At 61.5% G+C, this 208,149-nt stretch carries 213 protein-coding genes, 1 tRNA gene and 2 pseudogenes; 106 read left to right on the top strand and 110 right to left on the bottom strand.

The annotated features are described in order from the left end of the window. Window positions 1-375: 375 nt before the first annotated feature. The gene (locus tag EN807_RS35775) at window positions 376-534 is read right to left on the bottom strand and encodes a hypothetical protein (protein WP_189522608.1); all 159 of its coding nucleotides are present in this window, start codon (window positions 532-534) and stop codon (window positions 376-378) included. A gap of 13 nt (window positions 535-547) precedes the next feature. Here EN807_RS35775 and EN807_RS29305 point away from each other — a divergent pair, with 13 nt between their 5' ends. Then, window positions 548-952 (top strand): hypothetical protein, encoded by a 405-nt coding sequence (locus tag EN807_RS29305; protein WP_246684425.1) that lies wholly within the window; start codon window positions 548-550, stop codon window positions 950-952. A gap of 406 nt (window positions 953-1,358) precedes the next feature. After that, on the top strand, window positions 1,359-1,700 hold the full coding sequence (locus EN807_RS29300; protein WP_135937709.1) for a hypothetical protein: 342 nt from the start codon (window positions 1,359-1,361) through the stop codon (window positions 1,698-1,700). A gap of 218 nt (window positions 1,701-1,918) precedes the next feature. Here the strand turns inward: EN807_RS29300 and EN807_RS29295 are convergent, their stop codons facing one another. Both EN807_RS29295 and EN807_RS29290 read right to left on the bottom strand, forming a co-directional pair. After that, a complete protein-coding gene (locus EN807_RS29295) occupies window positions 1,919-2,161 on the bottom strand; it encodes a hypothetical protein (RefSeq protein WP_135937708.1) in 243 nt (80 codons plus the stop codon). After that, window positions 2,161-2,349: a hypothetical protein gene (locus EN807_RS29290; RefSeq protein ID WP_135937707.1), complete on the bottom strand. Its 189-nt coding sequence runs from the start codon at window positions 2,347-2,349 to the stop codon at window positions 2,161-2,163. Before EN807_RS29290 ends, EN807_RS29295 begins: the two co-directional genes overlap by 1 nt. Window positions 2,350-2,470: 121 nt before the next feature. Here EN807_RS29290 and EN807_RS29285 point away from each other — a divergent pair, with 121 nt between their 5' ends. Together EN807_RS29285 and EN807_RS29280 are read left to right on the top strand one after the other, a co-directional pair. Then, window positions 2,471-2,662 (top strand): hypothetical protein, encoded by a 192-nt coding sequence (locus tag EN807_RS29285; RefSeq protein WP_246684423.1) that lies wholly within the window; start codon window positions 2,471-2,473, stop codon window positions 2,660-2,662. Window positions 2,663-2,705: 43 nt separating this feature from the next. Further along, window positions 2,706-3,077 carry a hypothetical protein gene (locus tag EN807_RS29280; protein WP_135937706.1) on the top strand — a complete coding sequence of 124 codons (372 nt, stop codon included), beginning with the start codon at window positions 2,706-2,708 and terminating at the stop codon, window positions 3,075-3,077. Between the two features lie 158 nt (window positions 3,078-3,235). On the opposite strand, the gene EN807_RS29275 is transcribed toward EN807_RS29280, so the two are convergent. The 5 genes from EN807_RS29275 to EN807_RS29255 all read right to left on the bottom strand — a co-directional run bounded on the left by EN807_RS29275 (window position 3,236) and on the right by EN807_RS29255 (window position 8,525). Then, window positions 3,236-3,526: a hypothetical protein gene (locus EN807_RS29275; protein WP_135937705.1), complete on the bottom strand. Its 291-nt coding sequence runs from the start codon at window positions 3,524-3,526 to the stop codon at window positions 3,236-3,238. A gap of 1,295 nt (window positions 3,527-4,821) precedes the next feature. Then, window positions 4,822-5,283, bottom strand: a complete 462-nt coding sequence (locus EN807_RS29270) for a Panacea domain-containing protein (protein WP_246684422.1) — start codon at window positions 5,281-5,283, stop codon at window positions 4,822-4,824. Between the two features lie 22 nt (window positions 5,284-5,305). Further along, window positions 5,306-5,905: a hypothetical protein gene (locus EN807_RS29265; RefSeq protein ID WP_135937703.1), complete on the bottom strand. Its 600-nt coding sequence runs from the start codon at window positions 5,903-5,905 to the stop codon at window positions 5,306-5,308. A gap of 456 nt (window positions 5,906-6,361) precedes the next feature. Further along, a complete protein-coding gene (locus EN807_RS36810; protein WP_246684421.1) occupies window positions 6,362-6,943 on the bottom strand; it encodes a tyrosine-type recombinase/integrase in 582 nt (193 codons plus the stop codon). 1,042 nt (window positions 6,944-7,985) lie between these two features. After that, window positions 7,986-8,525, bottom strand: coding sequence for a pentapeptide repeat-containing protein (locus EN807_RS29255; protein ID WP_281405225.1), 540 nt, complete (start codon window positions 8,523-8,525; stop codon window positions 7,986-7,988). A gap of 211 nt (window positions 8,526-8,736) precedes the next feature. On the opposite strand from EN807_RS29255, the gene asnB reads away from it, so the two are divergent. The 4 genes from asnB to nadE are packed head-to-tail and all read left to right on the top strand — an operon-like array spanning window position 8,737 to window position 13,526. Then, window positions 8,737-10,674 (top strand): asparagine synthase (glutamine-hydrolyzing), encoded by a 1,938-nt coding sequence (gene asnB, locus EN807_RS29250; protein WP_135937700.1) that lies wholly within the window; start codon window positions 8,737-8,739, stop codon window positions 10,672-10,674. 17 nt (window positions 10,675-10,691) lie between these two features. After that, window positions 10,692-10,952, top strand: coding sequence for an acyl carrier protein (locus tag EN807_RS29245; RefSeq protein ID WP_135937699.1), 261 nt, complete (start codon window positions 10,692-10,694; stop codon window positions 10,950-10,952). A 22-nt stretch (window positions 10,953-10,974) separates the two neighbouring features. Next, window positions 10,975-12,522, top strand: a complete 1,548-nt coding sequence (locus EN807_RS29240; RefSeq protein ID WP_135937698.1) for an AMP-binding protein — start codon at window positions 10,975-10,977, stop codon at window positions 12,520-12,522. Continuing rightward, window positions 12,519-13,526: an NAD(+) synthase gene (gene nadE, locus EN807_RS29235; protein WP_135937697.1), complete on the top strand. Its 1,008-nt coding sequence runs from the start codon at window positions 12,519-12,521 to the stop codon at window positions 13,524-13,526. Before EN807_RS29240 ends, nadE begins: the two co-directional genes overlap by 4 nt. 32 nt (window positions 13,527-13,558) lie before the next feature. Here the strand turns inward: nadE and EN807_RS29230 are convergent, their stop codons facing one another. From EN807_RS29230 to EN807_RS29190, 8 genes are all read right to left on the bottom strand, one after another. Beyond that, on the bottom strand, window positions 13,559-14,674 hold the full coding sequence (locus EN807_RS29230; protein ID WP_135937696.1) for a hypothetical protein: 1,116 nt from the start codon (window positions 14,672-14,674) through the stop codon (window positions 13,559-13,561). A gap of 455 nt (window positions 14,675-15,129) precedes the next feature. Beyond that, entirely contained in the window at window positions 15,130-15,900 is a 771-nt protein-coding gene (locus EN807_RS29220) for an SDR family oxidoreductase (RefSeq protein ID WP_135937695.1), read from the bottom strand. Further along, window positions 15,897-16,892, bottom strand: a complete 996-nt coding sequence (locus EN807_RS29215; protein WP_135937694.1) for an ABC transporter permease — start codon at window positions 16,890-16,892, stop codon at window positions 15,897-15,899. The genes EN807_RS29220 and EN807_RS29215 overlap by 4 nt, the downstream gene beginning before the upstream one ends. Before the next feature lie 156 nt (window positions 16,893-17,048). Further along, on the bottom strand, window positions 17,049-18,089 hold the full coding sequence (locus EN807_RS29210; RefSeq protein WP_135937693.1) for a sugar ABC transporter substrate-binding protein: 1,041 nt from the start codon (window positions 18,087-18,089) through the stop codon (window positions 17,049-17,051). Window positions 18,090-18,128: 39 nt separating this feature from the next. Continuing rightward, window positions 18,129-18,893: an ATP-binding cassette domain-containing protein gene (locus EN807_RS29205; protein ID WP_135937692.1), complete on the bottom strand. Its 765-nt coding sequence runs from the start codon at window positions 18,891-18,893 to the stop codon at window positions 18,129-18,131. Next, window positions 18,890-20,056, bottom strand: a complete 1,167-nt coding sequence (locus EN807_RS29200; protein ID WP_135937691.1) for an ROK family transcriptional regulator — start codon at window positions 20,054-20,056, stop codon at window positions 18,890-18,892. Before EN807_RS29200 ends, EN807_RS29205 begins: the two co-directional genes overlap by 4 nt. 187 nt (window positions 20,057-20,243) lie before the next feature. Further along, on the bottom strand, window positions 20,244-21,533 hold the full coding sequence (locus EN807_RS29195) for a M23 family metallopeptidase (protein ID WP_135937690.1): 1,290 nt from the start codon (window positions 21,531-21,533) through the stop codon (window positions 20,244-20,246). 182 nt (window positions 21,534-21,715) lie between these two features. Beyond that, window positions 21,716-22,183, bottom strand: coding sequence for a peroxiredoxin (locus EN807_RS29190; protein ID WP_135937689.1), 468 nt, complete (start codon window positions 22,181-22,183; stop codon window positions 21,716-21,718). Between the two features lie 95 nt (window positions 22,184-22,278). Between EN807_RS29190 and EN807_RS29185 the strand changes: the two genes are divergently transcribed. After that, entirely contained in the window at window positions 22,279-25,656 is a 3,378-nt protein-coding gene (locus tag EN807_RS29185; protein ID WP_135937688.1) for a DUF3971 domain-containing protein, read from the top strand. Window positions 25,657-25,669: 13 nt separating this feature from the next. On the opposite strand, the gene tyrS is transcribed toward EN807_RS29185, so the two are convergent. Further along, on the bottom strand, window positions 25,670-26,923 hold the full coding sequence (gene tyrS / locus EN807_RS29180) for a tyrosine--tRNA ligase (protein WP_135937687.1): 1,254 nt from the start codon (window positions 26,921-26,923) through the stop codon (window positions 25,670-25,672). A 321-nt stretch (window positions 26,924-27,244) separates the two neighbouring features. Between tyrS and EN807_RS29175 the strand changes: the two genes are divergently transcribed. Both EN807_RS29175 and EN807_RS29170 read left to right on the top strand, forming a co-directional pair. Further along, window positions 27,245-27,973 (top strand): glycosyltransferase family 2 protein, encoded by a 729-nt coding sequence (locus EN807_RS29175; protein ID WP_135937686.1) that lies wholly within the window; start codon window positions 27,245-27,247, stop codon window positions 27,971-27,973. Then, complete coding sequence (locus EN807_RS29170; protein WP_127212256.1) at window positions 27,966-28,298, top strand: lipid-A-disaccharide synthase N-terminal domain-containing protein; 333 nt, start codon at window positions 27,966-27,968, stop codon at window positions 28,296-28,298. Before EN807_RS29175 ends, EN807_RS29170 begins: the two co-directional genes overlap by 8 nt. Window positions 28,299-28,412: 114 nt before the next feature. Here EN807_RS29170 and EN807_RS29165 read toward each other — a convergent pair whose 3' ends face one another. Continuing rightward, entirely contained in the window at window positions 28,413-29,063 is a 651-nt protein-coding gene (locus tag EN807_RS29165) for an FMN-binding negative transcriptional regulator (RefSeq protein ID WP_135937685.1), read from the bottom strand. 12 nt (window positions 29,064-29,075) lie between these two features. Further along, window positions 29,076-29,750 (bottom strand): alpha/beta hydrolase, encoded by a 675-nt coding sequence (locus tag EN807_RS29160; protein WP_127316263.1) that lies wholly within the window; start codon window positions 29,748-29,750, stop codon window positions 29,076-29,078. A 258-nt stretch (window positions 29,751-30,008) separates the two neighbouring features. Between EN807_RS29160 and EN807_RS29155 the strand changes: the two genes are divergently transcribed. The 8 genes from EN807_RS29155 (at window position 30,009) to sufA (ending at window position 37,469) form a co-directional block, all read left to right on the top strand. After that, window positions 30,009-31,187, top strand: coding sequence for a cysteine desulfurase family protein (locus EN807_RS29155; RefSeq protein WP_135937684.1), 1,179 nt, complete (start codon window positions 30,009-30,011; stop codon window positions 31,185-31,187). Between the two features lie 186 nt (window positions 31,188-31,373). Continuing rightward, window positions 31,374-32,891 carry a Fe-S cluster assembly protein SufB gene (sufB, locus tag EN807_RS29150; protein ID WP_135937683.1) on the top strand — a complete coding sequence of 506 codons (1,518 nt, stop codon included), beginning with the start codon at window positions 31,374-31,376 and terminating at the stop codon, window positions 32,889-32,891. Between the two features lie 4 nt (window positions 32,892-32,895). Beyond that, on the top strand, window positions 32,896-33,177 hold the full coding sequence (locus tag EN807_RS29145; RefSeq protein WP_135937682.1) for a hypothetical protein: 282 nt from the start codon (window positions 32,896-32,898) through the stop codon (window positions 33,175-33,177). After that, window positions 33,177-33,932 carry a Fe-S cluster assembly ATPase SufC gene (sufC, locus tag EN807_RS29140; protein ID WP_135937725.1) on the top strand — a complete coding sequence of 252 codons (756 nt, stop codon included), beginning with the start codon at window positions 33,177-33,179 and terminating at the stop codon, window positions 33,930-33,932. Before EN807_RS29145 ends, sufC begins: the two co-directional genes overlap by 1 nt. A gap of 43 nt (window positions 33,933-33,975) precedes the next feature. Next, complete coding sequence (gene sufD, locus EN807_RS29135) at window positions 33,976-35,244, top strand: Fe-S cluster assembly protein SufD (protein WP_135937681.1); 1,269 nt, start codon at window positions 33,976-33,978, stop codon at window positions 35,242-35,244. A gap of 94 nt (window positions 35,245-35,338) precedes the next feature. Next, window positions 35,339-36,580, top strand: a complete 1,242-nt coding sequence (locus tag EN807_RS29130) for a cysteine desulfurase (RefSeq protein WP_135937680.1) — start codon at window positions 35,339-35,341, stop codon at window positions 36,578-36,580. Between the two features lie 5 nt (window positions 36,581-36,585). Then, on the top strand, window positions 36,586-36,978 hold the full coding sequence (locus tag EN807_RS29125) for an SUF system Fe-S cluster assembly protein (RefSeq protein ID WP_127212323.1): 393 nt from the start codon (window positions 36,586-36,588) through the stop codon (window positions 36,976-36,978). A gap of 110 nt (window positions 36,979-37,088) precedes the next feature. Beyond that, complete coding sequence (gene sufA, locus EN807_RS29120; protein ID WP_006206001.1) at window positions 37,089-37,469, top strand: Fe-S cluster assembly scaffold SufA; 381 nt, start codon at window positions 37,089-37,091, stop codon at window positions 37,467-37,469. Between the two features lie 131 nt (window positions 37,470-37,600). Here sufA and EN807_RS29115 read toward each other — a convergent pair whose 3' ends face one another. Beyond that, window positions 37,601-38,098, bottom strand: a complete 498-nt coding sequence (locus EN807_RS29115) for a GFA family protein (RefSeq protein ID WP_135937679.1) — start codon at window positions 38,096-38,098, stop codon at window positions 37,601-37,603. Between the two features lie 90 nt (window positions 38,099-38,188). Between EN807_RS29115 and EN807_RS29110 the strand changes: the two genes are divergently transcribed. After that, the gene (locus EN807_RS29110) at window positions 38,189-38,512 is read left to right on the top strand and encodes a TfoX/Sxy family protein (protein WP_029353596.1); all 324 of its coding nucleotides are present in this window, start codon (window positions 38,189-38,191) and stop codon (window positions 38,510-38,512) included. Window positions 38,513-38,548: 36 nt separating this feature from the next. On the opposite strand, the gene EN807_RS29105 is transcribed toward EN807_RS29110, so the two are convergent. Next, complete coding sequence (locus EN807_RS29105; RefSeq protein ID WP_135937678.1) at window positions 38,549-39,463, bottom strand: carbohydrate kinase family protein; 915 nt, start codon at window positions 39,461-39,463, stop codon at window positions 38,549-38,551. A gap of 275 nt (window positions 39,464-39,738) precedes the next feature. Between EN807_RS29105 and recA the strand changes: the two genes are divergently transcribed. From recA to EN807_RS29090, 4 genes are all read left to right on the top strand, one after another. Next, the gene (gene recA, locus EN807_RS29100) at window positions 39,739-40,836 is read left to right on the top strand and encodes a recombinase RecA (RefSeq protein WP_135937677.1); all 1,098 of its coding nucleotides are present in this window, start codon (window positions 39,739-39,741) and stop codon (window positions 40,834-40,836) included. Between the two features lie 256 nt (window positions 40,837-41,092). Further along, window positions 41,093-43,759 (top strand): alanine--tRNA ligase, encoded by a 2,667-nt coding sequence (alaS, locus tag EN807_RS29095; RefSeq protein ID WP_135937676.1) that lies wholly within the window; start codon window positions 41,093-41,095, stop codon window positions 43,757-43,759. 58 nt (window positions 43,760-43,817) lie between these two features. Continuing rightward, window positions 43,818-44,006, top strand: a complete 189-nt coding sequence (locus EN807_RS37695; RefSeq protein WP_348640272.1) for a PhzF family phenazine biosynthesis protein — start codon at window positions 43,818-43,820, stop codon at window positions 44,004-44,006. Beyond that, window positions 43,963-44,481 (top strand): PhzF family phenazine biosynthesis protein, encoded by a 519-nt coding sequence (locus EN807_RS29090; RefSeq protein WP_348640270.1) that lies wholly within the window; start codon window positions 43,963-43,965, stop codon window positions 44,479-44,481. Before EN807_RS37695 ends, EN807_RS29090 begins: the two co-directional genes overlap by 44 nt. 133 nt (window positions 44,482-44,614) lie before the next feature. On the opposite strand, the gene EN807_RS29085 is transcribed toward EN807_RS29090, so the two are convergent. Both EN807_RS29085 and EN807_RS29080 read right to left on the bottom strand, forming a co-directional pair. Then, complete coding sequence (locus EN807_RS29085) at window positions 44,615-45,241, bottom strand: glutathione S-transferase family protein (protein WP_135937675.1); 627 nt, start codon at window positions 45,239-45,241, stop codon at window positions 44,615-44,617. Window positions 45,242-45,253: 12 nt separating this feature from the next. Beyond that, complete coding sequence (locus tag EN807_RS29080) at window positions 45,254-46,465, bottom strand: NADP-dependent isocitrate dehydrogenase (RefSeq protein ID WP_127317329.1); 1,212 nt, start codon at window positions 46,463-46,465, stop codon at window positions 45,254-45,256. Window positions 46,466-46,683: 218 nt separating this feature from the next. Here EN807_RS29080 and EN807_RS29075 point away from each other — a divergent pair, with 218 nt between their 5' ends. The 6 genes from EN807_RS29075 (at window position 46,684) to EN807_RS29050 (ending at window position 51,663) form a co-directional block, all read left to right on the top strand. Continuing rightward, on the top strand, window positions 46,684-47,535 hold the full coding sequence (locus EN807_RS29075) for an RNA methyltransferase (RefSeq protein WP_135937674.1): 852 nt from the start codon (window positions 46,684-46,686) through the stop codon (window positions 47,533-47,535). Between the two features lie 138 nt (window positions 47,536-47,673). Further along, window positions 47,674-48,486 carry a glutamate racemase gene (gene murI, locus EN807_RS29070; protein WP_135937673.1) on the top strand — a complete coding sequence of 271 codons (813 nt, stop codon included), beginning with the start codon at window positions 47,674-47,676 and terminating at the stop codon, window positions 48,484-48,486. A gap of 62 nt (window positions 48,487-48,548) precedes the next feature. After that, window positions 48,549-48,737 carry a DUF3008 family protein gene (locus EN807_RS29065; RefSeq protein WP_135937672.1) on the top strand — a complete coding sequence of 63 codons (189 nt, stop codon included), beginning with the start codon at window positions 48,549-48,551 and terminating at the stop codon, window positions 48,735-48,737. A gap of 369 nt (window positions 48,738-49,106) precedes the next feature. After that, window positions 49,107-49,724: a 30S ribosomal protein S4 gene (rpsD, locus tag EN807_RS29060; protein ID WP_127317332.1), complete on the top strand. Its 618-nt coding sequence runs from the start codon at window positions 49,107-49,109 to the stop codon at window positions 49,722-49,724. Between the two features lie 231 nt (window positions 49,725-49,955). Further along, on the top strand, window positions 49,956-50,846 hold the full coding sequence (ttcA, locus tag EN807_RS29055) for a tRNA 2-thiocytidine(32) synthetase TtcA (RefSeq protein ID WP_135937671.1): 891 nt from the start codon (window positions 49,956-49,958) through the stop codon (window positions 50,844-50,846). Next, entirely contained in the window at window positions 50,836-51,663 is an 828-nt protein-coding gene (locus tag EN807_RS29050; RefSeq protein ID WP_135937670.1) for an inositol monophosphatase family protein, read from the top strand. Before ttcA ends, EN807_RS29050 begins: the two co-directional genes overlap by 11 nt. Before the next feature lie 128 nt (window positions 51,664-51,791). Here the strand turns inward: EN807_RS29050 and EN807_RS29045 are convergent, their stop codons facing one another. Continuing rightward, the gene (locus EN807_RS29045) at window positions 51,792-52,064 is read right to left on the bottom strand and encodes a GMC oxidoreductase (protein ID WP_246684419.1); all 273 of its coding nucleotides are present in this window, start codon (window positions 52,062-52,064) and stop codon (window positions 51,792-51,794) included. Between EN807_RS29045 and EN807_RS29040 the strand changes: the two genes are divergently transcribed. Then, entirely contained in the window at window positions 52,063-53,241 is a 1,179-nt protein-coding gene (locus tag EN807_RS29040) for an alanine--glyoxylate aminotransferase family protein (protein WP_135937669.1), read from the top strand. The two genes, EN807_RS29045 and EN807_RS29040, sit on opposite strands and share 2 nt — an antisense overlap. 39 nt (window positions 53,242-53,280) lie before the next feature. Continuing rightward, a complete protein-coding gene (locus EN807_RS29035) occupies window positions 53,281-53,871 on the top strand; it encodes an SDR family oxidoreductase (RefSeq protein WP_135937668.1) in 591 nt (196 codons plus the stop codon). 528 nt (window positions 53,872-54,399) lie between these two features. Here the strand turns inward: EN807_RS29035 and EN807_RS29025 are convergent. Then, complete coding sequence (locus EN807_RS29025; RefSeq protein WP_189522606.1) at window positions 54,400-55,599, bottom strand: multidrug effflux MFS transporter; 1,200 nt, start codon at window positions 55,597-55,599, stop codon at window positions 54,400-54,402. Window positions 55,600-55,754: 155 nt separating this feature from the next. Beyond that, a complete protein-coding gene (gene grxD, locus EN807_RS29020; protein WP_029353656.1) occupies window positions 55,755-56,090 on the bottom strand; it encodes a Grx4 family monothiol glutaredoxin in 336 nt (111 codons plus the stop codon). A 164-nt stretch (window positions 56,091-56,254) separates the two neighbouring features. On the opposite strand from grxD, the gene EN807_RS29015 reads away from it, so the two are divergent. After that, the gene (locus tag EN807_RS29015; RefSeq protein ID WP_135937665.1) at window positions 56,255-57,049 is read left to right on the top strand and encodes a phosphodiester glycosidase family protein; all 795 of its coding nucleotides are present in this window, start codon (window positions 56,255-56,257) and stop codon (window positions 57,047-57,049) included. 22 nt (window positions 57,050-57,071) lie between these two features. On the opposite strand, the gene EN807_RS29010 is transcribed toward EN807_RS29015, so the two are convergent. The 3 genes from EN807_RS29010 to EN807_RS29000 form a co-directional block, all read right to left on the bottom strand. Then, complete coding sequence (locus EN807_RS29010) at window positions 57,072-57,305, bottom strand: BolA family transcriptional regulator (protein WP_023674714.1); 234 nt, start codon at window positions 57,303-57,305, stop codon at window positions 57,072-57,074. Between the two features lie 81 nt (window positions 57,306-57,386). After that, window positions 57,387-59,627: a phosphoribosylformylglycinamidine synthase subunit PurL gene (purL, locus tag EN807_RS29005; protein WP_135937664.1), complete on the bottom strand. Its 2,241-nt coding sequence runs from the start codon at window positions 59,625-59,627 to the stop codon at window positions 57,387-57,389. Window positions 59,628-59,775: 148 nt separating this feature from the next. Continuing rightward, window positions 59,776-61,194, bottom strand: coding sequence for a PLP-dependent aminotransferase family protein (locus EN807_RS29000; RefSeq protein ID WP_135937663.1), 1,419 nt, complete (start codon window positions 61,192-61,194; stop codon window positions 59,776-59,778). Window positions 61,195-61,287: 93 nt separating this feature from the next. Between EN807_RS29000 and EN807_RS28995 the strand changes: the two genes are divergently transcribed. Next, window positions 61,288-61,533: a DUF1127 domain-containing protein gene (locus EN807_RS28995; RefSeq protein WP_135937724.1), complete on the top strand. Its 246-nt coding sequence runs from the start codon at window positions 61,288-61,290 to the stop codon at window positions 61,531-61,533. A 43-nt stretch (window positions 61,534-61,576) separates the two neighbouring features. Here EN807_RS28995 and EN807_RS28990 read toward each other — a convergent pair. The 5 genes and pseudogenes from EN807_RS28990 to purC form a co-directional block, all read right to left on the bottom strand. Continuing rightward, a pseudogene (locus tag EN807_RS28990) lies at window positions 61,577-62,240 on the bottom strand (Pr6Pr family membrane protein). A gap of 3 nt (window positions 62,241-62,243) precedes the next feature. After that, the gene (locus EN807_RS28985; protein WP_135937662.1) at window positions 62,244-62,660 is read right to left on the bottom strand and encodes a hypothetical protein; all 417 of its coding nucleotides are present in this window, start codon (window positions 62,658-62,660) and stop codon (window positions 62,244-62,246) included. A 44-nt stretch (window positions 62,661-62,704) separates the two neighbouring features. Next, the gene (gene purQ, locus EN807_RS28980) at window positions 62,705-63,373 is read right to left on the bottom strand and encodes a phosphoribosylformylglycinamidine synthase subunit PurQ (RefSeq protein WP_135937661.1); all 669 of its coding nucleotides are present in this window, start codon (window positions 63,371-63,373) and stop codon (window positions 62,705-62,707) included. Window position 63,374: 1 nt separating this feature from the next. After that, complete coding sequence (purS, locus tag EN807_RS28975; protein WP_135937723.1) at window positions 63,375-63,617, bottom strand: phosphoribosylformylglycinamidine synthase subunit PurS; 243 nt, start codon at window positions 63,615-63,617, stop codon at window positions 63,375-63,377. Window positions 63,618-63,659: 42 nt separating this feature from the next. Continuing rightward, window positions 63,660-64,454: a phosphoribosylaminoimidazolesuccinocarboxamide synthase gene (gene purC, locus EN807_RS28970; protein WP_023674725.1), complete on the bottom strand. Its 795-nt coding sequence runs from the start codon at window positions 64,452-64,454 to the stop codon at window positions 63,660-63,662. Between the two features lie 277 nt (window positions 64,455-64,731). Between purC and EN807_RS28965 the strand changes: the two genes are divergently transcribed. Both EN807_RS28965 and EN807_RS28960 read left to right on the top strand, forming a co-directional pair. Beyond that, window positions 64,732-65,052 (top strand): DUF1476 domain-containing protein, encoded by a 321-nt coding sequence (locus EN807_RS28965; RefSeq protein WP_127317344.1) that lies wholly within the window; start codon window positions 64,732-64,734, stop codon window positions 65,050-65,052. Between the two features lie 209 nt (window positions 65,053-65,261). Continuing rightward, window positions 65,262-66,035 carry an HpcH/HpaI aldolase/citrate lyase family protein gene (locus EN807_RS28960; protein WP_135937660.1) on the top strand — a complete coding sequence of 258 codons (774 nt, stop codon included), beginning with the start codon at window positions 65,262-65,264 and terminating at the stop codon, window positions 66,033-66,035. On the opposite strand, the gene EN807_RS28955 is transcribed toward EN807_RS28960, so the two are convergent. Beyond that, window positions 66,032-66,580 (bottom strand): alpha/beta hydrolase, encoded by a 549-nt coding sequence (locus tag EN807_RS28955; RefSeq protein WP_135937722.1) that lies wholly within the window; start codon window positions 66,578-66,580, stop codon window positions 66,032-66,034. The two genes, EN807_RS28960 and EN807_RS28955, sit on opposite strands and share 4 nt — an antisense overlap. Before the next feature lie 250 nt (window positions 66,581-66,830). Between EN807_RS28955 and EN807_RS28950 the strand changes: the two genes are divergently transcribed. Continuing rightward, on the top strand, window positions 66,831-67,643 hold the full coding sequence (locus EN807_RS28950) for a VOC family protein (RefSeq protein ID WP_135937659.1): 813 nt from the start codon (window positions 66,831-66,833) through the stop codon (window positions 67,641-67,643). Between the two features lie 16 nt (window positions 67,644-67,659). Here EN807_RS28950 and EN807_RS28945 read toward each other — a convergent pair whose 3' ends face one another. From EN807_RS28945 to EN807_RS28930, 4 genes are read right to left on the bottom strand one after another with little or no spacing between them, the layout of a single operon-like run. After that, window positions 67,660-68,232 (bottom strand): alpha/beta hydrolase, encoded by a 573-nt coding sequence (locus EN807_RS28945; protein WP_135937658.1) that lies wholly within the window; start codon window positions 68,230-68,232, stop codon window positions 67,660-67,662. After that, window positions 68,232-69,539, bottom strand: a complete 1,308-nt coding sequence (purB, locus tag EN807_RS28940; protein ID WP_135937657.1) for an adenylosuccinate lyase — start codon at window positions 69,537-69,539, stop codon at window positions 68,232-68,234. Before purB ends, EN807_RS28945 begins: the two co-directional genes overlap by 1 nt. A gap of 59 nt (window positions 69,540-69,598) precedes the next feature. Then, window positions 69,599-70,114 carry a hypothetical protein gene (locus EN807_RS28935; protein WP_189522604.1) on the bottom strand — a complete coding sequence of 172 codons (516 nt, stop codon included), beginning with the start codon at window positions 70,112-70,114 and terminating at the stop codon, window positions 69,599-69,601. Next, the gene (locus tag EN807_RS28930) at window positions 70,111-70,836 is read right to left on the bottom strand and encodes a DUF2259 domain-containing protein (RefSeq protein WP_135937656.1); all 726 of its coding nucleotides are present in this window, start codon (window positions 70,834-70,836) and stop codon (window positions 70,111-70,113) included. The genes EN807_RS28935 and EN807_RS28930 overlap by 4 nt, the downstream gene beginning before the upstream one ends. A gap of 140 nt (window positions 70,837-70,976) precedes the next feature. Here EN807_RS28930 and EN807_RS28925 point away from each other — a divergent pair, with 140 nt between their 5' ends. Then, complete coding sequence (locus EN807_RS28925) at window positions 70,977-71,231, top strand: DUF2171 domain-containing protein (protein WP_135937655.1); 255 nt, start codon at window positions 70,977-70,979, stop codon at window positions 71,229-71,231. A 37-nt stretch (window positions 71,232-71,268) separates the two neighbouring features. On the opposite strand, the gene EN807_RS28920 is transcribed toward EN807_RS28925, so the two are convergent. Together EN807_RS28920 and EN807_RS28915 are read right to left on the bottom strand one after the other, a co-directional pair. Continuing rightward, window positions 71,269-72,288, bottom strand: a complete 1,020-nt coding sequence (locus tag EN807_RS28920) for a P1 family peptidase (protein ID WP_135937721.1) — start codon at window positions 72,286-72,288, stop codon at window positions 71,269-71,271. Next, window positions 72,288-73,373, bottom strand: a complete 1,086-nt coding sequence (locus tag EN807_RS28915; RefSeq protein ID WP_135937654.1) for a branched-chain amino acid ABC transporter substrate-binding protein — start codon at window positions 73,371-73,373, stop codon at window positions 72,288-72,290. The genes EN807_RS28920 and EN807_RS28915 overlap by 1 nt, the downstream gene beginning before the upstream one ends. 189 nt (window positions 73,374-73,562) lie before the next feature. Between EN807_RS28915 and EN807_RS28910 the strand changes: the two genes are divergently transcribed. From EN807_RS28910 to EN807_RS28880, 7 genes are all read left to right on the top strand, one after another. Then, window positions 73,563-74,057 carry a flavin reductase gene (locus tag EN807_RS28910; protein ID WP_127317352.1) on the top strand — a complete coding sequence of 165 codons (495 nt, stop codon included), beginning with the start codon at window positions 73,563-73,565 and terminating at the stop codon, window positions 74,055-74,057. Window positions 74,058-74,089: 32 nt separating this feature from the next. Then, entirely contained in the window at window positions 74,090-75,019 is a 930-nt protein-coding gene (locus EN807_RS28905; protein ID WP_127317353.1) for a MoxR family ATPase, read from the top strand. Window positions 75,020-75,022: 3 nt separating this feature from the next. Beyond that, window positions 75,023-76,273, top strand: coding sequence for a VWA domain-containing protein (locus EN807_RS28900; RefSeq protein ID WP_135937653.1), 1,251 nt, complete (start codon window positions 75,023-75,025; stop codon window positions 76,271-76,273). A gap of 28 nt (window positions 76,274-76,301) precedes the next feature. Beyond that, complete coding sequence (locus EN807_RS28895) at window positions 76,302-76,640, top strand: XdhC family protein (protein WP_065008152.1); 339 nt, start codon at window positions 76,302-76,304, stop codon at window positions 76,638-76,640. 67 nt (window positions 76,641-76,707) lie between these two features. Then, on the top strand, window positions 76,708-77,445 hold the full coding sequence (locus tag EN807_RS28890; protein ID WP_135937652.1) for an XdhC family protein: 738 nt from the start codon (window positions 76,708-76,710) through the stop codon (window positions 77,443-77,445). A gap of 66 nt (window positions 77,446-77,511) precedes the next feature. Then, window positions 77,512-79,122 carry a molybdopterin-binding/glycosyltransferase family 2 protein gene (locus EN807_RS28885; RefSeq protein WP_135937651.1) on the top strand — a complete coding sequence of 537 codons (1,611 nt, stop codon included), beginning with the start codon at window positions 77,512-77,514 and terminating at the stop codon, window positions 79,120-79,122. Window positions 79,123-79,153: 31 nt separating this feature from the next. After that, entirely contained in the window at window positions 79,154-80,035 is an 882-nt protein-coding gene (locus EN807_RS28880) for an alpha/beta hydrolase (protein WP_246684415.1), read from the top strand. Here the strand turns inward: EN807_RS28880 and EN807_RS28875 are convergent. After that, window positions 80,032-81,081 carry a DUF1176 domain-containing protein gene (locus EN807_RS28875; RefSeq protein WP_135937650.1) on the bottom strand — a complete coding sequence of 350 codons (1,050 nt, stop codon included), beginning with the start codon at window positions 81,079-81,081 and terminating at the stop codon, window positions 80,032-80,034. The genes EN807_RS28880 and EN807_RS28875 overlap by 4 nt on opposite strands. Before the next feature lie 123 nt (window positions 81,082-81,204). Between EN807_RS28875 and EN807_RS28870 the strand changes: the two genes are divergently transcribed. Then, on the top strand, window positions 81,205-81,711 hold the full coding sequence (locus EN807_RS28870; RefSeq protein ID WP_135937649.1) for a DUF1993 family protein: 507 nt from the start codon (window positions 81,205-81,207) through the stop codon (window positions 81,709-81,711). Window positions 81,712-81,754: 43 nt separating this feature from the next. On the opposite strand, the gene EN807_RS28865 is transcribed toward EN807_RS28870, so the two are convergent. Continuing rightward, entirely contained in the window at window positions 81,755-81,919 is a 165-nt protein-coding gene (locus EN807_RS28865; RefSeq protein ID WP_127319746.1) for a hypothetical protein, read from the bottom strand. 373 nt (window positions 81,920-82,292) lie between these two features. Between EN807_RS28865 and EN807_RS28860 the strand changes: the two genes are divergently transcribed. Together EN807_RS28860 and EN807_RS28855 are read left to right on the top strand one after the other, a co-directional pair. Continuing rightward, window positions 82,293-83,360 (top strand): aldo/keto reductase, encoded by a 1,068-nt coding sequence (locus EN807_RS28860; RefSeq protein ID WP_135937648.1) that lies wholly within the window; start codon window positions 82,293-82,295, stop codon window positions 83,358-83,360. A gap of 60 nt (window positions 83,361-83,420) precedes the next feature. Beyond that, a complete protein-coding gene (locus EN807_RS28855) occupies window positions 83,421-84,686 on the top strand; it encodes a cysteine desulfurase-like protein (protein ID WP_135937647.1) in 1,266 nt (421 codons plus the stop codon). 18 nt (window positions 84,687-84,704) lie between these two features. Here EN807_RS28855 and EN807_RS28850 read toward each other — a convergent pair whose 3' ends face one another. The 5 genes from EN807_RS28850 to EN807_RS28830 all read right to left on the bottom strand — a co-directional run bounded on the left by EN807_RS28850 (window position 84,705) and on the right by EN807_RS28830 (window position 90,267). Further along, entirely contained in the window at window positions 84,705-85,736 is a 1,032-nt protein-coding gene (locus EN807_RS28850; protein WP_135937646.1) for a histone deacetylase family protein, read from the bottom strand. After that, window positions 85,733-86,248 (bottom strand): GNAT family N-acetyltransferase, encoded by a 516-nt coding sequence (locus tag EN807_RS28845; RefSeq protein ID WP_246684413.1) that lies wholly within the window; start codon window positions 86,246-86,248, stop codon window positions 85,733-85,735. The genes EN807_RS28850 and EN807_RS28845 overlap by 4 nt, the downstream gene beginning before the upstream one ends. A gap of 67 nt (window positions 86,249-86,315) precedes the next feature. Beyond that, window positions 86,316-87,245: a 3-keto-5-aminohexanoate cleavage protein gene (locus tag EN807_RS28840; RefSeq protein WP_135937644.1), complete on the bottom strand. Its 930-nt coding sequence runs from the start codon at window positions 87,243-87,245 to the stop codon at window positions 86,316-86,318. Window positions 87,246-87,248: 3 nt separating this feature from the next. Continuing rightward, window positions 87,249-88,625 carry an aspartate aminotransferase family protein gene (locus EN807_RS28835; protein WP_135937643.1) on the bottom strand — a complete coding sequence of 459 codons (1,377 nt, stop codon included), beginning with the start codon at window positions 88,623-88,625 and terminating at the stop codon, window positions 87,249-87,251. A 1-nt stretch (window position 88,626) separates the two neighbouring features. Next, the gene (locus EN807_RS28830) at window positions 88,627-90,267 is read right to left on the bottom strand and encodes a N,N-dimethylformamidase beta subunit family domain-containing protein (protein ID WP_135937642.1); all 1,641 of its coding nucleotides are present in this window, start codon (window positions 90,265-90,267) and stop codon (window positions 88,627-88,629) included. 157 nt (window positions 90,268-90,424) lie between these two features. On the opposite strand from EN807_RS28830, the gene EN807_RS28825 reads away from it, so the two are divergent. The 8 genes from EN807_RS28825 (at window position 90,425) to EN807_RS28790 (ending at window position 97,530) form a co-directional block, all read left to right on the top strand. After that, window positions 90,425-90,673: a ParB N-terminal domain-containing protein gene (locus EN807_RS28825; protein WP_065008163.1), complete on the top strand. Its 249-nt coding sequence runs from the start codon at window positions 90,425-90,427 to the stop codon at window positions 90,671-90,673. Window positions 90,674-90,806: 133 nt separating this feature from the next. After that, a complete protein-coding gene (locus EN807_RS28820) occupies window positions 90,807-91,292 on the top strand; it encodes an SRPBCC family protein (RefSeq protein ID WP_135937641.1) in 486 nt (161 codons plus the stop codon). Between the two features lie 26 nt (window positions 91,293-91,318). Beyond that, complete coding sequence (locus EN807_RS28815) at window positions 91,319-92,275, top strand: alpha/beta hydrolase (RefSeq protein ID WP_135937640.1); 957 nt, start codon at window positions 91,319-91,321, stop codon at window positions 92,273-92,275. A gap of 219 nt (window positions 92,276-92,494) precedes the next feature. Further along, window positions 92,495-92,893: a GFA family protein gene (locus tag EN807_RS28810; protein ID WP_128204331.1), complete on the top strand. Its 399-nt coding sequence runs from the start codon at window positions 92,495-92,497 to the stop codon at window positions 92,891-92,893. Window positions 92,894-93,027: 134 nt separating this feature from the next. Next, on the top strand, window positions 93,028-93,252 hold the full coding sequence (locus EN807_RS28805) for a hypothetical protein (protein ID WP_135937639.1): 225 nt from the start codon (window positions 93,028-93,030) through the stop codon (window positions 93,250-93,252). Window positions 93,253-93,475: 223 nt separating this feature from the next. Beyond that, the gene (locus tag EN807_RS28800) at window positions 93,476-94,492 is read left to right on the top strand and encodes a GH25 family lysozyme (RefSeq protein ID WP_127317032.1); all 1,017 of its coding nucleotides are present in this window, start codon (window positions 93,476-93,478) and stop codon (window positions 94,490-94,492) included. Between the two features lie 190 nt (window positions 94,493-94,682). After that, the gene (locus tag EN807_RS28795; protein ID WP_127317031.1) at window positions 94,683-96,881 is read left to right on the top strand and encodes an esterase-like activity of phytase family protein; all 2,199 of its coding nucleotides are present in this window, start codon (window positions 94,683-94,685) and stop codon (window positions 96,879-96,881) included. 253 nt (window positions 96,882-97,134) lie between these two features. Next, a complete protein-coding gene (locus EN807_RS28790) occupies window positions 97,135-97,530 on the top strand; it encodes an endonuclease domain-containing protein (RefSeq protein ID WP_135937638.1) in 396 nt (131 codons plus the stop codon). A 250-nt stretch (window positions 97,531-97,780) separates the two neighbouring features. Here the strand turns inward: EN807_RS28790 and EN807_RS28785 are convergent, their stop codons facing one another. The 12 genes from EN807_RS28785 to EN807_RS28730 form a co-directional block, all read right to left on the bottom strand. Then, window positions 97,781-101,563 (bottom strand): vitamin B12-dependent ribonucleotide reductase, encoded by a 3,783-nt coding sequence (locus tag EN807_RS28785; protein ID WP_135937637.1) that lies wholly within the window; start codon window positions 101,561-101,563, stop codon window positions 97,781-97,783. Window positions 101,564-102,269: 706 nt separating this feature from the next. Next, window positions 102,270-102,758, bottom strand: coding sequence for an NUDIX hydrolase (locus EN807_RS28780; protein ID WP_127317028.1), 489 nt, complete (start codon window positions 102,756-102,758; stop codon window positions 102,270-102,272). A gap of 199 nt (window positions 102,759-102,957) precedes the next feature. Further along, the gene (gpt, locus tag EN807_RS28775; protein ID WP_029353723.1) at window positions 102,958-103,458 is read right to left on the bottom strand and encodes a xanthine phosphoribosyltransferase; all 501 of its coding nucleotides are present in this window, start codon (window positions 103,456-103,458) and stop codon (window positions 102,958-102,960) included. Window positions 103,459-103,605: 147 nt separating this feature from the next. Continuing rightward, window positions 103,606-104,439, bottom strand: coding sequence for a universal stress protein (locus tag EN807_RS28770; RefSeq protein ID WP_127317027.1), 834 nt, complete (start codon window positions 104,437-104,439; stop codon window positions 103,606-103,608). 177 nt (window positions 104,440-104,616) lie between these two features. Then, a complete protein-coding gene (locus EN807_RS28765) occupies window positions 104,617-105,360 on the bottom strand; it encodes a competence/damage-inducible protein A (RefSeq protein WP_135937636.1) in 744 nt (247 codons plus the stop codon). A 317-nt stretch (window positions 105,361-105,677) separates the two neighbouring features. Continuing rightward, entirely contained in the window at window positions 105,678-106,571 is an 894-nt protein-coding gene (locus EN807_RS28760) for a carbohydrate ABC transporter permease (protein ID WP_128342214.1), read from the bottom strand. Between the two features lies 1 nt (window position 106,572). Next, a complete protein-coding gene (locus tag EN807_RS28755; RefSeq protein ID WP_023798201.1) occupies window positions 106,573-107,523 on the bottom strand; it encodes a sugar ABC transporter permease in 951 nt (316 codons plus the stop codon). Between the two features lie 107 nt (window positions 107,524-107,630). Continuing rightward, entirely contained in the window at window positions 107,631-108,956 is a 1,326-nt protein-coding gene (locus EN807_RS28750) for an ABC transporter substrate-binding protein (RefSeq protein ID WP_135937635.1), read from the bottom strand. Between the two features lie 36 nt (window positions 108,957-108,992). Next, on the bottom strand, window positions 108,993-110,081 hold the full coding sequence (ugpC, locus tag EN807_RS28745) for a sn-glycerol-3-phosphate ABC transporter ATP-binding protein UgpC (protein WP_135937634.1): 1,089 nt from the start codon (window positions 110,079-110,081) through the stop codon (window positions 108,993-108,995). Window positions 110,082-110,371: 290 nt separating this feature from the next. Beyond that, window positions 110,372-110,611 (bottom strand): DUF2188 domain-containing protein, encoded by a 240-nt coding sequence (locus EN807_RS28740; protein WP_065008174.1) that lies wholly within the window; start codon window positions 110,609-110,611, stop codon window positions 110,372-110,374. Between the two features lie 31 nt (window positions 110,612-110,642). Continuing rightward, on the bottom strand, window positions 110,643-110,951 hold the full coding sequence (locus tag EN807_RS28735) for a DUF982 domain-containing protein (RefSeq protein ID WP_135937633.1): 309 nt from the start codon (window positions 110,949-110,951) through the stop codon (window positions 110,643-110,645). A 113-nt stretch (window positions 110,952-111,064) separates the two neighbouring features. Next, window positions 111,065-112,168 carry an NADH:flavin oxidoreductase/NADH oxidase gene (locus EN807_RS28730; RefSeq protein ID WP_135937632.1) on the bottom strand — a complete coding sequence of 368 codons (1,104 nt, stop codon included), beginning with the start codon at window positions 112,166-112,168 and terminating at the stop codon, window positions 111,065-111,067. A gap of 278 nt (window positions 112,169-112,446) precedes the next feature. Between EN807_RS28730 and EN807_RS28725 the strand changes: the two genes are divergently transcribed. Next, window positions 112,447-113,025 (top strand): NUDIX domain-containing protein, encoded by a 579-nt coding sequence (locus EN807_RS28725; RefSeq protein ID WP_065008177.1) that lies wholly within the window; start codon window positions 112,447-112,449, stop codon window positions 113,023-113,025. 43 nt (window positions 113,026-113,068) lie between these two features. On the opposite strand, the gene EN807_RS28720 is transcribed toward EN807_RS28725, so the two are convergent. Both EN807_RS28720 and EN807_RS28715 read right to left on the bottom strand, forming a co-directional pair. Further along, a tRNA-Leu gene (locus tag EN807_RS28720) sits at window positions 113,069-113,154 on the bottom strand. A gap of 496 nt (window positions 113,155-113,650) precedes the next feature. Beyond that, window positions 113,651-114,097, bottom strand: a complete 447-nt coding sequence (locus EN807_RS28715; protein WP_246684409.1) for a potassium channel family protein — start codon at window positions 114,095-114,097, stop codon at window positions 113,651-113,653. Window positions 114,098-114,232: 135 nt separating this feature from the next. Here EN807_RS28715 and EN807_RS35770 point away from each other — a divergent pair, with 135 nt between their 5' ends. After that, window positions 114,233-114,547 carry a hypothetical protein gene (locus tag EN807_RS35770; RefSeq protein WP_189522603.1) on the top strand — a complete coding sequence of 105 codons (315 nt, stop codon included), beginning with the start codon at window positions 114,233-114,235 and terminating at the stop codon, window positions 114,545-114,547. A 164-nt stretch (window positions 114,548-114,711) separates the two neighbouring features. On the opposite strand, the gene EN807_RS35765 is transcribed toward EN807_RS35770, so the two are convergent. Beyond that, a complete protein-coding gene (locus tag EN807_RS35765) occupies window positions 114,712-115,041 on the bottom strand; it encodes a hypothetical protein (protein ID WP_189522602.1) in 330 nt (109 codons plus the stop codon). A 304-nt stretch (window positions 115,042-115,345) separates the two neighbouring features. Between EN807_RS35765 and EN807_RS28705 the strand changes: the two genes are divergently transcribed. From EN807_RS28705 to EN807_RS28695, 3 genes are all read left to right on the top strand, one after another. Beyond that, a complete protein-coding gene (locus EN807_RS28705; protein WP_135937631.1) occupies window positions 115,346-115,555 on the top strand; it encodes a hypothetical protein in 210 nt (69 codons plus the stop codon). Window positions 115,556-115,607: 52 nt separating this feature from the next. Beyond that, entirely contained in the window at window positions 115,608-115,787 is a 180-nt protein-coding gene (locus EN807_RS28700) for a hypothetical protein (RefSeq protein ID WP_029353754.1), read from the top strand. 142 nt (window positions 115,788-115,929) lie between these two features. After that, on the top strand, window positions 115,930-116,382 hold the full coding sequence (locus EN807_RS28695; protein ID WP_135937630.1) for a cupin domain-containing protein: 453 nt from the start codon (window positions 115,930-115,932) through the stop codon (window positions 116,380-116,382). Window positions 116,383-116,531: 149 nt separating this feature from the next. Here the strand turns inward: EN807_RS28695 and EN807_RS28690 are convergent, their stop codons facing one another. After that, window positions 116,532-116,822, bottom strand: a complete 291-nt coding sequence (locus EN807_RS28690; protein ID WP_135937629.1) for a hypothetical protein — start codon at window positions 116,820-116,822, stop codon at window positions 116,532-116,534. On the opposite strand from EN807_RS28690, the gene ade reads away from it, so the two are divergent. Beyond that, entirely contained in the window at window positions 116,821-118,632 is a 1,812-nt protein-coding gene (gene ade / locus EN807_RS28685) for an adenine deaminase (RefSeq protein WP_135937628.1), read from the top strand. The genes EN807_RS28690 and ade overlap by 2 nt on opposite strands. 27 nt (window positions 118,633-118,659) lie before the next feature. Here the strand turns inward: ade and EN807_RS28680 are convergent, their stop codons facing one another. Then, complete coding sequence (locus tag EN807_RS28680; protein ID WP_135937627.1) at window positions 118,660-119,826, bottom strand: alpha/beta hydrolase; 1,167 nt, start codon at window positions 119,824-119,826, stop codon at window positions 118,660-118,662. A 147-nt stretch (window positions 119,827-119,973) separates the two neighbouring features. After that, entirely contained in the window at window positions 119,974-121,041 is a 1,068-nt protein-coding gene (locus EN807_RS28675) for an alpha/beta hydrolase (RefSeq protein ID WP_189522601.1), read from the bottom strand. A gap of 239 nt (window positions 121,042-121,280) precedes the next feature. Between EN807_RS28675 and ilvA the strand changes: the two genes are divergently transcribed. Next, window positions 121,281-122,537 carry a threonine ammonia-lyase IlvA gene (gene ilvA / locus EN807_RS28670; protein WP_135937626.1) on the top strand — a complete coding sequence of 419 codons (1,257 nt, stop codon included), beginning with the start codon at window positions 121,281-121,283 and terminating at the stop codon, window positions 122,535-122,537. Window positions 122,538-122,547: 10 nt separating this feature from the next. Next, window positions 122,548-123,102: a DUF1697 domain-containing protein gene (locus EN807_RS28665; protein ID WP_135937625.1), complete on the top strand. Its 555-nt coding sequence runs from the start codon at window positions 122,548-122,550 to the stop codon at window positions 123,100-123,102. Between the two features lie 11 nt (window positions 123,103-123,113). Here EN807_RS28665 and EN807_RS28660 read toward each other — a convergent pair whose 3' ends face one another. Together EN807_RS28660 and gloA are read right to left on the bottom strand one after the other, a co-directional pair. Next, window positions 123,114-123,407, bottom strand: a complete 294-nt coding sequence (locus tag EN807_RS28660) for a DUF2218 domain-containing protein (RefSeq protein WP_135937624.1) — start codon at window positions 123,405-123,407, stop codon at window positions 123,114-123,116. A gap of 131 nt (window positions 123,408-123,538) precedes the next feature. Continuing rightward, window positions 123,539-123,979, bottom strand: a complete 441-nt coding sequence (gene gloA, locus EN807_RS28655) for a lactoylglutathione lyase (RefSeq protein ID WP_127317011.1) — start codon at window positions 123,977-123,979, stop codon at window positions 123,539-123,541. A gap of 239 nt (window positions 123,980-124,218) precedes the next feature. Between gloA and EN807_RS28650 the strand changes: the two genes are divergently transcribed. The 3 genes from EN807_RS28650 to EN807_RS28640 all read left to right on the top strand — a co-directional run bounded on the left by EN807_RS28650 (window position 124,219) and on the right by EN807_RS28640 (window position 126,233). Beyond that, the gene (locus EN807_RS28650; RefSeq protein ID WP_189522600.1) at window positions 124,219-124,794 is read left to right on the top strand and encodes a cold-shock protein; all 576 of its coding nucleotides are present in this window, start codon (window positions 124,219-124,221) and stop codon (window positions 124,792-124,794) included. Window positions 124,795-124,932: 138 nt separating this feature from the next. Continuing rightward, a complete protein-coding gene (locus tag EN807_RS28645) occupies window positions 124,933-125,445 on the top strand; it encodes a DUF192 domain-containing protein (protein WP_135937623.1) in 513 nt (170 codons plus the stop codon). A 20-nt stretch (window positions 125,446-125,465) separates the two neighbouring features. Then, window positions 125,466-126,233 (top strand): alpha/beta hydrolase, encoded by a 768-nt coding sequence (locus EN807_RS28640; protein ID WP_189522599.1) that lies wholly within the window; start codon window positions 125,466-125,468, stop codon window positions 126,231-126,233. 49 nt (window positions 126,234-126,282) lie between these two features. Here EN807_RS28640 and EN807_RS28635 read toward each other — a convergent pair whose 3' ends face one another. Next, window positions 126,283-126,885 carry a hypothetical protein gene (locus tag EN807_RS28635; protein WP_135937622.1) on the bottom strand — a complete coding sequence of 201 codons (603 nt, stop codon included), beginning with the start codon at window positions 126,883-126,885 and terminating at the stop codon, window positions 126,283-126,285. A 128-nt stretch (window positions 126,886-127,013) separates the two neighbouring features. Between EN807_RS28635 and cysE the strand changes: the two genes are divergently transcribed. Together cysE and EN807_RS28625 are read left to right on the top strand one after the other, a co-directional pair. Further along, window positions 127,014-127,862 carry a serine O-acetyltransferase gene (gene cysE, locus EN807_RS28630; protein ID WP_135937621.1) on the top strand — a complete coding sequence of 283 codons (849 nt, stop codon included), beginning with the start codon at window positions 127,014-127,016 and terminating at the stop codon, window positions 127,860-127,862. A 151-nt stretch (window positions 127,863-128,013) separates the two neighbouring features. Beyond that, a complete protein-coding gene (locus EN807_RS28625; protein WP_013531334.1) occupies window positions 128,014-128,217 on the top strand; it encodes a DUF3126 family protein in 204 nt (67 codons plus the stop codon). 119 nt (window positions 128,218-128,336) lie between these two features. Here EN807_RS28625 and EN807_RS28620 read toward each other — a convergent pair whose 3' ends face one another. Then, entirely contained in the window at window positions 128,337-129,068 is a 732-nt protein-coding gene (locus tag EN807_RS28620; RefSeq protein ID WP_135937620.1) for a hypothetical protein, read from the bottom strand. Between the two features lie 163 nt (window positions 129,069-129,231). On the opposite strand from EN807_RS28620, the gene EN807_RS28615 reads away from it, so the two are divergent. Both EN807_RS28615 and EN807_RS28610 read left to right on the top strand, forming a co-directional pair. Beyond that, the gene (locus EN807_RS28615) at window positions 129,232-129,576 is read left to right on the top strand and encodes a hypothetical protein (protein ID WP_135937619.1); all 345 of its coding nucleotides are present in this window, start codon (window positions 129,232-129,234) and stop codon (window positions 129,574-129,576) included. Between the two features lie 19 nt (window positions 129,577-129,595). Continuing rightward, window positions 129,596-130,123 carry a gamma carbonic anhydrase family protein gene (locus tag EN807_RS28610; protein WP_135937618.1) on the top strand — a complete coding sequence of 176 codons (528 nt, stop codon included), beginning with the start codon at window positions 129,596-129,598 and terminating at the stop codon, window positions 130,121-130,123. Window positions 130,124-130,177: 54 nt separating this feature from the next. On the opposite strand, the gene EN807_RS28605 is transcribed toward EN807_RS28610, so the two are convergent. Next, window positions 130,178-130,804: an ankyrin repeat domain-containing protein gene (locus EN807_RS28605; RefSeq protein WP_135937617.1), complete on the bottom strand. Its 627-nt coding sequence runs from the start codon at window positions 130,802-130,804 to the stop codon at window positions 130,178-130,180. 20 nt (window positions 130,805-130,824) lie between these two features. Next, complete coding sequence (locus EN807_RS28600) at window positions 130,825-130,986, bottom strand: DUF1127 domain-containing protein (protein WP_246684408.1); 162 nt, start codon at window positions 130,984-130,986, stop codon at window positions 130,825-130,827. Window positions 130,987-131,239: 253 nt separating this feature from the next. Between EN807_RS28600 and EN807_RS28595 the strand changes: the two genes are divergently transcribed. Beyond that, a complete protein-coding gene (locus EN807_RS28595; RefSeq protein WP_135937616.1) occupies window positions 131,240-133,252 on the top strand; it encodes a BTAD domain-containing putative transcriptional regulator in 2,013 nt (670 codons plus the stop codon). A 137-nt stretch (window positions 133,253-133,389) separates the two neighbouring features. Here the strand turns inward: EN807_RS28595 and EN807_RS28590 are convergent, their stop codons facing one another. The 9 genes from EN807_RS28590 to EN807_RS28545 all read right to left on the bottom strand — a co-directional run bounded on the left by EN807_RS28590 (window position 133,390) and on the right by EN807_RS28545 (window position 145,849). Next, a complete protein-coding gene (locus tag EN807_RS28590) occupies window positions 133,390-138,081 on the bottom strand; it encodes an alpha/beta fold hydrolase (protein ID WP_135937615.1) in 4,692 nt (1,563 codons plus the stop codon). 401 nt (window positions 138,082-138,482) lie between these two features. Next, window positions 138,483-138,929: a MaoC family dehydratase gene (locus tag EN807_RS28585; protein ID WP_135937614.1), complete on the bottom strand. Its 447-nt coding sequence runs from the start codon at window positions 138,927-138,929 to the stop codon at window positions 138,483-138,485. A 23-nt stretch (window positions 138,930-138,952) separates the two neighbouring features. Then, on the bottom strand, window positions 138,953-140,164 hold the full coding sequence (locus EN807_RS28580; protein WP_135937613.1) for an NAD(P)/FAD-dependent oxidoreductase: 1,212 nt from the start codon (window positions 140,162-140,164) through the stop codon (window positions 138,953-138,955). 10 nt (window positions 140,165-140,174) lie between these two features. Further along, window positions 140,175-141,407 carry an NAD(P)/FAD-dependent oxidoreductase gene (locus EN807_RS28575; protein WP_135937612.1) on the bottom strand — a complete coding sequence of 411 codons (1,233 nt, stop codon included), beginning with the start codon at window positions 141,405-141,407 and terminating at the stop codon, window positions 140,175-140,177. Between the two features lie 65 nt (window positions 141,408-141,472). Next, window positions 141,473-142,051, bottom strand: a complete 579-nt coding sequence (locus tag EN807_RS28570; RefSeq protein ID WP_135937611.1) for an OsmC family protein — start codon at window positions 142,049-142,051, stop codon at window positions 141,473-141,475. Window positions 142,052-142,731: 680 nt separating this feature from the next. Beyond that, window positions 142,732-143,157: a globin family protein gene (locus tag EN807_RS28560; protein WP_135937609.1), complete on the bottom strand. Its 426-nt coding sequence runs from the start codon at window positions 143,155-143,157 to the stop codon at window positions 142,732-142,734. Between the two features lie 467 nt (window positions 143,158-143,624). Next, on the bottom strand, window positions 143,625-144,233 hold the full coding sequence (locus EN807_RS28555) for a transglutaminase-like cysteine peptidase (protein WP_135937608.1): 609 nt from the start codon (window positions 144,231-144,233) through the stop codon (window positions 143,625-143,627). A gap of 242 nt (window positions 144,234-144,475) precedes the next feature. Then, window positions 144,476-145,093: a PilZ domain-containing protein gene (locus EN807_RS28550; RefSeq protein WP_065008196.1), complete on the bottom strand. Its 618-nt coding sequence runs from the start codon at window positions 145,091-145,093 to the stop codon at window positions 144,476-144,478. A gap of 117 nt (window positions 145,094-145,210) precedes the next feature. Then, the gene (locus EN807_RS28545) at window positions 145,211-145,849 is read right to left on the bottom strand and encodes a PAS domain-containing protein (RefSeq protein ID WP_135937607.1); all 639 of its coding nucleotides are present in this window, start codon (window positions 145,847-145,849) and stop codon (window positions 145,211-145,213) included. A 422-nt stretch (window positions 145,850-146,271) separates the two neighbouring features. On the opposite strand from EN807_RS28545, the gene EN807_RS28540 reads away from it, so the two are divergent. Then, entirely contained in the window at window positions 146,272-147,027 is a 756-nt protein-coding gene (locus EN807_RS28540; protein ID WP_135937606.1) for a rhomboid family intramembrane serine protease, read from the top strand. Between the two features lie 201 nt (window positions 147,028-147,228). Continuing rightward, complete coding sequence (locus tag EN807_RS28535) at window positions 147,229-147,660, top strand: CBS domain-containing protein (protein WP_023798170.1); 432 nt, start codon at window positions 147,229-147,231, stop codon at window positions 147,658-147,660. A 27-nt stretch (window positions 147,661-147,687) separates the two neighbouring features. Here the strand turns inward: EN807_RS28535 and EN807_RS28530 are convergent, their stop codons facing one another. After that, the gene (locus EN807_RS28530) at window positions 147,688-148,023 is read right to left on the bottom strand and encodes a DUF6455 family protein (RefSeq protein ID WP_246684404.1); all 336 of its coding nucleotides are present in this window, start codon (window positions 148,021-148,023) and stop codon (window positions 147,688-147,690) included. A gap of 138 nt (window positions 148,024-148,161) precedes the next feature. Between EN807_RS28530 and gatB the strand changes: the two genes are divergently transcribed. Genes gatB through EN807_RS28515 form a run of 3 tightly spaced genes read left to right on the top strand, consistent with a single transcriptional unit; the run spans window position 148,162 to window position 150,873 of the window. Beyond that, window positions 148,162-149,661 (top strand): Asp-tRNA(Asn)/Glu-tRNA(Gln) amidotransferase subunit GatB, encoded by a 1,500-nt coding sequence (gene gatB / locus EN807_RS28525; RefSeq protein ID WP_135937605.1) that lies wholly within the window; start codon window positions 148,162-148,164, stop codon window positions 149,659-149,661. Between the two features lie 4 nt (window positions 149,662-149,665). Next, window positions 149,666-150,361, top strand: a complete 696-nt coding sequence (locus tag EN807_RS28520) for a hypothetical protein (protein WP_135937604.1) — start codon at window positions 149,666-149,668, stop codon at window positions 150,359-150,361. A 23-nt stretch (window positions 150,362-150,384) separates the two neighbouring features. Next, on the top strand, window positions 150,385-150,873 hold the full coding sequence (locus EN807_RS28515; protein WP_135937603.1) for a GNAT family N-acetyltransferase: 489 nt from the start codon (window positions 150,385-150,387) through the stop codon (window positions 150,871-150,873). Between the two features lie 66 nt (window positions 150,874-150,939). Here EN807_RS28515 and EN807_RS28510 read toward each other — a convergent pair whose 3' ends face one another. Further along, window positions 150,940-152,331 (bottom strand): glycosyltransferase family 39 protein, encoded by a 1,392-nt coding sequence (locus tag EN807_RS28510; protein WP_135937602.1) that lies wholly within the window; start codon window positions 152,329-152,331, stop codon window positions 150,940-150,942. A 583-nt stretch (window positions 152,332-152,914) separates the two neighbouring features. Between EN807_RS28510 and EN807_RS28505 the strand changes: the two genes are divergently transcribed. Beyond that, entirely contained in the window at window positions 152,915-153,367 is a 453-nt protein-coding gene (locus tag EN807_RS28505) for a phasin (RefSeq protein ID WP_135937601.1), read from the top strand. Window positions 153,368-153,502: 135 nt separating this feature from the next. Here the strand turns inward: EN807_RS28505 and panC are convergent, their stop codons facing one another. Both panC and panB read right to left on the bottom strand, forming a co-directional pair. After that, window positions 153,503-154,354, bottom strand: coding sequence for a pantoate--beta-alanine ligase (gene panC / locus EN807_RS28500; protein ID WP_135937600.1), 852 nt, complete (start codon window positions 154,352-154,354; stop codon window positions 153,503-153,505). Further along, the gene (panB, locus tag EN807_RS28495) at window positions 154,351-155,193 is read right to left on the bottom strand and encodes a 3-methyl-2-oxobutanoate hydroxymethyltransferase (RefSeq protein WP_135937599.1); all 843 of its coding nucleotides are present in this window, start codon (window positions 155,191-155,193) and stop codon (window positions 154,351-154,353) included. The genes panC and panB overlap by 4 nt, the downstream gene beginning before the upstream one ends. A 231-nt stretch (window positions 155,194-155,424) precedes the next feature. Between panB and EN807_RS28490 the strand changes: the two genes are divergently transcribed. The 3 genes from EN807_RS28490 to EN807_RS28480 all read left to right on the top strand — a co-directional run bounded on the left by EN807_RS28490 (window position 155,425) and on the right by EN807_RS28480 (window position 156,937). Continuing rightward, window positions 155,425-155,823 carry an NADH:ubiquinone oxidoreductase subunit NDUFA12 gene (locus EN807_RS28490; RefSeq protein WP_127319583.1) on the top strand — a complete coding sequence of 133 codons (399 nt, stop codon included), beginning with the start codon at window positions 155,425-155,427 and terminating at the stop codon, window positions 155,821-155,823. Between the two features lie 125 nt (window positions 155,824-155,948). After that, window positions 155,949-156,464 (top strand): DUF2155 domain-containing protein, encoded by a 516-nt coding sequence (locus tag EN807_RS28485; protein WP_189522596.1) that lies wholly within the window; start codon window positions 155,949-155,951, stop codon window positions 156,462-156,464. Window positions 156,465-156,568: 104 nt separating this feature from the next. Then, the gene (locus tag EN807_RS28480) at window positions 156,569-156,937 is read left to right on the top strand and encodes a hypothetical protein (protein ID WP_135937598.1); all 369 of its coding nucleotides are present in this window, start codon (window positions 156,569-156,571) and stop codon (window positions 156,935-156,937) included. Between the two features lie 10 nt (window positions 156,938-156,947). Here EN807_RS28480 and aat read toward each other — a convergent pair whose 3' ends face one another. The 6 genes from aat to EN807_RS28450 all read right to left on the bottom strand — a co-directional run bounded on the left by aat (window position 156,948) and on the right by EN807_RS28450 (window position 162,457). Next, entirely contained in the window at window positions 156,948-157,565 is a 618-nt protein-coding gene (gene aat / locus EN807_RS28475; RefSeq protein ID WP_027154458.1) for a leucyl/phenylalanyl-tRNA--protein transferase, read from the bottom strand. 29 nt (window positions 157,566-157,594) lie between these two features. Further along, window positions 157,595-158,938, bottom strand: coding sequence for an acetyl-CoA carboxylase biotin carboxylase subunit (gene accC / locus EN807_RS28470; protein WP_135937597.1), 1,344 nt, complete (start codon window positions 158,936-158,938; stop codon window positions 157,595-157,597). Between the two features lie 19 nt (window positions 158,939-158,957). Further along, a complete protein-coding gene (gene accB, locus EN807_RS28465) occupies window positions 158,958-159,416 on the bottom strand; it encodes an acetyl-CoA carboxylase biotin carboxyl carrier protein (RefSeq protein ID WP_029353815.1) in 459 nt (152 codons plus the stop codon). A 26-nt stretch (window positions 159,417-159,442) separates the two neighbouring features. After that, window positions 159,443-159,877 (bottom strand): type II 3-dehydroquinate dehydratase, encoded by a 435-nt coding sequence (gene aroQ, locus EN807_RS28460; protein ID WP_127320274.1) that lies wholly within the window; start codon window positions 159,875-159,877, stop codon window positions 159,443-159,445. 306 nt (window positions 159,878-160,183) lie between these two features. Next, window positions 160,184-160,987, bottom strand: coding sequence for a DsbA family protein (locus EN807_RS28455; protein WP_135937596.1), 804 nt, complete (start codon window positions 160,985-160,987; stop codon window positions 160,184-160,186). A gap of 75 nt (window positions 160,988-161,062) precedes the next feature. Beyond that, window positions 161,063-162,457, bottom strand: a complete 1,395-nt coding sequence (locus EN807_RS28450; RefSeq protein ID WP_127320270.1) for a M48 family metalloprotease — start codon at window positions 162,455-162,457, stop codon at window positions 161,063-161,065. A 146-nt stretch (window positions 162,458-162,603) separates the two neighbouring features. On the opposite strand from EN807_RS28450, the gene EN807_RS28445 reads away from it, so the two are divergent. Together EN807_RS28445 and EN807_RS28440 are read left to right on the top strand one after the other, a co-directional pair. Further along, window positions 162,604-163,752, top strand: coding sequence for an aminotransferase class I/II-fold pyridoxal phosphate-dependent enzyme (locus EN807_RS28445; protein ID WP_135937595.1), 1,149 nt, complete (start codon window positions 162,604-162,606; stop codon window positions 163,750-163,752). A 4-nt stretch (window positions 163,753-163,756) separates the two neighbouring features. Continuing rightward, window positions 163,757-164,686: a glutaminase gene (locus tag EN807_RS28440; RefSeq protein ID WP_135937594.1), complete on the top strand. Its 930-nt coding sequence runs from the start codon at window positions 163,757-163,759 to the stop codon at window positions 164,684-164,686. A gap of 93 nt (window positions 164,687-164,779) precedes the next feature. Here EN807_RS28440 and EN807_RS28435 read toward each other — a convergent pair whose 3' ends face one another. Then, window positions 164,780-167,776, bottom strand: a complete 2,997-nt coding sequence (locus tag EN807_RS28435; protein WP_135937593.1) for a ribonuclease E/G — start codon at window positions 167,774-167,776, stop codon at window positions 164,780-164,782. 673 nt (window positions 167,777-168,449) lie between these two features. On the opposite strand from EN807_RS28435, the gene EN807_RS28430 reads away from it, so the two are divergent. The 6 genes from EN807_RS28430 (at window position 168,450) to EN807_RS28405 (ending at window position 175,999) form a co-directional block, all read left to right on the top strand. Beyond that, window positions 168,450-169,727 (top strand): N-acetylmuramoyl-L-alanine amidase, encoded by a 1,278-nt coding sequence (locus EN807_RS28430; protein WP_246684402.1) that lies wholly within the window; start codon window positions 168,450-168,452, stop codon window positions 169,725-169,727. A gap of 211 nt (window positions 169,728-169,938) precedes the next feature. Further along, complete coding sequence (locus EN807_RS28425) at window positions 169,939-172,395, top strand: penicillin-binding protein 1A (RefSeq protein WP_135937592.1); 2,457 nt, start codon at window positions 169,939-169,941, stop codon at window positions 172,393-172,395. 141 nt (window positions 172,396-172,536) lie between these two features. After that, window positions 172,537-173,668, top strand: a protein-coding gene (gene prfB / locus EN807_RS28420) for a peptide chain release factor 2 (RefSeq protein WP_135937591.1) whose coding sequence is annotated in 2 segments (ribosomal slippage) — window positions 172,537-172,602 and window positions 172,604-173,668 — 1,131 coding nt in all. Because the reading frame shifts where the segments join, the coding sequence is not laid out codon by codon here. A 445-nt stretch (window positions 173,669-174,113) separates the two neighbouring features. Continuing rightward, window positions 174,114-174,500, top strand: a complete 387-nt coding sequence (locus EN807_RS28415) for a hypothetical protein (protein ID WP_135937713.1) — start codon at window positions 174,114-174,116, stop codon at window positions 174,498-174,500. 201 nt (window positions 174,501-174,701) lie between these two features. After that, on the top strand, window positions 174,702-175,070 hold the full coding sequence (locus tag EN807_RS28410; protein WP_127317387.1) for a GFA family protein: 369 nt from the start codon (window positions 174,702-174,704) through the stop codon (window positions 175,068-175,070). A gap of 278 nt (window positions 175,071-175,348) precedes the next feature. Next, window positions 175,349-175,999, top strand: a complete 651-nt coding sequence (locus EN807_RS28405) for an OmpA family protein (protein ID WP_135937590.1) — start codon at window positions 175,349-175,351, stop codon at window positions 175,997-175,999. 61 nt (window positions 176,000-176,060) lie between these two features. On the opposite strand, the gene EN807_RS28400 is transcribed toward EN807_RS28405, so the two are convergent. The 3 genes and pseudogenes from EN807_RS28400 to EN807_RS37500 all read right to left on the bottom strand — a co-directional run. Then, the gene (locus EN807_RS28400) at window positions 176,061-176,333 is read right to left on the bottom strand and encodes a DUF2798 domain-containing protein (protein ID WP_065008698.1); all 273 of its coding nucleotides are present in this window, start codon (window positions 176,331-176,333) and stop codon (window positions 176,061-176,063) included. Window positions 176,334-176,368: 35 nt separating this feature from the next. Beyond that, a complete protein-coding gene (locus EN807_RS28395) occupies window positions 176,369-177,004 on the bottom strand; it encodes an NmrA family NAD(P)-binding protein (protein WP_281405224.1) in 636 nt (211 codons plus the stop codon). Beyond that, window positions 176,997-177,254 (bottom strand): annotated as a pseudogene (locus EN807_RS37500) (NmrA family NAD(P)-binding protein); the annotation flags it as partial. The gene EN807_RS28395 and the pseudogene EN807_RS37500, both read right to left, overlap by 8 nt. A gap of 126 nt (window positions 177,255-177,380) precedes the next feature. Between EN807_RS37500 and EN807_RS28390 the strand changes: the two are divergent. After that, a complete protein-coding gene (locus tag EN807_RS28390) occupies window positions 177,381-178,274 on the top strand; it encodes a LysR family transcriptional regulator (protein ID WP_135937589.1) in 894 nt (297 codons plus the stop codon). 221 nt (window positions 178,275-178,495) lie between these two features. Here the strand turns inward: EN807_RS28390 and EN807_RS28385 are convergent, their stop codons facing one another. The 7 genes from EN807_RS28385 to EN807_RS28350 all read right to left on the bottom strand — a co-directional run bounded on the left by EN807_RS28385 (window position 178,496) and on the right by EN807_RS28350 (window position 186,117). Next, entirely contained in the window at window positions 178,496-180,106 is a 1,611-nt protein-coding gene (locus EN807_RS28385) for a DEAD/DEAH box helicase (protein WP_189522595.1), read from the bottom strand. A gap of 191 nt (window positions 180,107-180,297) precedes the next feature. After that, on the bottom strand, window positions 180,298-181,071 hold the full coding sequence (locus EN807_RS28380; RefSeq protein ID WP_135937588.1) for an NAD kinase: 774 nt from the start codon (window positions 181,069-181,071) through the stop codon (window positions 180,298-180,300). A 469-nt stretch (window positions 181,072-181,540) separates the two neighbouring features. After that, window positions 181,541-182,302, bottom strand: coding sequence for an MBL fold metallo-hydrolase (locus EN807_RS28370; protein ID WP_135937587.1), 762 nt, complete (start codon window positions 182,300-182,302; stop codon window positions 181,541-181,543). A gap of 3 nt (window positions 182,303-182,305) precedes the next feature. Then, window positions 182,306-183,370: an ABC transporter ATP-binding protein gene (locus tag EN807_RS28365; RefSeq protein WP_135937586.1), complete on the bottom strand. Its 1,065-nt coding sequence runs from the start codon at window positions 183,368-183,370 to the stop codon at window positions 182,306-182,308. Next, a complete protein-coding gene (locus EN807_RS28360; protein WP_135937585.1) occupies window positions 183,367-184,149 on the bottom strand; it encodes an ABC transporter permease in 783 nt (260 codons plus the stop codon). Before EN807_RS28360 ends, EN807_RS28365 begins: the two co-directional genes overlap by 4 nt. A 2-nt stretch (window positions 184,150-184,151) precedes the next feature. Further along, entirely contained in the window at window positions 184,152-184,916 is a 765-nt protein-coding gene (locus EN807_RS28355; RefSeq protein WP_348640271.1) for an ABC transporter permease, read from the bottom strand. Between the two features lie 94 nt (window positions 184,917-185,010). Beyond that, a complete protein-coding gene (locus tag EN807_RS28350) occupies window positions 185,011-186,117 on the bottom strand; it encodes a spermidine/putrescine ABC transporter substrate-binding protein (protein ID WP_135937583.1) in 1,107 nt (368 codons plus the stop codon). 90 nt (window positions 186,118-186,207) lie between these two features. Between EN807_RS28350 and EN807_RS28345 the strand changes: the two genes are divergently transcribed. From EN807_RS28345 to EN807_RS35760, 9 genes are all read left to right on the top strand, one after another. After that, complete coding sequence (locus EN807_RS28345) at window positions 186,208-186,822, top strand: TetR/AcrR family transcriptional regulator (protein ID WP_127317397.1); 615 nt, start codon at window positions 186,208-186,210, stop codon at window positions 186,820-186,822. A 1,130-nt stretch (window positions 186,823-187,952) separates the two neighbouring features. Beyond that, window positions 187,953-189,290, top strand: coding sequence for a site-specific integrase (locus EN807_RS28335; RefSeq protein WP_135937582.1), 1,338 nt, complete (start codon window positions 187,953-187,955; stop codon window positions 189,288-189,290). A 276-nt stretch (window positions 189,291-189,566) separates the two neighbouring features. After that, entirely contained in the window at window positions 189,567-189,824 is a 258-nt protein-coding gene (locus EN807_RS28330; protein ID WP_246684400.1) for an AlpA family phage regulatory protein, read from the top strand. A 298-nt stretch (window positions 189,825-190,122) separates the two neighbouring features. Continuing rightward, the gene (locus EN807_RS28320) at window positions 190,123-190,479 is read left to right on the top strand and encodes a hypothetical protein (RefSeq protein WP_246684399.1); all 357 of its coding nucleotides are present in this window, start codon (window positions 190,123-190,125) and stop codon (window positions 190,477-190,479) included. Window positions 190,480-190,634: 155 nt separating this feature from the next. After that, window positions 190,635-190,895: a DUF6074 family protein gene (locus tag EN807_RS28315; protein ID WP_135937580.1), complete on the top strand. Its 261-nt coding sequence runs from the start codon at window positions 190,635-190,637 to the stop codon at window positions 190,893-190,895. Window positions 190,896-191,221: 326 nt separating this feature from the next. After that, complete coding sequence (locus EN807_RS28310) at window positions 191,222-191,758, top strand: hypothetical protein (protein WP_135937579.1); 537 nt, start codon at window positions 191,222-191,224, stop codon at window positions 191,756-191,758. 331 nt (window positions 191,759-192,089) lie between these two features. Continuing rightward, a complete protein-coding gene (locus EN807_RS28305) occupies window positions 192,090-192,533 on the top strand; it encodes a hypothetical protein (protein WP_135937578.1) in 444 nt (147 codons plus the stop codon). After that, on the top strand, window positions 192,530-192,712 hold the full coding sequence (locus tag EN807_RS28300; RefSeq protein ID WP_135937577.1) for a hypothetical protein: 183 nt from the start codon (window positions 192,530-192,532) through the stop codon (window positions 192,710-192,712). Before EN807_RS28305 ends, EN807_RS28300 begins: the two co-directional genes overlap by 4 nt. An 8-nt stretch (window positions 192,713-192,720) precedes the next feature. Then, window positions 192,721-192,903, top strand: coding sequence for a hypothetical protein (locus tag EN807_RS35760; RefSeq protein WP_135937576.1), 183 nt, complete (start codon window positions 192,721-192,723; stop codon window positions 192,901-192,903). A gap of 41 nt (window positions 192,904-192,944) precedes the next feature. On the opposite strand, the gene EN807_RS28290 is transcribed toward EN807_RS35760, so the two are convergent. Continuing rightward, window positions 192,945-193,673, bottom strand: coding sequence for a thermonuclease family protein (locus tag EN807_RS28290; protein ID WP_246684398.1), 729 nt, complete (start codon window positions 193,671-193,673; stop codon window positions 192,945-192,947). Window positions 193,674-194,271: 598 nt separating this feature from the next. Here EN807_RS28290 and EN807_RS28280 point away from each other — a divergent pair. Beyond that, window positions 194,272-194,652, top strand: a complete 381-nt coding sequence (locus tag EN807_RS28280) for a DUF1232 domain-containing protein (RefSeq protein ID WP_135937574.1) — start codon at window positions 194,272-194,274, stop codon at window positions 194,650-194,652. A gap of 347 nt (window positions 194,653-194,999) precedes the next feature. On the opposite strand, the gene EN807_RS28275 is transcribed toward EN807_RS28280, so the two are convergent. Next, a complete protein-coding gene (locus EN807_RS28275) occupies window positions 195,000-195,290 on the bottom strand; it encodes a hypothetical protein (protein WP_135937573.1) in 291 nt (96 codons plus the stop codon). A 466-nt stretch (window positions 195,291-195,756) separates the two neighbouring features. After that, complete coding sequence (locus tag EN807_RS28270; protein WP_135937572.1) at window positions 195,757-196,914, bottom strand: hypothetical protein; 1,158 nt, start codon at window positions 196,912-196,914, stop codon at window positions 195,757-195,759. A gap of 343 nt (window positions 196,915-197,257) precedes the next feature. Here EN807_RS28270 and EN807_RS28265 point away from each other — a divergent pair, with 343 nt between their 5' ends. After that, on the top strand, window positions 197,258-197,974 hold the full coding sequence (locus EN807_RS28265) for a pentapeptide repeat-containing protein (RefSeq protein WP_095520594.1): 717 nt from the start codon (window positions 197,258-197,260) through the stop codon (window positions 197,972-197,974). A gap of 223 nt (window positions 197,975-198,197) precedes the next feature. On the opposite strand, the gene EN807_RS28260 is transcribed toward EN807_RS28265, so the two are convergent. The 3 genes from EN807_RS28260 to EN807_RS28250 all read right to left on the bottom strand — a co-directional run bounded on the left by EN807_RS28260 (window position 198,198) and on the right by EN807_RS28250 (window position 201,370). Beyond that, window positions 198,198-199,937: an adenylate/guanylate cyclase domain-containing protein gene (locus tag EN807_RS28260; protein ID WP_135937571.1), complete on the bottom strand. Its 1,740-nt coding sequence runs from the start codon at window positions 199,935-199,937 to the stop codon at window positions 198,198-198,200. Between the two features lie 612 nt (window positions 199,938-200,549). After that, complete coding sequence (locus EN807_RS28255) at window positions 200,550-200,711, bottom strand: recombinase family protein (protein ID WP_246684396.1); 162 nt, start codon at window positions 200,709-200,711, stop codon at window positions 200,550-200,552. 224 nt (window positions 200,712-200,935) lie between these two features. Then, window positions 200,936-201,370, bottom strand: a complete 435-nt coding sequence (locus EN807_RS28250; protein WP_135937570.1) for a hypothetical protein — start codon at window positions 201,368-201,370, stop codon at window positions 200,936-200,938. A gap of 398 nt (window positions 201,371-201,768) precedes the next feature. On the opposite strand from EN807_RS28250, the gene EN807_RS28245 reads away from it, so the two are divergent. Next, window positions 201,769-202,524 (top strand): thermonuclease family protein, encoded by a 756-nt coding sequence (locus EN807_RS28245; RefSeq protein ID WP_246684394.1) that lies wholly within the window; start codon window positions 201,769-201,771, stop codon window positions 202,522-202,524. A gap of 186 nt (window positions 202,525-202,710) precedes the next feature. Here the strand turns inward: EN807_RS28245 and EN807_RS37495 are convergent, their stop codons facing one another. After that, window positions 202,711-202,836: a hypothetical protein gene (locus EN807_RS37495; RefSeq protein ID WP_281405223.1), complete on the bottom strand. Its 126-nt coding sequence runs from the start codon at window positions 202,834-202,836 to the stop codon at window positions 202,711-202,713. A gap of 72 nt (window positions 202,837-202,908) precedes the next feature. Between EN807_RS37495 and EN807_RS28240 the strand changes: the two genes are divergently transcribed. From EN807_RS28240 to EN807_RS28225, 4 genes are read left to right on the top strand one after another with little or no spacing between them, the layout of a single operon-like run. Further along, entirely contained in the window at window positions 202,909-204,039 is a 1,131-nt protein-coding gene (locus EN807_RS28240; protein WP_246684392.1) for a hypothetical protein, read from the top strand. After that, complete coding sequence (locus tag EN807_RS28235) at window positions 204,032-204,853, top strand: hypothetical protein (protein ID WP_135937568.1); 822 nt, start codon at window positions 204,032-204,034, stop codon at window positions 204,851-204,853. Before EN807_RS28240 ends, EN807_RS28235 begins: the two co-directional genes overlap by 8 nt. After that, window positions 204,850-206,250, top strand: coding sequence for a hypothetical protein (locus tag EN807_RS28230; protein WP_135937567.1), 1,401 nt, complete (start codon window positions 204,850-204,852; stop codon window positions 206,248-206,250). Before EN807_RS28235 ends, EN807_RS28230 begins: the two co-directional genes overlap by 4 nt. Next, complete coding sequence (locus EN807_RS28225) at window positions 206,247-207,377, top strand: OmpA family protein (protein ID WP_145972455.1); 1,131 nt, start codon at window positions 206,247-206,249, stop codon at window positions 207,375-207,377. The genes EN807_RS28230 and EN807_RS28225 overlap by 4 nt, the downstream gene beginning before the upstream one ends. Before the next feature lie 206 nt (window positions 207,378-207,583). On the opposite strand, the gene EN807_RS28220 is transcribed toward EN807_RS28225, so the two are convergent. Further along, window positions 207,584-208,149 (bottom strand): thermonuclease family protein (locus EN807_RS28220; RefSeq protein WP_135937565.1); only part of this gene is annotated, 566 nt, incomplete at its 5' end.

Below are 208,149 nucleotides of genomic sequence, written 5' to 3'. Positions count from 1 at the left end.
GCTGCCCGGGAATTGATCGAGGTCGAGCGCATGGCACGAGATGCAAAGACAGCTCGGCTCCGGGAGCAGCGACTGAAGGCTGAAATCGCTTTTCCGGAGGCTTCGGCTGCAGAGCCGACGCCAGCACCGAAGAATCGCAAGACAGCGAAGGCCCGATAGCTCTCTCGTCGAACGGCTCTTCTCATCCGTTCGGACGTTGCGGGTCTTCACGGACACGTCACTCTTGAAGCTGGCGGGGCTTGACCCCAACCTGAACTCTCTTCCGATGCCCGCTGGTTCCGGCTAGCGGGCTTTTTTGCGTTTCCAGGTTACAGGTTTTTGGGGGGCAGGTAGTGACGCCGGCCATGCAGGAAGAGGTCAGCCGGCGCGACATGCCTAGGCGTCCATTTCCAGCCGATCATGGACCGGCTTATCGTGCCAGATCACTTGCCTGAGATCCAGCATATCGACCGGCTGGCCGCAGATCGGGCAGGTGTAAAAATGCTCCCCCTCGTTCTTGGGCGGGTGGCCGTGGCGCGTTCCGGGCGAGGCCAAGGCGATCTTTCACATGGTCGACCAGGCCGGACTCGAGGGGATGGTGTCCAAGCGCCGGGACAGCAAATATCGAAGCGGCCCGTCGACCAATTGGCTGAAGGCAAAATGCTACACCATCGGCGAGTTCGAGCTGCTGGGTGTCGAGCGCGAGGCCGGCAAGCCGGCATTCGCACTGATGGGCGAGATCGGCACGCGCAAATATGTCGGATCGGCCTTCATCAATCCGAGCCGCGCGATCCGCGAGCGGCTATGGAAGCGCGTCCAGGAGCACGCCGGGACGCCGCCGAAGGGGATGAAGCGGCCGGCGACGCAATGGGTCAAGCCAGGGCTGATCGGCCGCGTCAAGCACCTGCGCGGCGAGGAAGACCTGCGGCATGCCTCGCTGCTGGGTTTTGGTGACGAGGATCAGGACCACTGAAGGGGGTAGTGGGTCAGTTTGAAATCTGTCTCGCCTGAACGTGTCTTAACAGCCAAACGACATATCGTTCCATATCAAGCCTGCGAGCGGTTCCAAGTACACTTGCCCAGGTATCCTGCGGACTGGCGCCAGACGCGATCATGGCCGGTGCGTTGTGAAATGAGTCAGCGAGCATCCGTGCTTTGGATAGATCATCGCTCGCGCGAATTTCGATGAGAACGATGCCAAGAGCCATCAGAATATTTTCGTTCGTGATGGGTTTAGGATCAATCAATTGAGATGCCTTTCTTCCGGTACGGTTCGCGCACTATTGAGGAGTTGCACAGGCAAAAGTTGAGAGAGGAATATAGGAAAGAGAGAGAAGCGAAGAAGAAGAACAATCCCTTATCATGAGGCGATTATATATTTGACAGACCCATTGGTAAATCCCGCCTTCGCTGATATGAAAGGCGGAGATAATTGGGGAAGCTGTGCGATGTGGTTTTGGAAAAGCATCAAACGGCAGTTCATGGCCGTAGACTTGAGTTATGTCTGTGTGCCGCTTCGCGGCGCCTGGTCGTTTAGGTTCTTCATCAAGCTCGATCGAGCCAATGACAAGAAATTCGTGGAATTCAAATTTTGCCATTTAGGCGCGGCCGAGGCGCTGTGCAGTTTGAGCGTCGAAGAGTTCAATGACCTCGTTGATGGCGTCCTAAAAGTGAAGGCGGAACTAGAAAAGCCGCTACCCACCAGCGATACCCAGCCGTAGGGGAATGGCCCCCGTGAAAACCGGGCACGGCTGCTTGTTGGAATCGTCGCGCGCATTCAAATCAACTAATATTTGATTCGGTCTAACTCCAGACCGGCCACAGGACCCGCCCTGAACCCGGCGGGCCGGCGCGCACCGCAAAACCCGAAATCGCCGGCTCGGGAAGCGCACCGCTGAATTTCAAGCTGACCCGCTCCTAGTGGGCTTCCCCGCACGCATTATGGCGCGATGGCGCGCGCGATCGCGATCTGCGCCTCGACCTTGGCGTTTTCCTTTTGCGTCATATTGTCGGCCGCGATCAGGCGGCGCAGCGAGCGCATGACTTCGCCGCGCGTCCATCCGGCATCGACCATGCAGTCGAGAATCGCCTGAAATCCCGGCTCCAAGGCCTCCTGGCAGTCGATCTCGCAGTTGGGATATTCGCCCTCTCGTCTTGGCGGTCTGATCGTCCAGGCTTCCATCACAGATATCGCTCGCCTTCGGCGCGGTGCTCGAAACAGAACCAGTGAGATGGCTGCCGCGGCTTAGCAAATCCCCATCCGGCGTTCTTGCCGCAGCCGGGATGCTCGCACTTATGGTGCTGAATGCCGGGCCGCGTGACGGGCTCCATCGCACCAGGAAGGCGGATAATCTCGTCGCTCATCAGCATGTTCTCACTTCAGATTGGTGGAAAGATTCCGCAAGCCGTCTTGACGATCAAGGAAATGTTCCTTTTTTGTTCTTATGGCGCATGATCCGATTGATACCTTGGCAAGGCGACCCGGCATAACATGCTGGTCAAGGCCGAATGCAGTTGCGGAAACGTCCGCTATATGGCCGACCTGATGATGGTGTTCGGCGGCGGCAGAGATCCACAAAGCCTCAATTTCAGCTGCGATCAGTGCAAGCCGTCGATCAAGATCACGCTCCTGGAAGTGCATCCGGAACATCTGCCGAAGCGGCTCATGATCCACAAGCGATGAAGATCGGCCGAAAAATCGAGTGGTTTGTTGAGCGGTTCAGGGGATGAGCGAACGCCTAAAGGTCCGGTTCGCCTATCAGCGTGGCTGGCAAGTCGTGGACGGCAGCGCGGTCCTGAGCACCTTCGAGAACAAGGAGGGAGCGTTTCAGTTCCTTGTCGACCGTGGCGCCCGCGTCTGGTTGGAATGGAGCAGGACCGTCATCGGCGGGAAAGCACCGCCGTCTGACTTCGCTGCCAGTTTCATGCAGGATACAGTCGGTCGCATCCTGAAGACGCTCCACGGCACCGAGGCCGGGACATGGTTCTGGTCATGTTATGAAGGTGGCGCGAACGGGAGGGTCTTCACAAAGGACGAAGCGATCTTCGGCGTCGAGCGCGCCTATACCCGCCGTGTCGTCAAAGCTGACTGGCGGTAGGCCGGTGTGTTGAAGCCAGGTGCCCCGCAATGGGTCAATACGTCTGGCACCGCAATTGCATAGTTAGCAATACCGGGCACCCCAATGCACGGCACTGATGGGGCCCGTCGCTTCGCAAATGTAGCGGCGGGTCTTTTACATACCTGTCGCTCCCCAGCCTAGGCGCTGCCGTCCGTTTCGCTTTCCTCGTCGATCGTTCGGACTGGCAGATAGGCGTTTGTCTCCAGCCATTCGCGCAGCACGATCTGAATGAGATCGGATCTGCTGATTTTCATTTCAGCCGCGATGGAACTGAGAGCGTCCTCCGTTGCGGGCTCCAGCGGCACTCCTGAGACGTTTCGAAGCATCAAGGCGGCACGGCGGAGGATGACCTGTAGATCCGCGCGCGACATATCGGCGATAAGATCGGCAGCGCCTTCGAGCTCTTCCGCGATTAATCGGCGGGTCATTCAGAGTCACCTAGTAGTGGGAGTTCGCCGTTTCCCGGGCAAATCGGCACAAATCAGGCGGTGGTTCTCGACCCAGGTTCTCGCGCCCGAGAGACCCAATCATTTCCAAGACTGCTGCATAAGCAGGGATGGTTGGATTCGCGCCCATAACGAAAGATATAGCGTCTTCCCCCGTGGTTCTGAGATCGTCGGCGCTGCCGCGACACGGCCCAAGGTATTGCCACGCTGCAGCTATTTGTTTGCTCACGAAAGCATCCGATCCTGAAAGGCCCTGCGTTTGAGCGATCAAGTCAAGAGTGGAATTCCACTGGGTGAGGGTAAGAAATTCGGCGCTCGACTGGCTCGATAGAAAGCTAAGCGCGGAAACCAAAGACAGGATGATACGGCTCGGGAAAATATGACGGCATCCATCATCCATTGCGGACATAGCCACGAAGCGATGAACTGGCGGGTGTTTTCAACCATCCGCCGACGACTTGGCCTTGGACGCAATGCGGGCTTCGATCTTGCTGCTTAGGCGTCTCTTTGCTGAAACCACGGTAGCCAAGGTCCCGATGAAAACAGCATCCGCCCCTGATCCTATTTTGCGGCGCCGCGCGCTGATAAAACTAAAAACCGCGATGCTCCCGAAAAGACCAACCAACCCGACCAAAGCGTAAATCAACTTCCGTGAGCGAGCGTCGGTTTTCATCTTCTGGAAATCAATGGCGGACAGCCGGAGTTCTTGTTGGCTGGCCCCCCGACTAGGTTGGGCTGCTCATCGAGTAGGCTGCCTTGTCTGCCGATCGAACCGGCATGACGGTCGACACCGTCAACACAGCGGCCACAACGGCCAAGAACCCGAATTTGCGCATAGCCGTTCCCCGAAGTAGGGGATGATCATGGCGCGAATTCACCGCAACCGCAAGGCGAGCTACTCCGCCGCGCCGTTCGGCAGGAAGCCCTTGGCCTCCAGATCATCCACGATCACGGCTTCGCCTTCACGAGAAGGCGAACTGACAATCGTTTCGATCCGAAACGATAATGGGCCCGCTGCCTCACGGTGGCGGGCTTCATTTATGTCCTGCGCTTGACGCTGAACAGTATGGCTAGTGCTATACTCGCCACGGCGACCGTCCCTGCTATTAACGGAAGTGGCGCGGGCGCACCAACCCAGACAAGACTTCCGGCCCAGAGACCGAAGCAAATGGCGCCACACCAAAAGAACCCGATCGGATCGGAAAGCGGTGGTAAACCACTTAAGAATTTAAGCATTTGCTTCTGCCTTGCTGGCCGGCTGCTTCGGTGGCCGGGCGTTATAACTCCGCTAGCTGAGCCTCGACTTCTCTATAAGCTTCCGCCGACTTAACAAGATCAAGGCGGCTGCCACGAGATCCTGTCAACACAGGATACGTCGAGTACACGAGCTTTATAAACGCGTCCCAAGTCAGCCGCTTAGTTTGCTCAATTACGTGATCAAGGATCGCGGCTTCCTCATTCGAAACTCGATCGTCGGCAAGCCTGTCAGCGAGCACGATCGTTTCTTTTGGTTTTCCAAACATATTCTGTTCGGATTTCACTGAAAATGCCGAGTCTTCGAGTGCAAGATTATGAACGTCGTCAACGTAAGGCCCGAAGTGATTAAACTGCCACTCGATGCCCGTCATCTGGCGCTGGTGTTCGATGGCGGATTTCCAATCCGCCAGATAGATCATTTTAGTTAAGCGAGCTTTTGACAGCTCGTGTTTGTGGGGATAGTTGCGCACCAGATAGGTCATGACATTTCGAAGCTCAGCCATCTCAGAACCCCTTGTCGTGAGCATATTCTAGCGATGGTTCGTGTACCTGAAGCACTTCAAGCAAAAGTACGATTTCCTTTCCTGAACCGCCGCTCACGCGGCGCTCCAACATAGCTGCCGAGAAGCGGCCAGCAGCTGTGCTTTCAAAAACGATTATAGCATTTCTAGCAGTTTTTTGCGAATTCATCAGAGCGAAGGCTGCAACAGAACGAGGCTTCATTGTCATTGCTTGGACGACCTCGTTTGGGAGTTGCCACTCAGCTTCGCATCTGTCGAGATAAGCTTGAAGAGCGGCCTCTGGATCGGGAAGATCAGTGACCACGCATTTTCCTTCCCCAGATCGCCATGCTGCACCGATCACGCCCTGATTCGCTGGGTACACGCTGCGACCAGGCTTGTTGAGCTCCGGTCTCACAGAGAAGCGACCTACCATGGTAAAGGCTTCATCGGCATACCTGTAAACGCTGATCCGATCCTGACCATCGAATTTAAGCTCCTCAGCCAACACTTGCAGGCGCTTCGTCCATATATCGAAATAGTCGGTGCCGAAGCTGGCAATCAAACTCTGAAGTTTGAGGATCTCGTCTTTGGACGTGGTCAACTCATGTTCAAGGGTCCCTTGCCGACTGGTGCTATAGACGACGCCCGAGACCGTGATTACTAACGCCAAGACGGCAAGCGTTCTCGAATACCAAGTTGCGGACGAATCTGGGACGACCTCCAGGAGATTGGTGGCAAACGTCAATCCGATGGCAGACACTGCCAAGGCTACAGTGAGGAGATGGCGATCCAGATATCGCCCGACTCTGCGGAAAGCGCGCTCAATTCGACCCATCAAATCCCCGAATGTTCTGAGTCGTGCAAACCGATACTCGCCAGGAAAGGGGACGGAATCAATCGCGAACGTTCGCAATGGTTCACATACGTATATTCGATGCATATTCGACGCACCGACAGGGATTTTGGCTAAGTGGTTGAAATCTCTGGTACGCCCAAGGGGAATCGAACCCCTGTTACCGCCGTGAAAGGGCGCTTGCCAATTCTCAATATGACTCCTTTAGGTACCCATCGCTGCTGAGATAGCGGCCGAAACCTCATCCGCAGCAGCGATGAGCACTTGATCGACCCGTCTGATGTAGTGCCGCTCTGTGACGCCCTGCCGCGCGTGGCCAAGCATCTCGCCGATGGTGCCGCCGGAATAACCAAGATCGGCTGCTACGCTGGCAAACGTGCTTCGCAGCACCTTGGGCGATGCATCAATCGAAGCCAGTCGGAAGAGCTCAACCAACGACTTTTTATGTGGCGAGTGCCTCTGGCCGCGATTGGACGGGAAAACCCACCGATCGGATGACCGCTCAATAGCTTTCATCAATTCCAAAGCCGGTCGCCCGAGCGGTCGCCTGCTGCGACCGGTCTTCGTATCCTGCAAAGTCATCGTTTGCGATGAGACGTCAATTTCATCCCATCGTAAAGCAGCGGCCTCTCCAGGGCGCATTCCAGTAAGCGCCATGAGGCGACATAGCGCTACGGCAGATGTATTCACGAGGCCCTTGCGGACGGTCGGCGCTTTCCTCCCGGCCTTTTGTGCGGCATCGCGCGCGTCTTGAACGGCAAGCCACTCCAAACTAGCTTTTTGCATCGCAGCGCCGAGCCGATTTAATTCCTCTTGCGAGAGACGACGATCCGCGGGCTGTGATCGGTACCGGTCGGTGCCACTGCTCGGGCTCGGTCCGACTGCGTGTCCACGCTTGGTTCCCCAAGTCCAAATTCCACCCAAGAGTTCAGCGGTTCTAGTGGCGATGCCCGTGCCGCCAGTTACCCTTGAACGCCCCCGAGGCTTCGTACGTTCGTCCGCTTGGGTTTTTCCGGATGCAATTGCGTCGATCATCTTTTGGACGTCCGCGCGCGTCAGCCGATCAATTCGCACATGGCCTACAAGCGGCTTTATGTGACGAACAATCATGCCCCGATCGATTGCAACGGTGCTAGGCTTCTTAGGTCTTCCAAACCGGGTCACAACTAAACCAGCCTCTGCTGCCTCTAGGTACAAGTCGCAGAGATTGGAGACATTTGCAGCAGTGCGAGCGGCGCGCCTGTCAGCAACCGGATCGCCACCTCGCGCTATCTCCCCAAGACGGTCAGAGGCAAGCTTCCGAGCCGCGTCCAAGGACAGAGGCCCATACAAACCCAATGTCAGACGTCGGCTCTTTCCACTGATACGGGTGTCTAAAATGAAAACTTTCCGACCGGTTGGCAGGACCTTTATTCCGAACCCTGGCAGGCGGCCGCGATCCCAAATGATAAATGGGCGATCCCCGGGCGGCATCGTGTCCAATCTGCCCTTCGTTAATTCACCCATGGCCAATCGTCCTTTGACGCTGCTATAGCAGGCAAATAGCAGGCAGATCTGGGAAAGTCGAGGCTAATTTCAGCCCCGCGCAGAAAATTAGCAGCAGCAAAAAGGATGTGAAATCAGCTATATGGCCTATTTTAAGATAAGCCTAGAAAACATCAGAAACTGAAGGAGCCTTCGTTTACACCGAAGATGTCGGCGGTTCGAGCCCGTCATCGCCCACCATAAAATCAATAAGTTCCGCCCAGAAGACGAAGTTACCTCCGGGTTCATTGAACTCGGAGACAATTCAAAACGGCGCTCTCCCTCAAATGCCGGGGCTAAACACCTAGCAGCCTCTGTTATCTATGAGGCCGTCCGGCATTGTTGTGTTGCAAAGTTTCGCGTCCACAAGCAGCGCCGCATCTAAGTTGAGCACCAAATACAAATTTGCTTCCTCCAGGTTTGCGCCCGACAGCTGCACTTGCGCAAGGCGCGCGCCCCTTAGGCTTGCGCCAGTCAAGACCGCTCCTGACAGGCTCGCATTTGACAGGTTTGCGCCAGAAAGGCTCGCCTTCGACAGGTTCGCATTCGACAGATTCGCGCCAGACAAGTTCGTGTAATTTAGGCTGGCGCCAAATAGTTCCGCGCCGCAGAGATTCGCACGGCTAAGGTTCGCACCATTCATGTTTGCTTCTTTGAGGTCGACGCCCGTCAGGTTCGCATTGGTCAGGATCGCGCCTGGCAGATAGCTCCCCGTCATGCTTGCGCCCGATAGGCCGCAGTCTGCGCATATTGCCTTGGACCTGAGACGCTCGACCGCGGCTCGGGATTGCAAAAATCCATCGAGTGAACAAGCGATCTGTGACAGACCCGCTGAGCCGGCCACGGGCGGCAACGCGACTGCGCCGCCGTTGTCGAACAAAAGTTGCGTTTAGCGTTGAAATATACTTCTCTATCTGGACGAGATGATAAATCTAAAAAAGTACCTTTGTTTTTTAATTATTGTTAACCATGTGTTAGTCGAGGTTATCCGGTTAACGCTTGAGGAAACTATTGAGCTTATGTTTCGTACCTCGCTGATATATGAGTCTTAGGTAATGTGCGGATTCGGGGGCTATTTCGGTTCGATCCGGGATGCGGAAGCTTTGCTTGCGCGCATGATAGCTGCGATCGCCCATCGCGGGCCGGATGAGCAAGGGAAATTCGTAGCACCCGACGCTGGGCTCGGGCATGCGCGGCTGTCCGTGATCGGGATCGGTGATGGCCAGCAGCCGATGTCCGATGTATCGGGCAACTTGACCATTGCGTTCAACGGCGAGATTTTCAACTACCTGGAACTGCGCGAAGGGCTGATAGCCAAGGGCCGGCGCTTCCGTACGTCGAGCGACACAGAAGTCATCCTGCACCTGTATGACGAGATGGGCGAAGACTGCCTGCCGCTTCTGAACGGCGATTTCGCCTTCGCGATATGGGATAACAGGCGTCGGCGTATGGTGCTTGCACGAGACCGGATGGGTGTCCGGCCGCTGTTCTACACGAACAAGGACGGCGTGCTTTACTTCGCATCGGAAGTCAAAGCCCTCATGAAGGTCCCCGGCGTCTCAGCCGAAATTGATCCGATTGCACTCGACCAGATATTTACGCTGTGGGCGCCGATCGCTCCCCGCACGGCTTTTCGCAATATCCATGAGCTGGAGCCGGCAAGCGTGATGATCGCGACTCAGGGACAAGTCACGGTCAAACGCTATTGGCACCTCGACTATCCGCATCGGGACGCGCCGTCGACGGTCACGAACGAGGACGATGCGGCCGAGGAGCTGCAGGCGCTTTTGACCGATGCGGTGAGGCTTCGCATGCGCGCCGACGTGCCGGTCGGTTCTTATCTTTCGGGCGGGCTCGATTCGTCCCTTGTCTCGGCGCTTGCCGCCGGCATGACTCCTCTCAAGCTGCAGACATTTTCCGTGACGTTCGACAGCGCCGAGCACGACGAAAGCGCCTTCCAGACCGAGATGGCTTCAGCACTTGGCACCCATCATCGAACCATTGCCTGCCGTGCCGGCGATATCGCCGGTGTCTTCCCTGAAGTCATCCGCTTTGCCGAGCGGCCGATCATCCGCACGGCCCCGGCCCCCCTCTATCAATTATCCGGCCTCGTTCGCCAGGCTGGCCTGAAAGTGGTGCTGACTGGCGAGGGCGCCGACGAGGTCTTCGCAGGGTACGATGTCTTCAAGGAAGCGCGTGTTCGCCGGTTCTGCGGGCGGCAGCCGGCATCGCGCATGAGGCCACAGCTGTTCCGCAGGCTTTATCCCTATCTGCCGGGTCTGCAGCAGCAGTCAGTGGAGTACCTGGCTGCGTTCTTCGGCGCCGGTAACACTGCGCTCGACGATCCGCTGTTCTCGCATCGGTCGCGCTTCAAGACCACGGCGGCGGCGAAGATTTTCTTTTCCGGCGACCTGCGTGCGACGTTGAAGGGCTATGACGCGGCCGAGGAACTGGTCAGCCGGTTGCCCGAGGCATTTTCCCTGTGGCATCCACTGCATCAGGCACAATATCTCGAAACCCGCTTCCTTCTACCGGGTTATATCCTCTCCAGCCAAGGCGATCGCATGGCGATGGCGCATGGTATCGAAGGACGTTTCCCTTTCCTCGATCCTCGTTTGGTGGCATTCGCGGCAAGACTACCGCCGGAGATGAAGCTGAAGAGATTGGTGGAAAAGCACATACTGCGCAAGGCAGCCAAGCACCTGCTTCCGACGGCGATCCGGGAGCGCACCAAACAACCTTACCGAGCCCCGGACGCCAGCTCCTTTGTTGGAGCCGGAGAACTGGATTACGTACGCGACTGCTTGAGCGAAGCGAGCATCGCAGCCGGCGGACTATTCAACGCCAAGGCGGTGGCAAATCTTCATGAGAAATGCCGCGCGCAGCCAGTATCTGGGTTTCGCGACAACGCGGCCTTCGTCGGCATTTTGTCGACGCAGCTGTGGCAGAAAAATTTCACCGGCCAAGAGGTCGGTGCGGCACGAGCAGCCTGAGAATGGAAGGAAAGAAAATGGTTACAATCAAGGACAAGGTCAGAACTTTTATCGTCGACAACTTCCTGTTCGGCGACACGTCATACCAGCTGGCAGATACAGACTCGCTGATCGAGAACGACATCATAGACTCGACGGCCGTGCTGGAACTCGTGGCTTTCATAGAGGACAGTTTCGGCATAGCGATGGTCGATTCCGATATCGTGCCGGCCAACCTGGATTCGATTGACCGCCTCTCGTCCTTCATCAAGGCGAAAGCGGAAGCGTTGGCAGCGTAGGCACCGTCGGCGAGGAGCGTCCATGCGGATCGAACATTCTCTGGCCGCGAAGGCCGCTGCACATCCCGCCAAAACGGCATTGATCACCAAAGACAAAAGGCTGAGCTACGAAGAACTGGACGATCTTTCGAGCCGCCTGGCCACCGCCGTTTTCATGAATGGCGTCAGGCGAAACGACCGGGTCCTGATCTTCATGGACAATTGCTGGGAGGCCGCGGTTTCGATTTTCGCCGTCCTCAAGGCAGGGGCGACGTTCAGTCCGATCAACTCATCCACCAAGGCTGAAAAGCTTGCCTACATCATCGCCGATTGCGACGCTGCCGCGATCCTCACGCAGGCAAAACTGATGCCCGTGGTCGCCGAGGCATGCGGATCGAGCGGCAAGACCGGCATCTTCGTGGCTTCCACCGCTGGTACCGATGGCCAATGCCCGGCAGGGGCTGCATTCCTAGCGGACTGCCTGACGCTGGAAGCCAGCGAGATCGACCACGGCGGCATCGACGTCGATCTGGCTATGCTCATCTACACCTCAGGCTCAACGGGCCGGCCCAAGGGCGTGATGATGACGCACCGCAATTGCGACGCGGCCGCCGACTCCATCACCACCTATCTGCGCAACTCGCCAGACGACATCATCTTGAATGTTCTTCCCCTTGCCTTCGACTATGGCCTCTATCAGTTGCTGATGGCCGTCAGGCTCGGCGCCACGCTGGTGCTCGAAAAGTCCTTCGCTTTTCCTCAAGCGGTCTTTGAACGTATCCGCGAGGAGGGCGTCACCGGTCTTCCGCTCGTGCCCACGATGGCGGCGATGGTCTTGCAGATGCGTGACCTGACGCCGGGCTTCCTGCCCAGCCTTCGCTATATTTCGAATACGGCAGCGGCCTTGCCGCAGGCGCACATAGAACGTCTGCGTTTCCTTTTTCCCGGTGTCAGACTCTATTCGATGTATGGCCTGACGGAATGCAAGCGCTGCACCTACCTGCCGCCCGAGGAACTCGATCGCCGGCCGGGGTCGGTCGGCATAGCCATCCCGAACACCGAAGCCTTTGTCGTCGACGACCACGGGCAACGCGTGCCGCCAGGCGTTGCGGGTGAGTTGGTCATTCGCGGGCCGCATGTCATGCAGGGTTACTGGCGCAACGAAGCTGCAACCGAACGGGCCCTGCGGCCTGGCCCGAATCCTTGGGAGAAGGTTCTCTACACCGGCGATCTGTTCAGGACCGATGAGGATGGCTTTCTCTATTTCGTTGGGCGCAAGGACGACATCATAAAGACGCGGGGGGAGAAGGTGGCCCCGAAGGAGGTGGAGGCCGTGCTTCACGCCCATCCGGGCATCGCGGAGGCCGTTGTCGTCGGCGTGCCGGATCCGGTGCTTGGGCATGCGATCGGCGCACTCGTGATACGCTCGGACCCGAAGCTAATTGAAAAGGATGTCATGCGCCACTGCGCACGTCATCTGGAGGATTTCATGGTCCCCAAGGTCATCGAGTTCCGCTCGGAATTACCAAAAACGGATACTGGCAAGGTGAGCCGCCGGCTTGCTGCAGAGATGATGGAGGCCGCGCAATGAGTGTTCGCCCCAGCGACGACGCCCAGACCATTCTGGCGCAGGCCCTGGCGATCGACCCCGCCGCCGAAACGGACAGGATCGTCACCGCTTTGCGCCAGCAGTTGCGCGGTATTCGCAAGCGGGGTCTCACGCTCGGTCTTTCGGGTGGGATCGATTCAAGCGTTTCGGTGGCGTTGGCCGCGCGAGCCGTCGGGCCTCAGAATGTATTGTGCCTGTTCATGCCGGAAAACGATTCCGATCCGGAAAGTCTGCGGCTCGGCCGCGTTGTCGCCGACACTTTCGGTGTCGAGGCTATTGTGGAGGATATCGGGCCGGCTCTGCGCGCCATGGGCTGCTATGAGCGTCGCGACGCCTTCATCCGCGAACTGGTCCCGGAATATGGCGAAGGCTGGGCCTCGAAGATCGTGATCGCGAACGCGCTTGAGGGCGAAGGCTACAATATTTCGTCGCTGGTGGTGCAGGACCCCAAGGGCAAGCAGACGAAACTAAGAATGCCGCTGCCGGTCTATCTCGGTATCGTCGCCGCCACCAACATGAAACAGCGCACCCGCAAACAGATCGAATATTATCATGCCGATCGCTTGAACTTCGCCGTTCTTGGAACGCCGAACCGGCTGGAATACGATCAGGGTTTCTTCGTCAAGAACGGTGACGGCGCGGCTGACGTCAAGCCGATCGCACATCTCTATAAAACGCAGGTCTATGCGCTGGCGGCCTATCTCGGCGTTCCAGAGGAAATCCGCAACCGGCCGCCGACCACCGATACCTACTCGCTGGCGCAGACGCAGGAGGAGTTCTACTTCTCGCTTCCCTATGACCGTATGGATATTTGCCTTTGCGGCCTCAACAAAGGCGTGGCCGCCGAAGTGGTGGGGCAGACGGCGGGACTAACTGCCTCGCAAGTTGAACGCGTCTGGGCCGACATCGCCGCCAAACGCAAGGCGACGCGCTATCTGCACCTGCGCCCGCAACTCGTTGATGAGGTCGAGGAAGTCGGTACCTGAGCTACCTCTCGATCCGAGTCATCGGAAGCACTTCAGGTGAAGCGGCCGCCGATCAGCCGGCTCCACTGCTCGCCCGCAAGCCCGTTCAGGAAAGCTTGCGAGTTCTTCATGGCATCCAAAAGCTCTGGATCGCGTGAATGCACCACGGTCGAGGCAACAGTTAGGAAAGCTATGCGTCGCCCAAGCATTGCTTCCAGAAGTGCGGGTTGAATCCGTCCGCGCAGGCCGCTGACGCCGCGTACGGCGGCATGATCGATCAGGCAGTCGATTACCGCACCCGCCTGGCCGGGAAGGGCGAGAATCTGCAGCACGCGACCGATTTCATCTTTCCGTGCGTGATAGGCGAATGCGCCGACATTGGTGCCGACTGGCGATGTCACGGAAACGAAGACAAGCTCGCCCATATCCGGCTTTTGTGCCGCATCGGCCAGGATATGATCGAGCTGGCCTTCCGCCCACTCCGGGCGCAGGACGAACTGGGCGGTCAACGGTTCGACGAGCTTGGCAAACGTGCCGCTGTCGATTTCCGACGTCCGGAAGACGCCATGGCCTGCCCCGTCCGCCGCCACACCGGACCAGCGTCGTTCGCTGGACTTCATTCGCCTGCAATAAAATCGGTCGAGGGCATGCGCAAACGGATTGAACATTCGGGCAAGCTTCATGCGACTGGCGGACAGGCTGAGCACAAAGCTCGACGGCCGCATCACGCGTACCCAATCGAGACTGTATTGCGGCAGGACCACGCCACGCAGCCGTGTCCACAACCTTGCGGAGATGTCGTTGGCCGTCTCGCTGAAAGAGATGTCCTGCGGACCATCCAGGTAAGCTTTCAACAAGCGGGCTCCGGCCATCGGGTCGTGCTCATGATCCTCGACCATGAGCGAGCTGCAAATGGCGGCGTGTAATTGCCGGCCGTTGAACTGCATCGGCAATGCGTGAACGCCGACAAACCCGGAGACGCGGCCGGCGTCGTTGACATGGACTAGCGACCGGAGATCGCCTCCGCAACCGGGCGCCTCCAGATAAAACCGTCTCATATATTCGATGAGCGAGGCCGGCGCTTCGGTCCGCTCTTTGCGAAGCACGCGTTGAAACATGCCTGCGACTGCCGGAAGATCGGCACCTTCCAGGGCGCGAATGACGCTCAAGCCCGGCTCCCGCCACCGGAGTCCCGTCCACCGCGTGTCCGGACCATGGCGACGCCAGGCTCCCCATCGGCCATCGCGGCGACCGTCGGGTGTTCGTGGCGGTGCGATCTCGCCCAGTTGCAATCGCTCCGATGGCCGAAAGGAGAGCTGAAATGCTGCGGCAAGGTAGGCCCTTTGCTTGATCATGAAAACGAGCGTCGTTGCTGTTACCAACTTCGGGTAAACCGATGTTAAAGTATTGGTAGCGAATCGGCTTTTATCGACGCGACTCACGCCTTGTTTCCTCGGCGCCGCGGCACGTCTGGCGAGGCCTCAGCCTGCAACTTCCGGCGCGAAGCCAAGTCGCGGCTACGATCCTTGCCGGCGTCGCCGTTCTTGAGACGAACCATGGCAAGTGCTGCATGATCTGCCGCTGTTGCCTGGTGCAGGAAAAAAACCGGCGACGAAATCGAGGATCATGGCGGAAGGAGCCGAAAATCCTTGCCCTCGGGCAGCAGCTGCCCACCGTCGACGATTATGGTCGTGCCGGTGATATAGCTCGCATCGTCCGACGCCAGGAACAGGAAGGCATTGGCCACGTCGCGCGGGCTGCCGAGGCGGCCGAGCGGTATGGAGTCCTCCATGTTCTTTATATAGGCCGCGCCGCGGTGCAGCTGGATTGCTTCGGTGAGAATGTTGCCGGGCTCGACGCCGTTGACGGTGATGCCATAGCCCGAGAATTCGAGAGCGGCCGACCGGATCAGGCCGTTGATGCCGGCCTTGGTCGCCGAATAGTGGCCGTGACCAGGGCTGGTGACGTGCGGGCCGGTGATGGAGGAGGTGAACAGCATGCGGCCAAAGTGCTGCGCCTTCATCGGAACGAGTGCGGCACGGGCGGCATTGAAGGTGCCGCGCAAATTGACCGCCATGACGCGGTCCCAGTCCTCCGGACTGGTGTTCTCCAGCAACTGCCAGGGATAGATGCCGGCATTCTGGACCATGATGTCGAGACGGCCGTGATGGTCGAGCGCCAGCGCAACGGCGGCCTCCGCATCCGCCATCCGCGAGATGTCGGTGCGAATGAAGGCAGCGCCGAGCTCGTCCGCGGCCGCTTGCCCCGCCTCGACCTCGGTATCGGCCAGGACCAGCTTCGCGCCCTCTTCGGCAAAGCGCTGTGCGATGCCCTTACCGATGCCGCGCGCACTGCCGACGATCAGCGCGACCTTGTCTTTGAGACGCCCGGTCATGCCAGCCTCTGGCGAATGGTTTGCTTGAAAGCGTCGAGCAGCACGGCGGCAAGCACGAGCAGGCCGTGGATCACCTGGGTGAAGTTGGCCGGAAGGCTCATGAGGTTGATCGCCGTGTTGATGGCCGACAGCAAAAGCACGCCGGCATAGACGCCGGGCAGGGTGCCGACGCCGCCCTTCAGGCTGACACCGCCGATGACGACGGCGGCGAACGCGTTGAACAGCAGGCCGACGCCGAGATTGGCGGTGGCGCCCGAGGTGCGAATCGCCAGCAGCCAGCCGGCAAGGCCGGCGATGGCGCCAGCGAGAACAAACGCAACAACAAGGTTGCGGTTGACGCGGATGCCGGCTCGGAAGGTTGCAGTCTCGTTGCCGCCGATCATGACGAGATGCCTTCCGAAGGGTGTCTTGGCCATGATTAGCGAGAAGATTACGAAACACGAAATGGCGATCCAGGCGGTGAGGGGCAGGCCAAGGAGGCGCTGAATGCCGAACCAGCGGATCGCCGGCGCAAGATCTTGCGCAGAGCGGCCGCCGGAAATGACCAGCACGAGGCCGCGCACCCAGATGTAGGACGCGAGCGTGATGATGAAGGCACTCATCTTCACCTTCACGACCAAATAGCCGTTGATGGAGCCTATGATGCCGCCGACAACTAGGGCAAGCAGCAGCGAAACCGGAACCATCAGCCATTCCGGCTGCAATTGAACGCCAAGGCCGATGCCCGCCGAGCAGAACAGGATACCGACCGCCATGGCGCCGAGCGCCGCCACGGATTCGACCGACAGGTCCATATGTCCGGTGATGATGACCAGCGCCAGGCCGATCGACATGACGCCAAGCACGCTCGACGCCTCTATGATGTTGGCGAAGATGCCCAGCTGGAAGTAGTTCGGAATGAAGATGGAGAAGACCACCAGCACGAAGACCAGCATGAACCAGACGAGGTTATCGAGGGCGAACTCGAGGGCGTGGCGCGTGCGGGGATTCATGTGCTGATCCAGCTGGCGCATGATCCGAAACCAATTCGGTTTTCGGGAACCGCGCGGATTGAAATTGCTGCAGCGTTCCTCGCGCCTCCGTTCGGACGCGCCGGGCTGCAGTGGTGGGCTCCGGGCCAGCGTGGCCCGAAGCCCAAGGCGACTTTGCTATTCGACCGGCTTCACCGTGTCCGAAGGTGGCTTCATATTGCCCCAGAAGGCCGGGTTATCGACATTTTCCTTGGTGATCGCAGCGCCGGGGATCTTGATGTTCGGCCCCCAGGCTTCCTTGGTCACGGTCGACTTCAGGCCGAGCACGTCGTACTCTCCCGGCTTGATCTCCTGTTTGTTGACGACCTTGTCCATAAACATGGCGACGGCGGCGGCCTGAGCGTAGAGCGGCTGCTCAACTTCGACGTTGAGCCAGCCCTTGCGGATCAGGTCAAGGCCGACCGGCGCGCCATTCGAGCTCATTAGCATAACGTCGCCCGGTTTCTTGCCCGCGGCCTCGAGCGAGGCGACGGCAGCGACCGAGAGATGCGCGGCGTGGCTGAAGATCAGGTCGATATCCGGGTTGGCGAGCATCTGGTCGGCAACGATGGTGCCGGCATTGCTGGCTTCCCATTGCATGGCCGGAACCGAGATGATCTTGACGTCCGGGAACGCCTTCATCTTCTCCTCGAAACCCTTCTGGATGTCGAGCGTGTAGGGGTCGCCAGGATCGCCAAGCACCTGGAGGATCTTGCCTTTCACCGATCCGTTCTTCGCCTTCAAGAGCTTCTCGGCCTGATCGGCGGCAATCTGGCCGATCTCGACCGTTCCCGCCACCGACGTGAAGTCGGACGGTGTCGAGGTGATCTGGCGATCGAATTCGACAACCGGGATGCCGGCGGCTCGGGCGGCCTCGATGGACGGCTTCAGAGCATTGAAATCGACGGCGGCAAGAATGATCGCCGACGGCTTGAGCGCGATAACGTCGTTCATTTGCGATTGCTGAGCGTCGGTCTTGTTGTCGGCGTTCAGCGTCTTCATCTCGTAGCCGACCTGCTTCAGGAACATCTCCAGAGCGCTCACCGAGCCGGTCTGGAATTCGTCGAGCAATGTCGGCACCAGATAGTAGACGGTGCCCTTGGACTGGGCGAATGCCGGCGTGAGCGTGGCAAAGGCCAGTGCCAGGATACCGAAGACGGAAAGAAGTATTTTCTTCATGTCGTTCGCTCCTCTTGCGCCGGACCCCTCATTTGCCCCTCAGCCTGCCAGTCCGGCACCGGCAAGCGTCTCTCCGGTGATCATGTTGATCACCGCGTCGGGACTTGTTTTGTTGCGCGCGACATCGCCTGCCACGACACCTTGCCGGATCACCACGATCCGGTCGGCGACCTGGAAGGCCTGCTGCATGATATGGGTGATGATGACGACGCCGATACCTTGGCTGGCCACCTGGCGGATCATGTCGAGACCGCGCCGTGTCTGCTCGACACCGAGTGCCGCGAACGGCTCGTCGAGAAGCACGAGCTTGCCGCCAAAATGCACGAATCGGTTGAGCTCGATGGCCTGCCGCTGGCCGCCCGAGAGGTGCTCGACATTGGTTCTGAGCGAAGGGATGCGCGTGCCGGCGCTGGCCAGCGCCTTTTCGACCACCTGCTCCATGGCGGGTTCGTCGAGCAGGGGAACGCCAAGAAATTTCCTGGTGATCTCGCGGCCCATGAAGAAATTGGCCACCACGTCGACATTGGTGCAAAGCGAGAGGTCCTGGTAGACGGTCTCGATCCCGGCGGCCTTGGCCTCGGCGGGAGATTTGGCGAGGAATTCCTTGCCCTCGAACAGCATGCGACCGGAGGTCGGCTCCAGGCCTCCGGCGATGATCTTGACCAGTGTCGATTTGCCGGCGCCATTGTCACCCAAAAGCGCCACCACTTCGCCCTTGCCGATCGAGAAGCTGATGCCCTTGAGCGCTTCGATCGCGCCATAGTTCTTGGCGACGTTGTCGAGCACCAGCAGAGGTTCATTCATGCCGCGATCCCCTTGCCTTGCAGGATATCTCGCCCGCGTTCGCGCTCGGCGGTGAATATCTGGCCGAATCGCGGCGAAAGCACCCCCGAGACGGCAAGCGCTGCGGCACCGCGCAACACCGCATGCTGGCCGCCGCGTGCGACTGTGACACGCGGCGCCGTGCGGTCCTTTCGCGCCGAGATCGAGTTGGGAAGGTTCGCAACCGAACCGGCCAGCCGTTCAAGTAAATCGGTGGACGCCAGTCCGCCGAGGATGATGGTTTCGGGATCGAACAGGTTCTCGATGATGGTGATGGCGTTGCGGAAGATCGGCCCGACTTCATCAACCCAATCGGCGCCGCTGATGTTCCGGCGCCGCAGCGCCTCGAGCGAGAGGTATCTTTCGAGGCAGCCGCGATTGCCGCAGGGGCACGGCTCGCCACCCGGCACGACAGGAATGTGTCCGATTTCGCCGGCATTTCCCCAGGCGCCGCGCAGCGCGCTTCCGTCATGAACCATGACGCCGCCAAGACCGACACCAAAATAGAGATAGTAGTATTCGGAATATCCCGTCCCGAGGCCATACAGGCGCTCACCCATTGCCGCGGCCGCCATGTCGGTCTCAAAAAACGCGGGCAGCCCGGTCGATGCCTCCAGCCGTTCTCGAAGCGCCACGTCCTTCCAGCCGGTCATCGTCGTCGGGCCGATAAAGCTCATCGACTCCACGCCGAAAGGGCCGGGCAGCGCCATGCCGATGCCGAGAACGCGACCGCCAGGCCGCAGTCGGGTCAATTCAAGCACCATCGCGCCGATCAGATCGAAGGCATGGTCGGGCGTTGCGTTGGAGGCCTCGCGATAGGTGCTCTCGATCACGTCTCCGCTCAAGTTGATCAGCGCCGCATTGATACCCAGCGGGGTGACATGGATGCCGACGGCATAGCCGCCCTCCGGGTTGATCCGCAGGGTCGCCGGAGGCAGCCCGCGCCCCCGCGGCTCTTCGCGCATGGACAGAACGTAGCCGTGTTCTTCCAGTTCGCGAACGATGGTCGATACCGTTTGCACGGTGAGCCCGACCCGCCGGGCAATGTCGCCGCGGGCGATCGGACCGTGAAGGCGGATGGATTCGAGGACGATGCGCCTGTTGTAAGGCCGCCCGAATTCCTGATTGGTCCCCCGCAGTGCCATGTCTTGCGTCCCTAGGAGACGTTGAGGTTCGCACCGAATATTTATTCAGTCAAATGGAATTCAAAAATAACAAATGACTTCCGCGTTTGATGCCTCGGTCCCGGGTTCACCAGCGACACGGAGCAGAGCAGAGGCCGCTATCAGATGGAAAACGGCCAGATCTGTCTTAATCAAGAAGATGCGGGCTTCAGAGATACTGCGCGACCTTCTTGCCGACCCTTAGGAAGCGCAGCGGGTCGATGGCTTCGCCATTGTGGCGGATCTCGTAATGCAGATGCGGGCCGGTCGAGCGGCCGCTGCTGCCGGTCTTGCCGATGACGTCGCCGGCATTGAGTCTCTTGCCGACGGTCACGTTGATTTTGCTGAGATGCCCATAGCGCGTCGCAAAGCCGTTGCCATGGTCGACCTCGACCATGCGGCCATAGCCGCCGTTCCAGCCGGCCTTGACGACGACGCCGGGCGCCGTCACCTTGGCAGGCATTCCGGTCGGCGCCCTGAAATCCATCCCCGAATGCAGCGCGGCGGTGCCGAGGAGCGGATCGGTGCGCACGCCGAACGGGCTGGTGACCGAGCGACCGGGGGCGGGATTGGCGAGCGGCAGCCGTCGCGCCTCCGTCTTCAGACGATCGAGCGCGTCCAGCGCCTCGTCGAGTTCCCTTACCTTGCTGTCGAAGGTCATCGAACTGTCGAGTGGTATCAGCGGACCACCGGTATCGCTTTTGCCGAAATCGCTGTCGACCGGCAGGCCAGCCGCCTCGAGCGCCTGAGAGATTGCATCGGCGTTTCTGTAGGCGTTGTCGGCAAGCGTGGTGATGCGGGTGAGCTGCTGGCTCTCTATGGCCTTGAGCGACTCGTTGATCGATACGAACAGCTTGTCGGCACGATCGGCCGCCGTATCGCTCGGCAGCGGATCGGAGCGGGTCGACCATAGGGAGAACGGCCTGGTATCGCCGGCGCCAAGGTTGGCGCCGACGCTGGCAACCGAATAGGACTGCGGCTGGGCGTCGGTTACGTCGGCGCGTTTTTCCGGCTTTGCGGACGCAGCAGTGCCTGCGGCAGGTGGCGCTCCGACTTCACTCTCGCCGCGTTTGAGGAGCGGGCCGAGGCGGCCATGGCGCAGACTGAGCTGGGTCTGTCGTTCCAGCAGTTCGCCAACCTTGGTTTCCATGAGCTGCTGGTCGAGAAGCTGACGGCTGGTGATCCGGTCGACCTGGGCGCGCAGTGCGGAGATGCGGTCCTCATAGGCCTGCTGCATGCGCGCCTGCCGTGCCGTGGTCGCGCCGATCAGGTCGTCGCGCAGCACGAGATAGGAGGTCGCCAGCAGGTAGCCTATGGCCATCGCCGCCAGCGCGGAGCCGCAAAATGCGGCAACCCATGGACGTATGGTGAAATGCCTGATCTCGTTGCCCCGGGCGATAATCACCGTGTGGGGCTCCTTGCGCCTGCCGAAGACCGTTGACTGACTGGCTACGTTCACGGGACCAAGCTTTCGTACGATACCAACGACAAGCCTGATTACACATCATTAAGGTTAACGGTCGGTTGCTGGCGCCCAACTCCTTGCAGCCCATGGGTTGCAGCTGGATTGCCATGAGGGCATGAGGCGCAGGCTTCAGCGCTGCCTCACATGGGGCTCTCAGCCCACAGCCAACGTCGCTATCAAAGCGCGCGGACGGCCTCCAGCACCGCCTCGGCATGGCCGTTGACGCGAACGTTTCGCCAGATCCGGGCTATCCGTCCGTCGCTGCCGATCAGGAACGTTGCGCGCTCTACGCCCATATAGCGGCGGCCATAGAGCTTCTTCTCGACCCACAGATGATAGGCTTCGATCACCTTGCGCTCCTCGTCGGCGACGAGGTCGACGGTCAGATCGTATTTTGATTTGAATTTGTCGTGTTTTCGGACGCTGTCCGGCGACAGGCCGATGACGGCGGCGCCGAGCTTTTCGAACTCCGGCTTCAACTGCGAAAAGCCGATCGCCTCATTGGTACAGCCTGTGGTGTCGTCTTGCGGATAGAAGTAAAGCACGACCGGCTTTCCCAGCAAAGACGCGAGGCTGAGGGAGCCGCCGCCGTCGCGGGGAAGGTCGAACTGCGGCGCAAGGTCGCCGAGGTCGAGATCAGCCATATCGATGCCCTTGTTTGAGGTTACGCGCGACGCCTCATCGATATATTGTCGCACCGGGATTCGTCCACGGTCGAGTTCGTTCAACGGAAAATTGTGTGGATCAGGAGCAGCCGCAGCACGAGAAGATCAGATTCAGGCGTGATGAGATCACCGACCTGGGTGCCTTCCCGTCCGCGTGCCGCGTACCGCCGCTCGGCCAGGCGTCGATCGGCCGCGGCGTTCGTATTCTTGCGCGGCTGTTTGCCGGCCTTGTGGTGCTGGTGCTGCTGGCCACCGCCGCTGTGTATGCGATCGGCATGTCCGGTTTCGGCGCCGAGCGGCTGCGGGCCGAAGCGGAAACGGCCATCGAGAAATTGGCCGGCGTCGATGTCGATGTTGCGGTCGGGCCGGCCCGTCTCACGCTCGACGGATCGAGCTTCATCGCGCTGCAGGTCAGCGACGTCAGCCTCCAGACCGCCGACGGCAAACCGATGGCCGATGCTGGGCGTGTCCGCTTCGGCATAAGGCTGATACCGCTGCTTTCGGGCGAGGTGCGGCTTACCAGCGCCAGGATTTCCGATGCGCGCATCGTTATGGCGGCGCTGCCGTCGGGTGGCGACTGGACGGCGGCGCTGCGCAATGACGACGGCCTCATCGACCCGGAAAGACTGGCCGGCACGGTCTTTGCCAGCATCAACCACGCGCTCGATGCGGTGCGCGAGGATTCGATGCGCCGGATCGACCTCCGCAATGTCGACCTCGTTCTGCCCGAGTCCGGATCGGTCAAACTGGTCAGGATCACAGATGCCACCGTTGGGCAGTCGGGGCCGGGCGGCATGGAGTTTTCATCCGACGCGGAGATCGATGGCAGGGCACTCACCATCGCCGCCTCAGCGACCCGCGATACGACGACGCGGCGCGTGACGGCGTTGGATGCCAGCGTCGATATAGCGGAGATTAACGAGGCTGCGGCAGGTGGGACGCTGGGCGCAATTGCCTTGAAGCTGGCGGGATCGGAAGGATCCGGCGAAAATGCGTCGCGGCTGACGGCCTCGTTGTCGTTCGCCGGTTCCGTGCTCGATCTCGGCCCGCGTGGGATGCTTCCAGCCGACGTCGATCTCGCTGCGACGCTTGTCGCCGGCGCCAACAAGATCCAGGTGGACCGGCTGCAAGTGAGGACCGGTCGCTCGACATTCGATTTCGCCGGTTCGATCGGGCCGAAGCCGGCGGCTGGAACAGTGGGCGAGGAGCCGTCCTACCGCTACGACCTAACGAGCGACCGTTCGACGCTGGCGCCTTCGGAATCGTCTGAACCAGCGCTCGATTTCATGGCCCGCGTTGCCGGCGTCTACCAGACCCGGAGCCGCAAGCTCGTGGCCGAGCAGATCGGGATCAGGTCCGGGTCCGCCAGCGAGGCGCTGGGCACGGCTTCGGTCGAGTTCGTCGAGGGAAAGGTGCCAGGCATATCTGTCGCCTTCAACGTCCACGACATGCCGGTCTCGCATGTCAAGCAGTTGTGGCCCTGGTTTTCCGCGCGAAATGCTCGCCTGTGGGTGCTGGAGAACCTGTTCGGCGGCCGCGTCGTCGACGCGAGCCTGCAGTTCCAGGTCGTGCCCGGGCGCCTGGGCAACGGGATACCGCTTTCATCAGATGAAGTGTTCGGCCGTTTCCAGATCGAAGGATCGCGCTTCGATACGGCCGGTCACATTCCGCCGATACGCGATGCCGTCGGTGTTGTCGAATTCCACGGCAATGACGTCGACGTCGCTTTGTCCTCGGGCAACGTTTATATGGCCAGCGGCCGCACGGTGGCGGCAAGCAACGGCACGTTGAAGGTCAAGGCGGCGAACCGCCCGCCGGTGATCGGCGCGCTCGATATCGACGTCGCCGGGGAGGCGTCCGCAATCGCCGAGCTCGCCTCCTACGAGCCGATTGATGCCATGCGCCACGTCGGCCTGCTGCCGGACGAACTGTCCGGCACGGTGACCGGCCATGTCAAGGCTGACATTCCGCTGCAGGCCGGCGTCGACAGCTCGAAACTCGATTGGCTGGTGGCGCTCGATTACAAAGACCTGTCGTTGAGCAAGCCGTTCGAGGACCAGACCGTAACCGACGCCGACGGTTCGATCACCGTCGAACCCGAGAAGGCCGTGATCGCCGCCAAGGCGCTGCTCAACGGCATTCCAGCCGAACTCGACCTGATCGAGCCGCTCAGGGATGGCGGACCACCACGCAGCCGGAAAGTGGCGCTGGTGCTCGACGACAAGATGCGTGCAGCCGCCATGCCTGGCCTGTCGGCGCTGCTTTCCGGAACCATCAAGGTTGCGATCGACAAGAGCGGCACGGGCAACCAGACCGTTTCGGCGGATCTGACCAATGCCAGGCTGGATATTCCCTGGGCAGGCTGGAGCAAGGGGCCCGGCATTCCAGCCAATGTCACATTTGCCATGGCCAAGTCCGGCGACACCACGACGCTGTCCGACTTCGACCTGAATGGAAAGACTTTTTCAATCGACGGCGGCGTGGTGCTGGTCAAAGGCGCGCTGTCCTCGGCGCGGTTCAGCAAGGTCACGTTGAACCGGGGAGACGACGTTGCCGTGTCGGTGAAACGATCGGGCAAGGGCTATGCAATCGACATCGCCGGGAACGCGCTGGACGCGCGCTCGCTGATCAAGCAATTCACGTCCGATGTCGACACCGCCACCAAGGCCACGGGTTCCGACGCGATTTCGGTGAGCGCCGATGTCAATTCCCTGACCGGTTTCCACAACGAAAGACTGTCGAACCTGAAGCTCGACTACAGCGCCGCCGGTTCCAGGGTGAACGGGCTCAAGGTGAGCGCCACGGCAAGTTCGGGTGCTGCCATAAGCATCAGCAATACGACCGGCGCGGGCAGGCGCGCCCTCAACGTGACGTCGGCCGATGCCGGCGCCATCCTGCGGTTCCTCAACATCTACGAGCATATGGAGGGCGGTTCGATCACGCTGGCGCTCGCCGGGGCAAGCGATGGGCCGATGAAGGGCCAGGTCGACTCGCATGACTTCTTCGTGGTCAACGAGCCGAAACTCGCCTCGCTCGTATCGACGACGCCGGCGGGCGACAGCCGCAGCCTCAACGAAGCTGTCAAAGCCAATATCGACACGTCGAGAGTGAAGTTCGAGCGCGGCTTTTCCGAGATCGAAAAGGGCGCCGGCTATCTGAAGCTGGCTAATGGCGTGCTGCGCGGCCCGCGTATCGGCACCACCTTCCAGGGCACGCTCTACGACCAGAACAACAATATGGACATGACCGGCACCTTCATGCCGGTCTATGGCCTCAACCGTATCTTCGGCGAACTGCCGCTGTTTGGCGCGCTGCTCGGCAATGGCCGCGATCGCGGCCTGATCGGCGTGACTTACCGGCTCAGGGGCGATGCAAACAAGCCGAAACTGGACGTCAATCCGCTGTCGGTGATCGCGCCCGGAATTTTCAGGTCGATTTTTGAGTATCGGTGAGGCGGCCGGCTGCTCAGGCCGGCCGCACCAGAACGTGCCTTTTCTTGCCGAGCGACAGTTTTAGGACTTGTTCCGGGCCGAGATCCTGAAGCGTCACCACCCGACGGTCGTCAGATACCGACTGGTCGTTCAGCCGCACGGCGCCGCCCTGGATGTGTCGCCGCGCCTCGCCGTTGGACGCGGCAAGCCCGGCGGTCACGAACAGCGACAATATGCCGACGCCGCTTTCCAGATCGGCCTTGCCGACCTCGACGGTCGGCAGAGTTTCGGCCAGCGCGCCTTCTTCGAACGTCTTGCGCGCGGTTTCCTCGGCTTCTTCGGCTGCCTCGCGGCCGTGCACGATGGCCGTCGTTTCCGTGGCCAGGACCTTCTTGGCCTCGTTGATCTCGGAGCCGCCGAGCGCGGCGAGCCGCGCGATCTCGGTGAGCGGCAGGCGGGTGAAAATTTTCAGGAAGCGCGTGACGTCGGCGTCCTCGGTGTTGCGCCAGTACTGCCAGAAATCATAGGGCGAGTAGAGATCGCCGTTCAGCCAGACCGCGCCCTTGGCCGATTTGCCCATCTTGGCGCCTGACGACGTCGTCAGCAGCGGTGTGGTCAGGGCATAAAGCTGCGGCGTACCCATGCGGTGTCCGAGATCGACACCGTTGATGATATTGCCCCACTGGTCCGATCCGCCCATCTGCAGGCGGCAGCCATATCGCCGGCTGAGCTCGACGAAATCGTAGCCCTGCAGGATCATATAGTTGAATTCGAGGAACGACAGCGATTGTTCGCGCTCGAGCCTCAGCTTGACGCTGTCGAAGGTAAGCATGCGGTTGACCGAAAAATGCCGGCCGACATCGCGCAGGAATTCGACATAGTTGAGCTTCATCAGCCAGTCGGCATTGTTGACCATGATCGCGTCGTTTGGACCGTCGCCGAAACGCAGGATGCGGCCGAAGATGCGCTTGATGCCGTCGATGTTGGTGGCGATGGCCTCAGGCGTCAAAAGCTTGCGCTGGTCGTCGCGGAAGGACGGATCGCCGATCATCGAGGTGCCGCCGCCCATCAGCGCGATCGGCCGGTGGCCGGTCTCCTGCAGCCAGTAGAGCATGGTCGCGGAAATCAGATTGCCGATATGCAGGCTGGTCGCCGTGGCGTCGTAACCGACATAGGCGGTCACCGTTTCCTTGGCGAAAAGCTGGTCGAGGCCGGCATCATCCGAAATCTGGTGGATGAAACCGCGCTCGCTCATAATGCGCAGGAAATCGGATTTGAAGGCGGACATTTTTTCTTTCCCGAAAGCGCCCAACCGAAGCGGATCGGGCGTGGTATGCGTGAACGCGGGCGTTTAGCATCCAAGCGCGGTCAGCAAAAGGGGAATCCGGTTTTGCGTCCGGTCGCGTTTTACATGACCGGTTCGGTGCGCACGCAATCACGGGGTCGTGAAACGGCGCAAGCTCGCCTTCCGGCTGCATCCTTGCTTCATCGTCTGGGCTGGCGTAATGAGGCGCCGCGCCAGCGGGTTCTTGCCGCACCTGACCCGCTGGAGCGGCACCACACGGCATCGAATCGAATGCCAATACCCTGTGACAGAGCCCGACGCGAAATGCCGGAGATATCCATCGTCATTCCTTGCCGGAACGAGGCGGCGAACCTGCCGCTTCTGCTCGATGAGATCGGGGCGGCGATGGCCGGGCGCGACTTCGAGGTGATCGTCGTCAATGATGGTTCGACCGACGAGACCAGCTCGGTGCTAGCCGCCCAGGCAGTGCTTCGCCCGTTTCCGCTTCGCCACCTCCAGCATGAGAAATCCGCCGGCCAGTCTTTCTCTGTGCGTTCGGGCGCATGGGCGGCCCGCGGCGATATCGTCGCCACGATCGACGGCGACGGCCAGAACGATCCCAAATATATTCCGGTGCTGGTCGATGCGCTGCGGCAGGCCGGTCCCGGTTTCGGTGTTGCGCAAGGGCAGCGCCTGAAGCGTCGCGACAGCAAGATCAAGCAACTGGCGTCCCGTTTCGCCAACTGGCTGAGAAAGGCCGTCCTGCATGACGAGACCCGCGACACGGGCTGCGGCCTGAAGGCGATCCATACCGATATCCTTAGGAAATTACCGTTCTTCGACGGCACGCACCGCTTTGTTCCGGCCCTCGTCATCCAGGAGGGGTATCGCGTCGTGCATTGCGACGTCGTCGACCGCTCTCGCCGTCACGGCAAGTCCAATTACGGAATTTTCGATCGCGGCCTGCAAGGGGTGCTTGATCTCGCCGGTGTCTGGTGGCTGCGCCGCCGGCGCCGCAGAATGCCAAAAACAGAGGAAATCCGGCGTGCCTAACGTGCTTCAAGAACTGGCGACCTGGCTTCACGACGTCTTCGTCAAGCAGTTCGATACGTGGATCCTGCTCGGCTTTGTCGCCCAGTTCTTTTTCAGCATGCGCTTTGTCGTGCAGTGGGTCGCATCGGAAAAAGCCAAGCGCAGCGTCGTGCCGATCGCTTTCTGGTTCTTTTCGCTGTTCGGCGGCAGCCTGCTGCTGATCTACGCCATCCAGCGGCAGGATCCGGTGTTCATCGCCGGCCAGGCCCTGGGCCTGTTCATCTACATCCGCAACCTGTGGCTGATCGCCAACGAGCGCAAGGCGGCGATGACGAAGGTCGATTGATCGACCTGCCTCTCAGCGCGACGTGGCGCAAGCCGGTAAGGTCGACACCGATGCCTTCCTGGCCGCAGCAAATCCCTGGGAGTCCCCGGGCTGCGACCTTGCACAAGGTCGGTGCTACCTGTCGTCCAGTCCGCCGTAGGATCGTACAAGCCGGACCATGTCGGGCGAGTTCGAGCCCTCGCTCTCGAGCCCCTCGGCGACACCGCTACGGTCGGCTATGGGCCGGTTCTGGCTGACCTTCCACTTGCCTTGCATGTCCGTGATCTCGATTTCCAGCCCGACAATGCCCTTGATCTGCGACTGGATGAAGCTGGCTGGTGCGTCGGTCACCGCCCAAGGTGCTTCGCGAGCGGCTTCCTGTGATATCGTCAGATCGGAAATCTGCTGGGCCAGCCAGTCCTGGTCCTCGATCACTCTAAATGCACCGCGCACCTGGACAATGGCGTAGTTCCAGGTCGGCACGACCTTCCCGGTTTCGCGCTTGGTCTCGTACCAGGACGGCGTCACATAGGCATCGGTGCCCTGGAAGACGACCAGCACGGGCGCTGCCGTGCTGTCGGCCAGCAGGCGCCATTGAGGATTGGCTCTCGCCAGGTGGGCGCGCAGCCTGCCGTTCGGAGGCACTTCGGCGTCGAGCAGGAACGGAATCGCGTTCGCGACCGGTCCCTCGACCCCATTTGAAATCAGCAGGCCGAGCGGATGCGCCCGGATCAGCCCGTGCAGGACGTCCCGTCGCGTTTCCTGGAAATGCGGGGGCTGGTACATCGCTGTTCGCCGCTATCTCAACCGTTTCGGCCGCGGATCGGACAACTCGCCGGCCAGCCGGCGATCGAGATAGTCCGCGCATTCCTGGAGCAGGAGGTCCGCGTCGTTGGAGAAGAAATGGTTGGCGCCGGGCAAGGTCTTCTGGGTGATGGTGATGCCCTTTTGCGTGTGCAATTTGTCGACCAACCCCTGCACGTCCTTTGGCGGCGCGACCTTGTCGGCGTCACCATGGATGATGAGGCCGGACGACGGGCAGGGCGCCAGGAACGAGAAATCATAGGTGTTGGGCTGCGGCGCGATCGAGATGAAGCCTTCGATCTCCGGCCGGCGCATCAGAAGCTGCATGCCGATCCAGGAGCCGAACGAATAGCCGGCGACCCAGCAGCTCTTGGAATCAGGATGCAGCGACTGCACCCAATCAAGTGCCGCGGCCGCATCCGACAATTCGCCGGTGCCGTGGTCGAATTCGCCCTGGCTGCGGCCGATGCCGCGGAAATTGAAGCGAAGCGTGGTGAAATCCCGCTTCTGGAACATGTAGAAGAGGTCGTAGACGATCTTGTTGTTCATCGTGCCGCCGAATTGGGGGTGCGGGTGCAGGATGATGGCAATCGGCGCGCTCTTTTCCTTGGAAGGCTGGTAGCGACCCTCCAGGCGGCCGGCCGGACCGGCGAAAATGACCTCAGGCATAAAATACTCCACATGGCATATGAATGCGCGGCGCCCGGAACAACTCTTCCTCTGGCCCCCAGTCTTCCCAGGCCTTGACGCAGGGCGAGCGTCTTTCTAGAAGCTAGTTTAGAATTGTTCAAAACTGGGTGGCCAAAACGTCGTGGTTCGGCCATCCGCGCCGCAAGTCGCGTAAATAGGACGGCTTGCCTTGCAATTTCAAGGAAATAACGCGCTATCCTCGCGGAATGGCTCTTGAAGGGACCGATTGAAACGAAAATGGCCGGAAGACGCGCCTATCTCGACTACAATGCCAGTGCGCCGCTGCTTGCCGCGGCGCGCACGGCAATGATTGCCGCGCTCGATACTGCCGCCAACCCGTCATCGGTCCATGCCGAGGGTCGCGCCGCACGGCGGCTGATCGAGAATGCAAGGCGCGATGTGGCGACGCTGGTCAACGCTAGCGCCGAGCATGTCGTGTTCACCTCCGGTGCGACGGAAGCCGCGTCGACGCTGCTGACGCCGGATTGGCGGATGGGGCGCGGCACTATCCGCATGAGCCGGCTCTATGTCTGCGAAGCCGATCATCCTTGTGTGCTGAATGGCGGGCGCTTTCCGGCAGCCCAGGTGACACGCATCGGCGTCGACACCGACGGCATTGTCAGGCTGGACGCGTTGACGGCGGCACTTGGACGTCATGACAAGGCAGACGGCCTGCCGTTGGTGGCGATCCATGCCGCCAACAACGAGACCGGCGTCATCCAGCCGGTCGAAAGCATCGCCGAAATCGTCAAGGCGGCGGGTGGCATTCTGATCGTCGACGCCGTGCAGGCAGCCGGCCGCATTCCGCTCGATTTGTCAGCGGGTGACGCCGATTACCTGATTCTGTCTTCGCACAAGATCGGCGGTCCCAACGGCGTTGGCGCCATTATCGCCGCCTCGGACCTGATGATGCCCAGGCCCTTGATCGCCGGCGGTGGCCAGGAAAAGGGCCACCGTGGCGGCACCGAAAATCTGGCCGCGATCGCCGGTTTTGGCGCGGCAGCGCGGGAAGCCCTGATCGGGATGAAGAGCATCGATGCGGTCGGTCGCCGCCGCGACGAGATCGAGGCCATCGTGAAAACGCTGGTGCCGGATGCGGAAATCTTCGGAACCGGCGCGCCGAGGCTTGCCAATACGACATTCTTCGCTATTGCGGGCATCAAGGCCGAGACGGCGCAGATCGCCTTCGACCTCGCCGGTGTGGCACTGTCGGCCGGATCCGCCTGTTCGTCGGGCAAGGTCGGCCCGAGCCACGTGCTGAAAGCCATGGGGCACAGTGACAGCCTTGGCGCTTTGCGCGTGTCCATCGGCCACGCAACGAGCGCCGAGGATGTCGAGCTGTTCCGCAAGGCACTGTCAGGTATCGCCTCGCGGCAAGCCGGTAAGGAAGCGGCGGACAGGGAAAAAGCTGCCTGAGTGCGGCAGAATGATGCAGGCCTTCCGGCCTGGTAGAGCCGTGCGTTTCATGATGGCCGGGTGAATTTCCGGCAGGGACGCACTATATGGAACTTACGCCGCCTTGGTTGCCCATGGGCACTCTTTTCGCGGTGCCATAGTTTGAAAACTGCCGGGCCTTGACCCCGGCGTGGATGGAGAACGCATATGCCTGCTGTGCAGGACACGATCGATCGGGTCCGAAAGATCGACGTCGACCAGTATAAATACGGATTCCAGACCGAAATCGCGATGGACAAGGCCCCAAAGGGCCTGAGCGAAGACATCATCCGCTTCATTTCGGCGAAGAAGGATGAGCCGTCCTGGATGCTGGAATGGCGTCTGGAAGCCTATCGGCGCTGGGCTACGCTTGACGAGCCGAAGTGGGCGCGCGTCCATTATCCGAAGATCGATTTCCAGGACCTCTACTACTATGCGGCGCCGAAGAGCACGCCGGGACCGACATCGCTGAGCGACGTCGATCCTGAGCTCTTGAGGGTCTACGAAAAGCTCGGTATCCCGCTGAAGGAACAGGAAATCCTCGCCGGCGTGCAGAAGACCGACGCGTCGGAACTCGAGGAACCCAGCGACAATGTCTACAAGTCGGGCCGCGTCGCCGTCGACGCCGTGTTCGATTCGGTGTCTGTCGTCACCACCTTCAAGAAGGAGCTGGCGCAGGCCGGCGTCATTTTCTGTTCGATCTCGGAAGCGATCCGCGAGCATCCGGAACTGGTGAAGAAATATCTCGGCTCGGTCGTCCCGACCTCCGACAATTTCTACGCCACGCTGAATTCGGCGGTGTTCACCGACGGCTCCTTCGTCTTCGTGCCCAAGGGGGTGCGCTGCCCGATGGAACTGTCGACCTATTTCCGCATGAACGAGAAGAACACCGGCCAGTTCGAGCGCACGCTGATCATCGCCGAGGAGGGGGCTTACGTCTCCTATCTCGAGGGCTGCACGGCGCCGCAGCGCGACGAGAACCAACTGCATGCCGCCGTGGTCGAGCTGATCGCGCTCGACGATGCCGAAATCAAATATTCGACGGTGCAGAACTGGTACCCCGGCGACGCCGAGGGCAAGGGCGGCATCTACAATTTCGTCACCAAACGCGGCGACTGCCGTGGCCATCGTTCGAAGATATCGTGGACGCAGGTCGAGACCGGCTCGGCCATCACCTGGAAATATCCGAGCTGCATCCTGCGCGGCGATGATTCCAGCGGCGAGTTCTATTCGATCGCCGTGTCAAACGGCTACCAGCAGGTCGATAGCGGCACCAAGATGATTCATCTCGGCAAGAACACGTCGAGCCGCATCATCTCCAAGGGCATCGCCGCCGGCCTTTCGCAGAACACCTATCGCGGACAGGTTTCGGCGCACCGCAAGGCGACCAACGCCCGCAACTTCACCAACTGTGACTCGCTGCTGATCGGCGATCAGTGCGGCGCGCACACCGTGCCCTACATGGAAGCCAAGAACGCGACGGCACAGTTCGAGCACGAAGCGACCACCTCGAAGATCTCCGAGGACCAGAAGTTCTACGTCATGCAGCGCGGCATTCCGGAAGAAGAAGCGATCGCGCTGATTGTCAACGGCTTCGTCAAGGACGTCATCCAGCAGCTGCCGATGGAGTTCGCGGTCGAGGCGCAGAAACTGATCGGCATTTCGCTCGAAGGGAGCGTGGGTTGATTAGATGGAACGACGCTCTTGGAAATTCTTCGAGCGAATCGAGAGCTTGATATTCATCGTTCTGATGCTCTTGTTGACGCTGGCTATTGGAGGTGCCGTGGCGGCTCTGATAGGCGCAATGTTTGGCTTGAGTTCGATAAAGAATATTGGTGGTTCGATTGCGGGCCTAGGCGCGGTTGGGTTTTTTGGCTGGATGTTCGTTACTGGCGATCTTGGGACGGCGCTTCTAGGGATCCCGTCAAGGACCGAGCGTCGAGAACAACAAGAACACGAAAGTAGAAAATGATGCTTGAGATCAAAAACCTGCATGCCCGCATCGTTGATGACGGCACCGAAATCATCCGCGGCTTGAACCTGACGGTGCAAGCCGGAGAGGTCGCTGCCATCATGGGCCCCAACGGCTCGGGCAAATCGACGCTGTCTTACATCCTCGCCGGCCGCGAGGACTATGAAGTCACCGAAGGCGACATCCTTTACAACGGTCATTCGATCCTCGAAATGGATCCGGCCGAGCGTGCCACATCCGGCATCTTCCTCGCATTCCAGTATCCGATGGAGATACCGGGTGTGGCGACGATGGAATTCCTGAAAGTGGCGATGAACGAGCAGCGCAAGGCGCGCGGCGAGGAGCCGCTGAAGATCCCGGAATTCCTGAAGCGCGTTAAAGACGCCGCCGCCTTGCTCGATATGGACATGGCGATGCTGAAGCGGCCGCTCAATGTCGGCTTTTCCGGCGGCGAGAAGAAGCGCGCCGAGATATTGCAGATGAAGCTTCTGGAGCCGAAGCTGTGCGTGCTCGACGAGACCGATTCAGGCCTCGACATCGATGCGCTGAAGATCGTCTCGGAAGGCGTCAATGCGCTGCGCGCGCCAGACCGCGCCATCGTCATCATCACCCACTACCAGCGCCTGCTTCAATACATCGTGCCGGATAGTGTGCACGTGCTCTACAGAGGTCAGGTGGTCAAGTCCGGCGACAAGTCGCTGGCGCTAGATCTCGAAGCCAATGGCTATGCCGGCGTGATCGGCCAAGCCGCGTGAGATGCCAGAAGGCCCGGAAGGCAAGCCAAACAAGGCGAAACTGATGAATATACACACGACACCCCAGCGAACGCCGGCCGAAACGGCGCTGATCGACGCCTTCAGCGACCGGCTGTCGCTGCTGCCCGGCGACGGCACGGTGATGCTGAAGCGCGACGACGCCATCGAGGCGATCAAGAGCGGCCTGCCGACGCGGCGCATCGAATCCTGGCACTACACGGATCTGCGCCGCCTGCTGACTTCGGTGCCGGACTTCGATCCCGCGGCCGCCGCCAAGGCAATCGCACCGACCGTCGAAGGCTCTGCCGTTCTGCCAGTCCTGAACGGCGCCTCGAGCACGAAGCTGCCGACGGTTGATGGCGTTGCGGTGCAGCGCCTGTCGGAGAAGCTGACCGACGGCAGCGCAGCACCTGGGCTCGACCTCTATGGCGCCGACGATGCGATCGGCGCGCTGAACACCGCTTTCGTCGCCGACGGTTATGTCGTCGACATCGCCGACCGCACCGAATTGGACAAGCCGATCGAACTGCAGAACCTGCAGGCCGGCGGCCAGACGCATGTTCGCCTGGCCGTCCGCGTCGGCGCCGGCGCCAAGGCTGTTATCGTTGAGCGCCAGGCGGGCGAGGGCGCCGCACTGGTCAGCTCGGTCAGCCAGCTTCTGCTTGACGAGGGCGCCGACGTGACGTGGCTGATCGTGCAGGAGCAGCCGGATACAGCCACGCATCTTGCCCAGTTCAAAGCGCATCTCGGCAAGGATTCGAAACTGACGCTGTTCGTAATGAATGCCGGCGGCAGACTGGTGCGCCAGGAGGTCGTGGTCAAGACGACAGGCGAAGGCGCCGATTTCACGCTGCGCGGCATCAACCTGCTTGCCGGTGACACCCATACGGACGTGACCATGGTGCTCGACCATGCCGTGCCGCACACGGCTTCGACGGAAGTGATCCGCAACGTGGTGACCGGAAGAGCGCGCGGCGTCTTCCAGGGGCGCATCAACGTCCACCAATACGCGCAGAAGACCAACGCCAAGATGGCCTGCAACACGCTGCTTCTGTCGGATGACGGCGAGTTCTCGACCAAGCCTGAGCTCGAAATCTTCGCCGACGACGTCGTCTGCGGCCATGGCGCGACCGTCACCGAGATCGCCCATAGCCACCTGTTCTACCTGATGGCGCGCGGCATAGACGAAAAGTCGGCCCGCGGCCTGTTGGTGAAGGCGTTCGTCGCCGAAGTCATCGAGGAACTGGACGACGAGGCTATTGTCGAGGCGCTGGAAGCGAGGCTCGACGGCTGGTTCGCGACGCACGGCTAGCGCCTTTCCTTCTCCCCTTGTGGGAGAAGGTGGATCGGCGCGTAGCGCCGAGACGGATAAGGGGTCTTGGACGGAATGAGGCGATGAAATTGTGATGGACCAGAAAGTTGAAAACATTCCCTACGACGTCGAGGCGGTCCGCAGCGACTTCCCGATCCTGTCGCGGGAAGTCTACGGCAAACCGCTGGTCTATCTCGACAATGGCGCCTCGGCGCAGAAGCCGCGGGCCGTGCTCGACGCTATCCAGCACGCCTATTCCCAGGAATATGCCAACGTCCATCGCGGGCTGCATTTCCTGTCGAATGCCGCGACCGACGCCTATGAGAAGGCGCGTGAGACGGTACGCCGTTTCCTAAATGCGCCGAGCACCGACAACATCGTCTTCACCTCGAACACGACCGCGGCGATCAACACCGTCGCCTACGGCTTCGGCATGCCGAATATCGGCGAGGGCGACGAAATAGTCCTGTCGATCATGGAGCACCATTCCAACATCGTGCCGTGGCATTTCATCCGCGAGCGGCAGGGCGCCAGGCTGGTATGGGTACCGGTCGACGACCTCGGCGTCTTTCATATCGAGGAGTTCGAGAAGCGGCTGACCGGCCGCACAAAAATGGTCGCCATCACGCACATGTCGAATGCGCTGGGCACGGTGACGCCGATCAAGGAGATCGTCCGCATCGCGCATGCGAGAAACATTCCGGTGCTGGTAGATGGCAGCCAGAGCGCCGTGCATATGCCTGTAGACGTGCAGGATCTCGACTGCGATTTCTTCGTCTTCACCGGCCACAAGGTCTACGGTCCCTCAGGCATCGGCGTACTCTACGGCAAGAAGGACATGTTGGAGCGCATGCGCCCATTCATGGGCGGCGGCGAGATGATCGAGGAGGTGACGCAAGACATCGTCACGTACAACGATCCGCCGCACCGCTTCGAGGCCGGCACGCCGCCGATCGTGCAGGCGATCGGGCTGGGCGCTGCGCTGGAATATATGGAAAGGATCGGCCGCGAGCGCATCGCCGCCCACGAGGCCGATTTGAAGGATTATGCCCATGAGCGGCTGCGCGCCATCAATTCGCTGCGCATCTTCGGCGATGCGCCTGATAAGGGCGCCATCGTCTCCTTCGAGCTGCAGGGCATTCATGCCCACGACGTGTCGATGTTGATCGATAGGCAAGGCGTTGCCGTCCGCGCCGGCACCCATTGCGCCCAGCCGCTGTTGAAACGCTTCGGCGTAACATCCACATGCAGGGCGTCGTTCGGCATGTATAATACCAGGGCCGAAGTCGACGCTTTGGCCGATGCGCTGGAAAAAGCGCGAAAGTTCTTCGGGTGACGATCATGGATGATGCAGGCCGCACCGCTGAGACCACGTCGGAAACGACTGCCAACGGTCTGGTTTCCGCCTCGGCCATTCCCGCCGACGAGTTGGCGCGGCTGACCGACGACATCGTCTCGGCGCTGAAAACGGTCTACGACCCGGAAATACCGGCAGACATCTACGAGCTTGGTCTGATCTACAAGATCGACATCGAGGACGACCGCTCGGTCAAGATCGACATGACGCTGACCGCGCCGGGCTGCCCGGTGGCCGGCGAAATGCCCGGCTGGGTGGAAAATGCCGTGGGCGCCGTCGAAGGCGTTTCCGGCGTCGAGGTCACCATGACCTTCGATCCGCCCTGGTCACCGGACCGCATGTCGGAAGAGGCGCAGGTCGCGGTGGGTTGGTATTAGCACCGGATGTGACAAAGATTGGCGCACTTGCGCCAGGCAGAGAATTTCACCATTTTAGGTGAGGAATCATTCGGCAGGCCTTGAACCTGCACGCAATGGAGAAAGAAAAGATGGGACGCTTCGCCGTCATCACGATGACCGAAAAGGCTGCCGACCGGGTGCGCGAGATCGTTGCGACCCGCGAGAATGCGCATGGCATTCGCCTTGGCATCAAGAAGGGCGGCTGCGCCGGCATGGAATATACGGTCGATCTGGTGACCGAGCCCAACACCAAGGATGACCATATCGAGCGCGACGGCGCCCACGTTTATGTCGCGCCCGAGGCAGCACTTTTCCTGTTCGGCACCGAGATGGATTTCGAGCAGACGACGCTTCGCACCGGCTTCACTTTCCGCAACCCGAACCAGAGCTCGGCCTGCGGCTGCGGCGAATCGGTTGAGCTCAAGCCGGCCGATTTGAAGGCTCTGGCCGAGGCGCGCGCTTCGGCCTGATCTTCCCTTCTCCCCGTTTACGGGAGAAGGTGGCCCGAAGGGCCGGATGAGGGGCAGAGCCGGCCTCTGCAACATTTGCGCTGCCCTCATCTGCCTGCCGGCATCTTCTCCCCGTAAACGGGGAGAAGGACCTAATCCACCCACATTCCCGTTCGTTTGTGCCATCCGGCGATCGATTCTTCCGGATAAATATCGAAGACCTTGTCGTCCTTGCCGATTTCGGGCTCTACCCAGTTCGCCTTGTATTTCAGCATGAGGTGCACCTTTTCAGGCGGTTTCGGCAGGTCCGTGTCGACCGCCGAGGCGAAGGGATGGACCAGTTCCGGCCACGTCGGGTCGTAGAGCCACAGTGCCGATCCGCATTTCCTGCAGAAATTCCGCTCGCCTGACGAGATCTCGCATTCTGGATGCTCGTCGTCCTCGATCTCGGCTTGATAGACGCCAAGGTTGCGCTTGCCCTTGATTTTCAACGTATCGAAATTAGCGCCGAGATTGATGGCAAAACCGCCGCCGCCCTGCTGCTTGCGGCAGATCGAGCAGTAGCACAACATGAACGGCACCGGCGTATGACTTTCCACCTCGAAGCGGACAGCATTGCACCGGCAGGACCCTTTGAGCAAAAGCGGCATGAAAAACTCCGACGAAATTGGTTTTCAACTTGTCAGGATGGTGCCGGCTGCGGCGATGACAAGGGGAAATCCGGGTGCCATGATCGCGGCATGGACAATGAACGCATTGCCGAACTTTTCGAAGGCCTCGGCCCGGTCAGCATTCGCAAGATGTTCGGCGGCAAGGGCATCTACTTCGACGGCGTCATCGTCGCCATCGTCATCCGTGGCGAATTGATGCTGAAGGCCGACTCGGAAAGCGCGCCCGAATTCGAAGCGGCCGGCTGCCGGCAATGGACCTACACCGGCTCGCGGCACGGCAAGCTCGTGTCCATGCCGTATTGGAGCATTCCCGACAGCGCCTTCGACGATCCGGATGAGATGGCGGTCTGGGCGCGCCGGGCCTATGAGGCGGGGCTGCGCGCCGGCAAATAGGTGTGTCCGCTAGCCGCTCAGCCTAAGATAATCGCTTCAGGTTGACGCCTCGGGCACGAATGCCAGCGCCTCGGCAAAGATAGCGCTCGTGAAGGCGGCGCTCTCGACGGCGAGCATCGCGGCGGCAACGCCTTCGCGCAGCGCCGCGCGCAGCGTCAGGCCGCGCAACAGAGCGGCGACCGTAGCGCCCGCCAGCACATCGGCGGCGACGTCGGTGACCTTTCTTGGCGGCGGGATCGAGAAGGCGCCGGCTTCGTCGAAACCCAGCACCGGACCGTCATCTGCCGTCACCACGCCGCTTTTGAGGCCTGCGCGCCTCAAGCCGTCGGCGATATCTTGCTCCGCGGCACCGATACCGCCATCGGCGAGGGCGATGGCCTCGCGCCGGTTCATGAAGACCAGCGCCAGACTGTCGAGCACCGGCGCGAGCCGCACCGCCTTGTCTGGTGAAGTGGCGAGGGCGAAGACCGGCTTGCCGGCGGCAAGCGCCACCAGTCGCTCCAGCGCGGTCGACGGCAGGTTTGCGTCGCACAGGACCGCATCGGCGGTGCTGATCGCCTCGCGCACCTTGGCACGGCGGATCTGCTTGGCAAGCGCCAGGTCGTAGAGCGCCATGTCGGCAAGGCCGACGATCAGCGCGCCGTCGCCGTCGATTATCGTCGTGTTGCTCGGCGTCGTGCGATCGAGGAACACCACGGATAGATCGGCAATGCCGGCCGCAGCGATGGCGCGCGAGACCGTGTCGGCCAGAACATCGCCGCCGCGCACCGAAAGCAGCGAGCCGGAGACGCCGCGCCGCACGGCGCCGCGCAGCGCATTGAAGACGGCGCCGCCGACATCCTCGCGCATCGTGCCGGGATTCGACGCCGCCGGCACAAAGGCGCCCGAAACCTGGCCGCGCCGATCTATATAGGCGCCGCCTACGGCCAGGATTGTCGGCGACTTCATCATGCCTGGGAGGAGACCTTTGCTGTTGCCGGGCAAAGACTAGGGTGTCCGGCGGAACCCGGCAACCGAAGGCGCGATTCGTAAGATGCCAGCACGATCCTGCGAGGCTAGCGGAATACATCCGGGAGTGAAAACACGAAACAAAAAAAGAACAAATCCGGATATTGTTTTGTTTTTCAATCGTTTGTCTGCCCTTGCCAGACGAGAACAAAAAAGGTACAAATTAATAAGGATTACGGATTGTCCGGCCTTCATTGACGACCAAGGGGTGATGTATCATGGCTCAGAATTCTTTGCGGCTTGTAGAGGACAAAGCAGTGGATAAATCAAAGGCTCTGGATGCGGCGCTGTCGCAAATCGAGCGTGCCTTCGGCAAGGGCTCGATCATGCGGCTCGGCGCAAACGAGCAGGTCGTCGAGATAGAAACGGTGCCGACCGGTTCACTTGGCCTCGACATCGCGCTTGGCGTCGGCGGCCTGCCGCGCGGCCGCATCGTCGAGATCTATGGGCCGGAAAGCTCGGGCAAGACGACGCTGGCGCTGCACACGGTGGCCGAAGCCCAGAAGAAGGGCGGCATCTGCGCCTTTGTCGATGCCGAGCACGCGCTCGATCCGGTCTATGCGCGCAAGCTTGGCGTCGACCTCGAAAACCTGCTGATCTCGCAGCCCGATACCGGCGAACAGGCGCTGGAGATCTGCGACACGCTGGTGCGTTCCGGCGCCATCGACGTGCTGGTGGTCGATTCGGTCGCGGCACTGACGCCGCGCGCCGAAATCGAGGGCGAAATGGGCGATTCGCTGCCCGGCCTGCAAGCCCGCCTGATGAGCCAGGCGCTGCGCAAGCTGACCGCCTCGATCTCGCGCTCCAACACCATGGTCATCTTCATCAACCAAATCCGCATGAAGATCGGCGTGATGTTCGGTTCGCCCGAGACCACGACCGGCGGCAACGCGCTGAAATTCTATGCTTCGGTGCGCCTCGACATTCGCCGCATCGGCTCGGTCAAAGACCGCGACGAAGTCGTCGGCAACCAGACCCGCGTCAAGGTGGTCAAGAACAAGCTGGCGCCGCCCTTCAAGGTGGTCGAGTTCGACATCATGTATGGCGAGGGCGTGTCCAAGACCGGTGAGCTGGTCGACCTCGGCGTCAAGGCCGGCGTGGTCGAGAAGTCCGGTGCCTGGTTCTCCTATAATTCGCAGCGTCTCGGCCAGGGCCGCGAGAACGCAAAACTGTTCCTGCGCGACAATCCCGACACGGCACGCGAGATCGAGCTGGCGCTGAGGCAGAATGCCGGGCTGATCGCCGAGAAATTCCTCGAAAATGGCGGCGCCGAGAGCGGCGGCGACGGTTTCGAGGACGAAGCTGGCGCGATGTAAGATACAGGCTGTGCCAGTCAAAGTTACCCGTTTGAGTTCGCGTTTCCCGAATTGAGTTGGTGTATCGATGTGTTTATGCCGCCGGCCCTGGGCCGGCGGTTTGCGTTTTTGCCGGTAGCTCCGGTCATTCTGAACAGCCGGCAAGGGCTACGGTTTGGAGCAATTCCGTGTTTCTGGACAGGGTGCGGTGCGACCGCTAAAAGGCCATGTCTGTTTTCCGCCGGCAATCGGCGGTTCTCTCGAAAAGGCAGTATTCATGAGTGGCGTCAACGAGATCAGGTCGGCATTTCTCGACTATTTCCGCAAAGAGGGTCACGAGGTCGTGGCGTCGAGCCCCCTGGTGCCGCGCAACGACCCGACGCTCATGTTCACCAACGCTGGCATGGTGCAGTTCAAGAACGTCTTCACCGGGTTGGAAACCCGTCCCTATTCGCGCGCCACGACTTCGCAGAAATGCGTGCGCGCCGGCGGCAAGCACAACGACCTCGACAATGTCGGCTACACTGCCCGTCACCACACCTTCTTCGAGATGCTCGGCAATTTCTCGTACGGCGATTATTTCAAGGAGCGCGCCATCGAGCTTGCCTGGAACCTGATCACCCGCGAGTTCGGCATCGCCAAGGACAGGCTTCTGGTGACCGTCTACCATACCGACGACGCGGCCGCGGGCTTCTGGAAGAAGATCGCCGGGCTGCCGGAGGACAGGATCATCCGGATCGCCACCAGCGACAATTTCTGGGCGATGGGCGATACCGGTCCCTGCGGCCCGTGCTCGGAAATCTTCTACGACCATGGCGCCGACATTCCGGGCGGCCCGCCCGGCAGCGCGGATGAGGACGGCGACCGTTTCATCGAGATATGGAACCTCGTCTTCATGCAGTTCGAGCAGGTGACGAAGGCGGAGCGGATCGAACTGCCGCGCCCGTCGATCGACACCGGCATGGGGCTGGAGCGCATCGCCGCCGTCCTGCAGGGTGAGCACGACAATTATGACATCGACCTGTTCAAGGCGCTGATCCGTGCCTCGGAAGAGGCGACCGGCGTCAAGGCGGAAGGCAAGAACCGGGCGAGCCACCGCGTCATTGCCGATCACCTGCGCGCATCGAGCTTCCTCATCGCTGACGGCGTGCTGCCGTCGAACGAAGGCCGCGGCTACGTGCTGCGTCGCATCATGCGCCGCGCCATGCGCCATGCGCAGCTTTTGGGCGCCCGTGATCCGCTGATGTGGCGGCTGGTGCCGGCGCTGGTGCGCGAGATGGGTCAAGCCTATCCCGAACTGGTGCGCGGCCAGCCGCTGATATCAGAGACGCTGAAGCTCGAGGAAACGCGCTTCCGCAAGACGCTGGCGCGCGGCCTCGGCCTGCTTGCCGACGCGACCGAGACGCTCGGCAGCGGCGACCGGCTTGACGGCGAGACAGCGTTCAAGCTCTACGACACCTATGGCTTCCCGCTCGACCTCACTCAGGACGCACTGCGCCCGCGCGGGGTTTCGGTCGACCTCGACGGCTTCAATGCAGCGATGGAGCGGCAGAAGGCCGAGGCGCGCAAGAGCTGGGCCGGCTCCGGCGACGCGGCTACCGAGACCGTCTGGTTCGCGGTGCGCGAGAATGCGGGCGCGACCGAGTTTCTCGGCTACGACACCGAGCAAGCGGAAGGCATTGTTCAGGCGCTGGTCAGGGATGGCGTTGCAGTGGAGAGCGCCGTTGCCGGCGACAGCGTCGGCGTCGTCGTCAACCAGACGCCGTTCTATGGCGAGTCCGGCGGTCAGATGGGCGACACCGGCACGATTTCGGGCGAAGGCTTTGCCATCGAGGTCACCGACACGCAGAAGAAGGGCGACGGCCTGTTCGTGCATTTCGGCAAGGTCGCCAAGGGCACCGTCAGGACGGGTGAAGCGGTCGAGCTAAAGGCCGACCATGTCAGGCGCACTCGGCTGCGCTCCAACCATTCGGCGACCCATCTTGTCCATGAGGCGCTGCGCGAGGTGCTCGGGACCCATGTTGCGCAGAAGGGCTCGCTGGTCGCGCCGGAACGGCTGCGCTTCGACTTTTCCCATCCCAAGCCCATCTCTTCGGAAGAGCTGGAACGCGTCGAGGCGATGGCGAACGAGATCGTCGTCCAGAACAGCCCGGTGACGACGCGGCTGATGAGTGTCGACGACGCGATCGCCGAAGGCGCCATGGCGCTGTTCGGCGAGAAATACGGCGACGAGGTTCGCGTCGTGTCGATGGGCACCGCGGTAACCGGCGACAAGGCCGGCAAGCCCTATTCGGTCGAGCTGTGCGGTGGCACCCATGTCGGCGCTACCGGGGACATCGGCCTGGTTCGGCTGGTGTCGGAGGGCGCCGTCGCTGCCGGCGTGCGCCGCATCGAGGCGCTGACCGGAGAGGCGGCCAGAAAGCATCTCGACGAGCAGGACAAGCGGCTGAAGGCGGTCGCGGCGGCGCTGAAGATTTCGCCAGCCGACGTGCCGGCCCGCGTCGAGGCGCTGCTCGACGAGCGCAAGAAGCTAGAGAAGGAGCTGACCGAAGCGCGCAAGAAGCTGGCGCTGGGCGACCGCTCGCCAGCCGGCGTGCCTGCCGAGAACGAGACCATTGCCGGTGTCGGCTTCCTCGGCAAGGCGGTAGCGGGCGTCGCGCCAAAGGACTTGAAGCCTCTGGCCGATGCCGGCAAGAAGTCGCTCGGCTCCGGCGTCGTCGTCTTCGTCGGCGCCGGCGAGGACAACAAGGCCAGCGTCGTGGTTGGCGTCACCGACGACCTGACCGGCCGCTTCAGCGCCGTCGATCTGGTGCGCGTGGCGTCCGCGGCATTGGGCGGGCAGGGCGGCGGCGGCCGGCCTGATATGGCCCAGGCCGGCGGCCCGGATGCCTCGAAGGCAGAGGATGCGATTGCCGCGGTGAAGGCGGCGCTGGAAGCTGCGTGAACCCGCACCAGTAAGGCCAGGCCGAAGTGGCAGCGGGGATGATGTGGCAACGTTGACTATGTATCAAGTCGACGCTTTTGCCGAACGGGCTTTCGAGGGCAACCCTGCTGCCGTCCTCATTTTGGAGGACTGGCTATCGGACGATGTGATGCAGGCCATCGCAAACGAGAACAATCTTGCTGAAACCGCGTTTGCGCGGCTGAATGGCGAGGGTTGGGATTTGCGCTGGTTCACGCCGGTTCAATGAAGTCGACTTCTGTGGCCATGCTACTCTTGCGACCGCACATGTGTTGGCCGCGGAACACAATGTGCTTGGTGACATGGCTTTTGCCACGCGGGTGGGTGAGCTACGGGTTTCCCAACGGGAAGGTGCCTACCAGCTCGATCTGCCGTGCTTTCCGCCGCAGCCGCTGGGCGGGAAATTAATGCAGGCGCTGCAAGAGATATTTCCTCTGGGGTCGGTTTCGAGCTTCCGCAACTTCGAAAACCTGTTTGTCGAGCTTGCCGACGAGGCATCCGTACGGTCATTCGTTCCCGATTTGCTCAGGATCGGAACCCTTCATCCTCTTGGCTTGGTCATTACTGCCCCTGGGCGAGCCCATGATTTCGTCTCGCGTTATTTCGTGCCCGGAGCGGGCATTCCCGAGGATCCGGTGACCGGCTCCACTCATGCTACACTGGTGCCTTACTGGTCTGAAAAACTCGGCAAGACGAATCTGTAGGCATTCCAATGTTCGCAGCGCGGCGGGCATTTGCTATGTGATCTGGCTGGAGATCGCGTGCTGATCACAGGTCGTGCGAAGACCTTCATGAAGGCGGAAATCTACCTTCCCGAATGAGCAGTTGCCATTCGCCTCATCCTGCCTTTTCAGTTCCGGAAAAGCTTGGACGCTGAGCGATGCGGTCCCACCAGGCCTGGATATCAGGAAACTCGGTCAGCAGCTTCCGCCCTTCGGCGACCTTGACGAAATAGCCGATGATTGGCGCGGCCTGCAGGTCGGCGAGCGTCAGTTCCGCTCCCAACAGCCATGGCCCTTCGGCTTTCAGCGATGAGAGCGCTTGTAGGGTCGTTCTCGCCTGCCGAAGCCCGCTGCCGATCAAAGCCTCGTCAGGCGCCGTCTTCTCCAGCCGCTCAACAGCGACATCCCAGACCATGGCCCGATAGGCATAGGCGTCGAGCATGCCGATGATCTGGTTCATGGTTGCGCGAGGTCGGGCTTCGACTGGCTGCAACGCGGGTCCGTCGAAAGCCTCGTCGACATAGCAGGCAATCGCGCTGGTCTCGAAGAGGCGAAAGCCGTCGTGCTCGAAGGCCGGGATGCGGCCGAACGGGTGATGGTCAAAATACCAGCCCGGAATGCCGTCCGCCGCAAAGATGTCGACCGGCACAAGTTCGTAGTCGATGCCCTTTTCCTCGAGTGCGAGGCGGACGATACGTACATAGACGCTGTAGTCCGCCCCATAGACGACGGGTTTGCTCATCTCATTTGGCCGTCAGGCCATCGCCTTCTGCAGATTCTCGTCGATCTTGTCGAGGAAGCCGGTGGTCGAAAGCCATGGCTGGTCGGGACCGATCAGCAGCGACAGATCCTTGGTCATGAAGCCGGCCTCGACGGTCTGGATGCAGACCCTTTCCAGCGTCTCGGCAAAACGCTTCAATTCGGCATTGTCGTCGAGCTTGGCGCGATGGGCGAGGCCGCGCGTCCAGGCGAAGATCGAGGCGATCGAATTGGTCGAGGTCTCCTCTCCCTTCTGATGCTGGCGGTAGTGACGGGTGACGGTGCCATGTGCGGCCTCCGCCTCCACCGTCTTGCCATCCGGCGTCATCAGCACCGAGGTCATCAGGCCGAGCGATCCAAAACCTTGCGCCACCGTGTCCGACTGCACGTCACCATCATAGTTCTTGCAGGCCCAGACATAACCGCCCGACCATTTCAGGCTGGAGGCGACCATGTCGTCGATCAGCCGGTGCTCGTACCAGATCTTTTTCGCCTTGAATTCGGCTTCGAACTCAGCCTCGTAGACTTCCTGGAAAATGTCCTTGAAGCGGCCGTCATAGGCCTTGAGGATGGTGTTCTTGGTCGACAGGTAGACCGGGTAGTTGCGCAGCAGGCCGTAATTCAGCGAGGCGCGGGCGAATTCCCGGATCGACTCGTCGAGATTGTACATGGCCATGGCGACGCCGGCGGCCGGCGCATCGAACACCTCATGCTCGATCACCTTGCCGTCCTCGCCGACGAACTTGATCGTCAGCTTGCCCTTACCGGGAAACCGGAAGTCGGTGGCGCGGTACTGGTCGCCGAAGGCATGACGGCCGACAATGATCGGCTTGGTCCAGCCGGGCACCAGCCGCGGCACGTTCTTCATGATGATAGGCTCGCGAAAGATGGTGCCGCCGAGGATGTTGCGGATGGTGCCGTTCGGCGACTTCCACATCTTCTTCAGCTTGAATTCTTCGACGCGCTGCTCGTCGGGCGTGATCGTCGCGCATTTCACGCCGACGCCGTGTTTCTTGATGGCATTGGCCGCTTCGATGGTCACCTGGTCGTTGGTGGCGTCGCGGTGCTCGACGCCGAGGTCGTAATACTCAAGCTTGAGGTCGAGATAGGGGTGGATCAGCTTGTCCTTGATGAACTGCCAGATGATGCGGGTCATCTCGTCGCCGTCGAGTTCGACGACCGGGTTCGCCACCTTGATCTTCGCCATGGAAAGAATGCCTCATTGTTGGGGATCGGAACGGCCTTGCCCGCATGGCTTCGGCCGGGGATGCGGCCCGTATATCAAAGCATTTTTGGCCGCGCAAACGGCGATCCGCGCGGGCGTACTTCACCAGCGCCATCGGCCGCTCTTTGTGAAAGCTTCATTTTCGCGGCCGGATATGGCAGGGGACGCTGAAATGCCGCAAACAGCAGTTCATTGACATTATGCAAGCCAGCAACGACATCCTTCCTGCCACAGGCCCGGCGATCATCCTGGTCGAACCGCAGCTCGGCGAGAACATCGGCATGGTCGCGCGCGCCATGGCAAATTTCGGTCTGTCCGAGCTGCGCCTCGTCAAGCCGCGCGACGGCTGGCCGAGCGAAAAGGCGCGCGCTGCCGCGAGCCGGGCCGACCACGTCATCGATGCCGCCAGGGTGTTTGACGATCTGGCCTCGGCGGTCGCCGACCTGAACTTCGTCTTCGCCACCACGGCGCGCGCACGCGATAATTTCAAGCCGGTGCGCGGACCGGTCGAGGCGGGCAGGGCGCTGAGGGCGCGCCAGCAAGCCGGACAGCGCACCGGCATCCTGTTCGGCCGCGAGCGGTTCGGGCTCTACAACGACGAAGTCGGCCTGGCGGACGAGATCGTCACCTTCCCGGTTGATCCCGCCTTCTCTTCGCTCAATATCGCTCAGGCGGCCCTGCTGATGTCCTATGAATGGATGAAGTCGGGTTTGGAAGATGAGACGAAAACCAATTTTTCCAGCCCTGACATGATGCCGGCGACCAAGGAACAATTGCACGGCCTGTTCGCGTATCTGGAAGGCGCGCTCGAAGCGCGCGGCTATTTCCGCCCGGCGCCGAAGAAGCCGAAGATGGTCGATAATCTGCGCGCGGTGCTGACGCGCGCCGGCTTCGCCGAGCCGGAACTCAAGGTGCTGCGCGGCATAATATCATCCCTGGACAGGTTTTCGCCGGCCATGCCGCGCGGCGACGGATCGCCAAGCGATGATCCAAGGCGGCTTCCGGCGGCGGCTGCACGCGCCGCGAAGGCGACAGACAAAGACCAAGCTTAAACCCAAAGACTAGAGTTAACCACAAGTAACCGAATGTTATTTGGTGTGGTCCATCATTCTAGAACGATGGACCCTCGGATGTGCGACCATCTTCCTGCCGTGATCCCCAGCCTCTCTCCTTCCTCGTAATCAATGACAATGACCGATCCTTCAAACGCCCGCCCGATCCTGATGTTCGATTCCGGCATCGGCGGCCTGACGGTGCTGCGCGAAGCGCGCGTGCTGATGCCCGACCGCCGCTTCGTCTATGTCGCCGACGATGCGGCTTTCCCTTATGGCGCTTGGGAGGAACCGGCACTGAGGGCACATGTACTGGAGCTGTTCGGCAAGCTGCTCGACCGTTTTTCGCCGGCCATCTCGGTCATCGCCTGCAATACCGCTTCGACGCTGGTCATCGATGCGTTGCGTGAGAGATTTCCCGGCCACCCTTTCGTCGGCATGGTGCCGGCGATCAAGCCGGCGGCGGAACGCACCCGCTCCGGGTTGGTTTCGGTGCTGGCGACCCCAGGCACCGTCAAACGCCAGTATACGCGCGACCTGATCGGCAAATGGGCGCAAAAATGCCATGTCCGCCTGGTTGGCAGCGCCAATCTGGCGGGGCTGGCCGAGGTCTACATGCGCGAAGGCTTTGTCGATGAAGAAGCGGTGCGCACCGAGATCGCACCGTGCTTCGTCGAACATGATGCGCTGCGGACCGATATCGTCGTGCTTGCCTGCACCCATTATCCCTTTCTGGCCAACCGCATGCGCAAGACAGCACCTTGGCCGGTCGATTGGCTAGATCCCGCCGAGGCGATCGCACGGCGGGCGCTCTCGTTGCTCGCGGACACCGAGGCCAGCCACCGCGGCGAGGCGTTGCCGGACGGCGCCGACCTTGCTGTCTTCACCTCGAAGCGGGTTGATTTCCCGACTCGCCGCCTGATGCAGGGGTTTGGGCTGGCGATTTCCTGATATCCGGGAACATCACCCGAACCGGTGCGTTTTTCCCTCATTGCAAGACGGGAGAAACGATCATGCCAGCCACTTCAAAAGCCCAGCAGAAAGCCGCAGGAGCGGCATTGTCGGCCAAGCGAGGCGATACCAAAAAGAGTGAGCTCAAAGGCGCTTCGAAGGGAATGTATAAATCGATGAGCGAAAAGCAGCTCGAGGAATTCGCGGAGACCAAGCGTAAGGGCCTGCCCGAGAAGAAATCAAAGCACTAGCCGCTCGTCCGCATTCGCAGGAGGTCGGGTGCGATTCCATAGTTGGATAGCCGCGGTCCAGCACCCAGCCCGCGTCTGAATGGTTATCCGCCATCACCGACGCCTCGACCTTGACACCAGTTAAATCTCCGTTTAATCAGCCCACCAACACCGGGCCGCAACGCCCGGTGGTTTCTCTATGTGCGCAAGACGTTTGGGAAGCCGCTCTATTCTTCCCTCGGGTCTTGTCAAGAATGACGTGTCCCGTGGGTTTTCCGCCGCGTTGCGTGGGAAAACCCTGTCAGGTCTCGAAAACGGGGGCCAGAGGAGGGCGCGTTTCCTTCACCCGGACCATGAGGTTCCGGGTGTATTGTTTTGAAAGGGAATGCGATGAGCAAGCGCGAATCCGCGAAATACAAGATCGACCGTCGTCTCGGCGAAAACATCTGGGGCCGCCCGAAATCCCCGGTCAACAAGCGCGAATACGGTCCCGGCCAGCACGGCCAGCGCCGCAAGGGCAAGCTTTCCGATTTCGGCCTGCAACTGCGTGCCAAGCAGAAGCTGAAGGGTCACTACGGCGACGTCTCGGAAAAGCAGTTCCGCAAGGTCTATGAAGAGGCGAACCGCCGCAAGGGCGACACCTCGGAGAACCTGATCGGCCTGCTCGAATCGCGCCTCGACGCGGTCGTCTACCGCGCCAAGTTCGTGCCCACCATTTTTGCCGCTCGCCAGTTCGTCAATCACGGCCACATCAATGTCAACGGCAAGCGCGTCAACATCGGCTCATACCGCTGCAAGCCGGGCGACGTCATCGAAGTGCGCGAAAAGTCGAAGCAACTGGTGATCGTCCTGGAATCGGTAGGCTTGGCCGAGCGCGACGTGCCTGACTACATCGAAGTCGACCACAACAAGATGACAGCGACCTTCGGTCGCATCCCCGGGCTGTCGGATGTTCCTTTCGCCGTGCAGATGGAACCGAACCTGGTCGTCGAATTCTATTCGCGCTGATCGAACGCGCCGTCTGCGACAGCATCGAAGGCCGCCCATCGAGGCGGCCTTTTCTTTGTCCGGTTTTGGTCCGCCCAGCTTTTCTTTGTCAGCCATGCTAGCATCCGCTTGGACGCACAAAGTACGCTCTGGTTCGTTCTATTTGCGCATCATCCTTTTCGAAAATCGATTTCGGTTATCGGGCCGATGCGCTAATCCGGGCAGCAACAAGGATTTTGAGGCCGACGCGCCATGAACATGCTGCCAGACGCCAAAACACTCGAACCGATCGCCGATGCCGCAGGCGGCTTTCATCCGCTGTTTGCCGATGTGCCGTCCTCCGTCGAGTTCAACAAGCTGCGCAAGCGGCTGCTGCGTCTCGCCCGTCAGGCGATCGACGATTTTTCGATGGTGAGGCCCGGCGATCGCTGGCTCGTCGCCTTGTCCGGCGGCAAGGATTCCTACGGTCTGCTCGCTTTGCTGCTCGACCTCAAATGGCGCGGGCTGCTGCCGGTCGACCTGTTGGCTTGCAATCTCGACCAGGGCCAGCCGAATTTTCCGAAACACATTCTGCCCGATTATCTCAACACATACGCCATTCCGCACCGCATCGAATATCAGGACACCTATTCGGTGGTGACCGACAAGCTTCCCCAGGGCAGCACCTATTGTTCGCTGTGCTCGCGGCTCAGGCGCGGCCATCTCTACCGCATCGCGCGGGAGGAGGGCTGCTCGGCTTTGGTGCTCGGCCACCACCGCGAGGACATTCTCGAAACCTTTTTCATGAACCTGTTCCATGGCGGTCGACTCGCAGCCATGCCGCCAAAACTGCTCAACGACGACGGCGACGTCATGGTGCTGCGGCCGCTCGCCTACTGCGCCGAGGCCGAACTCGAAAAATTCGCGGGCGCCATGAAGTTCCCAATCATCCCGTGCGATCTGTGCGGCAGCCAGGACGGCTTGCAGCGCAATGCGATGAAGGCGATGCTCGACGACTTGGAAAAGCGCATGCCCGGCCGCAAGGACACGATGATCCACGCCATGACCAATGTGCGGCCTTCGCATCTGCTCGATCGCAAACTCTTCGATTTCGCCGCCCTCAACGAAACCCTTACACGGCAAGACGTTCCCGATGACATTTGACGATACCGCGATCGACTGGCTTGCCAAGCTTCTGTCTGACGCCGCCACTGCCGAGATCATGCCGCGCTTTCGACGGCTGGATGAGGGCGAGGTCCGCCAGAAGACCTCGGCAGCCGACCTTGTGACGCAGGCCGACGTGAATGCCGAGCGGCTCATCACAGTGAGGCTGCGTGAGCGCTACCCCCAGGCGATGATCGTCGGCGAGGAAGCCTGCTCCGACGACCCGTCGCTGCTCCAGGGTCTCGGCGAAGCCGATCTCGCCTTCGTCATCGATCCGGTCGACGGCACCTTCAATTTCGCCTCCGGCGTGCCGCTGTTCGGCGTCATGCTGGGCGTCGTAGTGAAGGGCGAGACCGTCGCCGGCATCATTCACGATCCCGTCGGCAAGGACTGGCTGATCGGCGCCAAGGGTGCGGGCAGCCACATACGGCATGCGCATGGCACCCTTGAGAAGGTGCATGTCGCCGAGCCTGTGCCGATCTCGGCAATGACCGGCGCGGTTTCCTGGCAATATATGCCTGAGCCGGACCGGTCACGGCTGGCGCGCAACCAGACGAAATCCTTGTCGCAATTCGGCTACCGCTGCGCGGCTCACGAATACCGCCTGCTGGCGAGCGGCCACGCCCACTTCGTCGTCTACAACAAGCTGATGCCGTGGGATCATCTGGCCGGTGTGCTGATCCATGCCGAGGCAGGTGGTTACGCCGCGCGTTTCGATGGCAGCGACTATCTGCCTTCCCATGTCGGAGGTGGCCTTCTTGTCGCACCGGACAAGGAAAGCTGGCGCGAACTGCGCCGCGAACTCTGGGCGGAATAGGCTGGCCGGGGAACATGCACTAGACGGAACTGACGCCCAGGTTTCCGCGATGGCGACTATGGCGGCGTTGATCGGTCCGCTCGGGATCGAAGGCAACGCGTCGACGATGGAGACGTTGTCGAAGCCATTCAGCCGCAAATCCGGGTCGACGACGGCGTCTGATCCCCGCCCATCCTGCACGTGCCGGCAGGATGATGATGTGTGGAGGCGGCGCTCGCGATGAAGGCGTCAAGGTCGGCGTCCGACTGCACCGCTGATCCCGGCAGAACTTCCACGTCGCACCACTCGTCGAGCACTGCATGGTGACCGATATGTATTCGCACGACATGGAAAACTTCAAGACCATCGGACCGGCATGCAATTCTACGGCTGACCGCCGCCAATGCGGAGACAAAGACCATGCGCTATCTCGAACACGCCGAACCGGTTATCACGCTCACCGCGGGGCCGGTGAATGCTTATCCCGATGTGCTGCGCGGCCTCGGACGCACCGTGCTCTACGACTACGACCCAGCGTTCCAGCTCTTTTACGAGGGTGTGGTCGACAAGGCGCAGAAGGCAATGCGGCTGTCGAACAGGCCGGTCATTCTCCATGGCGAGCCGGTTCTTGGCCTAGAGGCGGGCGCAGCCTCCCTGATCACGCCCGACGACGTCGTGCTCAACCTTGCCTCCGGTGTCTACGGCAAGGGGTTTGGCTATTGGGCGAAGCGCTATTCGCCGCAACTCCTCGAAATCGAGGTGCCCTACAGCGAGGCGATCGACCCGCAGGCGGTTGCGGCAATGCTGGAAGCGCATCCGGAAATCACCATCGTTTCCGTCTGCCACCACGAAACGCCTTCGGGCACCATCAACCCGATCGACGCCATCGGCGCGCTGGTTTCGGCGCATGGCGCCTATCTAATCGTCGATGCCGTTTCGTCCTTCGGCGGCATGAAAACGCATCCTGAGGATTGCAAGGCCGACATCTACGTCACCGGCCCGAACAAATGCCTCGGCGCGCCTCCCGGCCTCACGATGATGGGCGTCAGCGAGCGCGCCTGGGCCAAAATGAAGGCAAATCCACTGGCGCCACGCGCGTCGATGCTCAGCATCGTCGACTGGGAGCATGCTTGGTCGAAGGACAAGCCGTTTCCATTCACGCCGTCCGTCGCTGAGATGAACGGGCTCAACGTCGCGCTCGACCTCTACCTCAACGAGGGACCGGCAGCGGTGTGGGCGCGCCACGCGCTGACCGCCAAGGCCATGCGCGCGGGCGTCGCCGCCATGGGTCTGTCGATCTGGGCCGCCAGCGACAATATTGCATCGCCAACCACGACTGCCGTCCGGATACCACAAGGGATCGATGAGAAGGCGCTTCGCCAGGCGGCGCGCGCCCGCTACGGCGTGATGTTTTCGTCGGGCCGCGGCGAAACATTGGGCAAGCTGACACGCATCGGCCATATGGGCCCGACCGCCCAGCCGATCTATGCGATCGCGGCGCTGACGGCACTTGGCGGCGCGATAAATTCCTTGGGCCAGGAACTCGCGGTCGGCAAAGGAATCGACGCGGCGCTGGCAATTATCGACGCCGACACCTGAACCAGAAAATCACCAGATCACAATTGAGGGAGCGTTTTCATAACTGAACGGCTGGCGGGAAAGACGGCCCTGGTTACCGGGGCCGCACAAGGCATCGGCAAGGCGATCGCCGCGCGGTTGGCCGCCGATGGCGCGACCGTCATCGTCAGCGACATCAACGCGGAAGGCGCCGAAACCGCGGCCGGGTCGATCGGCGGAAAAGCGAAGGCGATCGCCGCCGACATTTCCGATCCTGCATCGGTCAAGGCACTCTTCGCCGAGATACAGGCGCTGACCGGGGGCATCGATATTCTGGTCAACAATGCCAGCATCGCGCCGTTCGTCGCCTGGGACGATGTCGATCTCGATCATTGGCGCAAGATCATCGACGTCAATCTGACCGGCACCTTTATCGTCAGCCGCGCAGGAACGGACCAGATGCGTGCAGCGGGCAAGGCCGGCCGGGTGAGCGATGGCGTCAAGGCGAGCCGGCACAACGAGGCGTTCGGATTCGTCGAGATGCTGCAGGCGATGAAGGGGAAGGGCCAGCCGGAACATATCGCCGACGTGGTGTCGTTCCTGGCCTCGGATGATGCGCGCTGGATCACCGGCCAGACGTTGAATGTCGACGCCGGCATGGCGCGTCACTAAACGCGCATCGCGTCTGAAAGATTCATACGACAGGCTGATATCGATGGAGGCTTTTGTCAAAAAATTCGCCTACATTACATTTGTCCGCGCGAAACCGGAGACCCGAAATGAAACCTCGGTCCGCAATTGTCGCACTGGCGCTTGCCCTGGCCTTGGTTGTCGGTCCGAACGAGGCAAGATCGCAGGAACGTGCATGTCGCAGTCCCGATCCCGTCCACACCGTAAACGAGATGTTCTCCGCGATCGTCGCCTGTTGGGAGCCGCCGCCCGGTACCGCGGGCATGACCCTGACGCTGCAGTTCTCAATTCGCCGAAACGGCACACTTATCGGCAAGCCTCGCGCCACTTACTCCCGTCTAGGGAATGATGCCACGCTTAACCGGGCATTCGTGGCTTCAGTCCTCGAGGCTCTCGACAAGGCCCTGCCACTGCCCGTTTCGGACAGCATGGGTGGAGCGATCGCAGGGCGTATGCTGTTCCCTCGCTTCACAGTAGCGAGTGGGGGTGCATCCTAAAGCGCGTCCGGCATTAAACCGGCGGGTTTTGCGGCTGGAAGAATTTGCCGCTCTCGGCGATCAGCACCATCACCAATGCGCCAAGCGAAACGCTGCAGAATCCGGCGGCCAAGGGCGTCACCGTGCCGTTGAAGGCTTGGCCGATCAGCGTGCCGAGCACGCCGCCGAGGAAGGTCTGCATGAAACCCAGAATGGACGATGCCGTGCCGGCCAGTTGGCCGAGCGGCTCCATGGCGAGCGCGTTGAAATTCGCACCGAGTGCGCCGAACGGGACCATCGCGCAGGCAAAGAAGGTGATGAAAAGCCAGAGCGGCATCTTCATTTGGATGGAAACGATCAGCCAGGCGAGGCTGATGGCCAGAAACAAGAGCAGCGCGCTCTGCGACAATCTGCGCATGCCGATGCGGCCGACAAGGCGCGAATTCAGATAGTTCGAAAAGGCGAGCACGCCGGCGATCCCTGCAAAAATCACCGGGAACATCTCGCCGACGCCAAAGACGCCGACATAGATCTGCTGCGCCGAGTTGATGAAGCCAAACATCGCGCCGAAGGCAAAAGTGCTGGCAAAGGCATAGCAAAGTGCCATGCGATTGGTCAGCACGATGCGGAAGCCGCCGATGATGGATTCGGCCGTCAGCGGCCTGCGATATTCGGGATGCAGCGTTTCGGGCAAGCGCAGCAGCGCCCACGCCGACACGATCAGCGCCCCGGCCGCCATGGTGATGAAGATCACGTGCCAGGTCGCGAACAGCATGATGAACTGACCGATGCCGGGGGCGACGACCGGAATGGCCATGAACACCATGAAGATCAATGACATGACCTCGGCCATGCGCCGGCCGTCGAAAGTGTCGCGCACGATCGAGACGGCGATGACGCGTGTGGCCGCGGCGCCGATGCCTTGCACCACCCTGCACAGGATAAGGATGGCGAATGTCGGGGCAATTGCCGCCGCAGCCGCTGCCGCGACATAGATCACCAGCCCGACAACGAGCGGAGCACGGCGCCCGAAGCGGTCCGAGATCGGTCCGAAGAAGAGCTGTCCACCGCCAAAGCCCAGAATATAAGCGGCAATCACATATTGGCGGTGGTTTTCATTCTCCACACCCAGCGAGGCGCCGATCTGCTGCAGCGCCGGCAGCATGATGTCGATGGCCAGCGAGTTGAGCGCCATCAATGCCGCGCACAGGGCGATGAATTCCCAGCGCGGAATAGGCAAGGCACCTACCTGTTGCGGCGCTTGTGCATGCTGATCCACGGCAAAGTCCGATCTTCAAACGAAAAAGCGCCGGCGCACCGGCGCATTCATTCGTCTTGTACCCCGATACCGGGGAGGTAATCAGCTTGGCGAAGTGCCCGACGTGCTCGTCAGGCGGCGCCTTTGACGCTCACGCCCTTTTCGACGAGGAACGTCTGAAGTTCGCCTGCCTGGAACATCTCGCGGATGATGTCGCAGCCGCCAACGAATTCACCCTTGACGTAAAGCTGAGGAATCGTCGGCCAGTTGGAGTACTCCTTGATACCTTGCCGCAGCTCGGCCGAGGTCAGCACGTCCACGCCCTTGTAGTCGGCCCCGATGTAGTCGAGGATCTGCACGACCTGACCGGAAAATCCGCATTGCGGGAACCCGGGCGTGCCCTTCATGAAGAGAACCACGTCGTTGCCCTTCACTTCGCTGTCGATGTAGTCGTTGATACCGCTCATGGAGAATCCTTTCATGCCCGCGAGAGTCGGGCTCGAAACATGCCCTTCAAATAAACCCATAGGTTGCCCGAAACAAGACGTTTGCCGCATCGTCACGCAAATGGCGCAAAGGATGGCCTGATATTGGGCCAAGAGCATCGGCCAGCTATTTCCCCAAGGAAGCGATGAAAAGGCGACTTAGCGCGGCAATCCTGATTGGTGTTCTGCTCGTTGCGCTGGCCTTGATCTGGTGGTTCAGGCCATCGGAGCATCCGCCTGTCACCGTCGGCGGCAAACTGCCCGGGCCATGCCGGGACCTGAATTTCGAGGCGATCCCCTATATCGTCTGCGAGATCGATCTTCGCAGCTACGACGTTGCTGTCTTCCACGCCGGCGCAGACGGCAAGGTCTTCGGCTCCCTGGACAAATTCGACAGGGCGATGTCGGGCGAGGGCAGGCCGGTGCTGCTCGCCATGAACGCCGGCATGTATCATGAGGACCTGACGCCGGTCGGCCTTCTCATCGAAAATGGTCGCGAGATGGCGCCGCTCAACCTCGCTGATAGCGAAGGCAATTTCTTCCTGAAGCCGAACGGCGTGTTCCTGGTCCGCAACGACGGCAAGGCGGCGGTCATGGAAACGAACGCCTATGCCGCCGCCAAGCCGGATGTGGCGTTCGCCACGCAATCCGGCCCGATGCTGGTGATCGACGGCCGGCTTCATCCTCGCTTCGAGGCGAACGGTACGTCGCGTCACATCCGCAATGGTGTCGGCGTGCGTGACGAAAACGGGGTCGTGCTGGCGATCTCACGCTCGCAAGTGAGTCTCGGCAGCTTTGCACGCCTGTTCCGTGATGAACTGCATTGCCCCACCGCGCTTTTCTTCGACGGAGTGGTCTCGGCGCTGTCGAATGGCGAGAGGACGATCGTCGGCGGAAACTATCCGGCAGGGCTGATCATTGCCGTCTCAGCGAAAAGGTGACAAAGGGGGACGGGGCGGAATCTCAGTCCGGCACGCTGGTCTGCAAAGCGAGCGCGTGCAGCACGCCGCCCATATTGCCCTTCAGCGCGTCATAGACCATCTGATGCTGCTGAACGCGGCTTTTTCCGCGAAAGCTCTCGGCCACCACCTCGGCCGCATAATGGTCGCCGTCGCCGGCCAGGTCGCGAATCGTCACCTTGGCGTCCGGAATGCCTTCCTTGATCAGCCGTTCGATGTCGTGCGCATCCATTGCCATGCGAGGATTCCTTGTTCAGGTCGTGATCTCATAGATATGGTCGAAATGGCGGATGGACCACACCGAAACGGCTCGATCATATCACGGGTCCACGAGCTCATTTCCCATGAAGCGAGGAAACCAGGATTCGTGGGCAGCGGTCAATTCGCCGACAGGGATCGCCCGTGCCTCGCCGAGTTTCAGGTCACTACCGCCGGTCGAGCCGATCCACGGCGCAAAGATGCCGAGCTTACTTTGCTGTTCGCGAATTGCATCCCATTCATCGCTCTGCGGATCGATCGACAGCGTCAAGAGATAGCGGCCCTGATCCTCGCCGAACCAGACCGGGATCGGATCGGTCCCGACTAGGCCGGGGACGGCCGCACCGATGCCGGACGCCATCGCCATCTCGGCCAGCGCGACGGCAATGCCACCATCGGAAACGTCATGTGCAGCGGTAATGACGCCGGAGGCGATCAGGGCGCGTACATGGTCGCCGACGCGCTTTTCATGATCAAGGTCGACCGGCGGCGGCGGGCCGTCGGTGCGGCCATGAATGTCGCGCATGTAGGCCGACTGCGCGAGATGCGTTCCCCACATGGACGGCGCGCCGACCAGCAGGATCATCTGGCCCTCGGCGGCAAAGCCGATCCGTGCCATCTTGGACCAGTCGGCGATCAGCCCGACGCCGCCGATGGTCGGCGTCGGCAAGATGCCTTGCCCGTTGGTTTCGTTGTACAGCGAGACATTGCCGGAGACGATCGGAAAGCCGAGCGCATGGCAGGCGTCGCCAATGCCTTTCACGGCGCCGACCAACTGGCCCATGATCTCGGGCCGTTCCGGATTGCCGAAATTGAGATTGTCGGTGGCCGCGAGCGGCAGGGCGCCGGTGGCGGTAAGGTTGCGCCAGCACTCGGCCACCGCCTGCTTGCCACCCTCGTAAGGGTCGGCCTCGCAATAGCGCGGCGTCACGTCGGACGAGAAGGCGAGCGCTTTGGTCGGATGACCTTCAACGCGCACCACGCCGGCATCGCCGCCCGGAAGCTGCAGCGAATTGCCCTGAATCAGCGTGTCGTACTGCTCCCATACCCAGCGGCGCGATGAAAGGTCGGGTCCGCCGAGCAGTTTCAACAAAGCCTCGGCGACGTCCGCTTGTGGGGCATCGCTGGCAGCCAGGGGCGGCGGCTTCTTCGGCTCGGCCCAGGGACGGTCATATTCCGGCGCCTGGTCGCCAAGGTCTTTGATCGGCAGATTGGCGACTTCGTCGCCCTGATGCAGCACGCGAAAGCGCAGATCGTCGGTGGTCTTGCCGACTATGGCGAAGTCGAGGCCCCATTTGTGAAAGATCGCCTCGGCTTCTTTTTCCTTTTCGGGGCGCAGCACCATCAGCATGCGCTCCTGGCTCTCCGACAGCATCATCTCATAGGCGCTCATGCGCTCCTCGCGCACCGGCACCTTGTCGAGGTCGAGCTCGATGCCGAGGTCGCCCTTGGCGCCCATCTCGACCGCCGAGCAGGTGAGACCGGCAGCCCCCATGTCCTGGATGGCGATGACGGCACCGGACGCCATCAGCTCGAGGCAGGCTTCGAGCAGGCATTTTTCGGTGAACGGGTCGCCGACCTGGACGGTGGGCCGCTTCTCGTCGATCTTGTCGTCGAATTCGGCCGAGGCCATGGTTGCGCCGCCGACACCGTCGCGGCCGGTCTTGGCGCCGAGATAGACGACCGGCAGACCGACGCCCTTCGCCTCCGACAGAAAGATCGCATCGGTCTTGGCGAGCCCCGCCGCGAAGGCGTTGACCAGGATGTTGCCATTGTAGCGCGCGTCGAAATTGACCTCACCGCCGACCGTCGGCACGCCGAAGGAATTGCCGTAGCCGCCGACGCCGGAAACGACGCCGGCAACGAGGTGTTTGGTCTTGGGATGGTCCGGCGCACCGAAGCGCAGCGCGTTCATCGCCGCGATCGGCCGCGCGCCCATGGTGAAGACATCGCGCAGGATGCCGCCGACGCCGGTCGCCGCCCCCTGATAGGGCTCGATGTAGGAGGGGTGGTTGTGGCTCTCCATCTTAAAGACGACGCAGTCGCCGTCGCCGATGTCGACCACGCCGGCATTCTCACCCGGTCCCTGGATGACCTGCGGTCCGGTGGTCGGCAGCGTGCGCAGCCACTTCTTCGAGGATTTATAGGAACAATGCTCGTTCCACATCGCCGAGAAGATGCCAAGCTCGGTAAAGCTCGGCTCGCGCCCGACCAGGTCGAGGATGCGTTGATACTCGTCGGGCTTCAGCCCGTGCGCAGCAATAAGTTCCGGAGTGATCGGCACGGAATTGGAAATGGTCATGGGCGGCAATTTATATCCTTGGGGTCGAGTCCCCTCTTATCGCAAGCGCGAAGGCCGATACACCCATCAAGCGCCGAAAAACGATGGAAAGCCACAGGGGCAGCAACTAGCGAAAGATCGCCACTCGATCCGCCGGTTTCAAGCCGGTTCAGGAGAAACTGTCGTAGCCGGCACGGCCTTCGTCGAGAAGCCGTCTTATCACGCCGACACCGCCCGCGATGTCCTCTCGCCGACTCGGCTGTGAAACGCCGAAACGCACGCCGTGGAAAACCTGCTCGGAACGGCCCGCCTTGAACTCGTCCTCATCATCGATGAGCACGCCATGTTCGAGACAGGCATTCTTGAAGGTGCCGGAAAGCCATGGATCAGGCAGGGTGAGCCAGACAAAGGGCACATTGTCCACTGCCTTGAAGTCGAACCCGGCCAGCGTCTTGCGCACGATCGCGATGCGCGCGTTGATGTCGACGATGCTGCGCTTGCGCATCTCGCTGGCCTGGCCGGACAGAACCAGCCGGCTACACACTTCCGCCAGCAGGAAGGGCAGGCCACCCGTCAGCATCTTGTGAGCGACCCGGATCCGGTGGCGATAGGCCGGCGGACAGGCGAGCCAGCCGCCGCGAACACCAGCCGCGACCGATTTCGACAGGCCACCGGCAACGATGGTCCGTTCGGGGGCATATTCGGCCAAGAGCGGCGTCGGGTCGTCGGTCAGATCGCCATAGAGATCGTCCTCGATCAGGATGACATTGTATTCGCGCGCGACGCGCGCGATGGCCTCACGCCGCGTTGCCGACAGCGTCACCAGTGTGGGGTTCTTGGCCGTCGGCATCAGGAACATCATTTTCGGATGTTTTTGCGCGCAGACGCGCTCGAAATCCTCTGGGTCTAGTCCTTCGTCGTCAGACGTCACCAGCGCGGTCCGGCGGCCGATCAGGCCGGCGCTGCGTGAAATCTGCGAATAGGTGAGGTGCTCGAAGATGATATAGTCGCCAGGCGTGGTGAGCGCGGCAATCGCCGCCATAACCGCGGCATGCGTGCCGAGCGTCGGAACGATGCCATCACGGCTCGGGCGAAACGAATTGCGCGAGAGCCAGTGGCAGCCCGCCTCGAACCAGCGGTCGGGAAAATCCCGCGTATAGCTTGAAATCTCATACGGATGGTCCTGCGCCGTACGCGAGAGAACATCGGCGACAATGTCCCCCTGGCCGATGTCAGGCGCAGCCGTGCTGTCGAAGCGCAGTTTGCCGCGAGGCGCATCAATATAGCGCGTGCCTTCCACGTGCGGGTCGGATGCCAGCAGATCGGTCGTGGTATCATCCGAGCGCTGGCCAAGCACATAGGTTCCGCGCCCGACTTCGCCGCTCACCAGTCCACGCTCGCGCAACAATTGGTAGGCGCGACCGACCGTGCCGACCGTCGTGCCGATGTCGTATGCCAGATCGCGCTGCGGCGGCAGTTTTGCTCCCGCACCGATCACGCCGCGGTCAATGTCGGTTTCAATGGAGTCCGCAAGCCGCTGATAGAGAGGGCCGGAGCCGGTGGTAAGGTCGGGAAGCCAATTTGTCATGGTGACAATTTTCTATATTGCACCGAATTGAGAGTCAATACATATGGATTGCGCGACAAAACGGTACAAATCTCGAATTTCGGTAGCAAGAAAATGGATGCAATCGATACAATCCGTTACAAGAGAGCTGAATTGCTCGGAGCCCGCCCGTCAGGCCGGCGGGGCTATGTCCATCGCCTGGTGCGTATGGTCAGGTCACTCGCGAGCCGGTTCGGCAGCCTGCTGGATCGCCGGCGCAGCCGGCTGGCATTGCTGGAGATGACCGACGATCAGCTCAAGGATATCGGCATCTCGCGTTGCGATGCCGATCGTGAGGGTCTGAGGCCGTTCTGGGATTGAAAGATGAATCGAGCTTGCGTCCATCTTTAAGAAGACACGGGTCTCAGGACGCCCTTTTCGTGCCGTGATGGATGCCAGGGCTCCTCATCCGTGAGATGGCGTGGTCGGCAAGCACCGCGACTATGCACAGCGCGAGAAAAAGCCCCGTGATGCCGAGCGCCGAGACGGCGACACTGGCCGCGCCGTTCTTGGCGACATCGAGGAACGGGTAGGGCACTTCGCCTGATATCGGCCCCCGCGCCAGTGCATAGGCCAAATAGGCGACTGGATAGATCATCCACCAGGAGATGTCGCGCCACCGCGTCGAGCCGTCGGCGCCTGCCACAAACCACCACAGCACGAAAAGCACCGGCGTTACGTAGTGCAGCAGGACGTCGCAGAGCGGGAACAAGCCCTGCGGCTGCCAAAGCTGCGCCAGGACCGTTGCATAGATGATGAAGACCAAGGTTATGGCAACCGCCACGCCGGCTCGCATCCGCGGCCCGGCAAAGGCTGGAAACCAGGCGTAGCCACCGGGTGACAGCAGCGAAACATGCACGAGCACCGCGCCGATATTGGTCAGGATGGTGAAGAAGCTGAAGCAGGAAGACCAGCGAGCCAACAAAACTGCGGCCGGCTGCCATCGACGCCGGAATGGTGATGCAGATTTGCAGGACAAGCCCGGCCAGGCCTATGACCAGACCTGATATCTGCAGGAAGCGGCTCACAGCCTAAGCAGCCGCACCGCAGGCCGGATTGCCTGTTTGCCAGCGCGCGATGTCGGAGCCGATGCGTGCGCCGAGCGGCTCGTTCATCAGCGGACCGTAGACGTCGATGCGGCGTGAATTGCCTTGAGCCTGCACGACCAGCAACGGCTTTGCGCCATAATGCTTGACCGGGACCAGCAGGAAGCGCGGCGTGCCGGTGAACGAATTCAGCTCGTTGGCCATCTGATAGGGCTTGAAGGCAGGATCCTTGCTGGCGATCCAGCATTTGTGGGCGGCGATCGCCACCTGTTCCATGGCAAGCAGCGCCGCACTCTTGCCCGAAGGCGCCGGTGCGCTCTTCGGCTTCAATTGGCAGGACGCGAGCACAAGGCCGGCGGTGGCGACGAGAGCGAGGCGGGCGATCGTCTGTCTCGGGCTCATGCGGCGCCTGTTTCGAGTTCGGGAAAGGATGGATGCTGAAGATATCAGGCGGCGACGCCGAGGGCACTTTCGAACAATGCCCGGCCGTCGCTGCCGCCATGCGCTGCTTCGATCAGGTTCTCGGGATGCGGCATCAGGCCGAGCACATTGCCCTGGCCGTTGATGATGCCGGCAATGTCGTTGATCGAGCCGTTGGGATTGGTGCCTTCGGCATAGCGGAACACGACCTGGCCTTCGCCTTCGAGCCTGTGAAGGGTCTCGGCGTCGGCAAAGTAATTGCCGTCGTGATGCGCCACCGGCGAGCGGATGATCTGGCCCGGCTGATAGCGGCGGGTGAACATCGTGTTGGCATTGGCGATCTGCAGCTTGACCTGCCGGCAGACGAATTTCAGCGAGGTGTTGCGCATCAAGGCGCCTGGCAGCAGGCCGGCCTCGACCAGGATCTGGAAGCCGTTGCAGACGCCGATGACCATGACGCCCTTGGCCGCCTTTTCGGCGACCGCCCGCATGACAGGCATGCGCGCGGCAATGGCGCCGCAGCGCAGATAGTCGCCGAAGGAGAAGCCGCCTGGAATGGTGATCAGGTCGACGTCGGGGATTTCGGTATCGGTCTGCCAGACGGTGACCGGCGCCGTTCCGGAAATCTTGGTCAGCGCCGCGATCATGTCGCGGTCACGGTTAAGGCCGGGCAGGAGGACGACGGCTGATTTCACCTCAGGCGATCTCCACTGCGTAATTCTCGATGACCGTATTCGCCAGAAGCTTGTCGCACATCGCCTTGAGATCAGCCTCGGCCTTGACCTTGTCGCTCTCGGAGAGCTCGACGTCGAAGACCTTGCCCTGCCGCACCTGGCCGACGCCGTCAAAGCCCATCCCGGACAGCGCATGCTCGATCGCCTTGCCTTGCGGGTCGAGCACGCCATTCTTGAGGGTTACGGTAATGCGGGCCTTGATCACGCTGGACATGCTCCTGTTCGAAGTGTTGAGCGGCAAAGAATCTCAGTGCGGCTTGCCTTTGACGCCATCGGTAGAGGCGACGAGCACTGGTCCGGCGGGACGCGGCGGCTCGTTTTCGTTCATGATGCCGAGGCGGCGGGCGACTTCTTGATAGGCCTCGACCAGCCCGCCCATGTCGCGGCGGAAACGGTCCTTGTCGAGCTTGTCCTGGGTCGCCACGTCCCACAGACGGCAGGAGTCCGGCGAGATCTCGTCGGCAACGACGATGCGCATCATGTCGCCCTCGAACAGGCGGCCGCACTCGATCTTGAAGTCGACGAGCTGGATGCCGACGCCCATGAACAAGCCGGAGAGGAAGTCATTGACACGGATGGCCAGCGCCATGACGTCGTCGATCTCCTGCGGGCTCGCCCAGCCGAAAGCGGTGATGTGCTCTTCAGACACCATTGGGTCGTCGAGCGCGTCGGCCTTGTAATAGAATTCGATGATCGAGCGCGGCAGCACGGTGCCTTCCTCGATGCCAAGACGCTTGGCCAGCGAACCGGCGGCGACATTGCGCACCACCACTTCGAGCGGGATGATCTCGACTTCCTTGATCAGCTGCTCGCGCATGTTGAGCCGGCGGATGAAGTGAGTCGGAATGCCCATCCGGTTGAGATGGTTGAAGATGTGCTCGGAAATGCGGTTGTTGAGCACGCCCTTGCCATCGACGATTTCGTGCTTCTTCTTGTTGAAAGCGGTCGCGTCGTCCTTGAAGAACTGGATCAGTGTTCCCGGCTCAGGGCCCTCATAGAGGATCTTGGCCTTGCCTTCATAAATGCGGCGGCGATTTTTCATCTGATCTTTTCTCTGGATTTCCGGGCAGGCGGCAAGCGGCCAGTCCTGTCCGTCTGCCTAAATTAGTGCGGCAACGGTAGGGGTTCAATGCCGGTGTCTATCCCAATCGCACTGTTTGCTCAATCGGCAAATCCTTTCAATCAACCGCTTTCGGGAATGAAATGCCGCAGCGCAGCAAGTGACATACCATATTGACCGGCCCGCGGGCTTTTGGTTTGTGCTGCGGCAATACACATATTCCAACTGCCAACGAATCGGATTTGACCGGAGGGATGCCATGAGCAGCATGAAAGATCGCGAGGAGGGCTTCGAGCGCAAGTTCGCAATCGACGAGGAACTCCGGTTCAAAGCCGCGGCCCGCCGCAACAAGGCGCTCGGCCTGTGGGCCGCCGAAAAGCTCGGCAAGGACGGGGCCGACGCCGAAGCCTATGCCAAGCAGGTGGTCCTCGCCGACATTGAGGAAGCCGGCGATCACGACGTGTTCCGCAAGATACGAAAGGATTTCGACGAGGCCGGGGTCGTCCAGTCGGACCATCAGATTCGCCGCACCATGGACGATCTGATGGCGCAGGCGATCGAGCAGATCAAGAACACCTGATCCTTGCTCTGAGCCAATCGATACGCTGGACCAATCGACCGTCCGGTCTCTCCGGGCGGTTTTTCTTTGCCTTTGCAGCTGTTTCCGGCTGAACTGCATTAGAGCGACATGCATCCATTCGGACGCACAAAGTACGCTCTCAAACTTTGACTCCTCGCGCCGGGCTTGCCGATTTTGGGCCGATGCGAGAGCGATTAAGGAAGGCGCCCATGTCCCTCAAGTCACGCCTTGCGGCCGATGAAACGTTGTGCACCGCATGGTCCGGCGTGCCTGATGCCCTGACGGTCGAGATTCTTGCCAGACAGGGTTTCGATGCCGTCACGCTCGATATGCAGCATGGCGGCCATCACGAGGACAGCGTGCTGCGCGGCCTTGGGCCGGTGCTGGCCGCCAACAAACCGGCGCTGGTGCGCATTCCGGTCGGCCGCTTCGACGTGGCCAGCCGCGCGCTCGATTTCGGCGCCGAGGCGGTGATTGCGCCGATGGTGAATTCGGTGGCGGACGCGCGGCTGTTTGCCGCCGCCATGAAGTACCCGCCACTCGGCGAGCGCTCCTGGGGCCCGACTTATGCCTTTCCGCGTCATGGCAAGGGCGACCATGCCGACTGGCTGCGCGACAGCAACGAGCGCACCATGGCCTTCGCCATGGTCGAAACGCGCGCCGCCCTCGATGCGCTCGACGGCATCCTCGACACGCCGGGTATCGATGGCATCTTCCTCGGCCCCTCGGATTTCTCGATTGCCTGGTCGAACGGCGCCGCCGTCAACTCGACGCTTGAAAGCATGATGGAAACCGTTGCCTCGATCGCCGAGCGGACACGGAAGGCCGGCAAGCATGCCGCAATCTACGTCGTCGAGCCGGCCATCGCCGGCCGTGTCGTGTCGATGGGCTATCGGCTGCTGGCGATGGGCTCCGAGCACGCGCTGATTGGTCTGGGGGCCAAGACCCTGCTGAAGAGCGTAAGGGACTCGATCGGATCTTAAAGATCCGTCAGGAACTTGGCGAACGTCATCGAACCTTCGGGCCATGGGCCGAAGCCGGAATCGGCGTTGAGATGGCCAGCCTCGCCGGCGTCGATGAATAGCGAGCCCCAGGCGCCGGCAATGTCCTCGGCCACCTCAAACGTGCAGAACGGGTCGTTGCGGCTGGCGATCACCATGGAGGGAAATGCCAACGGCTCGCGCGGATAGGGACCGAAGGTCATCAGGTGCCTGGGTTTTATCTTGGGATTGGCGACGTCGGGCGGCGCCACGAAGAAGGCTCCGGCGACCGGACGCTGGAACTGCGGCATTGCCTGGACTACGGCGGCGACGCCCAGCGAATGCGCGACGATAACGACCGGCCGTTCGGCCTCGTTGACCGCCTTCGCCACGCTCGCCGTCCAATCCTCGCGCACAGGCTTCGACCATTCCGCCTGCTCGACGCGCCGCGCCGTCGACAATTTCGATTGCCAGCGGCTCTGCCAATGGTCGGGGCCGGAATTGGTGTAGCCCGGCACGATGAGAATGTCTGCATCCCTGACTTTCATGGCGCGCATGTAGCGAGCGACGCGGTTTCGTGCAACCGCGATTATCCGTGCGATTGCCCACAATTGTGAACACCATGTTCGCTTCTTGCCGCCTTGTGTGAACGATCGCGATCGACGATCTGTCGTCAGGAAAAGAAACAGCCGTGTAAGGGGAAACCAGGATTTTGGGACTGACACGACGTACAATGATCGGTGGCACAGGGGTCCTGGCTTTGGGGATCTCGTCGAAGGCTGCCGAACGGAGATTTTGATGAGCGAACTGCCTTTTGCTGCCACGACCCCGGTCAGCGTTGCCCGCGTTGGGTTGCGGGCGCGTGATGCCGAAAATCTCGCCACTTACTATCGCAATGTCGTCGGTCTGCGGGAACTGAGCCGCGCCGGCGGCACGATTACGTTGGGCGCCGCCAATCGTCCGCTGCTCGTCATCGAGCCGGATGCGGCTGCCAAGCCCGACGATCCGCGCAGCGCCGGCCTCTTCCATACCGCTTTCCTGCTGCCCAGCCGCGCCGATCTCGGCCGCTGGATCAACCATGCCACCGCCAACAAGATCGGCATCGACGGTGCTTCCGACCATCTCGTCAGCGAGGCGCTTTACCTGACCGACCCCGAAGGCAACGGCATCGAGATCTATGCCGACCGCCGGCCGCAGGACTGGAAGTGGAATGGCGACAAGGTGGCGATGGCGACCGAACGGATGAATATCCCCTCCGTCGTCGCCGAAGTGCCGGCCGGCGATGCCGGCTGGCAAGGGATGCCGGACAACAGCATCATCGGCCACGTCCACCTGCGCGTCGGTCGGCCGGAAGACGCCGAGGCCTGGTGGCACCAGGAGTTCGGCTTCGATACTGTGGCGAGATATGGTGGCTCGGCGGTGTTCCTGTCGTCGGGCGGCTATCATCACCACATCGGCGCCAATGCGTGGCAGAGCGCCGGCGCCGGCCGTCGCGATCCGTCCCGGTCCGGCCTAGCCTGGGTCGAAATGCGTTCCGACGATGTGACCGCTGCAACGACCCGCGAGGATCCATGGGGAACGGTGATCAGGACCGTTCCCGGCAAGGCCTGAGCGTTTCGGAAGCCAGTTAGAGGCGAGCCTTTTCCAACAAGCGGCCAAGCATGAGCAGGCCCGCCGGCCAAAGGCCGAGGCGGGTCTCGTTTCCCATATGGCCGAGATCGCCGGCATCGGCGAGGTCTGCGCCCCAGGCAGCGGCGAAGGCCGTCGCCTGGTCGAAGGTGACACGCGGATCGGTGCGGCTGGCCACCACCAGGGTCGGAAATGGCAAGCGTTTCAGCGGCATTGGCGCAAAGGGACGAACAAGGTCGAAGGAAGGATCAGGGTCCTCGACATTGGTTGCGGCAACCAGCAACGCGCCCGCAACCTTGTTGAGTTGGCTTTCGCTGGCGCCGGCCGCCCACTTCACCGCCGTCGCCACCGCCAGTGAGTGCGCAAGCAGCACCACGCGCCGAGGTGCCGCGGCAATCGCGGCGTCCACCCGGCCAATCCAGTCCTCAGGGGTCGGCCTGTCCCATTCGGCCTGCAGCACGCGGCTCGAATTGGGAAACGCCCGGCACCAATGCGACATCCAGTGATCCGGCCCGGAATTGCCGCGCCCGGGCAGGGCGAGAAAATCGAATTCTCCGGCCGCCGAAATCATCACGCTTCTCCGAACACGCGCCTGAAAATCGTGTCGACATGCTTGGTATGATAGCCGAGGTCGAATTTTTCACGAATCTCGGCCTCGGGCAAAGCTGCGGTGACCTCTTTGTCAGCCAAAAGTTCCTCAAGGAAATCAGCGCCTTGCTCCCACACTTTCATGGCGTTTCTCTGCACCAGCCGGTAGGCGTCCTCACGGCTGACACCGGCCTGGGTCAGCGCCAGTAGCACACGCTGCGAATGCACGAGGCCGCGGAACTTGTTCATGTTCGTCAGCATGTTGTCGGGATAGACGAGCAATCTGTCGATGACACTGGTCAGCCGCGACAGCGCAAAATCGAGCGTCACGGTCGCATCCGGGCCGATCATGCGCTCGACCGACGAATGCGAGATATCGCGCTCGTGCCAGAGCGCCACGTTCTCCATCGCCGGTAGCGCGAAGGAACGCACCATGCGCGCAAGCCCGGTGAGGTTTTCGGTAAGCACCGGGTTACGCTTGTGCGGCATCGCCGACGAGCCTTTCTGTCCGGGCGAAAAATACTCTTCCGCCTCCAGCACCTCGGTGCGCTGCAGATGGCGGATCTCGATCGCCAGCCGTTCGATCGACGATGCGATGACACCGAGTGTCGCGAAGAACATCGCGTGGCGGTCGCGCGGGATCACTTGCGTCGATACCGGCTCCGGCTTCAATCCGAGTTTCTTCGCCACATGCTCTTCGACATAGGGATCGATGTTGGCGAAAGTGCCGACAGCACCTGATATGGCGCACGTCGCAATATCCTCACGCGCGTGCACCAGCCGCTCGCGGCAGCGCGAGAATTCGGCATAGGCCTGCGCCAGCTTGACGCCGAAGGTGGTCGGCTCGGCGTGGATGCCGTGGCTGCGGCCGATGGTCATTGTGTCCTTGTGTTCGAAAGCGCGACGCTTGAGCGCCGCAAGCAGGCCGTCGATGTCGGCCAGAAGGATGTCGCTGGCGCGTGTGAGCTGCACGGCAAAGCAGGTGTCGAGAACGTCCGAGGAGGTCATGCCCTGATGGATGAAGCGGGCATCCGGCCCGACGAATTCACTAAGATGAGTGAGGAAGGCGATGACGTCGTGCTTGGTGACACGCTCGATCTCGTCGATGGCATCGACGTCGAACTTCGCGGCACCGCCCTTTTCCCAGATGGTTTTGGCGGCCTCCTTCGGGATGACGCCGAGCTCGGCCAGTGCATCGCAAGCGTAGGCCTCAATCTCGAACCAGATGCGGAAGCGGGTTTCGGGCGACCAGATGGCCACCATTTCGGGCCGGGAGTAGCGAGGGATCATCCGTCAGTCCTGACTTGCGAGGGCGTTCGCCCGCGTCCTAACAGAGGCAGACAAAATCCTCAACGCTGCTGCCGCGCAAACCAGATGCTGGCGAGAGCCAGCGCGATGAAACCGAGCGGAAAATAAAGCCGGATGCCCAAAACGATGAATTGATAGAACGCCGTCGCCATTGTGTGCACGAACTGGATGGACCAGGCGATGGTCAGTGCAGGTTCATGCCACTGGGCATAGTAGGAACGGTATTGCAGCGCAAAGAGCCCACCAGTGAAGCCGATCGTGGCGGCAAGAAGGCAGACAAACGCGGCCGCCAAGGCAACTTGCCAATGCCGTCCGAGCGAGACGAGCCGCGCCAGGAACAGGCCAACCGGAAAGGCGAGCGCACCGCCGGCCGCATAGAGCAGCGAGACGAAGCGGATCTTTGCCGGGGTCTCCCAGTCGTCCAACAGCAGATTGACAAGCGCGCTGGCGCCCATCGCTGCGGCCCACAGCAGGGCGCCGCATACCGCGACGCCCGGCGATGGCAAGGCGTTGCGGATACGATCCAGGCGGTCGTGTAAGGCGGGGAGCGGCGTCACAGCCGGCCGGTCACCGCGATCCAGCGATAGTCCGGCCCTTCGAAGCCGTACTGGCGCACCGAGATCAGCACGGCATAGGCGCTGAGGCTTTGCATGGAAAATGTCTGCACCGCGCCGATCCGATAGCCGTTCGGGCAGCCTCTGCTTTTGGGGATCGACTTGTCCTCGTGCAGAAGCTCAGTCTCGCCGCCGTCTTTCGCCTCGATGCGCAGCAGGCGAAAGCCGTTGATCTCGCCAAGGCTCTGGCAGACTTCGGTATCGTTCATACCGATCTCGTCGAGCCGGAACTCGAGCGGATCGTCGACCGGCGAAAAGATCGGCCGCGGGTTGACTACCATGCGGAACGGATCGGCCGAAAGTTCGGTCACCGGGTTGAGGCCGGCGGTGATGCCGCGATTCGCGGTCAATTCCGCCTGCTTGATAATAGCTTCGCCTTTCTGCCGGGCTGCAAGGCGCGCTGCGTCAAGCGTTGCGTTCTCGTCGTCAAACCGCACCCTGATCGGTGTGCCCTTGAGAAAACTGTCGTCGGCCGTGTTGATGTAATAGCGATTGGCATAGGGAAATCCCGATCCGTCCTGGACGCCATACTCTTCGAAGGCGAAGGCGCCGCCATCCCTAGTGAAGCCAAGGATTTCAAGCTCGGCGACATCGCCGGCATGCGCGTCGAGCGAAGTTGCAAACTGGGCGAGGAGGGAAACGGCAAACAGGACAAGGATTTGCATCGGATTTCCGTTTGAGCAGCTAGCGTTGTTTCGATCACTATCACGACGTCGTCAAAACGTCGCGCCTCTGAGACACAAGCCGATGCATCCAATCGCGTTCTCATTTGTTTATGTCGGCAGCTTCAAATGGAGAACCCACAATGACCGATGCAGCCAGCATTCGCGAACATATGGAAGTGATCGGCGCCGACGGCGTCCATGTCGGCACCGTTGACAAAGTTGAGGGACAACGAATCAAGCTGACCAAGCGCGACAGCGGCGAGGGCGCTCACAGGGGGCATCACCACTATATTCCGCTCAGCCTCATAGCCGAAGTCGAGGGCCAGAAAGTGCGGCTGTCGGCAAATTCGGATGTTGCGGTCACATTCGAGGAAGAAAAATCCGACCCCACCTGATCACGACATTTGATTATGGTCCATTTGATTACGGCATTCAGCGCGACGACCAGACCGGAAACAGGTCGCCGTCGGCTGGCGTCGCGGCAAAGACGCCACGGCTGATGGCGCGCGCCATGGTGGCGCCGGCCGCGGCGTAAAGCTCGATGGCGTCGTTGGGCGCGAGCTCGATGCCGCTCTTGCCGGTCGCCAGCGCGAAAACCAGATCGCCGTCGGCCGGCGTGTGTGTCGGCCAAATGGCGCGCACGAAGCCGTCATGCGCTGATATCGCCAGGCGTTTGGCGGCGGCCTTGGTGAGGACGGCGTCCGTGGCGATGACGGCGATGGTCGTGTTGCCGCCGACCTCCTTCCGTTTCCCGATATGCTTGTCGCGAAACTTCAGCAGGATCGTTTTCGCGTCCTCCGGCATAGGCGAGGGATAACCAAGCCCGCCGAACTCGCCGCCGATCTCGAAGGGCGCCGCCCAGAAGTGGCGGGTTTGGGCGATCGTCACCGAGCCGGTCGGATTGACGGCGGCGAGCGCACCGATGGTGACGCCGATGTCGAGCACCGTCGAGGCCGAGCCGAGGCCGCCCTTGAGGCCGGAACTCAACGCACCGGTGCCCGCGCCGACCGTGCCCAGCGCAAAGTCGAGGCCGACAGCTTGTGCCGCCTCATAGCCGAGATCGCGGTAGGGCGGATAGCGGCCCCAATCCTTGTCGCCGCCATTGCGCAGGTCGAACAGGATCGCCGCCGGCACGATCGGCACGCGAAAGCCGCCGACCTCGACACCGATGCCCCTTTCACGCAGTGCCGCCTGTACGCCGGAGGCGGCGTCGAGACCGAAGGCCGAACCACCCGAAAGCACCACAGCATGGATCGCCTCGATCGAATTGTGCGGCTCGAGCAGGTCGGTCTCGCGGGTGCCCGGCGCACCGCCCAGGATCTGGACACCGGCCACCGCAGGTACGTCGCAGACGATGGTGGTCACCCCGGACCTCAGCCTCACATCGGAAGCGTTGCCGACGCGCAGGCCGGCGACATCGGTGATGAGATTGCGCGGCCCTGTGCGAAACATCATTTGGCCTCCGCCGGCGCGAAATTTGCGCCGTTGAAACGGAAGACCCGATAGAGGTTTTCGGTCAAGTCGCCCTTGCCGTCAAAGCGGATCGGTCCGATCGCGGTGCTGAAGTTGCGCGCGGTGAGCGCATCGGCCAATGGCTTGTTGGAGGTTTCCGCCAGGGCCGTCGCCGCCTCGGCGATCTCGACCGCCGCATAGGCCGGCAGCATGTAACCCTCCGGCACGATCTTTTGCGCGGCAAAGCTGTCGAGCACCTTGGGGGCGGCGACATCATCCCATTCGGGCGGTGCGATCATCAGCGTGCCCGTGGCATAAGGCACGTCGCCGGGCGGGGTGCGCAGCGCTTCGCCGCCGGCAAAGGTGATGCCGGCATCGAGCTGGCCGGCGTCGCGGCCCATGATGGCGATGTCGTCGCCGTCGCCGCCGGCGAAGACATGCGTTGCGCCGGCTTTCCTCAGCCGCCCGACCAGCCCGATCTGGTTGTCGAGCTGAGGCCGGAATGTGTCGACGAACACCGGTTTCAGCGCCGCCTGCTCGGCTGCCGCCCGAAGCGTCTCAGCGATTTCGCGGCCGTAAATCGTACCGTCGTCGACGATGGCGAACAGTTCGTTCTGCCATCGGCGGGTCAGTTTGGAGGCGACGGCGTTGCGCTCGTCATCGCCGCGCGGCCCAAGCCGAAAGATCGGCCAACCGGTCTTGGCGCGCCGGTCGGTCAGACTTTCGGTGCGCACGCCGACGGTGATGACGGGAATGTTGGCGTCCTTCAGGATCGGCAGTGCTGCCTCGATCGCCTCCGTGCAAAGGAAGCCGACGACCGCGCCGACTTTCGCCGCAACGAATTCCCTCGCCGCGGCAGCCCCACCATCGGCCGTACAGGCGTCATCGACAACCTTGAGCTGGGCACCGTTCGCCTCCGCCGCCAGGCCAGCACCCGCCTCGATCTGCCTGCCGAGGATCGCCGAGGCCCCCGACAGTGGTGCTGCGACACCGACCAGCAGCGTCTCAGCGTTCGCATCGCCGGCGAGAGACAGCCAGGCCAGCACCGCTATTGTCGTTGTCGTGCCTATTGTCCGGGGTCGCATGCGTGCGAAGAATTCCTCCGCGCCGGTCGCGTGTTGCCGGCGCCACTTCCTGCCAAGACCTAAAGGCTGGTCAGCTTTCACGCAACACGCGAAATTCAGGATGCATGTCAACCACTTCGCTTGTGGCATGCAATATGCCGCCATATATAACGGTGGGTTCACCTCGCTTCAAACCAATGGAAATCGCCGGTGCTGAAGAAGAACGACATAGGGCCGCAGGCCTATCGCGACGCGATGAGCCATTTTGCCGGTCACGTCCATGTGGTTACCACCGATGGCCCCGCCGGCAGGCGCGGTGCGACCGTCATTGCAGCGTGTTCGGTCTCGGACACGCCGCCGACCATTCTGATTTGTCTCAATCGCGAGAATCCCAAGAACGAGCCGTTCGTGAAGAACGGCAAGTTCGCCTTGAACACGCTGGCTTCGGACCAGGAGGCGCTGTCGGTCGGCTTTTCCGGTCTCACCGGCCTGCCTGTCGAGGAACGTTTCGCGCTGGGCGATTGGGACGTGATCTCGACCGGTGCGCCGACGCTGAAGGGCGCGCTCGCCGTGTTCGACTGTGAACTGATCGACACCAAGGATCTGGCCACCCACCGTGTGCTTTTTGGCAAGGTGACAGGCCTGCGCACCGGCGATAATTTGCGGCCGCTGATCTATCACGACCGCGGCTATCACGCTCTGTAGAGGCTCTGGATGGCTGCACCCACGGAGAGAGAATGACCGAGTTGAAATCGCGCCCCGCGCCGGCGACGATCGACGAGACGCTCGATCTGCTGACCGGCGCGGACTATGTGGCGGACCGGTCTTTGGCGACCGTGCTGTTCTTATCGCTGCGCATGAGGCGGCCGCTGTTTCTCGAGGGCGAGGCCGGCGTCGGCAAGACCGAGATCGCCAAGGTGCTGTCGCAAGCGCTTGGCCGTCGGCTGATCCGCCTGCAATGCTATGAAGGCCTCGACGTCTCCTCCGCCGTCTACGAGTGGAATTACGCCGCGCAGATGATCGAGATCCGCATGGAGGAGGCGGCCGGCAAGGTCGACCGCTCCGACATGGAGCGTAACGTTTTTTCCGAAAAGTACCTGATCCGCCGCCCGGTGCTCGACGCGCTGACCGGCAAGGCGGGCGGCGCCCCGGTCTTCCTGATCGACGAGCTAGACCGCACTGACGAGGCCTTCGAGGCATTCCTGCTCGAAATCCTCTCCGACTTCCAGGTGACTGTTCCCGAACTCGGCACGATCAAGGCCGAGGAGCCGCCGATCGTCATCATCACCACCAACCGCACCCGCGAGATTCACGACGCGCTGAAGCGGCGCTGCCTCTATCACTGGGTCGATTATCCGAATGCCGAGCGCGAACTGGAGATCGTGCGTAGGAAAGTACCGCAGGCCAACAGCCGGCTGTCGGCAGAGGTGGTTTCGTTCATCCAGAAGCTGCGCCAGATCGAGCTGTTCAAGGTGCCGGGGGTTGCCGAGACCATCGACTGGGCCGGCGCGCTGACCGAACTCGACAAGGTGGCGCTCGATCCGGAAACCGTTTCCGACACGATCGGCGTGCTGTTGAAATACCAGGACGACATTGCCCGTATTGAACAGGGCGAGGGCCGGCGCATCCTCAACGAGGTGAAGGCCGAGCTTTCGGCGGCGGAGTAGGCGATGGCAACGCCGCGTCGCGAACCGAAAGAGGCCACGCCGGAAGGGCGGATCGCCGACAACATCGTCTATTTCGCCCGCACCTTGCGCAAGGCCGGCATGCGGGTCGGCCCGGCCTCGGTCAAGGATGCGATCGAGGCGGTGCTGGCCGCCGGTATCGGCTCTCGCGACGATTTCTACTGGACGATGCACGCTGTCCTCGTCTCGCGGCACGAGGACCACCCAACCTTTGACGAGACGTTCCGGCTGTTCTGGAAATCGCACGAGCTGATCGAAAAGATGCTGGCGATGTTTTCGCCGGTGGCGCCTGATCTCAGAGAGAAGCAGAAGCCGCGCGCTGCGGAAAACCGCGTCAGCCAGGCAATGTTCGAGGGCCACCAGAAGAACCAGCCGGCGCAGGAAATCCCCGAGATCGAGGTCGACGCCCGCTTCACATTTTCCGGCAACGAGGTGCTGAGGGGCAAGGACTTTGCCCAGATGAACGCCGCCGAGATGGCCGACGCCAAGAAGGCGATTACCGCGTTGCGGCTGCCCTTAGACATGGTCAGGACACGGCGTTTCAAATCCGACGCGCATGGCCGACGCATCGATCCGCGCGCCATGATGCGCTCGGCCGCGCGGACAGGCGGCGAACTGATCCTGCCAAGATTCCGGTCATCGCGCGAGGTTCACCCGCCGCTGGTCGTGCTTGCCGATATTTCCGGTTCGATGAGCCAGTATACGCGCATCTTTCTGCATTTCCTGCATGCGCTGACCGAAAAGCGCCGACGCGTGCATGCCTTTGTCTTCGGCACCAGGCTGACAAATCTGACGCGGCAGATGCGCCATCGCGATCCTGACGCAGCACTCGCCGATTGCTCGGCTGCAGTGATGGACTGGTCGGGCGGCACCCGCATCGGCGATACGTTGGCCGAATTCAACCGGCTGTGGTCGCGGCGCGTGCTGGGCCAGGGCGCGGTAGTGCTGCTGATCACCGACGGGCTGGAGCGCGACGACATCGCCGGCCTGTCGGAGGAAATGGAGCGCCTGCACAAATCCTGCCGGCGGTTGATCTGGCTGAACCCGCTGCTGCGCTTCGACGGTTTCGAGGCCCGTGCCCGCGGTGTCAAGGCGATGCTGCCGCATGTCGACGAGTTCCGCTCGGTACACAATCTCGATGCGCTCGCTGACCTCTGCGAGTCGCTGGACAAGAATTCGGCGCGCTTGGTCGACCCACGCAGATGGATTGAAGGTGGCGCGAGAAGCGCTGCATAGCCATATGTTTTCTCCGGGAGAAACGGTGATGGAAAACAGTATCTATCTCGATGAGGCGCGCGATCCGCTGATCATCGCCGAAGGCTGGATGAAGGACGGCAAGGATGTCGCCATTGCCACCGTGGTCGAGACGTGGGGCTCGGCACCGCGTCCGGTCGGCAGCCATCTTGTCATCGACGCGGAAGGCAATTTCCACGGCTCCGTCTCTGGCGGCTGCGTCGAAGGCGCGGTCGTCACCGAGGCAATCGATGTCATCGACAGCGGCAAGGCAAAGATGCTGGAGTTCGGGGTCGCCGATGAGACCGCCTGGCAGGTTGGCTTGTCCTGCGGAGGCCGCATCAAAGTCTATGTCGAGCGGTTGGGTTAGAAGCATGATCCCGCAAAGTGGGAACCGGTTTGCGGACAAGAATCATGCTTAAACAAGAGATATTTCGATGGATCCTTATGTGCTGAAGACGCTGAACGCCGAACGCCGCGCCCGCCGCGCGGCGATCCTGGTCACCGATCTCGGCGACGGCCGCGACCGCATCGTGCGCGAGGGCGACCAGGTCGCCGGCGATCTGGGCGCTGCGATCGCCAAGGCGTTTCGATCGGGCAGCTCCGGGTCGGTCGAGGCGGAGGGGCGATCTTTCTTCCTCAACGCCTATCTGCCGCAGCCGCGCCTGTTGGTGATCGGCGCCGTTCATATCAGCCAGGCACTGGCGCCGATGGCCAAGATCGCCGGCTTTCCCGTCGAGATCGTCGATCCGCGCACGGCCTTTGCCACCGCAGACCGCTTTCCCGATGTCGCGCTGCATGCAGAATGGCCCGAGGATGTTCTGAAGCGCCAGCCGCTCGACAGTTATACGGCGTTGGCAGCCGTCACCCATGACCCGAAGATCGATGACTTCGCGCTGAAAGCGGCGCTCGACGCCAACTGCTTCTATGTCGGGGCGCTCGGCAGCCGCAAGACCCATGCGAAGCGCGTCGAGCGCCTGCTGGCATTGGGCGCGACCGCCGACCAGATCGCACGCATCCACGCGCCGATCGGCCTCGACATCGGCGCGGCGAGCCCGGCCGAGATCGCCGTCGCGGTGCTGGCGCAGGCGATCCAGGCCTTTCGCTCGCGTGGCCTCGAAGCCTCCGCATCGGCCCAAACATCGGAATCGATTTTGGAGAGGCACGATGCGTAGATTCAAAGTAGTAGAGCGTCCTTTGCGCGTCCAAGAGGACGCGCGGCGCTCTACGGACGCGGCAGCGTGAAATTCGGCCCGATCCCGATCGAGACGGCCGAGGGCGCGGTGCTGGCGCATGCCACCACGGTCGGAGAACGGCGCTTCCGCAAGGCGCATCGGCTGAGCGCCGATGATGTATCTTTGCTCAAGGCGGCAGGGATTTCGGAGGTTGTCGCGGCTGTTCTTGCTCCCGACGATTTGAGCGAGGACGCTGCCGCCGAAAAAATCGCCGAAAGCATGATCCATCGCAACATCGAGGCCAAGCCCGCCGCGACCGGCCGGGTCAACCTGCACGCCGAGGCGGGCGGCATCTTCACTGTCGACGCGGCGATGATCGACGCCATCAACGCCGTCGACCCGACCATCACCATCGCCACGCTGGCGCAGCACGCACCGGTCGAAAAGGGCCAGATGGTGGCGACCGTGAAGATCATTCCCTTCGCGGTCGGCTCCGTGCTGGTCGATGCGGTAGCAAGGATCTGCGGCGGCAGCGAGATCTTCGCCGTCAATGCCTATCAGCCGGTGCGTGTCGGCGTCATCCAGACGGTTCTGCCCGGTATCAAGCCGAACGTGCTCGACAAGACGTTGCGTGTCACCGAAGCCCGCCTGGCGCGCTCGGGCGGCCGGCTGACGGCGGAGCGCCGCACGCCGCATGAAGTTGGTCCCGTTGCGGAAGCTGCGGCCTCGCTGGCGCGCGACAACGACATGGTGGTGATCTTCGGCGCTTCGGCGATGAGCGATTTTGGCGACGTCGTCCCGGCGGCGATCGAGAAGGCCGGCGGCATTGTCCTCCGCGCCGGCATGCCTGTCGATCCCGGTAATCTGCTGGTGCTCGGCACACTTGGCGGCAAGCGCGTCATCGGTGCGCCCGGCTGCGCGCGCAGCCCTAAGGAAAACGGCTTCGACTGGGTTCTCGACAGGTTGATTGCCGGTCTCGACGTGACGGCCAAGGATATTGCCGGCATGGGTGTCGGCGGTCTGTTGATGGAAATCCCGACGCGGCCACAGCCGCGCGAGCCGCTGCCGGCCAGGGCCGAGTTGAAAGTCGATGTCGTGCTGCTGGCCGCCGGTCGCTCCAGCCGCATGGGCGGCCCGAACAAGCTGCTGGCGCTGTTCGACGGCAAGCCGCTGGTGCGCCGCACCGCCGAGCGCGCGCTCGGTTCGAAAGCTTCGGGCATCATCGTTGTCACCGGCCATCAGCGCGAACGCGTACACGCCGCATTGTCGGGCCTGGATGTGACCTTCGCCGACAATCCGGATTTCACCGAGGGCCTGTCTTCGTCGCTGAAGGCCGGCATCGCCCGGGTTGCCGGCGATGCCGCCGGCGCCATGATCATGCTCGGCGACATGCCTGGCGTCTCGTCGGCCGACCTCGACAGGCTGATTGACGCATTCCGCAAGTCCGAGGGCCGATCGGTCGTACGCGCCTCGCATGAGGGTAAGCGAGGCAACCCGGTGCTGCTGCCGCGCTCGCTGTTTGCGGCGATCGCTCATCTCGAAGGCGATACCGGCGCGCGCCATCTGGTCGAGGCCGAGGGGTTCGATGTCGTCGATGTCGAGATCGGCAAGGCGGCTTCGATAGATGTCGACACCCGCGAGGCGCTGGAAGGCGCCGGCGGCGTGCTGCAGGATTGACAAACCGAAGCCGAAAAACGATGCCTTTGGCATGGCTTTCCCTTTACCCCTTCTAATCTCGATATTTCTTTTGTTTTCGGGTTTGGCGTATGGTCAAACGCTGTCGCTAAAGCCCTTCAAGGACGACCTGTTTGCCTATCCGGCCACGCTCTCGTCGGGGAACAAAGGCGCTTATACAGTTATCGACTATCGTGAGCTGCGCGATATCAACGCCCGCGACGAGGTGCCGGAGCGCCGCGCGCACGCGCAGTATGTCAATACCGGCGTGCGCAAGGTGCAGCAGGATCTGTCGCTGAAGACCGATGCCGGCAATATCCGCCACGTCGCCGTCGGCCACACGCAAGGCGCCGGTATTATCGTGCTCTATTTGCACGGGCAGGGCGGCAGCCGTAAGCAGGGCGTCGACGACTTCACATTCGGTGGCAATTTCAACCGCATCAAGAACCTGATGGCCGGCAATGGCGGCCTCTATCTCAGCCCGGACTTTTCCGATTTCGGCGACACCGGTGCCGCCCAGATCGCCGCGCTGATTGGCCATTATGCCGAACAGTCGCCGGGCGCGAAGATCTTCGTTGCCTGCGGCTCGATGGGCGGCGCGTTGTGCTGGAAGCTAGCCGCCCGCAAGGACATGGGCGGCCGCATCGACGGGTTGCTGCTGCTCGGCTCGCTGTGGGATGAGGGTTTCTTCTCGAGCCCGGCTTTCAAGCGTCGTGTTCCCGTCTTCTTCGGCCACGGCAGCAAGGATCCGGTGTTTCCGGTGGCAAAGCAGGAATCCTTCTTCCGTTCGATCCTTGCCAAATCGAAAACCTATCCGGCCCGCTTTGTTCGTTTCGAGACAGGCACGCACGGCACGCCGATCCGCATGACCGACTGGCGCGGCACGCTCAATTGGATGCTGTCGAAGGCCCCTTAAGGCGCGGTGTTGTAGTCCACCACCGTCTGCGGGTTGATCTCGCCGTCGTAGGAGGCGTCGACATCGTACTGCACCAGCGAGAAATTGCCGTTGCGAAAAAGATATGTCCCGGCTGATGAGGCATCGCCGACGCCGCGCCACTTGTTGAGGGACGAGATCGTCTTGGTGACGTCGTCAAATTCGGAATTGACCAACTGGTCGTCGGTCTGGAAGCCGGTGACGTTCATCGCCTCGACCTTGCCTTCGCTATCGTTGTTCTCATAGTGGATATCGAGTTCCGGCGAGGCGAACTGCAGCTGCCGGACGCCGGATATCTCGTCATAGACATAGTAGACGGCACTCTCATTGTAGGCAGCCATGGAGCAGAAGAATCGGAACAGCCGCGTCTCGCGTTCGGGCTCGTCGGCCGCGGCGCCAGCATCCTTGTAGCGGAGCGAGTAGGCGTCCGGCTCTCCCAAAGGCTCGCCGCCAGGCATCTCCTTGTCGCATTGTTCGCCATAGGTGGCCGCAAACGCCTCCTTGGCCCGCTCCAGCGCCGCATCCTTCTTCGGCGGCGGCGGTCCGTCGCCGCAGCTTTCCGGCACAGCATTCTCGAAATCGGCCTTCGCCGGTTTCAGCGCGCCCTTGTCGATGAAGATCGGGCGAAATGGCGGTTCCTGGATCGAGGCGTTGACCTGGCGCAGCGTGTAGCAGCCCGCAAAGACATTTTCGCTGCCGTCCTTAGCTGTCGCCCGGATGGCGACCGGAACGCTGTAATAGATGCTGCCGGCAGCACCGTCTTCGGACACGGCGCCGGTTTTGACTTCGACGGCGTTGGTGCCGTCATAGCCCTTTACGAAGGCGTCGAAATCCTTGGCCGGCTTGGTGTCGCCGAAATAATCCCAGGCGCGCGCGAATTCTTGCCGGTTGACGGCGCTGTAGAACGAGCGGATGACCGCTTCGGCGTCCGACCTGTCGTCGACATAAGGCGCTTCGGCGGCGAGCGCTGGCTGGCCCGTTACGGCAAAGGAGAAAAAAGCGATCGCTGCGAAAAGGGCGCTTCTCATCGGGAATCTCCACCAGGTGGGAAATCCTATCATACCGATTGCGGCGACGTGGTGACGCTTGAAGAATCGCCCGCGGAGGCGCTAGGTCCCGCCGTCGGCGTTCCCGCCGGATAGGAGATTCACATGACCATATCGATGTACGAAGCGTCCGTGCCGGTGTTTTCGGCCAGATTGAACGCGCTATCCAACGTGCTGGATATCGCCGAGCAGAATGCGCTTGACCGCAAGATCGATCCGCAAGTGTTCTTGACGTCGAGGCTGGCGCCGGACATGTACGCGCTGACCAGGCAGGTGCAGATCGCCACGGACCACGCCAAGGGCGCGCCGTCGCGGCTTGCCGGCCGCGAGGTGCCCAAATACGAAGACAACGAGGCGAGCTTTGCCGATCTCCAGGCGCGCATCGCCAAGACCGTCGACCATCTGGCGACATTCTCGGCTGCCGATATGGACGGCTCCGATGACAGAATGATCGAGCTGAAGCTTGGCCAGCGCGAGTTTTCGATGGTCGGCATGCAGTATCTGCTGCATCTCGCCATGCCCAATTTCTATTTCCACATGACCACCGCCTACGACATCCTGCGCCACAATGGCGTGCCGCTGAGCAAGGCGATTTTCATGGGATCGCGTTGAAGAATTGGCGAGGCAATATCCCGGGTCGAGCCGGGATATCCGACTAGCGGGAGGACATTTCGCGGGCGACGCGCGGAAAGTCGGCGGGTTTGATGCCAATGTCGGCGCGGTCGGCATTGCTCATCGAATGAAGCAGGGCAAGTGCCGCGCGATAGCGCAGATGTTCCTGCGGTCGCGGACGGGCGAACATTTCAGTGAAGAACCCCATGAATCAGGCCCCTTGTTGATCCTCCACAGCTCCCAATATAGGCAAATCATGACAATTGTGCAGTGCAGCATTTGCATGGCAGCCATGCTGCGCTGATTATTTTGACCACAATCGACTTGTCCGGTGAAACTTCCGGCGCGGGCGGACCGTATGTCTCAGGGCCGGCATAGGGCCGGTTTTTTCCTCGCCATTCCTGGCGAAATTCCGGACTGCATGAAAAATGCAGTCCGGCTTTTTACTACACGCCCTGGCTAGGTTTCACGGAAAAGTCGCTAGCCGATTGGCGGCGGGCGTGGAGAAGCCCGCGCCTTCCTGTATGCTGCAGCGTCCTCGCCGCGCAGCCGCGCGAAAATTTCCCGCCGGAGAAAGTCCCATGCACAAACGCCGCCTCGGTCGGACCGATCTTCTTGTTTCCCAGATTTGCCTGGGATCGATGACCTGGGGCCAGCAGAACACCGAAGCGGACGGCCACGCCCAGATGGACCTGGCCTTTTCGCGCGGCGTCAACTTCATCGACACCGCCGAGCTCTACCCGATCCCGCCCAAGGCGGAGACGCAGGGCTGGACCGAGAGAATCATCGGCAGCTGGTTGAAAGCGAAGCGCAATCGCGATCAAATGATCCTCGCCTCGAAAGTGGTTGGCCGCACCGCCAATGCATGGTTCCGCGGCGGGCGCCCCTCGAAGCTGGTGCGCGCCGACATCTTCGATGCCGTCGAAAAGTCGCTGACCAGGCTCAACACCGATTATATCGATCTCTATCAGATCCATTGGCCGGAACGGGACGTGCCGTGGGGCGCCAATCCGAACCGTATCGGCGCCGTAGCGTCACGATCCGATTCCGTCGGCGCACCGGCTGGCGAGACGCCGATCACCGAGACACTCGCCGTCTTCGACGAACTGGTCAAGGCTGGAAAAATCCGCCATTTCGGCCTGTCGAACGAGAGCTCCTGGGGCGTCATGCGGTTCATCGCCGAAGCCGACAAGGGCCTCGGTCCGCGTCTGGTGTCGCTGCAGAACGCCTATAATCTCGTCAACCGCAGCTTCGAGGTGAACCTCGCCGAAGTCTGCGAGCGCGAACAGGTTTCGTTTCTCGCCTATTCGCCACTGGGACAAGGCTACCTAACCGGAAAGTACGAGCATGGCGCGCGGCCGCAAGGCTCGCGTTCTCAGCTTTTCAACCGCGGTCAGCGCTATGAGACGCCCAACGCTGCGGAAGCACAGTTTGCGTACAACGAGCTGGCGCGCTCTTTCGGCATGGAGCCGGCATTGTTTGCCAATGCTTATGTCACGAGCCGGCCCTTCGTCACCTCGAGCATCATCGGTGCGACGACCATTTCGCAGCTCGAAATGGCGCTGTCTTGCGCCGATGTCGTCTGGACCGAGGACATGCAGAAGGCGGTCGATGCAATTCACCAGCGTGTCGGTAACCCGTGTCCGTGAGCAGATTTCCTGCGCTGTAAGGTGTGATTGCCAAATAATTACAAGAGGGAGGGAGAAAAAGTGAATTTTCCGATTGAGGGCGTGCGCGAGAAATTTCCGGCCCTGTCGCTGACCGACAAGGGCCGTCGCCGCATCTACCTCGACAACCCTGCCGGCACGCAGGTGCCGCAAGCGGTTGCCGACGCGGTGTCACGCTGCCTGCTGACCACAAACGCGAATCTCGGCGGATTCTTCGAAACCACGATCGCAGCGCAACAAATCGTCGATGACGCCCATGCGGCGATGGCCGATTTCCTGGGTTCTGCGAGCCCTCAGGAAATCATCATCGGCGCCAACATGACGACTCTGACCTATCACATGTCGCGCACGCTCGGCCGCACGATGAAACCGGGCGACGAAATCATTCTCACCCGCATGGACCACGAGGGCAACGTATCGCCGTGGCTGCAGCTGGCCGAAGACCTTGGCCTTGTCGTGCACTGGCTGTCTTTCGACAAGCAGAGCTGGCAGATCGAGGAGGCGGCGCTTGCTACGCTGCTCACCGACAGGACCCGGCTGGTCGCTTTGAACTACGCGAGCAATCTGACCGGCTCGATTAACCGGGTGAAGGCGCTGACGCGCGTTGCCAAGCAGACCGGCGCCCTGGTCTATGTCGACGCCGTTCAGTTCGCGCCGCACGGCCTGATCGACGTCAGGGATATTGGCTGCGATTTCCTGATCTGCTCGGCCTATAAATTCTTCGGGCCGCATATGGGCATATTGTGGGGCAGGCTTGATGTCATCGACAGACTGAAACCGTACAAATGCCGCTGTTCGTCCAATGCTCTGCCGGAGCGGTTCGAACTCGGCACGCCGCAGATCGAGCTGATGGCCGGACTGACGGCCGCGGTCGATTACTTTGCGGAACTCGGCGCGGCTGCAGGCGATGGCGGCTCGCGCCGCGCCAGGATCGCCAAGGCATTCGAAAGATCAATAATTTATGAGAACCCGCTGGCGCAAAGGCTGATCGACGGCCTGTCGGCTATCTCAGGCCTGACCATCCATGGCATTACCGATCCGGCGCGTGTCGGGGAGCGCGTCCCGACGATCTCCTTCACCGTCGACGGCATGGTGCCGGAGACGATCGTACGGCAGATGAACGCGGAAAACATCTTCCTGTGGTCCGGCCACAACTACGCCTGGGAGGTCGTCCACCAGCTCGGCATTCCGGCCGAACAGGGCGTCGTGCGCATCGGCATCGCCCATTACAACACGGCGGCCGAGATCGACGAGACGCTGGAGAGCGTGCGCCGTGTCGTCGCCATGCTGCGACAGGAGCGGTTCTGACGCGATATCCGGCTGATATTACCACTTCCTGCCGCCGCCGAAGCCGGTGAGGAAGGCAGTAAGATTGTCGCCGAGCTCGTCGCAGAGATAGCCGCCCTCCTGCACGATGACCATCGGCAGGCCGAGGCCGGCGATAGCCTCGCCGATGCGCGAGAAGCCCGGTGTCGTTACCGACAGTCCGCCGAACGGATCGCCTTCGAAGGAGTCGAGACCGAGCGCCACGACAAGCGCTTCTGGCGCAAAGGCGCGGATACGCTGGAAAGCCACATCCAGCGCGTCGAGGAATGCGGCGTCGCCGGATTTGCGCGCCAGCGGCAGGTTGAAATTGTAGCCGAGGCCAGCCCCTTCGCCACGTTCGTCGGCATGGCCCCAGAAGAACGGGTAGAAGCGCACCGGATCGGCATGCAGCGAGACGGTGAGCACGTCCGGCCGCGCATAGAAAATGCCTTGCGTGCCGTTGCCGTGATGCAGGTCGACGTCGAGGATCGCCACCCGCGCCGCATTCTTGCGGAGCGTCTGTGCCGCGACCGCTGAATTGTTGATGAAACAGAAGCCGCCGGCGACATCGGCAAAGGCGTGGTGGCCGGGCGGGCGGCAGAGCGCATAGGCAGCCGGTGCGCCTGACATCACGGCCTCAGCGGCCTCGACTGCGCTCCAGGCGCTCCACAGCGCGCTCTGCCAGGTCTCGCTTGAGATCGGGCAAGCGGTGTCGGCCATGTGATAGCCGGCCTGGCCGACCGCCGAGGCCGGATAGGAGCCGCCCCGCGCGATCGGATGGATGTTGGGGATCACTTCCGCCGAAGCGCCTTCGATGCGCTGCCAGCGCACAAAGATGTGCTCGAGAAAATCGAGATATTCGGGCGTATGCACCGCCGCAACCGGTCCTGGCCCGTGATCTCTCGGCCGTTCGATCGTGCAGCCGGCGGCCCTTGCGCCGGCGAGCAGCCGTTCGACGCGTTCCGGCTTTTCCGGATTGGGTTTCTGCGCACCGCTGGAGAGGAATGCCTTGGGATCATGGCGCTTCTGTTCTTCGGCATAGAAGGCTTTCATCTTGGCTCCTCATCATCGGGTGCATCGGCGAAGGCAAAGAACGCGTCGCCGACGATCTTCTGCACCTGCTCGTAGCTCGACCAGGCAATGCCCAGTCTTTCGTAAAAGGCTTTGGCGGTTTCATTGTCGGTATCGACGGCCAGTCTGAGGTAGACGCCGCCGTCCTTCCGGCATTCTCGCGCGGCACGGCGCAGCAGGCGTTCGCCGATCCTGCGGCCGCGAAACCGGTCCTCGACATAGAGGTCCTGCACATAGACGCCGGGCCGGCCCATCCAGGTCGAGAAGATCGGGAAATGCAGGCACAGGCCGGCGAACTCGCCGCCGACTTCCGCAATCAGCGTTGAGAAGGCAGGGTTTTCGCCAAAGCCGTAGGTGCGAAGGTCGTCGGCCGTAGAAGTGATTTCCTCGGGCGCACCGATATGGGCGCCAAGCCGCAGGATCGCAGCATGGATGGTTTCGATGTCCTCGACGGTGCCGGGCCGGATGAGGACGTTTGTTGATGGCGTACTCACGGCAGGCAGGGCGCCCATGCACCCCCCGGGGTGTGACGGATCGCAAGCATCTCAGGCCAAAACCATCTCAGAATGCCACCCTATCGCCGCCTTTGAGCGCCAGCATCTCCCGCGCCTCGGTTGGCGTGGCGACGTCCAGCGACAGCCCGTCGAGCACGCCGCGGATACGGCGCACCTGATCGGCATTGGATTTTGCCAGCTGGCGGCCGTCGTAGAGGCTATCCTCGAGCCCAACGCGGACATTGCCGCCCATCGCTGCCGCAATCGATATCATCGGCATCTGGTGGCGGCCGGCGGCCAGCACCGAAAACTGATAGCTGTCGCCGAACAGTTTGTCGGCGATACGCTTCATATGGACCAAATTGTCGGGATCGGCGCCGATACCGCCCAATATGCCGAACACGAACTGGATGAACAGAGGTCCCGACACCAGCCCCCGGTCGCGAAAATGCGCTAAAGAATAGAGGTGGCCGACATCATAGCATTCGAATTCGAAGCGTGTGCCGCAGCCCTTTCCAAGTCTTTCGAGCACGGTCTCCATGTCGGCAAAGGTGTTCTTGAAGATCGTGTCGCGTGTCGCTTCAAGCAGCTTGGGCTCCCACTCGTGATGCCACTCTCTTGGTCGGTCGAGCATCGGGAACAGCGCGAAGTTCATCGAGCCCATATTGAGCGAGCACATTTCGGGCTCGGCCCTGAGCGGTGCGGCCAGCCGCTGGTCGAGCGTCATCAGCGACGAGCCGCCGGTGGTGATGTTGATCACCGCATCGGTTGCCTGCTTGATGCGCGGCAGGAACTGCATGAACACATCAGGATCGGCCGTTGGCCGCCCGTCGCTGGGATCGCGGGCGTGAAGATGCAGGATCGAGGCGCCGGCTTCGGCGGCGGCAATAGCCTCTGCGGCGATCTGGTCCGGCGTCACCGGCAGGTGCGGCGACATTGACGGCGTGTGCACCGACCCGGTGACGGCGCAGGTGACAATGACTTTTCGCGGCGCCATTTTTCAGCCTTCGACCGGCAGGTCGAGCTCGCCGGCCAGCACCTGCAGCGAGTCGCCGATGATGGCGACGATTTCGCCGACCTGTTCCTTGGTAACGATCATCGGCGGTGCCACCATGAAATTGTCGCCGTCGAAGCCGCCCTTGACCTTTCGCCCATAGATGATCAGGCCGCGCTCATAGGCGAGGTCGAGCAGCCGCTGGGTGGCCTTGTTCGCCGGTGCGATCGGCCCCAGCGTATCAGGGTCGGCAACCATCTCGGCGCCTAGGAGCAGGCCCTTGCCGCGCACGTCGGCGATGAACGGAAACCGCTTGGCCAACCCCTTCAGCTCGGTCATCAAAAGGTCGCCCATGTCAGCTGCATTGGCGATCAGGCCGAGACGATCCATTTCGCTAAGCACGGCGAGCCCGGCGGCGCAGGCGAGCGGATTGCCGGCATAGGTGTGGCCGTGCTGGAAGCCGCCGGAGGCGAGCAGCGGCTGCACCAGCCGTATCGGTGCCGCCAGCGCCCCGAGCGGCGCATAGCCCGAGCCCAGTCCCTTTGACAGCGCGACGATGTCGGGCTTGCAGTTCCAATGGTCGCCACCGAGGAATTTTCCGGTGCGGCCGGCACCGCTCATCACTTCATCATGGATGAGCAGGATGCTGTAGCGGTCGCAGATTTCGCGGATGCGCGGATAATAGCTGTCCGGCGCGACCAGCGCCGCGGTGGCAGCGCCGCCGACCGGCTCCATGATGAAGGCGAGCACGCTTTCCGGTCCCTCGGCGAGGATCTTCTCCTCCAGCATGTCGGCGTAGCGGATGCCGCGCTGCTCCATCGAGAGATTGTCGCGGTCGCGCCATGCGGCCGGCGCCGGCACGGTCGGCATGACCTGCATCATCGGTGTGAAGGTTTCGGCCAAGGCGTCGTCGCCGGTGACGGATAGCGAACCAAGCGTGCCGCCATGATAGGAGGGAAAGCGGGTGATCACCTTCCAGCGCTTGGGCTGGCCTGTCGCCACTGCCCACTGCCGGGCGAGCTTGATGCAGGATTCCGTCGCTTCCGAGCCACCCGAGACGAAGAAGATCCGGTCCATGCCTTCTGGGAGTTTGGCAGCCAATAGCCGCGCGAGATCCTCGGCCGGCTCGTTCTCGAAATGCAGCCGATAGGCGAAGGTGGCGCGGTCCATCTGCCGCTTCATCGCATCGAGCACGTTGCGGTTGGAATGACCGATATTGGCGACCATCGGTCCGCTCGATCCGTCGATGAAGCGGCGGCCGTCCTGCGTCCAGATGTAGATGCCTTCGGCGCGGTCGACCAGCGGCCGGCGGAGGCTGGACAGATAGAACAGATGCGACGGGCGCGTCTCGATGTCCGGGGCAGGGGTCTGGGATTTCAGCATGTCAGGACTTTCCGAGATAGCGGTCGAGAACATTCTTGGTAACGAGCTCGATCATCGGGTCCTGCCTTAGCAGGCCGGCGACCCATTCGCAGCTTCCGGCGTGGAACACCTCGCCCTTGCCGCGCGGGAAATTGACGATCATGCCGTTGCCGCGCTTGACCTTGTCGAGATTGGCGTCGCTCGCCTCGCCGAACAGCGTTTCGGCGGTGAAGCGTCCGTCCTCGTCGCCGAGGAACCGGCCTTCGAACGGAACATCGGCGCTCTCCTCGACTTGGGCAGCCATGCCGACCGCGAGAATTTGCAGCCCGTCCGGTGCGCCACTGTTGGGCGCCGGGTAGGGCAGTCCGCCTCGGATCTCGTGGTCGAGCCCGTCGACCTCATAGCCATAGACATGGCTGTCGGCGCCGAGCAGGTCGCCGTAATAGATGCCTGTGCCGGCGAACGCCCAATGCTCCGGCCGGTAGACCGGGAAGCCGCGCACGCCGCGCGGCGCGCAACCGCCCCAGCCGGCGTACAGGCCCCCCGTCGCATTGAGCCCGAAAGTCGAGGCGCCCGGCCGGCCGATCTCAGGTGCTTCCCATGAATTAGTGGCGCGCGTCACGTCGCCGCCCCGATAGACCGGGTCCTCGGCACGGGCACGGTATTTGTAGCAGACCTGCCGGCGGCCCGCGTCCTCCAGCCTGGTCTGCCACATGAAATTGCCGGCGAAGCGTGCCGCATGGCCGCCGCGCTCGACGTAGGCGTCGACCGCGTCGCGCATCTCCCAGGTCCAATATTCGTCATGGCCGACGAAGGCGACGCAGTCATAGCCGTCGAGGATTTCGGGCGAAAAATGCAATTCGTGCTGACTGGCGAGATCGACCCCATAGCCGGCACGCTCGGCAAAACGAAAGAAGAGGCTGTCATAGCTTGCCCAGCCGGACGAGGCGTATTTCTTCGAATGGCCGGTGGCGAAGGCCCATTCCATATGCGGATAGCGCGGCACGGTCCTGGGCGGCACGGCGACCTCGAGCGGCACGCGCGGCGCCTCGTTCGGCAGAACAACAAAACCGCGGCACCATGGCCGCTGCGTCGACACTATTGGGGCATACTGGTCGCGGTTCGGGCCGGTGATGCCTTCGTAATGATTGGAGCCACCCCACGTGTTGTAGGCAAGCCAGGTGCCGGTGGCTGCAACCTGCAGCACACGACCGCGTTTCTTGCCGGGCTGCGGGCTAACGATGAAAAGATGCTGGCAGCGGATCGGCTTGCCGTCGCGGCCGTCCGCCGTCAGCGTGACGCGGTAGGCTCCGGACGGCCAGTCGTCGCCGACGCGGAATTCAAACGAAGCGCCCCAGCCGCAGCCTACGACCGAACATTGGTCGGGTGTATCCTGCCAGCGCGCCGCGATCCCAGCCTTCTCGAACATTTTCGTTTCGGTGCCGCCGTCGCGGACGATCGATATGCTGAAGCTGGAAGCCGTCGAGCTGACATGCAGCATCACCGTCTCGTCCCGGCGGTATGAAAAACGATCGCTGTAGCACCAGATCTCGCCGCGTTCGCCATCCATGCCCGGCCATTCCCAGTAGTGGCCGCGCACCGCTTGCCGGCGCTGGTGGGGCGTCAGTCCGAAATCGGGGAATTCGGTAGGAAGCTTGGTCATGAACGCCTGTGAAGGGTCGAACGCGTCATTTCGACCATCTGCCGGCCAACCGTCAATTGGAAACGATCGGGCCAGCGATAGCTGACAGCCGGCCTTGGCCTTGCCTGCCAAACCGACTATCTCACAAAGGGTGGCCTTTTTCGCCACGGGAGCCGACATGCTGAGAGTGCAAAAGGTCAAGGTGGACGACATCTACGTGCCGACCGCGCGCAGGAAGACACTGCATCCCGAAACCGTCCGGCATCTGGCCGAAGACATTCTGGAAAACGGCATGAAGACGCCGATCCAGGTGCGCCACGACGGCAAGCGCCATGTCCTGGTCGAAGGCCTGCATCGGCTGGAAGCGGCGAAGTGGCTCGGCGAGACCGATATCGACGCCTATCTGGTGCAAGCCAAGCGCCACTAAGCTCTCCATCGGCGTTCGCCGGAATCGGCCTGGGGAAATTTTCGCGGGACGCTGTCGGGCTGCGCGTTGCCCGCTCGTCCTTGAGACGGAAACCGGCATTCAAGCCAACTCTTTTGCAAGTGAGGAGACCATCATGACCACCAAGCTCGACATCGCCCCCAGCTCCGACCGCGAACTGGTTCTTGCCCGCATCATCGATGCGCCGCGCGAGAACGTCTATCGCTGCTGGACCGAGCCGAAGCTCGTGACGCAATGGTTCGCGCCAAAGCCGTGGACGACGCCGCGCGCCGAAATGGACGTGCGCAGCGGCGGCTCCAGCCTCGTCGTCATGGCGGGACCCGACGGCAATGAATTTCCGAACCCCGGCATCTTCCTCGAAGTCGTGCCGGGCAAGAAGATCGTTCTCACCGACGCCTATACGAAGGCGTGGGAGCCGTCCGAAAAACCGTTCATGACGGTCGTGCTGACCTTCGAGGATGAGGGCGAGGGCAAGACCCGCTACATCGCCCGGGTTGCGCATTGGTCCGTCGCCGATCGCGAAGAGCACGAGAAGATGGGCTTTCACGAGGGCTGGGGCCAGTGCGCCGACCAGCTCGAAGAAGTCGCCAAGCGGCTTTGATATCAGCGGGACGGAAGGAGACCGACATGTCCAGAGCGATGTTTTTCGCCATTTTCGCCTCGGCGGCAGCGCTCTTCGCCGCGCCGGGCGCCACCAAGGCCGAGGAGGCAAAGCCCGTCATGACCACTGAAACGAAAGCAATGCCGAAGCCGGCGAAATCCGGCCTGCTGCCGATCAACGGCCTGAACTACTATTACGCCGTCTACGGCAAGGGCGAGCCGCTGCTTCTGCTGCATGGTGGTCTCGGCACCACCGACATGTTCGCGCCGATCCTGCCGAAGTTTGCCGAAAACCGCACCGTCATCGGCGTCGACCTGCACGGTCACGGCCGCACCGCGCTCGGCGACCGGCCGTTGAGCCTGGAGGCGATGGGTGACGACATGGCGGCGATCATCAAGGCGCTCGGCTACGAGCAGGTCGATGTCATGGGTTATTCGCTGGGCGGCGGTGTCGCCTTCCGTATGGCCGTCCAGCATCCCGAGGCCGTGCGCCGGCTGGTCCTGGTGTCGGCAGGCTATGCCTCGGACGGCTTCTATGCCGACATGCGCACCCAGCAGGCGCAGGTCGGCGCGGCGATGGCCGACATGATGAAAGACACGCCGATGTACAAGTCCTACGTGGCGGTCGCGCCGCATCCGCAGGACTTTCCGAAGCTGCTCGATCAACTGGGCGCCCATATGCGCAAGGACTATGACTACTCCGCCGACGTACCCAAGCTGAAGATGCCGGTCATGCTGGTTTTTGGCGACAGCGACATGTACCGGCCCGAGCATGAGATCAAATTCTATCAGATGCTCGGCGGCGGACTGAAGGACGCCGGCTGGATGCGCGAGAACCTTTCGCAGAACCGGCTGGCCATCCTGCCGAACCGCACCCATTACGACGTGTTCTTCGCGCCGGAACTGACAGCAGTCACGCTGCCCTTCCTCAATGGCGAGACCAAGGTCAAGACCTGGGACGAGGTCATCAGCGAGGCGGAATAACCACCTGACAACGGCCTGTCCGGCCCATCTCCCGCGAGATGGCTGGACAGGCTTATCCCTCTGAAGCCGGCGATAAGCATTGGCAATCCCGGCACACGTCCTCGGGGCCAATGGCATCTCCCGCATCACAGCTATAGATGGCCCTATCAAGGCTTTTCAATTGACGCTGCTGTGCCGGCAGCTACCTTGCAGACAATCTTCAGAAAGAGGGCGCAGGTAATGGCGAGATATCAGGGTGGCTGCCTGTGCGGCGCGGTGCGTTACCGCACCGATGCCACGCCGATCAACGAGCGGGTCTGCCATTGCCGGCTCTGCCAGAAGGCGCTGGGCGCGGCCTTCAACGCACGCGTGCTGTTCCGCATCGACGACGTGACCATCGACGGGCCGGTGGCGACGGTGAATTCCTCGCCCGATCTCAAGCGCGGCTTTTGTCCCCGCTGCGGCACGACGATGTTTTCCCGGCGCGACTCCGCCGGCATCATCGGCGTGACCTCAGGCTCGCTCGACGACCCTTCGATATTTAGGCCGCAGATGCATATGTGGACCGCCTCGAAGCAGCCCTGGGTGCCACTCGACGACGGACTGCCGCAATATGAAGGCGCGCCACCCCCGAACTGAAGCGCAGGCGAACTGAAGCGTAAAGCGTGCCCAATTTTTTCATCCGGGACACGAGATAGCCGGCAAAGCGTCATTGGCGAGCCATCATTGCCGCCTATCTATTACGTGCGGGTCGGCAGTCGAGGAGGCGACGGATGGAAGACAGAATCAACACCCTGGATGAGCTTTTGAGCGATCCTATGGTCAAGCTCGTGATGGAGCGTGACCGCGTACAGCCGGCCGAGCTTCGCTCGCTACTTGAAGAAAAGGTTCGCCGGGATGACGCACCGGTCGTCAACGATCGCCCCGTCACCGACCGCTTCATACCGCCCGCTCACATGGTAGCCGAGAGCTGCCACAAGCTGTGGCTGTGCGGCTAGGCAGCGGGCCTGCAGGCGTCGGCGATCGTTCGCGCCGTCTCCGTCCTGCCGTCGTTTCCAAGCTCTCACCGCTACGGTGATAAAGCGGGCGCCATGTATTGCCCAGCTCTCGTCCTAACAATTTGATTCAAACTTTGTTGGCAATTTCTCGTTAGTAATCTGGATCGGTTGTCCGGCGGCGTTGTCTTGCCCTCGGTCTGTTGTGTTCTGCGTACAGGTCCAGATGCGGTTATCAGGCGTCGTCATCTTCTCGATCGCGTCACTTTGCCTTGCCGGCTGCACATCCACGTCCGGCGTCGACGCGCTGCAAGTGCCGTCCAGCGAGACGACCAGCTCCGTTGTGCGGCCGCCCGCGCCGGTGGCGTCGGTCGGTGCGGCCGATGCCGCACCCGACTTCGCGCAGGAAGAGGCGACGGAGCAGACTGTGGCGATGGCCACTCCAGAGCCTGCCGACAGCATCGAACCACCCGTCGAGCCGATTGCCCTGGTGGCGCCGAAGCGGCTGGCACGGGCAGCACCGATCCTCGCCGAGCCGGTCCAGCGCTACCGTTTTCGTGACGCCAAGCCGATCAACTTCGGCAAGGCCTCGCCCAGACACCTCGCCGTTCACGGCGTCGACGTTTCACGCTGGCAGGGCAACGTGAACTGGGCAAAGCTGCGCGGGCAGGGCGCGAACTTCGCCTACATCAAGGCGACCGATGGCGGCGATCATCTTGATCCGATGTTCATGAAGAACTGGCGCAACGCCGACGCCGCCGGCCTCAAGCGCGGCGCCTATCATTTCTTCTACTGGTGCCGCACCGCCGGCGAGCAGGCCGACTGGTTCATCCGCAACGTGCCGAGGGTCGAGGGCGCCTTGCCGCCGGTGATCGATGTCGAGTGGAACGGCGAATCCAGCTGCAAGCGGCGGCCGTCGCGGCAAAAGGTGCTGGAGAAGATGCAGGTGTTCATGGACAAGCTCGAGCGCCACTACGGCCAGCGGCCCATCATCTACACCGCGCCTGATTTCTACCGCGACAATCTCAGAGGCGCGTTCTTGGATTATCCGTTCTGGCTGCGTGCGGTGGCACAGCACCCGTCAAAGGTCTATCCCGGCCGCAAATGGGTGTTCTGGCAGTATTCCGGCTCCGGCCTGTCGCACGGCGTGAGAGGCCGCATCGACCTCAACGTCTTCCACGGCGACGAGAGAGCCTGGCGGAACTGGGTTGGTGGGCGGCAGATGGTGGCCGAGGCGGAGTAGGGGTTCCTTCTTGCTGCTCGCCCTGCGGGGTGCCGATCGCGGCCGCAGGAAGCCGCCATTTGCAGGCCAGCATGAGGTGAATATCGAGGGACCCTGACCGCCTGTCGCGGAACTGTCATGGATCCGTCATCGCTTTGAAATGTCGTTCCCCCAAAGCAGGTGGCTTCCATTCGAACAGGAGACGCCACCCGTGCCCCGCCATTCCGCGCTTTTCGTCTTGACGGCAGCGCTTGCTGCCTCCGTTTCGCTGCCGGCCCATGCCGACATGATGTTCAACCGGGTCGCGAGCTTCGCCGTCGCCGGAAACCTCCCGGCGGACGTCGAGAAGACCACGCCGACTTCGTCCGAGATCATAACGGCGACCGAAGACGGCATGACGCTGGTCTATTCCGACAGCCCGCTCGGCGCCGTCGGCTTCATCGACATCACTGACCCCAAGGCGCCCAAGGCCGGCGGCATCGTCAAGATCGAGGGCGAGCCGACCTCGGTCGTGGTCATTGGCGGCAAGGTGCTGGCTGGCGTCAACACGTCGGAGAGCAAAGCCAAGCCTTCGGGCAACCTCACCGTCATCGACCTTGCCTCCAAGGCGATCGAAGGCACCTGCGACCTCGGCGGTCAACCGGACTCGCTGGCGTTCAGCAAGGATGGCAAGTTCGTGGCCATCGCCATCGAGAACGAGCGCGACGAGGAGCTGAACGACGGAGAAATTCCGCAGATGCCGGCGGGCGACCTCAAGATCTTCACGCTTGCCGAAGGCGAGCCTGATTGCGCGACGATGAAGAGTGTGAACCTGGCGGGCATCGCCGAAGTTGCAGCGGAAGATCCGGAGCCGGAATTCGTCGCCTTCAACGAAGCCGGCGAGATAGCGGTCACCCTGCAGGAAAACAACCACGTCGCCATCGTCAACGCCGAAACCGGCGCGATCGTCACGCACTTCTCGGCAGGCTCCGTCACGCTGGATAAGATCGACACCAAGAAGAACGGCGCCTTCTCCTTCGATGGCAAAATGGAAAACGTCGCGCGCGAACCCGACGCCGTAAAATGGCTCGACAATGACCGTCTCGTCGTCGCCAACGAAGGCGACTACAAGGGCGGCTCGCGCGGCTTCACGATCTTCAGCAAGAAGGGCGAGGTTGTCTACGAATCCGGTCCGTCCTTCGAGTACGAGGTCGCCAATGCCGGCCATTATCCCGATGACCGCAACAAGAAGGGCATCGAGCCGGAAGGTCTCGATACCGGCGCCTTCGGCGAAGACAGACTGATTTTCGTCGCTTCGGAGCGTGGCTCCGTTGTCGGCGTCTACAAGGACACGGGTGCTGAGCCTCAGTTTGTCCAGATCCTGCCGTCCGGCATCGGTCCGGAAGGCCTGGTCGCGATCCCCTCGCGCAATCTCCTGGTCACCGCCAACGAGGCCGACCTGGTCGAGGACGGGCTCGCCCGCTCGCACGTGATGATCTACGAGCGCTCCGAGGGTCCCGCCACTTACCCGATGATCACGGCAAAGCTCACGGCAGACGGCACGCCGCTCGGCTGGGGTGCGCTTTCGGCGCTCGCGGCCGGCGACACTGCCGGCAAGCTCTTCGCGGCCTCGGACTCGTTCTACGCCAACGCGCCCTCGATCTTCGAGATCGATGCCACGCAGACGCCGGCGCTGATTACCGGCAAGACCATTGTCACGCGTGGCGGCCATCCTGCGCAGAAGCTCGACATCGAAGGCATCGTCGCCGATGGTGAAGGCGGCTTCTGGCTGGCCAATGAAGGCGATCCGGCAAAGCTCGTCCCGCACGCCATCCTGCGCGTCGACGACAAGGGCGAGATCAAGCAGGAAATCGGCTTCCCGATGGACCTGCTCGCCCACCAGACCCGCTTCGGTCTCGAAGGCATCACCACCATCGGCGAGGGCGACGACCTGACGCTGGTGATGGCAATGCAGCGTGAATGGGCCGACGATGCGAAGGGCCAGGTCAAGCTTTTGGCCTACAAGCCGAAGGCCAAGGAATGGTCGGCGGTGCGCTATCCACTCGAAGCGACCGAGGCTGGCTGGATGGGGCTGTCGGAGATCACCGCGCATGACGGCAAGCTCTATATCCTCGAACGCGACAACCAGATCGGCGCCCTGGCCAAGGTGAAGCGCGTCTATTCGGTGGCGCTCGATGCCTTCAAACCTGCCAAGCTCGGCGGCGAACTGCCGTTGGTCGAAAAGACGCTGGTGCGCGACATCATCGGCGACCTGAAATCAGCCACCAACGGCTATGTCATCGACAAGGTCGAAGGTTTCACCATCGACAAGAACGGCGACATCTTCGTCGCCACCGACAATGACGGCGTCGACGATTCTTCCGGCGAAACGCTGTTTCTCCGCTTGGGCAACATCAGCGCCGTAAACTGAGGGCAATTCTTTCCTTCTCCCCTGTGGGAGAAGGTGGATCGGCGCGCAGCGCCGAGATGGAAAGGGGGTGTTGGACGGAGGGCCGTCGGTGCCAAGCTGGAACACACCTCATCCGACCTCGCTTCGCGAGGCCACCTTCTCCCACAGGGGGAGAAGGGAAGGCGCGGCATTCCGCGCTTTAGCCAATCTCGAATGTCAGCGATTTGCGTGACGATGGTGCTGGACGGAGCGCCAAGGCTGGTAATCTCGCCCCATGCCACCCCAGCCCGTTGCTCCGACCAAACGTGATTTCGCTCGCTCGATGCGCCGCGAGCCAACGGAGGCGGAAGACCGCCTGTGGCACGAGCCGCGCGGACGCAGGCTCGATCGCATCAAATTCCGGCGTCAGGTTCCTGTCGGCAAATTCATCGCCGATTTCGTTTGCGCCGAGGCCAGCCTGATCGTCGAGATCGACGGCAGCCAGCATGCGGACTCGAACTACGATCGGGAACGAGACGCCGAATTGAAGGCGAGGGGCTTTCGCGTGCTGCGTTTCTGGAACGACGACGTGCTGCGTTTCTGGAACGACGACGTGCTGCGGGACTTGAACGCCGTCTGCGACACCATCATCGCTTATGTCCGCGATGAGAATTTGCAACCGTGGCGGTAGCACAGTCTTGCCCTTCTCCCCTTGTGGGAGAAGGTGGATCGGCGCGCAGCGCCGAGACGGTTGAGGGGTGCTGGAAGGATCGCCGTCCGTGCCAAGCTGGAACACCCCTCATCCGACCGAGCTTCGCTCGGCCACCTTCTCCCACAAGGGCAGAAGGGAAGGCTGCGTCGGATCACGGCCCTTAAAAACATTTCGGCCCGATCTTACGACCGGGGCCGATGATGTTGCGTTCCAGCGCTGCAGATTCTCCTCAGCTGCACCCGCTCGTAGCTCCGCAGGTGTCGCACTTCTCGCACGTCCCGTTCCGCACCATCGTAAAATTGTGGCATTCCGAGCATTCGTTGCCGGTGTAGCCCTGCATCAGCGATTGCTGACGCCTTGTCGCGGCGAGCGCTTTCGCCTCGGCGGCCTCCTGCGCGGCGGCATCGGTGAACAGCTCCCCCGAAGCCTCGGCTTCTTCCTCGGCGATCTCTTCGACCAGTTCCCTGGCGCGCTCTTCATAGTCGCGCTTGTAGGCGATGGCTTCGTCGCTGGCCGGCTTCAGCGCCAGCACATTGGAGCCTGAGAACGCCGTCGGCGCCGAACGAGTGGGGACGGTAGCGGGAGAGGGACTTGAACCCCCGAAGCCCTTGGGCTCGGCACCCGACACCAGCTTGACCGGTGAGACGCCGCGAGTCAGTCCCTTGGAGAAGGGCGTCGCCTTGCCTTCGGTGATGCCGCGCCCGAGTGCGGTCTTGTCGAAATCCGACTGGTCGACATGGGCGAGGTCGTGGCGCGCAAGATAGGACACGGCAAGCTCGCGGAACACGTAGTCGAGGATCGACGTGGCGTTCTTGATCGCGTCGTTGCCCTGCACCATGCCGGCCGGCTCGAATTTGGTGAAGGTGAAGGCTTCGACATATTCGTCGAGCGGCACGCCGTATTGCAGGCCGAGCGAGATGGCGATGGCGAAGTTGTTCATCATCGCCCGGAAGGCCGCACCCTCCTTGTGCATGTCGATGAAGATCTCGCCAAGCCGACCGTCGTCGAATTCGCCGGTCCTGAGATAGACCTTGTGGCCGCCGACGACCGCTTTCTGGGTATAGCCCTTGCGGCGGTTCGGCAGTTTCTCGCGATCGCGATAAAGGCGTTCCACGACGCGCTCGACGATTTTTTCGGTCACCTGCACGGCGCGCTGTGCGGCGGGTGCCGCGATCAGCTGCTCGATCGCCTCGTCCTCGTCGTCTTCGACGTCCGCAAGCAGCGAGGCGTTGAGCGGCTGCGAGAGCTTAGAGCCGTCGCGATAGAGCGCGTTAGCCTTCAGCGCCAGCTTCCACGACAGCATGTAGGCGCCCTTGGCGTCTTCCACCGTCGCGTCGTTCGGCATGTTGATGGTCTTGGAAATGGCGCCGGAGATGAAGGGCTGGGCCGCCGCCATCATCTGGATGTGGCTGTTGATCGACAGCGAACGCTTACCGATCTTGCCGCACGGGCTGGCGCAGTCGAACACCGGCAGATGTTCGGCCTTCAGGAACGGCGCGCCTTCCAGCGTCATCGCCCCGCAGACATGGATGTTGGCGGCCTCGATGTCCTTGCGCGAAAAACCAAGTGCCGGCAGCATCTCGAACGAGAAATCGTTGAGCTGCTCGTCGGTGAAGCCAAACGTCTCCTTCACCCAGTCCGCACCCAGCGTCCACTGGTTGAAGACGAACTTGATGTCGAACGCCGACTTCAGCGCCGCATTGAGTGCCGCGATCTTGTCGTCCGTAAAACCCTTTGCCTTGAGCGAGCCGGGATTGATGCCAGGCGCCTGGTTGAGGTTGCCGTGGCCGACCGCATAGGCCTCGATCTCGGCGATCTGCGCTTCCGAATAGCCCAGCGTGCGCAGCGCTTCCGGCACGGCGCGGTTGATGATCTTGAAATAGCCGCCGCCGGCCAGCTTCTTGAACTTCACCAGCGCGAAGTCGGGCTCGATGCCGGTGGTGTCGCAATCCATGACCAGGCCGATCGTGCCGGTCGGCGCGATTACGGTCGCCTGCGCATTGCGGTAGCCATGCTCCTCGCCGAGCTCGATGGCGCGGTCCCAGGCAGCCTTGGCATGGGCGGCAAGCTCAGGCTGCTTCAGGTCGGAGGCGACCAGCGGCACCGGGTTGACGGCGAGCTTCTCGTAGCCATCTTTGTCGCCATAGGCAGCGCGGCGGTGGTTGCGCATGACGCGCAGCATGTTCTGCGCATTGCGGTCGTAGTCGGGGAAGGCGCCGAGCTCGGCGGCCATTTCGGCCGAGGTGGCATAGGCCGTGCCGGTCATAACAGCGGTGAGTGCTGCGCAGATGGCGCGGCCCTCGTCGGAATCATAGGGAATGCCCGAGGTCATCAGCAGGCCGCCAATATTGGCGTAGCCGAGGCCGAGCGTGCGGTATTCGTAGGAGAGCTTGGCGATCTCCTTCGACGGGAACTGCGCCATCATCACGGAAATTTCCAGCACCATGGTCCAGAGGCGAACGGTGTGCTCGAAGGCTGATATGTCGATGGTGCCGTTGGCGTTGCGGTAGGGCAGCAGGTTGATCGACGCCAGGTTGCAGGCCGTGTCGTCGAGGAACATGTATTCCGAGCACGGGTTGGACGCCCGGATCGCACCGGCCGAGGCGCAGGTGTGCCAGTCATTCATCGTCGTGTTGAAGTGCAGGCCCGGATCGGCCGACGCCCAGGCGGCATAGCCGATCTTCTCCCACAGATCCCTGGCCTTCAGCGTCTTCAGCACCTTGCCGTCCTTGCGGGCGGTGAGGTGCCAGTCGCCGTCCTGCTCTACGGCGCGCAGGAAATCGTCCTTCAGAGAGACCGAATTGTTGGAGTTCTGGCCCGAAACGGTGAGGTAGGCATCCGAATCCCAGTCGGTGTCGTAGGTCTTGAACGACATCGAAGTGTAGCCCTGCTTGGCGAACTGGATGACGCGGTAGATGTAGTTCTCCGGCACCCCGTCCTTCTTGGCCGACTTGATCTCGCGCTTCAGCGCTGTGTTGATCGCCGGGTCGAAGCAATCGTCGTCCTGGCCTTCGCAGTTGATGCAGGCCTTCATGATCGCTTCGAGGTGCTTCTTGACGATCTTGGAGCCGGTGACCAGCGAGGCGACCTTCTGCTCCTCATTGACCTTCCAGTCGATGAACTCCTCGATATCGGGATGGTCCGCGTCGACGATGACCATCTTTGCGGCGCGGCGCGTCGTGCCGCCCGACTTGATGGCGCCCGCCGCGCGGTCGCCGATCTTCAGGAAGCTCATCAGGCCGGACGAGCGGCCGCCGCCGGACAGCTTTTCGCCTTCGCCGCGCAGGAATGAAAAGTTGGAGCCGGTGCCGGAGCCATATTTGAACAGCCGCGCTTCACGCACCCACAGGTCCATGATGCCGCCTTCGTTGACGAGATCGTCCTGCACGCCCTGGATAAAGCAGGCATGCGGCTGCGGATGCTCGTAGGAAGACTTCGACTTGGTCAGCTTGCCGGTGAACGGGTCGACATAGAAGTGACCCTGGCTCGGGCCGTCGATGCCATAGGCCCAGTGCAGGCCGGTGTTGAACCATTGCGGCGAGTTCGGCGCAACGCGCTGGGTGGCCAGCATGTAGGCAAGCTCGTCGCGGAACGCGCGCGCGTCTTCCTCCGACTTGAAGTAGCCGCCCTTCCAGCCCCAATAGGTCCATGTACCGGCGAGGCGATCGAAGACCTGGCGGGCGTCGATCTCGGAGCCGTAGCGCTCGCCCTCGGGCAGTTTTGCCAGTTCGGCCTCGTCGGCAACGGAGCGCCACAGGAAGGAGGGGACATCATTCTCCTCGACCTTCTTCAGCCGTGCCGGCACACCGGCCTTGCGGAAATATTTCTGCGCCAGGATGTCGGCGGCAACCTGGCTGAACTGCGCCGGCACATCGATATTGTCCAAGCGGAACACCACCGAGCCATCCGGATTCTTGATCTCCGAAAGCGCCTTGCGGAATTCGATCTCCGCATAAGCCGCCCCTTCTTGACCTGCTAGCCCTTGCTTGGTGAAACGACGCTCGATGCGCATTGGTCCTATCCCTTTGTGTGTCTACATATAGCGCTTTTCCAAGGGGATTTCTGCCCCCTTGGCGAAACGCGCATGTCCGCCGCCTGCCGGCGTTAGAAAACGGCCGGCTCCTTTTTCACAGCCGCCGCCGCCCTGCTGGTCAAACTCCTTGCGAAGTACCTGTCCAACGCGCCGGCGAACCCTGTGGGTCCCTCAAAACTGAAGCTTTTTTCGACTCCCTCAATCGAGGGAAGCTCACACTATCTAGCGTCGAACCTACCTGCAAACGCTAAATATAGTGTTAACAGACAATTTATTCCAGTCCGACATTTTTCCCTTTCGCCCCCAAAGACCCCACAACCCCAACGCATCCGCTGGCCTCGTAGACAGGCGGAAATGCGGCCAAAACGCACATAATCCGGGAAAAAGACCGGGCTCAGAACTTTCCGGTCGCACTCTCAACAGGAGCGCATGGCCCATAAAAGGCGACTCGTTTTGCGCCGTCAAGGATTCGTTTGCGTAGCTTTTGTGACCCCAACATCTTGTGTGTCACATATGTGGATAACGGGGATAGAAGTGGCGCGGAGGATTTCGATTTTGTCCCACGTCCAGGCCATCGACCGTGATGACAACGCACGCCAAAGCCGTGGTGGTCAAATCGATTCTCTTCGCCAAAGAGCATCGCCGGTGATGCGGCAGGTGCGCAGCTTTGGCCAGTGCGCCTTGCTCAGGAGAACTGGTGCGGATCGGCGCAGAAATAGGCGATGATCTGACCAAGGTCCGGCTCGTTGACCATGCGCACGGCCTCGGCGGGGCTGACCCATTTACGGGTGCGCGACCGCTTTTCCTTCCACCGGTCGGCGATCTTGTCGACCTGCAGCGGAAATACCAGGACTTCGCAAGGCACTTCCTCGCCGGAAGCCAATGCCTTGGCATAGAAGTAGCGGCCGGCTTCGTGGTGGGAGATCGTGCCGCGCAGTCCGGCTTCCTCGCCGGCCTCGCGGGCCGCCGCTTCGCAAAGCAGTTCCTTGGCCTCAGGCCAGCCCTTGGGAAGCACCCAGCGACCGGTATCGCGGCTGGTGATCAGCATGATCTCGACGCCATGCCCGGTATCGCGCCAGGGCAATGCTGCAACCTGCAGGCGGCACGGCGCTGTGCCGAAGAGCCGCTGAACCCTTTCGGCCAAATGGTTGTGCGTTGCTGGCCTCGTCAACATCGGAGAAGCTTGCCCCAGCCTCCAGAATCATCTGCCGTCTCGTGAATCTTACGGCTAATCATGAGCAATAAAAGTAAAAATCCTCATACGGACTGGTTAACCACACCACAGGCGTCCATTCAGGAAATATCGTGCGCCGCGGCACTCTTTCAAGAAGTGCTCGCCGGCATGTTCCGGGAGAAAAAGCAGTTGCCGCGAATCAACCCACGTGATCGTCGGCGATCGGCTTCTGGTAGGTGAAGCCCATATCCCACGGAAAATAGATCCAGGTGTCCTGGCTGACCTCGGTGACGAAGGTGTCGACCAGCGGCCTGCCTTTCGGCTTGGCGTAGACCGTGGCGAAATGCGCCTTGGGCATCATGGCGCGCACGATGCCCGCGGTCTTGCCGGTATCGGTGAGGTCGTCGATGATCAGCACGCCGGCGCCGTCATCGGCGAGCAGTGCCGGCGTGACCTCCTTCAGCACCTGCAGCTGCCCCTGGCTGGCGTAGTCGTGATAGGAGGCGACGCAAACCGTCTCGATGACCCGGATGCCGAGTTCACGCGAGATGATGGCGGCCGGAACCAAGCCGCCGCGCGTGATGCAGACGATCGCCTTCCACTGGCCTTTGTTGGCGCCGGCAAGCCGCCAGGCAAGCGCACGCGCGTCGCGGTGGAACTGATCCCAGGAGACGGGAAAGGCCTTTTCGGGAAGGGACATTTTTGCATGCACTCCGCAGCGCGCGAAAAACCGCGCGCAAACACTTGAAGGAATGCGCGCGGAATTAACTGGAAAGCCTTGGCCTTGGCAAGGGCGGCGGCAGGCGATCCCTGTGAACTCGCCCCTGTGGAGTTACCCTTTGTGGACTTACCGTGACAGGAAAGCTGCCACCGGCAACGTGCGCAGCACCGTGCGCGTGACCCCGCCGAACAGAAGCTGGCGCAGCCAGGAATGGCTGTAGGCGCCGAGCACGAGCAGATCGGCGCCGGTTTCGGCAACCCTGGTCTGGATCACGTCGTCGACCGAGTGGCCGCCCGATTGCAGCACCGAGACGCTGACGGTGGCGCCATGCCTGGACAGGGCAGCGGCGATTTCGGCGCCGGCCGCCTCCGGAGCCTCGTCGAGCGTATCCGGCGGGTCAATGACGACAATATCAGTCTTCTCGGCATCGATGATGAAGGGCAGGGCATCGAAGGCGGCGCGAGCGGCTTCCTTGCTGCCATTCCAGGCGAGCAGCACATGCTTGAAGCTGGTGACGAGCGGGCCTGAATGCGGCACGACCAGCACCGGCCGGCCGGCGTCGTAGACCAGCGTGTCGACATCGGCGCTCGGGTCGCCGCCCGACTCGCGCTGCGCGGCGATGATCAGGTCCGCAGTGCGGACGGTTGGGATGCCGGTCAGCGCGCTGTCTCCGGAAAAGCTCTCGAGGCTGCGCCACTCGAAGGACAGGCCGGAATCCTCGACATGCCTGAGGAAAACCGCCTGCAATTTTTCAGCACGCTCCTTGTTCATGTCGGCCGAAACCTGCAGGAACTCGGTGTCCGGAAAGCCGGTGGCCGAGGTGTAGGGGACGGGAAGCGCTTCGGCATGAATGCCGATGAGATGGCTCTGGAACCTGTCGGCAAGCGGAATGGCGCATTCGAGCACGCGCACCGCGTCCTGTTCGTTCTGCAGTATAGCAACGATGGTCTTGAATCGCATGGTAACCCCTCAATTTACGGCGATCGGAACTCGCCCGCATGAAACGTTACATCACCATGCTTGGTTCCGGCTAATGCATGTCGCCCAAAAGTGCGCAGCGGTTTTGGGATAACGACATGCATAAAAAAGAACCTAAAGCGCGTCGCATGAAACCTCTCAGACGTGACGCGCTTTAGGTCAGCTGGCCGCGCTGGCGAGGCCTGCGACCATCGCCTCGACATCGGCGTAGGCGGCGTCCAGCGCTTCCTGGCTGCGGGCACGGACGACCAGCTCGGTCCAGAACTTGCCGTCGCCATATTTCGGGTAGGACCCGATGATAGTATCCGGATGCGCCTTCTGGATGTCGCCGAGCGGTCCGCCGACCAGGCCTTCGCCGAACGGACAGTGCACGGTGGCCGACAGCATTCTGGTGCCGGCCTTCAGCGTCGGCACCACATTGTCGAGCATCGCCTGGAAAATCGACGGCACGCCGGCCATGACATGGACGTTGCCGATGCGAAAGCCGGGCGCGATGGACACTGGGTTGTCGATATGGTCGGCACCACGCGGCATCCGCGCCATGCGCTTGCGCGCCTCGGTGTATTCGATGCCGCGCGCGGCGTAGCTCGCTTCCAGCATGGCATAGGCCTTGGCGTCGTATTCGCAGGGCACGCCGAAGGCGTTGGAAATGGCATCCGCGGTGATGTCGTCATGCGTGGGGCCAATGCCGCCGGTCGTGAAGACATAGGTGTAGCGGGCACGTAGGGCGTTCACCGCGGCGACGATCTCGTCGTCCTCGTCGGGAACGATGCGCACCTCCTTCAGGTCGATGCCGATCGCCGTCATGATTTCGGCGAGATGGCCGATATTCTTGTCCTTGGTGCGGCCGGACAGAATCTCATCACCGATGACGAGCATGGCGGCGGTGACGATTTCAGACATGGGAGCTCCGGCAATAGGTCGCCTTAGGCAGACAGAGTCGCCTCGGGCAGACAGAGTCGCCTCGGGCAGACAGGTCGCCTTTAGGCAGGCAAGGTCGCCTGAGATAGCGCGGCGGCTCGCCGGCGGCAATACGCCAGGATATTGGCGCCCACGGTGCGGCTCTTCCTTCCCCTTGTGGGAGAAAGTGGATTGGCGCGCAGCGCCAAGACGGGTGCTGGCTGGAACGCGGTCGGCACCAAGCTGGAACACCCCGACCTCGCTTCGCGAGGCCACATTCTCCCACAAGGGAGAAGGGAGAAGGTGCGGCGCCATACGCGCTATTCCTTCACCGCACCGGTCATCGAGGAAACGTAGTGCTCGACAAAGAACGAATAAAGCACGACCACCGGCAGGGAGCCGATCAGGGCTCCGGCCATCAGCGCTCCCCACTCATAGACGTCGGAACGGACAAGCTCCGTGAGCACCCCGACCGGCACGGTCTTGTTTTCGGACGACTGGATGAATGTCAGGGCATAGATGAATTCGTTCCATGACAGGGTGAATGCGAATATGCCGGCTGAAATCAGGCCGGGCACCGACAGCGGCAGCACGATCTTGGTGAGGATCTGCCACCGGCTCGCCCCGTCGATGAGCGCGCATTCTTCCAGTTCGAACGGGATGGAGCGGAAGTAACCCATCAGCAGCCACGTGCAGAAGGGTACCAGGAAGGTCGGGTAAGTAAGAATGAGCGCGAAGGGCGTGTCGTAAAGCCCAAGGTTGAACACCATCACCGACAGCGGGATGAACAGGATCGACGGCGGCACGAGATACGCGAGGAAGATCGCGAGCCCGACCTGCCGCGCCCCCGAAAACCTCAGCCGTTCGATCGCATAGGCCGCGAACACCGCAGCCAGCAGCGACAGGAACGTCGCGGCGGTCGAGATGATGATCGTGTTGAGCAGCCAGCCCGGATAGGACGTGTCGAACAAGAGATAGCGGATGTGCTCGAATGTCGGATGCACGACCCAGAACGGATTGAAATTGGCGTAGTCGGTCATCTCGTGATTGGGCTTAATCGCCGTGATCGTCATCCAGTAGAACGGGAACAACAGCACGATGACGAACACCAGCAACGGCAGATAGACCGTCACCACGCGCCGCGGCAGGCTCTGAAGGTAGCCCATGCCGCCTTCGTCGAGTTCCTGACGATTCGTTTTTTTGATCGTGGCCATGTCAGTCTCCGCCGCCCTGCTGCCATTTGCGGCGTTGCAAGCCGAAATAGCTGAACAGGATCGCCGCAAGCAGGAACGGGATCATGGCGACAGCGATGGCGGCGCCCTCGCCAAGCTGGCCTCCCGAAATGCCGCGCTGAAACGACAATGTCGCCATCAGATGGGTGGCATTGACCGGTCCGCCGCGGGTCAGCACATAGATCAGCTGGAAATCGGTGAAGGTGAACAGCACAGAGAACGTCATGGTGATGGCGATGATCGGCGTCAGCAGCGGCAGCGTCACAAAACGGAACAATTGCCAGCGGCTGGCGCCGTCGAGCGTGGCGGCCTCGTAAAGCGACTGGGGAATCGTCTGCAAGCCGGCCAGCAGCGTGATGGCGACGAACGGAATGCCGCGCCAGACATTGGCCGCGATGACCGAAGCGCGCGCATTCTCCGGGTCGCCGAGGAAATTGATGCGATGGTCGATTAGGCCCATTTCCATAAGCGCCCAGGACAGGATGGAGAACTGCGAATCGTATATCCACCAGAAGGCGATGGCCGACAGCACCGTCGGCACCACCCACGGCAGCAGGACGATCGCGCGGAAGAACGATTTGAAGGGAAGGTTCTGATTGAGGATAAGCGCCAGCCAGAGGCCGAGCGCGAACTTCAGGATCGAGGCGCTTATTGTGTAGAGCAAGGTGTTGAATACGGAGAGCCAGAAGACGGCGTCATCCGACAGATATTGGTAGTTTTCGATGCCGATGAAGATACCGGGGCGGCCGATGCGGGCATCCGTGAAGCCGAGCCAGATGCCGAGTCCCAGCGGATAGGTCAGAAAGACCAGCAGCAGCGCTGCCGCCGGCAGCATGAAGCCGAAGCCAAGCGCGTTCCGGCTGTCGGCCAGGAGCGACAGGCTCCGCGACAGGATCGACGGACGCGGCTGAACGGCAGCGGACGACACGGCCATGGGACGGCTCCTCATAAGGTCTGCTGGCATGATGGCCTGAGTGGCCGCCACACGATTTCAGGAACCAGACCGGGCAGCGCGGTCGCGGCTGCCCGGCTCGGCTGTGATCAAACGCGATAGTACCGGTTGGCGCGTTTCTCCGCCTCTTCCATCGCCTCCTGCGCCGTCGCCTGGCCCGTCACGGCCTTGGCGAACATGTCGACCAGGACATAATCGGCCATGGTCGCCGCCGAGGCGTAGCCGAGCGGCCCGGCATAGCCGTTGGGACGCAGCGTCGCCGAGGCCTTGGCGTAGGCGGCATTGTTCGGGTCGGCCGTCCATACCGGATTGTTGTCGAAGGCTTTGAGTGTCTGGCAGCAGTAGGCGGCCGAGGAGGTAATCCACTCCGCCATTTGCTGTTCCTCGAACATGAACTGCAGATAGGCCTTTGCCGCGTTGGGGTAGGGCGTGTAGTCGAAGATCACGGCCGTGGTCACCTGGAACAGCTCGACCGATTTCCCGACGGGACCGATCGGCAGGCTGGTCGTGCGCATGTCCTTGGCGATTTCAGTCAGTTTCGGATCATTGTCCTTGTTGGTCTTGGCCGTGTTATACACGGAAATGCCGTTGGCGATGACGCCCAGTTCGCCGGCCAGGAAGGCGCGGTTGTTGTTCACGTCGAGCCAGCTTTCGGTGCCGGGGATGAAGGTCTTGTAGAGTTCCTGCGCGTATTCGATCGCCTTGAGCGTCTCCGGGCTGTTGATCGTCACCTTTCCGCTCTCGTCGACCATTTGGCCGCCGTGGCTCCAAAGCAGCCAGTGAGCATAGTTGTTGCCGTCGCCGACGCCATGGCCGTGCGTGAAGCCGGCCGGATGCCCCTTCGCCTGCAACGCCTTGCAAAGCTCGAGGAAGCCCGCTGTGTCCTTCGGAAATTCCGAGAAGCCAGCCTCCTTCACCCAGCTTTCCCGATAGACGATGGCATTGCCGATGGTGGCCAGAGGCAGGCCGAGGAATTTCCCCTCCCGCGTCGCATATTGCTTTGGCCCGTCGTGCCAGCCGCCGTATTTCGTGCCGAGATACTCACCCAGTTCCGTCACGTCGTGCAACTTGTCGGGGTATTGGTGCGGGTCGTCGAACCAGACCAACATCAGATCTGGACCGGAGCCGACATTGGCGGCAACCGCCGCCTTGGGGCGAATGTCCTCCCAGCTTTCCTTGTCGACACGGACCTCGACGCCTGTCGTCTCGGTGAACCGCTTGGTGTTGGCCAGCCATTGATCCTCATCGCCCTGCACGAAGGGCGACCAACGCAGCATCCGCAGCTTTGCGCCGTCTTCGGGCTTGTATGTCAATCCCTCCTGGGCAAAGGCGGAAGAGCCGACGAACCGGCTTCCCAAGGCTCCCGCCGCCACGCCGGCGGTGGTGCGGATCACGTCACGTCTGGTGAATTTCATGCTCGTCTCCTCCTGTTTATTTCCTCGCGGTGGTTCTTACTGCCGGGTGCGCATTTCGAAGCGCTGGCCGGTTTGGCCATGAAAGAGATGGATGAGGCCGGGCTCGGCCGTCAGCCGTACGGTCTCGCCCGGCGTGAAGGAATGGCGCTCCCGGAAATTGGCGACGATCTCTTCGCCGCCGGCCGTCCGGCCGATGAGCTGCACTTCCGACCCGGTCGGCTCGACCACCACGACGGTGACCGGAATGCCATCTTCGTCGGACAGCCGCAGATGCTCGGGTCGTATTCCCAGCACCACCTGTTCGCCGCTGCCGATCGAAGGTACCGCGGCCAGCGGCAGGGAAATCCCCCCGGAGCCGCGAAAAGACGATGAGCCGCCATCAGTTGCGATTTCGCCCCTCAGCATGTTCATGGCGGGCGAGCCGATGAAGCTGGCGACGAAGAGATTGTTCGGCCGGTCGTAGAGTTCCAATGGCGGCCCGATCTGCTCGACGAGGCCGTCATGCATGACCACGATCTTGTCGGCCATGGTCATGGCCTCGATCTGGTCATGGGTGACATAGACCGTCGTGGTCTTCAGGCGCTGATGCAGTTCCTTGATCTCGGCGCGCATCTGCACCCTGAGTTTGGCGTCAAGGTTGGACAGCGGCTCGTCGAACAGGAAGACCGCCGGATCGCGCACGATCGCCCGGCCCATGGCGACGCGCTGGCGCTGGCCGCCGGAAAGCTGCCGAGGATAGCGCGCCAGCAGCGGCACCAGCCCCAGGATTTCGGCGGCGCGCTGAACGCTGGCACCGCTTTCGGCTTTCGAAACACCCTTGAGCATGAGCGAGAACGCCATGTTCTCGGCGACGGTCATGTGCGGGTACAGCGCATAGTTCTGGAACACCATGGCGACGTCGCGTTCTTTTGGCGCAACGTTGTTGACGACACGCTCGCCAATCGCGATCTGGCCGCGCGAAATCTTTTCCAGGCCGGCAATCATCCTGAGAAGGGTTGATTTTCCGCAGCCCGACGGCCCGACCAGCGTGACGAACTCGCCATCGTCTATATCGACGCTGACGCCGTGGAGAATTTCGACGGTTCCGAATGATTTGTAGACATCGCCAATCGCGACAGACGCCATCGATTTCCTCCCGAATGCTTCCTGCGACGTCTTCGAAGGAAACCGCTTTCCTAACTGGCCGCGGCAGCTCCCAAAGTTCCTCCCTGGTCACGCGCGATGATGAAACGGTAGCGCTACCAGACTGCCCTGTAAAGCGGCTGCGTGGCAAGCACTCTTCTTCGTTGCTCCTGATCGTGTTTGTTCCCGGCGGGATTGAAATTCGCCACGTCTGGGATCCTAGCAGGAAAATGACTCGCAGCCCCAGCCCTTGAAAACGGAGGTGCGAGAAGTCATCAGTATACGACACCAGCCTAATCGGAAACTTCGGTTTGCGGCCGGTCCCGGCCGTCGGCGAGTTCGTCGTGCCATTTGCCGTCGGCGTCCTCGTACTGGATGCCGTCCGTGGTGCCGGCGACCTGCTGTTCGGCCGAAGCGATCTCGGCCGCGCGGAGCGCGTCCTCGTGGGTAGGGAACGTTTCCGAGAATGTCGAGCCGACCTTGTAGGCCCAGCCCCCGTCATGCTCGACAATCTTGTAGGTCAGCTTCGCCATGAAAACCTCCAGTGGGAAAAGCTCCGTCTGCTCAATGCAGTTTGCCTTCGGGTAGTTTGTCTTCGGGCAGCCTGCCGTCGGACAATCTCTCGTCGGGAACCAGCACGTCCGATTCCTTCGCGGCTTCGACCAATGCGCGGCGCGCATCCGCCGTCGAACGATAACCCTCCAGCACTTTTAGGCAAGTGTCGAGAGCATCGCGATGCCGGGGACCACGATTGAGCGGCCAGACCGTCATCAGGCACTCCGCCGCTTCCTGGGTGCTGCGGATCTCACGGTATTTGCCGACATGGCCAAGTTCGACCACCACCGGCTTTTCAAAAGGCTTGTTGTCCATCATCGCCGCCAACGCGGAACGGCCGATTTGGTTGCACGTCCTTCCGCGTAAAGGTCTCAAGGGTCTCAATCATTGGGGTCGCGGTCATTGGGGCCGCAGCCATTGGAAATGGTCGCTCAGCCCGCCGCCTTCATCCAATGCTGCATCGTCGTCACCGAGCGGGCAAGCTGCGGCGCCGGGTGGATCGTCTCGCCGAAGGTGGCCGCGGCGCGCCACGCCCAGCGCGGATCGGCGAGGAAGGCGCGGGCCAGAGCCACCATGTCGGCACGGCCCTCGGCAACGATCGCCTCGGCCTGCTTCGGGTCGTCGATCAGGCCGACGGCCCGCGTCGGGATGCCGGCGACGTTGCGCACGGCTTCCGCCAGATGCACCTGGTAGCCCCGACCTGTCGGCAGCTTCTGCAGGGGCGAATTGCCGCCGCTCGAGCAGCAGAGATAGGCGACGCCCGCTGCCTTCAGCGCCTTGGCCACTTCGATCGCGTCCTCGACATCGAAGCCGCCATCGACCCATTCCTTGATCGACAGCCGCGCCCCGAGCATCAGCTTGGGCACTGCCTTCCTCACCGCCTTGGCGATCTCGACGACAAAACGCATGCGGTTTTCCAGCGAGCCGCCCCAGCGGTCGGTGCGCTGGTTGGAAAGCGGCGACAGGAACTGGAAGATCAGATAGCCGTGTGCCGCATGCAATTCGATGAAATCGAAGCCGGCCCGCTCGGCCCGCCTCGCCGCCTCGGCGAAGCGTTCGATGATGTGCAGGATTTCCTCATCCTCCAGCGCCCGCGGCACCTGCCAGCCCGTGTCGTAGGCGATTGCCGAGGCGGACACGATCGGCCAGGGATCCTGATCGGCACCGAGCGGCCCGCCGCCTTCCCAAGGCTTCCGGTTAGATGCTTTGCGGCCGGCATGGGCAAGCTGCGTGCCGAATTTGGTGCCGGGGGCGGCGACGCGCTTGGCGGCATCCAGCGCGCGCCGGGCGGCTGCCTCGTTGTCGTCGGAGTAAAGGCCGAGGCAGCCATGAGAGATGCGGCCGCGCCGCTCGACGTCGGTCATCTCGACGGTGACCATGCCGGCGCCGGACATCGCCAGGTTCATCCAATGGTACAGGTGCCAGTCGCTGGCTGAACCGTCATCGGCGGAATACTGGCACATGGGCGCGACCGCGATGCGGTTGGGAAAGGCGAGGCCGTCAAGTGTGATCGGCTGGAAAAGGGATGTGGTCATCAAAAAAACTCCGGGGAGGGGCTGTCGCTATTTAGGCAGTGGATTGCGCCTGCGCCATACACGAGGCGGTGAAGCGCGCCCCTGGACCAATTGCTGTTGGGATTGCGCACGGGCCGGTTCGCGGCTAGCGGATGACCCCGAACCGAAGGTCAGCGCAGCAAAAATCGATTCCGATTTCGGAATGGATCATGCGCAGATCAAAAGTGCTACAGCGTCCTTTGCGCGTCCAAGAGGACGCGCGGCGCTGTAGTCCTCACGCCGGCAGCACGGAGTTCACCATGGAAGACCGCATTCGTATCCGTTCGGAAGAAGTCCTTTCCGATGATTGGGCAGTCCTGAAAAAGACTGTCCTCGATTATCGCCGGCGCGACGGGAAATGGGAGACGCAGATCCGCCAGACCTACGATCGCGGCGACGGGGCGGTGATCCTGCCTTACGACCCCGAGCGCTCGACGGTTCTGCTCGTTCGGCAGTTCCGCTACGCGGCCTACGTCACCGGCCACCGCGAGCCGCTGATCGAGGCCTGCGCCGGCCTGCTCGATGAACACGATCCCGAAACCTGCATCCGCAAGGAGGCGGAAGAGGAGCTCGGCTACCACCTGAAGGACGTTGATCGGCTGTTTTCGCCCTTTATGAGCCCTGGCAGCGTGACCGAGCGGCTCTGGTTCTTCGTCGCGCGCTATTCGCCGACCGACCGCATCTCGGACGGCGGCGGCGCGCCGGAAGAAGGCGAAGACATCGAGGTTCTGGAGATGCCGCTCGATGAAGCTCTGGCCGGCATCGCCGACGGCCGCATCATCGACGCCAAGACCATCATCCTGATCCAGCATCTGAAGCTGAACCCGATCCGGGCTTGATCTGCCGGAACCTGGACGCCGCCGAGGAGCGCCGTCGGTGTGCTGGTGCGGACGACGGGAATCGAACCCGTACGATCAGAGATCGAGGGATTTTAAGTCCCTTGCGTCTACCAATTCCGCCACGTCCGCGCCCTTTTCGTTTCAACTACTTAGGCGATTTCGTCAATCGGCGTTGTGCAGTCCGAAAATTGTGTTGTGCGAAACTGCGTTCCCTTTTCATTCGCCGGAGCCCGTTTTTGCCATATTTTCCGGTCCATGCTCGCAGCGTCCAAGCTCTTTCTCGACATGCCTGGTATAGTGCTCGCCCAAGCGCGTAGGGCGGCCCCCAGCGCGTCGGCGCCTCGTCCCGGCGTCATTGCCCATGCGCCGTATGGCGGCATAGGTGACGCGCAGCCCCTCCAGTGTGCAGCCTTAATCTCCAATTGGGATTAGCTGCGCCGGGTCCAATGGGGGAGGGCTGCATGGTTCGGATGATCGGATGATTGCTGATCTCCGCATTCGCTGCTAGCCATTTTTGAAGGAACTCGACCTCAGCATCGTTGATAGTTCCCTCCGCGGCCAGGCCGCGTGCGAGCCCTCATTGCGTTTGTGGAAGTTTAGGCGCTCAAAGCACTACGCACACGCGTCAGTCCTGCTTCCGCTTCCACAAATCCGAAGTCGATGCGTATGCGAACGATGCTGACCAAGTGATCAGGACGAGTCCGTTGAGACCTTCCAAGGCAGCAACGATCCGCATCGGCCCAGTGGCATAGACTTCGCCAAAGCCGATGGTCGTGTAACAGGTGATCGAGAAATAAAAGAAATCCGCTGCGCTCCCGGAAAACAAGCCTGCGAGAGCTCCAAGGTCTGGATGCTGGTGCATCCAGGCATAGGCGACCGCGAAAAGACAGATCCCCACCACGTGAGCAATGATCGCTGCGATGACTAAGAGCAGCAGATCAACCCGCATCGGAAGTGAAAAACGACGCCTCATCGCTCCGGCGATATTCAGCACCTCATAGTGCATCAGAACCGTTACCAGTGCGAGACCTGCAGATATGGCGAACGCGATAACCAACTGCGGTACCTTCAAGTAGGCTTCAGATGCTCAACGCCTATCACCGCGCGAGCGGTTCGAACAGCTTGTCGCGATGTACGAGCCCGATGCTGCCCGCCGCCTTCATCGAGGCTATCGACGACATCCGCTCCAACATCGTCCTGCGGCGCCTTGTGGGAGCGTCTGGAGCGCGGTGAGATCAACGGTGCCATCCATGAGCTCGTCGCCCTGACGCCACGCGATGCGATCGCCGCCGACGCGAATGGTGAGAGCGAACGCGAGGCCCCGTGGTGCGATCGCCGCCGGGTCGTCGGCAAATCCGCCGGAACCGATCCGCTCCCCAGAGCTTTCGTAATCAGGGGCAGCGTCAAAGAGGAGACTGTTATGGATCGGCAGGAAAATAGTGTTTTGGAGGCTGGCTGGCTTTTGGCGGTCCCGCTTTCTATCGGGTTTACCGTTTTGATTGCAGGCTTAGTGCTGGGCTAGTGTGCTATGAGAACCGGAACTCGACCGCTCGCCCCTGGGCCGTCCATGATTGCCGGGCGTCAACGGACCCAAAATCGCGCAATAGCTGCGGCACAAGAGCAAGGCGGACGTCACCGTCGCGCTTTTCGCCAGCCCGCTGATCGCGCTTCTGCCTCGCTGCAAAATCAGCGCTCCCCCTTGCCGGTCGAGGTTACGGTTCGGTCATGACGGCGGCAGCGCGAAAGGCGCCCGCTAGGCGTCCATTCTAGCAGATCGTGCACCGGCTTGTCGCACCAGATCACTTGCCTGAGATCCGGCATATCCACCGGCTGCGCATAGATCGGGCGGATGTAAAAATCGTCGCCTTCGTTCTTGCGCGGATCGCCAAACGCCTGCGTGGCAGGAAGACCTTCGGCATGCCTCGCTGCAGGACTTTCGCGAGGAAAAATGATCACCACGCAATGGAACTTTGCGCGGGCACAGTGGTTTGGAGGCCAGTCGGAGAAATCCGGCATGTTCTGAGGAGCCGAGCCTGTCCGGATTCCCCCCTCGCCGGGGCGGGCTCGTTACCCAACCGTTACCGGTCCCTCAAGGCTAGAGCGTTTTTTCCGGCCCGCATCATGGCACGCGCGACCCGCCTTGGATGCGGATCGTCGGCGCGAAATTCGTGCCCAAGTCAACAGCATAGCTGCCGTTACCGGGCCGGCGGCAACTCTTACCAGCGAGGGAATCAAACACTGAGGTTCAAACAAGATCGTTTCCACCTGGAACAATTTCGTAGTGGCTGAGTTTCGCACTAAAGCTACTGGAATCCCGAACATGGCAGAGTTTGACACAGAACGAGGGAAGTCTGTTGCCGAAGCCGTTCGGCAACTGATCCGTTCCGAAGATAATCGCCGGTATTTACACGACGCGCTGGATCTTGCCGTCGACCTGCGACTGCCCAGCCCCCTTGCATCATTGCTTGAGGCGCTTGATCAGACCGGGCGGGATCCATTTCCGCATTCCCGAACCCCGAACGAGCGATGATCGAGTAAAGCGCGCCAAGTCTTCCCCTCTACCCCATGGCTCACTACTCCCCATGACTCAACGCTACGACATTGAGAAGACACCTGAAGGCACGTGGGACATCATCGACGTGTTCACAGGGCTGCCGGTTGTCGAGGTGGGTGTCCCCTTGATCGACATGCCGATCGAAGAGGCCGACGATTTGGTCGAACTTCTTAACTGCCGCGACAGGGAACAGCGGGAGGACACTTAACGGCGGCTTCCGAGGCCACCGCGAAAGCGCGTCCCCCGTTCGGAGGATGCGTTCGGGCGTTCTGCATTGGTAGGCTCCAATTGGTGAGTGATTCAGCGTTGAAATTTGACGCTGTCCTCTACGAACCAATGGAGAGATTGTCATGCTCAAGCTCGCCTCTGCTCTGGCGCTGTTGCTTGTTGGGACAGCGCCTCTGTTTGCCGATGATATGCCAGTGAACGCGGACAGTATCAAATGGGGCCCTGCTCCTGCTGTCATTCCCGCTGGCGCGGACATAGCGGTTATCGCTGGAGATCCCTCAAAGGATGGGCCTTATGTGCTGCGACTGAAGACGCCCGCCGGCTACAAAATTGCCGCACATAGTCATCCCACCGCGGAATATATAACGGTGCTTTCCGGCAACTTTCATATCGGAATGGGCGATAAGTTCGACGAGGCGAAAGGCATCGAACTAACTGCTGGCGGCTTCGGAGTTGCGCCGGCCGGAATGAATCACTTCGCCTGGATGACAAGCGAAACGATTATTCAGGTCCATGGCAACGGACCGTTCACGATCAACTACGTCAATCCGGCGGACGATCCGAGCAAAAAATGACAGTTCGGGGATCAAATTGATTGAACCGCCTGCAGGCTCGAATGGTGGAGGTCGAGACCCTCTGAGCGGCCGGATCAGGCACTTCCAGTTCTGATCTGAGTCTTCGAGTAGTGTCTGCGGTTTCCCGAACGTCGATTCAGAAAGATTCGCTAACGGGAGGCAATCTGATTTACCGCAAACGGAATCGTATTCCGGTTGGGCACTTTGCCGTGGACGGCGCCGAAACAAAAAACCCGCCTCGGCGGCGGGTCGTTGGCGCAAATCAGCGCCATGACGAAATCCATAACATAAATGCCGTCACAAAGTACGAATCGCGAGCTCGCAACAGACGCGAAAATCACGGTCGATGTTAAGGCCGAGGAGCCCTCAGGCAATCCGCCGATCTCGCTGGTCAAAACGCCATCGGCTTGGCACAGTCGGGAAAACAGGAGTCTCTTCATGGCGAAGACCGCGCGTGCGACGAAACCAAAACCCTGGGCCGAGGCGGCCACGCATCTGGTCGACGTCGCGATGGGCAGGAGGCCCGCCGATCTCGTCATCCGCAACGGGCGCTGGGTCAACGTTCACTCCGGCGAGATCATCGCCGGCACCGACATTGCCATTGCCGGCGGCCGCTTCGCCTATTGCGGACCGAATGCCGGCCACGCCATCGGGCAGGGCACCAAGGTGGTCGACGCCGGCGGACGCTATCTGGTGCCGGGTCTCTGCGACGCGCATATGCATGTCGAGAGCGGCATGGTGACGGTGACGGAGTTCTGCCGCGCGGTCATCCCGCATGGCACCACCTCGATGTTCATCGATCCGCACGAGATCGCCAATGTGCTCGGCCTGCCGGGTGTGCGGCTGATGCATGACGAGGCCGTCGCCATGCCGATCAACGTGTTAGTGCAGATGCCGTCCTGCGTGCCCTCCGCACCTGGGCTGGAGCATGCCGGCGCCGAGCTGACGGTCGCCGATGTCGCCGAGGCGATGGCGTGGGAAAACATCATCGGGCTTGGCGAGGTGATGAATTTTCCCGGTGTCGCGGCCAACGATCCGGTGATGTCGGGCGAGATCGCCGCGACGGTGAGGGCGGGCAAGACCGTCGGCGGCCATTATGCCTCGCGCGATCTCGGCCTGCCGTTCCACGGCTACGTCGCCGGCGGACCCGAGGACGACCACGAAGGCACGCGCGCCGAGGACGCCATCGCCCGCGTCCGCCAGGGCATGAAGGCGATGCTGAGGCTGGGCTCGGCCTGGTACGACGTCGCCTCGCAGATCAAGGCGGTGACGGAGAGCGGGCTCGACCCGCGCAACTTCATCCTGTGCACCGACGACAGCCATTCCGGCACGCTTGTCCATGAAGGCCACATGGACCGGGTGGTCAGGCACGCCATCAGCCAGGGGTTGAAGCCGGTGACCGCGATCCAAATGGCGACGCTCAACACCGCCCAGCATTTCAGGCTGGAGCGCGAGCTGGGTTCTATCGCGCCGGGGCGGCTCGCCGATCTGCTGATCGTCTCCGATCTGGCCGCAATGACCATCGATGAGGTCTACGGCCGCGGCGTCAGGCTGGCCAAGGGCGGCAAGCTCGACATCGACATTCCGGCCTCTGACTATCCCAAGTCGGCGAAGAACACCGTCAAGCTCGGCAGGAAGCTCAAACCGGGGGATTTCGACATCGTGGCGCCTATCGGCGCCAACGAGGTTCGGGTTCGGGTCATCGGCGTGATCGAGAACCAGGCGCCGACGCGCGCGCTCGAGGCCGATCTTCCGGTGGAGGACGGGCTGGTCGCCATGGACCGCCGCAACGATGTCTGCCAGATCGCGCTGGTCGAGCGCCACAGGGGCACGGGCGGCGTCACCAATGCCTTCGTCTCCGGCTTCGGCTACATGAGCGACTGCGCCATGGCCTCCAGCGTGGCGCATGATGCGCACCACATCATCGTCGTCGGCACCAGCAAGCAGGACATGGCACTGGCGGTCAACCGGCTGGGCGAGGTCGGCGGCGGTGTCGTGCTGTTCTCCAAGGGCAAGGAACTGGCGCTGGTCGAAATGCCGATCGCCGGGCTGATGTCGGACGAGCGCGCCGAAATCGTCGCGGCCAAGGCGGACAAGCTCACCGAGGCGATGCGCCAGATGGGCTGTTCCCTGAACAACGCCTACATGCAGCACTCGCTGCTGGCGCTGGTCGTCATCCCGGAACTGAGGATTTCCGATGTCGGCCTGATCGACGTGACGACGTTCCAGAAGGTCGACCTGTTCGTCTGACAACAACCAGGGGCGAGCCCAAATTGCTCATCCGCCGGTGGCGATGGTCAGCACCCTGAATGGCGTGGTGATGACGATCTCGGCAACCGAGCCGACGGCCTTGCCGATGCCCTGGCCGAGATTGTCGATCGGCTGCGCCGGATTGGCTTCCTCCGATGCCAGGCCGGCCGGGGCGCGCAGCCGGTTGCCGAGCAACTGCACCAAGAACGGGTTGTCGGCGAATTTGGCGTGGTTCAGACGATCGCCGCCTTTGGTCTTGGTCAGGTCGATCACCGACACGCCGTAGCTAGCGAGGTCGGCCGCATCGCCATAGTCGCCGACGCGCGGCTTGTCGCCCGAGATCAGGGAGGACAGTCTGAGAGCGCGATCGTCGCCCGAAAGCAGAATGGCGAAAGGCTTGTCGGGCTTGCCGTAGCGGATCATCTGCTTCTTGAACACATCGACATCGATGTCGGGCGAGGCCAGGATGACGTAGCCGAGCTTGTCGCTTAGATCGCGGTCGCCGGTGATGGCAAGCTGGCGCAACGCCTCCATTGTCACCCAGGTGCCCATCGAATGGGCGATAATGTCGATGCTCTTGGCCCTCGTCTTGGCCAGCATGCGCAGTGTCTCTTCGAGATCGTCGCGGGCAGCGTTGGCGCTTTCCTTGTCGTAGATATAGCCCGTGGTTTTGCCGCTCGACGCCCATGAGAACAGCACCGGCGTGCCGGGATATTTCGTGTCGTGCGCAATCTGCGTCAGCCGATAGATGCCGTCGTCGAAACCGTTGTTGAAGCCGTGCACGAAGACCAGCGCGCGGTCGCCGCGCATGGCGATGTCGGCACCGACCGCCTTGGCGAATTGCGGGGCGCCTTCGTAGAATTCGACCTCCGTTGCCGTGAAATCCTTCGCCGGATTGCTGTTGGCGGAGCTCCTGACCCGCTCGATGGCGCCGACCTGATGGACCTTCGGAACGGTGACCTCGACACTGGCAAAACTGGTGGTCGGTGAACGGTCACCGTCGAACACCTGCCGCGGATCTTTCGTTGCCTTTTTCCGGGTGGTGGCGACGAATATCTCATGCGTGGCTGCGATGTCGGAGGCAGGCACTGTGACAGCCGTCGTGTTGAGAAGGTCGTGTGTTTTCCCGCCTGCGCAGCCGGTAACGGCAAGCGCAAACGCTACGACGAGAAAAATCTTCGAACGCACGGTCACGCAGGCTCCCACAAGGGGGACGTCAAGCCTGTGACGTCGCTGGCTATTTCGATAAAGCCAAGGGCCGGGCCGGTCCAGTTGAAAGTGATCCGATGGTGCCGCAACCGTGAACATGCACGACGAAAGTAACAGGGCGTGGAACGCACCTCACTGTCCGAGCAGGCTGATGCGGTCGGTTACTTCGCGGTCGCTGGCAAATCCGTCATCCTCGCGCAGCCGCTGGCCGATCATCTTCACCAGCTCGGGGTTGTCGGCAAATTTGGTGTGGTTGAAACGGTCCGATCCCTTGACGCTGGAGAGATCGACAACGTTCACGCCATAGTCGGCGAGGTCGGCGGCGTCCTTGTAGTCGCCGACGCGCGGCCGCGAGCCGGCGATCAGGCCGGAGAGCCGCAGCGCCCGGTCGTCGTCGGACAGGAGCAGGATGAATGGCTTGTTCGGCTTGCCGTAGCGGCGCATCTGGCTCTTGAACACGTCGACATCGATGTCGGGCGAGGCCAGCACGACGTCGCCGAGCTTGCCGCCGAGATCGCGGTCGCCGTTGATGGCGAGCTGGCGCAGCGCTTCCATGGTAACCCAGGTTCCCAGCGAATGCGCGACAATGTCGATGCGCCGCGCGCCGGTCTGCGCGAGCATCCTCAGCGTCACTTCCAGCTGGTCGCGGGCAGCACTGGCGCTTTCCCTGTCGTAGACATAGTCCCTGGTCTTGGCGCCCGACGCCCAGGAAAACAGCACCGGCGTGCCCGGGTAGCCGGAATCATGGGCGATCTGGGTGACGCGGTAGACGGCGGCGTCGAAACCGGTGTTGTAGCCGTGGACGAAGACCATGACGCGGCCGCCGCGCGCGGCGATGTCGGTGCTGAGCGCGCTGGAGAATTTCGGCGCGGTGTCGTAGCCGACGACGTCGGAGGCCATGAAGTATTTGGCCGGGTCGTTCGACTTGCCGCGCGAACGCCGCTCGATCCGACCGGTTTCGTGGGTCCCCGGCACGGTGACGTTGGCGCGGGCATAGTTCAGCGTGGCCGAGCGCTCACGGTCGAAAACCTTGCTGGGGTCGTCGGAGCGCTTGCGCGTCGTGGCGATGAAGATGCTGTGGTTGCCGGCGATTTCCGTCACCGGCGCGGACACCATGGCGCTGCCGAGCAGTTCCTCGGTTTGCCGGCCGCCACAGCCGGCAACGAGCAAGGTAAGGACAAGGATACAAATCTTCTTCAACTTTAGAATTCCACTCCGGCCGAAAGGCCTATCCAACCTCCGCGAACCCCTCCCGGACAGTCGAAGTGCGGCAGAAGTAAGTCATATCCAGCCGAAATGCGCTCAGCGCCTTGCGACAGTCATCGCACTGTTGCGCGAAAGCCAGAACGATTGCCCTGATCAAACACCTAAGGCGTGTGCTAGCTTCATGACCGACAATCGCACGCGAAGACCACAGACGATTCGGGGTGATTTTTCCGATGACCAGTTTCTCCTCCCGCGTCGCTGCCGCTGCCGCCGCGATCCGCGAGATTTTTCCGGAAACGCCGCTGCAGGAAAACGATTACCTGTCGAAGAAGACCGGGGCGCGCGTGCTGCTGAAGCGCGAGGACCTGTCGCCGGTGCGCTCCTACAAGATCAGGGGCGCGTTCAATTTCTTCCGCAAGGCGCTCGACGCCGGCAACGACGCCGAACTGTTCGTCTGCGCTTCCGCCGGCAACCATGCGCAGGGCTTTGCCTTCGTCTGCCGTCATTTCGGCAGACAAGGCGTGGTGTTCATGCCGGTGACGACGCCACAGCAGAAAATCGATAAGACGCGGCTGTTCGGCGGCGAATTCGTCGAGATCAGGCTGGTCGGCGACTTTTTCGACGACTGCTACCGCGCCGCCTTCGAATTCACCGAAAGCGCTGGCGCGCACATGGTGCCGCCATTCGACCACAAGGACATCATCGAGGGGCAGGCGACCGTCGCCTACGAGATATCAGGCCAGATGCCGGGCGCGCGGATGCCCGACATCATCATGCTGCCGGTCGGCGGCGGCGGTCTGGCTGCGGGTGTGACGCATTATTTCGCCGACCAGCGCCGCGACACGCGCTTCGTCTTCTGCGAGCCGGCCGGCGCGCCAAGCCTCAGCGAGAGCCTCGCCGCCGGCAAGCGCATCAAGCTCGCCAAACTCGACAATTTCGTTGACGGCGCGGCGGTGGCCGAGATCGGCCGCGAACCGTTGCGGCACCTCAGGGATTTTCCTGCCGATACGGTACGGCTCGTTCCGGAAAACCGGCTCTGCGCGACCATGATCGAGATGCTGAACGTCGAAGGCGTAGTGCTGGAGCCGGCCGGCGCATTGGCGATCGACGCGCTCAAGGATTTTTCCAAGAAGGACGTCAGAGGCAAGACCATCGTCGCGGTAGTTTCGGGCGGCAATTTCGACTTCGAGCGGCTGCCGGACGTGAAGGAAAGGGCGCTGCGTTTCGAGGGGCTGAAGAAGTACTTCATCATCCGCTTTCCGCAGCGGCCGGGCGCGCTGCGCGACTTTCTCGAATTGCTGGGGCCTGACGACGACATTGCCCGCTTCGAATATTTGAAGAAATCGGCGCGCAATTTCGGTTCGGTGCTGATCGGCATCGAAACCAAGGATCGCCGCAATTTCGAGCTGCTCAACGCGAATTTCGAGGCCGAGGGCGTCCAGTATCAGGACATCACCGACAACGAGACGCTCGCCGGGTTCATCATATGAGCGCCCGAATATGAGTGAAGAGGAGAAGATATTCGTTGCATTGTTTTCCGGCATCAATGTCGGCGGCAACCGCATCGTCAAGATGGCCCAACTCCGGTCGTTCTTCGAGAAACTCGGCTTTGGCGACGTCGCCACCTACGTGCAGAGCGGCAACGCCGTGTTCCGGTCGGCAACGGGCGATGCGGCCACGCTGACCAAGCAGCTGGAAGCGGCTTTCGAGAAGAAATGGGGATTTCACTCGCGCATCATGGTGCGCGATCTCGGCTGGTTCGAGCGGCTGGTGGCGGACAATCCCTATCCGGAAGTCGCTGGGGAGCCGACGAAACTCCACGTCTACGCGCTGGAACGCGAGCCGATCGCCGATGAGGTCGCGCGGCTGGCCGAAAAATGCACCGGTCCCGAACGGTTCGAGATCAAGGGCGACGTGCTTTACCTGCATGCACCGGAAGGCCTCGGCAAATCGGTGTTTGCCAATCTCATCCCGCGCACGCTGAAAGTGCCCGGCACCGCGCGCAACTGGCGCACGGTGCTGATGCTGCTGGAGATGGCCGGCCGAGGCGGCTGAAACATAGCCGCCTACGCTGCCGAAGCCCTTTTCCAGTCGAACGTCAGCTCTTCGCGGAAAGCGAAGCGTTTGATGTGGTCGGCAACGACCGTTTCCAGGCGCTCCAGCGAGCCGGCTTCGTCAGCGGTTACCGCGATATGCAGCGCTGCGGCATCGGCATCGAGAACCGCACGGCCCAGTGAGAGGTCGATCGTGCCGTGGTTCGGATCGAACTCGACCGGAAACTTGTGCGCCCAATGCTTGCATAGCTGCTGCAGATAACGGCTCGCATGTTCAGTGGCGACATCGACATGGCTGGTCGGCATGAATGGATTTCTCCCAAGGCAAGATGCGCCAATTTCGGAAGCAGGCGTGATCGCCGGACAGATAGGCGCGATCTCGAGAAACGCCATAAAATGTCCGGCTCGGTCGTACCCGCCCTCGATCTTGTGATGGGTTACCAGCTTCCGGTGTTCGGCATCGACGCCCAGGGCTCGGCCTTGGCCTTGGCCGGGCCTTTCTGCAAAAGCTCGATCGAAATGCCGTCCGGCGACTTGACGAAGGCCATGTTGCCGTCGCGCGGCGGCCGATTGATGGTGACACCCTTGTCCATCAGCTGCTGGCAGGTGGCGTAGATGTCGTCGACCTCGTAGGCGAGGTGGCCGAAATTGCGGCCGCCCTTGTAGTCTTCCGGATCCCAATTGTAAGTGAGCTCGATCAGCGGCGCCTTGTCGGCGATACCGCTTTGCTCGTCTTCGGGCGCGGCGAGGAAGATCAGCGTGTAGCGCCCCTGTTCGTTTTCGTGGCGGCGCACTTCCTTGAGGCCAAGCTTGTTGCAGTAGAAATCGAGCGAGGCATCGATGTCGGCGACACGGACCATGGTGTGGAGATAGCGCATGTGATTTCCTCGAAACGTTTGCGTTGCGGCGGAACATAGGGGCCACCCGGCCAAAGGGCAATTCCCGATAACCGGTCGTGTTGGCAAACAACAAATCCGGTATCCCTGCAATGAACCGTGAAAAAAGACAGCTCAGGTCTTGCACACACCGGAAGCGGCAGTGTTAATCTAACGCCAAGAATCAGTTGCGGTATTCTTGAAAAAAGGGGGGCGTTCTTATGGGGGAAAAAGCCTCTTTCATGGGGCGGGACGGAACCGGTCACGACGCCTTGCAAAGAGACGGGAGCGGCGACGCTGCCGATCTTGTCGAGGTTGCGGGCGCCATCAAATGGTTCGACGTGGCCAAGGGCTACGGTTTCATTCTTCCCGATGACGGCTCTTCCGGCGATATTCTCCTCCATGTGACATGCCTTCGAAAGGACGGTTTCCAGACCGCCTTGGAAGGTGCGCGCGTCGTCTGCCTGGTCAAGCAAGGTGAGCGCGGATTGCAGGCGTTCCGCGTGCTCTCCATGGATCTCACCACGGCGACCCATCCGGCGGAGATGCAGGAGCAGCGCACCCACGTCTCGGTGACGCCGGAAAGCGGCCTCGAACGGGCGCTGGTGAAATGGTTCAACCGCACCAAGGGGTTCGGTTTCCTGACCCGAGGCGAGGGCACCGAGGACATTTTCGTCCACATGGAGACCCTGCGCCGTTACGGCATTACAGAGCTCAGGCCCGGGCAGGTCGTGCTGGTCCGCTTCGGGCGCGGCGACAAAGGCCTTATGGCTGCCGAAATTCACCCGGATATGGGTACCTTGCCCGTCTCGCACTAGGTTCTATCCCGATCTAATCGGGATAGGACCTATTTTTGCCTGACCATGATCTTTTCCGAACCGCAGGTCAGCGCAGCAAAAACCGGGTTCCACTTTTCGGGGTCATGGTTTAGGACGATTTCCGGCCGAGGATTTTGCATGACTCACAGGAACCGGCTGATAGCGGGCGTAGTCTGCGCCGCGATCGCCTTTGTCGTCGCCACAGGCGCTTTCTTCCATTCGCAGCAACCGGCTTCGGCAGACGGCCGGGCGATGAACCTTGCCGTCGACCCGCAGCCGCTGGTCGCTGTGACGAAAGCCGGCGAACGCTCATTCTCCGTCGAAATCGCCGACACCTCCGCCGAGCGCGAGGCCGGCCTGATGTTTCGCGAGGAGATGGCCGACGATCATGGCATGCTGTTCGTGTTCGAGGGGCCTCGGGATGTGAGCTTCTGGATGAAGAACACGCCGATGCGGCTCGACCTGATCTTTGTCGGTCAGGACGGCAGGATCCGGGCAATCAAGCAAGGCGAGCCGCAATCCGAGGCGATGATCTCGCCCGGCGAGCCGGTTCGCTTCGTGCTCGAGCTCAAGGCGGGCACCGCCGCCAGGAGCGGCATCGCGGACGGCGATTTGTTGCGCCACCCGGCAATCGACACTGCGCACAACTGAACGCGCAGGATCCGTCGCAAATGCAGTTTTTCTCCCATGAAGGTTTTGATCTTGCCTTCCTCGACCGCCAGCCGGCATCGGGGCAGGGCGATCCGGTGCTCATGATCCATGGCTTTGCCTCGACCCACTACGTCAACTGGGTGTCGCCCGGCTGGTTCAAGGCGCTCAACGATGCCGGCTACCGCGCCATCGCCTTCGACAATCGCGGCCATGGCGCCTCGTCGAAGAGCTATCAAGAGGCCGATTATACGCCCGCAAAAATGGCTTCCGACGGCGCAGCACTGCTGACCCATCTCGGCATCGAACGCGCCCATGTCATGGGCTATTCGATGGGCGCGCGGATATCGGCCTTCCTGGCGCTATCCGACCCGGACAAGGTGGCGACGCTGGTCTTCGGCGGTCTCGGCGTCGGCATGGTTGACGGTGTCGGCGACTGGGATCCGATCGCCGCCGCCCTCCTGGCCGACGATCCTGATGCCACCAGCCACCCGCGCGGCCGTTCGTTTCGCGCCTTCGCCGACCAGACCCGCAGTGACCGCCGCGCGCTGGCCGCCTGCATTGCCACCTCGCGGGAATTGCTGGCGGAGGCCGACATCGCGCGCATTGCCCAGCCGACGTTGATTGCCGTCGGCACCAAGGACGATATCGGCGGTTCGCCCGACGAACTGGCCGCCTTGATGCCGAACGCCAGGGCCTTTCACATCGAGGGCCGCGACCATATGCTGGCCGTCGGCGACAAAACCTTCAAGCAGCGGGTGCTGGAGTTCTATGCCGAAAATCCGCTGTGAGTGCATCGATGCGCAGCGTATGGATGCTTATAACTACGACTGTTTGGATTCAGCTTAGCCCGAGCGCCTTGAGCGAACGCGCCATGTTTTGCCGAGCCTGAACCTCGAACCGCTGCCGGAACTCCTCGGTGTGAAAGATATGCGGGCGGGCGAGGAAACTCGTCAGAACAGCACTGCGGCCGGCGCGCCACATTGGCTCTTCCACCCAGCCATATTCGCGGCGAACCGCCTGTTCATAGGCGTCGAACGCATCCGGCGTCGCACCCAGGATTGCCAGGTCCATGTCGAGGAACAGTGCTGCGTCGCGGACGGCATTCTCGTCGTCAAAGTGCGGCAATTCATGCGTGGCGGTGGCGATGATCATCACTGTGATGCGGTTCAGGCGCTCCGTATCCGTGCGGCCGGCGAGTTTTTTCTCGGCAAGGGCGGCACTCCTCGCCTCATTGTCCTTGGCTCGGCTGTCATAGATGGCATCGTGGAACCAGATCGCCGCCTCGACCGCCTCGGGATCGTGCAGGGATGCATGATAGTGGCCGGCGATCGCCAGCATCGCCTCGATATGCGCAAGGCTGTGATAGTGGCGGCCTTCGGCTCGGTATAGCGCGGAAAGCTCGTGCTTCAGCGGTTCGTCGATCAAGGGTTCGTTTTCCATGGCCGCTTGAATTTCCGTGAACCAAATCCATTTGACAAAGCACTAAGGAAAATTGAGTTCAACCGTGCTATGATCTGGCTTATATGTGCGACCGGAGAATAGGCAAGCAGGCAAGCCGGAGACCATTGATGAACAGCGTTACCATTGCCCGCCCGACCATGGTGAAGCCGATCGACCCGATCTGGCGCTCGATCCGCGACGAGGCGATGGAGGCGGTCAACCGCGATCCGCTGCTGGCGGCGTTCCTCTATTCGACCATCCTCAACCAGGAAAGCCTGGAGGAAGCGGTCATCCATCGGCTAGCTGAGCGGCTCGCCCATCAGGATATCGGTTCCGATCTCATCCGCCAGACGTTCAAGGCGATGGCAGCCGACGACAAGGACTGGTTGTCGACGGTGCGTGTCGACATTCAGGCTTATTACGACCGCGATCCGGCCTGCGACCGCTTCATCATGCCGGTGCTCTATTTCAAGGGTTTTCATGCCATCCAGACCCACCGGCTGGCGCATTGGCTGTGGAACCAGGGCCGTCAGGATTTCGCGCTCTACCTGCAGAGCCGGTCGTCCTCGGTGTTCCAGACTGACATCAACCCGGCCGCGCGCATCGGCAAGGGCATCTTCCTCGACCACGCCACCGGCCTCGTCGTCGGCCAGACGGCGGTGATCGAGGACGACGTGTCGATCCTGCACGGCGTGACGCTGGGCGGCACCGGCAAGGCCGGTGGCGACCGCCATCCCAAGATCCGCTACGGCGTGCTGATCGGCGCCGGCGCCAAGATCCTAGGCAACATCGAAGTCGGCCATTGCTCGAAGATCGCGGCAGGCTCCGTGGTGCTGTCGCCGGTGCCGCACAACAAGACGGTTGCCGGCGTGCCGGCTCGTGTCGTCGGCGAGACCGGCTGCGACCAGCCTTCGCGGCAGATGGACCAGCTTTTGCCATCGCAGTCGATGGACCACGTCGTCAGCTTCGATATCTGATTTCAAGTCCGCGGGGCGGGCAACGGAACTCCGTTTGCCGGCTCTGCCGCCTGTCGGTTCTCGCATATCCGGTCGGCCTGCCTTTACATCGCCATTGTCGACGTGCCAGAAGCGCGCTCAAACGAGCAAGACCGACGATCGGAGAAGACTTTTGAAGCCGGACGAAATCAGAAAGCTGGACGCCTATTTCAAGCGCGTCTTCCAGAATCCCAAGCTTGAAGTGAAGGCGCGGCCGCGCAAGGACGATTCGGCCGAGGTCTATGTCGGCGACGAATTCCTCGGCATCGTCTTCAAGGACGAGGACGACGGCGACTATAATTTCTCGATGGCGATCCTCGACATCGATCTGGCCTGAGTCGGGGGTTCTCGGTTACCGGCAGGCGCCGTCATCCCTGGCGGAGAAGGGGGCGCCAATCTCCGCCGTTTGCGATTTGCCTCCAAAGCGCGTCGCATAATCCCTTCAGGCACAATGCGTTAGCGCCCGGTCTTCAGGAAACGCGCAGCCTCAGCGGCGATGGCTGCATCGAGCGCCTGCCAGTCGCCCAGAAATTCCATGGGAAAGCGGTAGGTGAGGCTGAGACTGTCGCCGACCAGAATGTCGCGTTCGCAGGGCGCCAGCGACTGCGCAGCACTCGGGCCGCTCAGGCAGCGGGCCACGAACGGGTCCTTGCCCCGGCGATTGGCGACCGCCAGCACCTCGTTGAAATAGCCTGATTTTTCGGTGAAGCCGTAGAGCGTGGTGCCGCCCGGGCCGGGCGTGCCGGGCTGGACGATCAGGGCACTGTAGATCGGCGCGAAGCGGCCGCTCATGTCACGCGACATTATCTGCCGTTCGAACGATAGGAAGATGATGCTCTTGCGTGATCCGGTATGGTTGAAATCGTTGCGGGCGGCCTCGCTGTAGCCGTCCATCTCGGGATAGCGCAGATAGAGGTCGAGCCGCGAAGCGATGCCGTCGCGCCGGGCCTGGTCGAAGCGGATGACATTGGCCGGCACGGCGATGACGTTGTTGCCGATCACCACCTCGTGGATTGTCGTGTCGTCGGTGTATCCGGCCATGGCGATCGAGCGGCCGAACCATTTGCCGCCAAGGCTGATCGTCACCGAAAGCATCGCCAGCGCCGCGAACACGTAGAACACCCGCTTCATCAGCTTGGAATCGACGACGGTAAGTTGCGGACCGTTGGCGGTGGCTGCCTGCTTCATCGCGATCCCCAATTTTCGGCCGCCTGTCCCAACATGTCCCATGGGCGTCCCCTGGAACGTCCCTCTTGGGGTGTCCTTAGGCGGCACACGTGGCGCGGCACGGCTCTTGCAACGGCGCCTGTCGAACACGACTGTGCGATTTCATGGTAAATGGAAGGTAAAGATGGGTCCGGTCGAACACACACTCTTTGCTTTTATGGTTGGGCTGACCGCGTGCGGCCTGGCCGGATCGGCGATGGAGCTGATGTCAGGCCGCCGGCTTGCCTTCGTCGAGCCCTATGTGTCGCCGGCGCATGTGCTGCGCTCGCTCGCCGCGACGGCCTGCGCCGGACCCTTGATGTTCGCCAACGAAGCCCTCGACGCCTGGCGGCAAGGCCGCATTTCCGCTCCGGCGCTGATCTCCTGCGGTTGCACCGCGACGGTCTGGGCATTGGCGTTCGGCGTCGTGCTTATCGACATTGCATCCGTTGCCGGCATGCTCCTAGGTTCGGCTGACTTTTCAGTGTGAGACGAATCGGGAGATCGAAATGCCGCTCTACGCGATCGACGCAAAAGCCCCCGTTTTCGAGGACGCGGACAGCAACTGGATCGCGCCCGACGCCACCCTGATCGGCGACGTACAGATCGGCCGCAATGCAGGCTTCTGGTTCGGCGTCGTCATTCGCGGCGACAACGAGCCGATCATCATCGGCGCCGATACCAATGTGCAGGAACACACGGTCATGCACACCGATGCCGGTTTTCCCCTGACCATCGGGCAAGGCTGCACGATTGGCCATCGCGCCTTGCTGCATGGTTGCACGATCGGCGACAACAGCCTGATCGGCATGGGCGCCATCGTGCTGAACGGCGCGAAAATCGGCAAGAACTCGCTGGTCGGCGCCGGCGCCCTGGTCACCGAAGGCAAGGAATTCCCCGACAATTCACTGATCATCGGCTCGCCCGCGCGTTTGGTGCGAGCGCTGGACGATGCCGCGGTCTCAAGGCTGCGCGCTTCGGCTGCGCACTACGTCGCCAACGGCAAACGCTTCAAAGCGGGACTGATGAAGGCCTGAGGCCAGCCTTGCTCAAACCTTCGGCTATGGTTTCACCGGCATCGTCCCCCAAACTCACCGTCCATTGAAGCCGCGCCTGGTCATCGCATCGCGCAGCAGCGAAGCGCCGGCTTCAAAGCCGGCATTGTCGGCGTCCTCGAGGGCTGTCGAATAGTCGTCGATGCGGGTTTCGAGCGATGGGTCGCTGCCCGCCGCCAACAGCAGGCGGATGGCATCGACGCTACGGATGGCGACCGCATAGTGAAGCGGTGTCCAGTCGTTTACGCCCCGCATGTTGGGGTCTGCGCCCCCATCGATCAGGATTCGGACGATTTCCAGTCTGTCGGCCCGGTCGGTGGACAGTGCCGCGATGATTGCCGGAAAACCGCCGTGGTGGTGATAGTTCGGGTCCGAGCCTGCATCCAGTAAGATCGAGATGAAAGCGGCGGGGCTCCAATAGATCGCATATTCCAGTGGATGTCCAAGGCCGAGTTCAAACGGCATTTGCTCGTCAAACCAGCCGGGTGAGCCGCCGAGGGCCACACCGAGGCCCTCGAAGTCGCCCGCCTTGAACGCGTCGTCGATGGCCTTGAACAGGCGGTGGCGCTCGCATCGATCTTCCGGGATTTCCAACATCGCAGCGATCCGGAGGTTGAATTGGCCGCCATATTGCTCCCATCCGCAGTTGCCTGAAAGCCTCATGGCGCAGCCGTACGCCGAACTTACCGCATCGAAATCAAGTTCGTGATCAGACCTGCCTTGATGGCGAGCACGGGCCGATGGGCCTCCGGATGACCGATGTCGTTCAGCTGATCGGGCGTCAAGTCGGCTAGTGCCCTGCATTCTGCGGCGGTCCGCCGCCACCCCCTGAAGGCGGCGATCATTAGTGCTACGCTTTTCCTGCTAGATCCAAACAGGCGTTTTTTCGACGCGCTGCGGCCGGTGCGAGTTTCCGTATGAGCCATTTCTAGTCTCCCATTCGATGTTTGTGGGTGGGAGCGTGCCACGCGGGTGTATTCGGGCTGTTCGGCTGTGCGTGAAAAGAACGGAAAAGTCCGACGAGCTGCCGTTAAATCGGTGTTAAAACTGTCTTTCGAAATGTATTCTGCCGCGGCGGTCAAAGTCTGGAGACCATCTTTGCGCATCAGGTTGCTGGGCGGCCTCGAGGTTACTTCGCCGGAGCGCCGGCCCGTCCGTTTCGCCACGCGCAAGAGTTCGCTTCTTTTTGCTGCCCTGGTGCTGGCGGGCCGCCGCGGCCATCGTCGCGAGCAGCTTTCCGAAGCCTTTTGGCCGGGACGAAGCAATGGCCAGGCTCGCAACAGTTTGCGGCAAGCGCTGGTCGACATACGGCGCTCGTTCCCGACCAGCAAGGATGCCACCGTCTACATCGACGGGGATCACGAAGCCGTCGCGCTGATTACCGGCCCGGATGACGCGGACATTTCGATCTTCGACCGGAAACTGGAGGAGGGCCGAGCGACCGATCTCGCCTTCGCCGCGGACCTCTACCGCGGCGGGGTGCTTGCAGGGGAAGCCATTCCTGAGGAACTGGATGAGTGGTTTGGACCCTATCTGAACAGATATCAGCGCAAGGCGCTGCAGTTGGTCGATCGGCTGAGCCTCGCGCTGCCCATACCCGGCTCAGCGGAAGAGACGGCCTGCGAAGGGCTCGCGGAGAGATTGCTCGCCTCAGATCCTACCGCGGAGGCCGCCCATCGGGCGCTGATCCGGATCCACGCTCATCGGGGTCACGAAAACGCCGCCTTGCGCCAATTCGAGCTCTGTCGGACTGTTCTGAAAAAGCAGCTGGACGCGGAGCCGGAGGCGCAGACAAGCTCACTGGCGGCTTCCCTGCAGTCCCGCGATCGAACTGGACATCAGCGGCCGGGGCCAAGCTCTGGCGTCGCGGCGCCGGCGCGGGTGCTGCCAGTCCCAACGAGACATGACGACCAGCCATCAATTGCGGTGCTGCCGTTCCAGAATTTAAGCGGTGATGTCGAGCAGGAATATTTTGCCGACGGTATGGTGGAAGACATCGTCACCGCCCTGGCTCACTTCCGCCACCTATTCGTGGTCGCACGGAATTCGAGCTTTGCCTACAAGGGACGGTCCATAGACATAAAGCAGGTCGGGCGTGAGCTGGGCGTGCGCTATGTGGTCGAGGGAAGTGTGCGCCGGGCGGGTGACCGCCTGCGCATCGCCGGGCAGCTCATCGACACCTCGACGGGGGCCTACCTCTGGGCCGATCGTTTTGACGGAACGCTCGCCGAAGTGTTCGATCTGCAGGACCAGGTCGCCTCGAGCATAGTCGGCGCAATCACCCCGAAGGTGGAGGAGGCTGAGATCGAGCGTGCCAAGCGCAAGCCGACAGAATGCCTTGACGCTTACGACTACTATCTCCGCGGGCTGGCGGCCTTCGACCGGACGATCACTAGTAGATCGGCCATTGACGATGCCTTGCGCCTCTTCATGAAAGCGATCGACCGTGACCCGGAGTTCGCGATAGCCCATGCGCGGGCGGCGCGGTGCTACGCCACTCGAAAGAGCAATGGCTGGATGGTCGACCGCGCGGAAGAGATTGCCGAGGCTACTCGACTGGCCAGGAGAGCGGTCGAACTCGGATGGGATGATGCAATTGCGCTTTCCTACGGCGGATACGTCCTCGGCTACGTAAGCGGCGACCTTGATGACAGTGCGGCTTGCATCGATCGCGCGCTCGCTCTCAACCCGAACTTGGCGGCTGCTTTGGGCGTCAGCAGCTGGGTGAGGGCTTGCTTGGGCGAGCCAGGCAAGGCCGTCGAGCACGCCGCGCTTGCGATGCGCCTAAGCCCATTGGATCCACGCCTGTTCGCTTGGCAGTTCAACACCAGGCTCGCTCATTTTTGTGCCGGCCACTACGATGACGCTGTCGCTTGGGCGGGAAAGTCGCTGCGGCACCAGCCGAACTACGTGAGCGCGATGCGTGTAGTGGCGGCGGGTCATGCCCTTGCGGGGCGCCTATCGGAAGCGCAGCAAATGATGGCCCGGATCTGCGAGTTCGATCCGCTGCTGCGGCTTTCGAATCTCGCCGAGGTGCTGCCGCCATTTTATCGACCGGATGATCGCAGCAGATATATCGAAGGCCTTCGCAAGGCGGGCCTGCCGGACTAACGCGGTATCACCGTGAAGGGAGGCATGTCGGCTTCACCGACGCATACTGGATTTCGAAAACCTAGCGTAGCCGGATGCTTATTCAGCCGCAGTGGCGGCGGCGCGGTTGCTGGGCACGCGTCACGTAGCCACGTTGGCTAGAAGAACTCACGCGCCGCCCGCGCATCCTGGCTGTCGTTGAGCTTACCGACAAGCTCGCCGTGAGGCGCGATAAATTCACGCGCTTTCTCGACATCTCCAAGGCTTCGAAGACAGCGAGCGAGTTCCACAGCGATACGCAGTTGGCCAATCGCGGAACGCTGCAAGGTAGCGACGTTCGCAGCCTTGTGGAGCATCGTCTCGATCTCGTCAGGTCCGCCACCGCTCTTTTCGCGGATACAGGCTTCGATCCTAAGTACTTCGGCGAGCTGGAAATAGGTTCCGTTGTAGCGGCCGAGCTCGAGGGCAGCTTCAACCGACTTGCGAGCGCTGTCCAGCCTGCCGCTGTCGCCCAGCGCTTCGGCGTAAAGGCCTATCAGGTAGGGCAGCCCCATTTCAGCGCCGGTCCGGCGAATGGCAGATATAGCTTCCTCCATGCCGCGCAGGCCGGCCCCCCGTTCCCCAAGCCGGAATTGCCCCCATCCAACCTGGAACGCGGCTTGGCCGACAAGGAGCGGCAACTGGAACTTCTCTGCTATCTGCAACTCGCTTTCTGCCGCCCGAAGCGCGGCCTCAGGCTCCCCCGCGAACATATGGAGGTAGCTGGTCCCCCAATACGCAAGCGCCATGCTCAGCGGATGCTCGAAACGTCCAGCGAGCCCGGTTGCGTCTTCGCACCGTAGCCTTGCCTTATCCGGCTCGCCGGCCAGCCAGGCTGACAATCCCGAGAAGCAGCGGCAGCAGACGCCCGGGTCATGACCGGAGTACTTGTACGTCAGATAATGATCGCGGTCGGGGTCGTAGAGGCCGATGGCGCGTTCCGCATGGTTCTGGGCCGCCGCGGTCTCCCCAAGGAAGAAATTGTTTGTCCAGAACATGTGCTCGGTCTCGATCGCGAGACCGGGATCGCTGTCGTCCTTAGCCATGCCAGCCCATCGGCAGGCCAGTTCCTGCGCCGCTGCCGGCTTACCGCTAAGCATGTAGTATTGGGCTCTCCCGCGCAGCGCCGTGAACAGACGCGCCTGGTCGCCGATCTTACCGCAAAGTTCCTCGGCGCGCTCGAACGCGGCGAGCACTTCGGTCGCACCCCAGCCACGAGCCGCCATGAGGGCCACGCCCCTCGCGAGCTGGAACTCGATCTCTTGCTCATCGGCGTCGGCGACATCGTTGCTCCTCAGCAGCCTGACCCCAAGGTCCAGCTGCTCAAGTGCACTGACGTGCGCCGACCGCCTGATAACCTTGCGAGCCGAGATCAGAAGATAGCCGACGGCTTCGACCCAGAGGTGAGCCTGTTGCGCGTGTCTGGCCAGGCGTTCACTGTGCTCCTCAAGCCGGTCCGCGTAATGGGCCTTCAATTCGGCAAGCGCAGTCCTGTGGAGCTCAATGAGCGCCGACGATACGATACGTCCTGACACAGCAGTTCGGATGAGGACGTGCTTGAAGCGGACGAAAGCCTCGGGAAAAACCTGAAGCTCCACTAGGAGATCGGCCTTCTTCAAATTCTGGAGGGCGGCATCGAAGCGCAGGCTCGACAGAGTCGCCATCCTTCGTAGCAAGGGCACCGGAATCTCTCCGCCGAAGATCGAGGCGACCTCGGCTACCCGCTTCGAATCCTTGTCGAGACGTTCGAAGCGAGCGTCGACGATCGTCTGAATACTCGCCGAAACGACGATCTCGTCGACCTCGCCAGAAGGCCGGTAGCGGCCCGGCTGCCCTTCCAGCTTGCCGGTCTCGGCGAGAGCGCGGACGGTCTCTTCCAGGAACAATGCATTGCCTTTGCACGCATCCCCGACTGCACCGCGGAGCTGCGCCAGCTCAGGGTCCCTGCCAACCAGGTAGTCAAGAAATGCTGCTGCTTCGGCCGTATTGAACGCCGGCAGGCGGATTTCGGAAGGTCCTGCAGCGGCGAAGGCACCGCGATCGTATTCGGGTCGACAGGTCAGGATAAGCAGGCAGCGGACAGTGGGCAGTGCCTGCGCCAGCCGCACCAGGACCCCCTCACTCTCGGCGTCTATCCAATGAAGGTCCTCGACCAGGAGAACGACGGGCTTCCTGCGGCCAAGGAAGAGCAGAAGCCCAACCGCTGCTTCCTGCATGCGCCGGGATCGTTCCTGGCCAGAAATGATAGCCCAGTTCGGATCCTGAACGGGCAGTTCCATGACTGCCATGATCGGATCGAGGAGCCGCTCATCGAAGCGTTGCGCGCTTTGCGCGGCCAGTACCTTTTCGATTGCGATTGGCGGCGCTTCGGTGTCGCCCACGCCGAACAGGGTTTGCAGCAGCTTCCGAATTACGACGAAGCCGCTGCGCAGGTCCGTTTCGAGCGCGCCGACCTCCAGATTCTCAGCATCATCGTGAGGGATGGCCCCAACGAATTCATGCGTGACACGCGACTTGCCGTGACCGGGATCGCCGACCACGAAAATCGTCTGACCTTCGCCGTCGAATACGTCATGCCAGGCCTTGTTCAGAATCTGCAGCTGCATCTCGCGGCCGACGAACGGCGACAGCTGCGTTTCGGCGCGCAACTGCCAGCGCGAGCGGCCCCGCCTGATCTCGATCACTTCAAAGAGCCGCTGGTTCTTCGGGTATTCCGACAGAAGTGGCGCTGCCAGCGCTTCCATACTGACGAAGCCGCCAGCCGATGCCCGGGTCCTGGCGGTTGCCACCACGAGATCGCGCCCCAACGCCTGGCTCAGCGTATGGGCCACGGACACCGGCCCGCCGCGCACCTCCAAAGCCCCGTCACGTGCCGGTCTGACGATCACGACACCTGTGTCCAGGGCAGCACGAACGCCGGTCATCCAATCGCCATGGCGCAGCGCGAGCTCGCGCAGCGCGAGTGCGGTCCGGCAGGCAAGTGCAGCATGTCCTTCGAGCGGCTCAGGCGCGCCAAACGACGCGACGAGCTCGTTCTCGGAAATCGTCAGAACCGTTCCTCCGTTGTCGCGCACGAGTGCGGTGGCCTGCATGAGGAAGGGATCGACCCGCTCCAGCGCGACATCGGGAGGCAGGTTCTCCATCACCGGTTCGGCGTATTGGAAATCGGCGCACAGGATCGTTGCCTGTCGCCGGGTCCTCGGGTCGACCGCAACGACCGTTTGCGCCTGAAGCGCCTCGTTGGCAAATGCCGACGCCTCGAGAATGAAGTTGCGGAACGCGGGTTCCTCGGCAAGAAGGATGTGATTGGCGCTTTCCAGTTCGACGAAGCGGGCATCAGTTATCGATCTGGCGAGCTCCAAACCTTCCGAGAAAGGCGCGACCCGGTCGCCGTTGGCATGCAGGACGAGCGCTGGCACATGCAGCCGTTCAAGCGATCGCGATATATCAATGTCGGCAAAGACATAGCTCAACCGCATCGCGTTTTCCGGCGTGAGTGTCCGGCGCTGCAGCTCATTGAACCAATCCATCTGCACGCGATTGGCGCCCGGTATAAACAGGTTGGTGAACATTTGGCGGAACAATGGGTCATCCTGACCCCAGCCCTGGCGCATCAACGCCGAGATTGCTTCGCGTCTGACGATCTCCGCCGCATTTCCGCGCGCTCGCCATCCACGAACATATCCCCCCCAAATCAAGAGACCCGCGACCTTCTCGGGATGGCGAATGGCGTATTCGACCGAGAGAGCACAGCCTTGCGATATTCCAAGGAGGACGAAACGGTCGAGGCCCACGGCCTCTACGACGCATTCGAGATCGTCGACGAATGCATCGAAAGACACATCCTCACAGACCGTGTCGGAAAGGCCGTTCAGGCGCCCGTCGTAGCGTACAAGCGTGAAGCCGCTGGACAGGCCGTCGATCCAATGTCCCCAAACCGGGCTTTCCCAATCGAAGTCGAGATGGGACATCCAGTGCGAGGCACGCACGATCGCTGGCCCGGATCCGCTGATGACATAGGCGATCCGGGTACCATCGCGGGCATTGACGTAGCGTATCTGCTGCTTACCTGACGAAACCTTCGTCGAAGGCGACGGGACGGGTTCGGGCACAGGCCCCGTCAGCGGAGGTTCGGGGGCCGGCCGGCTAACAGGTCCAGCCGTCGTGCCACTTCGGATCGGGGCAGCGGCGACGGTCAGTCGAGCCTGATCGTTAATGCGGGCGATCTCGTCTGCTAGATCATTGTCCGGAAGAAGTGACTGCAGCGTGTGCAGGTGGGGAAGCGCCCGCTCAGGCTCGTCGCCCAGGCGATCGATCAGGGCGCGTAGCGCCTTCAGGTGCAGAATCTCGGTCTCGTTCGAACAATAGACGCGCCAAGCCTCGAACGCCTGGCAGCGCGGCAGATAGAGGTCCGACAAGAACGGGCCGGCGAAAGCCGCAGCGATCGCTTCCAGACGCTCTGTAGGCAGCGAACCAACCGCATCGGCCGACAGGCCCCTGATCAGATCGTAGTCGAGCCAGATCGATCCCGGCTTCAGTTGGACCACGTTGCGATCGGCCGCAAGCCGGGTCTCGCCGTCGGCGTTTAAGATCTGGCGCAGCTTTGAAAGGCTCCAACGCAGCGCGCCCCGAGGATCATCAGGGACGTCCCAGAACATCTCACAAAGCCACTCGCGGCGCTGCTGCTTTTGCTGCACGGCCAGATAGGCGAGTAACGCCCGCGTCTTGCGCGATTGCGTTAGGGCCACAGGCTCGCCGTCACGGCGAACCGTGAGGTCGCCAAAGACCCTTACTTCGAAGGCCGAGCTCAATCCGGTTGTCCTAACCGTATGGTCGGCCTTACATTAGCGACGAAGCATTTGGGTTCGCAACACCCAAACCGATGGCGGACGTGTCTCCACGCCCGCCATCGCATTTGACCCGTACTCCGTCACCGGACCTCAGCCCTGCGAGCGATCTCGCAAAGGCGTCTGAAGTTAACCACCCGGTCGAGGTGCTCCCGGACTGCCTCGAGCGGCGGACCTTTGCGGATGTCTTTCCACAGAGTGGATGTCGGGGTTGCATAGATACCGAATGAGATGTTCATAAAGTTGGCTCCTTGGTTTGCAGCGGACCATTCCGCTAAGTTCCTCGAACATGCGTTCTGCCCGTTGGAGGGAGACAGCGTGTGGGAGAGCATGGAAATGCGGAGCCGCCCGGCAGCCTATGGCGGCTAATCGAGCGGCACAGTGTAGGTTGTTGCCGTGCCGGACAGGCAAATCTCGCCTGCCGAGTTTGCGACGGTGGTTGACAGCGTGCAGATCGGCTTGTCTTCCCGCACGCTAAGCACCTCCGCGCGTGCGACGATCTCCTCGCCGATACCGACGGCCTTGAGGAACTTCCACTCGACGCCAAGAAAGACGCTGCCGGGTCCCGGTAAGTCCTCGGCCACCAGAGCATTGAGAAGGCCGGAAGTGACACCGCCCTGAACTATGAGACGGCCGAATACGGTTCGGGCGGATAGGACATCATCGTAGTGGAGTGGGTTTCTGTCGCCGGTCATGTCGCTGAACGCAATGATGTCGCTAGCCCGAGTGATGCGCCTTCGCTCTGCACTGGCCCCGACTTCCGGTTGTCCGAACCGGACTCCGGACCATCCGGATCGTATGGTCGTTTGCATAGCCTTGCTCCTTGTTTTGTGTTTCAGATTGCCTCTAGCTGCGACGTCACTAGCCCTTGCGGGAGAGGCGGAACCTCGCGATCGCGCGCCGCCCGGGCCAAGAGCACAGCGACTTCGGATTTCATCGCCTCGCTGAAGCGCTTGTGGCGTTCAGGTAGCTCTTCGAGGGACCAGTCGAAGGCACTGATGGCGTCCGTGGTCTCAAGGATGGGTAGCGCGAGGCTGTCGCGTACTTCCTGGAACTCCCGCAATGCGGACTCGCGACAGGAAAGTATTGCCGTCGCGGCCCCTTCGGCATCACGCAGGGCGTCGGAAATACCATGCGAGGTCAGCGGATCGCGGAAGAAGCCGGCATCGCCGACCAGCATCCACCCAGGGCCGTATGCCTGCCGCAATCGGCCGGGCGTGCCGCGGAAGGCCTTCAGACATTCGCCACCATTGCCGAAGATTCGCGATCCCAATCCGGGTGCCAGCGCTGCGAGGGCAAGCTGTGCGGCGGAAAGATCGAAACGGAACTCCGCGTCAAACCGCTCGGTCGGAACGGATGCGACGATACAGGCAAGCCCGTCATTCGTCGGTATCACGCCGCCGGATAGGTTCCGGCCGAAATACCAGTGGTATCCCGAGAACGCCGGCGCGGCGGCGTAGCCGAAGACATGTGCCACCGAGCACCGCCCCTGCACCAGCGTCCGTGCCTCGACCTTGCGAGCGATAAACGAGCCGAGCCCGTCTGCTCCAACCACGATATCGGCGCTTATCTCGCGAGTTTGGCGGCCGGGGTCTCTCAATGTGACGCCGCGAACACGGCGATGTGCGTCGAACATGAGATCATGGACCGGAGTGTCGTGCATAATCGTGGCTCCAGCGGCTCGTGCTGCATCGACCAACATGCGATCAAGCACCGTGCGGCGTGGAGCGATCAGGCCCGGAATGTCTGGCTCGGGCCGAATGGGCACCGTGACCTCCTGCTCGCCATAGTGAAAAGTGGTAGACCTGATCACCGGCGCACCGCTTTGGATCAACGGTTGGAGCAGGCCCCAACGCGAAAGCTGCATGACGGCTGGTCGCATCAGCGCGTGTGTAGACAGCGTGTCAGATCCATAGGACTGGCGGTCGACCGCCAGCACCCGCAATCCTGCCCGGGAGAGCAGCATTGCCGTCGAGGCTCCGGCGCAGCGCGCGCCGACGATGATGGCGTCGTAGTGAGAATGTGCGGGGACGACATTGGAAAGCATCGGAATGTCCTTATGCTGCCTTGAGGCCGCTCTGACCGAGATAGTGTGAGACATGGTCGGCGATCGCTTGCGCGTCCGGCCCAACGCCTCCAATGAAATTGGAATCGCGCTTGCGCAGAAAGCGAAAGCCAAGCGCATAGAGGCCGGCGACGGTCGTTATCCCGCCCTTGTGGGCCAGTTCGCCATCGGCGGTGATGACGGGCAGTTTCAGCCATGAAAACGAGCGGCTGTAGCCGGTCGCCCATATGATGGTGCCGATGTCGTCGTTCGCGAACGACAGGCGCTTGAGGCAATTCGTCGGCACCTCGATAGGGGCGGGGGCGCCGGCCATGGATTTGTGACCCGCAAACTGGTCGACCTGGCGAAGGAGCCGGTCCTGCTTGGCGTCCGCCGCCGTGATGCTATCTTTGAGATCATCTGCAAAGCCAATTGTCCCGTTCGAGATGCCTTTCAACCGCCCGGTGAGTTCGACTCCGATGCCCTGAAGGGTCGCCAGATCGACATTGGAGCGATCCGCCCGACCGGCAAGTTGAAGTGAAGGCTGTCGTCTGGCGCTGTCGGGATCTGTCAAATCGTCCAGCCGCTGGGACATGAATCCCATATGGTAGAGCCACCAGAAGATATCCTTGTCTCGCCAGATGCGCGGCAAACGCGTGTGCTTGCCGACGGACAGGATTACGCGTCTGCCACTGCGTCGCAGCTCGTCGGCAGTCTGGACGCCCGACGACGATGCGCCGACAACCAGCACGCCGCCCGACGCAAGCTGGTCGGGACTTCGGTACTGCGAAGCGTGGATGCTGACCGGTTGGTCCGCGCTGGAATGCAGCGGGAAGGGCATGCTCGGCACGTCGCAATGACCGGTGGCCACAACGACGACTTTCGCCGACCAGTCGCCGGCAGTCGTCCGCAGCCTGAAGCCTTGCCCATCCTGTTCGCACGACAAGACATTGACGTACGAGCGCACCGGCGCTTGCGATCGATGGGCATAGCCAACCAGGGTTTCCACAAACGCGTCGTTGCTCATGTAGCCGTCGGGTTCGGAGCCACAATATGGGGAGCCTGGCAGCGCGTTCAGCCAATTGGGCGTCAAAAGGCGGAGCGAACGCCATGTCGAGGACCGCCACCGTTCGCCAATGCGCCCGCGTTCCAGAACGACATGCGAGATCCCGCGTTTTCGAAGGCAATGGCTCAAGGCGATGCCCGCCTGGCCAGCGCCGACGATGACAACGTCAGCCTGTTCCATATTGTTTCCATCAGTTTTGGAGGGCGACGGTTCAGACACCCGTCCGAACCGCCTTTCCGGGTGGATCACTGGATGGTTTTGACACCGACCGAAACGGAAACACCGTTCGTCAGCACGTCGAAGACCGCGGACCGTGCCCGTGCCTGCTCGACCAGTTGCTGGAGCTTCTCGGACGGCGCATCGCCCTCGATTTCGAACGCCACCGTGATGTTCCGAAAGCCGTTGCGGACCTCGTCGGAAATCCCGAGGATGCCGCGCAGATCGATGTCGCCATCGACCGAGCACTGCACCTTGGTCAGCTTGATGCCGCGCGCCGCGGCGATGTTGGCGACGCCCGCCATCAGGCAGCTGGCGAGCGCATGCAGCAGCCATTCGACCGGGGTGGGGCCGTGATCGGCGCCGCACAGCACGGCCGGGTGGTCGCTGTCGGCGTAATAGGCTTTGGCATGCTTCTGTTCCTGGCCGGCGCCGTGGAAGCCGAGCATGACGCTCTTGCTGTGGGTGCCTTCGACCCACTCGTTGTGGGCGCGGAACTGGAACTTGGCCAGTTCAGGCTGGCCGGCGACAAAGTTGATCGTTGCCAGAAGGTTCGGCGTGTCGACGCCGTTCAACGGTGGCCTTGAGGCCTTGGTGGTGTGTTGCATCGTCTTCTCCAAGTGAATAGTGCGGCGAATTTGCCGGACCGCTTCCTTGTGACGGCGCTGCGTTTGAACGAGGGTGGTTGCGTTCGTGGAATTTGCCATGGAATTGCTTGATCCACATACTTCCACGCTACGAAACGATCTGCGAGACGTGGGCCTTGTTCAAAGCGCCAAAACCCCGGCGAGGTGATCGCCAGGGACTGCGCGGTTGAGTAATTCTTGTGTTGAAGGCCTGGCCCGACTTCGGGGCAACCTCTCGCGCCCGTCGAGCCGAGCCTGTTCAGCAGGCCGGGTCAATGTGGATCAGCATCATTTCGCGTTCAAGCGACCGCGTTGAGCGCTGTTGGCAATTGTAAACCGCAGGGACGTGACGTGATCGATCTCTGAGCGGCCGATGCCCATGTCGTTGAGCAGATGGTCGGGCATTGAATGTAGCGCGACTCGCGACGCGACCATTCGCGCCGTCGATTAGAGGAGGTTGCGATAAGACCAGGGGAGTGAGCGTTTGGGCCTCCGTCGAATTATGGTCGAATTCGAGGGAATGGATCCGTTAAACTGCGTATGCAACCACGGGAATCGACAGCCACTGTCAATCCCGGCCGCCGGGCTGGGCCACGGGCGCGTTTGGTGTCAAAGCGCGAACATCGCTAACTTAAGTGCCGATTGTTCCGGCATCGGATGCCTCACGCTGCGAGCTGATCCTCGCGGGCAGCCGCGATCATCACACTTGCGAGCAACGCATAGGCTGCCTCCCAAGCCTCGCGGACCGCCGGCGTGAAGGCCGTGCCGAGGCCGGCCGCCATCGTGTCGATGAGCGCTTGCCCGACAATCGGGTAATGATGCTCCTTGAAACCGCAGGCCACATGACGCTTGGCGAGCTCGCGTACGGTCGGAAGGACGGTGTTGGCACGATCCAGTCCGCGCACGACGGAGCCCAGGCTCGCCATCAGCTCTGCGCCTTGCTTGGGCATGTCGCTCGCCAGAAACAGTGCGCGAAGATCCGAGTCGATCGCGAACAGGCGTTCATAGAACAGAGCCGCGGCTGCCACGCGTATCGGGAGGACCTCGTGGAAACTATCCTGGACAAGTCGAATCTGGTCGGGTGTCATTGGCGACGCTCCTGCGCTTCTGGCCTGCGTGCGGCTCGACCATCCGCCCAAAACGTTTCGCATGCATGTCGCCCAGCGCGTCGATGTGTTTCAGTTGTGTCTCAAGTGGGTTTCTTTGCGCTCAGTTGTATCCAGATTCCTTCTGTGTCCTGAGGGTGCCCGGAAACCTCTCAGTGTGACCAAGCGTCTAGGAAACATTCCCGAACAGTCTGATCACAGATCACTTGAATTTTCATCGCCTGGTAGCTCATGGCCGAAGCTTATTGCGCCGCTGAATTTGTCGCAATCGGACCAATGTCCGCACCGGTCATCTCCCGCCATTCCCAACGCGCAAGTCGGATTGTCATCACCAGAAGCCCGGTGCCGCTTGAAAAGGTGGAGCCGGCCCGGGGACGGGGCCGGCTCCTAAAACCCGGTCGTTGGGGACGGGGAGTGTGGGGACTCGACCGGGTTTTTGCGTCGCGTCCTTAGCGGACGCTGGCGACCGCGTCGGAGCGGCCGTCGTTGATCATTACCCAAGCGCCCGAATTCTGGCTCGATTGGCGCTTCAGGTAGGTATAGTCGGTAGCGGTCCAGGACAGCACCCTGGTTTCCAGATTGTCGAGGATGAACTCTCCAAGGCTGGTGCGCACGGTCAGCACCGCGTGGCCGTCTCCGTTCGGCTGGCGCGCAACCGTCATCAGCAGGTCGCCGGCCGGAACGCCGATGCTCATCAACGCGCGGCGCTTTTCCAGCGCATAGTCCTCGCAGTCGCCGAAGCCGCTGTTGGGATAGGACCAGACTTCTTCTTTGCCCCACAGTTCCATATCGGTGCGTGGCGCGATCTTGCTGTTGACCGAATTGTTGATGCTCACGATCTTCGCCCACAGCTTGCGGGTCAGCTCGATCGGCGCCTGCTTCGGCGTCCGCTGATTGCATTCCTGCGGAATCTTCTGACAGAACTCGTAATGGCCGACCGGCTGTGTGGTGCGGCTGCCGGTGTGCATGAAGGCAGGTCCCGCTGCATACGCCGTTCCCCAGGCGGTAAGCTGCATCGCCATTGCCAAGAGCAACAGCTTGCCCCTCGTCTTCTTCATCGTCCAGTCTCCCCGTTTGAGGAGACAATGACACGATTGGATTTATTCGACGCAAAGGCTCGAAGTAGACATTAAGTAAAACCCCTATAGAATAAACATAAAATTTGAATCATTCCAGTACAAAATTGTTGAGGGCGTTCTCGCGGAGCCGTATCGGCCGGCGCGGCGCCTTGGCGCGGCATCGGGGCAACAAAAAACCGGCCGAAATGGGCCGGTTCGATTGCGGTAAACTGTGTTGTTTGTCAGGTGCCGGGTGCGTTGAATTCGGAATCGAGTGTTTCGGGCCGCTGGATGACCGCGAACTCGATGGCGACGCCGTCCTCGAAATGGCGCACCACCTGGCCGCGCATCGTGCCGAGCATGACCTGGATGCCGATTGCCGGCTTGACGTCGATCTCGACCGCGGCGCCCGAAAGCGACAGGTCGATAATGCGGCACTGGTACTGGCGCCCATCACTGAGCTGAAGCACGCTGGTCGGATTGCGCGGCGCCACACGTTCGTGACGACGATCTTCCGGCAGATCGAGCTCGTGCTTGTTGGCGAGCCAGGTCAACTGCGCGGCAAGCTTGTCCTTCTTGCGTTCCGAGGCGATGACCGTCATCGCGAAACCATCCTGCAGGATGCGGGTGACGACGCCTTCGATGCGGCCGATGTGATCGATATAGGCGATGACTTTCTCGCCCGGCATGCCGATGCGCTCGGTGCGAAGCGCTACATTGCCCGGCGACATATCGACCACCTGGCACGGATGTTCGGTGCGATCCTCCAGCATGAAGCGTCCGTAGATTTTCACGCGAACGCGCTGAAAGTTACGCCTTTCAGCTCGGGACGGTGCGGTGTCGACCGCCGCTGACCTCATGACTGCCTACACCCCGTCTGGCATTCCACGCGTTGATGCGAGGAACTTCGTCAGAAAGCTACAGCGAAGCGGGTTAACAAAGGGGAAAGCCTGACACCGCTACTTTAGGGTTTTAGATTATTCCCCGCGCCCGCCGTCGAACACGACCAGATGGCGGATGCGGCGCGCCGGGCCGAGCGCCGAAATCGTCTGGGGCGGATCGAGTTCCGGCGGGACAAGCGAGGGAACGTCGATGGCCAGCCGGTTCTTGGCGAATATCGGTTCCTTCTCCGGATCGACGACCCTGATCGAATCGATCAGGGCGTCGGCGATCGGGTCCGCGCCCAGCCAGAAGGGTTTTTCAGCGGCGCTTATCACGCCGAGGCAGCGCGGATTTTCGACGCCGCCGTCGAGCGGCAGGGCGAGCAGCTCGAACTTGCTGGAACGGTCGGTGCGGCTGAAACCTTCATAGGTGATGAGCAATACGGATTTCTGATCGAAGACGCCGTGGATCAGTTTCGAGATAAGCCGCTGGTCCTTCTCGCGCCATAGAGAGGGGAAGGAAAACCCCTTGAGTTCACGGCCATAGACCGCGCAAAGCCTGGTGCCGGCGAGCCGGAATACCGCTTCGCCGCGCGTATCCTTTTCCAGGATGAATGTGTCGGCCAGCAGCGACTTAATGTCGGCTGGCTCGACTTCCGAACGCTTTGGGGCAGGGCGCCCGTCACGCAGCCGGTTCCAATAATGGAACAGCGTGATCGATCCGTTCTGGTTCATGTTATGCTGCTCCGCGCAATCTGTCGTCTGATGTCCCATCGGTGAACAGAAGGGCGCCCTCCGAGGACCTACATGCGTTGCGCAGCAGGATGCGTGCCAGCATCGTTAACACTTGTTCACGGGTCGGGGTCGTTAAGGTTAACAAGTGGTTTACGTTGCGCCCCGCCCACGCCCGTGGCACGCTAAAACCACTCCAAAAGCGGTCGTTTCGCAGCGATCGGCAGCAGTTCAGTCAAGAGTTTGGGGGAGCACGGGGGCTCGACCAGCCGTTCAAGGGCAACCTTGGACGGCTTCTTTTTGATTCGCGCCAATTTTGATTCGCCCCGGTTTTGAATTGCGGTGGGGCGATTCGCCCTTTGTGAATCGGGTGACCGTGATCTACATGCTCGCGAAGTCGAATCCAGCGACTGAGTGCGAGCCATATGAGCGAACCAAGCCCATCAGAAATCGAACAGCGCGAGGGCGGACCTGTCGGCCGCGAGCCGGAGCGCCGTCGCGAGCCGGTATTCAACATGCCGCCGGTTGTGCTGGCGGTGATCGGCATCTGCGTCGTCGTTCATCTGATCCGGCTCTACTGGCTCACCGAGGACCAGGATTTCTCCCTGCTGATCCGGACCGCCTTCATTCCGATCCGCTATTCTGGTCGCTTCGACCTCGATTTCTACGCGTTTTCGACCCCCTTCACTTATGCCTTCCTGCATGGTGGCTTTGCTCATCTTGCCGTCAACATGGTGTGGCTGGCGGCTTTCGGCTCACCGCTGGCGAACCGCTTCGGCGCGCTTCGTTTCAGTCTGTTCTTCGCGGCGACGGGGCTGGCGGCGGTGGTGCTGTTCTGGGCCGTGCATCCGCTCGGCCTGGCGCCGCTGGTCGGCGCATCGGGGGCGATTTCCGGCATGATGGGGGCCGCCGCCCGCTTTGGCTTCCGCACGGACCGCTCGTCCGGCAAAGCCGCCTTCGCCGGCGCGCCGCTGCCGATGGCGGCGGTGTTCCGCTCGCGCGGCGTTGTGACTTTTCTTGCCATCTGGATGGTGATCAATCTCGCCACCGGCCTCGTTGCCTTCGCGCCCGGCATCGACAGCCAGATCGCCTGGGAGGCGCATATTGGCGGTTTCGTCGCGGGCTTCTTCGGCCTGCGCGCTTTCGATCGACGGCAGCAGCCGGATGAGTTCACGGCTTAAGCATCGCCGCACTTGAAATGCAATCGATCGCGGCGCACGATGTTCACTACAGCGCCGCGCGTCCTCTTGGACGCGCAAAGGACGCTGTAGAACTTTGATTTGCGCATGATCCTTCCGAAAATCGAGGCCGATTTTCGGGGTCATGCGCAGAAGGAAAGCCGGTCAGGGCAGGAACCGGCAAGTAAAACTGAGGAGGACGCCGTGACTGTTAAGGCAATTCTCGAGCAGAAAGGCCATGACGTGTTGACGCTCGGGCCGAACGAAAAACTGAGCGAGGCCATTCGCATCCTGGCCGAACACAGGATCGGTGCGCTGGTCATCACCAATGGCGATCATAAGATCGTCGGTATTCTTTCCGAGCGCGACGTCGTGCGGGTCCTCGCCAGGGAAGGAGCCGCCGCACTGGATATCGCGGTGCGTTCGGCAATGACGCCCAAGGTGAAGATCTGTAATGAGAACCACACCGTCAACGAGGTCATGGAGATCATGACCAGTGGCCGTTTCCGCCATCTGCCGGTGGAAAAGGACGGCCTGCTCGACGGCATCGTGTCCATAGGTGATGTGGTCAAGCGGCGCATCGAGGATGTCGAGCGCGAGGCCGCGGAGATCAGGGCCTACATCGCGACGGCGTGACCGCCCACCTGTTCAGCCGTCCGTTCTCTAGCGCAGGCCGGCCGCATGTTGCAGCCGTGCGATCAGGTCACGGTTGCGGCAATAGTCCGGCGGATCGTTCGGTTGCTCGTTTTCGTCGATCCAAATCGCGCATTCGTCCTGGTGGCCGCACGAACGGCAGCGGTCGACGGCGCGACGGGTGACGGCTTCGTGGTCGGGTACGGTTTTCAATTGCCGGTCGACGCCCAACTTCTGCATCATGCGACCCATCAATGCGGTTCTGGCGTCGACTGAAATCAAATAGTCGAGAAAACTCATGTCGGTCACTCCTGCCTCATAGCAATCATTGCCGTGTTGGCAACCGACGACATTGATCTCGGTCAATAGGGGGATCACGGTCAACAGCGGGGATCTCGGTCAACAGGGGCTCCCTTGCCAGCTCCGGCCGATTGATCTAGCGAACGCTTGATTTTGTCGACCGACAACGCCAGACAAACGTGAACAACAATTATCCGGATCGCCATGACCCTCATCGACACCCGCACGCCCGACGCCAAACGCCTGATATCAGGTGCCACCGGCGACTGGGAAATCATCGTCGGCCTCGAGGTGCACGCGCAGGTGACCTCGCAAGCAAAGCTGTTCTCCGGCGCCTCGACGGCTTTCGGCGCGCCGCCAAACGCCAATGTCAGCCTCGTCGATGCGGCGATGCCGGGCATGCTGCCGGTCATCAACGAGGAATGCGTCAAGCAGGCGATCCGTACCGGCCTCGGGCTGAAGGCCGAGATCAACCACAAGTCGGTCTTCGACCGGAAGAACTATTTTTATCCCGATTTGCCGCAGGGCTATCAGATCTCGCAGTTCAAGCAGCCGATCGTCGGCGAGGGCAAGGTGATCGTCTCGGTCGGCCCGGACCGGCAGGGCGAATTCGAGGACATCGAGGTCGGCATCGAGCGCCTGCATCTGGAGCAGGATGCCGGCAAGTCGATGCACGACCAGCATGCGACGATGTCATATGTCGACCTCAACCGCTCCGGCGTGGCGTTGATGGAGATCGTCTCCAAGCCCGACATGCGCTCCGCCGACGAGGCCAAGGCCTATGTCACCAAGCTGCGCACCATCGTGCGCTATCTCGGCACTTGCGACGGCAACATGGACGAAGGCTCGTTGCGCGCCGACGTCAACGTCTCGGTGCGCCGGCCCGGCGGCGAATTCGGCACGCGCTGCGAGATCAAGAACGTCAACTCCATCCGCTTCATCGGCCAGGCCATCGACTACGAGGCGCGCCGCCAGATCGCCATCCTCGAGGATGGCGGCAAAATCGACCAGGAAACGCGGCTGTTCGACCCCAACAAGGGCGAGACGCGCTCGATGCGTTCCAAGGAAGAAGCGCACGACTACCGCTATTTCCCGGATCCCGATCTTCTGCCGCTGGAATTCGACCAGGCCTATGTCGATGCGTTGGCAAAGGATCTGCCTGAACTGCCCGACGCCAAGAAGGCGCGGCTGATCTCCTCGCTTGGCCTGTCGCCCTACGACGCCTCGATCCTGGTGTCGGAAAAGGCGGTCGCCGACTATTTCGAGAAGGTGGCCGCTGGTCGCGACGGCAAGCTCGCCGCCAATTGGGTCATCAACGATCTGCTGGGCGCGTTGAACAGAGCCGGCAAAGGTATTGAAAATGCTCCGGTTTCGCCCGATCAGCTCGGCGCGGTCATCGACCTGATCACGGAGGGCACCATCTCCGGCAAGATCGCCAAGGATCTGTTCGAGATCGTCTGGAACGAAGGCGGCGATCCGCGCCAGTTGGTCGAAAGCCGTGCCATGAAGCAGGTCACCGACAGCGGCGCCATCGAAAAGGCGGTCGACGAGGTGATATCAGCCAATCCGGACAAGGTCGAGCAGGCGCGGGCCAAGCCGACCATGGCCGGCTGGTTCGTCGGCCAGGTGATGAAGGCGACGGGCGGCAAGGCCAACCCGCAAGCGGTCAACGACCTCGTCAAGACCAAGCTCGGGATTGAATAGGGCTATGAACGCAAGACCACGGCCGCGCAATCAGGCAGGTGTCTCGTCGGCGCTGCTGATCGCAGGTGCCGTGCTGACTTTCGTCGGAACGCTGCTGCATCCGATGCATGAGGACCCGAATGATGCGCTTCGCGCCTTCGGTGAGTATTCCGCCGACCACAATTGGTTGTTTAGTCACATGGCCCAACTTGCCGGTGTCGTGGCGATGGTCGCCGGCATGCTTTTGATCATTGGCCGTCTGTTCGACGGTCCGGCGCGGGGCTCTGCTCTGCTCACCATCGTATTTGGCGCGGCGTCGCTTGCGGCTGCGGCGGCTTTGCAGGCAGTCGACGGCATCGCACTGAAGGCCATGGTCAACGCATGGGCCATGGCTGACGATGCGGCAAAGGCATCGCTGTTCAACGCTGCCTTTGCGGTGCGGCAGATCGAAATCGGCTTTGCCGCGGTGAGTGCCGCGCTGCTCGGCCTGACCGTCCTGCTCGCCAGCATCGCGTTGCAACAGGCGAAGCACTGTCCAGTCTGGATGTCGTTGCTCGGCAGAGCAGGGGCTGTTGGCGTCCTGATTGGCGGCGTCGCCACGGCGGCAACAGGTTTCTCCGATATCGCCATGGCGGCCAACATGCCGGGCAGCCTGGTGCTCCTCATCTGGGTCGTGCTGCTCGCCGTGATCGATCTCAAACGCAAACCTGTCGAAGCATAGGCGAGCCGTCAGCGAGAAAACCGATGTTCGTCCGCACTGCCAGCGAACGCGATCTGGTTGCCATCCGGGCGCTGCTGGTCGAAACGTGGCATGCCACCTATGACGCCATCTATGGCGCTGCCAAAGTCACCGAGATCACTGACGAATGGCATTCGATCGCCTCGCTCAAGGCGCGGCTGACACGGCCGAACACCGAATTCCTGGTCGCAGACGACGGCAGGCGCATCGGCGGCATGGCTTTCTCCGCAGCCACCACGGATGCGAAGATCGTCATGCTGAACCAGCTTTACGTGCATCCGACCTGCCAGAGGCAAGGGATCGGCCAGGCGCTGCTGGAAGAGGTCGAGGCCAGCTTTCCGGAGGCGCGGACGCTGCGTGTCGAAGTGGAAGAGGCAAACGCTCCGGCCGTCGCCTTCTATCGCTCGAAAGGGTTTTTGCCCGCCGGCAACACCGCCGACTGTGGCGGCGGTTCAGGGCTGCCGGCGCTGATTTTCGAGAAGACGATCGGATAGATTTGCCTGCCCGGATATGTCGCAGTCAGTTGCGTTTTACGGGCTGCGCGGTCGGTTGCCGCGCCCTCAATGTTGTCCCTTGAGGACGACAAGATAGCCTCGTTCGACGTGAAGGCGGAAAGCGATTTGCTCCGACGTCCCAGTGTCCTTGGATTTGTCGATGACATAGCCGCCAGGATGCGAGCGAAGCCATTCCTCGGGATTGTCGGTGCTTTCGAACGGCTTTTGCAGCCGGGCAAGGAAGCCGACCTCGTCCTGGTAGTCGAAGGCGACAGCCCAGTCGGCATTCTTTCGCTCGTCGATGAAGTTGGCCAGCGGCATGAGATCTTCGCGTCTGAAAGCTGTCGCTGACGCTGCTGCATGACCGATGCCGAAAATTGCGAGCAGGACGAAGGCCGAGTTTCTGAGCTTCGCGAGGGGAATCTCCGCCATGAAATACCCGAACAGGATGGTCGCAAATGGCAGCATCGGCACCAGATAGTGAGGTTGCTTGCCGGATATCGCGCTGAAAACCAGTAAAACCGCGACGAACGAGAATGACAGCAGGCGCAGTGCGCGCAGGTCCGGCGATCTCGTGTCGATCAGGCCACGTATCCGGGCGGCCAGCTTCAGCCGCCACACTTCGGGTATGAAGATCCACGGTACAAGCATGATCGGCAGCAGCACGACATAGAAATAGAACGGCCGGCCATGGGAGTTGTGCAGGTTGCCGGTGACACGCCCTGCCGACTGGTTCCAGACAAGATCGTAGACGAAGTTGCCCTTTGTCTGGATGGTCGCCGGCACCAGCCAGATCGCCACCGGGATCAATGCGGCGAAAATTGCCAAACCCGCCCCGCCGAAGAATTTCGGCGTCGCCAGCCCGGCCTGCCGGTCGCGCCAGAATGGATAGAGCAGGATGGGGGCGCCGACATGGATGAGCACCACCGGGCCTTTCGTCAAAACACCCAGTCCAATGAACAATCCCGCCAGCACGGCGTGCCTGCCGTTTTTGGCAAAGGCAAGCAACGACAAAAGCGCGGCGAGCACGAAGACCGTCAGCAGCATGTCGAACAGGATCAGCGTCGAATAAATCACGAAGATTGTGCTTCCGGCGACGAGCCAAGGGATACGGCTTGCGATGTCGTCGCGCCTGGGAAAGAGGGTTTTTGTCAGACGCGTCGTCAGCCAGATGACGAGCGACGACGCGACGAAGATGACGAGCATCGCGGCAACCCGGCTTGCGCCGAAAATGTCCCAGGCCAGGTCGATAAGCCAGAACAGCAGCGGCGGCTTTTGCAGATAGGGCGCGAAATTCATCGTCGGAACGAAGATCTGTCCGCTCAGATACATCTCCCAGGTGACGCTGAGATATCGCGTTTCATCGACAGGCAGGAGCGGCCGGAAGACGACCGCGATGCAGGTCAATGCGAGCAGGAACAGATAGGGGAGCAGCCGCTCGACATGTGCCGGTATCAAGTTTGGGATCCGCGCCAGGAAACGTTCTCATTCCAGCCGAGCATCGATGCTGCGCTCCTGGAGCGCGCAGGACCGCACCATGATTTTGGCCGAATTGTAGCCGAGCCGGCCTGGTAGCCCGGATTCTGAAGATGTCATCCACAAAGGCTAAAAAATATGCAGATTGGAATTAGTGACAGTGCACTTTTTGCCCTGTTTGCTCGGCTGTGCTGGCCGGTGGGCAGCGAAGCACTTCTGGATCGGAGCCGAGCAAACCGAAAAAGCCGTGAAACCCGGAAAACGCGGCAGGCGGGGAAAAGAAAAGGTGCACTGTCACCGTAATTCGTAATTCGCGGGGCGAAGCGTGTATCGGACAGGCGCGCTTGAGGCGGGCCACTGTTTTGCAATACTTGCCTGAATACTTTCTCAGCTGTCGTCCGCAAAACACGCCCGGTAAGAACTCAGCAGTGGCTAACGCTGAGGCAAAAAAGGCATGGTGCGACGCACAAAAATATTGCAATGCACTGCAGATGCCGTAACGTCAGGCTGCTAGATGAACGAGACGGCTTTTCTACAAGGTCGCCCACCGCAAAGGATGGAAACTATGACCAAGACCGCTGATAAAACTGCTGAAATCATCGAGAACGCAGGAGTCCCGACCGCGGCCACCGATCAGTTCCGCGCTGTCGCCGAAAAGGGCGTCGAGCAGTCGAAAGAAGCCTTATCGAAATTGGCGACCGGCGCCGAGGCGACCCAAAAGGCGCTTGAGTCATCCTTCGAGACAGCCAGGACCGCTGGCAATGAGCTGTCGCTGAAGACGATCGCCGCGCTTCGCGCAAATGTTGAGGCCAGCTTTTCTCACCTCGAAGCCCTGGTTGCCGTGAAATCGCCCTCCGAGTTCATCGAACTGCAGACTGCCTTCCTGCGCAAGCAGGTGGAAAAGACCGTCGAGCAGGGCAAGGAGTTTCAGGCTGCGGCGACGAAAGCCGCCGAAGACGTATCCAAGCCGATCAAGGATGTCTACGAGAAGGCGATGAAGGATCTCAAGGTCGCCTGATTGGCCTAATGCACGTCGCGCAAAAGCACGCCCTCGGGCTTGAACCGAGGGTGCGAAGCGGTTTTGCGATAACGACATGCATAAAAACAAGAACTTAAAGCGCGTCGCAATGAATCCATCCAAACGCGATGCGCTTTAGGCCGAGGGAACTTCCACATTGTCGATGAGCCGGGTCTTGCCCAGCCAGGCGGCTGCGAGCAGGCGTCCGTCACGGTTTCTCCGCCATGGGGCGAGCGTCAGGCTCTCGCGCGCCGCGACATAATCGACTTTGTCGAAGCCAGCCTTGACGAGCGCGCGGCTGGCCCCGGCGGTCGCGCTGCCTGCATCCTCGCCTGCCGCTAGTGCCGCCGCCGTCCGGCGCAATATGGCGTTGAGCTGGCGCGCCACCTCCAGATCGGCTTCGCTCAGATACGCATTGCGTGAGGACATGGCGAGGCCATGTGCGTCGCGTACCGTTGGCGCGCCGATGATTTCCACCGGCAGATCGAGGTCGCGGCAGAGCTGCCTGACGACGCAAAGCTGCTGGTAGTCCTTTTCACCGAAGACTGCACAGTCGGGCGACGCCTGCAGGAAGAGCTTTGCCACGACCGTCGCGACGCCGTCGAAGAAGGTCGGACGGAAATCCGATTCCAGCCCGGCGGCTGGCCCGCCGACCGAGATCCTTGTGGCGAAGCCAGCCGGATACATCTCCGCCACACCAGGGGTGAAAGCGAGCTGGGCGCCGGCCTCGGCCAGCCGGTCGAGGTCGCGGGCGAGTTGGCGCGGATATTTGTCGAGGTCTTCGCTCGGCGCGAACTGCGTCGGGTTGACGAAGATCGAGACAACGCAGCGATCGGCCTTTTCGAGTGCGATCCCGATCAGCGAGACATGGCCGTCATGCAGCGCACCCATGGTCGGCACCATGGCAACGCTGAGGCCATCACGACGCCAGTCGCGGATTTGCGCGCGAAGGGCGGCGACGCTGTCGACGACGAGAGGCCGGCTCATGCTTCACTCTTGTCGGCTGCGGTCGAAAAGACGTGGTTCGGGCCGGGGAATGTCCGGCTTCGCACCTCCGCTGCATAGCTGGCTGCCGCCTGCGATATGACGCTGCGCAGGTCGGCATATTGCTTGACGAATTTCGGCACGCGGTCGACGGTCAGGCCGACCATATCGTCGATGACCAGGATCTGGCCGTCGCAGTCTCCGCTGGCGCCGATGCCGATGGTTGGAATGGAAATGTGCCGAGTGAGGTCGGCGGCGACGGTCTCGACGGTGCCTTCGATGACCACCGAAAACGCGCCGGCCTTCTCGACCGCGTCGGCGTCGCGATAAAGCGCCGCCACATTCTCCTCGGTACGGCCCTTGATCCTGTAGCCGCCGTCGCTTTCCACCGATTGCGGCTGCAAGCCGATATGTCCCATGACCGGAATGCCGGCAGCGACGATCGCCGCGATCTGCCGGGCAACTGTAACGCCGCCCTCCAGCTTGACGGCCTGGCAACCGGTTTCGTTGACGATCCGCCGAGCCGAGGCGACGGCTTGGCGCGGCGTTGCCTCATAGCTTCCGGCCGGCATGTCGACCGCCACGCAGGCCCTGGCCGAACCCCGCATCACCGCTTGTCCATGGGCGATCATCATCTCCAGCGAAGCGCCCAGCGTGGTCTTGTGGCCATGGAGAACCATGGCGACGCTGTCGCCGACCAGAAGCAGGTCGACATGATCGTCGAGCAGGCGAGCGACGGGATAGGTGTAGGCGGTGAGGCAGACGACCGGCACGCCGCCCTTGCGCAGGCGAATGGAGCTGGCACTGATCCGCAGCTCAGGGTCGGATGAATCCGGGGCCATCTTTACCTCCCTCAACCGTCAATCAGACTGGACACCTGCATGGACGCGCAGAGCTTTAGAAAGACCGGGCAGCCTTGGCAAGGCATGCTTCGACCGCCGCGAAAGGCCCGCCGGGTTTGCATCGGTTTTCTGACAGCCATTTGCGCGGCGCTTGCGGCAAAACCCTTGCCTTAGCGATGGCCTGACGCCATAAGCAGGCAACAGGCGCCGCAGCCACCGCGAGGACTTTGGATGAAGACTTTCCTTCTGCAGTTTTTCACCTGGTGGAACAGCCAGACGCTGGGCACGCGCTTCCACACCTGGCGGCATGGCAAGAAAGTAGGGCAGGACGAGGCTGGCAACGTCTACTACGAGGGTGGTGTCGATTCGGAAGGCCGCACCCGCCGCTGGGTCATCTATCGCGACTATTCGGAAGCCTCGATGATTCCGCCCGGCTGGCATGGCTGGATGCATCACCGCGTCGATATCGCGCCGCCGAGCGACAATTATAAGCCACGCGACTGGCAGAAGCCGCATCAGCCGAACCTCACCGGAAGTGCCGCCGCCTATCGCCCCAAGGGCTCCGTGCTCACCAACCAGCACCGGCCGCAGGTGACGGGCGATTACGACGCCTGGACGCCGGGTTCGTAACCGCTCGTCGCGGCGGATCGGTCCTTTATCGCCACAATTGGCGTTTAGCTGCTTGCCGATCTGACAGCAGCGACTAGCCTTGGGCGCGACAGAATCACCCCGGGCGCAAACCACCGGACCCTTGCATGAGCATTTTCAGCCGAATCTCGATGGGCGGACTGACGGTGGCCGCCGCCGCTTTTGCGGCTTTTAGCATGGCCGCCGCACAGACGCTTGAGGCGCCAGTGGACCCGGCGGCGCCGGAGGTGCCGGTGGAACCGGAGGCGACAGTGGCGCCGGCGGCACCTGCGGCACCAGAACGCATCACCAATCCCGTCGCCGAATTCGCCGGCATCGACAAGATCACCGGCCGCATCATCACCTTCGATGTTTATATCGACGAGACGGTGCAGTTCGGTGCCTTGCAGGTGACGCCGCGCATCTGCTATTCGCGGCCGCAAACCGAAGAGCCGAAGACCGATTCCTTCGTCGAGGTCGACGAGATCACGCTGGATCGCAAAATCCGCCGCATCTTCACCGGCTGGATGTTTGCCGAAAGCCCCGGCCTCAACGCCGTCGAGCACGCGGTCTACGATGTCTGGCTGAAGGGCTGCAAGCAGAAGTCGGAGGTGCCGGCACCCGACGCTGCTAAATCCAATTAGAGCGCCGGGCGCGCGGGATCCCCTGTTCGGGATCACATACTGAGCTTCCGGAACCGCCTTATTCTCCGTGCGTTGGTCATGGCTGGCGGTACGGAGATGTTCCCATGATGGCCAACAAAGACGAACTCCTCGACCTCGAAAGAGGGTTCTGGACCGGCGACGCTGCCTATTTTAAAGCCAATGCCGACACCGAATGCCTGGTGGCTTTCCCGCAGATGGCGCAAACGATGAGTAACGCCGATCTGGCCGAAACCGCGACGGATCCGAACCGCTGGCGCGATCTCGATATCGATCTCAAGGGCATCATCGAGCCGGGCAGCGACATCGTCGTGCTGACCTACGAGGCCCATGCCACTCGCGAGAATGGCGAGCCTTATGCGGCGCTGGTCAGCACCGGCTATGTCCATCGCGTCAATGGCTGGAAGATGATGTTCCACGCGCAGACGCCTCTTGACCCTGCCGCAAAAAACTAACCTGGGCAAATCACGGGAAAAAGACCGCTTCGCCCTTCAGCGCGTCAGCCAGCATCTTTTCATACTTGCCCCTCGGCACGTCGACCGCGCCGAAACGTTTGAGGTGCTCCGTGGTGAACTGCGTGTCGAGCAGCGCAAAGCGCCGTTCCTTCAGGCGCTCGACCAGATGCACCAGACAGACCTTCGACGCGTCCGTTTCCCGGGCGAACATGCTTTCACCGAAGAACACCCGGCCGAGCGACACGCCGTATAGGCCGCCAACCAGCCGACCCTCGCGCCAGGCTTCGACCGAATGGCAATGGCCCATCCGGTGGAGTTCGACATAAGCCTCGCGGATCGGCGCGTTGATCCAGGTCGACCGGCGTTCTTCGCGCCTTTCGGCGCAGCCATCGATGGTCGCCTCGAAGTCGAAATCGAAACGGATGTCGAACAGATTTTTCCGGATCGCCTTCCTCAAGCTTTTGGGCGTGTGAAAACCATCGAGAGGGATGATGCCGCGCGTCTCCGGCCGCACCCAGAACACTTCGGGATCGGTGGCGCTTTCGGCCATCGGAAAGACGCCCGAGGCATAGGCCTTGAGCAACAGGTCGGTCGGGATGCGATAGCCTGGCGCGTAGGGACGGGTCATCGCCACATTATATTCTACAAGTTCACGACCTAATCCTCTTTGGCCAGATATTTTTCCAGCCAGTGGATGTCATACTCGCCATTGGCGATATCGGCATTACCGACGAGATCGCGAAACAGCGGCAGCGTCGTCTTGATGCCGTCGACGACGAATTCGTCGAGCGCCCGCCGCAGCCGCATCATGCATTCGACGCGATTGCGGCCGTGCACGATCAGCTTGCCGATCAGGCTGTCGTAGTAAGGCGGGATCTTGTAGCCGGAATAGACGCCGGAATCGACGCGGATGCCAAGGCCGCCCGGCGTGTGGAAGTGGGTGATCGTTCCGGGCGAGGGGGTGAAGGTGCGTGGATCCTCGGCATTGATGCGGCATTCGATGGCGTGGCCCTGAAAGCGGATATCTTCCTGGCGCACCGAAAGCCCGCCGCCCGAAGCGACGCGGATCTGCTCATGCACGAGGTCGATACCGGTGATCGCTTCCGTCACCGGGTGCTCGACCTGCAGGCGGGTGTTCATTTCGATGAAATAGAACCCGCCGTTCTCATAGAGGAATTCGATGGTACCGGCACCGGAGTAGCCGAGATCGGCGATCGCCCTGGCACAGACGCCGCCGATATGCGCGCGCTCTTCGGCATTGAGCGCCGGCGAGGGCGCCTCTTCCCAGACCTTCTGGTGACGGCGCTGCAGCGAACAGTCGCGTTCGCCGAAATGCACCCCGCGGCCGGCACCGTCGCCGAACACCTGGACCTCGATGTGGCGCGGCTTTTCGAGATACTTCTCGATATAGACGGCGTCGTCGCCAAAAGCGGCCCCGGCTTCCGAGCGCGCCGTCTGCAGCGCGACGACAAGATCGGCTTCGCTGCGCGCCACCTTCATGCCACGTCCGCCGCCGCCGGCCGACGCCTTGATGATCACGGGATAGCCGATCTCGGCGGCGATGCGTCTGGCCTCCTTTTCCTCGCTGACCGCGCCGTCGGAGCCGGGCACCACCGGAATGCCAAGACGCTTTGCGGTGCGCTTGGCCTCGATCTTGTCGCCCATGATGCGGATGTGATCGCCGGACGGGCCGATGAAGGTGATGTTGTGCGCGGCGAGGATATCGGCGAATTTGGCGTTCTCCGACAGGAAGCCGTAGCCCGGATGCACAGCGTCGGCGCCGGTGATCTCGCAGGCCGCGACGATCTGGTGGATGTTGAGATAGCTGTCGCGCGACGGCGGCGGACCGATGCAGACGCTCTCGTCGGCAAGCCGCACATGCATGGCGTCGGCGTCGGCGGTCGAATGCACCACCACCGTCTGGATGCCGAGTTCCTTGCAGGCGCGCAGCACCCTCAGAGCGATTTCGCCGCGATTGGCGATGAGAATTTTCTGGAACATTTTGCGGCTGTTCCCGGCTCTACTCGATCACGACGAGCGGCATGCCATATTCGACCGGCTGCGCATCCTCGAACAGGATCGCCGTCACCGTGCCGGCGCGGGGCGAGGGGATCTGGTTCATCGTCTTCATCGCCTCGATGATCAGCAGCGTCTGGCCTTCCTTGACCTGCTGGCCGACCTCGATGAACGCCTTGGCGTCGGGCGACGGCGCCAGATAGGCGGTGCCGACCATGGGCGAGGCCACCGCATTCTTGGATACGTCGGCCGCTGCCGGGGCGGCTGCGGCAGCCGGCTGCGCTGCCGGCGGCGCATAGGCGGGCTGCGGTGCGGCGACCGCATGGACGGCCGGCGCCTGTCGCGACACGCGCACCTTCAAGTCGCCCAGCTCGACCTCGATCTCGGTGAGGTTGGTGTCGTTCAGTATGCCCGCCAGATCGCGGATAAGCTGCTGGTCAACACCATTCTTCTTTATCGACATTTTCGAGCCTTCTGTTTGTTGGCCAGTCATAGGCGTGCGGCCAGCGCCTGCAGCGCCAGTGTATAGCCGAGCGGCCCGAACCCGCAGATCATGCCGACGGCCACCGGCGAGACCATGGAGACGTGGCGGAATGGTTCCCGCGCATGGATGTTGGAAAGATGAACTTCGGCGACGGGTAATGGCGCGACGGAGCGGATGGCGTCGTGAATGGCAATCGAGGTGTGGCTGTAGGCACCCGGATTGATGACGATGCCAACAGCCTTGTCGGCGGCTTCCTGTATCCAGTCGACGAGGTCGCCCTCATGGTTCGATTGACGGAAATCGATCTCGAGCCCAAGTGCCGCACCTGCCTGCTTGCAATCGTCGGCGATCGCGGCAAGCGTCTTGCCGCCATAGATGCCCGGCTCGCGCTTGCCGAGCGCGTTGAGGTTGGGACCGTTCAGGATGAAAACCGTTTTCAAAATGCCGACCTTTCCCAGTGTGATTTTGAATCCGAAATTCGCAATACCTTGGAGCAGCGCTTTGAACGAATTTCGGATTCAAAGCCACACTGGCAATTTATACATTTCTGATGTGGTGGATTTGAAGTTCCTGAACGCTGATGCCACCAAAGTAGCAGGAACTTCAAATCCACCACATCAGCGCCGGCATCAGTCGGCGCGCCGGTCCTCTATAATGGGCTTAGACGCCTGCGAAAAGAGCGCAAGTGGGTTGTTTCGCTGTCCACAACAGGCGCAAAATGGCTTGCGCCGAAAGCCATCGGGCGATCAGAGTGCGGCCTTGGCCGCCTCGATCTTCTCCGCCAGCACTTCCTGGCCGAGCGCCCCGAACACCACCTCGTTGCCGACCACATAGGAGGGCGTTCCGGTGATGGCCAGCTTGTTGGCAAGGTCAAAGGTCTTGGAGAGGGCCTCGGCGATCGACGGTTCCTTCATCTTCTCGCGCAGCGTCGCTTCGTCGGCGCCGAGCGAAAGCGCTACCTTGATGGCCGCCGCTTCGGTGGCGCGTCCCTGGCCGCCGAGCAGCGCGTTGTGGAACTCGCCGTATTTCTCCGGCATCATCAGGTGGAAGGCCATCGAGACGACGCTCGCCTTCTGCGAATCCGGGCCGAGGATCGGGAACTCCTTGAGCACGAAGCGCAGGTCCGAATCGGCTGTCGTCAGCGTCTGCATGTCCTCCATGGCGCGTTTGCAGTAGCCGCAATTGTAATCGTAGAACTCGACGATGGTGACCTTGCCGTTCGGATTGCCGACGACGCCGTCGAAGGCCGAGTTGAAGATCTGGTCCTTGGCATTTTTGATGATGGCGAGACTGGCGACGCGCTGCGCCTCCTTCTGCTTGGCCTCGAGCGCTTCCTGAGCCTCCAGCAGCACTTCCGGGTTCTTCAGGAGATAGTCGCGGATGATGCCTTCGACTTCGGCCCGGTCGATCTTGGTGTCGGCGGGCGCCGCCTGGGCGATCTGCACGGCATCGGCCTTTGCCGTCTGCGGACTTCCGGTCACGAACCCGAAACCCAGCATGGCGAGAGCGACCGCCACTCCCGTGGCGCCCAGCAGAATTGCCTTGTTCATCATCCCTAATCCTCTTGCCTGGTTCCGGCCCGACCCGATTGGTCCACTACATGTCGCCGCGCACGGCCGGAAGGTTCACTTTTTCTTGCCTGATGGTGCGTAGTTTATGATGTCCTGCGCGCGGATCCAGCCCGGCTCGCCGCGCTTCATTTTCATCTGCGCGCGCATTGCGAAGATCTTGGCATCCTTGTAGGCGCCGGAATAGAAATGGCCTTCGGCGGTTGCAAGATCCGCGGCCGGGATGTTGCCGAGTTCGCCATAGGCCTGCGCCAGATGGCGGTAACCGACGGCGTTTTCCCGGTCGCGCCCGAGGCCCTTGTTGATCTGCACCACTGCTTTCTCCAGGGAATCGGGCGTGCCGATTGCCATCAGCGCCTGGCCGTAGGAGACCGACAGCAACCCGGATCGTGCCGGATCGAGGCTGACCGCCTTGGCATAGGCTTCGGCGGCAGCCTTCGGTCTGTTCGCCTTCATCAGGATGTCGCCGCGCAATTCCTGGAAATAGGGGTTTTTCGGCTGTGCCTTGATCAGCGCGTTGGTCTTGGCGAGCGCCCCGGCAAGATCGCCGAAAAGGTAGCTCGTCTGCGCGTCGCCATATTGCGAGGCGAGGCTGTCCGGGTTCTTGCGCATCAGCCGCGATGCGGCGGCCTTGCCCCCCATATAGGCGGCGATCTTGATGCGCATCATGTCGTGCCGCTGCTGCAGTGCCGGCGGATCGACCTTCTCGACATAAGGGCTCTGCTTGACCAGCACTTCGAGATTGGCAATGCGCTCCCGCGGCAGCGGATGGCTGATCCGGTAGGGGTCGACCTGCGCCCCTGACAGCGAGAGCGCGCTCTGAAAGCGGCCGAAGGTCTTCAGCATGCCCAGGCCGGACTGGCCGGTCGCGTTGAGATAGGTTACCGCCGAGCGGTCGGCGGTCATCTCTTCGGTGCGCTGATAGGCGAGGATGCTGCGCTGCGCCATCTCGCCGCCGCCGGCTGCAACCCCCATGCCGGCGCCGGCGAGGCCACGGCTCTTGGTGGTGGCGCCGGCAACGATGGCACCTGCGCCAAGCAGCGTCGCGATGATGGCCATCGTCTTGGCGCGTTCGAGCTGGTTGCGCAATTTTTGCTGGTGCCCGCCGGCAATGTGGCCGGCTTCATGGGCGATGACGCCGATGATCTCGTTGGGCGTCTCCGCCGACATTAGGGCGCCGGTGTTGATGAACATGCGGGATCCGGCAACGAAGGCGTTGAAACTCTGGTCGTTGACCAGCACGATGTCGACGCCGTCTTCCGGCAGGCCCGCGGCACGGAAGATCGGCCGCGCATAATCGCGCACCAGCGCTTCGATCTCGGCATCGCGCACCACCGGCACGTTTTGCGCGAAGGCGCTGACCGTGCCGGTCACAGCGACGGTCGCGGCAAGCGAAAGCGTCGCGAAGGCGCGCGCTGCCCTGGCTATCGTCGATTTGGGTCGATTCAACATGGCAGGTCCACTGGTAGACGAGCAGGCGGAGGATGAAAAGTCGGCACTGAAACTTTACCGAACTTGTGATCCTCACATCAATCGGGCATTTGTGCGGCGCGCGACGCCAAAGCTCGGCGCCGGCAGCCGGCAAGGAATGAGGTCAAATGGTTGTATCGCTTTCGCGTCGCGGCGACGTCGAGCCGTTCCACGCCATGGACATTCTGGCGGAAGCGAATCGGCTGAAGGCAAAGGGCGTGCCGGTTGTTTCCATGGCCGTTGGCCAGCCGTCCGACCCGGCGCCGACCGGGGTCAGGCAAGCGGCGACGAACGCATTGAAGATGGGGCGCATCGGCTACACCGATGCATTGGGTCTTGCGGGCCTGCGCGAGGCGATCGCGCAGCACTATGCTGACCACTACGGGCTTGCCGTTTCACCCGGCCGGATCGCCGTCACCACCGGATCGTCGGCCGCCTTCAACCTGGCCTTTCTGGCGATGTTCGATCCAGACGATCGTGTCGCCATCGCCGCGCCCGGCTATCCGGCCTATCGCAACATCATGGCCGCGCTCGGCATCGAGATCGTCGAGATCGAGCTCAATGGTGATGCCTATCTCCACGCCGAACATCTGAAGGCCGCGCATCGCGAAAAGAAGCTGAAGGGCGTGTTGTTCGCCAGTCCGGCCAATCCGACCGGCGCGGTTATCCCCGCCGACGAGCTGTCGGCGCTGGTGACGACGGCGCAAGAGCTCGGTATCGCCGTGATCTCCGACGAGATCTACCACCGGCTGGCTTACGCTGCGCCGGACACGACGGCGCTCGCCTACGGCCCTGACGTGACGGTGATCAATTCCTTCTCGAAATATTACTGCATGACCGGTTGGCGCATCGGCTGGATGGTGCTGCCGCAACCATTGGTGCGGCCGGTCGAGCGCATCGCCCAGAGTCTCTACATCTCACCGCCGGAACTGTCCCAAATTGCCGCGATCGAGGCGTTCAAGGCGACCGGCGAATTGGAGGCGGTGAAGGCGCGCTACGCCTGGAACCGCGAGCTTTTGGTGAAACGCCTGCCCGAACTCGGCTTTGCGCTGGCGGCACCGATGGACGGGGCGTTCTACGCCTTCTGCGATGTCACCAGGCACACCAACGACAGCATGGCCTTTGCGCGCAAGATGCTGGCCGAGGCGCATGTTGCGGCGACGCCCGGCCGCGATTTCGATCCGCTTCAAGGCCATCGAACCATGCGCTTTTCCTACGCCGGCAGCCACGATGAGATGGTCGAGGCGATGATGCGCCTCGAACGCTGGCTGAAGTAGCGCCATGCCGGAACTCGAACAGGCTTTGACCGAAATTGCCGCCGAAATGGCGGAGCGCACGGATCGCGGCGAAGTCGCGACCTACATTCCGCAACTCGGCAAAATCAATCCGAAAAAGTTCGGTATTGCCGCGGTGACCAATGACGGTCGCGTGCTGATGGCGGGCGACGCCGATGAGCCGTTTTCGATCCAGAGCATTTCGAAGGTGTTCACGCTGACATTGGCGCTCGGCAATGTCGGCGACGCGCTGTGGCAGCGTGTCGGGCGCGAGCCTTCGGGCAACCCGTTCAACTCGATCGTCCAGCTCGAGCATGAGAACGGCATTCCGCGCAATCCGTTCATCAATGCCGGCGCCATCGTCATTTCCGACATTCTGCTCGCCGGCCACCAGCCGCGCGAGGCGATCGGCGAAATCCTGCGCTTCATCCAGTTCCTGGCCGACGACGAGACCATCATCATCGACCGCGAAGTCGCTGCTTCGGAACGCGCCACCGGTTTTCGTAATTTGGCGCTTGCCAACTACATGAAATCCTTCGGCAATCTCAACCACGCGCCGGACCTCGTATTGGGCGTCTATTTCCACCATTGCGCCATCGCGATGAGCTGCCGGCAACTGGCGTTGGCCGGTCGCTTCCTCACCAATGGCGGCAAGAACCCGGCGACCGGCCATTCCGTGGTGTCAGCCGAGCGCGCCCGCCGCATCGGCGCGATGATGCTGACCTGCGGCCACTATGACGGCTCAGGCGATTTCGCCTTTCGCGTGGGCATTCCCGGCAAGAGCGGCGTCGGCGGCGGCATTCTGGCGATCGTGCCGGGCGTGGCCTCGCTCGCCGTCTGGTCGCCCGGCCTCAACGCCAACGGCAATTCCAGGCTGGGGTCGATTGCGCTGGAAAGACTGGCGAAGATGATGAACTGGTCGGTCTTCTCGCCATAAAGCTTGTGGCGCTTCAGATAAGAAAATCCCGCGCTGTCGACAAGACAGCGCGGGATTCTTTGGTCAAAAGATCAGGCTAAGCCACCGAAAAGCTTAGAAGAAGCCTTTCCGCTGCCACCATCCGGCACGCTTCGGCTTTTCCTCGGTCTTTTCCTCTTCGGCAACGGTCGAGGACACGATCGGCTCAACCGGAGCATCTACCGGGACGGGCTTGCGCCGCGATGGGCGGACCTTCGGTTTTTCATCGACGGCGGCCACGGCTGTTTCCTCCAAAACAGGTGCGGGAGCCTCGGCGACGATTTCCGGCTCGGCAACCGGCGTCTCGGCGACGACGTCCGCCGCAGCCTTCTTTGGCTTGGCGGCGCGGCGCGGCTTCTTCGGCTTTTCGGCGCTCGGCATGTCGTCATTGGCCGGAGCAAGGTCCACAGGCTCTTCGACCGGCGTTGCTGCTGCCGGCTCGCTGGAGACGGTTACGCCCTCCAAGACTTCGCCTTGGGGGCCGTCAGCCGATTCTGCAGTGCCTGCATCGACCTCGCCTTCGCCGTCTTCACGGCGATTGCGCTTGCCGCCGCGCTTGCCGCGCCGGCGCTTCTTGCCCTGACCTTCATCCGGCGCCCGACCTTCATCAGGCTCTCGACCGTCATCCGACGCTTCCACCGCCTCGGTGACGCCGACCTGGTCCTCGTGGTCTGCTTCAGCGCCTTCATCGCTTGAGGCTTCGGAGACGCCATCGGCTGTGGCCGAGAGGGACGCGCCTTCCACGGGGGCGCCATGCTCGCGGTCGCGATCCTTGCCGCCGCGCCGTCTGCGGCGCTTGCGGCGCTTGCGGTCGCGGCCTTCGCCATCCTCGCTTGGCCTTGGCTGCTGCGGCTGCTGAGCTTGGCGCGGTTGCTCCGCCGGTGCAACGGCCGCGTCTTCCTCCTCCTCAATGACGATTTCGTCGGCGGGCTCTTCCGGCTCGACATAGGCGGGCAAGGTGCGCACCTCGACGAAGCCTTCAGGCTTTTCAGCCAGCGCGCCGCGGAAGATCGCATAGTGCTGGGCGCCGACCGTGTCGTCGGCTTCGACGGTGATCGTCAGGCCGAAGCGGCTTTCGAGTTCCACCAGCGTGCCGCGCTTGTGGTTGAGCACATAGAGCGCGGTCGCCGCCGGCGTCCGCACCGTGATGTGGCTGCGCGAATCCTTGAGCAGGAATTCCTCGATCGCGCGCACAACCATCAGCGCGACAGACGAATCGGACCGCACATGGCCGGTGCCGCCGCAATGCGGGCAAGGCTTCATCGTCGATTCCAGCACACTGGCACGGATGCGCTGGCGCGACATCTCCATCAGGCCGAAATGCGAGATGCGGCCGACCTGGATGCGGGCGCGATCGTTCTTGAGGTGATCCTTCAGCCGCTTCTCGACAGAGCGGTTGTTGCGGTTCTCCTCCATGTCGATGAAGTCGATGACGATCAGACCGGCAAGATCGCGCAGCCTCAGCTGCCGTGCGACTTCCTCGGCCGCTTCCAGGTTGGTGTGAAGTGCTGTGTCCTCGATCGAGTGCTCCTTGGTGGAGCGGCCCGAATTGACGTCGATGGCGACCAGCGCTTCGGTCTGGTTGATGATGATATAGCCGCCGCTCTTCAGCGTCACCTGCGGCTGCAGCATGCGGTCGAGCTGCGCCTCGATGCCATTGCGCACGAAGATCGGCGTCGTGTCGCGGAACGGCTGCACGACCTTGGCGTGGCTCGGCATCAGCATGCGCATGAAGTCCTTGGCCTCGCGATAGCCCTCTTCGCCGGAGACCAGGATCTCGTCGATGTCCTTGTTGTAGAGGTCGCGCACCGAGCGCTTGATCAGGCTGCCTTCTTCGTAGACCAGGGCAGGGGCCGTGGACTGCAGCGTCAGATTGCGGACGTTTTCCCAAAGCCGCATCAGATATTCGTAGTCGCGCTTGATCTCGGCTTTGGTACGGCTTTCGCCGGCTGTGCGCAGGATGACGCCCATGCCCTGCGGCACTTCGAGATCGGCGACGACCTCCTTCAGCCGCTTGCGGTCCTGCGCGTTGGTGATCTTGCGCGAGATGCCGCCGCCGCGCGCCGTGTTCGGCATCAGCACCGAATAGCGGCCGGCAAGCGACAGGTAGGTGGTGAGCGCTGCGCCCTTGTTGCCGCGCTCTTCCTTCACGACCTGCACCAGGAGAATCTGGCGGCGCTTGATCACTTCCTGGATCTTGTACTGGCGGCGCACCGGCTTGCGGCGGTTGCGCGCTTCTTCCAGCGCATCCTCGGCGCCGACCGATTCGACCTCATGGTCCTCCGGATGCGAGGACTGCACCTCTTCCAGCATGCCGCGATCATTGTCGGTGGACGTGGCTTCGCCGGCCGTCTCCGCCTGCCGCACGGCTTCGGAAATCACATCCGCTTCGATGCTCGCGGCGATGGAATTTGGACCGCCTTCGGAAGGCCCAGTCTCATTATGGCTCGTCTCGCTATGGCTCGCCTCGTCATGGCTCGTCTCATTACGACTCGCGTCAACATGACCGGCGACATCCTCGCTATGTTCCGAAGTACCGGTCGGCGTGTCGACATTTTCGGAAACGGCATCGGCGTTATCCGCGACCGCATGCTCGCCGTGTTCGCCGCCCTCATTGGAACCGCTGTCATTGGACTCGACAGAATCGTCAGAATCGGCCGCACCTGCATCACGCTTGTGCTCGCCCCGGTCGCGGCTCTTGCCGCCGCGCCGGCGTCCGCGCCGCCCGCGATCGCGGCTCTGGCGGTCGTCGCCCTCGCCATCCTCATCGTCCTCGTCTTCAGCCTCCTGCGCTTCTGCGCGCAGCAGCGCCTGACGGTCGGCGACCGGAATCTGGTAGTAGTCGGGATGAATTTCACTGAAGGCGAGGAAACCGTGACGGTTGCCGCCATATTCGACAAAGGCTGCCTGAAGCGAGGGTTCGACGCGCGTTACGCGGGCGAGGTAGATATTTCCTTTGAGCTGCTTCTTGTCCTGGGATTCAAAGTCGAATTCTTCAATACGGTTACCGCGAACGACGACAACACGTGTTTCCTCCGGGTGGGAGGCGTCTATCAGCATCTTGTTGGGCATTATTTCGTTTCCCCCCGGCAGCCGTCAGCCGCAGCTTGCGGGGCAACGCCCGCCGCTGTGAGTGTGGATGAACATGGGTGCCGGGCAATTGAATGTCCGCCGGCCGCTGCCTGAGCGCCATGGCGGTGCCGCCCGCAGCCATAATGGCGCGGTTTGCTGCGGACCTTTCCATGATTGCGCTTGAAGCCATCGTAACCAGCAGAACCTTTTTGAACCAAAGCCCGGGAAAACCGGACCAGCTTGTTTGCTCATACAGAGCCGGCGCGGGACAATCCCGGCCGTTTTCCTCACGCAGGCGCTTCCCCCGCCACGGGCTCGCACCTGCGAAATTCGTCGCGATCACCTGATACCTTTTCGCCTGAAGCGAAAGGAGCCGTCGTTCATCTGAGCTGTAGCAGGAAGCTGCGGAGAAGGACGGTTCCAGGATTGCAGTGATCCAGCATCGCTTTTATGATTTGGCGGGTTGGAAGGCAACCCCGATTTCCGATGCCGGCAAAAAGGCAGTTCCGCAACGGAAGCACAGCTTAAGCCTTTGGATGAAAAGGCTTGGTTAACCTTCTCTGGATACCAATCGTTAATTGAGTTCGCGGCCTAACCGGCATTTCGACAAGACGCCGACACTCCGACAAACAAGATTGGGCGCCTGGCGCCAAACCGGAGCGACTGGAAAGAGATGGGACTGGCAGTCTGCACGCACAAGAGTAGTCGCGCCGGAGGCCCTTTCTTCTACGCCGCCTACTTCCGCGCCGCTTGTCTGCTGTTGGTGGTTGTCGCTTGCCTGGCCTTTTCGCCGGTTTCCTTTGCTGCCGACGCACCCCTCGCGGTGACGAGCTACAAAATGGCGGGTGACGCCACCAAGATGCGCATCGTCATGAATTTCGATCGCGAACCCGACGTCAAATGGTTTCTGCTGCGCGGCCCCCACCGTCTGGTCATCGACCTGCCAAGCACGAAATTCGCCATCAATGCCAAGGATGTGAAGGCGCGCGGCCTGGTCAGGAGCGTGCGCTACGGCGATCTCGGCGAGGGGGTGTCGCGGCTGATTCTCACCGGCAAGGGTCCGTTCGCCGTCGACAGGCTCGACGTGCTCAAGAACGATGACAGCAGCGGCTACCGCATCGCTATCGATATGTCGGCGGCGTCCGTGCGGGAGTTCGACGCCGCTCTTGCCAATCAGGCGCTGACCACCGGCTCGACGGTCTCCTCCGACAAGGGTGGCAGGGTCGGCACCGGCCCGGTCTCCAATCCAGGCCATCGCTTCACCGTCGTCATCGATCCAGGCCATGGCGGCATCGACGGCGGCGCCGAGGGCCTGAACGGCACGGTCGAGAAGAACGTCACGCTCGCCTTCGCCACCGAATTGCGGGAAAGACTTGCCGCAGTCGGCAAATACGACGTGTTCATGACACGCGAGACAGATCAATTCCTGCGGCTGGACGACCGCGTGCGCATAGCCCGCCAGCACGAGGCCGATCTGCTCATTTCGATCCACGCCGACACGATCAGGGTCAAGGGCCTTCGCGGCGCAACCGTCTACACGGTCTCCGACAAGGCTTCCGATCCCGAAGCGCAGGCGCTCGCCGACCGTGAAAACCTTTCCGACCAATTCGCCGGCATGGAAATCAAGGACGACAACAAGGAAGTGACCGACATCCTGATCGACCTGATTCGCCGCGAAACGCACAGTTTCTCGATGAGTTTCGCCCAGACTTTGGTCGGCCAGCTTTCCACCAGCGTCGGCCTCATCAACAATCCGCAGCGTTCGGCCAGCTTCAAAGTGTTGAAGGCGCCGGATGTCCCCTCCGTGCTGGTCGAACTCGGCTATCTGTCGAACGCCAAGGACGAGGCGCAACTGCTCAGCGCCGATTGGCGCGGCAAGGCGGCCCAGAGCATAACCAATGCCATCGCCCTGTTCGCTTCAGCCAAGGCCGGAGCCGGAACCGGAGGCTGAGAAGCCGGCCCTCGCCACAACCAGAGGCAGCGTTGCACGACGACAACACTTTGCACTTATATTTTCGCCATTCGAAGCCGAAATTCCAGGCTGCCGCATTTTGCCCACATGGTGGCGACATGGGTTTTCGATTACCGGTCGGGATCGTCTCGAAAGCTGCGCGAAAGGCGGCTTCGTTTAGGAAATTCCCGAACCAAGGACTGGAGCGGGCATGATTCGTCTCATTGGCTATTTCTTCGGCATCGGCACGGCGCTGGCCCTTTTGGTCGCGGCGGGCGTGGCGATCTATATCAGCCATTTGTCGAAGGATCTGCCCGACTACGAGGTGCTGGCCAAGTATGAACCGCCGGTGACGACCCGCATCCATGCGTCCGACGGTGCGCTGATGGCCGAATATGCGCGCGAGCGGCGCCTGTATTTGCCGATCCAGGCAGTGCCGGATCGTGTCAAGGCGGCGTTCCTGTCTGCCGAGGACAAGAATTTCTACAATCACCCCGGCATCGACATGACCGGCCTTGGCCGCGCAGTCATGGTCAATCTGCAGAATTTCGGCTCGGGCAAGCGCCAGGTCGGCGCCTCGACGATCACCCAGCAGGTGGCGAAAAACTTCCTGTTGTCCTCGGACCAGACCTACGAGCGCAAGATCAAGGAGATGATCCTCGCCTTCCGCATCGAGCAGGCCTATTCGAAGGATCGCATTCTCGAGCTCTACCTTAACGAGATTTTCTTCGGGCTCGGCGCTTATGGCGTCGCCGGCGCAGCGCTTACTTATTTCGACAAGGCGGTGAATGAACTCACCGTGGCGGAGGCGGCCTATCTGGCGGCTTTGCCGAAGGGTCCCTCCAACTATCACCCCTTCAAATATGCCGACCGCGCCATCGAGCGCCGCAATTGGGTCATCGACCAGATGGTCGACAACGGCTACGTCACCCGAGAGGAAGGCGCCAAGGCCAAGGCCGAGCCGCTCGGCGTCAAGCCACGCCGCTCCGGCACCTATCTGTTCGCCGGCGAATACTTCACCGAGGAAGTGCGTCGCCAGATCAGCGCGCGCTACGGCGAGAATGCGCTCTACGAGGGCGGCCTGTCGGTCCGTACGACGCTCGATCCCAAGATGCAGCTCATCGCCCGCAAAGCCATGCAGAACGGCCTGATGAAGTTCGATACGCTGCGCGGCTATCGCGGGCCGGTGAAGACCATCAGCGTATCCGGCGACTGGGGCGTGCCTTTGAGCGAAGTCAAGGGACTGGACGACGTGCCCGAATGGTCGCTCGCCGTCGTGCTCGACAGCTCGGAGAGCGGCCTGTCCATCGGCCTTCGGCCGACCCGGCAGATCTCGGGCGAACTCGTCAAGGATCGCATCGAAGGCACCGTCAGCCGCGACGACATGAGCTTCGCCATGCGTCATGTGGTCGACGGCAAGACCGTCAAGGCCAAATCGCCGGCGGACGTGCTGAAGCCGGGCGACGTTATCTTCGTGCAGAAGAAAGAGGGTGCGGACGGGGCCTATATCCTGCGCCAGGCCCCCGAAGTGGAAGGTGGCATGATCGCCATGGATCCGCATACCGGCCGTGTTCTGGCCATGGTCGGCGGGTTCTCCTACTCGCAATCCGAATTCAACCGTGCCACGCAGGCGATGCGGCAGCCGGGTTCGTCGTTCAAGCCGATCGTCTATTCGGCCGCCCTGGACAATGGCTATACGCCGGCTTCGGTGATCATGGACGGCCCGATCACCATCAAGAGCGGCAACACGACCTGGACGCCGAAGAACTACGATGGAAGGACAGCTGGCCCGGCGACCTTGCGGTCCGGCATCGAGAGGTCGCGCAATCTGATGACTGTGCGCCTTGCCAACGATATGGGCATGAAGCTGGTCGCCGAATATGCCGAGCGCTTCGGCGTCTATGACCGTCTGGCGCCGTATCTGCCGATGGCGCTCGGTTCGGGCGAGACGACCGTGATGCGCATGGTGTCGGCTTATTCGATCATGGCCAACGGTGGCAAGTCGATCAAGCCGACGCTGATCGACCGCATCCAGGATCGCTACGGCAAGACGGTGTACAGGCAGGACGAACGCGGCTGCGAAAATTGCAACGCCGCCGAATGGCAGAACCAGCCTGAGCCGGAACTGGTCGACAATTCCGAGCAGGTGCTCGATCCGATGACCGCCTATCAGATCACCTCGATGATGGAGGGCGTCGTCGAGCGCGGTACCGGCGCCACCGTCGCCGAACTCGGCCGCCACATCGCCGGCAAGACCGGAACGACAAACGACGAGAAGGATACCTGGTTCATCGGCTACACACCCAATCTCGTTGTCGGCCTTTACATGGGCTACGATCAGCCGAAAGGTCTTGGCAAGGGTGCGACCGGCGGCGGCCTCGCCGCGCCAATCTTCAAGGACTTCATGCGCGTGGCGCTGGACGGCACGCCCAATGTCGATTTCCAGGTTCCCGAAGGCATGAAGCTGATCGCCATCAATCGCAAGACCGGCATGGCTGCCAACCCAGGCGACGCTGGCGCCTTTATCGAAGCTTTCAAGCCGGGCACCGGCCCCGCCGACAGCTATTGGGTGATCGGCATGGGTGCGGACGGCTCCAACGCCTCCGGCGGCGCGCTGTCGCCACAGGCCAACCAAGCCATCCAGTCCGGCGGCGGCGGGCTATATTGACATAGGACATGGTGTTCTGGGCCGGCTTTCGAGCCGGCCCATTTCGCTTTACAGGTTGCGGTGCCGTCCCTATGTATCGCGCCAACCCAGCTCTGTTTAAGCAACAGGGCACCATTTCAGCACAGGACAGGACGACCAGCCATGCGCGCGGAAACGCAGAACATTGTCGACGAAATCAGGCAGGCGATAACCCTGCTGAGGAGGCATCTTTGACTGGGATCAAGCCATAAAGCGGCTTGAATACCTGAATGTGCGTGCCGAGGATTCGAGCCTCTGGAACGAACCGCTGGAGGCGCAGAAGCTGATGCGTGAGCGCCAGGGCCTCGAGGAGGGCATCGCCGCGGTCAAAGGCCTCACCCAGGCGCTGGAAGACAATATCGGCCTGATCGAGCTTGGCGAGGAAGAAGGCGACGAGAGCGTCGTCGCCGAGGCGGAAGCGGCGATCCGCTCGATGCGCGGCGAAGCCAAGGCCCGCCAGATCGAGACGCTGCTGTCGGGCGAGGCGGACGCCAACGACACCTACCTCGAAATTCATGCGGGCGCAGGCGGCACCGAAAGCCAGGACTGGGCCTCGATGCTCCTGCGCATGTACACGCGTTGGGCCGAGCGGCGCCGCTTCAAGGTCGAGGTGCTGGAAGTGCATGACGGCGAAGAGGCCGGCATCAAATCCGCCACCCTCCTGATCAAGGGCCACAACGCCTATGGCTGGCTGAAGACGGAATCCGGCGTTCATCGTCTCGTGCGTATTTCGCCCTACGACAGCAATGCGCGCCGCCACACGTCCTTTGCCAGCGTCTGGGTCTACCCCGTGATCGACGATACGATCGAGATCGACGTTTCCGAATCGGATGTTCGCATCGACACCTATCGTTCGTCCGGATCGGGCGGTCAGCACGTCAACACCACCGATTCGGCGGTCCGCATCACCCATCTCGCCACCGGCATCGCGGTCGCCTGCCAGGCCGAGCGCTCTCAGCACAAGAACAAAGCGAAGGCCTGGGAGATGCTGCGCTCGCGGCTCTACGAGGAAGAGCTGAAGAAGCGCGAGGCGGTGGCGAACGCCACCGAAGCGTCGAAAAGCGATATAGGCTGGGGCCACCAGATCCGCTCCTACGTTCTGCAGCCCTATCAGCTGGTGAAGGATCTGCGCACTGGCGTCGAGAGCACAAGCCCGTCGAGCGTGCTGGACGGCGACCTCGACGATTTCATGGAGGCGTCGCTGTCGCAGCGCATCGAGGGCGGCGCCGGCGAAGTGGTGGCCGATATCGACTGAAGCTCCTACCGCCAAAGCAGCAGGAACATCACGCTAGAGTAACAGGCTCTCACTCTAATTGAGCGGTCGCTTTACGGCTTTGTTTTTTCATCCAATTTTCCACAACGACTTCTACCTTCGGGCTAGATGTTGCTGGCCTGCCGGCGCCTAGCCCGGAACCACTGCGAGCTGAATCTCGTTACCTGCGATCCCATCTGCCGGGGTTGGTGAAGTCACTGTCGCCAACCCCGGCAGGCTGGTTCCGGCTGCAGATGTCGGCGCTCGGTCTGCACAGCAATTTCTTGCGCCAACAAAGGAATCAGCCCAGCATCCGAAGGCTGGGGGGAAAAAAGCATTTATGGCCGGACGCGGCGTATCTGCGACCTTACGATCCGGCCACTGGGAAGACACGTTCTGGGAACGGGCAAGCGAAACGCTTGATAACTCGTTGATAGGAATTGCGCCCATGCCTGCTCTCAAGACCCGATCGGCCTCAGCCGTCCAGACGGCGCGCCGCCCCCTGAATTCAAACATTGCGGTGGTGGCTCTGACGGCCGCCATCATTGCATTTGCAGCGCCGGCTTTGGCGCACGACGCCACGCCGACTGCAGCGAGGCCGCAAGGCTGGAGTTACCCATTCTCCTGTTGTTCTGGCTATGATTGCCGCGCGGTCTCGCAGACGTCGATCAGCGAGCGTCCGGAGGGCTATGTCATCAAAGGGACAGGCGAGGTCGTGGCCTACAGCGATGCACGGATCAAGAATTCGCCAGATGGCGAATATCACTGGTGCTCGGTCGCCGGCGCCAATGACGGAAAGACCATCTGCCTGTTCGTGCCACCGTCATCGTTTTAATGCGTGTCGCCCAAAAGCTTGCCCCAAGGGCCTGAACCATGGCTGACCCGGGATGCACAGCGGTTTTGGGGTAACGACAGGCATTGAAGCGTTCCACGCCTCCGACGCTGGCAAGTAAGTCTGCTGACAGGCAGTTGTCGGAAACGTCTCTCTATGTTTGTCTTGCCGTGCGGGCGGGAGGCAATCGTGAGGGAGGCGTTCATGACCATAAAGGCAAGCTGCCACTGCAGGGCGACGACGTTCGAAGTTTCGGAAGCGCCGCAAACCGTAACGCAATGCACCTGCTCCTTCTGCTCGAAGCGCGGCTCGTTATGGGCCTACTACACGCCGTCGCAATTCAAGCTCACCAGCCCGCTTAAGAATGTCTCGTTCTACCGGTGGGGGTCGAAAACGATCAAACACGGTTTCTGCGCCACCTGCGGCTGCGGCACCTTCACCGAAACGCCGGACTGGTCGACCGGCAAGCCGGATTTCGACAATCCGAAAATCAGCGTTAATTCGCGCCTGTTCGACGATTTCGACCTCGATCAGGTCGAGGTCGTAATCATCGACGGGAAGAATCTCTGGTAGCCGATAATCTCTGGTAGCCGATCAGAATTGCGCAATACCGAGGCCGTGGAATTGACCGGGAAAAGCCATAGCCCGCCGCTTTTCCCGTTCCATTTTTCGCCGCATTTCATGCTACAAGACATTAGAGCGACGTGCGTCCACTTGGACGCACAAAATACGCTCTAAGACTTTGAATCTATGCATCGTACTTTCCGAATCGATGATTTTCGGGCCGATGCAGCGGAAGGGCTGATGCGGCGCGCCACCGGTGGGACCGCGGACTGGAGAGGGATTACCCGATGAAAAAGACTGTGCTCGTCGCCGTGGCGACGGCTGTGCTCGTGAGTGCCTGCACCACAACCGATCCGTACACCGGAGAGCAGAAAGTTTCCAACACTGCTGCCGGTGCCGGCATCGGCGCGCTGGCTGGTGCGGGGCTCGGCCTGCTTGCCGGCGGCAACGATCGCCGTAATGCGCTGATCGGCGCTGGCGTCGGCGCGCTCGCCGGCGGCGCCATCGGCGCCACGATGGACCAGAACGAGGCCGAACTACGCCGGCAGCTTCAGGGCTCCGGCGTCAGCGTCACCCGCACCGGCGACCAGATCATCCTCAACATGCCGTCCGACATCACCTTCAACGTCGACCAGGACGCGGTGAAGCCCGGCTTTTATCAAGTGCTGAATTCGGTCGCACTTGTGCTGAACAAGTTCCGGCAGACCACCGTCGACGTGTTCGGCCACACCGACTCGACCGGTGGCGACGCACACAATTTCGACCTGTCGCAGCGCCGCGCGCTGGCCGTTGCCAACTATCTGTCCGGGCAGGGCGTCGATTCCCGCCGCTTCGCCGTCACTGGCTTCGGCAAGACGCGTCCGATCGCTTCCAACGCGACGGCCGCCGGCCGTGCTCAGAACCGCCGCGTCGAGATCCAGCTTTCACCGCTCACCTGAGCAAGCCGGCATCGAACATGAAGACGGCCCCGCAAGGGGCCGTTTCTGTTTGGGTTCTGGATTAGGGTCGGACCGGCTGATCGACAATTGCCGCAACGATCCGGCGCACGATCGGAAGGACAATCAGCAGGCTCGGAAACGCAACAAGCCATGATACGCCCCATGCGTATGACCAGGTTGCTACGAAACCGTTCGTCCAACCCGTGCCGATTGCGGTCGAAACCGCCGAGATGATGCAGGTCATGAGGATTGAGAGAACGAACGGCATTATCACTGCACTGTAGGAAGGCGGCAGTTTTCTCAGCTTCAATGTCTTTTGCGGTGATGCTTTCATGGATATCTCCAATCAGAAAATGTTTATGAGCGCGGTCAGGCGATCTGTGCCGTTTGCAGGGCCAGTTCCCGAATAAAGCTTCGTAGCGAACGCGGCTCGCGGCCCAACGCGGCGCGCAACGTCAGACTGTTTCCGCCGAGGCCATATTTGGCGTAATGGTCATGGACTTTAGCCAGCAGCTGCAATTGGCGGTCGTCGTAGGGAAGGCGGGCATTCTCTGCCCACTCGCCAAAAGTCGGCTCGCCAGCAGAGAGAGGGCGACCCAGCTCCTCGCTCATCATTGAAGCAATCTCTTCCCGGCTATGCATACCGTCCGCGCACAGCTCAAGGGTCGCATAAGACAACCGCGCTTCGGTCAAAGCGATCGCTGCCACTTCAGCGACATCGCGGTAATCGACACGCGCCAGCTTTGCTGTCTTTGGAAACGGTTCCGAGAAAACGCCATCCCTGACGACGGACGGCCAGGCGGCTGCTATATTCTGCATGAAATTGGCAGGATGCAGAATGGTGTATTCCATATTCGTCGAGTAGAGAGCATCCTCGACCGGCACCTTGCTCGCGTGATTTTTGAGCCTCGTATTGGTCGGCTGGATCACCGACGAGAAGGCGAATTTTTCGAACGCCTGCCCGTGCTGCAGCCTCAACCATGGCAACGCCCATGCATGCTTCATCGGGGGCAAAGGCCGGTCCGATGTGAAAGACGCCGTCGACGCCCTCGACGGCATTTTCGAGACTCTGAGGGTTGCGCAAATTGCCGGTCACGACCTCGGATGCCCCGAGTCTCCGGGCCTTTTCGGCGTTCTCGGGGTCGCGAATGAGTGCTCGAACACTGGCATTGCGGCGGATAAGTTCAGGCACGACAAGTCCGGCAAATCGGCCTGTTGCGCCCACGACCAGGACGGTTGGAGCGGGTGCTCGCATGACAATTTCCTTCGACAAAGTTGCCCTTTCGGGATTTCGTCTAGGGAATATAAGGCCGCGAACACCGTTACAATTGTTTGGATTTGCGATAGTTTCTCTCGATTTTCGAGAGAAAATGGAGAAGCCATGAGCCGGATAGATGATTTTGAAGCTTTCATGGCAATCGTCGAGCATGGAAGTCTGACGGCCGCCGCACGCCGGCTGAACCGCTCACTTCAATCGATCAGCCGGTCTTTGGCGACGCTGGAAGAATCCGTCGGGGTCGAGCTTGTACAGAGAACGACGCGCCGCTCGACACCAAGCGAAGCCGGAGCGGCGTTTTTCCGCCGCATCAAACCTGCCATCGACGAAATAAACGAAGCAAGACTCCAAGCCGCCAACCAGAGATCGGAACCATCAGGCATCCTGCGCGTGAGCGCGCCAGTTCTATTCGGCCCGGATTTCCTTATGCCTGTCATCGCCGACTACATGCGCATGTATCCGCGGGTCGAGGTTGACCTCCAGCTTTCTGATGAATTTGTCGACCTTGGTGCCGAGGGTCTCGATTTGGCAGTGCGGATCGGCAATTTGCCGGATTCCAGCTTGCGAGCCAGACGCTTGGGCGCGTTGCGGCGCGTCGTGTTCGGCGCCCCTTCCTACTTTGAACGCCACGGCCAACCGACCCATCCCTTTGAACTGAGCAAGCACAGTTGCATCGTTCGAACCACCGACCAGCGTCCAGGTGAATGGATGTTTCAAATTGAAGGGAAACCTCGGCCGGTGAAAGTGGCTGGCAGTTTTCGCTCCAATTTGATGGTATCGATCTATGCAGCCGCAGTTCACGGATTGGGTTTGGGCTACTCGCCCCTTTGGCAGATAAGGCATTTGGTAGACGATGGTCGCTTAGATCTGGCCTTAACCGAATTCGAGCCGGTGCCGGTGCCGATACACGCCGTGTGGCCGGAAGGCAGGTCATCTTCGGCCAAAGTTCGCGCGTTTCTGGATATGTTGGCACCCCGCCTGGAGCTCAAAAACCTGTAGCTGCCGGATCAGACGAGACGACAGAGCGCGGTCGACCGCCTCGAGGGGCATCGGATTCGGCGAACGCCTCTGATTGCTTTTAACGCGGCGGCGGCCGACCGCGCCTAAAATCGGCACGTCAAAACAGAGTTTCGCGCCTCACCTGAGCAAAGCAAATATCGAACATGAAAACGGCCCCGCAAGGGACCGTTCTTGTTGGTATTTGAGAATTTCTGCTGCGATCAGACCTTGGCGACGATGCGCATGAAGGCGGGCATGTCGTCGCCGAATCCGACGGTCGCGTCATTGTCTTCCTGGCGATGGCGGGCAGGGAGATTGCCGTCGCGCTGCGGCCTGGTGTCGCCACGTTCCGGCGCACGCTGTTCGTTGCGATTGCGATCGGGCGCAGCCTTGCGTTCGGGCGAAGCTTGGCGCTCGCTATTTTCCGAGCGGATCGCTTCCTTGCGCGCGCGCCGCTCACCGGCATCGGCGACCGCGGTCTCGGCCGCCACTGGCTGTTCCTCGCGCGCCACATCCGGTGCTGCAGCTTCGCTTTGTTTGGCGTGGCGTTCGCGTGGCTTGCGTTCGCCCCTGTCCTTGCGGTCATCGTCCTTGCGGCCGGCGCGGCGCGGGGCGCCGCGGCCACGGCGGGGAGCATCGTCCTCTCCGCCCTCGCTGGCGACGACGGTCGACAGATCGCCGTCATGCCACTCGATCTTGTTGCCGATCAGCCGTTCGATCGCGTCGATGTATTTGGTGTCTGACTTGGTGGCGATGGTGAAGGATTTGCCCGAGCGTCCGGCGCGGCCGGTGCGGCCGATGCGGTGGACATAGTCCTCGGCATGGATCGGCACGTCGTAATTGAAGACGTGGCTGACATCGGGGATGTCGAGGCCGCGCGCCGCAACGTCCGACGCAACGAGGTAGCGCAGTTTGCCGTCACGGAAATTGGCCAGCATCTGCATGCGCGCGCGCTGGTCCATGTCGCCATGTAGCGCGCCGGCGTCGAAATCATATTTCAGCAGCGAGCGGAAAAGCTCCGAGACCTCGATCTTGCGGTTGCAGAAGATGATGGCGTTCTTCAGCTCCGCATCCTCGGCCTTTATCAGATTGCGCAGCGTCTCGCGCTTGTCCCAGGGTTTCGAGCCGGATTTCACCAGCCGCTGGATGATGTTTGTGGCGGCGGACGCGGCCTTCGAAACCTCGACGCGCACCGGCGCGTGCAGGAATTTCTCGGTGAGCTTGGTGATCTCAGGCGGCATCGTCGCCGAGAAGAACAGCGTCTGCCTCGTGAACGGGATCATCTCGCAGATGCGCTCGATGTCGGGAATGAAGCCCATATCGAGCATGCGATCGGCCTCATCGATGACCAGGATCTCGACGCCGTTGAGCAGAAGCTTTCCGCGCTCGCGGTGGTCGAGCAGGCGGCCGGGCGTCGCGATCAGCACGTCGGCGCCGCGCTCCAGCTTCTTGTCCTGCTCGTCGAACGACACGCCGCCGATCAGCAGCGCGATGTTGAGCTTGTGGTTCTTGCCGTATCTGATGAAATTCTCTTCGACCTGCGCGGCAAGCTCGCGCGTCGGCTCGAGGATCAGCGTGCGCGGCATGCGGGCCCGGGCCCGGCCCTTTTCAAGCCGGGTCAGCATCGGCAGCACGAACGAGGCCGTCTTGCCCGTGCCGGTCTGGGCGATGCCCAAAATATCCTTGCCGAGCAAGGCGTGCGGTATGGCGCCGGCCTGGATAGGCGTCGGTTCGCTGTAACCGGCATCGGTGACTGCGGAAAGGACCTTCGGCGACAGGCCGAGGTCTGTGAAGGTCAACGCTTCTTGAGCGATCTGGGTGTCTGAGGACAAGTTTGGCTGTCTTTGGCTGGTTCGGGGGCGCAACATAAGCAGTCGCGGCAAGCGCCGCGCGCCTGCAAGATTGGTATTGCAGGTAGGCGCAAGCCCACGATTTGTCAACAGAAACGGGCGGGGAATGGTGTGATTGTGAAGTCGTAACCTTAATCGCGATGCTTAATCGAGCTGCCCGTCGCTGTACCGGCTCAGTAACGGAACTGTTCGGCAAGAATACGCTCGTTCCACGAGTGGCTCGGATCGAACAGCAGCGTCGCCGTCACCGTTGGCGATTCTCGCACCGTCACCGAGGTAACGGCCTTCACTTCGGTGTGGTCGGCGGCGGCGTTCACCGGCCGCTTTTCCGCCTCCAGAATGTCGAAACGAACGGTCGCCTTGTTGGAAAGCAGCGCGCCGCGCCAGCGGCGCGGGCGAAACGGACTGACCGGGGTCAGCGCCAGCAGCGGCGCGTCGAGCGGCAGGATCGGCCCGTGCGCGGACAGATTGTAGGCGGTCGAGCCGGCCGGCGTCGCGATCATCACGCCATCGCAGTTCAAGTCCTCGAGCCGCACTTGCCCGTCGACTGTGATCCGGATCTTGGCCGTCTGGTAGGACTGGCGCCACAGCGCAACCTCATTGATCGCCAGCGCTGAAATCGTTTCGCCCTCTGCCGTCACCGCCTGCATCTCCAGCGGACGGATCGTTTCGGCAACGGCCGCCGCGATGCGTCCCGTCAAACCGCTGGCGCGATACTCGTTCATCAGGAAGCCAATGGTGCCACGGTTCATGCCGTAGACTTTTTTTCCCGTGCTCATCGTGTCGCGCAAGGTCTGCAACAGGAATCCGTCGCCGCCGAGGGCGACGACGATCTCTGCATCCTCGATGGACGCCTGGCCATAGCGCGCCGACAGGCTCTCCAGCGCCGCCTTGGCGTCGGCGGTGTCGGACGAGACGAAGGCGAAACGGCTGGCGGCTTTGCTCATGGCTCCCCAACGGCGACGGTTGATGGCGACCGGTGGCTGGGGCCGCGCCAGCGCCGGGTTAGCATGGGCCGGCAAATCTGCAAAGGAGGCATGGGCTGCCCCTCGAGACTGCGCCGGGAAGAGCGCCGGTCAGACGCTCGCGCACTGTGTCGAGTGACAAGCGAATGTGATGGTTAAGATGAGGATTAAACTCTCGTAAAGCCGGATCGATCATGTTAGCCGGCAGTGGATGGGCGGCGTGGGGGCCAGCCAGTCGGACCGATCTATTGCCGGTAACACGCCTGATTATCATCGTCCTGATGCTGGGAAGTTTTGCTCTTGCCTTTGCCCAACTGGTGCGCCAGTCGGAAGAGACGAGTTTGAGACCCCAACCCACGGCTTCACGCTGCGGCGACGCCGCCGGCACGCCGTGCCCGCAAAGGGCGTTGTGAATTCGCCAAGCACTTCTCGCGATGCGATACAGCGGTGCTTATCGCGCCTGCGGCAGATGACAGCCGGCCTGCCGCTTTTGTGCGAGATACTCGTCGATAAGCTGGTGGTAGCGCACCTTGCCGAAGCTCGGGAAGTGACCGCCATGGACGACCGCGACATCGAGCTCGCGCATCCGTAGCAGCGTTTCGACATAGTCGTCGACGGCGGAATGATAGATATCATCGATCAGCGGGCCGTCATAGACGATGTCGCCGGAAAGCAGGATGCCGGTCTTCCTCTCGTAGATCGCGATGCCGCCGGGCGAATGACCCGGGGTGTGGATTACCTCGAAGGCACGGTCGCCGAGATCGACGACATCGCCTTGCCCGAGCAGGCGATCGGCCGGCCCCGGCAGGATCCGGTAGCGCGCCGCGTCCCAGCCTAGCGGCATTCCATCGAACATTGCGTCGGTAGCGTAGCGGTCGGCAACCGTCCATTCATTGCGCGGATCGGCGAGGATTTCTGCCTCGGCCTGATGCACGCAGCGGTCCGGAAATTCGTGATGGCAGCCGATATGGTCGAAATGCGTGTGGCTGGCAACGCAAATGATCCTTCGCTCCGTCACCAGCGGCACGTGGCGCCGCAGGCTGAAATGGCCAAGGCCGGTGTCGAACAGAAGATCGCGGTCGCGACCGCGGACATGCCAGATGTTGCAGCGGAAGAACGGCTTGATCCACGGCTCGTGGATCAGCGTCACGCCATCGCCCATGCGGATGGTTTCATACCAATTCGGAGCGTCGATGACCGAAAGCGCGCCCAGGGCTCAACTCGCCAGAAGGATGATGTCGCCAGCGTCGCACGAAACCGCAACGATGTCGCCCGGCTGGACGGCCCCAGCGGCGGGAACCTTGGCGATGAAGTGCAGCGCCGGGTCCTGCGCAGAAACGGCGAGCACGCGCTTGAAGCTGCCTTGAAACACGACGTCGCTCACCTTGGCTGTGCCGAGCCCTACGGCGCCGCCGGGCGCGCCGAGGACAAGGTGTTCCGGACGGACGGCGAGGGCGACAGCCGTCCCGGTCGGCAATGTGCCGGTCAGCGAAAGCGGTCCGACCTGCGTAGCGACAGTGATTGTTCCATCCTTAGCCGCCGTCACCGCTCCGGATATTAGCGTGCTTTCGCCCATGAACGTCGCGGAAAAGCGTGTCGCCGGCCGCGCATAGACGCGCTCTGGCGGCCCTTCGTCCTCGATGCGCCCATCATTCATCACCACGCAATGGTCGGCCAGTGCCATTGCCTCTTCCTGGTCGTGGGTGACATGGATGAAGGCGGTGCCGACCCGCTTCTGGATCGCTTTTAGCTCGTCCTGCATCTGCCGGCGCAATTTGAGGTCGAGCGCGCCGAGCGGCTCATCGAGCAGCAGCACGGCCGGCTCGACCACCAGGGCGCGGGCCAATGCGACGCGCTGCCGCTGGCCGCCGGAAAGCTGGTGCGGCTTTTTGTCGAAAGCGGTGGCCAGCCCGACCAGCGCCAGCGCCTCGCGCGCCCGCGCGGCCCGTGTCGCGGCATCGACGCCTTGCATGCGCAGGCCGAAACCGACATTGCCGCCGACGCTCATATGCGGAAACAGCGCATAGTCCTGGAACACCGTCGTCGTCGGCCGCTTCGCCGGTGGCACGGCGGTGCAGTCCTCGCCGCGGATCAGCACCTTGCCTTCGCTCGGCGTGACGAAGCCGCCGAGAATGGACAGCAGCGTCGTCTTGCCGGAGCCCGACGGCCCGAGCAGGATCGTGTAGCTGCCCGGCTCGATTTGCAGCGACACGTTCTTCAGCACGGTGTGTTGACCGAAGCGGTGCGAGACGGAGCTTATATCGACCAGTGGCGCCGTCATGCCGGCTTCCTGTGCAACAGCATCAGCTCAAAAAACACCACCAGCACGATGGAGACGGCGAAGACCAGCGAGCCGACGGCGTTGGTCTTGGGATTGAGGCCGGAGCGCAGCAGGTTCCAGATCTCGACCGGCAGCGTCGTGTCGAAGCGCGTCAACAGGAAGGAAATTACGAATTCGTCCCAGGAGAAGGTCATCGACAGGAAGAAGCCGGCGAAGATCGCCGGCGCCATCACCGGTACTGTGATCAGCAGCAGCACCTTCCATTCGGGCGCGCCGAGGTCGCGCGCGGCGCGCTCGATGTTGATCTGGTGGTCGCCCATCTGGCTGTAGATGATGGCAAAGCACAGCGGCAGGTTGATCACGACATGGCCGATGCCGGCGGCAAGCAGCGATTTTGGCACGCCGGCCCAGTTGAACAGCACCAGCAGTCCCATGCCGATGATGAGATAGCTCACCGTCAGCGGCAGCGTGATCAGCGCGCGCAGCAGGCCTGAGCCGGGCAGGGCGAAGCGTGCAAAACCCCAGGCGGAGAGGAAACCCAGCGTGACGGCGACAGCTGAGGAGATAGCTGCGACTAGAAGCGAATTGACCAGCGCCGAAGTCAGCCGGGTGTCGGCGAGCACTGCGTCGTACCAGCGCAGCGACGGCCCGGTGAAGGGCGGGATCGGAAACGACGTCGCCTGCAGCGAAAACAGCACCAGCACGATCACCGGCAGCAAGATGAAGCCATAAATGGTTATGGCATAGATCCACGAGGTGATACGGACAAGAGCGCGCATGGTCAGGCCCGCTCGATCTTCAGCCAGCGGGCGCAGGCGAGATAGGCGACGGTGACAACCGCCATCAGGATGATCGACAGCGCCGAGGCGAGCGGAAAATCGCCGCGCCGGCCGATCTGCATCATGACCAGCTGCGGCATCAAAAGCTCGTTGTTGCCGCCTAGGATCTGCGGCGTGATGTAGTCGCCGATGCACAGCACGAAGGTGAGAAAAGCGCCGACAATGATGCCGGGCAACGTCAGCGGCAGGACGACATGCAGGAACGTGCGCACCGGCCCGGCGCCGAGATCGGCGGCAGCTTTGCGGTAGCTGGGACTGAGCTGCTTCAGATTGGCGAAGATCGTCAGCGTCAAAAGCATGACGAAGAAATGGACGAAGCCGATGATCGTGGCCAGCCGTGTGTTGGCGAGCTGCACCGGCTCGCTGAACAGGCCGGAGCCGGTCAGCGCACGGTTGATCACGCCGTTCTGCGCCAGCACCAGCAGCCAGGAGTAGGAGCGCACGACATAGGAGGTCCAGAACGGCAGCACCGCCAACATCAGCGCCAGCCGCTGCCAGCGCTCCGGCACCTGTTCGGCCAGGATCCAGGCGAAGGGGTAGGCGAGCAGCACCGAGATCAGGGTGACGATGGCGGTGACCTGCAGCGAGTTCACCATCGCTTGCCAATAGGCCGGATTGTTGAAGAACTGGCTGTAGTTGGACAGGGTGAAGCCGCCGCCATCATGCGCCGTCAGGCTGGAAAACCCCATGGCTAGAAAAGGCAGCATGAAGAACAGCAGCGTCCAGCCGAGCGCCGGCGTGACCAGCGCCCAGGGCAGGGCACGCCAGGGGTCTCCAGCAGCGCTCACGACCGGCGACCGGTCACTGCGCCTGCAGCATTTCGGTCCAGACGTCCTGCATCTTCTTGTCGAGATCGGCGTTCGGCGCCGGGTAGGGCTGGGCGCGGGCGAGGAAATCCGGCTGCTCGTCGAAGCGCAGGATCTTCCTCTGCTCATCCGTCAGGGCCGCCTTGGTATTCGCCGGCATGCCCCAATAGCAGGCCGAGGTGGAGAGCCGCGCCTGGCCTTCAGGGCTCATGATGTACTGGATGAATTTCAGCGCCATGTCCTTGTTTTTGGAATCCTTGAACATCGCCAGCGACTGCGACCACAGCACAGCACCTTCTTTCGGGATTGAGAAATCGAGGGCAGGGTTCTCCTTGGCCAGCCCGGCCGTCACCCATTCGCCGCCGCCGACCAGAATGTCGACCTCGCCGGTTGCCAGCGCGGTCTGGCTGGCAGTCACCTCGCCGACCAGCTTGGCGTTGGCCTTCATCTTCAGCAGCTCTTCCTTGATGGCGGGAAGGTCGGCTTCGGTCAGCTCGGCGGTCTTCTTGCCGATCGCCAGTGCGGCCATGCCGATGACCGGCAGGTAATAGTCGTAGATGGCGATCTTGCCCTTGTATTTGTCGCCGGTCAGCGCCGTCATCGACTGCATGTCGGCCGGATCGACCTTGGTCTTGTTGTAGCCGATGGTGTTGTAGCCGAATTTTTCGGTGATGCCGTAGCGCTTGCCGTCGACCACGGTGGATCTGTCCATCTTCACCTGAGGAAAGAGGTCGGCCATCGGCAGCTTGTCTTCGGGCAGCGGCTCGAACAGACCCTTTTCGACACCGCGCGGTATGTCGATCGAGTCGATCACCATCACGTCCCAGTCGCCGGGTTGCGACTGTTCGACAATGGCCATACCGGCGCCGGTGCCCTCGAATTCCTTGACATTGACGTTGACATCATTGGCCTCCTCGAAAGGCTGCAGCAGCGCCGGATCGGCGTGATCGCACCAGATCAGGGCGTTGAGATCCGCAGCCTGAGCGAAGCTGCCCGTCGCCAGCAGCAGTGCTGTCGCAGCACACGCGGCGTGGAGATGACTCTTCAGAGCTGAAAGCGGATTCTTGGCCGTTGAATTCGGGGTCTTCGGATTGATAGACATCGAGTGTTCTCCCTTGCCTTTTTGGCTTGTGACAAAAATTGAACCAATTCTAAAATTGAGTCAATTCTGTTTTTGTGGCAAACAGCCGATATGAATGGATTGCGGGCAAGGCAAAAGGCGGATCGGCACCGCCGCATTATCGAGGCAGCCGCGGAGCTTTTCCGCGATGCCGGCTACGAAGGCGCCAAGATCGAGACCATCGCCGCGCAGGCCGAGGTCTCGGTCGGCACGATCTACAACTATTACCAGAACAAGGGCGACATCCTCGGCGCCATCGTCTCGATGGAGGTCAACGAGGTGCTCACAGCCGGGCAGGGCGTCGTCGCCAACCCGCCGGCAAATGTCGGCGACGCGCTCGATACCCTGCTAGGCATCTACATCGAGCATTCGCTGCATTATCTCAGCAAGGAGATGTGGCGGCAGGCGATGGCGATCTCGACGCAGCTGCCCGACAGCCCGTTCGGCCAGGCCTATACCGCGCTCGACCGGGCGCTGACCGAACAGATCCGCGCCCTGATCGCCCGGCTGCAGGGGCTCGGCCTGGCGCGCCGGGATATCGATGGACAGGCCTTGGGCGAATTGGTGTTCAACAACATGAACATGATGTTCATCGAATTTGTGAAGCGCGACGAGGCGAAGATTGCCGAATTGCGCACCGCGATACGAAGGCAGAATCGGATTCTGGTGGCGGCGATTGCGGTTTGACCGAGAAGGTTCGCTAGGAGCATCGCGAGCGCTTCATAGACGCGATAAGGCGCTTGCCGTTCAGGCGCTGACTTCCCATCAACATTGGCACGGTCGGCGCTTTTACCGAGCATGCCTGGGTGGCCGCGCGCGTGGAAACGGCACGACGGTCAATGGCGCCTTGCGGAATTCCGCGATGGCTATTTCCTCAATCAGGGAGTCGAGTGCCTCGCTGACGCGCTGGCTCGTTTCGTCCATGCCGCAGAGCCGGTTTTGGGCACACTCCAAGAGCTCGCGCGCAGCGGCGAAGTCGCTTCGCATGACATCACCCATTTGGTTTTAACCCACCGCCCTGACATTGTTGACGCGCCAAATTGAGCGATTGCTAATATACACAGGGGCATTTTAATCGAATGGCATTAGAATGGCCGGCGAGCAGGAGATGCCAGCCGATCCATCGGCCTGTTGCATCAGGTTGGTTCGACTGAATTTATCAGATGCCCCGGACGCTATCTGGAGAGGTTTGGGGCTTTGCGTTGCAGAACGCGGGGATTAGTCCTGATACGATCTTGGCCGGCTTAGAAATTCTCTGGCGGCAGCGATCTGGCGTCGATGCTCGCGCAGGAAGGTCAGGCTGAAACAGATCGAAAAGGCCAGCCCTGAAAGCATTATCGTTGCTTGCGAGGTCGGATCGGGATCGGGAACTATCAGAAAGCGGAAAATGAAGGCGAACGCAAGGGCAGCAAGACCCCCATACATACCACCAATAAAGGGGGCGATCGTGCGTTTCTGCTCCAGCGGAATCTCCTATGTGTCCACGAAGGAATACGTTGGTTTCTGCCAGCGATATATGTGTTGGGACTGATGTGCTATGGCCCCGGCCTGTGGAAATCGGGGATGAGCAGACATCGACCAATCCGGGAGGTTCTCATAAGAAGCGTGCTGGTGCCCCCGGACGGAATCGAACCGCCGACCTTCGGTTTACAAAACCGCTGATCCTGCCTAACTCAGCCTAACAAAACCGAACATCTATGATGGCTCGAAGCCTTGTAGCGCCTTGCTTTGCGGGAAATGTTATCATATGTTAGTAACATCGGGTAACGCCACAAAACACTCGCAATCGTTACCCCACCGTTACCCAGGGGCAAATCATGGCAAAGGCACTCACGGCTGCATCTCTTCTGAAGTTCAAGGCAGACCCGTCCAAGCGGCGAGAAATTGCCGATGGGGTTTTGACTGGTCTCTACTTCGTCATCCAGCCCACAGGTCGGAAATCCTGGGCGGTACGCTATCGGGCTTCTGGCCTCCCGAAAAAGCTCACGCTCGGCAATTCTCTTTTCGGCGACGACGCCGACGCGGCCGGTAACGAATTGACCACCATGCGCAGAGAGGCCGCGCACGTGCTGGAGCGCGTCCGCCGCGGTGAAGATCCCGGCGCCGAAAAGCAGTCTGCTAAGCGGGAGACCAAGGACGAGGACCGCGACAGCTTCAAGGCCGTGGTTGAGCGCTACTTGAAGGAGTATGCCGCCAAGCGCCGGAATTATCCCGAAAAGGCACGGCTGCTCGGCATGCGCAAGCAGGACGACGAATGGAAGGTGAATCCCGAGCGCGCCGCGGGCCTATGGGGTGCAAAGCGCATTCAGGACATCACCCGCCGCGACATCCGGGAGCATCTGGAGACATTGGCGAAAACCGCGCCGATCGGCGCCAACAGGACGTTTGCCGAGCTGCGCAAATTCTTCAACTGGACGGTCGGCAAGGACATCCTAACGGCATCGCCGATGACGGACCTTCAGCAGCCATCGGAGGAAAACGAAAGCCGCAATCGTGTGCTGATCCGGCGCAAGGAAGTCCCGGGCAGCAGTGACGACGAATTGCGCTGGCTGTGGAAGGCGGCCGAGGCTTACGACGGGGAAGGGGGCAGGGGGCCTTTCGGCCCGTTCCTCAAACTTCTGATGGTTACTGGGCAGCGCCGAACCGAAGTCGCAGAAATGACGTGGAGCGAGGTCGATCTGGACGCCGCCGAATGGGTGATACCGGCTGCGCGGTCTAAGAACGGCGAGCCCCATGTTGTGCCGCTGTCAGAGCAGGCCATGGCAATCCTACGGGCGGTCCCCAGGATCAAGAGCAAGGAAGGCTACGTGTTCACCACCGACGGGGAAAACCCCATAAGCGGCTTTTCCCGGATGAAACAGCGCATTGATAAGCTCATGGCTGAGTACGCTGGCGAGACCAAAATTCCCGATTGGACCCTGCACGACATCCGCCGCACAGTTGCCGCCGGCATGCAGCGCATCGGGGTGAAGATGGAAGTTACCGAAAAGGTGCTCAATCATAAGTCCGGCTCGTTCCGGGGCATCGCCGGCATCTACCAGGTACATGACTACGCCGACGAGAAGCGGGCAGCGCTCGATGCGTGGGGCAAGTACGTCAAGGAACTGGTCACCCGTAAGCCAGCGGACAACGTGATTCCGCTCGCTAGGGCGTGAATTGCGGGTACTGTTCACGATTTTCGTGAGAGGCGATGTTGACAGAAATAGACGAGCCGTCTCAAGTCATATCGCGTTCGAACTAAAAGAGAACAAAATCCTTGTGGGAAAAGGCAGCGGCCTGACTCAGAGCATCGTATATTTGTTCTAACGCGTTCGTGAGCGCGGAAAACGGAAACAGCCAGGCACTGGCCTAGGAAACCCCGCCCGGCTGTTTCTTCAATCGAGCTGTCTCGTTTTCGAGACCTCTCCCCTACGCAGGAGATTAATCCCGCAATGCAGCTTAACCACAATGTGCCGCCGGCAGGCAACGAGAATCTGACCGGTTCGCAATCACAATCCACTACGCAGTCGGGCGGCTTCCTCCAGGCCCGCCAGGTCAGGGGACGCTACAATGTTTCGGACATGACCATCTGGCGCTGGCTGCGCGACCTGGACTTCCCGCAGCCCGTCTATATCAGCCGGTATCGGTATTGGCGCGTCTCCGACATCGAGGCATGGGAGGCCCGGCAGGCTTCCAAGGGGGCAGCATGACAAGCCGTCCCGAAACTACTGACCATAGCACCTGTGGCGCCGCACTGGATGCTGCCGTCGCATGGCTGCGTGAAACGCCGAGGGCTCAACGGCCAGGACCGGCAGTGCCGGAGCTTCGCCGCCGCTTCGGGCTAAGCCCTGCTGAGGCCTGCCGGGCACTGGCCGAATTCCACCTCAATCTTGCGAGGTAGAACTGATGGGAAAACCCCGTTCGTGGCTGAAAAGCTGGGTTGGCCACAGGCTGGAAATGTATGTGAGCCCCGCATGGTCAGAGGCACGCGTAGGGCCGTTGCGGGCAATGCTGGAGCGTCTGGAGATAGAGCATCTTCGCCACGGTGGGTACAACAACGGCGAGCTGTTCGTGTCCTATACCCAGTTCGTTGACTTCGGGATTTCGCGAAAGTCTATCAAGCGCACGCAGCAGCTTGCGGTGGATCTCGGATTCATCGAGGTCACTTACACAGAGGGCGACGGCGTGATCCGGCCGCCCAACGCCTACCGGCTCACCTATCTGCCGGCCAAGGGCAAGACCACCCCGACAGACGAATGGAAGACCATCACGAAGGAAAAGGCAAAGCGATTGGTTGAGGCCTTCCGCGCCGATGACAAAGCCGCGGCAAAGGCGACCAAGAAGACAATCCGCGAGGCCGCCTAAATGTTCAAAGCGAAAACAGCTTCCCAGTTCCCTTTCCTGCCGGTCACCGGTTCCCTTTTCTGCCACCAAAACGGCTCGCTCGGTTCCCATTCCTGCATGCCGTCCAGTGCTAGAATGGGAACTATCTCTTATATCTCGGGGTGGAGGACGCGACCATGACACACACTGAGCCCTGCCAGGTCATTGCCTTCCCCCTGATCCTGCGGGTGGGCAAGATCCGTGACGTGGCGACCAAGATGCTGGCCAAGTCAACCGACCGCCATGCCGAAAGCTACAGGGACCAAGTGACAGCAGCCCTCCTGTGCCATCTCTCCCGTATCGGGATACCGCAGGGAGAGCAAGACAAGCAGCTCACCACCTTCTGGTCGGCGGTCCAAACGGAAATCATTCGTCAGAGCTACAGGCAGCAAGCCTGACGAGACCCGTAGGCGCTCGACCGCCGCGCGCTCCGTAGGCGCTCGACCTTTTTCTGTTCTGATCGGCCGCGCGCTCCCTGCAACTTTCGAGCGCTGAACTTTCTGCTGAAATCGAGCCTTCGGTTATCCAAACCGATGCTCAACCTGCATGAAGGCCTTGCATTCCAAGGAGTTCGTCTATATTTTCGCGGGTGATTTGCAAAATGGGGTAACGACAGGGTAACCGATCGGCCCAGGATGCTCTCACTTGGAGCGCGAAAAGTGCAGGCAGATACGCGAGAGGAATCGCCGCTAATCGCATCCGTAAAGTATTGGCGGCCGTATCCATGACGGGAAAAACAGAAGTCCTTCCCAAGCCCGATAATGCGCACCAAGCGAAGCCGTCGCGCCTCTTAAAGATCGACGGCAGCAGCGTCACGATCGATCATATGGCAGCCCAGAAAGCCTTCGGATCATCGGACGAGGATTTCATCAATGGCTTCCTGCGCCAGCTGGTGAATGTCGGCAGCCACGGCAAAACGCCAGACGATAAGGGCACGGCCTTCGTTGCCTCGATTGTGAAAGGCATTGAACCGCAGGATCAGATCGAAGCTATGCTGGCATCGCAGATGGCTGCGGTGCACATGGCGACAATGACGTTCGCCCGCCGCCTTGCTCACTGCGAAACTATCCCGCAGCAAGACAGCGCCGAACGTGCTTTCAACAAGCTCACCAGGACATTCGCGGCCCAGGTCGAAGCCCTAAAGAAATACCGCACGGGCGGCCAGCAGCACGTCACCGTGAAGCACGTCACGGTGAACGAAGGCGGCCAAGCTATTGTCGGCAACGTCTCGCATGGGGGGCAGGGTGACGGAAAAAAATAACGTCAACCTCATGAACCTAGCGCCTCGGTGTCATGCTCGGTCGAAGCGGACGGGTTGCCAGTGTCGATCGCCAGCGGTGAGGGGCAGCGCAGTCTGTCGCATGCACGGTGCGGGCGGTGGAGCACCTGAAGGCAAGCGGAACGGCAACTATCGCAACGGAGGCAGGGCGAAACGCACAATGGCAGCCTTGGCGGTTGTCCAGGCAATGGCGCGGATATGTCGGCAGACGATCGATGATCTATCGGATTAACTGGGGACTAGTCGCCATGCTGCTCGCCGCGGCCTTCATTCTGGCGTTGTGCCTGCGTCCTTTAGCTTGCGGCCTGATCGAATGAAGGGTCATTTCATCCACCCGCGCAGAGTGTCCAGCGTTCGCTTAGCCAGGGGCGGAACGCCGGTCGCTACGACGTGGACGACGCATGCTCTCAACACCGAAGTTCGCGACCCGTCAGGCCTAGTATCAATCTCCTCCGACCAGTTCACTCCGACCGTCGATGGCTGGATCGAATGGGAGATTACCTCGTATACCGTCCCCATTTTCGGCTCACGTCTGCAAAACATGACCGATGCCACAACCGCCGGAATGGGTGTTGTAGCCCATGGCAATGGCAGCCCGAACTCAGGCGGGATATCTACGGGCGGCGCTCCAGTGGTGGCAGGCAAGGCCTTTGCGATCCAGTATTACGCCAATGCCGCCCCCGCGAACGGTCTTGGCCTGGCTCTTTCGCAAGGAACAGAAGTCTACGCCCGGGTGAAATTCTGGAGGACGACATGAAATACGCCCGGATCATGGATGGCGTGGTCGATTCGATTTCGTACGATCTGCCCTATTTCGAAGGTCGCCCAGAGCCGGGATGGACAGAGGTTCCCGACGATGTTTCGCCGGCTTTTCATTCGATGGTGAGAAATTCACCGGCCCAGAGCCAACGCCGCCGCCTCGTAAGACAGTTCTGAAATCGCTTGTGCAGGCTCGTATCATCGAAGCTGGCAAGATGGCTTCCGCCTACGCCGCCTTGACGCAAAACCCGGTCTATTTCGCCCGCTGGTTTGCTCCCGATCGACCTGAGGTCTATTGCGATGATCCAGACGCCGTTTCCCTGCTTCAAGCTCTCGGGCTTGATCCAGACGCCATCCTTGCGCCGTGAACCAATACAGTGCGCAGACGTGACCCTTGCCCGTCGACCCTTTACCGCCTTGCCTTACGCCAGCCGGCCGCGCGCGCCTCGGCCTCGCTGCAGAACCAGCGCTCGCCCTTTGCTGGATTGACGACCGTTTGGGTGTAATATTTTTGGCCGGGCACATGGTAGATATGCTCACCCGAGTTCACGCTGATGTTGCCTTTGACGTTGCAACCGGAGCCGAGAAGACCGAAGCCGGTCGATTGCTCGCTGACCGTCTCGACCTTTTCGGCGTCCGCAGCCCGCCAGTCCCACGGGGGATCGAACCTGCCTTGCCAGACGCCGCGCCGCGCCGCCTTGGCTGAGACTTGCTCGGCGGCAAATGCCCCGTTCGAATAGCGAGGCCAATCTAGAGCGAGGCCTTGTTCAACGAGCCATTTCTGAACGCTTCGGCCGTCGGCGCGATTGCAGTTCCCGACAAGACGCTCGTATCGATCACGATCGACAAAACTGCAATGCAGTGGTCGTGAAGCTGCCAGGAACTGGTCCAAGGCTTGGGCAGCGCGGCGCCCGCATGGATAATCGAAGCCCTTCGCGTCGTTGCAGTACTGCCGGCTCTCTGGCGCATCGATGCCATTGAAGCGAATGCGCTGGCCAGCAATCTCGACCGTGTCGCCATCGATCACCGACGCCCGGCCTTGCATTGGGCCAGGCAATGGTTCTGTCCAGTTTGTTACCGTGCCCTGAAGGCTTGCGGTGCTCTGTACTACGAATTGAGCGACCGTGGCGGCAAGCATGCCCACGCCGAGAAAGAGGAGCCCCAAGAGCGGTCGCGGCAGTCGTCGTGACGGCATTCTTCTGCCGGCGCGCTTTCGCCACCGGTCAGCCTGATTGGCGCCTCGATAACGCTGGACTTTGCCCACGCCCTCTCTCTCTCAATGGCAATGGACGCTACCGGCGCTGTTGTCCATGTGGCAGCACTGACCAGGCGGAGAACTTTTCCGACAGCCTCCGCCATGTGCATAAGACGACACCGCTCCCGCTAGAATCGCGAGCGCAACAACACAGATGAGTGTGAATATTTTCATGAATGCCCCTCCCCAGGTGACGCCTGAATAGAGCACTTCTCAGGCGCTTTGAATAGGGGTAGTGGGTCAGTCTGAATTACGCGCGACGATGTCGGCAACTTCCCAAAGCTTGTCAGTGACGCCAGCGGCCATAGCCGGGGTCATGCGCAGAGAAGCATGAATGCGAACGAAATTGTAGTACATGAAGTGCAGCGCGCGACCGCATTGGCCCTCGCATCCTACGTCGCAGCTTCAACATGTCGAGGCGAAGGAAGCCGAGAAGCGACCGCTCGCGGCCCATATAAAAGACGGATAACAGCCTGACCGAATGATCGAAAAGCTGAAACAGTGGGCACGCTCCATCAAACGCGACGTTGTTGCTCTGTGGCTCGCCGCCCGTGATCCCCGCGTGCCCTGGTATGCAAAGGTTGCCGCTGGCGGCGTCGCCGCCTATGCGCTCAGCCCAATCGACCTGATACCCGATTTCATTCCCATACTTGGCTACCTAGACGAGTTGATAATCCTACCACTCGGCATCCTGCTTGTGGTCAAGCTCATTCCCGCACCGCTGATGGATGAATTCCGGCAGGAGGCGACCCGCCGGGAAGGCAGACCAACTAGCCGTGCCGGCTTGATCGCGATAGTAGCTATCTGGGTGGCGATAGCAGCTTTGCTGGTTTGGGTGTTCTGGCCAAATCGCACGGGCTAAATTTCAAACTGACCCACTACCCGACATTTCGCTCTCCCCAAGAACGCCAGCATCCAGCGGCTTACGGTTGGGGGGAGACCGCCGGGCCTGACCAGCGAGCCTTAGGGGAGCTCGCATGGCTGGATATATATGAGCTAGTTCTAATGTAACAGAAACATGCAAATGAAGTACGTGGGCGGCAATTCCGCTGTGTAGAAGCCATTAGCTGCCCCGCAATGGGTCAATACGTTTGGCACCGCAATTGGATGGTCAGCAATACCGGGCACCCCAATGCACGGCACTCATGGGGGGCCCGTCGCTTCGCAAATATAGCGGCGGGTCTTCTACATACCGGTCGCTCCCCAGCCTCAGGCGCTGCCGTCTGTTTCGCTTTCCTCGTCGATCGTTCGGACTGGCAGGTAAGCGTTCGTCTCCAGCCACTCGCGCAGCACGATCTGGATGAGTTCCGACCGGCCAATTTTCATTTCAGCCGCGATGGAATCGAGCGCGTCCGTGGTGGTCGGCTCCAGCGGCACGCCTGAGACGTTTCTGAGCATTAATGCAGCCCGCCGCAGAATGATCTGTAGATCCGCGCGCGACATATCGGCGATGCGATCGGCAGCGCCTTCGAGCTCTTCCGCAATTAATCGGCGGGTCATTCAGCGGTCACCTAGTGGGAGTTCGCAGTTTCCCGGGCAAATCGGCACAATTCGGGCGGTGGTTGTCGACCCAGATTCTCGCGCCCAAGAGACCCAATCATTTCCAAGACTGCTGCATAAGCAGGGATGGTTGGATCCGCGTTCATAACGAAAGATATGGCACCTTCTCCCGCTGTTCTGAGATCATTGGCGCTTCCGCGACACGGCCCGAGGTATTGCCACTCTGCAGCTATCTGTTTGGCAAAAAACACATCCGATCCCGAAAGCCCCTGCGTTTGAGCGATCAAGTCAAGCGTGGAATTCCATTTGATGGCCTGTTCGGTATAGGTGAGGGTAAGAAATTCAGCGCTCGACTGGCTCGATATAAAGCTAAGCGCGGAAGCCAGAAACAGGGTGATACGGCTCCCAGCCAGACGTCGTGGACAACTCCAATCTGGCTGTTGATTGGTATCGCGCCAGCCGCCCCTCAATGGCAGCAGACTTTACGGACATAGGTGTTGCCAAAAGTCATGTGTGAGTCGTCAGGAATAGTGCCCCGTGATTTCAGTTCCGCCGCGAGATTCTTAGCCGTCTCCTGATCGAAAGTGTCTTCGAGGGTGACTGCGAACCATCCATTTGTCGCAAGATAGGCCGTTAGCCGGATTGAGGCGGAGCGAATATAGGCCGACGCGTCAGCGAGATTGTCAAAGCTTTTGACCTGTATGTGACGCTGCCCGAATGGCCCGCTTTCAAACTGGTCCACGAAAACCCAAGTATCGTGCATATAGCCAATCAGGCCGTTAGCCTGCACCCGATACCAGCGGGCCACATTACCAAGGATGGCCACCGGGCTGCCGTTGCGGAGTTTAACGAGCGTAGCCGACTTTCCGTCCGCAAGAGCCTTCAGGGGGGCCGCGCCCTTGGGGTGCCGAATGCGGCCGGAGCGAGCCTGGGGAATCGCAAGTGACGAATATTCAGAAACCGGCGGCAAAGACGCAACGGGCGGTTCAGGTGGCAATTGCTGGGGCGATGGCGGCGGGGATGGTGCCTGGCTTGCTCCAGTGTCCAAAGTGACGACTCTGTATTTCGCCATCTCGCTCTTGGAAAGATAACGCACATCGTCATTGTCATATTGCAGGGAAAGCTGAAGTAGAGCGGGGTCAACGCCCATCTCGACCATATAGGTGATGATCTCGGCGGTGACTTGCTGAACAACGGAAACGGCATCTGAGGTGCTTATCGGGATGTCGCCACTGAACGACGACTTGTGAACGCCGATGGCGCCCGGCTCGGCGTAGCGCGCGATGCCACCAAGGAACGCCAGAGAACAGGCCGAAGAACATTCGAGAGCCCTGAACTGAGCGGTATTGAGGCCGAGCCAGCGAATGAGGCGACCAAGCTCCATTGCCTTCTGAATGTTGCCACCGGGTGACTGGAATGTGACCGCTACTGAGGCATTGGACCGTGCCAGCGCCTCGAAGCCGGACAGGTCGTCCTGATAGGCGAAATCACCTGACACGACGATGTAGCGGAGCCCGGCATCCGTCTGTCCGGCCTGGAACTGCAAGCCGGCATGGGCCGCCGTGGCTCCCAGCAGCACCGATGCAACACACAACAGGACGCGAGCGGAAAAGATGCGACACATGGCCCAAGAACAACCCCAAAAGGCAGCCTAGCGCCAGCGGAGGAGACTGTCGAATCCTCGTTGTACATTTGGCGATGCATGAGGACTTGGTCGGGCTCGTTGTCTGCTCAAATTGCAAGGCTGCCGGCCGTGACCGCCGGCAGGTGTTCTTCACATGCAATCAGAACGGGCGACCGCTCACCACCCTCTGGCGACGATGTCACCGTGCAGCGGCATCGACTGGTTCGGGTCAAGAGCTTGAATATGAGAAATGCGCTAACTGTGACGGCGGTGGTCACGGTGGCTCGAGTGTCAGCAGATGTGGTAAGGTTGAGTGTCGGCGAGTAGCAGAGGTCCAGCAACAATGACTTTGAGGCGAACCAGAGCTTACGGCCCATCCGGCTTGGTTCTAGCGGTTTGCGCTGTGTTTGCTTGGCAGAACGCCACTGCTGCTCAAAATTGCCACGCAGCCCCGACGCCTGGCGTCAATTGGCACGAGTGTGACAAGAAGCTTCTCATCCTAGAAGGACAGGACCTGAGCGGGGCGAACCTGTTCGGTGTTGATTTCACTTCGACCGACCTCAGGAACAGCAATCTCCTTGCGGCAAATCTTGAGAAGGCAACGCTTGTGCGTGCTTCCCTAGCCGACTCGACCGCCAAAGGCGCCCGGTTCGACAGAATCGAGGCCTACAGGACCGACTTCAGCCGTATGGACGCGCAGGGCGCTGTGTTTGCGAGCGCGGAAATGCAGCGCTCGAATTTCCAGGACGCCAATCTGACCAATGTTGATTTCACAAAGGCAGAATTGGGGCGTGCGCAGTTCCATGACGCCGATATCAGCGGCAGCCGCTTCTCGTTTGCCAATCTCGCACGGGCGGACTTCCGAGGAGCGACGTTCACCGCGCCGATAGACTTTGACCGCGCCTTTTTCTTTCTGACCCGTATCGAGGGCGTCGACCTTTCCAATTCGGCGGGTCTGTCCCAGTGGCAGCTCAACATGGCTTGCGGAGACGCCCGGACCGAGTTGCCTTCTGGCTTGACGAGGCCTGAAGATTGGCCCTGTCAATTCCAGCAGGAATAGTTGTCGGCAAGCGAACTGCGGCGATGCTGCGCCGGACAGAATGAAACTGAGAACTCCTATGTAATTGTTGCTCCTAGGAAATTTCAAACACAAAGAAAGCGCGGCCGCTACCATCTACGCCCTTGCGTTCCCCCCAAGGCGTCGGCTCTCGATCCCTGACCGGACGTAGGCTCTACATCAGCTTGGTGCGCCATCAGCGGACGATACTCCGAGTTCGTCAAGGTCATTCCGGCAACCCCGCCTTGCGATAACCATCGACGAAATGCTCACGCATTCCTTCGTCAAGGAAGGGTTGCGTCGAAGCCCAATAACTGATCGTGAACAGTCGATTGGCCGCCATAAACAATGCGGCCTCGTGCCGTGCCTCGTCGATCCGCCCGAGTTGAGCCAAGCTCGCGGCCAGGATGCGTCGGGAGAAGGTCCGGTAGGTAGCCTCCTTGCGAAGGGTAGAAACCGCAGACTCGTATTGGCGCGCTGCATACTGCGCCTCTCCCAAGTGCCAGTAGTACCAGGCCGGCGGATGCGGGTTCAGGCGCAGCGCCCTCTGAGCGCGTTCAACAGCTTCGGTCGTCTGCCCCTTCAGGACCGAAATGTCCGCCAGCACCGCCCAGGCATCGGCGTGACTAGGGTCAAGCTCGACAGCCGCCGCCAACTCGGTATCCGCTTCCGCCCACTGCCCTTGATACGCCAACATATGGCCGTAAACCCAGCGGCAGCCGGCATCGTTCGGGTCAAGCGCCACAGCCGTTTCTGCCTCTGCTACCGCCATGGACCGACTCGGCTCCATGGGTTCGCCCCAATGCGTCCAGGCCGCCCAAAGATTCTCGGCGAGCCAACGGTGCGCCTCGGCATAGGCTGGATCGAGCGCAATCGCCTGCTGCATCAGCAGGCTTGACTCACGGCCGGCCTCCGGCGACTTCGCGATCAAGGACCGTCCACGAACGCAAAGATCGTAGGCCTCCAGATTCGTCGGTCTGTTGCGCGCCGGCGGCGCGGTAAGCCGGCCGATCAACGCCTCGACGATCTTACCCGTGAACTCATCTTGCATCGCGAAGATGTCCTCCAGGCTCCTATCGAAGCGCTCCGCCCATAGGTGACCGCCACCGAGCGTGTCGACGAGTTGGACATTGATACGGACGCGCCCCGCGGCCCGCCGCGCGCTACCCTCCAAGAGATAGCGTACCCCGAGGTCGCGGGCGATCCGGCGGACGTCGATGGACTTGCCCTTATAGGCAAAGGTCGAATGGCTAGCGATGACGAACAGGCCCGCATTTCTCGACAGGTCGGTAATCAGATCTTCGGTCAGTCCGTCGACGAAATACTCCTGTTCAGGATCATTGCTCAAGTTGGTAAAGGGCAGGACCGCGATAGAAGGCTTGGCTGGTAGCGGTAAGGCTCCCTCCTCGGTACCGCCATTTTCATGCATAACAGATGATCGCGACTGCACGCGATAGACATGCACTGGCTCGGCGATGTTCTTGATCGCGCGCGGGCCAAGTTCGTCGAAACCGAAAGCAATCTTGCGCTTGACCTGTTCATAGACACTGCCGGAGACGCAAATCTGGCCCGGATCGGCGATGCCCTCTAGACGTGCCGCCACGTTGACCCCGTCGCCATAAAGGTCGCGCCCCTCCACCATCACGTCCCCGAGGTTGATGCCAATGCGCAGGATGATCCGACGCGCTTCCGACACGACACTGTTCGCCTCCGCCATGCGCTCCTGCAGTTCCACCGCGCACTGCACTGCATTGACTACGCTGGCGAACTCCACCAACACGCCATCGCCCATCACTTTGACCAAGCGGCCGTGGTGTGTGGTGAGAAGCGGCTCGAGAATTGACGTCCGACGTTTCTTGAGCGCCTCCAACGTGCCGGCCTCGTCCCGTTCCATGAGTCGGCTATAGCCGACGACGTCGGCAGCAAGAATGGCGGCAAGGCGCCGATGCATGCGTTCTTCGGTCATTTTCGCGGCTGGTCCTAGAGAATGCCGGCCAGCAAATATTATGCCCGGCATCTAGGGGAGTCTATCAGTCCGGGCTTCCGCTCCGAGTCATGGACTGCCCTGCTTCCCTCTATGCTTGTTCCGCAGCACGCCGGGAGCGGGCGTCCGGCGGGCTACGCCATGTGCCAGGACCGATCATAGCGATGCAAGTCGCCGCTTTCGGTACTGGCGCCTTGGAATGGACATTACAAATTGTGCGCACCCGACAGGATTCGAACCTGTAACTTTGTGCCGCGGGCATGCCCTTTAAGGTCGAAGCCACCACCCGAGACGGCGAACTCCGGATATCCGTGTCTATGCCGGAGAGCCCATTCCGCACGAGACAATGCAGCGCCTGTTCCAGCCGTTCTAGCGAGGGGGGCCCCGATCTAGCCCTCAAGGTCTCGGGCTGGGACCTCTACATTGCTTCGCAGATCGCTCAGGCACATCGCGGCACACTGTCCGTGACCTCTGATGTTGACCAGACGGTGTTCACATTTGTCATGCCGATTTCCGTTGGTACGCGGCAGTGAGCTTGGCTAATCCCCAATAGAGATTGTCGAAAGTACGGCAACTGCTAGTTACTCCCGCCTATTAAAGCTGGGCAGCAGATTGCCGCGCCAAGATGTTGCGGACATTAGAGACCTGCCATTGGCCGTTGCGCGCTGTTCGAACGCCGCGGTTGTTCAGAGCGATTGCCAGGCCACGCAGGCTGGTGATGCCCGACTGCTGGATGGATTCGATGATTGGCAGCACGGTCTGGGCAAACCGGTAGCTCGTGACGTTTCATCATGCTCTCTCCGCGATTTTGGGGTAGATTGAAGACCTTGGCGTTTCCGGTCGCCACGAACCCGGGAGAGGGCCATGGACATTGGCGCGTGGCTGCGCGATCTGGGCTTAGTGCGGAAACCACCACTACAGGGCTTCTTCCCAACACATCCCAAAGGAGGGAGGACGGCCGGCACCAGTTGGGCGGGGGGCTATCTGACAGCGCACGTTGGGAACTGGCCTGCCGACCGATCCGCAAGAGCTTTCGTCACCTCGGATTTGGTGGCGCACGCCCTCGCAAGCTTGACGCCGAATCCTTGGCCCTCAAGGCAGCGAATAATGTAGCGGTCTCGCAGTTCGGCATTCACGTCATAGGTAGTCGATGAAGCGGGGATGTTGATGGCCCCGACCCGGTTGCAGGTCGTCATAGTGCCATACGTATTGCATTGGATCGTGCCGGGGTTGTTGTAGCCGGGGTTAATCTGCGTGGCCAGCGACTGCGGAATTTCTCTGAACGAGGCAATCTTGCACTGGTCTGTCACGGCCTGCGTTGAGTTGAGATCGACACCGGGCTTGAAGACCACATAAGCCGGAGTGGACTGACATCCGGCAATAGCCAGAGCCGCGAAAATATAGCGTTTGCGCATGAGTGATTTCCCCCCGCGCGCACTGAACTTCAAAAGCGTCGAATCCGCAAGGGGACAAACTATGATCGCGCAAAGACGCTGTCTCGCAGGCGTATCGCGCTGGAGCAGTCCATGCATGCCGATATGATGACCTTCCCTGAAACCTTGTAGCGGAGATTCCGTCCATTGCCCTGTCGCAACCGAGTTGGCAGCGGCAAGGATTTGGTTGAACCTCATATGCGCGGCCTGCGGCAAACCTACTCAAACCAAATGGCGGCTGCGTCTAATGTTTTTTGAAACACAATGCTCTCACGGTGACTTCAGCACCTGTACTAGTGAAGTCCAACGGCGGAATTGGATTGTAGGACTATCGATGCTCGTCTAAGATGAACGGTGGTTAGGTCCTGCGGGGGGCTTTGATGGAATTCGCCGAATCATTTTCGGCTCGCAATCGAATTGTACGTTGTTTTCTGGCTGTGCTGTTAGCGATAGCAGCGTCCACTCTCAACGCATTCGCTGACACCTTGGCGCAAAACGATGGAATGATTGCCGGCCACGCATCCGTCGTCGACGGAGACACGATCGAGATCCACGGGGAACGCATCCGCTTCAACGGCGTCGACGCTCCCGAATCCTCTCAGCTATGCCTGGACGTCAAGGGCAAGAAATACCGCTGCGGATCCATGTCAGCGAAGGCGCTTGCGGGCTTCCTCATTAAATCTTCGCCGACGACTTGCGAGTTCGTCGAGCGTGACCGCTACGGCCGCTTCGTGGGCAACTGTCATCGGGCGGACGGCATCAGCGTGCAGGAATGGCTCGTGTTAAACGGACTTGCGCTCGACTGGGAACGCTACAGCGGCGGAGCTTATGCCAAACTGCAGCATAAGGCCCGCGAACAGAATTCCGGTCTGTGGTCCGGCTCATTCGAGTATCCGTGGGACTGGCGGACAAGAAAACGCGCATCGGCCGATGCCGTGCCACTCGCAGGACTGTCTACGCAGGACAGCGGCGGATGCACGATCAAAGGCAACATCAGCGCCAAGGGCGAACGCATCTTCCATGTCCCCGGGCAAGAGCATTATGAACGGACCGGAGTTTCGGAAAACAAGGGCGAGCGGTGGTTCTGCACCGTGGACGAGGCCATCGACGCAGGCTGGCGTCCTGCTCCCCGATAGCGTCGTTCCCGTTTGGCGTGGCGACAACTAAGCAGACCCAACACATCAGTCTCGCGGGGTGAGCATTTGGCAAAAAGATTCGAAGGCCTCAACAAGGTCAGGGACAAACTCCTCGAGGCGAACCATTCCTTCAAGGAAACAACCCAGCTTTTCGTCAGCCTCAACGTCGACAAGCTGGCGAAAGATTTAGATCTCGTCGCGGAAGGCAAGAAGCTGGGGTCGCAGAACCAGCCGCCGAAAGCAGCAAAACCCTACGATGCCGTCGAGGATGCCGTCCTCGAAAGGATCGGCGAGGAGCAGAAAGAGGCGCATCAAACAGTTGAGGACCATCTCCAGACGTTTGCGGGAAGGCTGGCCAGCCTAGACTTCGAAGACCAGTTCGGCATGATCAACATTGCGAACTCGTCCAGCGTCTCGAATTTCAGGGCGGCGGTCTCGGGCGGCGTCGACGATCTCCACGGCCTGAGAAAGGCACTCAACGACGCCGAAACCGAGCATGCCTGGTTCAAGGACAAGCACAAGCTGATCCGCGCCGCCCGGATGCCGCATGGCGGCGCTCACATATTCAGGGTGTCGCTGTTGGTGTTCCTGTTCATGGTCGAGACGGGGATGAACGCCATTTTCCTGGCGACAGGGAACGAGCAGGGATACTTCGGCGGCATTCTCGTGGCCGCAGCATTTTCCTTCGCCAACATCGGCATCGCCTTGCTGGTCTCAATATTCTGCGCGCGGCTCGTCACCCACCGGTCCTGGTTCGTCAAAAGTATAGGGGCGCTCTTCATAGCAGGTTACGCAGCCCTGGCGGTCACGATCAACCTGGGCCTGGCGCACTACAGGGAGGTCTCGGAATCGTTGGCAGAAGGGGCGGGGACCATCGTCATGGACAGGCTCTGGGAGAACACTGCCGGGCTGGAAGACGTCAATTCATGGCTGCTGTTCATCGTCGGACTGCTGTTCGGAATATTCGCCTTCATCGACGGATGGTTCGTTCTCGATCCGTATCCCGGCTACGCGGGCGTCGAGAAGAGGAGAAACGCGGCGAGAGAGAACTACAGGGACAGCAAGGCTGAACTCGTTGAAAAACTCCAGGAAGTCCGTGACGAACACAACGAAACGGTGAAAGACATAATCAAGGGGCTGGGGGCCAGGCAGAGGGAGCACCGTGCCATCGTCGAAAGCAGGGCCAAGCTGCTTGCCCTGTTCGCACAGCACCAGGAACAGCTCGAACGCGCCTGCAACAAGCTCATTTCGATATATCGCGAGGCTAACGTCGAGGCCAGGGAAGACCCTGCAACGGTGCCGAAATACTTCACGTCGCAGAGGTACGTCCTTCCAAGGATAAAGCCCAAGATCACGTCCGATGGGGAATGGGGCGACAAGGAGCTTTCGGACTCGATCCGCAAAGCCCAGGAACAGCTCAACGAACAGGTCCGCCTGATCGGCGAGGAATGCGGGAAAAGCATCGCCGCATATGAGGAACTCGACAGGCTTCACCCGGACAAGACCCATGGCTAGGCGACACAGCAGGAAAAAGAAGAAAGGCAACGCTGGGACGATATTGGCCGCGGTCGGCCTGGCGGTGCTGTCGATCGGGATGTCGGCCGGCTTCGGATGGCTGTGGCTCAGGTCCGGCGACGACGTATTAGTCAAGGAGACCAACTGCCCGGCGACCGGTCCGACTAGCGCCACGGTCGTCCTTTTCGACGCTACGGACCAGATTTCGCCCACTACGCTCGAAGACCTGAAGAACCAGATCAGGGGGGTCGTCGGCAATGTCGAGAAGGGCGGGTACCTGAGAGTGGTCAGCCTGACGGGAACCCCGGGCGAAATCCCGCTCATGTTCGACGGCTGCAATCCGGGCGACGGTTCCTCAGTCGATTCCTGGACCAACAGCCCGGCACTGAGACAGAAGAAGTGGGAGGAAAGCTTCGACAAGCCTCTTGAAAACATCACCGACAAGGTCGCAAACGGCACGGAAGCCGATGAGTCCCCGATCATGGCAGCGATCCAGAAGGTGAAGCTGACGGTGTTCGACGGCGAAATAGGTTCAGGAATCCCGAACAGGCTCTACGTCGCCTCCGACATGATTGAGCACACGGAGCTCTATTCCCAATACAAGTCCGGTCCGGATTACGGGAAATATACAAACAGCGAGGCGGCCAAGGACTACCGCACGCATCTGGAAGGTGTCGAGGTGGCCCTTTTCTACATCGAGCGGCCGAACAGGAAGTTCGATGCCGCAGATCACGTCGAATTCTGGAAACAATGGGTCGAGCGCCAGGACGGCTATTTCGTGAAGGCGATCAGGCTGGCGGGGATGAACCGATGAGATTTCGCAAAAAGCTGCACTGGCTTTCAAATCCCTACTTGCCGATCGCGGTCTTCACCGCATTCACCCTTGGGGGATGCCTGTACATCGTCATTGCAAAGCAGGTCCTTGGGGTGGGCCCGTTCATCTCAATGGCTGTTCCGATCATCCTAATGCTGGCATATCTCGGCCTGTCCAAGTTGGCGGGAAAGCTGCGCCTCCATGACGAGCAGACCGGTGACAACCTCTATTACATGGGCTTCCTGTTCACGCTCACCAGTCTTGGCGTGTCGCTCTACCAGTTTAGCTCCGACGGGTCGACGGACACCGTCGTCAAGAACTTTGGCATTGCGATCTCCTCCACGATAGCAGGCATCGCGCTCAGGATTCTCTACAACCAGATGCGACGCGATCCGGCGGACATCGAAAGGGCCGCCCGCCACGAACTGGCTGACATGTCGAGGCGCGTCCGCACCGAGATGGAAAACGTGACGAGGGAGTTCGCCGACTTCCGCCGGGTGAGCCACCAGATGCTCGAAGAAGGCTTCGAGGAGATCGCCAACCAGGCAGAAAAGAACGGGGAGCACATCAGGAAAATCCTCGACAAGATGGCCATGGAAGCCATCAAGCCCGTGCAGGACGCATCGGTGAAACTCGGCGGGGCCATGCTGGGGAACTTCTCCCAGATCGAAGGCCAGTTTTCAGACATAGCCAAGCGGGTCGAAACCGCAGGAGAACTGCTGGACAAGGCAAATTCTGCGATGTCGACATCGGTCGACAGGCTGGGCATTCAGGCAGATGTGGTCGCCGCCAAGCTGGAACGGGTTGTCGTGCCCGAAGAGGTCCTGAAGAACGATCTCGCGCCTATGGTGAAGGCGTTGGGGGATGCCGTCGCCCGGTATGCCGTGAAGACAGAGACGGCATCTGCCGAGCAGCAGTCCCGCATGGCCGACATCTCGAAGACCGTGCAGGGGATCGCCGAGGACAATGCAAAGGCCGTCCAGGTGGTGGCAGAGAACTCCGCAAGGGCGGCGACCGCAGCCGAAAGAACTGCCGAAGCCGCGGCCAATCAGCAGCGACTGACGGAAGCCTTGGTGCGGGTGGTGCAGAAGCAGAGCCAGGACACCACGGACCTGGTCGGCAAGCTTCTGGCCAATTCCCAGCCGAAAGCCCCCGAGCGGCCGCAACAGACTGCACCGGAATTTCGGGCGACGCCCGTTAACAGGTTGGAACCAGTCGCCTACCGCGAAGTTTCGACGCCTCCGCCTCCTCCGGGCGGGACACAGGGCATGAAACCCGCACCCGAGCCTGCCGCCGCCGCAGCATCGTCCCAGCCACTTGACACTGTGTTGCCAGCCGTAGCCCCCGCCGCTGCCGCAGAGGCTTCGTGGTCCAAGTGGTGGGGGCAGAAGCGGTGAGCACGGCGCGCGGCACCTCTGTAAATTACGAACGCAAGGGATACGGCCGCGGCTTGATCCTTGGTCTCACAATGGCCGAGACGATGTTGCTGTTGGTCTTCTGTCTCCTTCTGGCAGCGGGGGCGATCATCACGAAGAAGCAACAAGAAGCGGAAGCGGCCGTAGAGGCTATGGCGACATCCGAAGAGAAGGCAAAGGCCGCTGAAGCAAAGGCCGAAGATGCATTGGCCGAGAACGAACGGCTTCTCTCCGAGATTACGACCATAATGGAGCAGGCCACAGGCCGCAGGATACCCGACCAGGAATGGCGGGAACTGGTCAGCGCAAAACAGGCAGTACAAGCGATCGAGGAATCCGGCCTGACGGTCGAAGAAGCCATCGAGCACGCACTTGCCGCCAAGGTCATGAAAGAAAACGCGGTCGACGAGGAAACGGCAAGGGAGCTTGTTCCTGCCGTCAAGAAGCTGGCCGAACAAGGGATCACTGCTAAAGAGGCCGAAGCCATGGCAAGCTCCCTGGCGGTCCTAAGGGACAAAGGATATGCCGGGAAGGCCGATCCTGTGGCGGAACTCTCCGCTGCACTGGCCAAGGCCGAGGAAGGGAATGCCACGCCGCATAGGTGGCCGCCTATCATCAGCTTGAGCGAGCTTGAGGGTTACAATTTCAAAGTCGGCAGCGCCGAACTATCGGACACGTTCATAATCAAGCTGCGGGAGAAGGCCTCCGAGATCGCCGACACGGCAAAAGAATACGGCGTCGACATCATTGAAGTGATCGGACACACAGACGAGCAGGCGATGTCGGGATCCGTATCCAACATGGACAAGGGACTAAAGCTGGTCCTGGATGGAAAGAAGCCCATCGGCTCCCTGCATCCCGCCGACAACGCTGGTCTCGGGCTCGCGCGAGCCATTTCGGTTGCTGAACTACTGGAAACCATGGCCGATCTGACGGGCCTGACGATCCTGCCCATGTCCGGTGGCCAGCTGATCCTTCCCGGAGACCAATTGACGGACGGGGCGCAGTCAGGCGACGTGAAAGCTCGGCGTCGCATCGAAATCCGGGTCCGTAAGAGATCGGAACAACAAACCACCAAGGCCGCCCTTGCGGAGTCCAGCGGCGGATAGTTTCACTTCGGTCGAAGGCAAAAGGTTTTCATCATTTGTTCTCATCATCGCGGCGGATCGGGCCGTCGACGTGTTCGAAACGGAGGACGCAAATGGCGCGAATGGGGCAGTCCTTCAAGGCGGAATGCAGTTGTGGTAACGTCCGCTACCATCGCTCGGCAGACCTGCTGATGGTGTTCGGCGGCGGCAGAGATCCACCCTCAACTTCAGCTGCGATCGGTGCAAGCCGTCTCACTAGATGGCGGCTGGGCTGGCTTCTGGTCTGTCCTGGCGTGGCTGCTCCTGCTATTGATCGGCGCACTCCCGACTGCAAGAGCACTTGGCGATACCAGGCCAAGGGGTTTGCCTGAAAGTCCTTGGTCATGGTGCTCTGCGCGCCAGTCCCAAGGCTCCTGAAACGTCCCGGCCCAAATTCCGCGCTTGGCTGCCTTTGCTGCTGCCTGCTGGCTCGCATAGATGCCGCTGCTGTATTTCGGCCAGTCGAGTGCCAGACCTTGCTCTACAAGCCACTGCTGGACGCCGCGACCGTCAGCACGCTCACAATCACCAACGAGCCGACCGTAACGATCCCGGTCGACAAAGGTACAGTGCAGGGGCCGTGATGCGGCAAGGAAGGTGTCCAACGCGGCGGCAGCGCGGCGCCCACAGGGGTATTCGAAGCCCTTCGCGTCATCGCAGTACTGTCGGCCCTCCGGTGCGTCGATCCCATTGAAGCGGATGCGCTGGCCCGCGATCTCGACGGTGTCGCCATCGATCACAGAGGCACGCCCCC

Origin of the sequence: Mesorhizobium sp. M5C.F.Ca.ET.164.01.1.1, assembly GCF_004792125.1 — a bacterium.
Taxonomy (GTDB): Bacteria; Pseudomonadota; Alphaproteobacteria; order Rhizobiales; family Rhizobiaceae; genus Mesorhizobium; species Mesorhizobium wenxiniae.
This window is presented reverse-complemented; position numbering and strand designations above follow the sequence as displayed.

What these genes read in the sequence shown, in the direction of transcription:
- EN807_RS29305 (WP_246684425.1), top strand. Translation starts at nt 548, where the DNA reads ATGGTCGACCAGGCCGGACTCGAGGGGATGGTGTCCAAGCGCCGGGAC.
- EN807_RS29295 (WP_135937708.1), bottom strand. Translation starts at nt 2,161, where the DNA reads ATGGAAGCCTGGACGATCAGACCGCCAAGACGAGAGGGCGAATATCCC.
- EN807_RS29290 (WP_135937707.1), bottom strand. Translation starts at nt 2,349, where the DNA reads ATGCTGATGAGCGACGAGATTATCCGCCTTCCTGGTGCGATGGAGCCC.
- EN807_RS29285 (WP_246684423.1), top strand. Translation starts at nt 2,471, where the DNA reads ATGCTGGTCAAGGCCGAATGCAGTTGCGGAAACGTCCGCTATATGGCC.
- EN807_RS29280 (WP_135937706.1), top strand. Translation starts at nt 2,706, where the DNA reads ATGAGCGAACGCCTAAAGGTCCGGTTCGCCTATCAGCGTGGCTGGCAA.
- EN807_RS29275 (WP_135937705.1), bottom strand. Translation starts at nt 3,526, where the DNA reads ATGACCCGCCGATTAATCGCGGAAGAGCTCGAAGGCGCTGCCGATCTT.
- EN807_RS29270 (WP_246684422.1), bottom strand. Translation starts at nt 5,283, where the DNA reads ATGACCTATCTGGTGCGCAACTATCCCCACAAACACGAGCTGTCAAAA.
- EN807_RS36810 (WP_246684421.1), bottom strand. Translation starts at nt 6,943, where the DNA reads ATGCAAAAAGCTAGTTTGGAGTGGCTTGCCGTTCAAGACGCGCGCGAT.
- asnB (WP_135937700.1), top strand. Translation starts at nt 8,737, where the DNA reads ATGTGCGGATTCGGGGGCTATTTCGGTTCGATCCGGGATGCGGAAGCT.
- EN807_RS29245 (WP_135937699.1), top strand. Translation starts at nt 10,692, where the DNA reads ATGGTTACAATCAAGGACAAGGTCAGAACTTTTATCGTCGACAACTTC.
- EN807_RS29240 (WP_135937698.1), top strand. Translation starts at nt 10,975, where the DNA reads ATGCGGATCGAACATTCTCTGGCCGCGAAGGCCGCTGCACATCCCGCC.
- nadE (WP_135937697.1), top strand. Translation starts at nt 12,519, where the DNA reads ATGAGTGTTCGCCCCAGCGACGACGCCCAGACCATTCTGGCGCAGGCC.
- EN807_RS29220 (WP_135937695.1), bottom strand. Translation starts at nt 15,900, where the DNA reads ATGACCGGGCGTCTCAAAGACAAGGTCGCGCTGATCGTCGGCAGTGCG.
- EN807_RS29215 (WP_135937694.1), bottom strand. Translation starts at nt 16,892, where the DNA reads ATGAATCCCCGCACGCGCCACGCCCTCGAGTTCGCCCTCGATAACCTC.
- EN807_RS29210 (WP_135937693.1), bottom strand. Translation starts at nt 18,089, where the DNA reads ATGAAGAAAATACTTCTTTCCGTCTTCGGTATCCTGGCACTGGCCTTT.
- EN807_RS29205 (WP_135937692.1), bottom strand. Translation starts at nt 18,893, where the DNA reads ATGAATGAACCTCTGCTGGTGCTCGACAACGTCGCCAAGAACTATGGC.
- EN807_RS29200 (WP_135937691.1), bottom strand. Translation starts at nt 20,056, where the DNA reads ATGGCACTGCGGGGGACCAATCAGGAATTCGGGCGGCCTTACAACAGG.
- EN807_RS29190 (WP_135937689.1), bottom strand. Translation starts at nt 22,183, where the DNA reads ATGGCTGATCTCGACCTCGGCGACCTTGCGCCGCAGTTCGACCTTCCC.
- tyrS (WP_135937687.1), bottom strand. Translation starts at nt 26,923, where the DNA reads ATGTCCGCCTTCAAATCCGATTTCCTGCGCATTATGAGCGAGCGCGGT.
- EN807_RS29175 (WP_135937686.1), top strand. Translation starts at nt 27,245, where the DNA reads ATGCCGGAGATATCCATCGTCATTCCTTGCCGGAACGAGGCGGCGAAC.
- EN807_RS29165 (WP_135937685.1), bottom strand. Translation starts at nt 29,063, where the DNA reads ATGTACCAGCCCCCGCATTTCCAGGAAACGCGACGGGACGTCCTGCAC.
- EN807_RS29160 (WP_127316263.1), bottom strand. Translation starts at nt 29,750, where the DNA reads ATGCCTGAGGTCATTTTCGCCGGTCCGGCCGGCCGCCTGGAGGGTCGC.
- EN807_RS29155 (WP_135937684.1), top strand. Translation starts at nt 30,009, where the DNA reads ATGGCCGGAAGACGCGCCTATCTCGACTACAATGCCAGTGCGCCGCTG.
- sufB (WP_135937683.1), top strand. Translation starts at nt 31,374, where the DNA reads ATGCCTGCTGTGCAGGACACGATCGATCGGGTCCGAAAGATCGACGTC.
- EN807_RS29145 (WP_135937682.1), top strand. Translation starts at nt 32,896, where the DNA reads ATGGAACGACGCTCTTGGAAATTCTTCGAGCGAATCGAGAGCTTGATA.
- sufC (WP_135937725.1), top strand. Translation starts at nt 33,177, where the DNA reads ATGCTTGAGATCAAAAACCTGCATGCCCGCATCGTTGATGACGGCACC.
- sufD (WP_135937681.1), top strand. Translation starts at nt 33,976, where the DNA reads ATGAATATACACACGACACCCCAGCGAACGCCGGCCGAAACGGCGCTG.
- EN807_RS29130 (WP_135937680.1), top strand. Translation starts at nt 35,339, where the DNA reads ATGGACCAGAAAGTTGAAAACATTCCCTACGACGTCGAGGCGGTCCGC.
- EN807_RS29125 (WP_127212323.1), top strand. Translation starts at nt 36,586, where the DNA reads ATGGATGATGCAGGCCGCACCGCTGAGACCACGTCGGAAACGACTGCC.
- sufA (WP_006206001.1), top strand. Translation starts at nt 37,089, where the DNA reads ATGGGACGCTTCGCCGTCATCACGATGACCGAAAAGGCTGCCGACCGG.
- EN807_RS29115 (WP_135937679.1), bottom strand. Translation starts at nt 38,098, where the DNA reads ATGCCGCTTTTGCTCAAAGGGTCCTGCCGGTGCAATGCTGTCCGCTTC.
- EN807_RS29110 (WP_029353596.1), top strand. Translation starts at nt 38,189, where the DNA reads ATGGACAATGAACGCATTGCCGAACTTTTCGAAGGCCTCGGCCCGGTC.
- EN807_RS29105 (WP_135937678.1), bottom strand. Translation starts at nt 39,463, where the DNA reads ATGATGAAGTCGCCGACAATCCTGGCCGTAGGCGGCGCCTATATAGAT.
- recA (WP_135937677.1), top strand. Translation starts at nt 39,739, where the DNA reads ATGGCTCAGAATTCTTTGCGGCTTGTAGAGGACAAAGCAGTGGATAAA.
- alaS (WP_135937676.1), top strand. Translation starts at nt 41,093, where the DNA reads ATGAGTGGCGTCAACGAGATCAGGTCGGCATTTCTCGACTATTTCCGC.
- EN807_RS37695 (WP_348640272.1), top strand. Translation starts at nt 43,818, where the DNA reads ATGTATCAAGTCGACGCTTTTGCCGAACGGGCTTTCGAGGGCAACCCT.
- EN807_RS29090 (WP_348640270.1), top strand. Translation starts at nt 43,963, where the DNA reads ATGGCGAGGGTTGGGATTTGCGCTGGTTCACGCCGGTTCAATGAAGTC.
- EN807_RS29085 (WP_135937675.1), bottom strand. Translation starts at nt 45,241, where the DNA reads ATGAGCAAACCCGTCGTCTATGGGGCGGACTACAGCGTCTATGTACGT.
- EN807_RS29080 (WP_127317329.1), bottom strand. Translation starts at nt 46,465, where the DNA reads ATGGCGAAGATCAAGGTGGCGAACCCGGTCGTCGAACTCGACGGCGAC.
- EN807_RS29075 (WP_135937674.1), top strand. Translation starts at nt 46,684, where the DNA reads ATGCAAGCCAGCAACGACATCCTTCCTGCCACAGGCCCGGCGATCATC.
- murI (WP_135937673.1), top strand. Translation starts at nt 47,674, where the DNA reads ATGACCGATCCTTCAAACGCCCGCCCGATCCTGATGTTCGATTCCGGC.
- EN807_RS29065 (WP_135937672.1), top strand. Translation starts at nt 48,549, where the DNA reads ATGCCAGCCACTTCAAAAGCCCAGCAGAAAGCCGCAGGAGCGGCATTG.
- rpsD (WP_127317332.1), top strand. Translation starts at nt 49,107, where the DNA reads ATGAGCAAGCGCGAATCCGCGAAATACAAGATCGACCGTCGTCTCGGC.
- ttcA (WP_135937671.1), top strand. Translation starts at nt 49,956, where the DNA reads ATGAACATGCTGCCAGACGCCAAAACACTCGAACCGATCGCCGATGCC.
- EN807_RS29050 (WP_135937670.1), top strand. Translation starts at nt 50,836, where the DNA reads ATGACATTTGACGATACCGCGATCGACTGGCTTGCCAAGCTTCTGTCT.
- EN807_RS29040 (WP_135937669.1), top strand. Translation starts at nt 52,063, where the DNA reads ATGCGCTATCTCGAACACGCCGAACCGGTTATCACGCTCACCGCGGGG.
- EN807_RS29045 (WP_246684419.1), bottom strand. Translation starts at nt 52,064, where the DNA reads ATGGTCTTTGTCTCCGCATTGGCGGCGGTCAGCCGTAGAATTGCATGC.
- grxD (WP_029353656.1), bottom strand. Translation starts at nt 56,090, where the DNA reads ATGAGCGGTATCAACGACTACATCGACAGCGAAGTGAAGGGCAACGAC.
- EN807_RS29015 (WP_135937665.1), top strand. Translation starts at nt 56,255, where the DNA reads ATGAAAAGGCGACTTAGCGCGGCAATCCTGATTGGTGTTCTGCTCGTT.
- EN807_RS29010 (WP_023674714.1), bottom strand. Translation starts at nt 57,305, where the DNA reads ATGGCAATGGATGCGCACGACATCGAACGGCTGATCAAGGAAGGCATT.
- purL (WP_135937664.1), bottom strand. Translation starts at nt 59,627, where the DNA reads ATGACCATTTCCAATTCCGTGCCGATCACTCCGGAACTTATTGCTGCG.
- EN807_RS29000 (WP_135937663.1), bottom strand. Translation starts at nt 61,194, where the DNA reads ATGACAAATTGGCTTCCCGACCTTACCACCGGCTCCGGCCCTCTCTAT.
- EN807_RS28995 (WP_135937724.1), top strand. Translation starts at nt 61,288, where the DNA reads ATGGATGCAATCGATACAATCCGTTACAAGAGAGCTGAATTGCTCGGA.
- EN807_RS28985 (WP_135937662.1), bottom strand. Translation starts at nt 62,660, where the DNA reads ATGAGCCCGAGACAGACGATCGCCCGCCTCGCTCTCGTCGCCACCGCC.
- purC (WP_023674725.1), bottom strand. Translation starts at nt 64,454, where the DNA reads ATGAAAAATCGCCGCCGCATTTATGAAGGCAAGGCCAAGATCCTCTAT.
- EN807_RS28965 (WP_127317344.1), top strand. Translation starts at nt 64,732, where the DNA reads ATGAGCAGCATGAAAGATCGCGAGGAGGGCTTCGAGCGCAAGTTCGCA.
- EN807_RS28960 (WP_135937660.1), top strand. Translation starts at nt 65,262, where the DNA reads ATGTCCCTCAAGTCACGCCTTGCGGCCGATGAAACGTTGTGCACCGCA.
- EN807_RS28955 (WP_135937722.1), bottom strand. Translation starts at nt 66,580, where the DNA reads ATGAAAGTCAGGGATGCAGACATTCTCATCGTGCCGGGCTACACCAAT.
- EN807_RS28950 (WP_135937659.1), top strand. Translation starts at nt 66,831, where the DNA reads ATGAGCGAACTGCCTTTTGCTGCCACGACCCCGGTCAGCGTTGCCCGC.
- EN807_RS28945 (WP_135937658.1), bottom strand. Translation starts at nt 68,232, where the DNA reads ATGATTTCGGCGGCCGGAGAATTCGATTTTCTCGCCCTGCCCGGGCGC.
- purB (WP_135937657.1), bottom strand. Translation starts at nt 69,539, where the DNA reads ATGATCCCTCGCTACTCCCGGCCCGAAATGGTGGCCATCTGGTCGCCC.
- EN807_RS28930 (WP_135937656.1), bottom strand. Translation starts at nt 70,836, where the DNA reads ATGCAAATCCTTGTCCTGTTTGCCGTTTCCCTCCTCGCCCAGTTTGCA.
- EN807_RS28925 (WP_135937655.1), top strand. Translation starts at nt 70,977, where the DNA reads ATGACCGATGCAGCCAGCATTCGCGAACATATGGAAGTGATCGGCGCC.
- EN807_RS28920 (WP_135937721.1), bottom strand. Translation starts at nt 72,288, where the DNA reads ATGTTTCGCACAGGGCCGCGCAATCTCATCACCGATGTCGCCGGCCTG.
- EN807_RS28915 (WP_135937654.1), bottom strand. Translation starts at nt 73,373, where the DNA reads ATGCGACCCCGGACAATAGGCACGACAACGACAATAGCGGTGCTGGCC.
- EN807_RS28905 (WP_127317353.1), top strand. Translation starts at nt 74,090, where the DNA reads ATGACCGAGTTGAAATCGCGCCCCGCGCCGGCGACGATCGACGAGACG.
- EN807_RS28900 (WP_135937653.1), top strand. Translation starts at nt 75,023, where the DNA reads ATGGCAACGCCGCGTCGCGAACCGAAAGAGGCCACGCCGGAAGGGCGG.
- EN807_RS28895 (WP_065008152.1), top strand. Translation starts at nt 76,302, where the DNA reads ATGGAAAACAGTATCTATCTCGATGAGGCGCGCGATCCGCTGATCATC.
- EN807_RS28890 (WP_135937652.1), top strand. Translation starts at nt 76,708, where the DNA reads ATGGATCCTTATGTGCTGAAGACGCTGAACGCCGAACGCCGCGCCCGC.
- EN807_RS28880 (WP_246684415.1), top strand. Translation starts at nt 79,154, where the DNA reads ATGGCTTTCCCTTTACCCCTTCTAATCTCGATATTTCTTTTGTTTTCG.
- EN807_RS28875 (WP_135937650.1), bottom strand. Translation starts at nt 81,081, where the DNA reads ATGAGAAGCGCCCTTTTCGCAGCGATCGCTTTTTTCTCCTTTGCCGTA.
- EN807_RS28870 (WP_135937649.1), top strand. Translation starts at nt 81,205, where the DNA reads ATGACCATATCGATGTACGAAGCGTCCGTGCCGGTGTTTTCGGCCAGA.
- EN807_RS28865 (WP_127319746.1), bottom strand. Translation starts at nt 81,919, where the DNA reads ATGGGGTTCTTCACTGAAATGTTCGCCCGTCCGCGACCGCAGGAACAT.
- EN807_RS28860 (WP_135937648.1), top strand. Translation starts at nt 82,293, where the DNA reads ATGCACAAACGCCGCCTCGGTCGGACCGATCTTCTTGTTTCCCAGATT.
- EN807_RS28850 (WP_135937646.1), bottom strand. Translation starts at nt 85,736, where the DNA reads ATGAAAGCCTTCTATGCCGAAGAACAGAAGCGCCATGATCCCAAGGCA.
- EN807_RS28840 (WP_135937644.1), bottom strand. Translation starts at nt 87,245, where the DNA reads ATGGCGCCGCGAAAAGTCATTGTCACCTGCGCCGTCACCGGGTCGGTG.
- EN807_RS28835 (WP_135937643.1), bottom strand. Translation starts at nt 88,625, where the DNA reads ATGCTGAAATCCCAGACCCCTGCCCCGGACATCGAGACGCGCCCGTCG.
- EN807_RS28830 (WP_135937642.1), bottom strand. Translation starts at nt 90,267, where the DNA reads ATGACCAAGCTTCCTACCGAATTCCCCGATTTCGGACTGACGCCCCAC.
- EN807_RS28825 (WP_065008163.1), top strand. Translation starts at nt 90,425, where the DNA reads ATGCTGAGAGTGCAAAAGGTCAAGGTGGACGACATCTACGTGCCGACC.
- EN807_RS28820 (WP_135937641.1), top strand. Translation starts at nt 90,807, where the DNA reads ATGACCACCAAGCTCGACATCGCCCCCAGCTCCGACCGCGAACTGGTT.
- EN807_RS28815 (WP_135937640.1), top strand. Translation starts at nt 91,319, where the DNA reads ATGTCCAGAGCGATGTTTTTCGCCATTTTCGCCTCGGCGGCAGCGCTC.
- EN807_RS28810 (WP_128204331.1), top strand. Translation starts at nt 92,495, where the DNA reads ATGGCGAGATATCAGGGTGGCTGCCTGTGCGGCGCGGTGCGTTACCGC.
- EN807_RS28805 (WP_135937639.1), top strand. Translation starts at nt 93,028, where the DNA reads ATGGAAGACAGAATCAACACCCTGGATGAGCTTTTGAGCGATCCTATG.
- EN807_RS28800 (WP_127317032.1), top strand. Translation starts at nt 93,476, where the DNA reads ATGCGGTTATCAGGCGTCGTCATCTTCTCGATCGCGTCACTTTGCCTT.
- EN807_RS28790 (WP_135937638.1), top strand. Translation starts at nt 97,135, where the DNA reads ATGCCACCCCAGCCCGTTGCTCCGACCAAACGTGATTTCGCTCGCTCG.
- EN807_RS28785 (WP_135937637.1), bottom strand. Translation starts at nt 101,563, where the DNA reads ATGCGCATCGAGCGTCGTTTCACCAAGCAAGGGCTAGCAGGTCAAGAA.
- EN807_RS28780 (WP_127317028.1), bottom strand. Translation starts at nt 102,758, where the DNA reads ATGTTGACGAGGCCAGCAACGCACAACCATTTGGCCGAAAGGGTTCAG.
- gpt (WP_029353723.1), bottom strand. Translation starts at nt 103,458, where the DNA reads ATGTCCCTTCCCGAAAAGGCCTTTCCCGTCTCCTGGGATCAGTTCCAC.
- EN807_RS28770 (WP_127317027.1), bottom strand. Translation starts at nt 104,439, where the DNA reads ATGCGATTCAAGACCATCGTTGCTATACTGCAGAACGAACAGGACGCG.
- EN807_RS28765 (WP_135937636.1), bottom strand. Translation starts at nt 105,360, where the DNA reads ATGTCTGAAATCGTCACCGCCGCCATGCTCGTCATCGGTGATGAGATT.
- EN807_RS28760 (WP_128342214.1), bottom strand. Translation starts at nt 106,571, where the DNA reads ATGGCCACGATCAAAAAAACGAATCGTCAGGAACTCGACGAAGGCGGC.
- EN807_RS28755 (WP_023798201.1), bottom strand. Translation starts at nt 107,523, where the DNA reads ATGGCCGTGTCGTCCGCTGCCGTTCAGCCGCGTCCGTCGATCCTGTCG.
- EN807_RS28750 (WP_135937635.1), bottom strand. Translation starts at nt 108,956, where the DNA reads ATGAAATTCACCAGACGTGACGTGATCCGCACCACCGCCGGCGTGGCG.
- ugpC (WP_135937634.1), bottom strand. Translation starts at nt 110,081, where the DNA reads ATGGCGTCTGTCGCGATTGGCGATGTCTACAAATCATTCGGAACCGTC.
- EN807_RS28740 (WP_065008174.1), bottom strand. Translation starts at nt 110,611, where the DNA reads ATGGCGAAGCTGACCTACAAGATTGTCGAGCATGACGGGGGCTGGGCC.
- EN807_RS28735 (WP_135937633.1), bottom strand. Translation starts at nt 110,951, where the DNA reads ATGATGGACAACAAGCCTTTTGAAAAGCCGGTGGTGGTCGAACTTGGC.
- EN807_RS28730 (WP_135937632.1), bottom strand. Translation starts at nt 112,168, where the DNA reads ATGACCACATCCCTTTTCCAGCCGATCACACTTGACGGCCTCGCCTTT.
- EN807_RS28725 (WP_065008177.1), top strand. Translation starts at nt 112,447, where the DNA reads ATGGAAGACCGCATTCGTATCCGTTCGGAAGAAGTCCTTTCCGATGAT.
- EN807_RS35765 (WP_189522602.1), bottom strand. Translation starts at nt 115,041, where the DNA reads ATGCCGGATTTCTCCGACTGGCCTCCAAACCACTGTGCCCGCGCAAAG.
- EN807_RS28705 (WP_135937631.1), top strand. Translation starts at nt 115,346, where the DNA reads ATGGCAGAGTTTGACACAGAACGAGGGAAGTCTGTTGCCGAAGCCGTT.
- EN807_RS28700 (WP_029353754.1), top strand. Translation starts at nt 115,608, where the DNA reads ATGACTCAACGCTACGACATTGAGAAGACACCTGAAGGCACGTGGGAC.
- EN807_RS28695 (WP_135937630.1), top strand. Translation starts at nt 115,930, where the DNA reads ATGCTCAAGCTCGCCTCTGCTCTGGCGCTGTTGCTTGTTGGGACAGCG.
- ade (WP_135937628.1), top strand. Translation starts at nt 116,821, where the DNA reads ATGGCGAAGACCGCGCGTGCGACGAAACCAAAACCCTGGGCCGAGGCG.
- EN807_RS28690 (WP_135937629.1), bottom strand. Translation starts at nt 116,822, where the DNA reads ATGAAGAGACTCCTGTTTTCCCGACTGTGCCAAGCCGATGGCGTTTTG.
- ilvA (WP_135937626.1), top strand. Translation starts at nt 121,281, where the DNA reads ATGACCAGTTTCTCCTCCCGCGTCGCTGCCGCTGCCGCCGCGATCCGC.
- EN807_RS28665 (WP_135937625.1), top strand. Translation starts at nt 122,548, where the DNA reads ATGAGTGAAGAGGAGAAGATATTCGTTGCATTGTTTTCCGGCATCAAT.
- EN807_RS28660 (WP_135937624.1), bottom strand. Translation starts at nt 123,407, where the DNA reads ATGCCGACCAGCCATGTCGATGTCGCCACTGAACATGCGAGCCGTTAT.
- gloA (WP_127317011.1), bottom strand. Translation starts at nt 123,979, where the DNA reads ATGCGCTATCTCCACACCATGGTCCGTGTCGCCGACATCGATGCCTCG.
- EN807_RS28650 (WP_189522600.1), top strand. Translation starts at nt 124,219, where the DNA reads ATGGGGCGGGACGGAACCGGTCACGACGCCTTGCAAAGAGACGGGAGC.
- EN807_RS28645 (WP_135937623.1), top strand. Translation starts at nt 124,933, where the DNA reads ATGACTCACAGGAACCGGCTGATAGCGGGCGTAGTCTGCGCCGCGATC.
- EN807_RS28640 (WP_189522599.1), top strand. Translation starts at nt 125,466, where the DNA reads ATGCAGTTTTTCTCCCATGAAGGTTTTGATCTTGCCTTCCTCGACCGC.
- EN807_RS28635 (WP_135937622.1), bottom strand. Translation starts at nt 126,885, where the DNA reads ATGGAAAACGAACCCTTGATCGACGAACCGCTGAAGCACGAGCTTTCC.
- cysE (WP_135937621.1), top strand. Translation starts at nt 127,014, where the DNA reads ATGAACAGCGTTACCATTGCCCGCCCGACCATGGTGAAGCCGATCGAC.
- EN807_RS28620 (WP_135937620.1), bottom strand. Translation starts at nt 129,068, where the DNA reads ATGAAGCAGGCAGCCACCGCCAACGGTCCGCAACTTACCGTCGTCGAT.
- EN807_RS28615 (WP_135937619.1), top strand. Translation starts at nt 129,232, where the DNA reads ATGGGTCCGGTCGAACACACACTCTTTGCTTTTATGGTTGGGCTGACC.
- EN807_RS28610 (WP_135937618.1), top strand. Translation starts at nt 129,596, where the DNA reads ATGCCGCTCTACGCGATCGACGCAAAAGCCCCCGTTTTCGAGGACGCG.
- EN807_RS28605 (WP_135937617.1), bottom strand. Translation starts at nt 130,804, where the DNA reads ATGAGGCTTTCAGGCAACTGCGGATGGGAGCAATATGGCGGCCAATTC.
- EN807_RS28600 (WP_246684408.1), bottom strand. Translation starts at nt 130,986, where the DNA reads ATGATCGCCGCCTTCAGGGGGTGGCGGCGGACCGCCGCAGAATGCAGG.
- EN807_RS28585 (WP_135937614.1), bottom strand. Translation starts at nt 138,929, where the DNA reads ATGCAAACGACCATACGATCCGGATGGTCCGGAGTCCGGTTCGGACAA.
- EN807_RS28580 (WP_135937613.1), bottom strand. Translation starts at nt 140,164, where the DNA reads ATGCTTTCCAATGTCGTCCCCGCACATTCTCACTACGACGCCATCATC.
- EN807_RS28575 (WP_135937612.1), bottom strand. Translation starts at nt 141,407, where the DNA reads ATGGAACAGGCTGACGTTGTCATCGTCGGCGCTGGCCAGGCGGGCATC.
- EN807_RS28570 (WP_135937611.1), bottom strand. Translation starts at nt 142,051, where the DNA reads ATGCAACACACCACCAAGGCCTCAAGGCCACCGTTGAACGGCGTCGAC.
- EN807_RS28560 (WP_135937609.1), bottom strand. Translation starts at nt 143,157, where the DNA reads ATGACACCCGACCAGATTCGACTTGTCCAGGATAGTTTCCACGAGGTC.
- EN807_RS28555 (WP_135937608.1), bottom strand. Translation starts at nt 144,233, where the DNA reads ATGAAGAAGACGAGGGGCAAGCTGTTGCTCTTGGCAATGGCGATGCAG.
- EN807_RS28550 (WP_065008196.1), bottom strand. Translation starts at nt 145,093, where the DNA reads ATGAGGTCAGCGGCGGTCGACACCGCACCGTCCCGAGCTGAAAGGCGT.
- EN807_RS28545 (WP_135937607.1), bottom strand. Translation starts at nt 145,849, where the DNA reads ATGAACCAGAACGGATCGATCACGCTGTTCCATTATTGGAACCGGCTG.
- EN807_RS28540 (WP_135937606.1), top strand. Translation starts at nt 146,272, where the DNA reads ATGAGCGAACCAAGCCCATCAGAAATCGAACAGCGCGAGGGCGGACCT.
- gatB (WP_135937605.1), top strand. Translation starts at nt 148,162, where the DNA reads ATGACCCTCATCGACACCCGCACGCCCGACGCCAAACGCCTGATATCA.
- EN807_RS28520 (WP_135937604.1), top strand. Translation starts at nt 149,666, where the DNA reads ATGAACGCAAGACCACGGCCGCGCAATCAGGCAGGTGTCTCGTCGGCG.
- EN807_RS28515 (WP_135937603.1), top strand. Translation starts at nt 150,385, where the DNA reads ATGTTCGTCCGCACTGCCAGCGAACGCGATCTGGTTGCCATCCGGGCG.
- EN807_RS28505 (WP_135937601.1), top strand. Translation starts at nt 152,915, where the DNA reads ATGACCAAGACCGCTGATAAAACTGCTGAAATCATCGAGAACGCAGGA.
- panC (WP_135937600.1), bottom strand. Translation starts at nt 154,354, where the DNA reads ATGAGCCGGCCTCTCGTCGTCGACAGCGTCGCCGCCCTTCGCGCGCAA.
- panB (WP_135937599.1), bottom strand. Translation starts at nt 155,193, where the DNA reads ATGGCCCCGGATTCATCCGACCCTGAGCTGCGGATCAGTGCCAGCTCC.
- EN807_RS28490 (WP_127319583.1), top strand. Translation starts at nt 155,425, where the DNA reads ATGAAGACTTTCCTTCTGCAGTTTTTCACCTGGTGGAACAGCCAGACG.
- EN807_RS28485 (WP_189522596.1), top strand. Translation starts at nt 155,949, where the DNA reads ATGAGCATTTTCAGCCGAATCTCGATGGGCGGACTGACGGTGGCCGCC.
- EN807_RS28480 (WP_135937598.1), top strand. Translation starts at nt 156,569, where the DNA reads ATGATGGCCAACAAAGACGAACTCCTCGACCTCGAAAGAGGGTTCTGG.
- aat (WP_027154458.1), bottom strand. Translation starts at nt 157,565, where the DNA reads ATGACCCGTCCCTACGCGCCAGGCTATCGCATCCCGACCGACCTGTTG.
- accC (WP_135937597.1), bottom strand. Translation starts at nt 158,938, where the DNA reads ATGTTCCAGAAAATTCTCATCGCCAATCGCGGCGAAATCGCTCTGAGG.
- accB (WP_029353815.1), bottom strand. Translation starts at nt 159,416, where the DNA reads ATGTCGATAAAGAAGAATGGTGTTGACCAGCAGCTTATCCGCGATCTG.
- EN807_RS28455 (WP_135937596.1), bottom strand. Translation starts at nt 160,987, where the DNA reads ATGAACAAGGCAATTCTGCTGGGCGCCACGGGAGTGGCGGTCGCTCTC.
- EN807_RS28450 (WP_127320270.1), bottom strand. Translation starts at nt 162,457, where the DNA reads ATGTTGAATCGACCCAAATCGACGATAGCCAGGGCAGCGCGCGCCTTC.
- EN807_RS28445 (WP_135937595.1), top strand. Translation starts at nt 162,604, where the DNA reads ATGGTTGTATCGCTTTCGCGTCGCGGCGACGTCGAGCCGTTCCACGCC.
- EN807_RS28440 (WP_135937594.1), top strand. Translation starts at nt 163,757, where the DNA reads ATGCCGGAACTCGAACAGGCTTTGACCGAAATTGCCGCCGAAATGGCG.
- EN807_RS28435 (WP_135937593.1), bottom strand. Translation starts at nt 167,776, where the DNA reads ATGCCCAACAAGATGCTGATAGACGCCTCCCACCCGGAGGAAACACGT.
- EN807_RS28430 (WP_246684402.1), top strand. Translation starts at nt 168,450, where the DNA reads ATGGGACTGGCAGTCTGCACGCACAAGAGTAGTCGCGCCGGAGGCCCT.
- EN807_RS28425 (WP_135937592.1), top strand. Translation starts at nt 169,939, where the DNA reads ATGATTCGTCTCATTGGCTATTTCTTCGGCATCGGCACGGCGCTGGCC.
- EN807_RS28415 (WP_135937713.1), top strand. Translation starts at nt 174,114, where the DNA reads ATGCCTGCTCTCAAGACCCGATCGGCCTCAGCCGTCCAGACGGCGCGC.
- EN807_RS28410 (WP_127317387.1), top strand. Translation starts at nt 174,702, where the DNA reads ATGACCATAAAGGCAAGCTGCCACTGCAGGGCGACGACGTTCGAAGTT.
- EN807_RS28405 (WP_135937590.1), top strand. Translation starts at nt 175,349, where the DNA reads ATGAAAAAGACTGTGCTCGTCGCCGTGGCGACGGCTGTGCTCGTGAGT.
- EN807_RS28400 (WP_065008698.1), bottom strand. Translation starts at nt 176,333, where the DNA reads ATGAAAGCATCACCGCAAAAGACATTGAAGCTGAGAAAACTGCCGCCT.
- EN807_RS28395 (WP_281405224.1), bottom strand. Translation starts at nt 177,004, where the DNA reads ATGAAGCATGCATGGGCGTTGCCATGGTTGAGGCTGCAGCACGGGCAG.
- EN807_RS28390 (WP_135937589.1), top strand. Translation starts at nt 177,381, where the DNA reads ATGAGCCGGATAGATGATTTTGAAGCTTTCATGGCAATCGTCGAGCAT.
- EN807_RS28380 (WP_135937588.1), bottom strand. Translation starts at nt 181,071, where the DNA reads ATGAGCAAAGCCGCCAGCCGTTTCGCCTTCGTCTCGTCCGACACCGCC.
- EN807_RS28365 (WP_135937586.1), bottom strand. Translation starts at nt 183,370, where the DNA reads ATGACGGCGCCACTGGTCGATATAAGCTCCGTCTCGCACCGCTTCGGT.
- EN807_RS28360 (WP_135937585.1), bottom strand. Translation starts at nt 184,149, where the DNA reads ATGCGCGCTCTTGTCCGTATCACCTCGTGGATCTATGCCATAACCATT.
- EN807_RS28355 (WP_348640271.1), bottom strand. Translation starts at nt 184,916, where the DNA reads ATGCTGCCTTTTCTAGCCATGGGGTTTTCCAGCCTGACGGCGCATGAT.
- EN807_RS28350 (WP_135937583.1), bottom strand. Translation starts at nt 186,117, where the DNA reads ATGTCTATCAATCCGAAGACCCCGAATTCAACGGCCAAGAATCCGCTT.
- EN807_RS28345 (WP_127317397.1), top strand. Translation starts at nt 186,208, where the DNA reads ATGAATGGATTGCGGGCAAGGCAAAAGGCGGATCGGCACCGCCGCATT.
- EN807_RS28335 (WP_135937582.1), top strand. Translation starts at nt 187,953, where the DNA reads ATGGCAAAGGCACTCACGGCTGCATCTCTTCTGAAGTTCAAGGCAGAC.
- EN807_RS28330 (WP_246684400.1), top strand. Translation starts at nt 189,567, where the DNA reads ATGCAGCTTAACCACAATGTGCCGCCGGCAGGCAACGAGAATCTGACC.
- EN807_RS28320 (WP_246684399.1), top strand. Translation starts at nt 190,123, where the DNA reads ATGCTGGAGCGTCTGGAGATAGAGCATCTTCGCCACGGTGGGTACAAC.
- EN807_RS28315 (WP_135937580.1), top strand. Translation starts at nt 190,635, where the DNA reads ATGACACACACTGAGCCCTGCCAGGTCATTGCCTTCCCCCTGATCCTG.
- EN807_RS28310 (WP_135937579.1), top strand. Translation starts at nt 191,222, where the DNA reads ATGACGGGAAAAACAGAAGTCCTTCCCAAGCCCGATAATGCGCACCAA.
- EN807_RS28305 (WP_135937578.1), top strand. Translation starts at nt 192,090, where the DNA reads ATGAAGGGTCATTTCATCCACCCGCGCAGAGTGTCCAGCGTTCGCTTA.
- EN807_RS28300 (WP_135937577.1), top strand. Translation starts at nt 192,530, where the DNA reads ATGAAATACGCCCGGATCATGGATGGCGTGGTCGATTCGATTTCGTAC.
- EN807_RS28290 (WP_246684398.1), bottom strand. Translation starts at nt 193,673, where the DNA reads ATGCTTGCCGCCACGGTCGCTCAATTCGTAGTACAGAGCACCGCAAGC.
- EN807_RS28280 (WP_135937574.1), top strand. Translation starts at nt 194,272, where the DNA reads ATGATCGAAAAGCTGAAACAGTGGGCACGCTCCATCAAACGCGACGTT.
- EN807_RS28275 (WP_135937573.1), bottom strand. Translation starts at nt 195,290, where the DNA reads ATGACCCGCCGATTAATTGCGGAAGAGCTCGAAGGCGCTGCCGATCGC.
- EN807_RS28270 (WP_135937572.1), bottom strand. Translation starts at nt 196,914, where the DNA reads ATGTGTCGCATCTTTTCCGCTCGCGTCCTGTTGTGTGTTGCATCGGTG.
- EN807_RS28265 (WP_095520594.1), top strand. Translation starts at nt 197,258, where the DNA reads ATGACTTTGAGGCGAACCAGAGCTTACGGCCCATCCGGCTTGGTTCTA.
- EN807_RS28260 (WP_135937571.1), bottom strand. Translation starts at nt 199,937, where the DNA reads ATGACCGAAGAACGCATGCATCGGCGCCTTGCCGCCATTCTTGCTGCC.
- EN807_RS28250 (WP_135937570.1), bottom strand. Translation starts at nt 201,370, where the DNA reads ATGCGCAAACGCTATATTTTCGCGGCTCTGGCTATTGCCGGATGTCAG.
- EN807_RS28245 (WP_246684394.1), top strand. Translation starts at nt 201,769, where the DNA reads ATGGAATTCGCCGAATCATTTTCGGCTCGCAATCGAATTGTACGTTGT.
- EN807_RS37495 (WP_281405223.1), bottom strand. Translation starts at nt 202,836, where the DNA reads ATGCGCCTCTTTCTGCTCCTCGCCGATCCTTTCGAGGACGGCATCCTC.
- EN807_RS28240 (WP_246684392.1), top strand. Translation starts at nt 202,909, where the DNA reads ATGATCAACATTGCGAACTCGTCCAGCGTCTCGAATTTCAGGGCGGCG.
- EN807_RS28235 (WP_135937568.1), top strand. Translation starts at nt 204,032, where the DNA reads ATGGCTAGGCGACACAGCAGGAAAAAGAAGAAAGGCAACGCTGGGACG.
- EN807_RS28230 (WP_135937567.1), top strand. Translation starts at nt 204,850, where the DNA reads ATGAGATTTCGCAAAAAGCTGCACTGGCTTTCAAATCCCTACTTGCCG.